Source organism: Faecalibacterium sp. HTF-F, from assembly GCF_023347535.1.
GTDB classification, from domain to species: domain Bacteria; phylum Bacillota; class Clostridia; order Oscillospirales; family Ruminococcaceae; genus Faecalibacterium; species Faecalibacterium wellingii.
Map to the genome: position 1 here is coordinate 340529 of NZ_CP094473.1, position 230686 is coordinate 571214.

Sequence of the window (230686 nt, forward strand, 5' to 3'; positions counted from 1 at the left end):
GCAGCAAGGTTAAGGACTTAAGGTCTGGAGCCGAAGCGAAAGCGAGTTTGAAAAGGGCGTTAAGTTGCATATAATGGGCCCGAAACCGGGTGACCTACCCATGGTCAGGTTGAAGTGGAAGTAAAATTCCATGGAGGACCGAACCGACCTCCGTTGAAAAGGCGGCGGATGAACTGTGGGTAGCGGAGAAATTCCAATCGAACCCGGAGATAGCTGGTTCTCCCCGAAATAGTTTTAGGACTAGCCTCAAGTTAGATACCTGGAGGTAAAGCACTGAATAGCCTAGCGGCCGAGAGGTTAGCGAAGCTTATCAAACTCAGAATGCCAGAGTATTGATGCTTGGGAGTCAGACAGTGTCAGATAAATGTCATTGTCAAAAGGGAAACAGCCCAGATCTACAGCTAAGGTCCCAAAGTCAGGTTAAGTGGAAAACGATGTGAAGATACGCAGACAACCAGGATGTTGGCTCAGAAGCAGCCACTCATTCAAAGAGTGCGTAATAGCTCACTGGTCGAGCGTCTTTGCGCGGAGAATTTAACGGGGCTAAACCTGACACCGAAGCTTAGGCAATACAGCAATGTATTGGGTAGGGGAGCGTTGTATACGCGGTGAAACAGTAGCGTAAGCGGCTGTGGAGTGTATAGAAGTGAGAATGCCGGAATGAGTAGCGCGAATGCAGTGAGAATCTGCATGGCCGAAAGCCTCAGGTTTCTGGAGGAAGGTTCGTCCGCTCCAGGTTAGTCGGGAGCTAAGGTGAGGCCTAACGGCGTAGCCGATGCACAGACGGTAGAGATTCCGTCACCACCAAAAGAGTTAAGCACAGGGACACATATGAAGTCTCGGAGCCGGGTGTTGGTTCCGGTAGCGATCGAGGGAAGTTAGTACCGAAGTCCGGGATGGAAGATGGCGAGAAAAGCTGTGTGTATTTCTGCGGTGCCCGTACCGCAAACCGACACAGGTAGGTAGGAAGAAGATTCTAAGGCCAACGGGAGAAGGGTTGTTAAGGAACTCGGCAAATTGACCCCGTAACTTCGGGAGAAGGGGTGCTGCAGCAATGCAGCCGCAGAGAATCGGCCCAAGCAACTGTTTACCAAAAACACAGGTTTGTGCTAAATCGAAAGATGACGTATACGAGCTGACGCCTGCCCGGTGCTGGAAGGTTAAGAGGAGATGTGCAAGCATTGAATCGAAGCCCCAGTGAACGGCGGCCGTAACTATAACGGTCCTAAGGTAGCGAAATTCCTTGTCAGGTAAGTTCTGACCCGCATGAAAGGCGTAATGATTTGGGCACTGTCTCAACAGCCCGCCCGGCGAAATTGTAGTACCGGTGAAGATGCCGGTTACCCGCGACAAGACGGAAAGACCCCATGGAGCTTTACTGTAGCCTAATATTGGGTTTCGATGTTGCATGCACAGGATAGATGGGACACTGGGAAGCAGGTGCTTTGGCGCTTGTGGAGTGGCCGTTGGGATACCATCCTTGCGATATTGGAATTCTAACCTGCGCCTTTGAATCAAGGCGGGGGACATTGTTAGGTGGGCAGTTTGACTGGGGCGGTCGCCTCCTAAAGAGTAACGGAGGCGTTCAAAGGTTCGCTCAGCTTGAACGGAAATCAAGCAAAAGAGTGCAAACGCAGAAGCGAGCCTAACTGCGAGACTGACGGGTCGAGCAGTAACGAAAGTTGGAGTTAGTGATCCGGTGGTATGTGAGTGGAAATGCCATCGCTCAACGGATAAAAGTTACCCTGGGGATAACAGGCTGATCTCCCCCAAGAGTCCACATCGACGGGGAGGTTTGGCACCTCGATGTCGGCTCATCGCATCCTGGGGCTGTATTCGGTCCCAAGGGTTTGGCTGTTCGCCAATTAAAGCGGTACGCGAGCTGGGTTCAGAACGTCGTGAGACAGTTCGGTCCCTATCTGTCGTGGGCGCAGGATATTTGATGGGAGCTGTTCCTAGTACGAGAGGACCGGAGCGGACGTACCTCTGGCGCACCAGTTGTTCTGCCAAGAGCATAGCTGGGCAACTATGTACGGATCGGATAAACGCTGAAAGCATCTAAGCGTGAAGCCGACCCAAAGATAAGATATCCCATTGTTTCAAACAAGTAAGACCCCTTGAAGACTACAAGGTTGATAGGCACGATGTGTAAGTGGAGCGATCCATTCAGCAAGCGTGTACTAATAGGTCGAGGGCTTGACCACAATTCGCTTGAGACTCTGAGAGTCAACGAAAAAATGCTAGCAGTGATTATTCAGTTTTGAAGGCACGTCCTTCTAAGAAACACTGGACAAAGTACAACATGTATGTTATACTAGGCCAGTCAGATCGGTCGGTGTCAATGACGGTGAGGTTCCACCTGTTCCCATTCCGAACACAGAAGTTAAGCTCACTTGTGCCGAAGATAGTTCGCTGGAAACGGCGCGTGAAAATAGGTAGTCGCCGACTTGAACAGAAAGCTCTGAGATGAAAGTCTTAGGGCTTTTTTGTTTGCGTTTTGGGGCAAAAAATAGTATCATAAAGGCAGAAACTTATACTTTCTACAGATTTTCCTGTTACACTGAATGCACAAGGAAAGGAGAGCCTGTATGGAAAAATTGACGAAAAAAGGGCTGGACGGTACCCAGCTCAAGACCATTGCACTGGTGCTGATGGTACTGGATCACATTCATTATTTCTTCGAGTTCACCGGCTGCATCCCGACGGTGTTCAGTATGCTGGGGCGGCTCAGTGCGCCGCTGTTTCTGTTCTGCACGGTAGAGGGCTTTGCCCATACCCATGACCGCAGGCGGTATTTTATCCGCATCTGGGCTATCGGCGCAGCCATGGCGGCGCTGGAATTTTTTATGATTTACGCCAAGGCCTTCCGGCGCGGGGATGGCTTCTACCCGCAGAATGCTATTTTTCAGGATCTTGTGCTGCTGTGCATCGTCTGGCAGGGCATTGACTGGCTGCGGGAGAAAAAATTCACAAAGGGCATTGGCGCCATTGCCGCCGTTTTGTGCTGGCCGTATGTGGTGGTAGTATTTCTGCTGCTCTTCCCCGGGGTACAGGAGATGCCCATTGCTTCAACGATCGTGGCCTTTGTCATTACAAGCCCGCTGCCCATGTGGACAACCATCACGGACGGCGGCTGGAGCTTTTTGCTGGGCGGTGTGCTGCTGTATGCCCTGCGGGGGCATCGCCGCGTACAGCTGACGGCATGGGCCGTGCTCATTTTCCTATGTGATTTTGTGCCGACCTTTGGGATGCTTTGCAGACAGGCGGATTTTGTGTGGACGCAGATGTTCACCGACTACTACGAGTGGTTCGGCGTAGCGGCGGTGCTGCTGATGCTGCTGTACAATGGGCAGCGTGGCAGCGGACATAAGCGGCTGTTCTACTGGTTCTACCCCGCCCATGTGTACCTGCTGTATGGAGCATCCTGCCTTGTTTATAACGTGTTGAGGTGATCTTGTGGCGAATATTCTGGCCGTGGACGACAATCTGGAGCTCTGCAAGCTGATCCGCACCACTCTGGAGCGGGACGGCCACCGGGTAGAAACGCGGCAGGCGGGCGGAGCGCTGACCGAGGCGCTCTGCCGCTGGGCAGACTGCATTCTGCTGGATGTGATGATGCCCGGGGAGGATGGCTTTGCGGTCTGTCGGCGCATCCGCAGCCTGACCGAAGTGCCCATCCTGTTTCTGAGCGCCCGCACCGATGAGGCCGCTGTGCTGGAGGGGCTGGGTATCGGGGCAGATGACTTTTTGTCCAAGCCCTTCCGGGTGGCTGAGCTGAGGGCGCGGGTGGCGGCACATCTGCGGCGGCAGAGCCGCACCCCGGCACACCGGATGGTGCGCAGCGGCGTGGCCTTTGACCTGACCGCCCGGAGCGCGGCGGTAGAGGGGAAGGCGCTGCCCTTGACCCGCTCGGAGTATGCCATCTGCGAGTATCTGGCGCTGCACGCCGGGCAGACCTTTACCAAGGAACAAATTTACGAAGCAGTTTTTGGCATTGACGGCACTGCGAACGACACCGCCGTGACCCAGCACATCAAGAATATCCGGGCAAAGCTGCGGGCGGCGGGCGTGCCGGAGCCGGAAAAGCTGCTTAATACCGTATGGGGCGTGGGGTACCGATGGAAAAGCGAAGACTGATTTCTCTGCGTAGCGTGCTGCTGCAATATCTGGTGCGCACGGCGCTGGCCTGCCTGCTGGTCGCGGTGGGGTGGCTGCTGGTGCTACTGTTGTGGATCCAGAACAGCGGGCTGTTTCTGCCCGCGAATCAGGCCGCGCAGGCCTGCCAGAAGGCCGCACAGGACGTTTTGCCGGGTATGACTGTCGCCACCTTTGATGAGACCCAGCTGGACTCCTTGTGCCGGTACGCCCTGTTTGCCGCGCCGGACAGCAGCGAGGTGCTGGCCACCAACATGGATGCCGGGCACTTGCAGCGGGCAATGGAGAACCGGCAGGGGAAAACCCACTGGCATTTTGGCTATACACAGTATTATATGACGTCGAAATTGCAGGACGGAACGGTTTGCCTGCTGCAATTTGACTATGCCGTGCCCTACGCCGACCCTGCGCTGCGGGGCGTGCTGCCGGATATGCAGACCGTGCACTGCATTCTGGGCATTCTGCTGTTGGTAGGCGCGGTGGTGTGGAGCACCCGCAGGACCGGGCGCTTCCTGACCCGGGAGACCGAAAAGCTGACCGCCGCCGCGCAGGCGGTGGCGCGGAAGGATCTGGACAGCGCCGTGTTTTCCGGTGCGAAGGTGCGGGAGTATGAGAGCGCTTTGCAGGCATTGCAGACCATGGGCGATGAATTGACCGGCAGCCTGCAGAAGCAGTGGGACATGGAGCAGCGGCAGCGGGAGCAGATCATTCAGCTGTCCCACAAGCTGAAAACGCCGCTGACCATCATCGAGGGCAACGCGGAGCTACTGGCGGAGGATGACCTGACTGAGGAACAGCGGGCGCAGGTGGAAGCGATTCTGCAGGGTGCAGAGCAGACCCGCACCTATCTGGGAAAGATCCGTGCCGAGGTGCAGACCCCTTTGAAGTATCGACAGAGAAAATGAAAACAGCCCGGTGCGAAACCCTTTCGCACCGGGCTGTCTGCTGTGATAAGCGAAAATTACGGCTGCTCAGCCACCATCATCTTGCTGGCCTTGTAGATGTCGCCGCAGCCGAGGGTGATGACCAGATCGCCCTCCCGGGCGTTCTGCTTGACCCAATCAGCGGCCTCCTCCAGACTGTTCACCAGAACAGAGCCGGGGATCTGGGCAGCCAGCTTTGCGCTGGTGATGCTGGGGTCGTTGGGCTCACGGCTGCCCATGATGGGAGTGAGCACCGTGATGTCGGGGATCTTGAGCACATCCACAAAGTCGTTGAACAGCATCTTGGTGCGGCTGTATGTAAACGGCTGGTGGACGGCGATCAGCCGCTTATAGCCCATTTCCTTGGCCGTGGTCAGGGTGGCGCGCAGCTCGGTGGGGTGATGGGCATAATCGTCCACGACCAACGCACCGTTGCATTCGCCGTAGACCTCAAAGCGGCGGCCGGCACCCTTAAAGTTCAGGGCGGCATCGGCGCACTGCTCCACGGTCAGACCGATGAAGCGGCAGACGGCACACATGGCAAGCGCATTGTAAATGTTGTGGTAGCCGGGCACAGCCAGACGGATATGGCCGGTGACCTTGTTCCACTCCTTCAGGTCGAACTCAAAGAAGCCGGGCTTGTATTCGTTCACGTTCAATGCCTGATAATCGCCGTCGTTCTGGATGCCAAAGGTGCGCACGCGGCGGTCCAGCGTGTACATGACATCCATGGTGTTCTTGTCGTCCGCATTGGCAAAGATCATGAACTTGGTCATCAGGGCAAAGCGCTTGAAGGCGAACTTCAGTTCGCCCATGCTGCCGTAGTAATCCAGATGGTCGTTGTCGATGTTCAGCACAACGGACAGATAGGGGGTCAGCTTGAGGAAGGTCTCGGCGAACTCGCAGGACTCGATCACGATGTCGTCGCCCTTGCCGGCCTTGCCGTAGCCGTTGATGAGGGGCAGCTTGCCGCCGATGACAGCGGACGGGTCGCGGCCTGCCAGCTCCAGCGCGGTGGTGATCATGGAAGTGGTCGTGGTCTTGCCGTGGGTGCCGGAGACGCAGATGCTCTGCTTGTACAGGCGGCTCACATAGCCCAGCAGCACGCTGCGCTCGATGGTGGGGATGCCGTAGGAGGCAGCGGCATTCAGCTCCACGTTATCCTTGGAAATAGCGGCGGAATAAACCACCATATCGGTGCCGATGACATTGTCTGCACTGTGGCCCAGACTGACCTTGACGCCCATCTCCCGCTCGTAGCGGATGATGCTGCCATCCAGCACATCGCTGCCGGAGATCTGGTAGCCCTTGGCCGCAAGGATCTGGATCAGCGGATACATGCCGCTGCCGCCGCAGCCAATGAAGTGGATCTTTTTTACATTGTCCAGCAGGTGCTGGTTGTAATCGGTGTACATGAACATAGTAAGGCAACCTCCAAATAAATAACGGCCGCAGAGCAGACCGGCTCGATCCATTCTATTAGGATACATCTTATTATATAATTTTTGACGGACAAAATAAACAGGTAATCCCGAATTTTCGGAAAGAACCATAAATCCTTTTGCGATTTTGTGATATGTGTACAAGAAATGCACAGAGCGGCCCTTCCGGCATAAAAAGAGCATCTGCGCCGGGGCAGATGCTCTTGCCGGATGCTCAGCTGTTTTTCCGCTTCAGGATCTCGTCCAGAATGGCGTCGGCCACATCCGCCTTGCTCATCAGCGGAAGCTCCCGGGCACCGTCCGGGGTGATGAGGGTGACTACATTGGTGTCCACGCCAAAACCGGCACCGGCCACCTTGAGATTATTTGCCACCACCATATCCAGATTCTTTCGGGTGAGCTTTGCAGAGGAGTTTTCCACAAGGTCGCGGGTCTCCATGGAAAAACCACACAGGAACTGGTGGGCCTTCCGGGGGCCGATGGTGCCCAGAATATCCGGCGTGCGTTCCAGAGGAATGGACATGTCGCCGTCTTTTTTCTTGATCTTGTCATTTGCTACGGCAGCGGGGCGGTAGTCGGCTACGGCAGCGGCCATGATGAGAACATCTGTGTCCTCAAAGCGGCTGGTGACGGCCTCGTACATCTGCTGGGCGGTGGTCACGGGCACATCGGTGGTGAAGCGGACCGGCTGCAGAGCGGTCTCGCCGTGGATGAGGGTGACATCCGCGCCGCGCATGGCGGCAGCCCGGGCAAGGGCGTAGCCCATCTTACCGGTGGAGTGATTGGTCAGGTACCGCACCGGGTCCAGCGCTTCCTGCGTGGGGCCGGCGGTGACGGCAATGCGCAGACCGGCAAGGTCTTTGGGGCGGGCGATGGTGTGCAGGATGTATTCAAGCAGCACATCCTCCTTGGGCAGACGTCCGCTGCCCACATCCTTGCAGGCCAGCACGCCGCTCTCGGAGGGGATCACCGTAAAGCCGTACCGCTGCAGCGTGGCAAGGTTATCCTGCGTGATGGGGTTTTCCAGCATGCCGGTGTTCATGGCCGGAGAGACCAGCTTGGGGCACTTTGCCGCCAGCACCACGGTGGTGAGCATGTCGTCGGCGATGCCGTGGGCCATTTTGGCGATGACGTTGGCGGTGGCCGGTGCTACAAGGATCACATCTGCCTTTTTGGCCAGCGAGATGTGGGTGACTTCAAACTTGAAATCGCGGTCAAAGGTATCCACCATGCATTTGTGGCCGGTGAGTGTTTCAAAGGTGAGGGGAGTGATGAACTGGGTGGCGTTCCGGGTCATGATGACCTCCACATCGGCTCCCAGCTTGCGCAGTGCGCTGGCCACATTGGCCATTTTATAGGCGGCAATGCCGCCGCTTACGCCCAGAAGGACGCATTTTCCGTTCAGATCCATTGGTCAAACCTCCTGCAAAAACGTACTGTTTCCACATTTCTTACCCTAGTATAATGCAAAAGTTCCGCCAGCACAACAAAATCTTTGTACGGGCTTGTAACTGGGGGCAAAATGCGGTAAAATACAGCTTGACAAAGAATGGACAGACTGCGGTGAGGGGCAGGCCATCGGGGAGCTTTCTCCGCGAACAGCCCGGGACTCCAGTCCCGCCCTGCTGCCTGCGGCAGCAGGGTCCCACCCCCAGGACGTTCGCCGGAGAAACTCCCCGCCGTCCTGCCGGATACTGCCGCGTTATAAAGGGAAAACAGAATTATGATCTTAGCCATTGATATAGGCAACACCACCGTCGCCCTTGGGGGCATTCGGGACGGACGTGTATGCTTTGTGGCGCGCATGGACACGGTGCGCACCCGCACGGCTGCAGAATATCGTGCCGAAATGGATAAAATTTTTGCGCATCGCCGCCACCCGGAACGGCCCATGCGGTTTGAGGGCGCTGTGCTCACCAGCGTGGTGCCCCAGATCACGGGGGCGCTGGCAGAGTGCGCCCGTCATTACACCGGCAGGAAGCCGGTCATCATATCACCGGAGATCCACACGGGCCTGACCATGGGGGTGGATGAACCCCATGCCGTGGGTAAGGACAGGTTGGTGGATGCGGCCTACGCGGCAGCAAATTTCCCGCTGCCGGTGGTCACGGTGGACCTTGGCACCGCCACGACCTTTAATGTGGTGGATGAAAACCGGGTATTCCGGGGCGGTGTCATCTGCCCGGGGCTTTCCACCGGGCTGCGGGCACTGGGCGACCGCTGTGCCCAGCTGCCGCAGGTGCATCTGGGCTCGCCCAGAAGTGCCATTGGCACCAACACCGAAAAATGCATGCTGTCCGGTTCCGTGATGGGCACCGCTGTGCTCATCGACGGCATGGTGCAGCGCATAGAGGAAGAGCTGGGCTGCCCGGCGACACTGGTGGTAACAGGAGGGCTGGCAAAATATGTGACGCCGCTGTGCCGCCATGCGCTGACCTACGACCCGGAGCTGCTGATGAAGGGTCTGGCCCTTTTGTACCAGCTCAACGCGCCGCAGCCGCCGCGTCACAGTGCGGGCGGCGGCAGGCATTATGCCAAGCAGAACCAGCACGGCCACGCGAAACAGCGCTCCTACAGCAAAAAGCGCACCCGCCGCGAGCCGGAAGCGCTGGCAGGCTGATGCGGGACGATAGGATAGGGAGAAAAAACAGATGAAATTAGGCATTCTTGGCACGGGAAAGATCGTGCGGGAATTTTTGCCCTGGCTGGTGGAGCACACGCCCTTTGCGGTGCAGGCCATCTGCAGCACCGAGCGCAGCGCCGAGCTGGCCCAAAGCCTTTGCGGCCAGTATGGCGTGCCGCAGCACACCACCAACTTTCTGGAGCTGCTGCAGTGGGTGGATGTGGTGTACATCGCAGTGCCGAACCTGCAGCATGTGCGCTACGCCCGCGTGGCGCTGGAGGCAGGCAAACACGTGATTGTGGAAAAACCGCTGGCCCCCTCGGCAGCACAGACCGAAGAGCTGGTGGAGCTGGCGCGGCGCAAAAAGGTGTTTCTGTTCGAGGCTGTGACCACCCAGTATCTTGAAAATTACGCAAAGATCCGGGAGCTGCTGCCCCGCATCGGCACCGTAAAGCTGGTACAGTGCAATTTCAGCCAGTATTCCAGCCGGTACGATGCCTTCTGTGCAGGCGATGTGCAGCCTGCCTTTGACCCGGCCTGTGCCGGCGGTGCTCTGATGGATCTGGGCGTGTACAATGTGAGCTACATCGTGGGCCTGTTCGGCGAGCCGAATCAGGTAAAATATACCGCCAACATGGAGCGCGGCATCGACACCAGCGGCATCCTGACGATGGATTACAGCGGCTTCAAGGCTGTGAGCATCGCCGCCAAGGACTGCGCGGCCCCGGCCCGGTACATCATTCAGGGCACGAAGGGCTATATCCTGCAAAAATCCACCGCCAACTGCTGCGGCGGCGTCACCTTCCACCCCAACGAGGGCAAGGAGGAACACTACAATTTGAACGGCGGCAGGCCCCGGCAGGCGGCAGAGTTTGAAGCTTTTGCCCGTGCGCTGGAAAACGGCGATCAGGAACTGTGCACCCGGATGCAGGATACCACCATCGCGGTCAGCCGTGTGCTGACGGTGGCCCGCCGCAGTGCGGGCATCCGCTTCCCGTGCGACCGCTGACCCTCAAAACAGCCATTTCCATTGGAACACGCCCTGACAAAACGCGCTCCAATCTGTTTGAATATTTACCCAAAACCCGCATAGAGCGGGCAGGTTTGCGCCGTATCCGACGTATCGGGCGGAACGGCAGCAGGAGGAAAACTGAATATGAAAAATACGAAAACTCTTACCCGTGTGGCACTGCTGGTTGCCATTGAGCTGGTCATGAAGATGGTGGGTCTGGGCAGTGTGCCTGTGGGCCCGCTGTACATGAGCTTCCTGACCCTTCCCATCGCGGTGGGCGCCATCACCATGGGCCCGGCGGTGGGCGCGCTGCTGGGCGGCGTGTTCGGCGCAGTGAGCTTCTATGACGCCATCACCGGTGCTTCCGCCATGACCGGCGCACTGTTTCAGGTGAGCCCCGTTAACACCTTTATCCTGTGTGTGGGCATGCGCGTGCTGATGGGCCTGTGCTGCGGCCTGATCTTCAGCGGCCTGAAGCGCTTTGACAAGCCCGGCACCTGGAGCTACATCCTCAGCGCCATGAGCGCACCCTTCCTGAACACGGTGTTCTTTATGGGCTGGATCGTGCTGGCCTTCTATGGCTGCGACTACGTGCAGAACCTGGTGTCCGTCAAGGGCGCTGCGAACCCCTTTATGTTCGTGGTGCTGCTGGTCGGCGTGCAGGGCGTGGCCGAGTTCCTTGTCTCCGGCATTCTGGGCGGCATCGTAGCCCGTGCCGTGGCAAAGTTCGTAAAATAAAAGATGTGCTGAATGTCAGGGCGGCGCATCCGTGTTATGAATAAAATCCAAAGCTCCTCCGGCGGCTGCCGGGGGAGCTTTTTGCTGGGAACGCTCCGCTCGCTCTGCTTCAAAAAGGGGGCTTGACCTTGCGAGAACCGGCACATGTTGTTCACCGCCCAAGCCCCTTCCTGTGAAAATGGGTTTCAGGAAAGTCCGCAGACTTTCCTGAAACCCGAAATTTAGAATCTTTTTTCCGCTGAAGATGCGCAGAGCAGCGCGGAGCGCATTCAAAATCGTCCCTCTCACGTATTTCCATCTTCCTGCATAGGATGGCGCACAGCGGAAAAGGGGAGGGAACGGCATGGAGACAAAGCAGTTTGCGATCGTGGGCACCGATGCCCGGCAGGCGGCGGCAGGCCGGGCACTGGAACGGGCGGGCTGTGCGGTGAGCGGGGCCGAACAGGTGGCGCGGGCAGACTGCATCCTGCTGCCGCTCCCGCTGGACGAGAGCCGCACCCCGCTGGCAGAGCTGCTGCGTGCCGCAAAGCCCGGCGCGGTGGCGCTGGGCGGCAGGCTCTCGGCGCAGGCAAAGACCATCGCGCAGGAAGCGGGCGTGGAGCTGGTGGATTACTACGCGCGGCCGGAGCTGGCCATCTACAATGCCATCCCCACGGCGGAAGGGTGCATCGGCATCCTGCTGCGGGAGAGCACCCGCACCCTGTGGGGCGCAAACATCCTGCTGCTGGGCTTTGGCCCGGTGGGGCAGGCGCTGGGGGCACGGCTGGCAGCGCTGGGAGCAGATGTGACCGTCTGTGCCCGGCGTCCGGAACAGCGGGCTCTGGCCGAGAGCCTTGGCCTGCGCGGCGCGGAGCTGGCCCGGCTGGGCACTCTGGCTCCGGCCTTTGACCGGGTGGTGAACACGATCCCTGCACCGGTGCTGACAGAGCCGGTGCTGACGGCCCTGCGGCCCGGAAGCCTGATCGTGGATCTGGCCTCGAAGCCCGGCGGAACGGACTTTGCGGCAGCGCAGCGGCTGGGCCTCCGTGCCATCCATGCACTGAGCCTGCCGGCGGTCTGCGCACCGGAAACAGCGGGCGAAGCGGTGGCACGCACGGTGCTGGCCATTTTGCGGGAGCGGGAGGAATGCACATGACCACACAGAAAAGGGGAAGCGCCGCATTTGCAGTGTGCGGCAGCTTCTGCACGCTGGAAACGGCATTGGAAGCAGCGCGGATGCTGACGCTGCAGGGCTGGGATCTGCTGCCCATCATGAGTTTTGCGGCCGGGCAGGACACCCGCTTTGGCACCGGAACATTCTGGAAGGAACGGCTGGAGACCCTTACCGGGCACCCGGTGCTGGATACCCTGCAGGCCGTGGAACCGCTGGGCCCCAGACAGATGGCACAGGCGCTGGTCATTGCGCCCTGCACCGGGGCTACGCTGGCAAGGCTGGCAGCGGGCCTTTCCGATACGCCGGTGACGCTGGCGGCAAAGAGCCTGCTGCGAGTGGGGTGCCCGGTGCTGGTGGGCATTTCCACCAACGATGGGCTGGGGGCGTCGGGGGAGAACATCGCCCGGCTTTTCCAGCGCAAGCATTACTATTTTGTGCCCTACGGGCAGGATGACCCTATTGCCAAGCCCAGCAGCCTGAAGGCGGACTTTGCCCGTCTGCCCGCTGCACTGGACGCTGCGCTGGCCGGGCGGCAGCTGCAGCCTGTTCTGCTGCAAAACAACGTCTGAATGGCTTTTCAGCCGGGACAAAATGTGGTATACTGAATTTGATGCTTTGCCGGTGCGGTACGGCCGAGCAGAATAAGCTTCGATGGAGAAAACCAGATGAAAAAACTGACCGCAGCGCTGTGTGCTGTGCTGCTTGTGTTCTGTATGTTCGTGCCGGGGGCTGCGGCGGCTGGCCCTGCCCTTGGTGCCACCCGCGCTTACTGCATCATCGATGCAGACACCGGCCTTGTGCTGGCACAGCAGAATATGAACGAAGAGCTGCACCCGGCGTCCATCACCAAGGTGATGACGCTGGGTCTTGCCTGTGAAAAGGCGCAGGGAAACTGGGAGGATACAAAGCTGACCGTGAGCCACGAGGATGTGTACTCGCTGGCAGGCACCGATTCCAGCCACATCGCCCTGCTTGAGGGCGAAGAAGTCCCCCTGACGGATGCGCTGTATGCCACCCAGATGGCCAGCGCCAACGACGGCGCCAACCTGCTGGCCGAATATTTCGGCGGCGGCACCATCGCGGACGGCGTGGAGAAGATGAACGCAAAGGTGAAGGAACTGGGCCTTGCGCACACCCACTTTTCCAACCCCCACGGCATCAGCGACGAGGACCACTACACCAGCTGCTACGACATGGCGCAGATCCTGCGCTGGGCACTGGAGCAGCCGGGCTTTGAGCAGGTGTTCACCCGCAATGAGATGTACACCATGGACCCCACCAACATCCAACCCGTGACCCGCTACTTTTCCCAGCAGGACAAGCTGCGCATCGGCTCCAGCCGGTACCATATCACGTCGGTCAAGGGCTCCAAGCTCGGCTATACCAACACGGCCCGCTACAGCTACGCCTGTCTGGCGGAGCAAAACGGCGTCCGGCTCATCTGCGTGACCATGCAGAGCGAGCTGAGCACCGATAAATACAACGATGTCCGCACCCTGCTGGACTATGCCTTCAGCACCTTTACCGGCTACACCGACCTGCCCGCCCGGGGCGTGACCGCGCAGCTGCCGGTGATGGGCGGCGGCGGGAGCCTTGGCACCGTGACCGTCTCCGACCCCGGCGTGCGGCTGCTTCTGGCCGACGGCCTGACCGCGGAGGATGTGGACGTGGCGCTGGAGCTGCCGGAGACCTATCTGCTGGGCACCGAGCCGGAGGTGTACGCAGTGTACACCGTCAAGGACGGCACAAAGCAGGAAAAGACCAGCGTCCGGGTGGAAGCCGAAGTGACCGGCCTTGCTCAGCTGCTGGACGGCAGCACCGGCGTAGAGCTGGAAGCGGCAAAAGCGGTAAAGCCCAAAAGCCGGGTGCTGTGGCTGCTGGGCATTTCGCTGGGGTCCACGGCGGCGGCAGCGGCAGTGACCATTGTGGTGGTGCGGCTGCTGGCAAAGCGGAAAAAGCGCCGTGCCGGCCGCCGGTGATCATGCGCAAAAGCCTGCACAGGAGCAGACTTTTCCAGATAAAATGAGAAGCGGCTTTTATGCGGACGAACACCGCGAAAAAGACCGCTTCCAAAATCGCTTTACAAAAAGAGAGGTACAAAATTATGGGCAAGTTTACGTTTACTCAGACCGAGATCCCCGGTGTTGTGGTCATTGAGCCGCAGGTGTTCGGCGACGACCGCGGTTACTTTATGGAGACCTACCAGAAGGATCAGTTTGCCGAAGCCGGCATCGAGAAGGAGTTCGTACAGGACAACCAGAGCCGCTCCACCCGCGGTGTGCTGCGCGGCCTGCACTTCCAGAAGAACCACACGCAGGGCAAGCTGGTGCGCGTGACCAAGGGCGAGGTGTTCGATGTGGCCGTGGACTGCCGCCCCCACAGCGCCACCTTCGGCAAGTGGGTGGGCGTCACCCTGTCCGAGGAGAACAAGAAGATGTTCTATATCCCGGAGGGCTTTGCACACGGTTTTCTGGTGCTGAGCGATGTGGCAGAGTTCTGCTACAAGTGCACCGATGTCTACGACCCCACCAGCGAGGGCGGCATCCCCTACGATGACCCCACCGTGAACGTGCAGTGGCCGGACTGCGGCTGTGAGCACAAGACCAGCGCAAAGGATAAGCTGCACGAGCCCTTTGCTGCACAGAAGTTTGAATATTTTGAAAAGTGGTGATCGCCTGTGGCAAAATTCAAAGCAATGTGGAACGGCTTCTGGTGCTACCGCTATCTGCTGTGGAACCTTGTGAGCCGTGACTTCAAGCTCAAATACCGCCGCAGCGTGCTGGGTGTGGTGTGGAGCGTTCTGAACCCGCTGCTCATGTGCCTTGTGTACTGGGCCGTGTTCAGCAGTCTGATGGACATGCGGGGCAGCGGCATCGACAACTTTGCCGTGTTCCTGATGTGCGGCCAGCTGCTGTTCAACTTCTTCAACGAGGCCACCTCCACCGGCATGAGCAGTGTGCTGGGCGCAGCGCCCCTGCTCAAAAAGGTGTATATCCCCAAGTATATCTTCCCGCTGGAAAAGTGCTGCTTTGCCATGGTGAACTGCGTGTTCAGCTTTGTGGCGCTGCTGCTGGTGATGATCTTCACCGGTGCACCCTTCCACCTGACCCTCATCGAGGCGGTCTACCCGCTGGTGACGCTGTTCTTCTTCAGTCTGGGCGTGGGCCTGCTTCTGGCAGCGGCTACCGTGTTCTTCCGGGATATCATGCACATCTGGAGCGTGTTCATCACCGCATTGCTGTATTTTTCCGCCATCTTCTACGACCCCACCCAGATGACCTTTTCCATCGGCGGGTTCAACATGCAGCAGATCATCAAGCTGAACCCCATGTACTGGTACATCACAGGCTTCCGCCGTACCGTGATGTGGGGCATCCCGCTGGATTTCAACATGTTCGCGGTGTGCGGCTGCTGCGCCGTGCTCTCCATGCTGGTGGGCGTGTGGGTGTTCCGCAAAACGCAGGACCGCTTTGTGCTGCATATTTAAGGAGGAAGAACAATGGAACCGATCATCAAAGTGGACAATGTTTCCATGTGCTTCAACCTCTCCAAGGAAAAGCATGAGAGCCTGAAGGAATACTTCCTTGCCATGGTGCAGGGCCGCCTGCAGTACGATGAATTTTACGCCCTCAAGGACGTGAGTCTGGACATCATGCCCGGCGATTTCTACGGCCTTGTGGGCCTGAACGGCTCGGGCAAGTCCACCCTGCTCAAGACCATTGCGGGCGTGTACAAGCCCAGCAAGGGCAAGGTGACGGTCCGCGGCTCCATCGCCCCGCTCATCGAGCTGGGCGCGGGCTTTGATATGGACCTGACCGCCCGCGAGAACATCTATCTCAACGGCACGGTGCTGGGCTTCTCGCCCAAGTATCTGGACGAAAAATTTGATGAGATCGTGGAGTTCAGCGAGCTGCAGAACTTTCTGGATGTGCCGCTGAAGAACTACTCCTCCGGCATGGTGGCCCGCATCGGCTTTGCCATTGCCACCATCACCAAGCCCGATATCCTCATTGCGGACGAGGTGCTTTCGGTGGGCGATTTCCTGTTCCAGCAGAAGTGCGAAAAGCGGATGCAGGAGCTGATGGCAGGCGGCACCACGGTCATTCTGGTGTCCCACTCCATCGAGCAGATCGAGCGCATGTGCAGCAAGGTGGCATGGCTGAGCCACGGCCACCTGAAAATGAACGGCGATACGGCAACGGTCTGCGCGGCCTACAAGGCAACGCAGCGCGGCGAGGCCTGATATGAATGTACGACTGAAACGTGCCAGAGAACTGGCAGGCTATGCGGTGCAGCTGACGAGGGACGAGGGCCTGCCCACCATGCTCAAACGGGGCGCGGGCTTTGTCAAGCGCCGCTGCTTTGGCAAGCGTGCCCGCTATCTGCCCGCCAAAAAGGTGCTGGAAGCCCAAAAAGCAGAAATGGCCGGCAAAACGGCGGCAGACTGCGGCCTGCCCACCATCAGCATCCTGACCCCACTGTATAATACACCGGAAAAATACCTGCGGGAATTTCTGGATTCCTTTGTGAACCAGACAGCCCCCAACGGTCAGCTCTGCCTTGCGGATGCTTCCGATGCAGAACATGCCGATGTGAAGCGCATCGTAGAGGAATATCAGACAAAATATCAACGTATCGTATACAAAAAGATCGAAAACAAGGGCATTGCGGCAAATACAAATGCTGCGGCAGAGCTTGCCGCAGGGGAATATCTGGCCCTTGCCGACCACGATGACATTCTGGCACCCCATGCCCTGTACACCATGGGCAAAGCCATTCTGCAGCTGCGGCAGCGCGGCGAGCCGGACGGCTTTCTGTACAGCGACGAGGCACTGTTCACCAAGAGCATCCAGCGGCCCATGGTGGCCCACTTCAAGCCGGACTACGCCCCAGACTACCTGCTGTGCTGCAACTACATCTGCCATCTGGCGGTGTTCCGGAAAGCCCTGTGGGACGCCATTGGCGGCGAGCGCCCGGAGTGCGACGGCAGTCAGGACCACGACCTGTTCCTGCGCCTTGCCGAAAAGACCGGCGGCGCAGCCCATGTACCGCAGGTGCTCTACTACTGGCGGGTGCACGCAGGCTCCACTTCCGGCGGCGCGGACGCTAAGCCCTATGTGGCGGCGGCGGCAAAAAAGGCGCTGGCCGACCATCTGGCCCGTACCGGACGCACCGGCACCGTGGAGGATGGCCTGTTCCCCAGCACCTACCGGGTGAAGTGGGACATTGTGGGCGAACCGAAGGTAAGCATCCTCATCCCCAATAAGGACCACACCGAGGATTTGGAAAAGTGCCTGCACAGCATCTGGACCAAAACCAGCTGGGAGAACTTTGAGGTCATCGTCATCGAGAACAACTCCACCGACCCGGCCACCTTTACCTATTATAAGGAAGCCCGGCAGCGCTACGACGGCCTGCAGGTGGTCAACTACCCGCAGAAGGGCTTCAACTTTTCCGGCATCAACAACTTTGGCCGGCAGTACGCCAGCGGGGATTATCTGCTGCTGCTGAACAACGACGTGGAGGTGCGCAATGCCGACTGGCTCACCGAGCTGCTGCGGCAGTGCGCCCACCCCAGCGGCGCGGCCATCTGCGGCGCGGAGCTGCTCTACCCGGACGAGACGTTGCAGCATGCAGGCGTTGTGACCGGCCTTGGCGGCTACGCGGGCCACAGCCACAAATACCGCAAGGCGGGCGGCAGCGGCTACATGTTCCGCGCTGCCACGGTGCAGGACTTTTCCGCCGTCACCGGTGCCTGCCTGCTGGTAAAGACCAGCGTGTGGGACGAAGTGGGCGGTCTGGACGAAGCCTTTGCGGTGGCCTTCAACGATGTGGATTTCTGCCTGCGGGTGCGGGATGCAGGGTACCGCATTGCGTGGACGCCCTACGCCCGGCTGACCCATTACGAGAGCAAGAGCCGCGGCGGCGACGAAAAAGACCCGGTGAAGGCCCGGCGCTTTGCCGCCGAGCAGCAGCGGCTGTATACCGTGCACGGCAAGGCGAACATCCTGCACGACCCCTACTATAACCCCAACCTGACCATGGACCGGGAGGATTTTTCCGAAAGCAATGATCTGCGCGGGCTGAAAGAGGGACGCATCACGGTGCAGTGGAGGGGATGAACCCTCTCAGGCGCTATCGCGCCAGCTCCCCCGAAGGGGGAGCTTTATGCGCTGTGGAGGAAAAGAAAACCTTCTGTTTGCAGGAAAAACTTGCCGATTCGCAGGGAAAAAGCTCCCCCTTCGGGGGAGCTGACATCGCGCAGCGATGGCTGAGAGGGTTATTAGGAGGAGCACCAAATGAACATCAAAGGCCATTTTGAGACCATCACCCGGCACAAGCTGCTGGTGATGAAATACTGTTTTGCCTGCGGACTCTACGAGCAGGGCCTTGCCCATGACCTGAGCAAGTACAGCCCCACCGAGTTCATCCCGGGGTGCATCTACTATCAGGGCGACCACAGCCCCAACGAGGCCGAGCGCGCGGCGCGGGGCTACTCCTCCGCGTGGTTGCACCACAAGGGCCGCAACAAGCACCATCTGGAATACTGGATCGACTACAGCACCCGGAAGGCGGGCCTTGCCGGCATGAAGATGCCCCTGCGCTATGTGTGCGAAATGGTGTGCGACCGCGTGGCCGCCAGCCAGATCTATCTGGGCGACAGGTACACCGATGCTTCCCCGTGGGAATACTACGAGCGCAGCAAGACCCACTACCTGCTCCACCCGGAGACCCGCGCCCTGCTGGAAGAGCTGCTGAAAATGGTGCGCGACCTTGGGCATGACCGCACCTTTGAGCACATGAAATACCTGCTGGGCTGCGAAAAAGATTACTAAAAGGAATGGTTTGTATAAAAACACCGCTGAGGGAGACCCGGCGGTGTTTTTTGTATGCCATGAAAAACACAAAACCACTCCGGTTGACCATCACGCGGGACTGCAAAAATACATGTCATTTTTTGTGTTATCCACGCATTGACAAAAGGGTACGAAGGGGGGTAAACTTAACTCATCCAAGCCGGAGGGGCTCCGCTTGAGTGTGAAAAAACTCTGATATTCAGGAGGAATACAAAATGAAGCTGTTCAAAAAGATCATGGCAGCAGCACTGGCAGCAGTGATGGTGCTGGCAATGCTGACCGCCTGCGGCGGCACCGACCCGGAGGCGCATGTGCTGGAGGTGCTGAACCAGCTCCGTACAGAAACCTACAGCCAGAGTGCACTGACCCGTAGCAGCGAAGCGGATACAAATGCACAGAATGCGGCTGCGGTGCTCAAGAATTACTACGAGGGCAGTGCTACGAAAGATGAGCTGTGGGATAGCACGATGCAGATGCAGCAGACACTGGCAGAAGGCTGTACCTATAAGGGCCAGATGATCTTCCGGGATCCGAACTCGGTCACCAAGGAAAGTTTTGATAACTATAAATCGACGGTTAGCAGGAGCGACAGTCAGTATGTGGGTGCCGCTACGTTCTCGGCGTGTGGCTGGACATATACGATTGTTGTCGTGTACTGAGCAAAAACCAAAGGGAGGTCCCTGTTGCGGGACTTCCCTTTTTGCATGGCCGGAAAACGGAAAATGCCATAAAACCACAAATCCCCCAGCCCGGGCAGCGGCGTGCCGCTCAGGCTGGGGGATGTTTTTGCGCAGGACGCGGGGTTACTGCTCGTTCTCGTAGATCTGGATATAACGGGGTGCGTTCTTATCCTGAATGAACAGCAGCGCGGCGGTCAGGGCCACCGCCAGAGCAGTGAGGACGGCGAGCAGTGCTTTGAGAACCTTCATCGTTTCAAGCCTCCTTGGTAAGTCTGGCGCGGAGCGGGGGACGTTCCGCAGTTTTTGCTTGCCCTTAGTATAGCATAATCCGCATGCAAAGGCAAACACCGGATGCAGGAAGAAAAATACGGTGGTTAGTTGTATATAACCACGAAAAAATGAAAAGAAAGTTCAGGAAATTACATCATTTTTGCGCCATTGTCGTTGACTTCCCACGCCAAAATGATACAATAAGTGTGTTAAGCAGCTGCTGTCCCTGTACCAGTGCGCCTGCATGGGCGTGGGGGCGGCAATTCAAGCAGAATGGGGGATTTGAATTCCATGTTGAACAAGCTGAAACGTGCGGCGCTTGGCGCGCATACGCCGCATGACAAGGCAACTGCTGCAAGCAAACCGATCCCGATGCCTCTGCCCGCGCAGGTACGCATCCTCATGAGCCAGCATATCGGCGCTCCCGCCAAAGCTCTGGTCAAAAAGGGCGACGAGGTATTCGTTGGCACTAAGATCGGCGAGGCTGGCGGCTTCGTCTCTGCAAACATCCACTCCAGCGTTTCCGGCACGGTTGCCGCGGTGGAGCCCTTCCGTCTGTCCAATGGCCGCATGTGCGACTCTGTCGTTATCAAGACCGATGGCAAACAGACCGTGGACCCGGCTGTCAAGGCACCGGAAGTGACCGATAAGGCCAGCTTCCTCAAGGCTGTGCGTGAGTGCGGTCTGGTCGGTCTGGGCGGCGCAGGCTTCCCGACCGACGTAAAACTGCAGCCCAAGCAGCAGGTGGATACCCTGCTGATCAACGCTTCCGAGTGCGAAGTGTGGCTGACCAGTGATACGCAGGAGATGCTGAACTGCAGCGATGATATCATCCGCGGCATCAAGGCCGTGCTGCAGTACACCGGCATCCCGAAGTGCGTCATCGGCATTGAGAACAACAAGCCCGAGTGCATCGACCTGCTGTGCAAAAAGACCAATGGCGACAGCACCATCGAGGTCAAGCCCCTGCCCAGTGTCTACGGCACCGGCGCAGAGCTGATCCTCATTGAAAAGTGTCTGGGCCGCGAAGTGCCCCACGGCGGTCTGCCCGCAGATGCCGGCGCTATCGTCATGAACGTGACCAGCGTCTCCACCCTTGGCAAGTATCTGGCTACCGGTATGCCGGTGGTCGAGCGCACCATCACCGTGGACGGCGACGCCTGCGCAAAGCCCCAGAACATCGTTGTCCCCGTGGGCACTGCCTATCAGGACATCATCGATTTTGCGGGCGTCAAGGGCGAGCTGGGCAAGGTGGTTGCCGGCGGTGCCATGATGGGCCCCGCTGTGGAGAACCTGAGCTACCCCACCACCAAGACCACCTCCGGCCTGATCTTCCTGAGCAAGGCCGCTGCAGAGCCTGCACCGGTAAATCCCTGCATCCGCTGCGGCCGCTGCGTGGAGTACTGCCCCATGGGTCTGGAGCCTGTGGAGGTCAATCAGGCTTACGCTGCACGCGATGTGCAGGAGCTGGGCAAGCTGCATGCAGACTACTGCTTCAACTGCGGCAGCTGCTCGTTCGTCTGCCCGGCAAAGCGCCCTGTTACCCAGATGATGAGTCTGGCAAAGGCGTTCTACCTTGGTGAAATCAAAAAAGGAGGCAATAAGTAATGGATACGAAGCTTATTGTTTCGGCTTCCCCGCATGTGCGCAGCGAAGAGACCACCCAGAGCCTGATGGCCAACGTGATCGTCGCCCTGTGCCCCTGCGTGGTGGCCTCTGCCATCATTTTTGGCGTGCGTGCACTGCTGGTAACAGCCGTGTCCGTGGTGGCCTGCGTGGCCTTTGAGTGGCTGTACTGCAAGCTGCTCAAGAAGCCCAACCCCATCAGCGACCTGTCCGCCGTCGTCACCGGCATCATTCTGGCCATGAACGTGCCCGTGGGCATGCCCATCGGCCAGCTCATCATCGGTGATCTGGTGGCCATCGTCATCGTCAAGCAGCTGTTCGGCGGCATCGGCATGAACTTTGCCAACCCCGCTCTGGTGGGCCGTATCGTGCTGTTCATCAGCTTTGCCGGTTCCATGAACAAGTGGGTGTTCCCGGATGCAGCGGTGGACCAGCTGTCCAGCGCTACCCCGCTGGCTGTGGCCGATAAGTCCAAGCTGAGCCTGCTGGATCTGTTCATGGGCATCCATGGCGGTGTGCTGGGCGAGACCTGCGCACTGGCCATCGTGCTGGGCCTGATCTATCTGGTGGCCACCAAGACCATCAGCATTGCCATCCCGGCTTCTTACGTCGGCAGCATGTTCGTGTTCTACCTCATTGCTACCCACAGTGTGCACGAGGCTCTGGTTGCCGTGCTGAGCGGCGGCCTGCTGTTCGGTGCCGTGTTCATGGCTACCGACTACGTTACCAGCCCCTTCACCCTGAAGGGCAAGCTGGTGTACGGCGTGGCACTGGGCATCGTCACCTTTGCCATCCGTTACTGGGGCAGCTACACCGAGGGCGTGTCCTTCGCACTGCTGTTCATGAACCTGTGGGTCCCCTACATCAACGATCTGACCCGTCAGACCCCGTATGGCTACATCAAGCCTGCAAAGAAAGCAAAGGAGGGTGCTGGCAAATGAGTAAGTCTTCCAACTGGGAGAGCACCATCAAGCCCATTGTTGTGCTGAGCGTTATCTCCCTGATCGCCAGCCTGCTGCTGGCACTGGTGAACGGCATGACCGCCCCGGTCATTGCCGAGAACACCAAGCGCACCACTCTGGCCGCTTATGTCGGCGTGCTGCCTTCCGTTTCGGACGCCAGCGAGCTGGAAGAAGTGACCGATTACACCACCGCCGGCATCACCGGCGTGGTCAAGACTCCGGACGGCAGCACTGCGATCAAGGCCGAGGAAAAGGGCTTTGACGGCGGTATCCTGACCGTTATCATGGGCTTTGATGCCAATGGTGCCGAGACCGGCATCTGGGTGGACGCTTCTACCCAGACCAAGGGCATCGGCTCCAACGTGAGCAGTGACGACTTCCTGGCGCAGTTCGATGGCATGGATGGCACCCAGAACATTGTGATGAATCAGGATTACGATGCCTACAGCGGCGCAACCATTTCGTCCACCGCTCTGTTTGCTGCCATCAATGACTGTGTCAACTGCTACAACGAGCTGGCGTAAAGGAGGTTGGTAAGAAATGGCACAAGAAAATAAGTCCAAGGTAAGCATCCTTACCAACGGCATTATCAAAGAAAACCCCGTTCTGCGTCTGGTTCTGGGTACCTGCTCCATTCTGGCAGTTACCACCGCAGTTTCCAGCGCTCTGGGCATGGGTGCCGCCTTCACCTTCGTGCTGGTGTGCTCCAATATCATGATCTCCCTGCTGCGCAAGGTGATCCCCGGCAAGGTGCATCTGCCCTGCTACATCGTCATTATCGCAAGCTTCGTGACCATCGTTCAGATGTTCATGCAGGCTTACATGGAAAGCCTGTACAACGCTCTGGGCGTGTTCCTGCCCCTGATCGTTGTCAACTGTATCATTCTGGGCCGTGCCGAGATGTTCGCCTGCAAGAACAGCATCGTGGACTCCGCACTGGACGGCGTGGGCATGGGCGTTGGCTACACCCTCACCGCTACCTTGATGGCCTCCATCCGTGAGATCCTGGGCAGCGGCACCTGGCTGGGCTTCCAGGTGATCCCGGAAAGCGTTGCCAAGGTCTCCATCATGACACAGGCTCCCGGTGCATTCTTCTGCTTTGGCCTGTTGATGGCCGGCTGTGTGTGGCTGGAAGGCAAGCTGGACGCCCGCATCGAGCGCAAGAGCTGCTGCGACCTTGATAACCTGAAGAAGGAGGCAGAATAAGATGTTAGTAAAACTCGCTGCGATCTTCTTCAGCATGATCCTGGTCAACAACTACGTGCTGGTGAAGTTCTACGGTATCTGCCCGTTCCTGGGCGTTTCCAAAAAGCTGGATTCTGCGGTTGGTATGTCCGGCGCCGTTATCTTCGTCATGTTCATGGCAACGGCCGTTACCTTCCCCATTCAGATCTTCATTCTGGACCCGGCTGGTCTGAGCTACCTGCAGACCATCGTGTTCATTCTGGTCATTGCTGTTTTGGTGCAGTTCATCGAGATCTTCCTCAAGAAGTACGTGGTTGCACTGTATAACTCTCTGGGCGTTTACCTGCCCCTGATCACCACCAACTGCTGTGTTCTGGCTGTCACCATTCTGGTCGTGGGCGACTACGGCGCAGATGTGGCTGCTATGGGCTTCGGTGTTGCTTACATTGAGGCTCTGGTCTGTGCCATCGGCGCAGGCTGCGGCTTCATGCTGGCCATGGTCATGTTCAGCGGCGTGCGCAAGCGCGTGGAAGCCTGCGATCCCCCGGCACCCTTCAAGGGCCTGCCCATCACTCTGATCGCAGCAGCAATCACCAGCCTGTCCTTCATGGGCTTCGGCGGCATCGTCGAAAACCTGTTCAATGTCACGCTGTAAGGGAGGAACAGGATTATGAATATTGTATCTGCTGTTATCCTGTGTACCATCGTGGGCGCAGTCGGCGCGATCGTTCTGGTCGCAGCGGCCAAGTTCATGGCGGTGGAGGAAGACCCCCGCATTGAAGAAGTTACCAACTGCCTTGCCGGTGCAAACTGCGGCGGCTGCGGCTACGCAGGCTGTGCGGACTACGCAAAGGCTGTGGTCATGGACGGCGTGCCCTGTGACAAGTGCGCACCCGGCGGCCCCAAGGCTGCCGCTGCCATTGCCAAGATCATGGGCGGCACGGCCAGCGCCGTGGAAAAGAAGGCGGTTGTCCAGTGTCAGGGCAATTCCGAGCACTGCAAGCCTGCTTACGATTACAAGGGCATCCAGACCTGCGCAGCCGCTGCTGCGCTGTACGGCGGCCCCAAGACCTGCTCCTTTGCCTGCGTTGGTCTGGGCGACTGCACCAAGGTGTGTAAGTTCGATGCCATCCACATTGTGGACGGCGTGGCCAAGGTGGACAAGGACAAGTGCACCGGCTGCGGTGCCTGCGCAAACATCTGCCCCAAGCAGGTCATTATGATCGACGTGGGCGGCCCGCGCAAGCCGGTGGTCATGTGCTCCAACAAGGACAAGGGTCCTGTGGCCATGAAGGCCTGCACCACCTCCTGCATTGCCTGCGGTATGTGCGAGCGCACCTGTAAGTTTGACGCTATCCACGTGGTGGATGGCGTGGCCCGCATCGACTACGACAAGTGCAAGGGCTGCGGCATGTGTGCCCAGAAGTGCCCCAAGCACATCATCCTCTTCCCGCTGAAGGATGACCCCAATCCCCCGAAGCCGGTGGTGAAGCCCGCCGCTCCCGCTGCTGCCCCTGCAGCAAAGCCGGAAGCCAAGGCTGAGGCAAAGCCCGAGACCAAGGCAGAGTAAACTGTAAAAACCAAAGCCCGCCGTGCAGCGATGCCCGGCGGGCTTTTTGCAGCTTTTTGTAAGAAAATCCGGTTGCAATGAGGCGAAATTGTGGTTAAATAGAAGGAGGATATTTCCGCAAGGAGAGAAACACCATGGAACAACAGTCTGCACGCCTGCGGAATACAGGCTTTCTTACCTTCTTCTTCAGCGGCATCTGCGCCATCAGCGCTGGCGTTGTGGTCAGCCTTTTGCAGGAAGAGCACGGCTTTGCCTACGGCATGACCGGCACCCTGCTCTCGCTCATGAGCATCGGCAACCTGATCGCCGGGTTTCTGGTGGGCGTGCTGCCCAGTGCGCTGGGCATGAAACGCAGCGTGCTGCTGCTGACCATCGGCTACGCGGTGGGCTACAGCCTGATGGGCCTGACGGGTGCCGTGGCGGTGCTGGCGCTGGCGTTTTTTCTGGTGGGCATCGCCAAGGGCAGCGTCATGAACACCTGCACCATTCTGGTCAGCGATAACTCGGCCAACCGTACCCGGGGCATGAACCTGATGCACAGCTGTTACGCCTGCGGTGCACTGCTGTGTCCCTTCCTCATTGCAGCGGCGGCAAGGGTGAGCACCGCACTGGCAGTATTCCTGCTGGCGGTGCTGGGCCTGCTGCTCTGGCTGGTGTATGGATTTACTCCGCTGGGCGGCGGGAGTCAGAAAACAGCCCGGACGAAAGAGGTCATCGACTGGAGCTTTCTGCATGCACCGCGCTTCTGGCTGCTGACCGGCCTTTTGTTCTGCCAGAACGCGGCGGAGCAGAGCGTTACCGGCTGGATGGTGACCTATTTTAAGGGTAGCGGCATCATTGCCGGTTCGCTGGCGGCCTACACCGTCACGGTGATGTGGGGTGCCACATTGGTGGCACGCCTGCTCATTGCGTTCGTGTTCCCGTTCAAGAACCCGCGCAAGGCCATGGTGGGCATGAGCGTGCTGTGCACCTTCTTCTATGTGCTGCTGGTGCGGGCTGACACGCAGGGCATGGCCATTGTGCTGCTGTTTGCATTTGCATTCTCGATGGCAGGTCTGAACCCCACTGCGGTCGCCAGCGCAGGCCGCATGACCAGCGTTACCAGCATGGGCATCATGCTGCCGGCGGCGTCCAGCGGTGCCATCCTCATGCCGTGGATCATCGGCATCGTGGCCGAAAAGACGGGCCTTGCCGCCGGTATGGCATCCAATATCGTGCCCTGTGTGGGGCTGATTATTTTCACCCTGCTGGTGGCTAGATTGCCGGAAGAGTAAAAGTGAGCGAAAGGAGAACAGAAGAATGAAAAACGATACGAGCCAGAGAACAAAGAAAGAAGAAAAAGCAGAGAATAAATTAAAAAATGCTTTATCTGCACCCCAAAAGGCTATAGTGCAGGCGATTGATGTAAATGGCAACGGTGAAATTGACATTGAAGACATTATCGCACTTGGAATGCGGGTTCCGGGGATACGTGTTAATAGAGAGGATTTTTTAAGAAGAGAATTTATGAAAAATCATCCGGAGAATGTTGTTGACAAAATCGTCCAACTGAATCCGGCACAGGCGAAAATCAATCCGAGGGAAGTTGATAAACTGGCAGATGAAGTTATAAAATTTGAGCGCAATTGTGTTTCAGGAATTTCAGCGGCGCTTGGCATGCCAGGCGGTATAGCGATGGTAGGAACAATTCCTGCCGATTTGGCACAGTATTATGGATATCTGCTTCGTGCCACACAGAAACTAATGTATCTTTACGGTTTTCAACAGATAGACACAGGAAATGAAAAGGCAATGATGGATTCCGAAACGATGAATATCCTGATCCTTTGCATGGGTGTTATGTCTGGTGTGCAAGGTGCAAATACTGCATTAAAGACAATGGCAAATGCACTGGGACGTGGAGTGGAGCAGAGATTGTTGCGGTTTTCGTTGACGAAAGGAACAATCTATCCAATTGTAAAATCAGTTTCCAAATGGTTTGGAGTCAAAATGTCGAAGCAAATCTATGCAGGCTTCTTCAGAAAAGCAATTCCTGTAGTGGGCGGTGCACTTGGTGGCGGAATTACATTTTTCACGTTTAAACCATGCTGTGACCGGTTGAAAGATGCGCTGAAAGATACGTATCTTAGTAATCCTCTTTATCATGAAACCGAAGAAGAAAAAGAAATGAACAAAAAAATTGAGGTAGAATATAAAGAAATAAACTAAAAAGCTTAGTTTCCGATCCCTCTTGCTTTTGCGCTGAACTCGCACCCGCAGTAATCCTGCCGGTACAGGCCGTATTCCTCCGAAAGCTGCAGGCTGCGCAGATAGCCGTTGTGCTTTTTGAAGTCTGAGGGCAGATGCTTGACCCCGAATTCTGCCTCCAGCTCCTGTCCGATGGCGTTGATGCGCTTGGCGTCCTTGTGGGGGCTGATGGACAGCGTGGTGGTGAACCAGTCAAAGCCGTTTTCACTGGCGTACTGCGCCGCCCGGCGCATCCGCAGCCGGTAGCAGACCGTGCACCGACTGCCCCGCTCCGGCTCGTTTTCAAGGCCGGTGACGGCGGAGTAGAACTCCTGCGGGTCGTAGTGGTCCTCCACCACGGTCACACCCAGAGGATGGGCTGCCGCCACGAACTTCTTCAGTTCCTCGCCGCGGCGGTGGTATTCTTCCGCAGGCCAGGTGTTGGGGTTATAGTAAAGCACCGTGATTTCAAAATACTGGCACAGTTGTTCCAGCACGGCGCTGGAACAGGGCCCGCAGCAGGCGTGCAGCAGCAGGCGCGGACGGGTGCCGCCCAGCTCCTTGAGCACGGCATCCATCTGCTGTGCAAAATTCAATTGAGTTGCCATTTTTATCATCCTTTGTTATACTGATTGAGAAAATTCCTTAAAAAGCTCGCCCCTTCGGGGGAGCTGGCATTGCACAGCAATGACTGAGAGGGTTTGTTTTCTTATTATAACATATTCCGCTTGAAAATACAGGAGGCCCCATGACACAGGAAAAGATCGCCCGCATCAACGAGCTGGCAAAAAAGAGCAAGACCACCGGCCTGACCGAGGCCGAGAAGGCAGAGCAGCAGGCTCTGCGCCGCGAGTACATCGATGATATGAAGGCCAGCCTGCGCGCACAGCTGGCCAACACCTCCATTCAGGAGCCGGACGGAACCATCCACAAGGTGACCCTCCGTGCCGACCTTGAGAAGCCCCGCAGCTGAACGCACAATTTTACGCGCACTTTTTTGGAGGAAAACGCAGCTCAAAGCTGCGCTTTCCTCTTTTTTTGCGCGGAAAACTGTGCTATACTATACTAGCATTGGTGCGTGCATGATGCGCCGGTGCGCTTTCCCAAGGTGGCGTATCCCGGGCAAGGTGCACGGAAAAGGCTGTCTTTTGAAAAAATGATAAAGAGGTCATTTATTATGCTTACTGCAATTACGGGTATCAACTGGGGCGATGAAGGCAAGGGCCGCATGGTCGACCTCATCAGCCAGGAGTATGACATCGTTGCACGCTATCAGGGCGGCAACAACGCCGGTCACACGGTGAAGAACGAGCGCGGCAAGTTCGTGCTGAACCTGCTGCCCTCCGGCATCCTGCGCCCCAATGTCGTCTGCGTCATGGGCAACGGCATGGTCATCGACCCGCATCATCTGGACGGCGAGATCAACAAGCTGCGGGAGCAGGGCGTTGAGATCAGCCCGGCAAACCTGAAGATCTCCGACCGTGCAACCATCACCATGCCCTACCATGTGGAGCAGGATGGTCTGGAAGAAGCCCGTCTGTCCAAGACCGGCGCACAGTTCGGCTCCACCAAGCGCGGCATCGCCTACGCTTACGGTGATAAGTACATGAAGAAGACCCTGCGCATGGGCGACCTGCTGCATCTGGATGACGCGGTGAAGAAGCGCCTCATCACCATGGTGGACTCCAAGAATCTGGTGATGGAGGGCAGCTACAACGCCGCTCCCATCAACGTGGATGAGATGTGGGCATGGCTCGAAAAGTATGCCGCCATCTTCAAGGACTACATCTGCGATGTGGGCCAGTATCTGGCTGATGCCGACGCCGAGGGCAAGAAGGTGCTGTTTGAGGCACAGCTGGGCGCTCTGCGCGACATCGATTTCGGCATCTACCCCTATACCACCTCTTCCAACGTCATCGGTGCCTACGCTCCCATCGGCGCAGGCATCCCGGGCCACAAGCTGCACAACTCCATCGGCGTCATGAAGGCTTACTCCTCCTGCGTGGGCGACGGCCCCTTCACTGCCGAGCTGGCAATGACCGAAGAGGAAAAGCACGACCTGCGTGAGGCTGGCCACGAGTACGGCGCAGCCACCGGCCGTCCCCGCCGCGTGGGCCCCATCGATCTGGTGGCAAGCCGCTACGGCGTGTTCTGCCAGGGCTGCGATGAAGTTGCTCTGACCCTGCTGGACGTGCTGGACTACATGGAAAAGATCCCCATGGTCACCGCTTATAAGCTGACCGACGGCAGCACCACCACCCGCTTCCCCATGGGTGAAGCTCTGGATACCGCACAGCCCGTGGTGGAGTACCTGCCCGGCTGGCACTGCGATATCACCGCGGCCCGCAAGTGGGAAGACCTGCCCAAGGAAGCACAGGCCTACGTGGAATATCTGGAAAAGGCTGTTGGCTGCAAGATCGCCTATATCTCGGTGGGTGCCGAGCGTGAGGCTTACATCCATCGCGTCTGATGTTCCCGGCAGCCCCGAATGTTGCAGAAAAGGAAGCGTCACAGATGTTTGATATCATTACCGACAGCGCATGCGACCTGACGCCGGATACGGCCCGGCAGCTTGGTGTTGAGGTCGTGCCCTTCTACGTCTCGCTGGACGGCGAGCACTACCGCAAGGAGGGCACCGAGATCGCCGTGCGGGATTTCTACCAGTTCATGGTGGACAACCCCTCGGCCTATCCCAAGACCAGCCTTGCCTCCATCGAGGACTTTGAACAGATCTTCCGTGCCCATGCTGAGGCGGGCCGGGCTGTGCTGTGTCTGGTGTTTACCAGCAAGATGAGCGGCTGCGTGGGCAGCGCCCGCAATGCCCGGGATCTGGTGCTGGAAGATTTCCCCGATGCCCGCATTGAGGTCATTGACAGCGCGGCAGCTACCGTTACCGAGTCCACCATGGTGGAAAACGCCGTGGCCATGCGGGACGCAGGTTGCACGCTGGACGAGACCGTGACATGGCTGGAAGCAGAGAAGGCCACCAACCAGATCTTCTTCACGGTAGGCAATCTGGACTATCTCATCAAGGGCGGCCGCATCGGCAAGGTGACGGGCCGTGCAGCCAACATGCTGGGCATCAAGCCGATGATCCTGTTCAAGGATGGCGAGATCTTCTCCGGCGGCGTGGCCCGCGGACGCCAGAAGAGCTTTGAAAAAGCGCTGGAGCAGCTGATGAACTATCTGGATGCCCACGGCGGCACCCCGGACGACTACCGCATCACAGTGGGCTACGGCTACGATGCCGACGAGGGCAAGCGCCTGTGGATGCAGACGCGCGCGGCTCTGCGTGCAAAGTACCCCGGCGCACAGTGCGAAGTGGGCCTGCTGCAGATCGGCTGCACCATTGCCGTGCACACCGGCCCCTATGCGCTGGGCATGGGCGTGATGCGCCGCTGGAAAAAGCAGGGCTGATACCATTATAAAATAAGAACGGCACCGTATGGCTAAAAAGCTGTACGGTGCCTTACTTTTTTACATAAAACTGCTATCGTAGAATCGGCCCGCGTGTCGGCAGCTTTCTCTTCGGACACGACTCGGGCCATTCCATCGCCCGCCCTATTGCCTTGCGGCAACAGGGTCCCACCCCAGCGGACGGTCCTCAGAGAAACTCCCGACCCACTGACCGTGGCAGATTCTTTTGAATGGGAAAATTATGATTTGCAAACTTTTTATGAACCCTATTGACAAAGTGGGAAAACAGGAGTATATTTTTAGCAGTCGAACAGATAGAGTGCTAAAACAAGCGAAACCAGTTCGGCAGGAGGTGCACGAAACCGTGAAACAACTGAAGAATAGCCGCTGCTTCCCGTTCGGCAGCATCTCTGCGCCGGGATTTTAGCAAACGGCTGTCATGTCCGCTAAAATAAACCTTCCGGTATGAATGGAGGCTTGACTTTATGAATACCAATCAATATACACAGAAAACGCTGGAGGCTCTGCAGGCAGCGCAGCAGCTGGCTGTGGAGTATCAGCATAACCAGCTGGAACCCGAACATCTGCTGCACGCACTGGCTTCGCAGGAGCAGGGCCTGATCCCGCAGCTGCTGCAAAAGATGAATGTGGACCCCGGCAGCTTTTCTGCCGCCGTGGCCGAAAAGCTTTCGGCTCTGCCCCGGGTGTCCGGCTCCGGCCGTGACCCCGACAAGGTCTATATCTCGCAGGCCACCGATAAGGTGCTCAGCGCCGCGGCCCGCGAGGCAAAGGCCATGAAGGATGACTATGTCAGCGTAGAGCATGTGTTTCTGGGCCTGCTGAATGAGCAGGATCAGAACACGGCAGAACTGTTCCGTGCCTTTGGCATCACCAAAGATAAGTTCCTGCAGCAGCTCACAGCAGTGCGCGGCAACCAGCGCGTCACCAATGACAACCCGGAGGATACCTACAACGCCCTGCAGAAATACGGTCAGGATCTGGTAGACCTTGCCCGCAAGCAGAAGCTGGACCCCGTCATTGGCCGCGATCAGGAGATCCGCAACGTGATCCGCATCCTGTCCCGTAAGACCAAGAACAACCCCTGCCTGATCGGTGAGCCCGGCGTTGGCAAGACCGCCATTGCTGAGGGTCTTGCACAGCGTATCGTGCGCGGCGATGTGCCCGAAAACCTGAAAGACCGCATCGTGTTCAGTCTGGACATGGGCGCTCTGGTGGCCGGTGCAAAGTACCGCGGCGAGTTCGAGGAGCGCCTGAAGAGTGTGCTGAACGAGGTGAAGAAGAGCGAGGGCAAGATCATTCTCTTCATCGATGAGCTGCACACCATCGTGGGTGCCGGCAAGACAGACGGCGCCATGGACGCAGGCAATCTGCTCAAGCCCATGCTGGCCCGGGGCGAGCTGCACTGCATCGGTGCTACCACGCTGGACGAGTACCGCCAGTATATCGAGAAAGACCCCGCTCTGGAGCGCCGCTTCCAGCCAGTACAGGTGGATGAGCCCACCGTGGAGGACACTATCTCCATCCTGCGCGGCCTGAAGGAACGCTACGAGGTGTTCCACGGCGTGAAGATCAACGATAGCGCCCTGATCGCCGCTGCCACCCTGTCCGACCGCTATATCACGGATCGTTTCCTGCCGGATAAGGCCATCGACCTTGTGGATGAAGCCTGCGCCATGATCAAGACCGAGATGGACAGCATGCCCAGCGAGATGGATGATCTGGCCCACCGCATCACCCAGCTGCAGATCGAGCAGGTGAGCCTGAAAAAGGAGACCGATGCCCTGAGCCAGAGCCGCCTGAAGGATCTGGAAAAGGAGCTGGCCGAGCTGCAGGATAAGTTCCGCAGCATGAAGGCAAAGTGGGAGAACGAGAAGAACGCCATCGGCAAGGTGCAATCCCTGCGTGAGCAGATCGAGCAGACCAATGCCGACATTGAAAAGGCTCAGCGTGAGTACGACCTGAACAAGGCTGCCGAGCTGAAATATGGCAAGTTGCCTCAGCTGCAGAAACAGCTGGAAGAGGAAGAGAAGATCGCCGCCGCCAAGAAAGAGGACAGCCTGCTGCGTGACCGCGTGACCGACGAGGAAATCGCCCGCATCGTGGCCCGCTGGACCGGCATCCCGGTGGAGAAACTGGTGGAGGGTGAGCGCGAGAAGCTGCTGCATCTGGACGATGTGCTGCACCAGCGGGTCATCGGTCAGGACGAGGCTGTGACCAAGGTGAGCGAGGCCATCCTGCGCAGCCGCGCCGGTATCGCCAACCCCAACCGCCCCATCGGCAGCTTCCTGTTCCTCGGCCCCACCGGCGTGGGCAAGACTGAGCTGGCCAAGGCACTGGCACAGGCACTGTTTGACGACGAGCGCAACATGGTGCGAATCGATATGACCGAGTATATGGAGAAGTTCAGCGTCAGCCGTCTGATCGGCGCGCCTCCGGGATACGTCGGTTACGAAGAGGGCGGCCAGCTGACCGAGGCTGTGCGCCGCAAGCCCTACAGCGTGGTGCTGTTCGATGAGGTGGAAAAAGCCCATCCCGATGTGTTCAACATCCTGCTGCAGGTGCTGGACGATGGCCGCATCACCGACAGTCAGGGCCGCACCGTGGACTTCAAGAACACGGTCATCATCCTCACCTCCAATCTGGGCAGCGACATCATCCTGAACGATCTGGAGCAGCGCCGCGCCAACGGCTCCAACGAGCTGAGCGAGGAAGCAAAGCATCAGATCGACCAGCTGCTGAAGAGCAAGTTCCGTCCCGAATTCCTGAACCGTCTGGACGAGATCGTCTACTACAAGAGCCTGACCAAGGACGAGATGCGCAGGATCGTGGATCTGCAGCTGCAGGATCTGCGCAAGCGCATGGAGGAGGGCAAGCACCTCAAGCTGGAGGTCACCACCGCCGCCAAGGACTTCATCATCGATTCTGCCTACGACAGCGTCTATGGTGCACGTCCCATCAAGCGGTTCATCCAGAGCCGCGTGGAGACCCTGATCGCCAAGGCCATCATTCAGGGCAGCTATACCGAGGGCAACACCCTGACGGTAGACTGCGAGAACGGCGCTTTGACCCTGCGATAACGCGGATTTTACCTGTTTTGTACGGACTTTGCGGCCAGAAAGCTTGCACCACCGTACAGAATATGGTATGATTACAAATAACATTGATGTGCTTTTCATCGCGGAACAGCAACGATGGGGAGCACATTTTTGTATGTGAGAACATTTATCCCAAAACTCTCTCAGGCGCGTTGCGCCAGTGTGCGATATCGCGGGCAGCAGCACCTTCTGCGTGGAAGGGGCAGGCATCGCCGCGCGATGCCTGAGAGGGTTCAAACAAAAACAGAAAGTTGAGTGTGATTTCCCTTTTTATGGACGATGGCAGTATTACGCTTTTGGCGGCGTTGATCATTCTGGTGGCATTTTCCGCCTTTTTCTCCGCCTCTGAGACCGCATTTTCTTCCCTGAACCAGATCCGCCTGAAAAGCCGTGCTGAGGACGGCGATTCGGCAGCAGCCCGTGTGCTGGCTATGTCGGAAAAGTACGACAAGCTGCTCTCCACCATCCTCATCGGCAACAATATCGTCAACATTGCCGCAGCATCCATTGGCACAGTGCTGTTCACCCGCCTGCTGGACCCGGAGCGGGGCGCGACGGTGTCCACCTTCGTGCTGACCATTGTGGTGCTGATCTTTGGCGAGGTGACTCCCAAGAGCCTTGCCAAGGAGATGCCGGAGACGGTTGCTACGGCGGTTTCGCCCTTTTTGAACCTGCTGCTGATCCTGTTCACCCCGCTGACCTGGCTGTTCACCCAGTGGAAGCGCCTGCTGGGGCATTTCATCCACAGCACCGAGGAGGACACCATCACCGAGGGTGAGCTGATGACCATGGTCAGCGAGGCCGAGAACGACGGCGAGCTGACCGACCGGGAAAGCCAGCTCATCCGCAGCGCCATTGAGTTTGACGATGTGGAGGTGGAGGAAATCCTCACGCCCCGCGTGGATGTGATCGCGGTGGAGGACGACCTCTCGCTGGATGATGTGGCCGATACCTTTGCGGAATCGGGATATTCCCGTCTGCCCGTCTACCACGGCACCATTGACAACATCATTGGTGTGGTACATGAAAAGGACTTTTATCTTGGCCGTCTGCGCAAGGATACCACGCTGGAAGACCTTGTGAAGCCCACCCTTTATACCACCGGCTCCACCCAGATCTCCCAGCTGCTGCGCACCCTGCGCGAGCAGCACCACCACATGGCGGTGGTGGTGGACGAGTACGGCGGCACCGAGGGCATCATCACACTGGAAGATATTCTGGAAGAGCTGGTAGGCGAGATCTGGGATGAGCACGACGAAGCGACCGAGGACTTCCGCAGGCAGTCGGACGGCAGCTGGATCGTGCTGGGCAGTGCCGGTGTGGACGACCTGTATGAGAGGCTGGGCCTGCCGGAGGATGAGGATATCGATTCCAATACGGTGAACGGTCTGGTGCAGGAAAAAACCTGCCATTTGCCCAAGGTGGGCGACCGGTTCACGCTGGGCGAGTACGACGGTGTCGTTACCCGCACGGCCAAGCGCCGCGTGACTGAAGTGCGTCTGACCCCGGCGGATAAGCCGGAGGTGAAGAAGGACGAAGAGGACAGGCAGCGCTTCAACCGGATCACGAATAAATAAGAAGCGGCTTCCCATAAGCTGCGTGCAGGGCATTCTGCCCGGCAAGCAGGAACAGCAGCCGAAAGACCGAACGATACAAAAAAGCAAGTGCACACATCTCCATCAAAAACGCTGGTTTTTGAAAAGAGTGCGGCACTTGCTTTTGTTTTTATGTGCTCACAGCCGGAGCGATCTCAGGCGGGTTCTTTTTGAGTGGGCGGTTGCGTGGGCGGGGTGGGCTGGGCAGAGCAGACCACCGGGGCGTCCGGTGCAAACTGCAGATATTCCCGCGGGGCAAAGCCCAGAAGCCCGGCCAGCGGGGCAAAATGCTTTTGTTTCAGGGTATTGTTGAACCGTGTGACCGAATCGTTGTAGATCAGGCTGCTGGTATAGATCATGCGGTTGTAGCAGTTGGCCGCTTCGATGCAGCGCTGGTAGGTCTTGTCTGCCTTGATGGCCGGGCGGCTCTCGGCCACGGCGGTCACATAGCTCATGGCCTGCGCAAGCCGCTGCTCCTGTTCCAGCACCTGTGCCGGTGTGGAAAGCGCATGGATGGAGGGCGGCGGCAGCACCAGCTGGGCCGAAGGGCCATAGCTGCGGAGCAGTTCCAGAAGCGCTTCCAGTGCGCGGAAGCGGGAGGAAAGCTGCAAGCCGATCTGTTCCATGGCAATTTTGATGTTGTCGTCCAGCTGGCGGAGACTGCGATATACTGCGCCGACCCAGACTGCAAGCAGAAGCAGCAATGGGATGAGTACGTATATCATACAGGAGACCTCCCTTCAAAGAAGTAAAATCGGGCGGCAGTACAGTCGTCTGAGCTTACTATAACACAAAATGTGCGGCAGAAGGGTATTTGGCATGAACCGCCCACAAAATGCATTGAATCGACCTTTTACAGGGAAATGCGCAGCACAAACTGATCTTGCTGCCGGGCAAAGCTGTACATGCCGCCGTATTGCTCCACAATGGCGCAGATGCTGCGCACGCCAAGGCCGTGACCGGGCTGGCTGGTGGTGGGAATGCCCTGCGCGTCGAACTGGACCGGGAAAGAGCAGGAGTTTGCGATCTGCACAAACAGCCTGCCATCCTTTTCGTAGGCGGTGGTCTCCACAACAGCGGGCTTTCCGGCCTGCTTCTGGCGCTGCCCGGCGTGCAGGGCGTTTTCCAGCGCGTTGGAAAACAGCACGCACAGATCGCTGTCCGGCAGCGGCAGAATCAGCGGGATGGCTGCATGGACCCGGAAATCGATACCATCGTGCTGTGCGCGGGCAGCAAAGGAGGAGAGGATGAGGTTGGCGGCCTCGTTCTCGCAGTAAACATTCACCTTGCTGGCTTCGATCTCAGCACACACACTGTGGATGTACTCCTGTGCGGCTTCCGTGCGGCCGTTCTCGATGCAGGCAGAAAGATACTGCAGATGATGGCGCAGGTCGTGGCGGTAGGTGCTGGCCTTGCGCTGGCTCTCCCGCATGGCTTCGATCTCACGCACGGCCTGAGTCACCTGCAGGTTCAGGCTGTTCCGGGTCTGTTCCAGCTGGCTGCGCAGCTGCTGCTCCTGTGTGGTGTGCAGCACAAAGCCCAGATAGGCCAGACTGCACACAAAGGGCATGAACTCCACAGCCGCCTGGTTGCCGCTGGAAAGCAGGTCGGTGTAGATGCGGGTAAAGTAGTCAAAGAGATAGCTCAGCAGCGGGATCATGCCGAATTGCAGCTGCAGCAAAAGCGGGGAGCGGGACAGTGCCCGCACCGACGGTGCGATCCAGCGGATCAGCACCAGAAGAATCGGCAGAGTGACGATCAGCTCGGTGGCGTCCTGCAGTACGGTGCCGCCCGCCGGGAACAGCGCAATGACCAGCAGCGCGGCCCAGCGCCGCAGCTGGCAGCACAGATAGGCTGTCAGCACGGATACCAGCGACCATAGCGCACGGCGGGTCATGGCGGCCAGCAGCAGCCACAGCGGCAGATGGGTGATGAGCGGGTAGAGATACCGGGCAAGGCCGGTGCCCCAGCGCAGGCTGACCACACCCTGCAGCGCCAGCATCAGGATGGTGCATCCCACAAGCAGGAGCCTGCGGCGGCGGGTCCATTCGATCTCACAGAAGGCGGCAGACAGCACGATGCCGAAAATGCCCACCGCGGCAAGGTTGCACAGGGAAAGGGCTTCCGTCAGGAGGCTGCTCACAGCATCACCTGCTTTCGGCGGAAGGCGTATTCCAGATACTGCCGGCGGATGTCGGAGGATTTGCCGTGGGGAATGGGGATCTGCACCAGATTGGTCAGGGTGACGGCCCGGCTGGAGATGTTCTGGACATATTCCATGTTGACAAGGAACGAGCGGTGCGGGCGCAGAAAGATCTCATAGGGGGCCAGCTGCCGGGCCAGCTCGTCCATGCTGCCGGTGCTCTCCAGAACGCCGCCGTCTGAAAGGTGGAACAGCAGGGTGCGGCCCAGCACCTCGCAGTACAGCAGCCGATCCAGCTCGATGCGGGAAATGCCGGTCTTGCACCGCAGCACCAGACTGCGCTGGTCGGCCCGGCGGCACTCGGCAATGACCGAGTCGGTCAGTCGGAAAAAGCTTTCCTCCCAGATGGGCTTGAGCTGATAGAAGTAGGCGCCCACCATATAGGATTCCACCGCAAACTCGGTGGAAGAGGTGAGAAAGATGATCTCGACTGCAGTGTCGTACTGGCGGATCTCCTTGGCGACGGTGATGCCGTTTTCAGCCGGCATGATGACATCCAGAAACAGGATATCATACCGCACGCCCTTTTCGATCTCGGCCAGCAGATCCAGCGGACTGCGGAACGCTGTGCACTGGATCTGGATGCAGCGCTGAGTGCGGTATTTTTCCAGCAGGGCAGACAGCTGATCCAGAACAGTCTGGTCGTCGTCGCAGAATGCGATTTGGATCATAGCGGTTTCCACATCCTTTGTTCGTGTTGGCCGGGCACTTACAGCTGGGCTTTGCCCATGCAGTAGGTCTGCAGCACATCGTAGTTGTCGTCCAGCACCACAAGGTCGGCGTCCTTGCCCACCTGAATGGAACCCTTGCGGTCATCCAGATGCAGGCAGCGGGCCGGGTTGATGGTGCAGGCGTTCAGTGCGTAGTTGAAGGGCACCATGGCTTCTTCCACAAGGATGCGCAGGCCCTTGTTGATGTTCAGGGTGGAACCGGCCAGCGTACCGTTGTCCAGATGCGCGCTGCCGTCCGGGTAGATGGTGATATGGTTGCCGCCAAAGATATACTCGCTGCCGATGGGGGTGCCCTTTGCCATCAGTGCGTCCGAGATCATGATGGCGTAGTCCGGGCCCTTGCTCATAAAGTAGTTGTTCAGGGCAGCCGGGGTGGAGTGGCAGCCGTCGCAGATGATCTCACCGTACATGGTGCGGATGCGGTAGGCTGCGCCCACCAGACCGTTTGCACGGTGGGCAAAGGGGGACATGCCGTTGTAGACATGGGTCATGGAGCGGGCACCGTTGGCCCATGCCATCACAGCCTGCTCGTAGGTGGCGGCGCTGTGGCCGATGCTGACCACCACGCCGTGCTCGGTCAGGTAATGGGTCAGGGCAAAGCCTTCGTCGTGCTCAGGTGCAAGGGTCACATAACGGATGTGGCCGCGGGCGGCCTCCTGATAGTGCTTGAACTGCTCCACGCTGGGCTTTGCAATGTACTCCGGCGGCTGTGCGCCCTTGTACTTCATATCGAGGTAGGGGCCCTCAAAGTGGATGCCAAGGATCTCGGCACCCTCATAGCCACCCTCCATTACGTCGGCCACATTGGCCACGGCATTGGTCAGCACCTCCACGCTCTGGGTGACGGTAGTGGCCAGAAAGCTGGTCACGCCCTCGGAAACGATATGCTTGGCCCAGTAGCGCAGGCCCTCCGGCTTTGCGTCGTTGGTGTCGAACTCATAGGCACCATGGCAGTGGATGTCCATAAAGCCGGGAACGATGCGCTTGGAGCCGTAGTCCACATCGGCCTGCTTTTCCCCATAGGGGAAGATGCCGGTGATCCGGCCCTGCTCCAGCTCCAATGCAGCCGGCACAAACTGGTCGGCAAGCCATACCTTCTTGCTCTGGATGATCATACGCTTAACCCTCCGTACTATTCATCATAAAATCTGCATCTGCTGCGCAGCAAAAGCGCAGTCTGTCTACCGAAAATTATAACATTTTCTGGTGAAAATAACCAGTGTTACAGCGGCTTTTCAAAAAAATACAGCAGGACCCCCGGCAGAACGCAATGCTCTGCCGGGGGTCCTGCTGCTTTATGAAAGATCAGTCCTTCTTCTCTGCGGTGCGGGCAAAGAAGTTGGCGAGGATGGCACCGGAAATGTTATGCCACACCGAGAACACAGCGCCGGGGATGGTCGCCAGCGGATACTGTGCAAAGTGGGCAGCGGCCAGAGAGGTGGCAAGGCCCGAGTTCTGCATACCGACCTCGATGGAAATTGCACGGCACTTGGTGGAATCCAGCTTCAGCAGCTTGCCCACGCCAAAGCCGGTGAGGTAGCCCAGCAGGTTGTGCAGGATGACCACAGCAAGGATCAGCAGGCCGCTGGTCATGATCTTGGCGGAGTTTGCGGACACAACGGCGCAGATGATGAGCACGATGGCAGTGGTGGAGACCAGCGGCAGCACGCGGACGGCGTTCTGGGTAAAGGCATGGAAGAAGTGGTTGACCACAAAGCCCAGTGCGATGGGCACCAGCACCACCTTGACGATGGACAGGAACATGTTCATGGGGTTCACATCCACGCGCTGACCGGCATACAGCAGGGTGAGCAGCGGGGTAAGGAACGGAGCCAGCACGGTGGAAACAGCGGTCATGCCAACGGACAGTGCAACGTCACCCTTGGACAGATAGGTCATCACGTTGGAGGAGGTGCCGCCGGGGCAGGTGCCCACGAGGATGACGCCGATGGCCAGCTCGGTGGGCAGATGGAACACCTGGGTCAGCGCCCATGCCAGAAAGGGCATCAGGGTGAACTGTGCAATGCAGCCGATGACGACGTCCTTCGGGCGGCTGAACACCACCTTGAAGTCCTCCGGCTTCAGGGTAAGGCCCATGCCGAACATGACGATGCCCAGCAGGGTGTTGACCCATGCGGTCTTGACCACGCTGAAGGTACCCGGGAAGAACAGGGCCAGCGCCGCCACCACGATGACGATGGCGGCCATGTACTTGCCCACAAAGTCGCTTACTTTTTCCAGTGTTTTCATGATGAACTCTCCTTTTTTCTGAACACTTTATTTTTGCGGATGCAAAGACAATGAAACATCCGGAAAATGGCTTTCCCGCAAATAAAAACGCCTTTGCCCCTTACGGTTCGTAAGAGACAAAGGCGTAAAAATTCCTCTGCGGTACCACTCTTATTGCCGGTGCAAAGCCCGGCCCCTCAGTGCGCATCCAACAATGCGCGGCCCGTGATAACGGGGGCCTGCCGTTCCCGCTTACTGGGGCGCAGATGCTGCCCATTCAGCCGGAAAGCTCGGAGAGGATCTTCCCACGGACGCCCTGCACTGCCTTGCACCATCCGGCAGCTCTCTGCGGCATTCTTTCCGGGTACTCTTTCTCGTCATAGCCGAATATTTCACTGCCCCGCAGTATACTCTTCCGCAAGGGCAAAGTCAAGGGATGGGGCCCGTCGGATTTTTCATCTGGTTTGCATCAGGGATGAAAGCGGTTCAGGCAAGGGCTGCGATCTTATCGTACAGCTTTTTCTGGCTGTCGGTCAGGGTGGGCAGCACGCCGCCGATCATGGCGTCGGCAAACTCCTGCGTATCCACCTCAACGTACTCCATGCCCTTTTCCTGTATTTCGTTGTAATATTTTTCCTCGTTGTCCAGGAACAGCTGATGCTCGGTGGCCTGTGCGGCGGCGGCACCGTCCATCACCACCTGCTGCAGTTCGGCGGGCAGAGCATCGAACTGGGCCTTGCCCATGGCCACATACACCCATGCACGCAGATGCGCGGTGAGGATGAGATACTTCTGCACCTCAAAGAAGCTCTTGGTGTAGATCATGGCCAGCGGGTTCTCCTGTGCCTCAATGGTGCCCTGCTGCAAAGAGGTGAACACCTCGGCCAGAGCCATCGGGGTGGGTTTGGCGCCCAATGCTTCAAAGGCGGACACGGTCATGGCGGCGGCTGGGGTGCGGATGACCAGATTGTTGCAGTCGGCCACGCAGGTAATCTTGCGGTTGGAGGTGATGTAGCGCGGGCCGCGGGTGTAGTAGGCGAGGCACTTCATGCCTGCGGCTTCCATCAGGCCTTCCAGCTCCTGCCCGACTTCGCCGTTGAGCACCTTATCCATGTGCTCATCGCTCTGGATGAGGTACGGCATACCGATCATGCCTAGATCCGGCTCGTAGGTCTGCATGGTCTCGCCGGTAAAGGTGATATCACAGCCGCCCTGCGAGAGGATGGACTGGATGATGTCCACCTCGGGGCCCAGCTGGCCGTTGGGGAAGATCTCGACCTCGATCTGGCCATTCGATTTTTCCTGCACATACTTCTGGAACTCCACAGCACCCAGATGCATGGAGTCGGTCTCGTCCTGCTGATGCGCAATGGTGATCTTGTAGGAGGCATTGCCCGCAGCGGCAGAAGCGGCAGGGGATGCGGTGGAGCTTGCTGCTGTGCTGCTGGAGGAACCGCCGCAGGCGGCCAGACCCATTGCCAGAGCTGAAATACCAGTGATCTGCATGAAGTTGCGACGGCTGATCTTGTGAATACGCATAGTGCTTCTCCTTTTCTGCTTGTCGGATTTTTTGCTTGTAAGCGTTCTTTTTGCTTGCTTCGTTCGGGTTGGTGTTCCGGCTTTGTGTCAGGCCCGGCCCCCACGCCGGGCGGTGATCTTGCTTTGACGGGATGACCGTCTATTTAATGATATATTAGTTCATTTCAATAGATTCGTCAATAGAAAACACATATTCTCTCAAACCGAATATTTTCTGTGAAAATAGAGCATAATGCACAAAAATCGGCCTTTTTTCACGGAGCCGAAGGCTGATTTTCTCGGAAAATACACGGTATTGATTGATATATCGAATGTAATTTCCTGGCGGATGCGAGGGCCTTCTTTTGTTCCAAGACTGCTTAAAAAGCGTGAACTCGCACTTTTTTATTGCGAAGCAAAAAAGACCCGCCAGCGGATACAGCTCCGCTGACGGGTCTTGACCTGTTATGATATATCACTCAAAGAAATCCGGGAACTTTTTCAGCAGTTGCTGGAATCCATCGCGGAAATGCCCCAGATGCTCCTCCATCTCCTGACGGATGTCCACCGTGGGTGGAATGCCAAGCATGAGGTAGTTGTAAAAGCGGCGGTGCTCTTCCACCACACGGTTCTCATCCTGTCGGATGACCGCATTGGTCATGTAGCGCACCCGGTCGTAGTGCGAGGTGACGTTGTGCACAGCCTGCCATGCGCGGTCGTAACCGCCATAGTGGTACAGCAGCTGATGAAAGTCGTTGTCCAGCGAGACGAACTCCTGCCCGGGGGTCTCATAGTTGCCGGTGTTGGCCACTTTGGCCTGCGCCTCGATGCAGGCGGCAAACGGCTTGAGCTGCTGCATGGTCAGACGGCCCGCCAGCTGCTGCATGATGCTGGCTTCCAGCATCAGCCGCATATTGAAGCCCTCGCGCAGGTAGTCCACGCGGATTATGGAAACGCTGCTGCCGCGCTGGGCCTGCACATCCACGAGCCACTCGTTCTTGAGCATCATCACAGCCTCATGCACTGGGGTGCGGCTCATTTCCAACTTTTCGCTCAGTTCTGCCTCGCTCAGGGTCTGGCCCGGCGCGAACTGCAGCGTGATGATGTTCTGCCGCAGCACGCGGTAGGCATATTCGCGGTTGTTCTCGCCCTCCAGCCGCGGGCTGATGAGCAGCGGCAGGCTGCTGTTTTCCTTGGTCGGCATAGGTATCTCTCCGAAAACGGTTTCTCAGTCCAGCAGTTGGTGGACCAGCGGTTCCAGTGCCCGGGCCAGCGCTGCGTGGTTCGCGGCGTCCATGTGGATGGAGTCCTCGTCGCAGGGGCCCGCCACGGCGGCGGCATCAAAGAATGCACAGCCCGCCTGCTCTGCCACACGCTGCATCTCTGCCGCAAGACCTTTGGAGATCTCGATGGCCTCCGGCTGGAAGCTGCCGAAGGGGCTGTGCGCCACATCCGGCCCGATATGGATGGGCGAGACCACCAGCACCTTCGGGGCAGAATAATTGGGCGCATAGGGATAGGTCTGGATCAGGTGCAGCAGCTGGGCCACTCCCTGCCCGATGCTCCAGGCATTGTTCTGGAAGTAGTGCTTCATATCGTTGGTGCCCAGCATCAGGATGACCAGATCCAGCGGGTTGTGGCTGGCAAGGCACACCGGCAGACTGGTGCGGCCATTGCGGCCCAGATCGATGGGGTCTTCAAACACAGTGGTGCGGCCGCCGCAGCCCTCCTCAATGACCCGGTACGCCGGGCCAAGGGCCAGCTGCAGTCGCCCGGTCCAGCGCACGTCATAAGGGTGGCGTCCGCCGTGCAGGGTAAAGCCGAAGGTGTTGCTATCGCCATAGCACAGGATATTTTTCATGTTCACAGTCTTCCTTTCCATTGCTTGCACAGCGTTTTGCGCCTGTTTTGGGGAGACAGGCCGGGCTTGCAGTGTATCCGCTGCTGTGCAGGTGCCGGAAACCGGAAACAACAAAAGAACCGCTTAGAATGATTTTATTATACTCTGCGCCGCCGGGAAACACAACAGTTTTTTCAAAGCTTTTCCCGGCATACAAAATGGACGGCTGCTTTTGTACAGGCAGCCGTCCACAATGAGAGATGCTTCGCGCAGGGCCTCAGCTCCGGTATTCCGCCGGCAGCTGATCCATGGTCTGCCACTTGTCCATGGCCTCTTCCAGCTTCATGCCCTTGGCCACTGCATCGCGGCGGCAGGCATTGACCGCCTGGATCTCCTTCATCTTGGCACCGCTGGGCAGGTCTGCGCCCTCACCGCCGGAGCGGGAGAACACCACGATGGCAGCATCGCCGTACTCGGCAAAGCTGCTCTCGGCGCTGGACAGTGCGCTCCACGGAGCTTCATTGACAGCGTACTGGGTGTTTGCTTCCAGCGTATCCGAGATGGAAGCCGGGGTAACGCGGCTGTAATTCGTCATCATGCTGTCGGACTTGTACAGATCCCACAGCGTCTGGTTGACCTGAATGCCCTGAGCTTCCAGTGCTTCCTTCAGGTTGGGGGCCTTGCTGGTATCCACGGAACCGGAGCCGGTGCCGCCGTACATCAGGTCCACAGAGCCATGGCCGAACAGGCTGACCTTGGCGCTGCCTGCCAGCGGCAGGGCAGCGTTGTCGTTCTTCAGCAGGGCAGCACCCTCGGCCTCAACGGTGGCGCACAGCTCTGCTTCGTAAGCCTCGCGCTCTTCGTCGGAAGTAAAGCCCGCTTTGAAGTATTCGGTATCTTCCGTAGTGTCGCCCTTGATGATCTTATAGGTCGATGCATTCAGAGCAACGTTCAGGGTGGTGGCGTACTGATTTGCGATCATGTTGCCCACGATGGCGGCGATGGTCAAAATTGCCGTCAGTGCAGTGAGTACCGACCACAAACGTACTTTGGGTTTCTTGGTATTCATTGGTTCTCCTCCTTTTCATGTATAACAACCGCCAGACAGCGGAATGTCCTTGTTTATACCCAGTTTGCACTCTTGGACTTGGTCTTTACCAGCTTGTAGCTGGGGTTCGGGGTCGCCACACTGCAGAAGGATGCGGTGTCGATGCAGTCGCCTGCAACCGCCTTCAGCTCCACCTTGCCATGCAGCGGCACGCGGAACCTGAAGATGTGCTCGCCGGTCTGCTCTGCCAGCTTTTTGCCGTCCGCATACAGGGCGACGGAGTTCTGGTTGGAGTAGACCTTGACCTCGATCTCCTTCTCGGTGCGGTCGGTGAACCGCTTGGAGCAGATGTGGACGAAGTTTTCCTCGCTCCACCATGCTTTGTAGAGGTAGAAGCTGTCCTTTTTGGTCTTTCGGTCAAAGGTGACCAGACCCTTGTGGTTCATGCCCGGCTCGCCGCCCTGATCCCGGGCGTCGGCTGCAAAATCGAACATGTTCCAGACATGGGTCGCCCACAGCCACGGGTGGCGGTCAAAGCACTTCAGCATATACTCGTGGTACTTGGCCTGATATTCCTCGGTGTGGTCGCCCCGGCGGGGGTGGGCACTGTGGAGGTTGGGCATGCCCTCGGCACCGTACTCGGAAAAGCCCAGCGGACGGTTGGGGTACACCAGATGGAAAAAGTTCATCCACAGGTCATTCAGGAACAGGCCTGGCACATACCAGCCCAGATACAGGTTCCAGCTCACCAGATCGGTGATGTGCGCCACCGGGTTGAAGGGGCCGCACATGGCGTAGCAGGCCAGCGTGGTCAGGCGGGTGGGGTCCATCTTGTGGCACAGCTCGTTGAGCACCCGATGGTTGTCCAGCATATCGGCCTTATCCTTAGTGGAAATGGTGATCTCGTTGGACACGCCCCAGCAGACGATGGAGGGATGGTTGTAGTTCTGGTGGATGAGCTCCTTCATCTGGCTGATGGTGTTTTCCCGGCCATTGGGCAGATGCTCGGAGATGTAGGGGATCTCTGCCCAGACCACCATGCCGTACTGGTCGCACAGGTCGTAGAAATACTGGTCGTGCTGGTAGTGGGCCAGCCGGACGGTGTTTGCACCCAGCTCCCGGATCAGCGCCATGTCCTCATCGTGCATCTCCCGGGTGATGGCATTGCCCAGACCCTTGCGGTCCTGATGGCGGGACACACCGTGAAGGGGATAGGGCCTGCCGTTGAGGAAGAAGCCCTTCTTTGCATCCACAGAGAAGCTGCGCAGGCCCACCCGGGTGGTCACTTCGTCCACCGGCTGGCCGTCCTGCAGCAGACGAACCACGCAGGTGTACAGGTAGGGGTCTTTGATGCCGCTCCACAGGTGGGGAGCATCCAGATGGAGGGAAGTATTTTCGCCTTCGCCCTTTGCAACGGTGCGGCCCTCGGCGTCCAGCAGCTCCACCGTCACGGTGCCGCTGCCTTCCACCAGCGTCTCTACCTGAATGTCGGCGCTGTTCTCCTGCAGGGCCGGGGTGATCTTCACGCCGGTATCGCCAAAGTGTCCCAGTGCGATGTGGTTCTTGTTCACCACCAGCAGGCTCACATCCCGGTAGATGCCGCCGTAGAAGGTGAAGTCCGCTTTCTGGGGGTAAATGCGGTCGTTGACGCTGTTATCCACCCGCACCGTGAGCTGGTTTTCTGCCTGCAGCAGTTCCGTGACCTCTGCCCGGAAGGTGGAGTAGCCGCCGTCATGGGTGCAGAGCTGCTGACCGTTCAGCAGCACGGCAGCGCTGGCGTTGACGCCCTCAAATTGCAGCCACACCTGCTGCTGTGCCGGGTCGTACACCGGTGCTGCAAAGCGGGTGCAGTAGGTGCAGCAGCCCCGCCAGTAATCGTTGCCGCCGTCCTGACCGTCCCTGGCGTTCCATGTATGGGGCAGCTCTACGGCGGTGGTAACGCCGTTCGGGCCGGTGAACTGCCAGTCCTTCATGAGCTTTGCAATACTACGCATCCGATTCCTCCTGTTTTTGCTGTGGTACAGTGATTTTTTGTTGCTTTCTGTTCTTTGTCATTATTTTATCAGAGTGACCGTGTTTCGCAAGATGCGTGCGAAAATCGGTCGTTTTGCGTGCACATTCGGTTTTGGGATGCCAAATGTGAACTAATATATTTGTAAGTTTTTCACAAGCAGATGTATCCAACAAGCCGCAAAAAGAAAACCGCCGCAGTCCTTCCGTTTCCGGAACTTCTGCGGCGGCTGCCGTTTTCTTAACTTATTTTTGCAGCGGAAAGATGATCTTTTCCGCAAAAAACTCGCCCTGCTCTTCCAGAGTCAAAGTGCCTTTGTACTTCTGCACGATGCGACGGATCACCTTCAGCTCGTACTGTGCAGAGCGGTTTGCCTGCTGTTCCGGCGGGCGCAGCGGGCTGATGATGTTCACCACCACAAAACCCTGCCGCACACAGACCAGCAGATCGATGACCCGGCACTCCGGCCGGGAGGCCTGCACGGCGCTTTCCACGGCATGATCCAGCGCATTGGCAAACAATGCGTACAGATCTCCCGCTTCAAAAAAGCCCAGACAGCTGCCGTTTGCCACAGCATTCAGCTGGATGCCCCGGGACTCGCACAGCAGGCTCTTCTCGGTCAGCACCACATCCAGCACCTCGTTGCCGGTGTTGCGGTTCGCGTCATACAGGCGGGCCGCGCGCTCGGCCTCATCAATGCGCTCCTGTGGTACCGCTTCGGGCGACAGCTTGCGGAGATTGGCAATCTGCACCTTCAGCTCATGGCAGCGCTTGTTGATGATCTGCACGTTCTGCCGGGCCACCTGATATTGCTGACGCTGACGCTCGTACAGCAGGTTCAGTTCATTCATCTCTTTTTCCATGGCAGACTTCTTGAACAGCTCACTCTGGAAATACAGCAGGGTGATAAAATAAAACTGCCCGATCAGAATGGTAACGGTAAGGCTCAGCGGAGTATGTTCGGCGCGGGCATTGTCCAGCACGGCGGCCTGCACCATGAACAGGATGCCAATGAAGAACGCGCTGAACAGCTGCCGGGGCCCGATATGATAATCTCCTTTATAAGGAAGCTGCCGCGCCAGCAGGATGTACACCGCCGCAAAGAATACCGCCCCGGACAGCAGCTGCACCAGAACCGCCCAAGGGGAAGCCATGTTCAGCGGGTGTCCATATCGGATAAACTGCAGCTCCAGAAAGCACCAGCTCTCGTAAGCGCACTGCGCGATGAGCAGGCTCCATACTGCGCAGTACAGGGCACCTTTTTTATTGATATCCGTACACAGATAGATCATCCCGCCCAGCAGCGCAAAAAAGGAAACGTAAAGTACCAGCAGCAGGAGCTGCTGCTGCCACAGTGTTGTGGACTGTGCCAGCGGGTCCAGCAGCTGCGCCAACAAAAGCAGCGGGAGCAGCATCCCGCAGGCACGGGCCCAGAAATGGGGCCGATGCCGCAGAGGCAGGCAAAAGACCAGCGCCGCGCCCCAGCGCAGCAGTGCCCGGAGCAGGCTGTTCAGCAGCGTTGCCGTCACAGCACACCTCCCATGTAGGATGCCACCGCAGTAAGAAAGGCCGTGCGCTGCCGTCGGCTGATCTCCAGCCGGTCGTTTTTCACAAGGGCAAAGTCGTTTTCAATGCCCTTGACGTAGGCCAGATTGACCAGATAACATTGGTTGCAGCGGACAAAATGATACTCGGCAAGCTGCTTTTCGGCACTTTGCAGGCTGGCACGTGCCGCGAACTCGCCTTTGGAGGTGTGGTAGTACAGCATCCGGCTGTGGGTCTCCAGATAATAGATATCCGCGGTATCCAGCAGCTGGATGCCGCCGCCCGCCAGCTGCAGCACCACCTGCCCGCCTCTGCGCCGCTGCACCCGCTGGATGGCTCGGGAAAGCTTGGTGCAGAACTGATAATAGTTCACCGGCTTCAGCACATAATCCAGTGCATCTACCTCGTAGCCCCGGATGGCATACTGTGCCATGTTGGTCACAAAGACCAGCACCACATCCGCATCCACGGCCCGGATGGCTTCGGCGGCTCCAAAGCCGTCCAGCCGTGGCATCTCCACATCCATAAAAATGATGTCGAATCCCGGCGTATAGTGCTCTGCGATCTCAGCACCGTCTGTGATGAGACTGATCTCCACCTGCAGGCCCTGCTCCTGCGCATATTGCCGGACGAACCGGTTCAGGCTTTCCCGTGTTTCTTCCTGATCCTCTACGATCGCAATTTTGAACATCCTGCACCCACCTTCTCTCTGCGTCTGATCGCCGTATCACTCTTTTTATTGAAACATACTTTTCGCCGAAATGCAATGGAAAACCTTGCGGGGAAAACAGATGCAGTTCCCATCCTGTACCATGCACCACAAATAAAAAATCCCCAGACAACCGTCTGAGGACTTTTGCGGCAGTGCATTGTCAAGGGCAGGCAAACCTGAATTTGACACTTTGTATTTATCGAGAATACTCTTGAAACCATTTTGCAAAGCGTGATTTATTGAAAATAATGAATTTATATAGTTCTCCATTTTTCATATTAACTGTTGCAATTGGAAAGACTATCCACTTCCAAGAGATTTCTTTTATTTCCTGCATCGGCAAAACTAAATTTCTGTATTTTTTGTCAACTGTAAGCTTGTTTGTCTTGTAAGTAAGCGACTGACTATCGAGGTACAGACCTCCTCCAAGTATGCCATTGTGACACAAACTGCAAACAAAAGATTTCATAGAAACATCCCTCCATTAAATTCCGATTTGTTGAACTGAGCCGAGTATACCACGCCTTGTTAAGAATATCAAAAGGCAGGATATCGCCTTCATGGTGATACCCTGCCTTTGCTTGTCCCGGTTCTCGTCCTGTACTGTCCACCAAAACAAAAAGACCTGACTCGAATGAGTCTGGCGGCATCTTTCTTGGTAGACATTCCTACGCATTGGGAACCGCGCACTAACAAACACCCCACTGGGGTGTTTGTTGCCCCGCCTGCGGCGTGGCCGTGCTGTTCGAGTCCTGTACCGTCCGGCTCCGACGTGGGTTAGTGGATGACGCAACAAAAAAGCCCCTGACCAAAGTCAGAGGCTCTTGTTTTGGTGGACGGTACAGGACTCGAACCTGTGACCTCCTGCACGTCAAGCAGATGCTCTACCAGCTGAGCTAACCGTCCATAAGTCATATCGACTTGAATAGTTTACCACAGCCTGTGCAAAAAAGCAATACTTTTCTGTGATTTTTTATTTTTCCACCTTCAGCGACCTGCGGATGATATCATACAGCACCGGCTTCATGGCCTCGATGTCATCGGGCTTGCCCTCCAGCACGCTGGAATAGCACACCGACATGCACATGCTGCCCAGTGCCGTGATGCGCTGGTAGATCTCCCGCTCGGTGCGGCCGGCCATTTCCGGGCTGGTCAGCACCACGTTCAGCAGCTTGCGCATCAGCGGCTCGGCTTCGCGGCTGGCCTCGATCTGGTCCAGCCCCGGCCAGATGAAGTTGTGCTCCAGAAACTTGAGCACCAGCGTATCCTTCCGCAGCGCTTCGATGATGTGGTCGATCACCGCCACCATCTTGTCCGGGAAGTTTTCGAGCTCTGTCTGCTTTTCCACCGCTTCGCACGCGTCGCTCAGCAGCTGGTAGCTCACCCGGCCCAGCAGCGCCTGCATCACCGCACCTTTATCCTGAAAATACAGATAAAAGGTGCCCTTGGCCACCTTGGCCCGGCTGGTGATGTCCTCCACGCTGGTTTTTGCGGCACCTCGCTCCAGAAACAGATCATAGGCTGCCTCCAGCAGCGCCCGGCGCTTCTCCTGCTTTTTGCCCTCCACGGTACCCATAGTCCCTGACGATTCCTCTTTTCCTCTTGTTTTCTCTCGCTCGTTCGTGCTGTATCAATATTTTAGCAGTCCCGGAAGGATAGCGCAAGGGCCAGTTCTTATACAATTTCAGGCAGTTGATAAGAAAACTGACCTTTGGTCATTTTTTATTCTTGACACCCGGTCCGACATGATTATAATAGATTTTGCTTAGAAATGACCGAGAGTCATTTTACTAAGATTCTTTAACCAAACCACTTTCTATGGAGGGTTCTCATGAAAAAGATCGCACAGGGCATCGTGCGGTTGCGCAAGCTGATCTTAACAGTAGCATTCCTGCTGTTGATCCCTTCCGCGATCGGCGCGATCGCCACCCGCATCAACTATGACATCCTCACCTACCTGCCGCAGGATCTGGATTCCATGATCGGCGAGGTAGCCCTTGAGGACGATTTCCATCTGGCCTCCACCGGTATGATCACGGTAGAGGGCCTGCCCACAAACGAGCTCATCGCCATGAAGAAGGATATCGAAGCCGTGCCCGGCGTCACCCAGACCTTCTGGCTCAGCGATGTGATCGACCCCAGCATCCCCACCGAGATGCTGCCCGCCGATGTGCAGCAGTTCATGTTCGGCAAGAACGATTCCACCATGCTGATCGTCCGCTTTGACGCTCCCAGCGCCAGCGACGAGACCATGGAAGCCGTCGCTCAGATCGAAAAGCTGCTGCGCAAGGACTGCTTCTTCGGCGGTATGAGCGTCATCCTGCAGGACACCAAGGCACTGGTCAATCAGGAAATGCCCATGTACATCCTGATCGCCGTGGGTGCCAGCCTGCTGGTGCTGTTCCTTTCGCTGGAAAGCACCATCACCCCGCTGCTGTTCATGCTGGGCCTTTTGTTCCCCATTGCGTACAACTTCGGCACCAACATCTTTCTGGGCCAGATTAGCTACATCACCGAAGCGCTGGCCACCGTGCTGCAGCTGGGTGTCACGATGGACTTCTCCATCTTCCTGCTGCACCGCTATCAGGAAGAGAAGGAGCTGCGCTCCTCTAACGAGGAGGCTATGACCAGCGCCATCTGCAAGACCATGACCTCCATCTCTGCTTCCAGCCTGACCACCATTGCAGGCTTCCTTGCACTGTGTGCCATGCGTTTGACGCTGGGCCGCGATATCGGCCTTGTCATGGCAAAGGGCGTTGCCCTCGGCGTCATCTGCACCGTGGTCATCCTGCCCTCCCTGATCCTTACCTTTGATAAATGGGTGGAAAAGTACAAGCACCGCACCGTGATCCCCAAGCTGAAAAAGCTCAGCTACTTTGTTTCCAACCACTCGGTGCCCATCGTGGTCGTCTTTATCCTCCTCCTCATCCCCTTTGCCATCGCGCAGAACAAGACCGAGGTGTACTACACCCTGTTTGACTCCCTGCCGCAGGACCTGACCGGCATCGTGGGCACCAACAAGCTGGGCGAGGACTTCGGCATGACCACCAGCCACTTTATTCTGGTGCATGACGACCTGACCGCCACTGAGGTGAGCGACCTGTGCGATGAACTCAAGGACGTGGACGGCATTACGCAGGTGGTGAGTCTGGATTCCATCACCGGCCCGGGCTTCCAGACCGAGCTGCTGCCCGACAGCATCATGGAGATCCTGCAGTCCGGCGGCTACAAGCTGATTTTGGCCAACAGCTCCTATAAGACCGGCACGGATGCCATCAACAACCAGCTGGACGAGATGATCGGCCTGATCAAGAACGTAGACCCTGAGGGCGTCATCACCGGCGAGGGTGCCATGACGAAAGACCTGATCGAAGTGGCAGATGTGGACTTCAAGAACGTCAACGTCTGGTCCATCATGGCTGTTCTGGTCATCATCGCCGTTTCCTTCAAGAGCATTTCCATCCCGGCGCTGCTGGTGGCCAGCATTGAAGCCGCCATCGCCATCAACATGGGCATCCCGTACTTCACCGGTACGCAGCTGCCCTTCATTGCAAGCATCGTCATCGGCACCATCCAGCTGGGTGCTACCGTGGACTACTCCATCCTGATGACCACCCGTTACCACGAGGAGCGTGCCTTTGGCCGCACCCCGAAGGAAGCCGCCCAGCAGTCGCTGGAGCACTGCAGCCAGTCCATCCTGACCAGCGGCCTGACCTTCTTTGCCGCCACCGTCGGTGTGGCTGCCATCAGTAAGATGGAGCTGCTGAAGAGCATCTGCCTGCTGATCTCCCGCGGCGCACTGATCAGCATGGTGGTCATTCTGGTGGTGCTGCCCGCAGCCCTGATGCTGTGCGACTGGATCATCCGCCACACCACCCTCAAGTGGATGATACCCGAATCCGCCAACGCCAAGAAGTCTGAAAAGGAGTAATTGCGTTATGAAAAAATCGCTTCGTTTCGCCAGTGCGGCGCTGGCTCTGACACTCGCCGCAGGCTGCGCCATGCCTGCATTTGCAGCTGGTAAGAGCAGCTTTTCCAAATCCGAGACTGTCTATGCTGTGATGAACGGCGACGGCTCCATCAAGAGCACCACCGTCAGCGAGCACCTGTACAGCGCCTCCGGCCTGTCCGGCGTCACCGACAAGACCACCCTGACCGACATCCAGAACACCGAGAGCGATGCCGAGTTCACCCAGAACGGCGAAGAGCTGGTCTGGAACACCGAGGACACCGATGTTTACTACAAGGGCAATACCGACAAGGCCCTGCCCATCGATGTGAAGGTGACCTACGCTCTGGACGGGCAGGAGGCTGCACTGGAAGACCTCATCGGCAAGAGCGGCCATCTGACCGTGACCGTTGCCCTGAAGAACAATGAGACCGGCACCGTGAACGTGAACGGCAAGGACCGCACCATCGTCACCCCGCTGATCACCGCTGTGGGCGTCATTCTGGGCGGGGATGCTTCCAACGTGACCGCAGAACACGGCATGGTCGAGAGCGCCGCCAAGAGCAGCGTTGCCGCCTTTGTCACCCTGCCGGGCGTGAAGGATTCCCTGTCCGGCCTGCTGCCCGATGAGGTGGACAGCATCGAAGACTATCTGCAGGACACCGTTACCGTTGAGGCGGATGTCACCGAGCTGACCTGCCCGCAGGTCATGGTGGCCTGTGCCACCAGCACGGCCGCTCTGGGTACGAGCAACGTGTTCGACCTGAGCAGCATCAACGACCTGACCGACGGCATCAACCAGCTGAACGATGCCATGAGCCAGCTCATGGACGGCGCTTCCCAGCTGGTGGACGGCACCTCTCAGCTGGCAAACGGTGTTCTGGCCCTGCTGGACGGTGCCAACACCCTGAACAACGGTGCTGCCGCGCTGGACGACGGCCTTGGCCAGCTGACCAACGGTCTGGACACCCTGAGCGCCAACAATGCAGCACTGAACGCCGGTGCGCAGCAGGTGGCGGACGGTGTGCTGGCTTCTGCCAACAAGACCCTGAAGGAAGGCGGCCTGATCGACGAGGACATGACATGGTCGAACTACGAGGCTGTGATCGACAACATCCTCACCATGAACGATAAGACCCTCGCTGCCGGACGCCGCAAGATCGTGCGCACCGTGTGGGAGCAGGCTCCCAGCTTCAAGGACAGCCAGCTGGATCTGGCTCTGTATCTGTCCGCGACCAAGACGAACCACGATCTGGAAGCAGCCCTCAAGCTGATGCAGAACTACGACCCCTCCATGCTGTGCGGTCTGGTGCAGCTGCTGACCAGCGAGGATGCCAAGAACACCGCCAAGGCTGAGTTGAAGTATCAGGTGGAGAACAGTCAGGATATGGCCGATGTCCGCGCCCTGAAGACCAGCCTTTCTCAGATCCAGTTTTTTGTTTCCAGCGTGAACCAGTACACCGCAGGCGTGCAGACCGCTGCGGACGGTGCCCACTCCGCAAAGGATGGCAGCGCACAGCTGGCTGCAGGCACCAAGACCCTGTATGACGGCGTGAACACCCTGAACACCGGTGCAGGTCAGTTGAATGACGGCGCAGGCCGACTGAACGACGGTCTGAACCAGTTCAACGAGGAAGGCATCTCCAAGCTGACCGGCGCGCTGGATCAGGATCAGCTCCATGGCCTGAAGACCGTGCTGGACGAGATGACCGACCGCCTGAACGACTACACCAGCTTTGCCGGTGCACCGGATGATGCCGAGAGCAGCGTCAAGTTCGTCTATAAGACCGCCGAGACGGCTGCCTCTGTGGACGTTGCTGCAGCCGAGACCGAGACCGTGAAGGAAGGCAACATCTTCACCCGTCTGTGGCAGCGCATCGTGAACCTGTTCAAGTTCTGATAAGCCATTTCCGAGAACTCATGATGAACCTCTTTTCATAGAGAAGCAGAAGCCCCCGGCTGCGAATTGCAGCCGGGGGCTTCTGCTTTGCGACCATTTTATGTCAGCTTCTTCCTTCCACACAGCGGCTCCGGCAGAGAGCCTGCGCAGACAGATGCTGTTTTCCTTTCCGGCCCCTTTCGTGAAAAAGCAGATCAGCCAGGCCCGCGGGCCTGGCTGATCTGCAATATCAAAAAATTTTCCGCTGATATATTCGGGTTGCGGCTCCCTGCAGCTGCCTCGTGCCTTGGACGGCACTCGCATCTTGCAGGCCGCGGCCCCAACAGCTCCTTCCTGTTTCTGCCGCTGGCAGCGGTCGTCGCTGTTGCAGAGCGAATGCGGCGGCCATTTTAAATCGTTTAATTGATCAGATTTACGAACACCGGGCAGAGCACGGCGGTCAGCACACCGGCCACGGCAATGGAAAGGCCGCTCATGGCACCTTCCACCTCGCCCATCTGCAGGGCCTTGCTGGTGCCCACGGCGTGGGCCGCAGTGCCGATGCCCACGCCCTTAGCAATGGGGTCGGTGATATGGAACAGCTTGCACACGGTCTCGGCCAGCAGGGCACCCACGATGCCGGTGACGATCACGATGGCACCGGTCAGTGCCGCAATGCCGCCCAGCTCTGCGGCCACATCCATGCTGATGGCGGTGGTCACGGACTTGGGCAGCAGGGTGGCATACTGCTCACGGGTCAGGTCCAGCGCAAGCGCCAGAGCCAGTGCACTGCCAAGGCTCACCAGCGTGCCCACCGAAATGCCCGCAATGATGGCGGCGGCATTCTCTTTCAGCAGGTCGATCTTCTCATACAGCGGGATGGCCAGCGCCACCGTGGCGGGCAGCAGCAGGTAATTCACCGGTGCTGCGCTGATCTTATAGTCCGCATACGGGATCTTGCACACCGAAAGAAACACGATGACAAAAATGCTGCCCAGCAGCAGCGGGTTGAAGATGGCCTTGCCGGTCAGCTTGTTGATGAGGGCGCCCAGCGCAAAAGCGGCCAGTGTGAGCAGCACGCCCCATGCGGCAGAGCCGGACAGAAAATCATTCAGCAGCTGCGTCATTGTCGGCCTCCTTGTTTTTGCGGCCGCTCAGGGCCTGCGTGGTCTTGCCTGCGCTTACCATCACCAGCACCGTCACCGGGATGATGGCAATAAGGATGGGCAGCAGCATTTCGCCCATTTCTGCCCACAGCTCCATCACACCGGCGGCAGCGGGCACGAACAGCAGCGGGAAGATGCCGGTGAGGTAGGTACCCACCTCTTTTACGTCCTCCAGCTTGATCAGCCGGAAGTTCAAAGCCAGCAGCAAAAGCACCAGTCCGTACACGCTGGCCGGCACCGGCAGGGGCAGCACACAGTGAAGGATCTCACCTAAAAAGCAAAACGCAAGAATGCGTGCAAACTGAAAAATGTATTTCGTAGCAAAACGCTCCTTCCTCGGGTAAAAGTGTAAAAAGTCACATCGAATGTAAAGTATACCGCAGTAGTTCCAAACCATCAACCGTGATTCTGGATAAGAAAAACTGCACATTTTTCCCAGAACTGTGCAAAAAAAGGCGCACCGCAGAAACGGTGCGTCAAAAGACTATTCATTATAGATGAAATGGCACTTTGGATAATTCGAACAGCCCCAAAATGTTTTTCCGGCTCCAGAACCCTGTCTGGCCACCCGAGGAACCAACCGTCCTCCGCATTGCGGACATGTCCATGTTCCATCTGGTTGGATAATGGGGTAGTGTTTTGCGCGAACCTCTTCTATATGTCTTGCTTTCTGTTCATCTGATGCGTCTGTAAACTTAACAAGAAGCGAATAAAGCTCATCAATTTTTTCATTTGACAGGTATCTTCCCATCTGTTGCGCATTTCCTGAAATATCCTGCAAAAGATATTCATAGTAGGTCACATGATGATTCCCGCTCGTCAGTCGGATGTTCTTTAATTCGCAGTTATCTCCGAACACTATATAAGAATAGTATGGAAATGTATCATCCTGAAGCAATTCCATCAGTGCATAAATGTGGATTTCATTTTGCCACAGCGGATTATAAAATTGTTTTTTCGCTGCAATGCCTCCTACACTTTGCAGGCATTGCGTCCAATACTCCTGTTCTTCATCTCCAAAAATCCAGCCACTGTAATTCTTGGACTCAATCACATAAACACCTGATTCATGAAGAAAAATCAAATCAATTTCTGTCGTTCCGCCATTATGCTTTGGAATATAGCAATTGGGCAGAAATGCTTTTCGGCCCTTAATGCGGGCTAAATCACGATATATGATATCTTCTCCAATTTCGCCTTTTTCCTCTGGACTCACGAAACCATTATATATAGACCTCATAGAAAATCAATTCTCAGATCACATAATCGTTCCCGGCCTGATCGGGCAGGGCCAGATCGGCCAGAGTGATATTGCCGAAGTAGTTGGAGATCAGGTCGTTCAGGCCCTTCCACATTTCATAGGTGCGGCAGTTGGCCATGCGGGAGCAGGAGGCCGCACCGGGGGTCAGGCAGGACACCGGGGCCAGACTTCCTTCGGTCAGCATCAGGATCTCACCTACGGTGTACTGGTCCGGGCTGCGGGTCAGGCGGTAGCCGCCGCCCTTGCCGCGCAGGCCCTCCAAAAAGCCGTTCTGCACCAGCACCTTGAGGATGTTTTCCAGATACTTCTCCGAGATCTCCTGACGGGCGGCGACTTCTTTGAGGGGAACATATTTTTCGGACTGATGTTCGGCAAGGTCGATCATCACGCGCAGTGCATAGCGCCCTTTGGTGGACACGATCATAATACGGTACTTCCTTTGTTGGTTATAAATTGAATTTTAACCTATTATACAACAGGGTAAATAATATTTCAATCCCACTTTTTTCAAAAAATCCATTGACAAGCGACCCAAGGGAGACTATAATACCATCAAACCCACAAACAATGTTGGTATAAAGGATTTAGAACCGGGTCATCCGGCAGGGCACATGTGCCCGTAACTGTATCAGGGAGGAAACTACAATGAGCAAGATTTATACTGCCGCAGATCAGCTGATCGGTCATACTCCGCTGCTGGAGCTGACCCACATCGAAAAGGAGCAGCAGCTGCCTGCCCATATCATTGCCAAGCTGGAATACTTCAATCCGGCCGGTTCCGTCAAGGACCGCATCGCCAAAAAGATGATCGATGATGCCGAGGAAAAGGGCCTGCTGAAGGAAGGCTCCGTCATCATCGAGCCCACCTCCGGCAACACCGGCATCGGTCTGGCGGCTGTGGCTGCAGCCAAGGGCTACCGCATCATCATCGTGATGCCCGAGACCATGAGCGTGGAGCGCCGCCAGCTGATGAAGGCCTATGGCGCAGAACTGGTACTCAGCGAAGGCGCAAAGGGTATGAAGGGTGCCATTGCCAAGGCAGACGAGCTGGCAAAGGAGATCCCCGATTCCTTCATCCCCGGCCAGTTCGTGAACCCGGCCAATCCGCAGGCACACATCGAGACCACCGGCCCCGAGATCTGGGAGGATACCGATGGCAGGGTGGACATCTTTGTGGCCGGCGTCGGCACCGGCGGCACCGTCACCGGCGTGGGCCAGTACCTGAAGAGCAAGAACCCGGACGTCAAGGTGGTTGCCGTGGAGCCTGCCTCTTCTCCCGTGCTGAGCAAGGGCGTTGCAGGTGCGCACAAGATCCAGGGCATCGGCGCAGGCTTTGTGCCGGACGTGCTGGACACCAAGGTGTATGACGAGGTCATCGCGGTGGAGAACGATGACGCCTTTGCCACCGGACGTCTGATCGGCCACAAGGAAGGCGTTCTGGTGGGCATTTCCTCCGGTGCTGCCGTATATGCTGCGCTGCAGCTGGCAAAGCGCCCGGAGAATGCCGGTAAGAACATCGTGGTCCTGCTGCCCGATACCGGCGACCGTTATCTTTCCACCCCGCTGTTTGCAGAGTGATGCTCCGGGACCGTCCCGGTCCTGCGTGGATGAGATAAAAGGGACGACTGCAAAACAGTCCCGATAAAAAAGAGATAGGCTTCCCCGGAAGGGGCCGCCTATCTCTTTTTTGTTGTAAGCTGATGTGTGATCTCCTGGCCGCGTTATAAGCCGGAGAACATTATGCCAGCAGCGACATGATGTTTGCGGTGATCAGGCCGCCTGCCGTGCCGATGACGTAACCCATCAGAGCCATCAGAACGCCAACGGGCACCAGAGCGCCGCTGTAGGCACCAGCCAGAATGGGAGCGGATGCGGAACCGCCGATGTTTGCCAGAGATGCCACGCCGCAGGTGAACATATCCAGATGGAAGATCTTTGCCAGCAGCACCAGAATGATGCCGTGGATGGCCAGGATCATAAAGCCTGCCAGGATCCATGCGGGTGCATCGGTCAGCTCCAGGAAGCTTGCGCGGGAGGCAAGCAATGCCACCACGGAGTACAGCAGCAGGTTGGACAGCTCGGTGCTGCCTGCCATGCGGCCCACGGGGGTGACAGCGCCGATCAGGCCGGACAGCGTGATGAGCAGGACGGTCCAGGTGGCCTTGTCCAGGAAGGGCATTGCGCTGTTCAGGGCTGCGCCGATATCCTGACCGAAGGCGGAGATCACCAGAGCCAGACCCAGCAGGAAGATCAGGTTGACAAAGGTAGCCTTGTCCTCGTTGGACTTTGCGTCCTCTTCCAGACGGCGGGACACTTCATCCAGCGTGGTGGTGTCGGCCTTGACCCACTTGTTGAACTTGGGAGCAAGGTTGATGGCCCACAGCAGGAACATGACCCAGATGGAGTAGTCAATGGAGTCCACCACCAGTGCGTAGGCCATGTCAGCTTCGCCGATGTCCAGCGCAGCCTGCACGGCGATCATGTTGCCGGAGCCGCCCATCCAGCTGCCGCACAGAGCGCCCAGTGCCTTCCATGCTTCGGAGCCAAGGGGCCCCTTCATGATGGCGAAGGTGGCAATGAAGGCCACCGAGATGGAGACGGAAGCGGCAAAGAAGCCGCCCAGCATCTTGGGACCCAGCTTGATGATCTTGCGGATGTCGCAGCGCAGCAGCATCAGGAAAATCATTGCATACAGCAGGTTGTTTTTCAGCACGGAGTAGGCAGGCTTGGTGGCCTCCATGTCCCATGCACCCAGCGTGCAGAGAATCATGGTAATGAGGTACAGCAGAACGATAGGTGGTGCATAGTCGAAGAATTTCGACTTCGTGTAGCGTTGCAGCCACACCAGCAGTGCGGCAATGAACACCAGCACGGCGATGTAGGTGAAACCGTTTGTGATCATGAACCCAATCCCCTTTCTTTTTGTGCAATTTTTTGCGGACAATTGTCTTTACAATATCGACAACTTCGTATACAATACTACCATAGATTTCATAATCTGGCAACATTTTTTTATCGAAAGGGGTAGGTTTTTGCATGAAAATTACGGAAGTACGTCTCGGATTGATCTCCGTGCCGCTGCGTGTGCCCTTCAAAACGGCGCTGCGCTCGGTCAGCAGCGTGGAGGATGTTATCGTGGAGATCCACACCGACACCGGCGCGGTGGGTTACGGTGAAGCACCTCCTACCGGCGTGATCACCGGCGACACCACGGGTGCCATCATCGGTGCCATCCGCGACCACATCGCAAAGACCATCATTGGCCGCGATGTGGACGACTTTGAGGACCTGATGATCGCCCTGAATGCCTGCATCCAGAAGAACACCAGTGCCAAGGCCGCTGTGGATATGGCCCTGTGGGACCTGTACGGCCAGCTGTACAAGATTCCCGTGTACAAGCTGATGGGCGGCGCAAAGAAGTCCATCGTCACGGACATCACCATCAGCGTCAACGACCCCGAGGAGATGGTGCGGGACGCGCAGAACGCCATCCAGCGCGGCTACGACTGCCTGAAGGTCAAGGTGGGCAAGGAGCCGGAAAAGGATATCGCCCGCCTGAGCGCCATCCGTGCCGCCGTGCCCAAGGAGACCTGCATCCGCATCGACGCCAATCAGGGCTGGACCCCGAAAGAGGCCGTGCGCATCCTGAACGGGATGCAGGAGCGGGGACTGGACCTCGAATTCGTGGAGCAGCCGGTCAAGGCTCACGATTTTGACGGCCTGAAGTACGTCACCGAGCGCTCCTATGTGCCGGTGCTGGCAGACGAGAGCGTGTTCTCCCCGCAGGACGCACTGACCATTATGCAGATGGGAGCCGCAGACCTTGTGAACATCAAACTGATGAAGTGCGGCGGCCTGTACAACGCCCTCAAGATCGCATCTGCCGCCGAGGTGTACGGTGTGGAGTGCATGATCGGCTGCATGCTGGAAGCCAAGATCAGCGTGAATGCCGCCGTGCATCTGGCCTGCGCAAAGCAGATCATCACCCGCGTGGATCTGGACGGCCCCGTGCTGTGCAGCGAGGACCCCATCCTCGGCGGTGCCGTGTTCAACGAAAAGGAGATCACGGTTTCCAACGAGCCGGGCCTCGGCATCAAGGGCATCGAGCCGGGCAAGATCAAGTATTTGGACTGATATGCCGTAAAAAATACGCCGTGCAGCAATGCACGGCGTATTTTTATATACGGATTTTACTCTTTGTAAGCCAGAATAGCCTTCAGGTACTCCCACACGCGGGCCACCGATGCAATGTCGGCGCGCTCATTGGGGGTGTGGACATGCAGCAGGTTCGGGCCAAAGGAGATGCAGTCCAGCCCGTCGATCTTGCCCGAGAGGATACCGCATTCCAGACCTGCATGAATGGCAACGATCTGGGGCTTTGCACCGTATTGTGCCTCGTACATAGCAACGCAGCGGTCGCGCAGGGCACTTTCGCGGGCGTAGGTCCAAGCGGGATAGTCGCCGTGGAACCGCACGGTGCCGCCCAGCAGCTCGGTCAAGGTCTGCAGCTTGCAGCTCAGCAGCTCCTTCGCCGAGGGCACCGAGCTGCGCAGGGAGAAGCGCAGGATGGCTTCGCTGTCGTCCAGTTCGGCAACGCCGAGGTTCAGCGAGGTCTCCACAAGGCCCGGCACATCCATGCTCATGGCCTGCACGCCCCATGGCATCAGGAGCAGGGCCTTGCGCAGCCGCTGGGCAGAAGCGCCGTCCAGTGCCTGATACTCGCCGCAGCCCTGTTCGGTGAGCTGCAGACAGATCTCCGGGTCGGCCGTGCCGTATTCGGCCTTCATCTGAGCGGCAAACTGGGCAACGGCAGCACGGACGCCCTCCGTGATGCCGGTGGGCAGCACCAGTGTGACACTGCTTTCCTTGGGGATGACGTTCTCCTTTGCACCGCCGGAAAGGGCCAGCACCGTGTAGTCCACGCCGTTTTCGGTCAGCAGGGTCAGCCAGCGGCCCAGCAGGGCGATGGCGTTGGCGCGGCCCTTGTGGATCTCGGTGCCGGAGTGCCCACCCACAAGGCCGGTCACGTCTGCCTTTACGGCAGTGCCGGTCACAGCTGCACGGGTGACGGGCAGATGGCATTCAACGCGGCGTCCGCCTGCACAGCCTGCGGTCAGCACCCCCTCTTCCTCCGAGTCGATGTTGATGAGCAGGCGGCCTTCCAGATCGGAAAGCTCCATGGCAGATGCACCCAGCAGGCCCACCTCCTCGCAGACGGTCAGCACGACCTCCAGCGCAGGGTGGGGGATGTCCTTTGCGTCCAGCACAGCCAGTGCGTAGGCCACGGCAATGCCGTCGTCGCCGCCCAGCGTAGTGCCCTCAGCGCGGACATAATCGCCGTCCACCACCAGCTGGATGGCATCCTTTTCCAGATCCAGCGGGCAGGCGGCGGTCTTGTCGCCCACCATGTCCAGATGACCCTGCAAGATCAGGGCAGGCTCATTCTCATAGCCCGGCGTGGCCGGTGCTTTGATGAGCACATTGCCCATTTCGTCCTGACGGCAGGCAAGGCCGTGCGCCTTTGCAAACTGCACGCAGTAGTCGCTCAGCGCCTTTTCGTGATGAGAGGTGTGCGGGATGCTGCAGATCTCTTCAAAATAATGAAAAACCGATGCCGGTTCCAGTTTGGTTAATACGCCCATAATGACCCACTCCTTATAATATAGTGAAAAAACTTCCTTTTTGTATTCTAGCAGATTCCGGGGCCGGACACAATCACTAAATTCTGAGTCGTAACGTGTGCCCTCAAAACCGGGGATGCTCCTGCGGCTTGCGCGGGGTACTCTTTTTTTGCCGCCTCACTTTACTTTCATAAGAAAATGTGCCATAATGGAGCCAGTATTTTTTGGTTCAAAAACTGCGCCCTGTACCGGGAAAGCAGGGCCGGAATCCAACAAGAAGAGGGGTATCCTTTATGAGCAAGACCATCATTCCTGCAAACTACACGCCTGCGCTGAACCTGTACGACACCCAGCGCGCCATCGGCACGGTCAAGCGCCTGTTTGCCGACACCCTGTGCGCCACGCTGAACCTGTACCGCGTGTCCGCTCCGCTGTTTCTGGAAGCGTCCACCGGCCTGAACGACGACCTGAACGGCGTGGAGCGCAAGGTCACCTTTGATATCAAGGACAGCGGCATTGAGGCACAGGTGGTGCAGTCGCTGGCAAAGTGGAAGCGCAAAGCTCTGAAGGACTACGACTTCCATGTGGGCAAGGGCCTGTACTGCGATATGAACGCCATCCGCCGGGATGAAGAGCTGGACAACCTGCACTCCGTCTATGTGGATCAGTGGGACTGGGAAAAGGCAATCCGTCTGGAAGACCGCAACGAAGCATACCTGAAGAGCGTGGTGCGCTCCATCGTGTCTGCCGTCTGCGCCACCGAAATGAATCTGCACGCCATGTTCCCCCAGCTGCAGGAGCTGCCGCTGCACAGCCCCAACGTCACCTTCATCACCACTCAGGAGCTGGAGGACAAGTATCCCGACCTGACCCCGAAGGAGCGCGAGAACGCCTTTGTGAAGGAGAACGGCACCACCTTCCTGATGAAGATCGGCGCTCCGCTCAAGAGCGGCAAGCCCCATGACGGCCGTGCCCCCGACTACGACGACTGGGATCTGAACGGCGACCTGCTGTTCTGGAACGACCCGCTGCAGTGCAGCTACGAGCTGAGCAGCATGGGCATCCGCGTCAGCCCCGAGAGCATGGACAGGCAGCTGACCATGGCCGGCTGCGATGACCGCCGTGCTCTGCCCTTCCACAAGGCCGTGCTGAACGGTGAGCTGCCCTACTCCATCGGCGGCGGCATCGGCCAGAGCCGTCTGTGCATGCTGCTGCTGGGCAGCGCCCACATCGGCGAGGTGCAGGCCAGCGTCTGGGACGCTGCCACCCGTGAAGCCTGCGCCAAGGCGGGCATTCCGCTGCTGTAAGCGTTCCGTTCACAGGACTGCCTGCTGAAAAACGATCGTATAAGACCCGGGACCTTTCAGGGCCGAAATGGCTCGAAAAGATCCCGGGTCTTTTTGCTTTGTATACGATTTCACTTCCCGGCAGACGCTCAATAGGACGTGAGCCCGAGGCTGACATCCAGAGCCTGATCCACCCGTTTCTGGTCTTCCGGCGTGATCTGCCCGGCCCGCTCCCGCAGGCGGTGCTTATCCAGCGTGCGGATCTGCTCCAGCAGCACCACGCTGTCCTTGGCAAGACCGGTGTCCGCCGCCCGGATGTTGATGTGGGTAGGCAGGCGGGCTTTGTCCAGCCGGGATGTAATGGCCGCTGCAATGACAGTGGGGCTGTGCCGGTTGCCGATCTCGTTCTGCACGATCAGCACCGGCCGTACGCCGCCCTGCTCGGACCCCACCACCGGCGAAAGATCCGCGTAAAAAACTTCTCCTCTGTGTACCTCCATGGAATCTCCCTCCCTGCATTTGGAGGATGCGCCCCGCTATGTGATGCGTCCGGCGCATCGTTCGTCTGCTCTCAGTATGAGCAGGAAGCACGGGGGATATTCCATTGTATGCACAGAAGCGGCTCAGGTTTCCGTTTCCAGTGTACAGAACGCCAGCGCCATGCCGCCTTCGTGGCTCAGGGAGAGCCGGGCGGTCAGGCTGCGGGCCTGCACCCATTCTGCCGTCCTTCCGCTGAAGCGATAGGCCGGTGCGCCGTTTTCCTGCCGGATGGCTTCGATCTCGCAAAGCGAAAAGGGCTCCCGCAGGCCGGTGCCTGCTGCCTTTAAAAAGGCTTCCTTGGCGGCAAAGTTGGCGGCAGCACTGGCCAGCCGGTGGGCTGCGCTGCGCCCGGCGGGGAGGGGAGCGTCCAGCCCGAGAGCGGCACGCTCGGCCTCGCCGTAGACCCGGCGGACAAAGGCCGCAGCATGTGCGCCGGTAAGGCTTTTTTCCAGATGTGCCAGCTCGCACAGGTCGCAGCCGATGCCATACAGCATAAAAAGGCCTCCTTCTGCCGCATTTGCGGCGCTGCAGGCCGTCAGCCTGCAAAATCTGAACCGGAAATTTTATGCAAACTGTGCAAATCCGGTCCGTTTATCTTGAAGTTTCCCCGCAATTCGTGTACAATGAACGTAGTTCTTCCTAAGGGGGTGTATTCCGTGAGTGGCGAGACTGCTATTTTTTCGATCCACGACAAAAAGGACTATGAGATCCATGAGATCGTGCAGCAGGTGTACGATGCTTTAAAGGAAAAAGGCTATAATCCGGTCAATCAGCTGGTGGGCTATATCCTGTCCGAAGACCCCACCTACATCACGACCTACAAGAATGCCCGTGCCCTGATCCGTAAGGTGGATCGGGACGATCTGCTGCAGGCCATGCTGCGCAGCTATCTGAACGTTTGATACCCCTTATCTGCTTCGGCCCCGCTGTCTTTTTAGATGGCGGGGCTTTTTCATAACAGGATGCAGATGCTGTTTACCGTTACAGCCCCTCCGGTGAAGATGGCCAGAGCAAAACGGAGGCCATGCCGATCGTTACGGCCGGAAAGGCAGCGTAAAGATCTGGTTTACCACCACCTCATACTCCCACGATTCCCGGGCCTTGCGCAGCTGCTTTTCCAGCTTTTCAGAATCCTCAAATTTGTGGATCAGGTAGAACCAGTGCCCTTTCATCCGGCTGACGGCGCACCCGGCACTGCCGAACAGCTCGGTGTAGCCGTGGTAAAGGTCATCGAGATAGCCCCGCAGCTCTTCCCGTGCGGCCGGCGCACCGCCGCGCGCCATCCGGAACAGGGCAGGGTCCGCAATGATACCGCGCCCCACCATGATGCCGGACAGCTGCGGATACTGCTCTTCCAGCGTGTGCAGGTCGGCGGCAGTGGTCACGTCGCCGTTGTAGCACACCGGCATCCTGCACCCGGGCAGGGCGGCAGAAAAGGCCGCACGGTCGGCCTGTCCGCGATACTGCTGACGCATCACGCGCGGGTGGATGGTCAGCTCACAGATGGGATACTGGTTATAAATGTCCAGAATGGCGGCAAACTCCTCCGGCTTGTCCACACCCAGCCGGGTCTTGACCGAGATGGGCCCCTCCGCATTGGCGAACACGGCAGCAAGGAAGGCGTCCAGCTTTGCAAGGTCCCGCAGCATCCCGGAACCCTTGCCCTTGGCCGTCACCGTGCCGGCTGGACAGCCGAGGTTCAGATTTACCTCAGTGTAGCCCAGTTTGCGCAGTTCGCCGATCATCCATGCGGCCAGCTCTCCGTCCTTTGCCAGCAGCTGCGGGATCACCGGTGCGCCGGGGTTGGCTGCGGGGGCCAGTTCGGCCATCTTCTTTTTGATGAGTACCCGGTTCTCCGGCGGGGAGAGAAATGGGGCATAGTAGCGGTCGGCGGCACCGGCGGGGCCGAACCATTTCTGGTGCGCCTGCCGCCACACCCGGTCGGTCAGGCCCTCCATAGGGGCAGCGTAGTAGTTCATGAGCAGATCTCCAAAATGTTTGATAGGGCTATTGTAGCATAAATGAAATAGGGCGGCAATGGGGGAGAAGTATCTGCCATGGAAATCAACTTTCCGAATAAAGGCTTCCCCCGGAAGGGACAGATTCTCCCCGCGCCGGGGAGAAATGTCACCGTAGGTGACAAAGAGGGGAGCAGCTGTCACCGCAGGTGACTAATGAGGGCGCAGGACAGCAGCATTTTGCCCTAAATACCCCTCATCCGGCGCTACGCGCCACCTTCCCCCCAAGGGGTGAAGGCTTTCGCTCCGGGTCAAGCTACAAAAATTGATTTCCGTGAGTATCTGCTCCCGGTGCAGAGCCCGCCGCTGCAAAAAAACAGGACCCCGGAACAGCAAGGTACTTTTCATCCCTGCGGTCCCGGGGTCCGTCTTATGAGCTTTTGCAGTGCAGAAGCTCTTTTTTGTTTTACAGCGATCAGCCGCCCAGATAGGCGCTGCGCACGCGCTCGTTGGTCAGCAGTTCGGCACCGGTGCCATCCATGACCACACGGCCCGTCTCAAGGACGTAGGCGCGGTCTGCCACGGAAAGGGCCATCTGCGCGTTCTGCTCCACCAGCAGGATGGTCATGCCTTCCTTGTGCACATTCTGGATGATGTCGAAGATCTCCTGCACCAGCAGCGGCGAAAGGCCCATGGAGGGCTCGTCCAGCATCAGCATGGAGGCGTTGCTCATCAGGGCGCGGCCCATAGCCAGCATCTGCTGTTCGCCGCCGGACATGGTGCCAGCCAGCTGCTTGCGGCGCTCCTTCAGGCGGGGGAACAGCTCAAACACCTTTTCCTTGTTGGGGGCAATGGTGGAGTTGGGCTGGGTGTAGGCACCCATATCCAGATTTTCTTCCACGGTCATGTGCAGGAACACATGGCGGCCTTCCGGCACGTGGGCAAGGCCCGCTTCCACGATCTTGTGGGCGCGCATGCCCTTGATGCTGCTGCCCTTGTACAGGATGTCGCCGGTCTTGGGCTTCAGCAGGCCGGAAATGGTCTTCAGGGTGGTGGACTTGCCGGCACCGTTGGCACCGATCAGGGTGACGATCTCGCCCTGATTCACCTCGAAGGAGATGTCCTTGACGGCGTGGATGTTGCCGTAGTAAACGTTGATGTTATCGACCTTCAGTAACGTATCAGCCATGTGTCAGCCCTCCTTCTTGCCCAGATAGGCCTCAATGACCTGCGGGTTGTTGCGGATCTCATCCGGCGTGCCCTTGGCGATGATGCGGCCGAAGTTCAGCACGGCGATGCCTTCGCAGATGCCCATGACCAGACTCATGTCATGCTCGATCAGCAGCACGGCGATGTTGAACTCGTCGCGGATGCGGCGGATGGTCTCGGTCAGCTCTGCGGTCTCAGAGGGGTTCATACCGGCAGCAGGCTCGTCCAGCAGCAGCAGCTTCGGGCTGGTGGCCAGTGCACGCATGATCTCCAGACGGCGCTGTGCGCCGTAGGGCAGGCTGCCGGCCTGAACATTGGCAAGGTCTGCCATGTGGAAGATATCCAGCAGCTCCAGAGCACGTTCGGTGCACTTCTTCTCTTCCTTCCAGTAGTTGGGCAGGCGGATCAGGGAGGAGGCCAGATTGTACTTCATGGATTCATGCAGGCCCACCTTGATGTTGTCGATGACGCTCAGTTCCTTGAACAGGCGGATGTTCTGGAAGGTGCGGGCCACGCCCATGCGGTTGACCTGATAGGTCTTTTTGCCGGCGGTGGGCATGCCATCGATCAGGATGGAGCCGCGGGTGGGCTGGTAGACGTTGGTCAGCAGGTTGAACACGGTGGTCTTGCCGGCACCGTTGGGGCCGATCAGACCGGTGATCTCGTTGCGGCCGATCATCAGGTTGAAGCCGTCCACGGCGGTCAGACCGCCGAAGTCGATGCCCAGCTCACGCACGTCCAGAATGGGCTTTTTGTCCTTGTCGCGGTCGGTCAGGAAGCCGCCGGAGGGCACACTGTGTAACTTGGTCTGGAACTCACTCATGGTCTGCACCCTCCTTTGCTTTCTTGCGGAACAGCTCGCCGTTCATGATCTTTTCCACGATGCGGCTCATGGAGAAGTCATAGCTGCCGAGCAGTCCGCCCGGGCGGAAGATCATCATCAGGATCAGCACCAGCGAGTAGACCACCATGCGGTAGCTCTCAAAGCTGCGGGTAGCCTCGGGCAGGATGGTCAGCACGGTCGCGGACAGGATGGAGCCCAGCATGGAGCCCATGCCGCCCAGAACCACCATGACCAGAATCTCGATGGACTTCATAAAGCCGAAGGTGGAGGGGTCCAGAACGCCCAGATAGCAGGCGTACAGACCGCCGGCCAGACCGGCGAAGGCAGCCGAGAAGGCAAAGGCCATGACCTTATAATAAGTAGTCTGGATGCCGCAGCTCTCGGCAGCGATCTCGTTGTCGCGGATGGCCAGCACGGCGCGGCCATGACGGCTCTTCATCATGGCGTGGATGGCAAAGCAGGTGATGACCACGCACAGGAACACGTTCCAGTAGTTGGAATATTTGGGAATGTTCTTCAGGCCCTTGGCACCGTAGAACAGCTTGAAGCCCAGCACATCATCGATGTTGTTCAGGGTGATGCGGATGATCTCGCCAAAGCCCAGCGTCAGGATGGCCAGATAGTCACCGGTCAGGCGCAGGGCGGGAATGCCGATCAGCACGCCGAACAGCGCAGCCACGATGCAGGCCAGAACCAGACCCACGACAAAAGCGACGCCGGAGGGCAGATTGCTGTACTTGGTGAACAAAGCGCAGGTGTAGGCACCCACAGCCATGAAACCGGCATGGCCCAGCGGCAGCTGGCCCAGATAACCGGTGGCGATGTTCAGCGAGACAGCCAGAATGATGTTGATGCCCACGGTGAGCAGCACCTTGTTCTGGTAGGTGGACAGCACGTTCTGGGTGAGGAAGGACAGGCCCACGAACAGCAGAGCCACCAGCACGGCGTTCATCAGGTAGCGCACGGGCATTTTGAGCGTTTTGCGTTTGGTATTCATCTTCATGCCCTCCTTACACCTTTTCCTGAACCTTGCGGCCAAGGAAGCCGGTGGGCTTGACCAGCAGCACGATGATCAGGATCGCAAATGTGACGGCATCCTTCCATGCGGAAAGGCCGATGGCGGAAACAAAGCACTCGCACAGGCCGATGGCGATGCCGCCGATCATGGCACCGGGAATGGAGCCGATGCCGCCCAGAACGGCTGCAACGAAGGCCTTCAGGCCCAGCATGGAGCCCATGGTGGGGGTTGCCTGCGGGTAAGAGCAGCAGTACAGCACCGAGCCGATGCCGGCCAGAGCGGAACCCACCGCAAAGGTAAAGGAAATGGTGCTGTTGACATTGATGCCCATCAGGCGGGCAGCGTCCATATCCTCAGAGACGGCGCGCATGGCCTTGCCGAGCTTGGTCTTCTGCACCAGAAAGGTCAGCACCAGCATGGACAGCACCGTGACCAGCAGGGTGATGATGGAGGTGAGGCCCAGCGGCACCGAGCCGATGCGGAAGGTCTGGTTGGTGTAGTAGGCCGGAATGACCTTTGCACCGGAGCCCAGGATCAGCTCGGCGGCGTACTCCAGGAAGAAGGACACGCCGATGGCAGTGATCAGCAGGGAGATACGGGGCGCGCTGCGCAGCGGGGTGTAGGCGATCTTTTCGATCACGACACCCAGCAGCGTGCAGGTGATGATGGTGGCGCACACAGCGGTGACCGGGCCAAGGCCCAGCTGGTTCATCACGAACCAGGACATGTATGCACCAACCATGATGACATCGCCATGGGCAAAGTTCAGCAGCAGGATGATGCCGTACACCATGCTGTAACCCAGTGCGATCAGTGCATAGATGCTGCCAAGGGACAGGCCGTTGATCAGCTGGCTAAAAAACACTGTCATGGACTGATACTTCCTTTCTTTGCGGCGGAGGACCCGCCTTTTGGGATACACTTTTTTACCAAAAAAGCGGAGACAGCCGAGCAAAACCTGTTCCGGCGGTCTCCGCAATGGGTCATTTATTTCTGATTGCTGCCTTCATGCCGCACACCGGTGCGCAGGATCAAAGCAGATCAGAACATTTCCTTCAGAACGGGGGTTGCACCGTCGAAGCACAGGATAGCGGTCTGCTTGACGGGGTTGTGGTGCTCATCAAAGGTGAAGGTGCCGGTGATGCCATCGATGGTGCCGCCTGCGATGGCGTCGATGACGGCCTGCTTGTAGTCGTCATCGCCAGCAGCCAGACCGGCATCCTCAGCAGCCTGAATGCCGTAGACAACGGTCATGGCAGCATCGTAGCCCAGAGGAGCGAAGCCGTTGGGGTACTCCTCGCCGTACTCGGCCTTGTAGGCGTTCTCAAAGTCGGGGTTGGAGCCCTTTGCGTAGTTTGCGCAGAAGTAGGCGTCCTTCAGCTGGTCGGCCGTTGCGTAGCCTTCCAGACCATCCCAGCCGTCGCCGCCCAGGAAGGGAACTGCCAGACCGACGCTCTCAGCCTGAGCCAGGATCTGACCGACTTCCTGATAGTAGTTGGGGCAGAACACCACTTCGGGAGCCTTGCCCAGAATGGTGGTCAGCTGGGTCTTGTAGTCCACATCGCCCTCGGAGTAGGTCTCCTGATCGACGATGGTGCCGCCCAGGCTCTCGAACTCGTTGACGAAGTTCTCTGCCAGACCCTCGTTGTAGTCAGCGCCCTTCTGGAAGATGACAGCTGCCTTGGTGTAGCCCAGCTTCTGGTAAGCGTAGTCAGCCATCTTGATGCCCTGGAACGGGTCGGTGAAGGTTGCGCGGAACACATTCTCGTTCACGGTGTCGGTCTCGGCATCGTAGGTGACAGCCTCGGCGGTAGCGGAAGCGGTGACCATGGGCATGTTGTAGTCTGCGCTCTCGGCAGCAAGTGCCAGAGTCGGGGTGGTGGTAACATCGCCCACCAGTGCGGTGATGCCCTGATCGCACATCTTGGTGAAGCAGGTGACAGCCTGCGTTGCATCGCCCTGCTCATCCATGGTGATGATCTCCAGCTGCTTGCCGTTGATGCCGCCCTTTTCGTTGACCTGCTTCAGGTACAGGGTAGCACCGTTGATGACAGCCAGACCGTAAACGGAAACATCGCCGGTCATGGGGCCCAGAACACCGACCTTGATGGTGTCGCCGGAAGCGGCAGCATCAGCACCGGAAGCAGCAGTGCTGCTGGAAGAACCGCCGCAGGCGGTCAGAACGCCGGCTGCAGCAACAACGCCAGCAGCGGCCAGAAAATTACGACGAGAAATCATCTTTTTCATAGTGAATTTCCTCCTTGGGAACATTCGTGATTCAATTATAAAAACGGAAGCAAGGCCCCTTCCCTCAAAGCGACCTTGCTTCGTTATCAATATTATAGACCCGCCGCCGCAAATGCGCAATTCACAAACCGTCCATACTTTTGGCTTCCATTTGTGGACTTTGTTGACAAAATGGCTAAAACCACACAGATGTTTTTGTGCACTATTTCAAGTTGTTCATTTCATTTGTGTGTCAGGTGAATCAAATTCACAAATTGCAAAAGGGTTACAGGGTCTCCATTTCGGCGTCTGCGGCAAACGCAGCCTCAGCACGCGCCCTAGCAGCTTCGCCCTCTGCTTCCGCTTTGGCCGGAGACTCTGCAAGGACCTTGCGGATGGCGGTAAAGTAGAACACCAGCGACAGACCGGTGCCGATGCACCAGCCCACAGGCCATGCCATCCAGATGCCGGTGGAGCCCAGCGCGGTGCTGCTGAGCACGATGGCAATGCCGACGCGCAGGATCAGATCGGAGAAGGTGGCGATCATAAAGCGCACCATCATGCCACAGCCGCGCAGGATGCCGTCGGTGACCAGCTTGACCGACACCACGAAGTAGAAGGGGGACAGGATGCGCAAAAACAGCATACCGGTGTCGATGGCCGGGCCCTGCGGGTCATTCATGAACAGCAGCAGCAGGAAGCGGCCGAAGAAGAAGTACAGGAGCACGATGGGCACGCAGATGATCCACACCAGATTGCGGCCTGCACCAAAGCCCTCGTGCACACGGTCCATCTTGCCGGCACCCATGTTCTGGGAGGTGTAGTTGGAAATGCCGTTGCCCAGAGTGGTGAAGGAGGTGATGACCATATTGTTCAGCTTGACCGCTGCGGAGTAACCGGCGATGACGCTGGCACCAAAGGTGTTGATGACGCTCTGCAGGATGATGTTGCCCACCGAGACGAAGCTCTGCTGCAGGATGCTGGGGATGGCGACCATGGCTACCTTGCCCAGCATGTTCCATGAGAAGAGCACCACCTTGTGTGTGGACTTGAAGGCACCGATGCGGCGGAACACCACCACCATGGCCAGCACGCAGCTCACGCCCTGGCACAGGAAGGTGGCCCATGCCACACCGGCTACGCCCATCTTGAAACCGGCCACGAACAGGATATCCACGCCGATGTTGGACAGGGACGAGACTGCCAGAAAATAGAAGGGTGTTTTGCTGTCGCCCAGAGCGGAGAAGATGCCGGTGGCGATGTTGTAGAAGAACATGAAGGGCAGGCCCAGCACGTAGATATCCAGATACAGCGAAGAATCTGCAAGGATCTCCTCCGGGGTGTTGATGAGCTCCAGCAGGCCGTGGCAGCCCACCAGACCGATCAGCATCAGCACCGCACACAGCACCGCAGAGCCGATCAGCGAGGTGTAGACCGAGGTCTTCATTTCGTCGTAATCCTTGGCGCCAAAATAGCGGGACACGATAACCGAGCAGCCGATGTTGCAGCCAAAAGCAAATGCAATGAAGATCAGGGTGATCTCATAGCTGTTGCCCACAGCAGCCAATGCGTTTTCGCCGATGAACTTGCCGGCAACAAGGCTGTCGGCAATGTTGTACAGCTGCTGGAAAATGATGCTGCCGAACATGGGCAGGCAGAACTGCCACAAAACCTGTGACGGCTTGCCTACCGTCAGATCCTTATTCATATGTAGATCCTCCTCTATCCTGTAAAAAACATGATCCGAACCAAAACAGAGTATAGAACGACCCTGCCAAAAAGTAAAGAAAAATTTTGGCGTATCTGCCATACGAAATTTACATGGTTAGTACAACGCATCCCTGCTTTGCAAAGGGGCAGACTATTCATACGCTTTTTCTCCCCTGCCCGGTGCCGCGGCCACGTTCTGACGGCCTGCAGACTTCTGTTTTGCGTCCGGTCAAAAGTTTATGCCTGCAAACATGCGCACCGGCTCTTGCACCGGGGCACAAAGCGTGGTAGGATATTCTTGGTTAGTTAGATATAACTATCCAAAAACAGGCAGCCACCCGTCTGCCCGCCCGGGCAGCACCGGGAAGGAAATGATATTCAGGAGGTTTTCGAGATGAACTATCTGGAAATTGAATCTGTTGTAGGCCGCGAGATCCTGGACTCCCGCGGCAACCCCACTGTGGAAGCGGAGATCACGCTGGCCGACGGCACCGTGGCACGCGGCTGTGCACCTTCCGGCGCATCCACCGGTGAGTTCGAGGCGCTGGAGCTGCGGGACGGCGATAAGGGCCGTTATCTGGGCAAGGGCGTGACCAAAGCTGTGGAGAACATCAACACGGTCATTGCGGACGCAGTGGTGGGCATGGATGCTTCCGACATCTACGCCATCGACGCCGCTATGATCCGGGCCGACGGCACCAAGGATAAATCCAATCTGGGCGCAAACGCCATTCTGGCCGTTTCCATTGCAGCCTGCCGCGCCGCAGCCGCTTCGCTGGAAATGCCCCTGTACCGCTTCCTCGGCGGCGTAAACGGCAACCGTCTGCCCGTGCCCATGATGAACATTCTGAACGGCGGCGCACACGCCACCAACACGGTGGATACGCAGGAGTTCATGATCATGCCGGTGGGTGCGCCTTCCTTCAAGGAAGCGCTGCGCTGGTGCGCTGAGGTGTTCCATGCGCTGGCTTCCATCCTGAAAGCCAAGGGTCTGGTTACCTCCGTGGGCGATGAGGGCGGTTTTGCGCCCAACCTGTCCAGCGACGAGGAGACCATTGAGACCATTCTGGCCGCCATCGAAAAGGCCGGTTACGTGCCCGGCAAGGACTTCATGCTGGCAATGGACGCTGCTTCCTCCGAGTGGAAGAGCCCCAAGGGCAAGGGCTTCTACAAGCTGCCCAAGGCAGGCACCGAGTTCACCTCCAGCGAGCTGATCGCACATTGGAAGAGTCTGGTGGAAAAGTACCCCATCATCTCCATCGAGGACGGTCTGGATGAAGAGGACTGGGAGGGCTGGCAGGAGATGACCCGCGAGCTGGGCGGCAAGGTCCAGCTGGTGGGCGACGACCTCTTTGTGACCAACACCGAGCGTCTGGCCAAGGGCATCGGGCTGGGCGCCGGCAATGCCATTTTGATCAAGCTGAACCAGATCGGTTCTGTTTCCGAGACGCTGGAGGCCATCAAGATGGCCCACAAGGCCGGTTATACCGCCATCAGCTCTCACCGTTCCGGCGAGACCGAGGACACCACCATTGCTGATCTGGCCGTTGCCCTGAACACCTGCCAGATCAAGACCGGCGCTCCCAGCCGTACCGAGCGTGTGGCAAAGTACAACCAGCTGCTGCGCATTGAAGAACAGCTGGGCGGCAGCGCGGTCTACCCCGGCATGGCAGCCTTCAACGTGAAGCGCTGAGCGGCCCATCGCGCCAACTGCTCCCATGGCACCTGTACTGCTTTTTCGGTGGTACGGGTGCTTTTTGTTTAAAGGCTGCCAATTTTTTCCTGCAATCTTCTGTGCGGCCCGGACGTATCTCTGGCAGAACGGCCCGGAAGACCGCTCCGAAGGTTTGTCCTTTGCGCGGGCGCTGGTCCGGAATCACACAAAGGAGAAGAACTTCATGTTATCTGCTATTTTACTGCTTTCCAAGCTGCTGGGCGAAGGCAGCCTGCTCAAGCTGCTGCTGTTTCTCTTGAAATTCGCAAAATAACTAGAAAAGTTCACACAAATGGGGTATTATAAGGATGGAAAGCTGTAGAGATTGCAGCGCGAAGGGAGGAAACCTTTATGAAAGTCAAAAAGTCTGTGGTGTTTGCGGCAGCATTGGCCTGCGGCATTCTGCTGGCGGTGCCGCTGGGTGCGGCGGCTGCATCCAACTATCGGATGGCCGAAAACGGCCCGGCAACCCGCGAGGAAAGTGCACGGCTGAACCGTACGTTTCTGTATCTGAACATTGAGTACAATGACCGCGCACCCCACGAGCAGCTGTCGCTGGATACGGCAGGGGACAGCGTGGTGAGCTGGCGCAGTGCAGACCCGTCCATCGTGACCGTAAGCCCGGACGGTGTAGTGACTGCCTGTGCGGAGGGCATCACCAACGTGTATGCCGATACGGCAAGCGGCACGACCCTGAGCTGTGCCGTGACGGTGACGAACAACATTGGCAGGGTGAGCCTGAGCGAGTCGCGCCTGTATCTGGAAGACATGGGCAGCAAGGCGGCTCTTACCGCCAGCGTGGCCGTGGAAAACCCGGCGGCAGTGCCCATCACATGGCGCAGCAGCAACCCGGCGGTGGCATCGGTGGATGTGAACGGTACGGTGACGGCTGTGAGCGAAGGCGAAGCCACCATTACGGCGTCCACCCCGGAAGGCCGGAACGCCACCTGCAAGGTGTACACCGGCGCTGTGGCTGTGCAGAAGCAGCAGAGCGGCGGTGCATTCCGCAATCTTTTTCAGTAAGCAATGAGAAAACGCGGCAGCGCGTTGAAAAACAGAAAAAAGGCCTCTGCGCAGGACGCGCAGGGGCCTTTTCTATGCTTGGGATTGATCCGGGATGCAGGCGCTTTGCCGCTTACTGAGCCTGACTCAGGCAGTCGTCCATAGCGGTAAAGATGGCCTGACTGGTCATAGTGGAACCGGAAACAGCATCCACGCCAGCGGTAGAACCGGTCTTGAGCAATGCAGCTGCCAGAGCTTCGGCAGCGGTGCCGCCCAGTTCGGGAGTCTCGCCGGAAGCGTCGATCTCCACACCGGTCACCCGGCCGCCGGTGACCGTGACCTTGACAGTCACATCACTCAGGCAGCCCTGCGCGCTGGACGTATAGATGCCATCGGTCAGGCTGGCGGCGTTGTCGGCGGCAGGCACGGTGCCGGTGTTCTGGATGTACAGGCTGAGCGCAACTGCCATGATAACGGTAACAACAGCCATGAGGATCACGTTCCGGGTCATTTTGTTTTTCATGAAAGGTGGATGCTCCTTTGATTACTTTGCGGGCTTGAAGCTGTCACGCAGGGTGACGATGCGGTTGTACACGCCCGGGTTCTTGCTGTCCGGGGTAAAGAAGCCGGTGCGCACGAACTGGAACTTATCGCCGGGCTTTGCGTCCTTCAGGCTTTCTTCCAGCTTGCAGCCCTTGCGTGCCACCACGCTTTCCGGGTTCAGGTAGTCCTTGTAGTCGCTGCCCTCGGGGATGGCGTTCATGTTGGCCTCGGTGAACAGCTTGTCGTACAGGCGCACCTCGGCGTCCACAGCATGGGCGGCACTCACCCAGTGGATGGTGCCCTTGACCTTGCGTCCGTCGGCGGGATTGCCGTTGCCGGTCTCAAGGTCGGCGGTGCAGTGGATGGCCGCAATGCTGCCGTCGGCATTCTTCTCCACGCTCTCGCACTTGACGATGTATGCGCCCATCAGACGCACCTCACCGCCCACGGTCAGGCGCTTGAACTTCGGAGGCGGGACCTCGGCAAAGTCCTCGTTCTCGATCCACAGCTCGCGGGTGAAGGCCACCTTGCGGGTGGTGGTGTCGTTGGCCTCGCGGTTGGGGTTGTTGGCCACATCAAAGTACTCGGTCTTGTCCTCCGGGTAGTTGTCCACGATCAGCTTTACGGGGTCCAGCACGGCAATGCGGCGCTGTGCGGTCAGGTCCAGCTCGCTGCGGATGCAGGCTTCCAGCTGGCGCATGTCGATGAGGTTGTCGGACTTGGAGATACCGGCCTCCCGCACGAAGGTGAAGATGGAGGTGGGGGTGTAGCCGCGGCGGCGCAGGCCGCACAGGGTGGGCATACGGGGGTCGTCCCAGCCGTCCACGATGCCCATTTCCACCAGCTCACGCAGGTAGCGCTTGCTCATGACGGTGTTGGTCATGTTCAGGCGTGCAAACTCGCGCTGCTTGGGGAAGGCAGTGCCGAAGATGTTCTCGATGACCCAGTTGTACAGCGGACGGTGGTTCTCGAACTCCAGACTGCACATGCTGTGGGTGATGCCCTCAATGGCGTCCTGAATGGGGTGTGCGAAGTCGTACATCGGGTAGATGCACCACTTACTGCCCTGACGGTGATGCTCGGCGTACTTGATGCGGTAGATGGCCGGGTCGCGCATATTCATGTTGGGGCTGGCCAGATCGATCTTGGCACGCAGGGTCTTTTCGCCCTCCTGGAACTCACCGGCACGCATCCGGCGGAACAGATCCAGATTCTCTTCCGGGGTGCGGTCACGCCACGGAGAAGGACGGCTGGGCTTGCCGGCGTCGGCACCGCGGTACTCGCGCATTTCGTCGCGGGTCAGGTCGTCCACGTAGGCCTTGCCCTCCATGATGAGCTTCTCGGCATACTCGTAGCATTTATCAAAGTAGTCGCTGCCGTAGAAGATGCCGCCGTTGGGGTCGGCACCCAGCCAGTGCAGATCCTCGATGATGCTGTTGACGTACTCCTCACCCTCGCGGGCGGGGTTGGTGTCGTCCAGACGCAGGTTGAACTTGCCGCCGTACTGGTTTGCAATGGACCAGTTGATGTAGATGGCCTTGGCACTGCCGATGTGCAGGTAGCCGTTGGGCTCGGGCGGGAAGCGGGTATGGATCTCGCGGATCTTGCCCTCGGCCAGATCGGCGTCGATGATGTCGGTCAGAAAGTTTTTATCTGCCATATGTTTTCCCCCTGTCAAAGGCACAAAGTGCCTACATATTCCATAATACTATATAATACACTATTCTGCCGATTTCTTCAAGAGAAAGCGATAAAAGGCTTCCCACGGAGAAAGAAATACCTATTTTCCACAACTTTTGCCCTATCCCTTGACACTGGCAGAGAAGGAGAGTATATTTTTGCATGGTGCAAGGCGGATTTTGCCGTGCTTATAATAGGAGGAACCCCATGAACAGTTTAAAAGAAGTGTTCAGCTGGAAAAATATGCTGAAGAATTTAAATTTCTTTTGTGAGCTGAACCTTGGCCTGATCCTGACTGCGGTCGGCATCGTATACTTTAAAAATCCCAACCATTTTGCATTTGGCGGCACCTCGGGCCTGTCCATTCTGCTGGCAGACCTGTTCCCCCGGATCAACGTGGGCGGCTTCATGTGGATCATCAACCTGATCCTGGTGGTGCTGGGCTTCGTTTTTCTGGGCATCAAGACCATGGGCTGGACGATCTACTCTTCCTTTGCGCTGTCCTTTTTCGTGTCGGTGTGCGAGTGGCTCTATCCCGTCAACGTTTCCATGAGCGGTGACGCCATGCTGGATCTGGTGTTCGCAGTGTTCCTGCCGGCGCTTGGTGCAGCCATCGTGTTCGACATTGGCGCATCCACCGGCGGTACGGATATTGTGGCCTTGATCCTGGCAAAATATACCTCTATGGAGATCGGCAAGGCCCTGATGGTCAGCGATATCCTCATCGTGCTGGCGGCGGCATGGCGGTTTGGCATGGGCACCGGCCTGTACTGTATCCTCGGCCTGATCGGCAAGAGCTTTGTGGTGGATGGTGCCATCGAGAACATCCGCCTGCGCAAGGTGTGCACCATCGTGACGGCCAACCCGCAGCCCATTCTGGACTTCATCATCAAGGAAATGAACCGCTCTGCTACCGTGGAAAAGGCCTACGGTGCCTACACCCACCACGAGCTCAGCGTTCTTGTCACGGTGCTGACCCGCCGTCAGGCACTGCAGCTGCGCAACTTCCTGCGCGAGAACGATCCCCATAGCTTTATCACCATCGTCAACTCCAGCGAGATCATCGGCAAGGGCTTCCGCTCCTTTAATTAAGGGAAGGCGCAGGATCTGTCCGTTTTTGCCCCATTGGTGCACAATGCCGTATTGACGAACGGCTAAAAAAACGATATACTATATCCCGGCGGTGCAACAGTGCCGCCGGATGCCGGGGTGTTGCGCAGTTGGTAGCGCGCCTGCTTTGGGAGCAGGAGGCCGCGAGTTCGAGTCTCGCCACTCCGATATGAATAAAACCCACGGTCGGACGTTGCAAAATTCGTCTTTCCGTGGGTTTTTCTTTGCCTCGTCAGATCTGACGAGTTTATTTGATGCAGCTGGAGCAGGGCGTATAGCCTGCTTCCACGGCTTCCTCGTAGCTGGAGAACAGGACCTGATTCTTCTCTGCCGGCAGGTTCGGGCAGCTGGGCAGATGGAACTTTTTGCTGTTCACATTGCCGATATAGCTCTGCTGGGCTGTGCTGGACGCCGCCGGGTCGGTGGGGTTCAGCGCAGAATCTGCTGCAAAGTGCTCGGTGCCCACGGTGTAGTTCTGGCCGTCGGAACCAATGGTGACGGTGCCCTGCAGGTCGGTGCGGTAGACATCCACCCCGGCGTCCCGCAGGATGCTCAGGGTCTCCTCGTGGGGGTGGCCGTACTTGTTGTTCACACCGCAGGAGATGACGCCCATTTCCGGCAGCACCGCATTCAGGAAGAGGTAGCTGGTGGAGGTGCTGGAACCGTGGTGGCCCACCTGCAGAACATCGGCCCTGAGGTTGGCACCGCTGTTCACAAGGTCGGTCTCCGCCGTCTTTTCCATGTCGCCGGTCAGCAGGAAGCTGGTGGAGCCGTAGTCGATGCGCAGCACGAGGGAGGTATCGTTGGTGTCACTGTACTGTGCCACCGGGCCAAGCATGGTCACGGTAGCGCCGCCCAGCGGCCACATGGTGCCCACGGCAGGCACTTCCACCTGCAGGCCCTGCTGCTGGGTGTACTTGACAAAATCCTGAAAGCACTTGGTGGAGGCATCGGTCACCGGGCTGTACACATGGTACGCCGGGAAGTAGGCCAGCGCCGCAGCCAGACCGCCCACATGATCCTCGTGGGCATGGGAGCAGAACACATATTCCAGCTGCTCCACCCCCTGACTCTGCAGGTAGGACACCACCAGACTGCCGTCGTCCACATTGCCGCCATCGTAGAGCATGAACTGTCCGTCACACTCCACCAGCACGCTCAGCGCCTGACCGACATCGATAAAATGCACCTCCAGCGGTGCATCCACCGTGTCCACCGCTGCAGCGGTAGAGGACGGGTTCGGCACCACATCGGCGCTTCCGCCCGGAACGGACGGCAGCCCGCTGCAGCCTGCAAGGCTCAGCACCAGTGCGGCGGCAGCGGCCAGCGCAGCAAGGCGCTGCCACAGGCTTTTTTTATGCGGGGTCACTTTTTCTTCTTTCCAGTTTTCCACGTTGCGTTCTCTTTCTGTTGATCGTTTTTGGGCTTGTGCACGGGTGCCGAATGGGGCGCAAAGCGTGCGCCGGGGCTGGGCGCACGGCCTGCCGGTGCAGCGCCGCGGCTCTGGCCGTGGGCAGGCTTGCCGTTATGGCCCTTCTGGTTCGGGCGTACCGTATAGGTGCCGTCATTGTGGATCGTCACATCGGCGGCTTCGGCCCGGCGGGCAGAGCGCTGCATGGCGCGGCGGCCTGCGGCGGGCACCAGCAGGGGGATCAGGTCCTCCCGGTGGGTCATCTTCAGCGCCTTGACTACCTTCTCGGCGTTGCGCGGCTCGTAGTACTGCAGCAGCGCCCGCTGCAGTGCCTTGCCCTCAGGGGTCTTTTCCACGAACACCGGTTTCAGGGTGTAGGGGTCAAGACCGGTGTAGAACATGCAGGTGCTCACGGTGCCGGGGGTGGGGTAGAAGTCCTGCACCTGCTCCGGGCGCATGTGGTTTTTGTAAAGATATTCCGCCAGATAGACCGCATCCTTGAGGGTGCTGCCCGGGTGGCTGGACATCAGGTAGGGAACAAGATACTGCTTTTTGCCCGCCTTTTTGCTGAGCTCATAGAACTTATCCTTGAACTTGTTGAAGGTCTCGATGGGCGGCTTGCCCATGTAGGCCAGCGTATTGGGCGCACAGTGCTCCGGAGCCACCTTCAGCTGGCCGGACACGTGGTACTCCACCAGCTCCTTGAAGAAGGTGTCGTCCGGGTCGGCCATCAGGTAGTCGAACCGGATGCCGCTGCGGATGAACACCTTTTTTACGCCCGGCAGCTCCCGCACCCGGCGCAGGATCTTCAGGTAGTCGCTGTGGTCCACGATCATGTGGGAACAGGTGGTGGGGGCAAGACAGTGCTTGCCGCCGGTGCACATGCCCCGCAGCATCTGCTCCCGGCAGGAGGGAAAGCGGAAGTTTGCGGTGGGGCCGCCCACATCGTGGATGTAGCCCTTGAAATCCGGCTCGTGGGTCATGCGCTCGGCTTCCGCCACGATGCTGTCCGCGCTGCGGCTGGTGACACGGCGGCCCTGATGCAGCTGGATGGCGCAGAAGTTGCAGCCGCCGAAGCAGCCGCGGTTCTGGATGATGGAGAACTGCACCTCCCGGATGGCGGGCACGCCGCCCATGCTCTCGTAGATGGGGTGATACCGGCGGGTGTAGGGCAGGGCATAGACCTTGTCCAGCTCCCCGCGCACCAGCGGCTTTGCGGGGATGTTCTGCACCAGATACTTCTCGCTCTGCTTCTGCACGATGATCTGGCCGCTGACCACGTCCTGATTGTCCATCTGGATGCGGCAGGCCTTGGCATACGCCGTCTTATCCGACGCCACCTTTTTAAAGCCTGCGCACTCCACGTAGCGTTCGGGCAGATGGTCGAAATCTGTCATGTAACAGGTGCCGTCCACGTCCGTGATGGTCTCCACCGGTTCCCCGGCGGCAAGGCGGCGGGCGATCTCCACGGTCTGGTGCTCGCCCATGCCAAAGCTGATGATGTCCGCGCCGGAGTCCTCGGCGATGCTGGGCAGCACGGTGTCCAGCCAGTAATCGTAGTGGGCAAAGCGGCGCAGGGACGCCTCCAGACCGCCCAGGATCACCGGCAGGTCGGGATAGGCCTGCTTGGCAAGGCGGGTGTACACAGTGGCGCTGCGGTCCGGGCGTGCGCCGCCCTTGCCGCCGGGGGAGTATTCGTCCTCGGCGCGGGGAATCTTTGCCACGGAATAGTGGCTGACCATGCTGTCCACGTTGCCGCCGCCGATGAAAAAGCCATACTTGGGCTTGCCGAACCGCTTGAAGTCCTCGCAGTCGGTGTAGCGGGGCTGGGCCAGCACGCCGATCTTATAGCCCTCGGCTTCCAGCAGACGGCTGATGATGGCGGTGCCAAAGCTGGGGTGGTCCACATAGGCGTCGCCGCCCACCACCACAAAGTCCAGCTGCTCCCACCCGCGGGCCTCCATATCGGCCCGGCTGATGGGAAGAAATTCGGTGTAGATCTTAGGGGAAGAGTTGTCCATAATGCTCCTTTTATTGTTAAACCCTCTCAGGCAACGCCTTGCGGCGTTGCCAGCTCCCCCGATGGGGGAGCTTTTTGCATCTTTTCATCCAGTTTTTCTTTGAAGGCAGACGATATCTTACCCACTCATAAAGCTCGCCCTTCGGGAGAGCTGGCGCGTCAGCGCCTGAGAGGGTCATTCCTCCGGCTGGTTCATCTGCTGTTCGATCCACTGCTGGCGGCTGATGAGCACTGCGCGGGGCTTGGCACCCTCGTAGGGGCCAATGACGCCTTTCTGCTCCATTTCGTCCATGATGCGGGCCGCGCGGGCGTAGCCCAGCTTGCAGCGGCGCTGCAGCAGGCTGGTGGAGGCCTGACCGGCATCGATGACCACCTCCACGGCCTGCTTGAACATGGGGTCGCTGTCCGGCTCTTCGTCCGCATCCGCGCCGCTGCTGCCCTTTTTGCCGTCCTGAATGGCGTGCTTTTCCATGGCTTCGATCATGGCTTCGTCATACTGCACGGTGCCGCTCTGCTTGATGAAGTCCAGCACACGGCTGATTTCCTCATCCCGCACAAAGGTGCCCTGAATACGGGTGGGCTTGGGTGCGCCCACCGGCATGAACAGCATATCGCCCATGCCCAGCAGTTTTTCGGCACCGGAGCCGTCCAGAATGGTGCGGCTGTCCACCTGACTGGACACCGCAAATGCGATGCGGCTGGGGATGTTGGCCTTGATCAGGCCGGTGATGACGTCCACGCTGGGGCGCTGGGTGGCCACGATCAGGTGCATGCCGGCCGCGCGGGCCTTCTGGGCGATGCGGCAGATGGAGTCTTCCACATCCTTGCCCACCACCATCATCAAATCGGCCAGCTCGTCGATGATAATGGCGATGTAAGGCATCTTTTCCAGCTCCGGCCGTTCTGCGGCCAGCTTGTTGAAGGACTTGATGTCGCGCACATTGTTTTCCGCAAACAGGCGGTAGCGGCGCTCCATCTCCTGCACGGCACTGCCCAGCGCACCGGCGGCCTTTTTCGGCTCGGTGACCACCGGCATCAGCAGATGGGGAATGCCGTTGTACTCGGCCAGCTCCACCACCTTGGGGTCGATCAGCAGCAGCTTCACGTCCTCCGGGCTGGAGCGGAACAGCAGGCTCATGATGATGCTGTTCACACACACCGATTTGCCGCTGCCGGTGCTGCCCGCGATCAGCAGATGGGGCATCTTGCACAGGTCTGCCACCTGCGCCACACCGGCAATGTCCTTGCCCAGCGCGATGCCCAACGGTGAGGTCATGCGTAGAAAGCTCTGGCTCTCGAACACGCTGCGGATATACACGGGGGTCTTTTTGTGGTTAGGCACCTCGATGCCGACGGCGGGCTTGCCGGGAATGGGCGCTTCCATGCGCACGTCCGCCACCGCAAGGTTCAGTGCGATATCGTCCGCCAGCGAGGTGATGCGGCTGATCTTGACGCCCGCCATGGGCTGCACCTCGTACCGGGTAACGGAGGGGCCCCGGGAGATGTCCAGAACACGGGTGCGCACGCCAAAGCTTTCCAACGTGTCCACCAGCTTCTGGGCATTGGCTTTCAGCTCTTCCTGCGCACCGGGGTCGGTCTCGTCCTGCGATTTTTCAAACAGCTCGATGGGCGGGTACTGGTACTGATAGGTGTCCACCGGTTCGGTCTCGTCCACAGGGGCCGCTGCCGCGGCCTGCTCGGAGGCGGCGGGCTTTTCCATTGCGGCTGCCACCAGCGTGCTGATGTCCTTTTCCTCCACCGGTTCAGCGGTAATGCTGATCCAGCCGTCCTCATCCGGTGCGCTGCGCATGGCCGCCGCGTTTTCTGCACTGACACGGGCGGGTGCCGTCGGCACAGCGGGCTGGATGGGTGCTGCAGGCATTTCCGGCGTGATGGCCGCTGCCGGAGCTTCCGGCGGGACGGTGGGCATCACCGGCGTATCAAAGCTATCTGCCGCAGGCTGCACCGGCTGTGCGGCCTTTGCAAAGAAGTCGGACGCATCCGTTTCCACCGCATCTGCCACGATGGGCTGCGGGGCAGGTTTGGGGGCCGGGCGCAGCGGGTTCTGCCCAAAGGTGCCGCCCGGGCCCACGATGAGCGGCTCGATGGGCTCGCTGCCGCCCTCCTTTACCTCAGTGTGGTCGGGGCCAAGGTCTACGTCAAAGGAAGCCCGGGGCCGGGATACCCGTACCTGCACCGGCGTGATGGCCGGGGCGGCAGGCTCCGGCTGGGCAAGCGGCTGGCCGGAAGTGTCTGCGGGCGGCTCCGGCTGCGGGGCTGCCTCCGGCTCCTCCGCTTCCATCTCTTCGGTCACCTTGTGGCCCCAATGCCGGATGCCGTTCAGCCAGTCCGGCACACCGATATGGAACGCAGGACCGGCCGGTTCGTCCTCCGGCTCCTCTTCCTCATATTCGTCTTCGGCTTCCTCCTCGTCCTCCTCGGCCTCTGCCGCACGGGCAGCCGCACGTTCCGCACGGCGCTCCGCGCTCTGCCGGGCAAGGGCTGCGCCCTTTGCGTGCACCCCGCCGAATGCGGCACACAGCCACTGCCAGACCTCTGCCGGGGTCAGGTCAAAAATGTACAGACTGACGCAGAGCGCCAGCACCGCCATGATCAGGTTTGCCGCCGGTCTGCCGCAGAGCAGCAGCAGATTGCCGCCCAGCAGTGCGCCCAGCGCGCCGCCGCCCAGCCATGCATTCACGCCGTTGGCATAGCAGGCAGCGGTCATCTGGAACGCAGACATGCCCTGCGGCTGGATGTCCGAAAAAACGATCACGGTCCCGCAGGCAAACACCAGCCCCAAAATCAGCTTGAAGATCGGGGGCAGAAGGTCTTCGCCCCGGGTATACTGCACAGCAAGGCAGCACACGGCTGCGCCCAGCACAAAGCTGCCGCAGCCGAAAAGTCCGAACAGCACATCGTGCAGGGCCTTCCATGCCGAATCTCCCTCCACAAAGGCCAGCACCACCAGCAAAAGGCCTGCGAACAGGGTGCCAAGCCCTGCCGGGAGCCGCTGTTCGGCGCGCTTTTTGCGCGATGATGCACGCCGTGTTGTTGTTTTACGTTTTCTTGTCGCCATTCTTCTCTGTTCCCCACACTTGTAGTAGACACACTATTTGATTTTATTATTGTACCACGCAGGGAAGAAAATGGCAAACCTATTGTTGTACAAATTTCTTCAGTCCGGCAGGCCAGCAGATAGCTTTCTTCGCGAACAGCCCGGGACTCCAGTCCCGCCCTACTGCCTGCGGCAGCAGGGTCCCACCCCCAGGACATTCGCTGGAGAAACTATCTGCCGTCCTGTCTTCTTACTCTTTTTCAATTTCTTTATACAGCCACGCCAGTGCATCCGAAAGCCCGCCCAGCTCGTCAATGAGCTTTTCCTTCACGGCCCGGCGTCCGTCCAGCACGGTGCCCATGTCCATCACCAGCTCGCCGGTGTGGAGCATCAGGTCGGTGTAGCGCTTTTCGGTCATGCCGCTGTGGGCCGCCACAAAGCCGGTGATGCGCTGCTGCATCTGCTCAAAGCTGCGCATGGTCTGCGGCACCCCCAGAATGACGCCGGAATGCCGCACCGGGTGCACGGTCATGGTGGCTGTGGGCACGATGAAGCTGCGCCGGGCGCTGACGGCAAGCGGGATGCCGATGGAGTGCCCGCCGCCCAGCACCAGTGTTGCGCTGGGCTTGGATACGCTGGCGATCAGCTCTGCCAGCGCAAGGCCCGCTTCCACATCCCCGCCCACCGTGTTCAGCAGCACCAGTAGGCCCTCGATGCGGGGGTCCTCCTGCGCGGCCACCAGCTGCGGGATGACATGCTCATACTTCGTGGTCTTCTGGCCCTGCGGCGCTTCCGAATGGCCTTCGATCTGGCCGATGACGGTCAGGCAGTGGATGACATGCCCGCCGCGGGCCAGCGTGACCGTGCCCAGATCCTCGATCTCTTCTTTTTCCAGCCGGCCTGCGTCGGTCTGCTGCGTTTCATCGTTCATATGCTTTCCTCCTGCGTTTTCTGTCAGCATTCCCCGGCCTGTGCCGGGCTATACAGACCCGCCGCAGCAAAAAAACGGTAACATTTCATAAAATTTTTTTGAGAATGATTTGACATTCTCCATCCGTGCTGTATACTTTAAATAATTGACTGTAATATCTGCAAACTGTAATATCTGCAATATGAACCCGTAAACGGATCGGGGTTTCTCTGCGCCGCATCTGTAAAGCAGGCAGCTGCGGCAAGTACTGCGATAGAGCGAAAGGAGAAAGTATTCTATGAACACCCCTGCAAAGGCTTCGCTTCCCGTTATCAAGCGTCTTCCCAAATATTACCGTTATCTGCGCTCTCTGCAGGAAGACGGCATCAACAGCATTTCCTCCCGCGAGCTGGCTGCTCAGATGGGCACCACCGCTTCGCAGGTACGGCAGGACTTCAACTGCATCGGCGATGTGAATGGCCGGCAGGGCATCGGCTACTCGGTGGAAAACCTGCTCTCTATTCTGGAAGGCCTGCTGTTCGGCAACGGCGACCGCCTGCCCACTATCCTGATCGGCTGCGGCCGTCTGGGCAAGGCAGTGAGCCGCTTTATCACCACCGACACCAACGGCTACCGCCTGATCGCCGCCTTTGATGTGGCACAGAGCGAGGTGGGCAAGGAGATCAGCGGCATCCAGATCCGCCATATCGACGAGCTGGAGTCTTTCTGTGCCGAGCATCACCCCAAGGTCGCAGTGCTCTGTGTGCCCCGGGACGGTGCGGAGCAGGTCAGCGGCCGTCTGGTGGATCTGGGCATCGAGGGCTTCTGGAATTTCTCCCACTATGACCTTTCGGTGTCGTACCCCGATGTGGTGGTGGAGAACGTCCATCTAGGCGACAGCCTGATGAGTCTGGGCTACCGCCTGCGCAATCAGGACTGAACGTACCTATTATAAGTAATAAGAGAACCCTCTCAGTCAAAGCCTGAGATGCCGCCGAACCCTCTCAGTCTCGCATACGCTCGACAGCTCCCCCAAAAGGGGAGCTTTATGAGTGGGGACGGGAAAGTTTCTGCTTCTCCGGCGAAGGACAGCCTGCCCGGAAGATGCAGAAAAGCTCCCCCTTCGAGGAAAGACTTCCCCCGCTCCGGGGGAAGATGTCGCGCAGTGACAAAAGGGGGAATCTGGCAAAGCCGTTAGGCTTTGGCTGAGAGGGTTCGTTCTGCAAGGAGAGTTTTTCAAATGGCAAAACTGTATTTTCGTTACGGCGCGATGAACAGCGGCAAGAGCACCGCCCTGATGCAGGTGGCCCACAACTACGAGGAGCAGGGGATGCGGGTGCTGATCCTCAAGCCGCAGGTGGATACCAAGGGTGGCGGTGAGCTGGTCAGCCGTCTGGGTGTCCGCCGCAAGGCCGATCTGCTGATCCCGCCGGAAACAGATGTGTTCGAGGCGGTGCGTCAGGCCAACAGCACCGCTGCCCTTGCCTGCGTGCTGTGCGACGAGAGCCAGTTCTTCACCCCGGAGCAGGCCGAGCAGCTGTTCATGGTCACGGTGGACCTGAACATCCCGGTGATCTGCTACGGCCTGCGGGCAGATTTCTCCCTCAAGGGCTTCCCCGGCTCCACCCGGCTGCTGGAGCTGGCCCACACCATCGAGGAAATGAAAACCATCTGCACCTGCGGCCGCAAGGCCATCTGTAACTGCCGCAAGGTGAACGGCAGATTCGTCTTTGAGGGCGAGCAGGTGGCCATCGATCTGGAAAACGATGTGCAGTACGTGAGCATGTGCCCCCAGTGCTATTTCAAGGCAAAGCGCGCGTTCTACGCCGAAAAAGCTGCTTCGCAGGCTGACTGAAACTTGTATACAAGGTCGCTGTGTCAAACGACACGGCGGCCTTTCTTTTTATCCCCGGCCTACGGGCGCAGTCCACGCAGCAGCGCAAAATATGTCGCTGTCGGTGCTTTTTCACCCCCAAAAAGGGCGAAGAAGCACCGATTTCCGTGTCTGCAGACCGGTGCCGGGGGACCGCCGCAAACAATTGATATATCAGAGTGAACATTTTTTGCACTATTGATATATCAGTTCAAAGGCTCCCATCTGGGCTTTTTAAGCTGTTGTTCGTCCACAATGTATGCAACGATTCTACGTTCTGAAACGGAATGTTTACAAAATTATTGCAAAATTCGACGTTCCTCCTATGATGCATCCCAGTTTTCTATGCAAAATAGCGAAGTATACATGTTGCACAGTTTTTCGAGCCAAGTTTATTCATTTCAGCGAAGGCGTCAATTCTTGCGCGAAAACAAGAGCAATATTTGTACGTTTTTTGTTTAGATATCTGCAATTTGCGTCTTTCTTTTTGGTTGTTGTTTTGTTATCATAATTGTATACAACGGGGTATGTGCAGAACCCCCGTTCGAGATGATGTTTTCTGTATTTAGGAGGAGAACGAAAATGAGCAAGGCAATTTCTCGTCGTGATTTCATGAAGGTCACCGGCGCTGTGGGCGCTGCCGGCCTTCTGGCTGCCTGCGGCGGTAACTCTGCTGCATCCAGCTCTGCTGCTTCCACCGCTCCCGCTGCTTCTGCAGACGAGAGCCTGGCACTGTCTGACGGCCCTGTTTCCATGACCATCAGCTGGTGGGGCGGCGACAGCCGTCACGAGGCTTACCAGAACGCCATCAAGGAGTTCCAGGCTGAGCACACCAACATCACCATCGAGCCCACCTTCGCCGCATGGTCCGGCTGGGAAGAGAAGATGGCAGCTGCCTTCATCGCAGGCAACGCACAGGATGTGTGCCAGGTGAACTGGAACTGGCTGTACAACTACTCTGCTGATGGCAGCAAGTTCGTGGACCTGAACACCGTTTCCAAGTTCCTGGATCTGACCCAGTGGGATGCCGCTGCCATGGACGCCTGCTACGTTGCAAACAGCCAGCAGTGCGTGCCCGTTTCCATGACCGGCCGTATCTTCTTCTGGAACATGACCACCTTCAACAAGGCTGGCATCACCGAAGTTCCCAAGTCTCTGGATGATCTGATGGCTGCCGGCAAGGCATTCAAGGAGAAGCTGGGCGACGATTACTACCCCATGCATCTGGGCGCATACGACCGTATGATCCTGATGGTCTTCTACCTCGAGTCCAAGTACGGCAAGGACTGGGCTGACCCCGTCACCTCTACCCTGAACTACACCGAGGACGAGATCGCTGAGGGCATCGACTTCATCAAGAGCCTGGTGGACGGCCACGTCATGATGAACCTGAAGACCTACTACTCCGCTAACTCCGATACCGCTACCCACCAGTCCAACGAGTGGATCACCGGTAAGATCGCAGGCATCTTCGAGTGGGATTCCGCTGCTTCCAAGTACTCCTCCGCTCTGGATGACGCCAACAAGGACGGCTTCACCGTTGGCGAAGAGATCAAGTTTGGCGACAACAATGGCGGCTTCTCCAAGGTCTCCATGGGTCTGGCTATCACCAAGACCAGCAAGTGCGTTGCTGAGGCTGCTACCCTGATCAACTTCCTGCTGAACGAGGAGAAGGGCGCTTCCATCATGGGTTCCGAGTGCGGCATCCCCGCTTCCAAGGCTGGTCTGGCTGCTGCTCAGGCTGCCGGCGCTGTCAAGGATCTGGTTGCTGAGGCAAATGCCAAGGTCATGGCCTTCACCACCAACAAGCTGGATCCCCTGTTTGAGAACAACGACCTGAAGGCTTCCGGCACCGGCATCTATCAGGAAGTGTTCGATACCGTTGACTACGACGGCGTTGCCGGCGCAGACGTTGTTGACACCCTGCTGGACGGCATGGAGTCTGTTGGCTACATCATCGGCTAAGTTCCATTTTTGAGTGCCGCCGTGTGCGGTCACGCACAGAAAAGGGCACCCTTTGACTGAACCTGAGGGGCACCTGCCGCCCGACCGGCAGATGCCCCTTTTTTGTCAGAGATATGTTACAAATTTTTGACAAAGTTGTATCCGGTCTGTTACCCCTTCGTCCGTCTCATGCTCCGAAATTCCTTAAAAAGGAGGATTTCCCAGATGAAAGAAAGCAATGCTCCCGCCGTCGGGCGCACCCCGTTCCAGAAGTGGCTGGACAAATATCAGGGTCTGTTTTATCTGATCCCCTGGATCATCGGCTTCGTCGTCTTTAAGGCAGTTCCCTTCGGTCAGTCGCTGTACTACAGCTTCACCGATATGAACTTCTTCGAGAGCGGCACCAAGTTCGTTGGTCTGGCCAACTACATCACGGCCTTTACCACCACCAAGATCACCAAGGCGCTGATCATCACCTTCAAGTACGCCTTCATCACCGTGCCGCTGAAGCTGGTCTTTGCGCTGTTCATCGCATACATCCTGAACTTCAAGATCGCATGCGTCAACCTGTTCCGTACTGTGTACTACATCCCCTCCATTCTGGGCGGCTCTGTTGCTATCGCCGTTCTGTGGAAGGCTGTGTTCAGTGTGGACGGCCTGCTCAACACCGTTCTGCGCGCTGTCACCTTTGGTCTGGTGCAGGGCCCCGAGTGGCTGTCTGACCCCAGCTACGCGCTGTGGATCATCTGCTTCTTGCGCATCTGGCAGTTCGGTTCTGCCATGGTGCTGTTCCTGGCTGCTCTGAAGGGCGTGCCTGCCGACCTGTACGAGGCTGCCACCATTGATGGTGCCGGCAAGTGGCGTCAGTTCTTCTCCATCACCGTTCCGATGATCACCCCCATCATCTTCTACAACCTGGTCACTCAGATCTGCCAGGCTTTCCAGGAGTTCAATGGCCCGTACATCATCACCAACGGCGGCCCCCGTGGTTCCACCACGCTGATCTCTCTGCTGGTTTACAACTACGCATTCAAGTCTTATGACATGGGTATGGCATCCGCTCTGGCATGGATCATGTTCATCATCGTCTGCATCCTGACGATCATTGCATTCACCAGCCAGAAGAAGTGGGTCTACTACTCTGACGAAAGGTAAGGTGACCAGTATGGGAATGAAAGCATCGAACAAAATCGCGACCTTCTTCAAGTATTTCGTCCTGATCCTGGTCGGCGTCATCATGATCTATCCTCTGCTGTGGATGATCAGCGCTACCTTTAAGGACAACAGCGAGATCTTTGCAGGCATCAGCCTGTGGATCAAGCACCCCACTCTGGATGGCTACCGCGGCGCTCTGAACAACTTTGGCGGTTCCATCAACATCCTGCAGGCCATGCTGAACACCTACAGCTACGTTATCCCCAAGGTGATCTGCACGGTGGTCTCCGCCTGTGTGGCTGCCTACGGCTTTGGCCGCTTCGATTTCCCCGGTCGTAAGCTGATGTTCAACATCATGCTGGCCACCCTGTTCCTGCCGCAGGTCGTTCTGAACGTGCCGCAGTACCTGCTGTACAACAAGTTCGGCTGGCTGGACAGCCCCTTCTATCTGGCCATCTGGGTGCACTGCGCATTTGCGACCGAGACCTACTTCGTCTACCAGCTGGTGCAGTTCATGCGCAATGTCCCCCGTGATCTGGACGAAGCTGCCGCCATCGACGGCTGCTCCTCCTTCCAGACCCTGTACAAGGTCATCGTGCCCATGCTGGGCCCCGCTCTGGTGTCCTGCGCACTGTTCCAGTTCATGTGGAGCTGCAACGACTTCATGGGCCCGCTGCTTTACGTCAGCACCCCCGGCAAGTATCCCATGTCCCTGTTCGTCAAGCTGTCCATGGACGGTGATACCGGTTTCGCCTGGAACAAGATCCTTGCTCTGTCGCTGATCTCCATCCTGCCGCAGCTGATCGTTTTCTTCTGCGCACAGGACCAGTTCGTTGAAGGTATCTCTGCCGGTGCCGTCAAGGGCTAAGCCCCGCGCACAAGCATAAGATCTCTGATACAAACACCCCCTGTGCCGTTCCCGTAGATGGCACAGGGGGTGTTTTTAATGATGTATCGCCTGCGGCGAATATGATGTGCTGCGCAATGATGTGTTCCCGCAGCGGAATTATCATTTCTTATGTCCTTTGCGGTACTGCAGCGGGCCGGTGCCCATCACCTCGCGGAACACCCGGCGGAAATGGGCGGCGCTGGCAAAGCCGGTCTGCTCCGCCACCGCGCTGATGGAAAGCTCTGTGGTCTCCAGCAGCTTCTGGGCCGCTTCGATGCGGCGGTTGTTGATGTAATCCACGATGGACTGGCCTGTCACCCGCCGGAACAACCGGCTCAGGTAGTAGGGCGAAAGATAAAACTGCGCCGCTACCTCGGTGAGGGAAAACTTCTGCCGGTAGTTGGCCGCAAGGTAGGCACAGATCTGCTCCACCGTCTCGTTGCGGGGGCGTGCCACGGCGCTGCTCTCTGCAATGCACTCCTGCTCCACGTAGTGCAGGATCAGCAGCAGATACAGCGGGCCGGGATAATCCTGTTCGTCCATTGCACTGCTCATCATTTCCAGCAGGGTGCGTATCCGGCTGGTCCACTGCACCGGTGCATACAGCACGGTGCGCCCGCCGGGCGCAAACAGACGCGAAAAGTCACGCCCTGCCGTGGTTTTCAGGTCGTGCAGCATCCCCAGCGGAAAATGGCACCCCACGATCTGGGGCACGGCGCTGCCGGTCTGCAGAAAGCTGCAGCCGCCCGGGCCCAGCAGCACAGCGCTGCCGGGGTTTACCAGTACGCTCTGACCGCCCGATTCCAGCATCACGCTGCCTTCGGACACCAGCAGCAGATAACAGGTGTCCTCGTCGGGCAGCAGCTCGTGGCGGTTCGCATTCAGGCGCAGGGTGGCAGCGGCCACCTTGCCGGTGATCTTTTCACGTTCTGATCTCATAATACACTTCTCATCATCTTCCGAGGGAAAACCCTCTCCGTCATCGCTGCGCGATGCCACCTCTCCCAAAGGGCGAGGTTTTATGCATTTGACCGTTCCGCTCCATAAAAGCTCCCCCCTTTCGGGGGAGCTGGCAAACCCAAAGGGTTTGACTGAGAGGGTTCTTTTTCATCATACCATGCCCAAGGCATTTGGGCAAGACAAAACCATCAGGAGGTTCTCTCATGAATCTGTCGCTTATCCGTTCCATGACGCGCAGCGCTGTTTTCGAGCTGGAAAACGACCTGTGCTACCGTCCGGCCCATCCGTTCATCGTCACCCTGAACGGCAGGACCGTCTACGAAGCCTGCCAGACCAACGTGTTCTCCCTGTTCTCCCTGCTGCCCGGCACGGAATACACGGTGGGCGTGCAGGCTGAGGGCGAGAGCCTGACCTGCACCTTTACCACCGAGGCCGAGACCTTCTTTGTGGATGCATCCCGCTACGGTCTGGTGGCCGACGGCACCACGGACAACACCCTCAAGCTGCAGGCGGCTCTTTCTACCTGCCCCAAGGGCGGCACGGTGTATGTGCCGGCGGGCCGTTACCGCACCTGCAGCCTGTTCATGAAGAGCTGCACCACCCTGTACCTTGAAAAGGGCGCTGTGCTGCTGGGCGACAACGATCGCACCCACTATCCCATCCTGCCCGGTGTGATCCCCAGCGAGAACGAGGTGGACGAATACTACCTGACCGGCTGGGAGGGCAACCCCCTGAGCAGCTTTGCCGGCCTTTTGAACATCACGCAGGTGCATGACGTCGTTGTGACCGGCGAGGGCACGCTGGACTGTGACGCGGAAAACGGCGACTGGTGGGTGACGCCCAAGATCAAGCGCATCGCATGGCGTCCCCGTGCCGTGGCCATGGTGGACAGCGAGAACATCTGCCTGCACGGCATCACGGTGCAGAACAGCTACTCCTGGACCATCCACCCCATCTTCGTCAAGCACCTTGACCTGCTGAACTTCAACATCAACAACCCCTACAACGCCCCCAACACCGACGGCATCGACCCCGAAAGCTGCGAGTACATCCGCATCATCGGCGTGAACATCCATGTGGGTGACGACTGCATCGCCATGAAGGCCAGCAAGGTGTTCCTTGGCATGAAGCTGAAAAAGAGCTGCGAGCACACCGTCATCCGCAACTGCCTGCTGGACAAGGGCCACGGCGGCATCGTCATCGGCAGCGAAATGAGCGGCGGCGTCAAGGATATGGTGGTCACCCAGTGTCTGATGGACCACACCGACCGCGGCCTGCGGGTCAAGACCCGCCGCGGCCGCGGCAACACCGCCGTCATTGACGGGCTGGTGTTCCGCAATGTGGAAATGCGCGGCGTCAAGGCCCCCTTTGTTATCAACATGTTCTATTTCTGCGACCCGGACGGCCACGGCCCCTATGTGCAGTGCCGCGACGCCATGCCCGTGGACGAGTACACCCCCAAGCTGGGCAGCCTGACCATGGAGGACATCGTGGCCACCGACGCCCAGTTCGCCGGCTGCTACTTTGACGGCCTGCCGGAGCAGCCCATTGAGCGCGTTACCATGAAGAATGTCACCATTACCTTTGACCCCAACGCCAAGGAAGGTCAGGCCGCCATGGCAGATAACCGCCCGCTGGTGAAGAAGCTGGCCATCTATGCCGAAAACGTCAGGGAGATCGACCTGCACAACGTCAAGATCGAGGGCTACGAGGGCGAGCGCCTGCATTTTGCCAACGTCGGCCATTTTGAGGAGGACTGAAACCATGACCCATGAAGAGATCCTGTCCATGCTGGGCGACTATGTGGACTATCTGATCGCCAATTCCAGCGCCGAAGCACCCATGTGGAACATCGAAAAGGTGCGCAGCGGCAAGCCCAACAAGTGGAACTACATCGACGGCTGCATGATCACCGCCTGCCTAAGCCTGTACAAGACCACCGGCGACGAGAAGTACCTGCGCTTTTCCAAGAACTTCATCGACTGGTTCGTGCAGGAGGATGGCTCCATCAAGACCTACGACCCCAAGGAGTACAATCTGGACAACGTAAATCAGGGCAAGAACCTGTTCACCCTGTACGATATCTTTGGCGATGAGAAGTACCGCAGGGCCATTGACACCATCCGCAGTCAGCTGGCCACCCAGCCCCGCACCAAAGAGGGCAACTTCTGGCACAAGGACATCTATCCGTGGCAGGTGTGGCTGGACGGCACCTACATGGCCCAGCCCTTCTACATGGAATACGAGACCCGCTTCAACAAGATGCAGGGCTGCATCGACAGCTACAAGCAGTTCATGAACATCAAAAAGCACATGCGGGACGAAAAGACCGGTCTGTACTACCACGGCTACGATGAGAGCCGTCAGATGTACTGGGCCGACCCCGTCACCGGCTGCAGCCCCAACTTCTGGCTGCGCGCCATGGGCTGGTTCATGGTGGCGATGGTAGACGTGCTGGAGCGGATGGACGAGCAGCTGTACAACGAGTACCGCGGCATCATGGCAATGCTCAAGCAGACCATCGAGGATGTGCACAAGTTCCAGGACGATGAAACCGGCATGTTCTGGCAGGTGATGGACCACCCCGGTGTGGAGGGCAACTACCTCGAGACCAGCGGCACCGCCCTGTTCGCTTACGCCGTGCTCAAGGGCGTGCGTCTGGGCTACCTGCCCAAACGCATGGCGGCATGGGCCGAAAAGGCCTTCTACGGTACCTGCGACAAGTACCTCTCCAAGAACCCGGACGGCAGCCTGCAGCTGGACGGCATCTGTCTGGTGGCGGGTCTTGGCGGCAAGGATCACCGCGACGGCTCTCTGGCTTACTATTTCAGCGAGCCGGTGGTCTGCAACGACGCCAAGGGCGTGGGCCCGCTGGTGCTGGCCTACACCGAAATGATCGCCAGAAAGTAAGCACTCGCCCATCCTGCCTGCGGCTTCAAGTTTTCAACAGCAAGGCCCCGCTCCTGTGGAGAACAGGAACGGGGCCTTGTTTGCTGCCGAAAAGTATGTTAAACTGAGAGTGCCGCTTCGGCGGTGTTAAGGTGTTGTCTGCATAAAAGGTGGTCTAGCTCCCTCCGGCAAGCTTCCGAGAGGATGTGAAAGCCTTATTGTTGTTCCTCCCGGACGCAAACGCGAAAGGGGGGATGCCTCATGAAGTTGGAAGACGTTCTTCAGCTGCTCGTCGTCATCGGCGGGACAGTCGGAATTACATTTCAGATCACATGGGCAATCTTCAAGGAGATCCATAACAATAAGAAATGACCGCCCCAGCCTTCCAAACAGTGAACGGTCATTTTCTTATTGACTTACTAGCCAGAGGGAGCTGACCATTGCGGGCAGCACCTTTTCTATTTTCAGTATAGTGATTTTCGGCCCGCCTGTCAAGCGGGCTTTTTGTATCGCAGAGCAAAACAGGTTCAGCTGTTCTTCTCCCGCTCCTCCTGCAATACAGCCGTCACCTTCTGCATGATGTCCACAGCACGGCGCAGCTCGTCGTCGCCCAGCTCCGTGCGCAGGCGGGCATAGCAGCGCTTCATAAAATCGCGTTCTTCGGCCATCAGCTCCACCGCCTTGCTGGACAGCTCCACGTAGGTGCGGCCCGCCTCGCGGTCGGTCTTCCACGCCACAAGGCCCTTGTCCTGCAGTTTTTCCACCGCCTTGGACAGCTCGGTGATCTTCAGCCCCATCACTGCAGCCAGATCTGCCAGATAGATTGTTTGCTCCGGGTGCTGGTCGGCCTCCATCTTGATATAGTACAAAATCAGATAGTCGGCCCGCTGGATGGTATTGAACACCCTGTCTGCATCAAAATTGTGCAGAAAGAACCATTCTTCCGGGTGATGTTTCAGTTCCATATCGTTTCCTCCTTCAGAAGCGGTTTTTTGTCCTCGATCCTGCTTGCAAAAGCAGCATCTTACCGTTCATTGCGGCGGATATATTCGTGGTCGCCGCCAAGGCTCTTGTAGGCCGGACGGATGATCTTGTTGGCACTGAGCAGCTCCTCAATGCGGTGAGCGCTCCAGCCCGTCACACGTGCCACGGCAAACAGCGGGGTGTACAGCTCCATGGGGATGCCCAGCATATCGTAGACAAAGCCGCTGTAGAAGTCCACGTTGGGACTGACGCCCTTGAAGATCCTGCGCTCTTCCGCGATCAGCTGCGGGGCCATCGTTTCGATCTTGTTGTAGAGGGCAAGGTCTTTGTCCCGGCCTTTTTCGTGGGCCAGCTGCTCCACATAGCCCTTGAACACCACCTCGCGGGGATCGCTGAGGGAGTAGACTGCGTGGCCCATGCCGTAGATCAGGCCCTTGCGGTCAAAGGCCTCACCGTGCAGCAGTTTTTTCAGGTAGGCTTCCAGTTCCTCGTCGTCCTCAGTGTCGTGCAGATTTTCGCGGATGTTCTGCATCATCTGCATCACCATCAGGTTGGCGCCGCCGTGGCGCGGGCCCTTGAGGGAGCACAGCGCTGCCGCCATGGCAGAGTAGGTATCGGTGCCGGAGGATGTGACCACACGGGTGGTAAAGGTGGAGTTGTTGCCGCCGCCGTGCTCTGCATGCAGCAGCAGGGCTACATCCAGCACCCGCGCTTCCAGCTCGGTGTACTTCATATCCGGGCGCAGCATCCGCAGGAAGTTCTCTGCGGTGGAAAGGGTCGGGTCCGGACGGTGGATGTACATGCTTCCGTCCTTTTCGTAGTGGTTGTAGGCGTGGTAGCCGTACACGGCCAGCATGGGGAAAATGCCCGTCAGCTGGATGCTCTGGCGCAGTACATTGGAGATATCCAGATCGTTGGCCATGGGGTCATAGGAGGCCAGCGTGAGTACGCTGCGGGCCATGGAGTTCATGATATCATGGCTGGGGGCCTTCATGATGACATCCCGGGTAAAGTTTGTGGGCATGGTGCGGCACTCGCCCAGCACCCGGCAGAACTCCTCCAGCTTTTCCTGCGTGGGCAGTTCACCGAACAGCAGCAGGTAGGCCGCCTCTTCAAAGGCGAAACGGCTGCCGGACGACCCCCGGATCAGGTCCTTGACATCATAGCCGCGGTAAAGCAGCTGGCCGTCCGCCGGCTTTTTTACGCCGTTCACATACTGAAAGGCGCGGATATCGGAAATATTCGTCAGACCCGCCAGCACGCCCTTGCCGTTTTCGTCGCGCAGGCCCGCTTTGACGCCAAATTCCCGGTAGAGATCTTTGGCGATGCGGTCATGCTCGGCACACAGCGGCTGCTGCTGGTCGAAATATCCCATCACGTTCTGCAGATGATCCATAGGTGTGTTGCTCCTTTCCTACTGCCCGAAAAACCGTATTGATTCGGGACGGCATTCACTTACATTCAGAATACTCTTCCAGATTACAAAAAGGATATTTCGGTGTCAAGGTACTGTTTGTAAATAAAAAAAGAACAAAACCGGAAAGCAGAAAAGTTGCCGGATGCGTGTTTGCCCTTTTGAAGAGAGTCAGAACGCAGCGGAGGCCGGTTTAAATCGCTTTCTTTCTCTGTGCGGGATTGCGAAAATCCCACAGGTGCGGTATACTTAAAACCACTTTATTTTAAAAAAGCAGGGAGGTGCGGTGGATGATCGGTGCTCCAAGGCCGCTGCCGCTGGCAAAACCGGCAGCCATTGATACGGCACAGGCCGCACGATATTTTGGTGCCCGCGGTGAGCCGGACGAAAAAACCATGGCGCTGCTGGAAACATGCGCCCTGCCGCTGCTGGCGGCGGCAACGCCCCGGGCGGTCTGGCTGGAAGCGGACACGGCTGCCCTTGCCGAAGCAGGCATCCTGCGGGGCGGGGACGTGATGCGCCATCTGGAAGGATGTCCGCAGGCGGTGCTGCTGGCTGTGACGCTGGGCCCCGGCGTGGATGCACAGATCCGCCGCGCCGGTGTGGGCGATATTGCGGCGGGCGTAGCCTCCGACGCGCTGGGCAGCGCGCTGGCTGAGCAGGCCGCAGACGCGGCAGAAGCGGAGCTGCGCCAGTGGGCCGCAAAAGAGGGAAAGTATCTTACCGGGCGGTTCTCGCCCGGCTACGGTGACTGGGATATCGCGGTGCAGCCGCTGGTGGCAAACGCGCTGGACACGGTGCGCCGTGCAGGCCTGTGCGTCACCGACACCAATCTGATGACCCCGCGCAAGAGCGTGACGGCCATTCTGGGGGTCAGCGGCCACCCGGTAAAGGGAAAACTGGCCGGGTGCGGCCACTGCGTGCTGCGCACCCGTTGCGAATACAGAAAGAGGGGAAAGACCTGTGCAAGCGAGTGAACTTTTCAAACAGAGCAATACCGTCCTGCTGGACGGCGGCATGGGCACCATGCTGCAGGCTTCGGGCCTGAAGCTGGGCGCAAAGCCGGAGGAACTGAACATCACCAACCCGGAGCTGATCGAGAGCATCCATGCAAAATATGCCGCTGCGGGCAGCCGCATTGTCAACGCCAACACCTTTGGCGCATCGGCCCACAAGCTGGCGGGCAGCGCCTACAGTCTGGAAGAGATCATTGCGGCGGGCATCGCCAACTGCAAGCGCGCCTGTGCACCCTACGGTGCCCTGACCGCGCTGGACGTGGGCCCGCTGGGCGAGCTGCTGGAACCCAGCGGAACGCTGGCCTTTGAGGATGCGGTGAGCGAGTATGCCCGCATCGTCCGGGCAGGCGCTGCCGCCGGAGCCGACCTTATTTTCTTCGAGACCTTTACCGACCTTTACGAGCTGAAAGCCGCTCTGCTGGCCGCAAAGGAAAACAGCAGCCTGCCCATTCTGGCCAGCATGAGCTTTGAAGCCGGCGGGCGCACCTTTACGGGCTGCACGGTGGAAAGCTTCGGCGTGACCGCCCGTGGTCTGGGTGCCAACGCGGTGGGTATCAACTGCTCACTGGGTCCCAAGGAAATCTTCCCCATGGCAAAGCGTCTGGCGGAGGCTGTGCCCGGCGATTTTCCGGTGTTCGTCAAGCCCAATGCGGGCCTGCCCCGGGCCGACGGCAGCGGCTACGATATCACCCCGCAGCTCTTCGCCATGGAAATGAAGCCCTACCGGGAGCTGCATCTGTTTGCGGCGGGCGGCTGCTGCGGCACCACGCCGGAGTTCATCAAGCTGCTGAACAGCGTTTTTGCAGGCTGCGTACCCGGCCGTCCGGCCCACAAAATGCCCTCGGTGCTTTGCACGCCGGTGAACTTTGTCAATGTGGACGGCATCACGGTGGTGGGTGAGCGCATCAACCCCACGGGCAAAAAGCGCTTCCAGCAGGCACTGCGGGAAGAGGATATGAACTATGTTCTGGAGCAGGCGGTCAGTCAGGTGGAAGCCGGGGCTCAGGTGCTGGACGTGAACGTGGGCGCACCCGGGGTGGACGAGCCTGCCCTGATGCCCAAGGTGGTCAAGGCCCTGCAGAGCGTCACCAGCCTGCCGCTGCAGCTGGATTCCTCCAATGTGGAGGCGCTGGAAAACGGTCTGCGCGTGTACAACGGCAAGCCCATCGTTAACTCCACCAACGGCGAGCAGGAAAAGCTGGACGCCATTCTGCCCCTGTGCAAAAAGTACGGTGCGGCCATCGTGGGCCTTGCCATCGATGAGCGGGGCATCCTGCCTGCCGCCGAGGACCGTGTGGCCATTGCCCGCCGCATCACGGAGGCAGCTCTTGCCGCCGGCATCCCGCGGGAGGACATCTACATCGACTGCCTGACCCTGACCGCCAGCGCCCAGCAGAAGGACGTTCTGGCCACCGTGCAGGCACTGGAAGCCTGCAAGAAGGAGCTGGGGGTGCGCACCATTCTGGGTGTGTCCAACATCAGCTTCGGCCTGCCCTGCCGCCCCTATCTGAACACCACCTTCCTCACCATGGCCATGTACGCCGGGCTGGACCTTGCCATCATGAACCCCTCCAGCGAGGAGATGATGGCGGCGGTGTATGCTTACAACGTGCTGACCAACCGCGATCCGCAGAGCACCAAGTACATTGAGCGGTATGCTGACCGTGTGCCTGCGTCCGCAGCCATCCGGCAGGCCGCGCAGGCGGTGCCTACGGCTTCGGCATCCGGTGAGAGCGCAGAGCTTACCGGCCCTTATGCGGGCCTGATGAAGGCGGTGGAAAAGGGCCTGAAGGGTGATGCTGCCGCCCAGACCAAGGCACTGCTGGCCGAAAAGCAGCCGCTGGAAGTGGTGGACGAAGCACTGATCCCGGCGCTGGACATCGTGGGCGCAAAGTACGAGAAGGGCACGCTGTTCCTGCCGCAGCTGCTGCAGGCCGCAAGTGCAGCCCAGAGCGCCTTTGAGGAGATCAAGAATGTCATTGCCCAGAAGGGCGAGGGCAGCGCCAGCAAGGGCCGCATCGTGCTGGCCACCGTCAAGGGCGACGTGCACGACATCGGCAAGAACATCGTCAAGGTCATTCTGGAAAACTACGGCTTTGAAGTGATCGACCTGGGCCGTGATGTGCCGGTGGAGACGGTGGTGAACACCGTGCGGGAAAAGAATGTGCACCTGGTGGGCCTTTCTGCCCTGATGACCACCACCCTCAAGAGCATGGAGGAGACCATCGCCGCCCTGCACGAAGCGGGCCTGGACTGCAAGATCATGGTGGGCGGTGCCGTGCTGACCCCGGAATATGCCGAGAAGATCGGCGCGGACTGGTACGCCAAGGACGCCAAACGCAGCGCCGACATCGCCAAGGAATTTTTCGGGGCGCAGTAAGCGCTATGTGGGCAGGCCAGCAGGGAGCTTTCTCCGCGAACAGCCCGGGACTCCAGTCCCGCCCCAACGCTTACGCGCTGGGGCCCCACCCCCAGGACATTCGCGGAGAAACTCCCTGCTGTCCTGTCAGGGAAAACTTCCGGCCCACCGCCCCGGTAAGCTGGGGCCCTTTGAAAACACCTGAAAATCTATTTGCAAATTGTTCAAAAACTCCACAAAGAAATGCCACGATTGTCTGGTAGTATAAGGGTGCAGTCAGGGAGATGCAAAGACACCTCCCAAAAGCCGACAAGGGCTTTCATCTGCGGGGGCCGGTGCTTTGGGCACGACCCAGCAGATCCTTATTAAAATACTGTCCCCCGTCCCATGCCAGGCAATAGCCCGGGCGGCGGACAGACTACCAAATCCCTCCTGATCCACCGCAAAGTTCGGGAGTTCTCATACCGCAGCCAGCACCGCTTTATCCTCCTTTCCACGGTGCTGGCTGCTTTTGTTTTTACCTGAATGCAAGAGAACGATTGGGAATAGCCGCCGCGTGCGCTTTGGCTGTTTTAGCGGAAATTCTATTGTAATTAGTTGAGCCTCGGAAAAATCTGCGGATTTTTCCGAGGCTCTTTTTCACGGATAGGGTCGAAGCGATATACTTCATCTGAATGCAAAAAGCAAAGCGAGAACGAGTGCGAGACGAAATTGGTTTATACAGTTCGTTTTACTTCGCTGCGTTTCGCCCATTTGTTGCTGATCTTATCTGCCAGCAGGGAGCCGCAGGCCCCCACTGCAAGGCCCAGTGCCACGCCGCCCAGAATGTCGGTGGGGAAATGTACATACAGGTACATCCGCGTGAAGCCGATGAACCCGGCCAGCACAAGAGCCGGGACGCCGAGCCTGCGGTTCTGCAGCCAGAGCGCAAAGGCAGCGGCAAAGGCGGAGGATGTGTGTCCGGAAGGGAAGGACCAGCCATGCGGCCGGGCCACCAGCGTGAGCATCTCCGGCCGGAGGTCACAGGGGCGCGGGCGTGCGAACAGCGGCTTTAAGGCGCAGTGGCCCGCCAGCATGTAAAGGCCCAGCGCCAGCGCCATGGCCAGCCCGGCCCGGCGGGTGCGCCGGAACGCCAGCAGCACCGCCGTGAAGGCAATCCAGATCTCGCCGCGGGCACCGGCCTGATCGAAAAACACCGCCAGTGCATCCAGCACCGGACAGCGCAGAGCCTGCAAGGCATCCAGAAGGGTAAATTCAAAGGACATGGATAAAGCCTCCCTGCTTGTTGTTCTTGCCCTTATGGTAACATGGAACCGGGCAGAGAATAAGAACAAGGCTTGTACAAAGAATAAACAAATCTTAAACCGGCAGAAAAGATGTCGGAAACAGCACAAAACTGGAATATAGCGGAACAATACTACAAATTGTAAATAGAAAAGAAGCCCTGCGGTGCTGGACGCGGGGCTTTTTGCATCCTTTACTGCATCTGGTCGAGGGTGGGGTAGCTGTCGATGGCACCGTGCTGCTGCACGCTGATGCCGCAGAACTGGTTGGAAAAGGCAAGGTATTCGCAAAGACGGGCACGGCTCAGTTTTTCCAGCTTGTTCCGCGTTACGCCGTCACGTTCCAGCTGCCACAGAAAGGAGCCGACGAAGCCGTCGCCCGCACCGGTGGTGTCCACAGCCCGGACTTTCCGGCAGGGGGTAAAGCCATGGGCGGTGCGGGTGTAGGCGTGGGCACCGCTGCTGCCGCAGGTGTAGACCACCAGCTGCACATCACCCACGAACAGCTGCGGCAGGGCGGCTTCGATGTCCGCCGTGCCGGTGAGAAATTCCAGCTCTTCATCCGAAATTTTGAGGATGTTGGAAAGCGGCAGGAACTGCAGCACCGTCCCGCGCAGCATGTCGCGGTCCGGCCAGAGGGGAAAGCGCAGGTTCGGGTCAAAGCTGACGATGCTGCCGGCCTCCCGGGCGGCGGAAATGGCCGCAAGGTGGGCGTAGCGCATGGGGCTGTCCACCAGCGAGACACTGCAGAAGTGCAGGGCAAAGGCATCGGCGAACCATGCCGGGTCGATCTGCTCCGGAGAATAGAGCAGATCGGCGGAGGGTTTACGGTAGAAGCTGAAGGTGCGGCTGCCGTCCTCTTCCAGACTGACGAAGGCAAGGGCTGTACTGGCCTTGTCGGTAAAGGCCAGATGGGAGAGGTCGATGCCGCAGTCTGCCAGCTCCCGGGCGATCTTATGGCCGAAGGGGTCATCGCCCAGCTGGCTCAGAAAGGCGCTTTTGCCGCCCAGCCGGGCGAAGGCTGCGCACACATTGGCCGGTGCGCCGCCAGTGCGCGGGCTGAACGAGGGCACCTCGTCAAAAGAGCAGCCTGCTCTGGACGGGATCATATCAATGAGTGCTTCGCCAATGGAAAACAGTGTGCTGCCGGACATAGAGAACCTCCCAAATTAAGATGCTGGTAATAAAAGGCTTCCCCCGGCGTAGGGGATGGCTTTGTGACCGCTCCCAGTGTAAGGGCCAGAGCCCGGGCTGTCAATGCTTTTTTTGCACGGTACAGGGCGTTTTTGTGTTGACTTGCATTTTGGGGTGTGCTAAAATATGCCGGTATGCGTAAAAAATGCCATGAAAGGGAACTTGGATGAACCTGACAAAGCAATTCTTCAAATATGTATCGCAGAACATTTTCGGTCTGCTGGGCACCTCGTGCTACATTCTGGCCGATACCTATTTTATCTCGCAGGCGGCGGGCACCGACGGCGTCACCCTGCTCAACCTCTGCCTGCCCATCTACAACTTCATCTTTGCCATTGGTGCCATGGTCGGGATTGGCGCGGCTACCCGCTACGCCATCCTCAGGGCACAGGGCGATGAACGCTGTCAGCGGTATTTTTCCAACGCCATCTTCTGCGCCTGCGCGCTCAGCGTGCCGTTTTTGCTGGCGGGCATTTTTGCACCGGGCAGCCTGCTGCGGCTGATGGGCGGCGACGCGGAGATCGTGGCGCTGGGCATTCCGTATGCCCGCATTTTCCTTATGTTCACGCCATTTTTCATGTGCAACTACATCGTGTCGGCCTTTGTGCGCAACGACGGCGACCCCTCCCTTGCCATGGTGGCTACCCTGAGCAGCAGCCTGTTCAATGTGGTGTTCGACTACATCTTTATGTTTCCCATGGGTCTGGGGCTGGCCGGTGCGGCGCTGGCCACCGCCGTGTCTCCCATCATCAGCATTTCCATCTGCAGCCGGCACTTCTTTAAAAAGGAGAACGGCGTGGAGTTCGTGCGCCGGATGCCCTCGGTGAAGCTGCTGGGGCAGAGCTGCCAGCTGGGCATTTCCGGCTTTGTGGGCGAGATGAGCTCCGGCGTTACCACCACCGTGTTCAACCTTCTGTTGCTGGGGCTGGCGGGCAATGTGGCCGTGGCGGCCTATGGTGTGGTGGCGAACTTTGCGCTGGTGGCAACGGCCATCTTCAACGGCGTAGCACAGGGTGCACAGCCGCTGGTGAGCGAGTGCTACGGCAAAGGCGACCGGTCCGGGACCAGAAAGCTGCTGCTCCTCGGCAGCGGCACAGCGCTGGTGCTGGCCGCTGTGCTGTACAGCGTGGTCTTTGGTGCCACCGATGCGCTGGTGGGCATATTCAACAGCGAGAACTCCGTCCGGATGGCCCAGTTTGCCCACATGGGGATGCGGCTGTACTTCATCGGCTACTTCTTTGCCGGGTTCAACATCGTGGCGGCGGGCTACCTGAGCGCTACCGACCGCCCGGCAGAGGCGTCCATCACCTCCATCTGCCGCGGCATGGCGGCCATCGTGGTCTGCTCGCTGGTGCTGAGCCGCCTGTTCGGCATGAACGGCGTATGGGCGGCGTTCCCGGTGTCGGAGCTGCTGACGGCCCTGCTGACCCTGTTCCTGCTGCTGCGGCGAACAAAGACAGAATAAGGCACGAATGCCCCACAATGTAAAAATAAGCCAGTATTTTCTTGAAATGGAAATAAAAAACGGGTATAATACACAGAAAGGTGGATGATCGAGGAGCTTAATCATGAAATGAAGGAACTGCTATGAATCCTTATTATACAGCCAATACCATCTTTGTGGTGTTGTCCATGATGATCATGCTGACGGCGGTCAGCTTCAATACAACGCTGGATCAGCAGCGCAAGAATATCACCCGGGTCCTGTTTCTGGTCATCAGCACGGCGGCACTGTGCGAGTGGCTGGGCAATGTGCTGGACGGCGCCCCGGCAGAATCTATCGGGCTGCATAAGCTGGTAAAATATGTCGAGCTGTGCAGTGCGCCGTATCTGGGCCTTTTGTGCGGCAAAAGCCTCAGCAGCCGCGTTTTGTGGGAAAAGAGCATCAGCTGCCTGCTGGCATTCCATGTGATGCTGGAGACCGTGACCCTGTTCACAGGGCAGATCTGGTATGTGGATGCGCAGAACATCTACCACCACGGCCCGCTGTACATTGTGTACATTGCATTCTATTGCTTCAGCGCCGTATATTATCTGGTGCAGGAGCTGCAGACCTTCCGGCGCTACCAGCAGAGCGGCAGCGTTATGGTGCTGCTGGTCACGGTCTTTCTGGCCAACGGCATCGCGGTGACCCTGTACGATAACAATGTTGAGATCATCTGGCTGGTGGTGGCCATCTCGGCCATTATGCTGTACAAATTCTACGGCGACATTTTGCAGCAGGTGGACGGCCTGACCGAGCTGGGCAACCGGTGGAGCTTTGAGGATCACCTCAAGCGGTACCGTGGTACCGGTGTGATCCTGTTTTTTGATGTGGATCACTTCAAGATGATCAACGACACCTTTGGCCACGCGGTCGGCGACAAATGCCTGTGCACGGTGGCGCAGGGCCTGCGCGAGGTGTACGGCGACAGCGGCCGCTGCTTCCGGATGGGCGGCGACGAGTTCTGCGTGGTGCTGCGCCGGGATCTGGACAGGGTGGAACAGCTGAACGCCGAATTTGACGCATGGCACAAGGAACATATCGGGAGCGACCAGCCCGTGATGAGCATTTCCGTCGGGTGGAAAGCCTTTGACACCGGCACGGAAAGCGTGAAAGAAGCCTTCCGCCGCGCCGACGAGGCCATGTATCACGCCAAAAATGCGTGCAAAGAGGCCCACATGAAGGAAACAGATGCAGCTTCTCAGATATAAAGCTCCTGCTCGCGCAGGGATTCTTCCGGGGAAAGCCCGGACTGCGCGGCATGACCGGCCATTGCCCGCCACTGTGCGGGAGATTGGCCGGTTTCTTTTTTGAACACGCGGCACAGGTAGTTGGCCCCGGAAAAGCCGCACAGGCTGGCGACCACGTCCAGCGTGTATTCCCGGTGGAGCAGCAGCCGCTGGGCGGCCTCGATGCGCACGGTGGTCAGATACCGGCCCGGCGGCACCCCGATGGCAGCGGTAAAGGTGCGCACCAGATGGCTCTTGGACACGCCCAGCCGCTCGCTCAGCTCTTCCACGCCGTACAGGCCCGCGTAGTTGGCGCGGATGTCCTCGATGGCGGCCTGTACCAGCGGCGGCAGGGCAGGGGCGGCGCTGTCGGCGTCAGAAAGCTCACACAGCAGCGCGTAGGCCAGCTGGCTGCGCGCCCGGCTGTGGGAGGATTTTTCCTCGGCCAGACGGCCCATCAGCTCGGCGGCAGCAGGGCAGGAGCCGCCCTTGGCAAGGAAGGGCAGTTCCCGCAGCCCGGTGAGAAACTGAGAAGCGGCCTGCCCGGTGAGCTGGACGCAGAGCAGGTGACAGGTGCTTTCCGGCACGAGAGACAGCGGCGCGCGGCTCAGGATCAGGTGCCCGGCGGGCACCGACTGCGGCGGCAGGATCAGCGCGGCCCCCGCCGGCGAGGGCCCGGCCCCGGGGACGGAGGCGGTGCATTTGCCGCTGGACACAAGGCAGACCCACAGCCCTTCGCCCGACAGGGTGAGGGGCGCGGAAAGCTGGAGATCCTGCACCGAAGAGGGCGCGGCGACAACGTTCCAGTCAAACAGCAATATCTGACACCTCTAATCAATAAAATGCTATTTTATATCACAAAATTATCTGCTATTATAGTACCAACGAAACAACACGCCGTCAAGTGCGTGAAATACAAAATATCAAACGGAGGATAACGCTTATGGCTTCCATCAGCTGCCAGCACATCTACAAGATCTACCCGGGCGCAACTGCCCCGTCCGTTACCGACTTCAACCTGGAGATCCAGGATAAGGAGTTCATCATCTTCGTCGGCCCCTCTGGCTGCGGCAAGTCCACCACCCTGCGTATGATCGCCGGTCTGGAGGAGATCTCCAAGGGCGAAATGTACATCGGCGGCCGTCTGATCAACGACGTTCCCCCGAAGGATCGTGATATCGCCATGGTGTTCCAGAGCTACGCTCTGTACCCCCACATGACCGTTTACAAGAACATCGCTTTCGGTCTGGAGCTGCGCAAGACCCCGAAGGACGAGATCGACAAGCGCGTGCACGAGGCTGCCAAGATCCTGGAGATCGAGCACCTGCTGGACCGCAAGCCCAAGGCTCTGTCCGGTGGTCAGCGTCAGCGTGTTGCTCTGGGCCGTGCAATGGTTCGTAACCCGGCAGTCTTCCTGCTGGACGAGCCCCTGTCCAACCTGGATGCCAAGCTGCGTACCTCCATGCGCACCGAGATCATCAAGCTGCACAAGAAGCTGGCTACCACCTTCATCTACGTTACCCACGACCAGACCGAGGCTATGACCATGGGCGACCGTATCGTTGTTATGAAGGACGGCATCATCCAGCAGGTCGATACCCCGCAGAACCTGTACGATATGCCCTGCAACATGTTCGTTGCTGGCTTCATCGGCAGCCCCCAGATGAACTTCCTGGACGGCACCCTGATCAAGAAGGGCGACCTGTACGGTGTTGACCTGGGCGGCGACGTGATCCCCCTGCCCAAGGAGAAGACCGCAGACGGCAAGCTGGATGCTTACGTCGGCAAGAAGATCAAGATGGGCATCCGTCCCGAGGATATCGACGACGAGCCCGAGTTTATGGCAAAGCACGCTGACTGCCAGCTGGATACTCAGGTGGACGTCTCCGAAATGATGGGCGCTGAGATCTACCTGTATCTGGAGTACAAGGGCAACAAGATGACCGCTCGTGTGGCTCCCACCTCCAAGGCTCGCAACGGAGACACCGTCCGCGTTGCATTCGATCCCCACAAGGTCCACCTGTTCGACGTCGAGACCGAGCTGACCATCCTGAACTAAACATTTTAGCGACGATCATTTTTGATCCTCCTATCATAAGAGAAACCGCCGAAGGAAAGAAACCTTCGGCGGTTTTTCGTTTGGGGACCCTCTCAGTCATCGCTGCGCGATGCCAGATTCCCCCTTTTGTCACCTGCGGTGACATCTTCCCCCGGCCGGGGGAAGTCTTTCCTATCAGGGGGGAGCTTAACTCCCTCAGTCAAAACCTGACGGTTTTGCCAGCTCCCTCTGGGAGGGAGCCTTTGGCATGGCGGCAAAGTTTCAGACTGAAGCGCAAAGCTTGCAATCTCGTTAAAAGCTCCCCCTTCGGGGGAGCTGGCGCGTAAGCGCCTGAGAGGGTTCGCCCTACCCGTGAAAATGGGCTCCCGGAACATCTGCCGACGCTCCGGGAGCCCAAACTATAAACTATTTTTTTCATCATTTTGCCTGGGTATCTTCCAGCACCAGCTCGATAAAAGCCTTCATCTGAGGGGTGAGCCATTTGTCCCGGTGGTAGAACAGCTGGCGGTGCATCTCCACGGCACAGTCCGGCACGCTCAGCCGGGCAAGGTGCCCTGCGGCCAGCGCCGGACGCACGATGTACTCCGGCAAAAAGGAAAGCCCCATGCCCTGCTCCACCATCTGGCACAGCAGGGCGGCGCTGCCCAGCTCCAGATACGGGTGCACGGCAAGCCCGCGGGCCGCAAGGCACTGGTCCAGCGCGTCCCGGTAGCTCATGCCCCGCTCGGTGAGCAGAAACTCCTGCTGCGTCAGCTCTTCCAGCGAGACCTCTGCCTGCCCGGCCAGCGGATGGCCGGAGGGCGCGATGAAGCACACCGGTTCCGGCACGTCGGCGGCAAGAACGAGGTTCGGCTGCAAAAGGGGCTGATCCAGCGTGTAGGCCAGATCGACCTGATTGGTGCCCAGCATCTGCAGCATCCCGTCTGCCGTGGTGGTGCACAGCACCAGCTCCACCTGCGGGCACAGGGCATGGTAGCGCTTGAGCAGCCCGGGCAGAAAGGTGGAGCAGACTGAATCCGCCAGCGCGATGCGCAGGCTGCCGCTGATCTGCTTTGCGGGCTGCAGCGCGGCCTGTGCCTGCTGGGCCGTGGCAAGCAGGGTGCGGGCGTAGCCCAGAAAGGTCTGGCCTGCATCGGTGAGCCGCACCGTCTTGCCCACCCGGTCGAACAGCGGGGCCCCCAGCTCGGCCTCCAGCTGGGCGATCTGGGAGGATACCGCAGACTGGGAATAGCCCAGATGCCGGGCCGTGCGGGAAAAGCTGTGCAGTTCTGCAATGTGCAAAAAGGTGTTGATGTTCCGCAGTTCCATAGACAGGCCCCCTCAACGGCGGCAGACGCCGGTCACGGTCAGAAGCTCCCCGTCCACGGTGAAGTGGACTTCCAGCGGGCCGAACTCCATGCCGTACACCCGCTGCGGGTCGTGCTGGTAGGAGGGGCGCGGGTCGTTTGCCAGTACACCGGTCAGGGCGGCGCGGTCGGCCTGCGGCACCTGTTCCAGCAGCTCCGGCGGGAACGCTACCTGCAGATGGTGGGACTGAGTCTGCCCCGTGAAACCCTCGGCGGCGTCCGGGTGGCAGTCGGCATAGGGGATATAAGGCTTGATGTCGTAGATGGGGGTGCCGTCCATCAGGTCGGCCCCGCGTACGATGAGCACCGGGCCCACGTCCGGCCGGTGCTCAATGGCTTCCAGCCGCACGCTGGAAAGGCCCAGCGGGTTAGGCCGGAAGGGCGACCGGGTGGCGAACACGCCCATGCGGGTGTTGCCGCCCAGACGGGGCGGGCGCACGGTGGGAGACCAGCTGTCCCGCACTGCACCGGAAAACTGCCACACCAGCCAGATGTGGCTGAAATCTTCCAGCCCGCGCACCGCGTCGACGCTGCGGTATTCCGGTGTGAACACCACCTCGCCGCGCAGCTCCTCTACAAGGCCGCTCTGGCGTGGGATGCCGAACTTGGTGGGAAAGGCCGTGTGGATATGTGCAATGACCTTCAGGGTCATCTCTTCGGGTGCAGTTGGCATGGCGAACTCCTTTTAATAGATCTTTTTCAGGGGGCATTCCGGCGGGATGCCGTACTGTGCCCGGAATGCGTCCAGTTCCTGAGGCGTGCGAATGAGCTGAACGTCCTCAAAATGGCCATCCGGGGAGATGAAACCGGCCACCTGCTCCCCGGTGCAGATGCTGCACCGCAGTGCGGGCTGCTGGGTGGCGGGGTCGTAAGAATGGGCAGGCTTTTTGCGGGAGAAAAACATGAGAAGCCTCCTTCTTTTATGAAACGTGCCTGAAAGACTGCAGGCGGCTCACAGCCCCCGGCAGAGGCCGACGGCCCGGCCCTCGATGTGCAGTTCTTCCAGCTGCGGGCCGGTGTAGACCATCGGCGGGCAGACGGCAGCGTTGTCGGCAATGAGCATCACGGTGCTCCCCTGACGATGGAAGTGCTTGAGGGTGGCCTCGCTGCCGATGCGCACCGCTGCGATCTGGCCCTGCTCCACCTCCGGCTGGCAGCGGATGCATACGATATCCCCATCGCAGATGGTGGGAGACATGCTGTTGCCGTGGCAGGTCAGGGCAAAGTCGGCGCGCCACGCGGCGGGAACACCGATATAGCGTTCAACGTTCTGTTCTGCGGTGATGGGCGTGCCGCAGGCGATGGAGCCGATCAGCGGGACCCGCACCATGGCAGGCAGCGGCTCAAAACCCGGCGGCGGACAGGGGGCATCCAGCCCCAGCAGGTAGGCGGGAGTGGTCTCCAGCGCGGCAGCAAGCTCCTCGAGCTTGGCCTGCGGCAGGTCGTTGACGCCCTTTTCCAGCTTTGTGATGGAGGATTTGGAACGGTAGCCCATGCGCTGGGCAAGCTCCTCCTGCGAGAGGCCCAGCTCTTTGCGGCGCAGGCGCAGGCGGGTGGATAATTCAGACATGGAAAACCTCTCTTGTAAACGTATGGTTGTTTGTTGAAGTGAAGGTCTGCTGCCCTCAGTATACCAGATAATTGCATTAAAATCAACTTTTTTCGGTGGATTTGGAAAAATGTGTTGACAATAAATCAATACAGGAATATACTACAACCAAAGATTGTTACCCGCCGATGCAAATACAAAAAGGAGAGAGGAACATGGCAAATACAGAGATGATCCGGGAGTACATTCGTGCCAGCGGCTACAAGCTGCAGTATGTGGCACGGGCAATGCAGATCAGCCCCAACGCGCTGGGACAAAAACTGCAGGGCCACACGCAGTTCAAGCTGAACGAAGCGGAACGGCTCAGCGCAGTGTTGGGCCTGAGCATGTACGAGCGGGACCTTTGCTTTTTTGAAGAGCAGAACCGCCGCGAGGCGCTGGCGCGCCGTGCGGATGAAAAAAGGAGGGGAGAGTGTGACAAACGAGCAGAGAAATAAAACGCGGCTGGCGCTGTATCGGTACGGGATGCGGCAGAGGGCGCGCAATCCGGTGGAACACAGCTGGTGCGCCGCGATCGAAGAGAGCCTGACCTATTACCGCCAGCACGACCCGCTGCGCGCCGACCTGTTTGAGCTGCGCTATGTCCAGCACCGCACAGAGGATGATGTCATGGACCGGCTGCACATCGGGCGCACGACCTATAAAAAAGCCCAGCAGGACCTGCTGAGCACCGTAGCGGTGTACGCGGCCGAGCGCGGCGTGTTCTACCGTGAAACAGACAGCTGAAGAATACGAATGCCCCCGGAGCATGCCAGCAGGCAGCATCCGAGGGCATTTTAAGTTGAGATACCGGTTCCATGCGCAGGGCGCACCGCCGGAACGGCTTTTTGCCTTGACGCGCCCTGCTTGCGAAATGGATTTCAGTGCTTTTTGCCGTGGTCCGGGTTTTCGCAGCGGCTGTGACAGGATGCACAGTTGCCGCCGCAGCCTTCGCCCTTCCAGCCGCCCTGCTTGGAGATCCATACAACGGCCAGTGCAAACAGGATGACCAGAACGATCAGCGTGATGATTCCACGAAGTGTCAACATTTTTTCGTACCTCTTTTCCGGAAGGAAAGGTTTCCGAATCCAGTATACACGATTTTGCCCCGAAGGGCAACGGAAAGTAAAAAGAAAAAGTGTGATTTTTTTAAAATTAGGGCTTGCATTTTGGCAAAGGCCGTGCTATAATAATCACGTTCCAGTTCGGAGCGCACGAAACAAAATATGGAGGATTAGCTCAGCTGGTTAGAGCACCTGCATCACACGCAGGGGGTCTGGGGTTCGAGTCCCTAATTCTCCACCAAACGTAGGTCACTGGTATTTGTCCAGTGGCCTTTTCGTTTTATTCACGAATTTAGGCAGCAAAGGAAGTTAAGCGTAAAAAACAGGTGACCGCCAGCCATCTGATTTAACATGTAGGAAATATATAACGCTTCGTTCAACAAGTGTATATAAATGAAGGATAGCGATGCCATATGGACACAGATACCCGAAATCAAATGATCCTTATCAAAGGCAAGGACCAGACAGATTGTGTTGCAAGCTTCCGATTCTGCAATGGAATGTGTGAAGTAATCTATGTTAGCACCCCCAATAAGACCTATCGTTTTCAAGACAGAAATGTCAAGGTGCTTTCACTGCAAAAAACAATTGACCCAGATAGTGTTATTGTAATCGCAAAGGGGAAGAAACTTAATACAGTCCAAGCGATTTTAGATTTTGGAGCGTATTATCGAATTCTTTTTGACGAAAAACTTCCACTGTCTTTTCCAAAAGATGATGTGGAACTTCAGCCAAACTGTTTGGCAGATACCAAAAATAAAGAAGTCTTCCGCTATTTTACAGAAACAGCTGAAGCCGTTAGTTTAGTAACAGAAAACGGACTCAATATTTTACGTTTGCAGTATAGTAAAATTTCCAAGGTCAGTGATGACACTGTGCTAGCGAATTATCTTGACCCACAGAAGAGCCAAACCATGTCGGAGAGTCCCTCAACGATAATTTATCCCTTTGGACTTAATCAAAGCCAAAAAAAGGCAGTAGAGCAGGCTCTCTCGTCCAAAATCAGCATTATTCAAGGCCCTCCCGGAACAGGTAAGACGCAAACGATTCTAAATATTATTGCAAATGTTGTTCGAGACAAGAAAACCGTTGCAGTTGTTTCCAACAACAATTCAGCAACTCATAATATTGCAGAAAAGCTAGAAAAGAAAGGCATTTCGTTCTTAACAGCATTTTTGGGAAGTCTGTCAAACAAACAGAAATTTCTTGCAGATCAGTCAGGTATTTATCCGAATATGGAGGAGTGGGAACTGCCGCCGGACGAACGGCAGCAGTTGGAACAAGAAATTACAGCACTTTCACAAGAATTAAATCTAATGCTCACTGCAAAAAATCGTATTGCGAGAATTGAGCAGGAGCTTTTACAGTTGAATCCGGAAGAGCACTATTTTAAGGAATATTATTCTACCTATCACGAAGAGCCAATAGTCAATTTAGATTGCTTCTCATCTCAAAAAATATTGGAGCTCTGGCTGGAATTTGAACATTTTATAGAGCAGAAAAAGCGGCTGGGTCTTTTACAAAAACTGTCCATTATATTTCGGTTTAATCGTGATGCAATCAAACTATTTGTAAACACACCCGAGTTGGTAATTCCTTATTTGCAGAACCTGTTCTATCTTACCAAAAGACGGGAGTTGGAAAACGAAAGGCAGAAACTTACACTCAAGCTGCGGCAATATGCTTTTGACGAGAAAATGAATGAATTGACGCAAAAATCATTTCAACTATTCAAAGCAGAACTGGCAGCGAAATATGAATGGAAAACTAACCGCAGACGATTTGAAAGCAATGACTTTCGCCGAAATTCAGACGAATTTACGCATGAGTACCCTGTGATTCTCAGCACAACGTATTCGATAAAGGGGACACTAAGTTTAGACTATGTTTACGATTACCTCATCATAGATGAAGCATCCCAAGTCGATTTAACTACGGCTGTTCTGGCATTTTCCTGTGCACGAAACATTGTGATTGTAGGGGACTTGAATCAATTGCCCAATGTCTTGTCTGAGGCAGATATTCAACGAAGTGAAACGATATGGCAGACCTATTCTCTGGCTGAACGCTATCACTTTTCCACACACAGCCTGCTCTCTTCTGCATTGGAGACATGGCCAACTGCCCCGGTCACGCTGCTTCGGGAACATTATCGCTGTCATCCTAAGATCATCAACTTCTGCAACCAGAAATTCTATGCTGGTCAACTGATTATAATGACGGAGGACAATGATGAACCAGATGTGTTGACTATGTATCGAACAGCCGCCGGAAACCACGCACGTGGGCACATCAACCAACGTCAGATTGATGTCATTCAGCAAGAAATTCTCCCGCAACTCCGTCGGCAGAATTATCAAAGCATCGGGATTATCACGCCATATCGAGATCAAGCCGCTGCCATTCGGAAACAACTTGGAGGCTACTATGAAGTAGATACAGTCCATAAATTCCAAGGACGTGAACAGGATGCTATTATTTTGACCTCCGTTGACAATATAATTACGGATTTTGTGGATGACCCACATATGCTAAACGTGGCAGTTTCTCGGGCAATCCACTCGCTTACCGTTGTCACATCACAAGACCCTCGCAATGACCGTACAAACTACGGTGATTTGACACGGTACATCGAATACAACAACTTTGCCGTTATTCAAAGTCAGGTCTACTCCGTGTTTGATTTGTTATATCAAGGATATGCTGAACAGCGCAAAGCATATTTGAGAAAACGCAAACGAATATCTGAGTATGACTCGGAGAACCTTATGTACTCTGTGATTCAAGAGATTTTATCAGATAAATTGTTTTCCTCCATTGGCTGCGCTGTACATGTTTCGCTCGCAACATTAATCAGAGATTACAGCCAGTTGACGAAGGAAGAGACTCGGTATGCCCGGAATTTGTCAACTCATGTTGACTTTCTGATGTTTTATAAAATGGATAAGCTACCTATTTTGGCAATCGAAGTGGATGGAACAAGTTTTCATCGGCCAGGAAGCCAACAATCCATACGGGATGAAAAAAAGAATCGAATCCTCGAAAAATGCGGCATCCCGTTGCTGCGGCTTCGTACAGATGGCAGTAATGAGAAGGAGAAGATTCGTGCTGCTTTAAAAGAATGTGAAACACCAGCGGCAGATCATTGATACCTTTGTCAACTCGGTCTACGTCTTTGATGACCGGGTCGTGCTCAATTTCAACTTCACGGACGATGCCAAAACGGTCACCCGTGAAGAGGTTTTAGGTTCGAGTGCTGTGGACAATTCTCCACCATGTAAAAGCCACTAACAGAAGTTAGTGGCTTTTCTTTTTGTGTTATACGCGGACTTATGTTGGTGTATAGAGAATTAGGGACTCGAACAGCACGGCCGCGCCGCAGGCGGGGCAATCAAAGCCCTAGCAGCAGCAACGACGACCGCAGCCTGCGGCTGAAACAGGGAGGAGTTGTTGGGGCCGCGTTCTGATTTTTCAAAGCCCTGCCAAGGGGCTGAAGAAAAATCAGCAAACGCAACCCGTTGCTTTGATTCGTGCGCGGATTCCAACGGTCAGGAATGTCTACCGGGGATGATGCTCAAAAGTCCAGCTGGTCAGAGAATGGTTTGAAATCTTTAAGCCCTCTTTCAGTCGTTTGTAGCAGATCTGTAACAAAATTCGGAGAGGAACGGCAAAATGGCTCCGTAAACCCGATTTTTGCAGATTTTTGGGTATAAAATTTTATCATCGAATTTTGTGCAGAATGACGGTGGTGCTTTTCATTCGGATTCTGATGCCGTATAATAAAGAAAAGATCATGGATAAAAGGAGAAATCGCTGTGCGCTACACCATCCGGCATTTTGATTTGCCACTGCTTACCTTTGAAGCAAACATGGACAGTGCAGATACGGACCTCCATATTATAAAGGTCTACGAAGAAAACCGTTCCTTTTTACCTTTGAACCTGACTGTATCAGAAGATGGTGTAGAACGCTGGCTGCGGCATCGCACAATTCCGAAGAACCGAGCGTATGTAGATGCTCTGCTCTCTAAGGTGGGGCTTTCTTTGAATCGACCGCTGGGAATTATTGCAGCCAATAAAGGTCTTTCACTCAATGATTGCTTTTGGGTAGATGCAGAGGGTTCCGGTGACACCTTTGAAAAAGTAAATCTTTACGATAACCGATTCAGTCAGGTGCTGGCCGCAATTGCCTTTACAGGATATGGCAGCAGCATACGAACTTCGCTTGCGTCCTGCCCGGAGTTCTCGACTAACGGGATGCTGCCAAAATGCTGGCGCAGACAAAACGGAAAAATCTACCTTTATAAAGGGGGTACGTCAGGGTTCAGCAATCTGGGGTTTGAACCGTACTCGGAACTGTACGCCTATCAAGTTGCGCAGGCAATGGGTGTAAATGCAATTCGCTACACCCTGACAAAAGATCTGAAAAAGACGCTTTGTTCCAAGTGTGAGCTGTTCACCAGCAAAGAGTATTCTTATATTCCCATCGGACAGCTTGTGTCCAAAGGTGGAATAAAAGCAATTTTTGCGTATTATCAGACACTAGGCCAGACCTTTGTGGATGCACTGGAAGATATGCTGGTCTTTGATGCGATCATCTGCAATACAGACCGCCACTATGGAAACTTTGGCGTGTTGGTGGATAATAAGACCAACACGATTGCGGCACCCGCACCGCTGTTTGACCACGGAAACTCGCTGTTCAGTTTGGGCGGAACGGATCTTTGGGACAACCAGAAAGCGTTTGATGAATATGCCCGCACACTGCTTCCGCTTGCATACGATGATTTTTTTGCAGCTGCAAAGAGTGCAATGAAACCTCGTCACCGTGCAATGCTCCATAAGCTGCTGGATTTCCATTTTGACCGCAGAGCGACACGTTATAATCTGCCGCCAAATCGCTTGAAGATGATCGAAAAAGAGGTACAGCGCAGAGCAAGAGTGCTTTTAGGGTAAAAAGTGGGGCGTTGGCATCGGCCACAATGGCTACGCTAACCGGTATAAAATCGAATGCGACGGTTTGACCATTCTGGATTTGAACGCTCCCGGTTACACGATGCTGCATTGGCTGATAATTCTTTTGGAGAACCGCGAATTCGATACTTCTGCCCCGCTGGCCGCAGAAGCCAAAGAATACCTGATGAACACTTTTCACCTCGACTATAAGTCTGCAGATATCATCATTGGCTACAGGGCAGATGACAGCTATTTTTCCTTTGCATCTGATTTTATCAACGGTGCAATCTCTTACCGCCAGTTGTGCAATGCCATGCGCTTGGGCAAACTGGGGCAGCAGTTCGTGCTGAAAAGCAAAGCGGCCTTTGAACAGCTGGAATTTCTCGGCTATGAGACCGCAGACTCTAAAGAATGGTATAAGAAAAAGGCCTTCCGTGACCAGACAGCCCGCCGCCAATATTTTGACGTGGAGCGCAACCGCCGTCAGAGGGGAGACCTTTATATTACCACGATTCTCGACGAGGAGATGAAGCCCAATGATCCACGCTTACGATAAAAGCTATCTTTCTGCTGCACAGAAAAATCTTGCCCGGATGTTGGATTATCTTGTCAACGATCTGCATTATCCGTTGGAGACGGCATGGCAGTGGTTTCTTATCAGTAAGATGGCTTTTCGGTTTGAACAGGGGGATTGTTCTGTGTTGGTGGGCTTGTCCGGTGTAGAACTTGCCCGCGCTGTACTGGAGCAGGCGGGCGAAGTCGTACCTATGCAGAAACCCTCGTATGCCTACGACCGCAGCCCGGAATACTGGACAGGCTGGGCTCTTGCCTATTACCAGTGGCTGACCAGTTTGTGCTTTGCGGAGATTGAACAGGCAGTGTCTATCACGAAAGTGCGGCTGCTGTATACGCCCTACCACGAGATGGATGTACGGCAGTTTGCAGACAAGATGAACGAGTTGTACCGTGTGGCAAAGCCGGAAACAAACCTGAAAGCCATGCGCACATTGGCCGGATTGAGCCAGTCGGAACTAGCAGGACAGGCTGATGTGTCTGTGCGTACCATCCAGCAGTACGAACAGCGACAGAAGGACATCAACAAAGCACAAGCAGAAACGCTGCTTCGCCTTGCGCGTGCGCTGAATTGCGACGTGGAGGATCTGATGGAGAAAGTTCCACCGCTGAATTTTAAATAAGAATGAAGCGATGAGACCTGACACAGATTGTGCAAACAAAAAAAGAAAGCTGCCATCCATGAGAGAAAAATTCTCACAGATCGGCAGCTTTTCTCTTTGAAGTTGTTATGCCTTCGTTGTGGTCAGAACTTCATCATTGACCAGCTGATTGGCCTTATCAAAGGCTTCGATCATCTGGGTCGCTTTCGGATGGAGATGGATCACAAGATATGGTACTACCTGATCTCCAGCGATAAGATATTTCCTCGGAAGCCTTGCCAGCATCCAGACCTTCTTGCCGCCCTGCAAAGAACCGGCAGTTTCGTAAGTAACACCTTCACCCAGCAGGTCATCGGTGAACTGAAATGCTTCTTCGTTCTGCACAATGCGGTAGCGGTCGGATACCACACCCAGAACAACATCATCGGTGCTGCGGACATTTGCGCGATAGCCGGGGATCATAGCACCCGTGCCGGAATAGATATTGCGGCTCTCCACCTGCCAATCCAGACCAGCCAGCTCCAAGGCTTCACGGCTTGCAGGGGCATCCATGATGATACGGCCAAGGCCGTGCCAAGGGGTCTCACGGACAGAGAACATCGTTTCAACATTTGCGGGCATACAGGTTATCGAGAACTTCTTCATCCTCCCAGCTTTCTGCAGTTTTGCCCCAGAGGGTCACATAGAACATCTGCAGCATCCGCTGCTCTACCGGCGGCAGGGCTGCAAAGTCGGTGTTATCCAATTTCGGCAGAAGCCCCAGCAAAAAACGGATCCACCTGCGGGAATCCACGACTGCAAAGCGTGCAAGGGCTTTGGTCATAGGTTCTTCCAAAGGTTCTGCAAAATCGGATGCCGCCCCTGCGCGGACGCACAGTCTGCTGAAGCAGACCTTTTTGCTGTAAATCGCACGCGGGTCAAGATGATAGTATGATGCCACAATAAAAAGAGACTGATGCAGTGCAACAGTCTCTCGATAGCAATGAGGCTTATATAACGGGTGTTTTTTTATAAAAATCCGTAGCAGCGCCTCCCATTCCAAGAGTGGTTTTGATGCCAACTCCGCCATGGGATGCAAAAGAGAGCAACGCATTCCAAAGTTCCAGAAGCGGCGGCGCAAGGCGCGCCTCGATGGTCACATTGCCTTGAAAGGCTGGAATGCGCGTTTCTTTCAGCAGATAACGTGTGGTATGGAGATTATAATCCACAATATGAAGCCCTTGCTGTAAAGCCTGCAGTGCATCAGAATCGATAAGGGCATATTCTGGAAAGGCAGCGTTCCAATGCGCAATCAGACTTTGCAAAAGCAGAGTTTCCTGCGGGAAAATAGCATAGCGGCCGGACTGCTTGAAGGCGCAAGGCGACAGAAAAGCAATTTTGGCACGGGTTTCGCTGCGGGAGCGCCCAGAACGGATCAGCTCTTCAGCGGAGATTGCCGGAAAGGTGCGGACCTCTGAAACCGGGAGTGTCAATTCATGCAGAGGGATTTCCTTTGCAGATTCCAAAACGGGGAAAACTACCTGTCGAGCAGCGTCATTCAGCAGGTTGACCGTCCAGATCAAAGACTGTTTTTCCGGCGAAAAACATAGAAAATGCGCAAGGGGGTGTTCCCCTTGCAGATGCATCTGCTCTCCAAATTCAGAAGAAATCTGTGACATCAGCCAGCCATACAGACGATAGGACCACGACTGGGGAATCCGCACATCATTGGGCGGAGATAAAACCAGTTGAATCTGCTGGATCATAAGATACTCACCCCGCAATATCCATAGGGATAAAGCCGACCACGAAAACGAGCATATTTCATGGTGTGCGGGGAAATGCCATTTTCGGCATCACGCTCATGCTTGTGGTTGCGGAACATTTGCTTCATTTGTTCTGCCGTCCAGCGCAGTCCCTCTTCTTCACCCAGATAGGGGTACGCCAGCGACTTGGCAAAAAAGCCGGAGCCGCCGCCCAGGATCAGGTGTGGCTGCTGCGGCAGGTTGACGGCACCGCTCGGCGGGGTGAAGTGCCTGCTATACGTCTGCTCGTAATAAGTATCAAACTGCTGAATGGCCTCCAGAAGGGACTCTTTGGTAATGCGCCCCTTCAGCACCGACTGATCCAGCGTCAGCTTGAAGCGGACCTTAGTGCCGGACGCGGCGCATTCCCGACACATGGGGATGCCGCGATTACTGCCCTTCGCAAAGGAACCGTTCACAAGTGCATCAAATTTTCCGACAAGGACCATCTGCGCATCCGGGATGGGGGCACTGTCGGAGACCTGAATGCCACGGAAAATGCTGTTGACGGCGTCCGAAGCGATGCTTCCATGCAGATGCAGCTGGTTGACATATTTCTCTTCCGGAAAGGCGGCTCGGCGGTTTTGTTCAAGGCTGTGTCCGGTGCTGCGGTCAGCCAATACCGCACTCAGCAGCCATGCGGTACGCAGCGCACCCTTGATGCTGCTGCCGGGAATGTAGGCATGACCTTGCGCATCACGCTGGAAAGCATGGATCTCTTTCAGCGAGTGCTCCGCATCCAGGGCGTCCCCCACCTCGATCTGATAGCGCGTCAGCGTTTTCAGTTCTGCATCGGAAATGCCGCAGTCTTTGGTCAGAAAGGCCCAGAGATTGGACTGCTCGCTAAGCATAAACTGTCCGTACTTGTCCACCAGATCGTGCTCGACCAGAAAACTGAAAAATTTTTGCTCGTCCAGAAAGGAGACTTTGCCATTGCGGGTGTTGTACATGTACTCTTTTTTGGTATAGCTGCTGCCGTTGCCAACAAACAGAGGTGCCCATACATTCAGAGTAAGGTCAAAGATCTGCAGATGATCCTGCTGAATCATAATGTCACCCCCATAAAGATTGGCTTGGAATAGCGGTATACCGGATGCACATCCGACAAACCAACATCATACAAAGCACCCTGATAACGATTTTGCAGGACAGATCCTGCCGAAAGGGCATACTGCGTTTTTTTCTTCAGTGGAGTTTCCACACGATCGGATGCCATGAAGCCGCTGCGGCGCACCAGCTGGAAGGAGGCACCCTCTAATGCATGATCCAGTTCATCTGTCTGCGGCAGGCTGGTACTCAGCAGCAGATAAGGAGCATGCTCGGAAGAAAGTGCATGATACATCCACTCCGTCTGATCGTCAAAAGGTTCGTTCAGATAAATCTTGTCTACAACATGGAACTTTCCATAACCAGAGCTGACTTTGCCGCCGATGCCGGTAGCGCCCAGCCAATCCAGCAGATACTCCAGATCTTCATCCTGACCATCTTCGGTAAATCCGCAGATGAAATACAGTCCGCAGTCCGGCGCAAAACGGAACAGTCCAACCTGATACGGCATGGTATCCCCCTGCATGGGAACGGCTGCCTTGGTCTGCTCATAGTGGGTGCCAAAACTTTCCGGTTGCTCGTCAGGGGTAAAATGACCTTCATGCAGGCTTCTGGCGTAGCGGTCAAATTCCAACACAGGGATCCAGGCTAGCTTTTTTACCTTTTTACGCAGGGTGGTTTCTACCTCCTCGGTGGATTCTGACGCGGCAATGGGCTTTGGCAGGTAAAACGTTTCGCCATACCAGGGCATTGTATCGCTGAGCAGGAATTTTCCCTGCCGGACCTGCGCACAAAGCTGTTCTAAGGCTTCTTCTCCGTGCTGGACGAGGGTCTCATGGCAGAGGGCAGAAAACAGGGTATCTGCCCGCAGGGTTTCTTCGGAGGTATAAAGCGACAATGCAGAGTCGGCCCCTCCAAAATGAACAGCTGTGTCAAATTGAAGCTTAAACAGAAAATAGTTCATAACTATCCACCTCATCAAAGAGGGATTTCAGGCGGCTGAGATCCGCCTGCGCGCCATAGCCTTCCAGCGCAAAGTTTTTCAGGCTGACACGGCCGCTGCCGCGGGAACCATGGCCGCCCAGATAATCCATCTGCAGCAGCTTCATGCCTTTGGCCAGAAGAGAAAGATCTTCCTCGACCTGTGCCGGGTCGGTCACATCGTAAATGATGCTGACACCGAACTTTGCACCGGCGATCACACGTTCGATCTGGCGGGGATTGGCCACAGAGTTGGCACGGGAAATTGCGTTTTCGGTCTTGACCTCGGTCACACCCACATTGGAAAGCTCTTTTACATTGGACAAAAAGGCATCCGCAAACTGCAGGCGGGAACGGCGCACCGGCTCCGAGGAACCGAACAGACGCAGAATGCGCTCGTCGTCCTTGTCGAAAGCAGGCATGTGTTCGATATCCTGACAGGTGCTGCGGGCCAGCAGGGTGCGCAGTTTGCCTTTCAGACTGCTGCCGGGTACGATGGGATAACCGGTATAGGGGTCACGCACCACCGGGCTGTCCACAGCACCAATGGCAGAAAAGGCAGAGGAACCGCCGATGTGCATACCGGTGCGCACTTCCAGATCGCACCGGATCAGAATTTTTCCATACATATGATTACCCCTCCTTGCCGCTAAAGTAGCAGTGGAAAGCGACCAGCGCTTCCATGTAGTGTGCAAAGCGGATCAGGTCCGCACGGTCATCGGAAATGCCTTTGAGGTATTCCAGCAGGTTTGTCTGCTTTACAAAGGTCTTTACAGTATCATCACGATTGTCACGTCCACACTCGTAAGCCACCCGGACCCGCATCAGGTTGAGCTTGACCACACTTTCGGGTCGCAGTTTCTCCTCGGTGCGGATGTTTTCCTCGTTATAGATATCTGTCACAAGGCTCAGCAGGTTGCGAATCTTGCTAGTGGTCACTTTTTTGGGCTGGCTCATGAGGCTGCGCATAATACGCTCGGCTTCGTCTACATAATCTTCCGGCACCTTTTTCGGCGTGATCTCCGGCGGCAGCTCTTTCTGCTGCCCATAGCTGCTACGGCTGTTATAGCTGCCGGAACTGCTGCGGTTTCCGTTGTAGCTGTTGCTATATCCGCTCCGGTTGTTGTTATAGCCACCGCCGCCATAGCTGCGGCCATTATCATTCAATCCTGCCATCTGTGTCGCCACCCTTTCTGTTCTGATAGACATAAATATAAATTGCGGTGATGAGCTGGTGACGCTGTACGGCATCCAATGCCCAATCCATCATGCTGTGAGAGAATTGCTCGTAAAGTTTATAACCTGGTGCATTCTTTTTGGGGGAAAGCCGCGCCAGCAGGTAAGCGTACCGTGCAAGGTTGATGCGGTCGTTTTCTGCTTCCCGCAGCAGTGCCAGAAGATTGTAGAGCATGGCGTTTCCATGCTCAGCGTTATCCTTGCCGAAGAAGCTTTGCAGGCAGCCGACCTTTTCGGTCAGGACCTTTGTACGGAATACATCCCACGCATAGATATGTCCCTGCTCCGGCTGCACCAGCAGATTGCCCTTTGCATCCCGGACTGCTTTGCGCTCCGGCGTAAACAGTGCCACTGCATTTTTGCCGGGCAGATGCTTGGCCGATTCTTCCAGCGCGGCAGTTTCCTCGGCGGAAAGCCGGATGGGGTAATGGTCATCAAAGATGCCGATGCCTGCGCTGAGGGTCAGTGCTCCGCAGGAAAATGCGGTGAAATTACGCTGGATGCGCTGTGCTGCTTCCAGAACATCGTTCCATGCGCCCACAAGGAATACATCATCGCCGCCGGCATAGACGATGCTTACATGCAAGCCCTCTAGAATGCCGTTGATGTAGCACTTGAAAAACAGCGACATCTGCCGGGAGAACGCCGAGGCGCGGGACAGGGTAACATAGTGCATCCGTTTGACAGGGTCTTTCTCGTTTTCCTGTTCAAAACCGGAGATGAAGGCATGGCCGAGGTTGTCCACATCCATACGGCAGACCGCAATGCGGCGCACGCCCTCGGACTGCCCTGCCAGTTCTTCCATGCTGTTGCTGGCGGCGTAATCGCCCACATACAGGTTGGTGCTGTAAGTAAGGCCGGTGAACGGTGCATTTTTGGTATATACACGCGCGACAGGCTCGCCGGAAGCCAGCCGTTTGCGGGCAGAGAACTGATCCGTCAGGGACAGATATTCGCTGCCGCCGTCCAGTGCAGGCAGCGTACAGTCATCGGCAGCCGAGGGCTGACGGCTTACCACCAGAACGCGCTTGTTCTGGATCTTAATGGAAAGATCTACGAACAGTTTGCACCAAGGGCAGAGATCATCCTTCAGGTTGGCACTGGTGCCGCACACCTTGCATTCCCGGCCATCCGGGTAAGCGGCGGTGCTGTTCAGCAGCCGCAGATCCTCTGCGGTATAGCGGTGGAATTTGTGCTGTTCCAGCAGCCGGTTCACCCGGCGGAACAGCTCTTTGTAGGGGCTTTTTTCAGCCGGGGTATTGGTCAGGTCGTTGCCGGAGCAGGGTGTCCATGCGTTGGCCAGAAACAGCTGGGTGCCGAACTGCTGCTGCAGCCAGCGGTTGAACTGCCGGTTCCACCGGGTCAGGGTATCGGCCACAGCGGCAGTGTTGGGCAGCAGCACATAGCAGTGTCCGCCGCCGCTGTAGATCAGGTTGGCGCGGGACACGCCGCACCCGGCCAGAAGCTCGTCCAGATAGTGCTCCATGAGCAGCTCCAGAAAGAACGACCGGCTGCGCAGGGAGCGCAGGGCGTTTTCGGTATGGACGGTATAAAGAAACTTCTGGATGCGGGAAAAATCAGCGGTATAGAGCAGAAAAGCGTCCTTCTGGCAAAAATCCTTCTCCTGCTCAAAAAGTGCCTTGCGCAGGTCGGTGATGTTGTTTGCCTGCACATATTCGCTGATGCACGCCGCAATGGCTGCGGTGGTCTTGGCGTGGTCAAACAGAGAGACATCCGGGCTTTCGCCGGTAAAGGTGCTGGACGGAAAACAGCTGAACTGCGTTTCCAGCAGACCCAGCAGCGAGTTGATCCACTCCGGCTGCGGCTGCAGATCCGGCAGACACTCGCTCAGCTTGCGCACGGCATCTGCATAAACGGAAGCGGAAAGCGGCTGCTGCGGCCGTGGCAGCTTCAGGCTGCCGTCCTGCGGCTGCGCAGGCATCATCCAACCGGGGTGGGAACCGTTCAGGTGGGTGAACACCGAGTCCAGCGGAAGATCCCGCCGGAAGGAACTGCTTTCGCCTTCGACCTCCCGGCGGTCTGCGGCGGCAGAAAGATCATCTGCCAGATAAACGATATAGGCCGGGGAATCGGCTGGCAGCGCCTTTGCTGCACCGCGCAGCGCGGCGGCGTGGTGGTAGCGCACACAGTCCAGCGCCGGGGCCCAGTCTGCGCCGGACAAAACGCCGTGCAAAAATTGGTAGCCCTGTTCACTGTGGCTGCCGCGCTGCCCACCGGCACGGTACACCGCTTTGCCGGTGTCGTGCAGCAGCCCGCCATAGGTGGACTGCAGGGTGAGAACGTTCAAAATACCATCTCCTTTACGGATTGTGGAAGAATTGCACAATAAACGGAAAGCGTATTTGTTAATTTTGTAAGAGATGCTTGGAATTGGCTTTATTATAACATATTTTGTTGCTATGTAAAAGCCGCGGCAGAGAAAATATCACAGCAGCTGCAATCGTTCCGTTCATAGAGGGACAGCCCACGGAAAACAAGAAGTTAAGGTTTGCAAAAGAAAAACTCCGCATCGTTTGGTGCGGAGTTTTTTGTCCCCTTACGGGGATGGTACTAGGTGGGAAGAAAGCCAAAAGCCCGGTAGCAGGTTTTCGCCCCCTTACGGGGATGGTACGCGTCCAATGCCGATCTACAGCGTGCCGGGCATGTTTTCGCCCCCTTACGGGGATTGCATCCGAATGACAACGCCTAAATATCCAGTTATGGAGCTTTCGCCCCCTTACGGGGATGGTACAGCTGCAGAGATCAACGCTGAGTATCAGGCTTCGTTTTCGCCCCCTTACGGGGATGGTACTAGACTGTTTAATCCTCACTCATTAGTGGTTAAGTTTTCGCCCCCTTACGGGGATGGTACAAAGAGAGGAACTGAGAATGAAATTCGCAACTAGTTTTCGCCCCCTTACGGGGATGGTACTGAAGGTTGCCGCAAGAACCTGGAAAAGGCTCAGTTTTCGCCCCCTTACGGGGATGGTACGCGGTATCCCGTGGACGCAAAAAAGGTACTCGAGTTTTCGCCCCCTTACGGGGATGGTACGTCTATGCGAGAGTTGGTGGCCCGCACTGGTCTGCTTTCGCCCCCTTACGGGGATGGTACCACGCTGTATGAGTTCAGCGAGAAGTGCAAGAAGTTTTCGCCCCCTTACGGGGATGGTACCGCAACACCTTCGCATCCAACATGAAGAATTTCGTTTTCGCCCCCTTACGGGGATGGTACGAAAGGAATCGTTATGTTTAACTTCACTAAGAAGTTTTCGCCCCCTTACGGGGATGGTACAAAAACGGATTCAGATACTACAATGTAGACTGGGTTTTCGCCCCCTTACGGGGATGGTACGCGGGTTAGTCAAGCGGCTAAGACGCTGGGTTTGTTTTCGCCCCCTTACGGGGATGGTACAAGGCAATTAGTAAGACCACACCGAATGCACAAGTTTTCGCCCCCTTACGGGGATGGTACTATTATATGGTGAAGTACTATGACTATGCGGAAGTTTTCGCCCCCTTACGGGGATGGTACTTCTACAGTTTTCATGATGCAATCACGAACGGCGTTTTCGCCCCCTTACGGGGATGGTACTGCATGACGATGCGGACTTCTACCTCAAAGATAGTTTTCGCCCCCTTACGGGGATGGTACTACTTTACTATGGCTAAAACTTTGTATGAGTTCGTTTTCGCCCCCTTACGGGGATGGTACACTAAATATATCACAGAAGATCGTAAAATGGAAGAGCTGAATGCCTGAAAACTATTCACTTTATTGGAATAAAGTGAAACCGCGCGAAAAGGACAACGATAAATCCTGAATCATTATTGTGCCGTGGAGGATAGAAAGAAAACCCTCTTTCAGGGCGAGCCATAGCGGCGGAAGCCTGCAAAGGCGAAGATGCTGCGCTTCAGGGTGCTGCCGTCCGGGTAGGTGGTCTCCTGACTCTTGCGGCGGGAGCAGGCGGCCAGCGTGGGGATGCCCGCGGCTTCCAGACGCTGGACTACCCGGTACACAAAGGTGCACTCGCCCTGACAGAGCACGGCGTCCGGGTCAAGGTGCAGGATGTGGTCGGCGTATACCGTGGCAAGGGAGTCCAGTGCGGCCTCGTCGGCGGCGGGGTCGATGGCGGGAAACGCAAGATCGACCACCGTGCCGTAGCGCTGCGCCGCCGCCTGCTGCTCGGCGCTCCACAGGGCGTAGGGGTGGTTGGAAAAGTTGATGAACATAGCGTGTACCTCCTGGTTCTTTATAAAAGACTCCCGTCCGCACAAAACGGACGGGAGTGCTGGCGCGGGGCTCACCGCTCGTCGATGCGGTGGCCAACGTTGTTGCCGGCCAGAGCGCCGGTAACGCCGCCAACGATGGCGCAGGGGATGGTGCCGGCAATGGCACCGACAGGGCCGCCCACGGCGATGCCGATGGAGGCACCCTTCACGGCGCCTGCGACGGCACCGGCTGCGGCACAGCCCAGAGTAGAGATCAGCTCAAACATGTTTTTCACCTCCTTTCACCTACCAGAAGCCCATGGCAGGGGCGCAGTTAAGGCGTAAAAAAATAAATCTGCATAAATTTTTTAAGCCATTGTAGCAGCGGTCTTTTTATGATATGATGCAGATAATGGATCTTATAAAAAGGAGTGTTGCCCTGTGCTGAAGACTTATATCACCACCGTGCCTTTGCAGGGAAAGCTGGACCCTATGCTGTACCAGCGGGAGCGGGCAGAGGCCCCCACGGCTACCTGTTTTCCCATCGTGCAGGTGATGCGGGATACCCTTGAACCCGGGGACACGGTGCAGCTGCTGGCCATCCGGCAGGAAAATGCCGATACCGCCCGCAATTATCAGCGCCTGCTGGAAGAGCTGGCACAGCTGGGCATTGCGGAACATCAGGTGCGGCAGATCGACCTGCCGGAGGATCAGTGTCCGGAAACACTGATCGGCCTGTGCCGGGATCTGGTGGATGCCCTGCCGCAGGTCACCCGGGTGTATGCCTGCATCACTTACGGATCCAAGAGCATCCCGGTGGTCACGCTGACGGCATTGACCTGCGCTGAAGCTACCCATACGGAGCTGGAAGTAGGCGGTGTGTATTATGGCGAGGTCAAGCGGGAAAACGGGCAGGTGCTCAGCGCGCGGCTTTACGATATGGCGGCACTGTATCAGCTTTCCGGGCTGGTAGGTACCATGCGCGACAGCAGGACCGCCGAACAAGTGTTCCATCAGCTGATCTGGATGAACGAGCACCGGGAGGACTGAGCAGCGATGAATGATGTGAAAACATGGGCGGACATTGATGCTTCGCCGCTGCTGCAGCTGCCGCCGGAACAGCGCAAAAAGCTGCACGATGCCAATGATGAACGGTTCCGCACGTTCTGGGCGGAATGCTTTCTGACCGCACAGACTCCCGGAAGGGGAGAGGATGCATGGAACAGCGTGGATTTCTGCAAGGCGTTTCTGGATGCGTTTGATCTTTGGGAACCGAAACCCGGGCAGACCTTCAGTATGTATCTGCGCACCGCTGTCCGTCATGCACAGGCACACGACCAGCAGCAGGAAGAAATGGCTGTGACGGGGTTCGGACGCGAGACGAACCGAAAAATCAAAAAAGCGCTGGAGTACATGGAAAAGAACGGAATTACAGAGAGTGTGCTCTGCCGTGACCCGGAAAAGGAACAGGTGATCGCCGATATTGTTGGGGTGGGTGTAAAGACCCTGCGGGAAGCACTGCGCAGTAAGCAGTCGGTGCTCAGTCTGGACGACACTGGCGGAGAGGATTCGGCGCTGGGTGACCGGGTGGTTTCCCAAGAAAAAAGCGTGGAAGAAAAGGTGGAGCAGAGCAGTGAAATGCTGGCATGGCTGCACCGCGGCATAGGGCTGATGAACCTGCAGCAGAAGGAAAAATACGGCAAGACAGCTGGCCCGTTGTGGAGCAGCGTGCTGATGGGCTTTCTGCGCAACAATGACGCGCTGCCTCCGGCAGAGGATGCACCCGCGCGGCTGGCAAACTGCGATGATCTGCGTCCGCTGGAACAGGACAACTGCCTGTGGGATATCCTGCTGCTGCACCGGTATGTGGAATTTACCGTTCAGCCGCCCTATGCGCCCGAAGCGCTGGAATGCGCCGCGCTCCACGCCCTGCTGGACCCGGAGCGCAACCCGGCGCAGGATAAGACCGTGGCAGAGTTTCTCGGTGTGAGCCGGGCGGCGGTGTCGCAGCGGCGCAAAACATGGCAGCAAAAACTGGTGCAGATGAAAACGGAACAGGAGGATGGATAAGATGGGACGCGATGTTTTACTTTTATATATGAGCCCGAAAAACCCGAACTACAAGACCCAGACCAACGAGGGCGCGGTGCGGTATCTGATAAAGGAAAAGGAGACCCCGGACTGCATTCTGGCACTGTGCAGCGAGACGGTGCGCAAAAAAGCTGTGGTGGAAATGCCGGACGGCAGCACCTGCACCACGCTGGAATATTTCCGCGATGCGTTGCGCAGGGTGGGCATCCCGGCAGAGCGGCTGGTGGTGATCGAAGTGCCGGACAGCATGGATGACGAGAAAAAGCAGTTTCAGGCCATCTCGCAGCTGCTGGACAAGATCGAAAAAGAGGACACCCTTTCCATCGACCTTTCCGGCGGTATGCGGGACACTGCCATGTTGCTGGTGACCGCTGCCCGCTGTATGCGGGACCTGCGCGGTGTGCAGACCCGCCGGGTGATCTATGCGGAGCTGCGCGGGGAAGAGCCTGTCGCGCACGACCGCACCCAGCTGTATGATCTGTTCGACTTTGTTACCGCCATGGACGAGTTCTTCTCCACCGGCACCGCGCAAAAGCTGAAGAGCTATCTGTGGAGCGAGGGCGAAAAAGACCCGGTGCTGCACACGCTGCTGACCCGCATCAACCAGTTCTCGGATGACCTGGCGCTGTGCCGGGTGCGCAAGCTGAACGACGATTTGAACCAGATCGCTCAGGCGCTGAAAGAACCGCCCAAGAAGAGCCAGAACCTGACCGACCTGTTCTTCCGGCTGCTGAAAGACCGTTTCAACACCGAGTTTGCAGAGCTGCTTTCCTCCGGCGAAAAGGCGCTGCCTGCACTGGTGAGCTGGTGCGCCAAGTACGGGATGTACCAGCAGGCGCTGACCCTGCTGTGCGAGCAGATGCCGGAATATGTCTGCCAGCATCTCTTTGTGCAGCCCACTGAAAGAGGCTGGGACTATCTGGCAGATCAGAAGCAGAACGAGGGCAAGCCGTGGGTGTACCCGCTGTTCCATTTCCATTTTTGCTGGTTGGCATTGTTGCAGAATGGAAAATTGAAAGAAATTTGCACAACCGATTTGCGCCTGATCAAAAGTAAAGATGATGCGGGCGGCAATATGCTGCTTGGCGTAGCAAATGCCGCAGAAATGCACGATTATCTGGATATGGTGCTTGCCTCTGACCAACTGGCCATCGACCCTGCCATCCGCCCGCAGCTGGAGCAGGCTGCCCTGCTCTACCAGCGCGTGGTGAAGTACCGCAACCAGATCAATCACGCCAGCGACAGTGACTTGGGCCTGTTGAGCGATCGCGTTCTGCCGCTGGATACCGAGAGCATTGAAGAGACCCTGCGAAAGATCACCGTCTACCTGCATGAGATCCGCCCCTTGAAGCGGAACATCCCGCAGGGCGTCAAGGCGTTGCCTGTCACAAAGACGATTCCGTCAGGCGCAGCTCCCAACCTGTAAAATAGAATATAGGAAAAAGCAAAGCACCTCCGCTGCTGGCAAACGCCAGTGGCAGAGGTGCTTTTTTGTCCCCTTGGGGGGATAAGTTGCAATGAGCATACGTCAAAATCTGGAACGAGTTTTTCCGCGATGAGTTTCCGTCCCCTTGCGGGGATAAAGTGCAATATAGTGTAAGGTTCATCCACCCACTAATAAAAAGAGGTTTCCGTCCCCTTGCGGGGAGAACCCTCTCAGTCACGGCTTACGCCGTGCCAGATTCCCCCTTTTGTCACCTGCGGTGACATCTTCCCCCCGGCCGGGGGAAGTCGGCCCTCTCAGGGGGAGCTTAATGCCAGGTAACGGCAGCTGTAAAAGCTCTCCCTTCGGGAGAGCTGGCGCGCAGCGCCTGAGAGGGTTTTGCAGGGATAAATTGCAATTTATAACACCTACTATCATAACGGTAAATTATTCACGTTTCCGTCCCCTTACGGAGTATAAATTTACTATACCACACATTGATTCAAAAGAAAAGAACCATACACCGGAGAAGCGCGGATGGAGTAGAAATGATAAGCCATCAGCCGATTCCCTTTGGTGATAAGCGGATGTTCCACTATTTCCGGGAGGAAAGCATCGTGTGCAGTCGATGGCGGGCATGAGTATCTCCGTAGATGCGGAAACCCGGAAGACTGGGAAGAATTATCTGAAACGAAGGATATAGATGATTGAAAATTAAGCTGAACACGATCTTTGAAGCAGAAGTTCAGCGGCGAGAAAAATGCTCTTGACCTCTATATTAAAGGCCAAGAGCTTTTTGCAAAGATGATGCTGTAAAGAAGTAAAACAGTGAAAGCAATAAGAACAGGTGGTCAATTACTTTGCATTTTTTGCATACAGATCTGCGGCGAGAGATAGACGGTCTGGCACAGATCCATACAAAAACAGGCTGTTGGATTCCTGTTCCAACAGCCTGTTTCTGTTGCGTAGCACATTCATATTCCGCACAAGCGGAATCCATCATTTCTCATATCCTAAGGTCGCTGCCATGACGGCCTTGATGGTGTGCATCCGGTTCTCGGCCTCGTCGAACACGATGCTCTGGGGGCCTTCAAACACTTCATCGGTCACTTCCATGGCGTCGCGGCCAAAGCGCTCGCCCATCTCCTTGCCCACGGTGGTCTTGTGGTCGTGGAAGGCGGGCAGGCAGTGCATAAACACGGCGTGGGGGCCTGCAATGTCCATCAGCTGCTGATTGATCTGGTACGCAGACAGGTCGTTGATCCGCTCGGCCCAGACCTCCACCGGCTCGCCCATGGATACCCACACATCGGTGTACAGCACATCGGCACCCTTGGCGGCTTTAGCAGGGTCCTCCTCAAAGGTGAGGGTGGCACCGGTCTGGGCGGCAATGGCCTGACACTGTGCCACAAGGGCCGGGTCCGGCTGGTACTTTTTGGGTGCGCAGGCGGTGAAGTGCAGGCCCATCTTGGCGCAGCCCACCATCAGGCTGTTGCCCATGTTGTAGCGGGCATCGCCAAAGTAAACGAAGTGGATGCCCTTCAGGCGACCAAAATGCTCCCGGATGGTGAGGAAGTCGGCCAGGATCTGGGTGGGATGGAACTCATTGGTCAGGCCGTTCCATACCGGGACCCCCGCGTAGCGGGCCAGATCTTCCACGATCTGCTGGCCGTAGCCCCGGTACTCGATGCCGTCAAACATGCGGCCCAGCACCCGGGCGGTGTCGGCAATGGACTCCTTTTTGCCGATCTGGCTGCCGGAGGGATCAAGGTAGGTCACTTCCATGCCCAGATCGTGTGCGGCTACCTCAAAGCTGCAGCGGGTGCGGGTGGAGGTCTTTTCAAAAATCAGGGCAATGTTTTTGCCCGCAAGCTGGTCATTGTGGCGGATGCCGGCCTTCTTTTTTGCCTTCAGGTCGGCGGCAAGGTCCAGCAGTTCCTCCATCTCGGCAGGGGTGTAGTCCAATAGCTTCAAAAAGCTGCGGTTCTTCAGACTCATTGTATATTTTCCTCTCTATGCAAGTGCTATTGTATATTTATTCGAGCTGTATTTCTATTATAATGATATCCTGTAAAAATTGCAATACCCTGTCGGATATGTTATACTGATCGTGCTGCCCTTCTGGCATCCTGTACGGGTTGCGGCTCCCTGCATCTGCTTCGTGCCTTGGGCGGCACTCGCATCTTGCAGGCCGCGGCCCCAACAGCTCCTCCCTGTTTCCACCGCTGGCGGCGGTCGTCGCCGTTGCACAGCGCAGGTAGCTGCAACCTACCTGTGCAAGTGGCTTGAGAGTCACAGAAAGGGCAAGTAAGCACAAAGAACCCCCGCGGAGCTGCAACTCTGCGGGGGTTCGCTTTTTGTGAGCCGGTGATCTAACCTTACCAACTTTCTATCTTTAATATATGCAATCCGGTGCAAAAGTCAAGATGCTATGAAAAAATTCACACTTTACAGCTCCAGCTCGGCCCGGCGTCCGGTGGGGGTATAGGCAGTCAGCTTCACACCGGCCTTTTTGAACATGAACCGCGCCGCCACGCTGGAATCGCTGTCGTGGTATTTATCGCCGTAGTACACCACCTCGGCAATGCCGGACTGGATGATGGCCTTGGTGCACTCGTTGCAGGGGAACAGGGTCACGTACACCCGCGCTCCCTTCAGGTTGTTGTGGGCGCTGTTGAGGATGGCGTTCAGCTCTGCATGGCAGACATACATATACTTGGTGTCCAGCGGGTCGCCCTCCCGCTCCCACGGCATCTCGTCGTCGCTGCAGCCGATGGGCATACCGTTGTAGCCCAGCGACAGGATCTTGTTTTCCGGGCTGACGATGCACGCGCCCACCTGACTGTTGGGGTCCTTGGAGCGCATGGCCGTGAGCAGCGCAATGCCCATGAAATATTCATCCCAGTTGATGTAATCGGTACGTTTCATCGCGGAAAAACCTCCTGTTCCGGCAGCGGGCCCGCCGCTTGACAAACCCGGTAAAATACACTATACTACGAATAGAAAGAGCGCTGCCCGGCAAAACGGCTCCGCTCCTCATGGATCAGATGACCAAAAGATCAAGTGACCGCGGCTTGGGGAAGCGTTGGCGGTCACTTTTTCTTTTTGTCGTTGTCATGGTGTTTTTCTCTCTGCTCGAGTTTCCATGTGATTTCAAAAGTCACATGTACGATGGTGACGATAAGCGTCAGCAGCATCAGAATCTCGGAGATCGACATCCAACATCCCTCCTTCCGCCGAAAGCATCCGGAGAGATCACTTCAAAAAGCTGCCCTCCTGACACCTGCTTCACTCTGGGGTGAACATGCAGAACCAGTGAGGACACAGAGCCGCCTTGCGTTTTGGGTCAACGCCCTTGCCGCCAAAGCGGCATCTACAGCATACCATAAAATTATACGCTTTGCAACGAAAACACCCCCGGCATCGCACCTGTGTGCGGCACCGGGGGCTTGCTTTTTTTGCGGGGAAAGCTCCCCCAATGTCAACTTGCACAAAACACTGCCCTGAAGTTTGGCAGGCATTTGACCGGCTTTTTTCAAACGATATATTTAAAAATCGTTTTGAGTGTGGTATTATCTTTGTAAAATATGCCACAAAAGCGGAGAGAATGCTCCGTGCGGCGGAAATGAGGGAAAAACCGATATGAAATACGCAAGCAACAACATCCGCAATATCCTGATTGCCGGTCATGCCGGCAGCGGCAAGACCACGCTCACCGAGGCGCTGGTCTATTTTTCGGGCGCTGCCGAGCGTATGGGCCGGGTCGAGGACGGCACCACGATTTCGGACTTTGACCCCGAGGAAGCAAAGCGCAAGGCCAGCCTGTCGGCGTCTGTAGTGCCGGTGGAGTACGAGGGCATCAAGTACAACCTGATCGACGCCCCGGGCCTGTTCGACTTCGAGGCCGGCGAGTATGAGGGCATCCGTGCCGCCGAGAGCGTGCTGGTGGTGGTGTCCGGCCGCAGCGGCGTCACCGTGGGTGCCGAGAAGGCGTTCCAGCTGGCCCGCAAGAATGGCAAGGCTACGATGGTTTTCGTCTCCAAGTGCGATCTGGAAAACGCCAACTACTTCAAGATCCTTGAGGATATGAAGATCAAGTTCGGCTCCACCGTCTGCCCCTGCGTGGTGCCCGCCAAGCTGGACGACGGCACCCCCGTGTACATCAACCTGTTCAGCCAGAAGGCCTTCAAGTACGAGGGCGGCAAGCAGATCCAGGTGGACCTGCCGGACATCGGCCACCGTTTCCAGGGCCTGATCGAGGCCATGAGCGAAGCCATTGCGGAAACGGACGATGAGCTGATGGAAAAGTTCTTCGGCGGCGAGGCCTTTACCACCGAGGAGATCGTGGAAGGCATGCGCAAGGGCGTCAAGGACGGCCTGATCACCCCCGTGTTCTGCGGCAGCGCCGTGAACCAGCAGGCGCTGGATATGCTGCTGTTCAACATGCACAAGCTGCTGCCCAGCCCGGAGCACGAAGCCAGCACGCTGGCCGAGGATGCCGACGGCGAGCCGGTGGAACTGCACTGCACCGTGGACGAGCCCACCGCCGCCTACGTCTTCAAGACCGTGGCCGACCCCTTTGTGGGCAAGCTGAGCTACCTGCGGGTGGTCAGCGGCAAGGTGACCGCCGGTGAACCGCTGACCAATGCCCGCACCGGTGACGTGGAAAAGATCACCAAGCCCCTCACCGTCATCGGCAAGAAGCAGGTGGACTCGGACGGCATCATCGCCGGTGATATCGGCGCAGTGGCAAAGCTGGTGAGCGCCAAGACCGGCGACACCCTGTGCGACGCCGACCGTGTGGTGAAGCTGCCGGCCCCCGTGTTCCCGCAGCCCAGCCTGTTCATGGCCGTCACTGTGGCCAAGAAGGGCGACGAGGGCAAGATCTCCAGCGCACTGGCCCGCCTGATGGAAGAGGACCCCACCCTGAGCTACCAGAACAACGCCGAGACCCATCAGCAGGTCATCGGCGGTCTGGGCGAGCAGCATCTGGACGTGGTGAAGGCCAAGCTGAAGAACAAGTTCGGCGTGGAGATCGGTCTGGAAGCACCCCGCATCGCCTACCGCGAGTCCATCCGCAAGGCCTGCCAGAAGCAGGGCCGCCACAAGAAGCAGACCGGCGGCCACGGCCAGTTCGGTGACGTTATCATCAACTTCGAGCCCTGCGACAGCGAGCAGGTGGTGTTTGAGGAGAAGGTGTTCGGCGGCAGCGTGCCCAAGAACTTCTTCCCCGCCGTGGAAAAGGGCGTGCGCCTTGCCGCCGAAAAGGGTGTGCTGGCAGGCTACCCCGTGGTGGGCCTGAAGGCCACCCTGCTGGACGGCAGCTATCACCCGGTGGACAGCTCTGAAATGGCCTTTATCATGGCCGCAAAGCTGGCCTACAAGGCCGCCATGCCCGAGGCCGGGCCGATCATTCTGGAGCCCATCCACACCCTGAAGGCTCATGTGCCGAACGACAACACCGGCGACATCATGGGCGACGTGACCAAGCGCCGGGGCCGCGTGCTGGGCATGGAGCCGGACGAGGACGGCATGCAGACCATCATTGCGGAAGTGCCGCTGGCAGAGCTGGCCAACTTTACCACCTTTATCCGGCAGACGACCCAGGGCCGCGGCTGGTTCACCACCGAGTTCGCCCGCTACGAGACCCTGCCCGAGATGCTGGTGCCCGCCGTGGTGGAGCAGGCCAGGAAGCTGGGCAATCTGGACGAGGCCGCCGACGACTGAGCCGGTCGGACACTCCCCTCCGGTGAAGCGGAAGCCATTGCCGCGCAGCGGCACATCCTTGCGCAGGCACATCATTTGTTCCGCAGGAACAACCTCATTGCGCAGCACATCATTTTAGACATCACCCCGGCCCCCGTTGACACTTTTCCCTCTGTCAGCGGGGGTTTTTTGTTGCGGAAAAAAGCGAGAAGTTCCTGCAGCCGCTGTCCGCTCTGCCTTTTCCCGCCATTCGCGCATATTTCGCTCCCATTCGCGCAGATTTGATTCCATTTTACTCCCGAGTATGGTACAATAAAAGAAACACTCCCCATTTGCGACCCGCTACAAAGGAGGAAAGCAGCATGAAACGACACAAACTCATCCAGCGCCTAACGGCGGCGCTGGTGGCCGGTGCCATGGCTCTCAGCTTCTGCGCGCCGGCGCTGGCAGAAGCCCCCAGCGCCGCAGCGGACCCCGCCGCGCCCGCGGCCACAGCGTCCACCGCCGAGAACAGCACCGCGGACACCATTGTCTTTGACCAGCTCTATCTTGGCACGCAGGAGGACTGGGCCAAGACCATTGCGGACGGCTCCAGCGGCGATGTCGCCCTGCAGTACACCGCCGCAGACCGCACCCTCACCGTCACCGGCACCTACTTCAGGGCGCTCACCATCTCCGCGCCCGGCGTGAACGTGGTGCTGACCGGCACCACCGGCCCGGCCGTGAAGGGCGACTTGACCATCACGGACAGCGCCAGCGTCGCCGTCACCAGCAGTGCCGCCGGAGCACAGGCTGTCACCGGCAGCACGGACATCACCAGCGACGGCGCTGTGAGCATCACCGGCGCCGACCGTGCCGTGGGCGGCGAAAACCTCACCGTGAATGCGGGCGGCGACGTGACCATCGTCGGCGGCTGTGAAGGCGCGTCCATCTGGCACAGCGCCAGCATCACCACCACCGGCAGCGTGACCCTGACCACCAACAACAGCGGCGGCTGGGCACAGGGCACCGCTGGCACCGGCGTCCTCACCGTGGACGCGGGCGGCGATGTGACCATTACCGGCGGCACGGCCAGCCAGCCCACCATCAACGACGCGACCGTCCGCTGCGGCGGCGAGTTCGAGCTGCGCAACCCTGCAGGCGGTTTGGTGCTGTGTGATAAGACCAGCGACGGCAAGTCCGGCAACCTGCACTACTATAACACCGGTGCCACCGAGCTCGTATTCCGCGCATCTTCCATGGGTGCCACCTGCGATGTGTTCCAGCCGGGCGACAGCACCGTGTTCGGCACGCTTGGCGATCCCAGCTGGATCACAGCAAAACACGAGCAAGACTATCAGCTCACCCTGACCGGCTGCGCGCCGGCAGATTCCGCCCAGGGCCGAACGGTGTTCTATCCGGGCGAAGAAGTGCATCTGGTCTTGAAGCGCCCGACGAACGGCACCACCTTTACGGGCTGGACCGTCACCAAAGAGGACGGCATCGCCGTGCTGTTTGAGCAGGAGGACGACAGCATCCGCTTCACGATGCCCGCCTGCGCTGTGACGGCCGCCGCCAACTGGGAGCAGGCCACAGGCCAGGCTCTGTGGCTCAGCACGGAACAGGATTGGATCATCGTCAGCAAGGCTTCGCTGGAAGCTTACCCCATAAGCGGCATCACCTATGAAGACGGTGCTTTTGTCGTGGACGGCTTCATCGTGGACGACATAAAAGCAGCCAAGACCCTCCGCGTTCTGGGCCTTGCCCCCACCGAAGACGAGCGCCCGGACGTGGTGCTGAAGAACCTGACCGTCGATACGCTCATCGTGGACGGCGTGCGGGACGTGACCCTTGACGCCTGCCGCATCGGGGAGCTGGACGGTTACGACCATTTTGATACTAACTACTCGCTGCAGATCACCAATGCCCGCGACGTGGTGCTGGCAAACACATCCAGCCGTTATTCCGACATCTCCGGTGTGCGGAACGTGACGGCCAAGGCCGACGACACGCTCTGCGACCGGCTCAACATCGACTGCACCGGCGACATTGCACTTTCCACCGCCGCCGACACTCTCGGTGTGGCCTGTTATCTTCGGGCGGGCGGCAGCATCCGGCTCACCGGTGCCCCGTGGAAAACGTTGATGGTGCACAGCGCCCAGAATGCGACCGTGGACGCGAACGCACTGCCCCAGCACGCCTCTTTCACCTGCAGCGGCATCGTGGATGTCAGCCAGCGCGACGGCGGTGCCATCGTGGAACGGGATTCCGGCTCTCCGTGGTACCTTCTGGAATACTACCCGGAGACCGAGCAGCCCTACGTCGTCACCCTGAACGGGGAGACCGGCGAGGTGCGGAGCGATTCTTACCAGCTGAACAACTTGGACGACCTGCGCGCGGTGCAGCACCTGCTCATCACCCCGGCGTCGTTGCTGCCGGATGATGTGGACTCGGACGCAGTCGGGCAGTTCATCACCGACGCCAGCGGCGTGCTGGTCAGCGCAGCCCTCGCGGGGGCCGCCGTGTGGGGCGGCTATGAGGTGACGACCCGCGTCATGCTGAAAAACCTGCTGCCGGAAGGGGCGGCCATCCCCGCCACCCGCGGCGAACTGGCCCAGCTGCTGTGGAACGCCGCAGGCCGCCCGGAAGCCGGTGCCGTCGTGACCGTGTACCCGGACATCACGGACGCCGACCAGCAGGCTGCGGCCCGCTGGTGCACCGAGCAGGGCCTGCTCACCGCCCGCAGCGACGGCACCTTTGCCCCCGACGGCCGGGTGCCCAAGTGGCGGGTCATCGAGGTGTGGAACCACGCCTTTGCAAAATAACGCTCCCTCATCAAAGGCCAGCGCTTCTGCGCTGGCCTTTTTGCTGCACTGCACCGCCCTTCTCTCCCCTTTTTCCTCCCCAGCACCGCCTTTTTTGTTGACAAAGGCCCGGCTTGCTATTATAATAATGTAGTCAAAATGGCATTATTGTGCGGCTTTGCGGCTGTGCAAAACAAATAGACAAGGAGAGATTCTCAAAATGGCACAAGAGATCAAGATGTCCGCCGCCGGTCTGAAGGCAATGCAGGAGGAACTGGAATACCTCAAAACGGTCCGCCGCAAGGAGCTGGCTGAAGAGATCAAGGAAGCACGCAGCCACGGCGACCTGTCCGAGAACAGCGAGTACGACGAGGCCAAGAACACCCAGGGTCTGGTGGAGAACCGCATCACCGAGCTGGAGCAGATGATCAAGAACGCTGTCGTCATTGATGAGAGCGAGCTGAGTGTGGACAGCGTGTCTGTGGGCACCCATGTGGTCATCCGGATGACCGGTGAGGACGAGACCGAAGAATACGATATCGTGGGCCGCACCGAGGCCGACCCCCTGAACGGCAAGATCAGCGACGAGAGCCCCGTGGGCCACGCCCTGCTGAACAAGGCCGTGGGTGCCAAGGCCGAAGTTCTGCTGCCCACCGGCCACACGGTGGAGTACACTGTGCTGCGCATTTCCCACGCAGCAAACTAAGTAGGAGTAATCATGGAAGAGCAAAAGAAGAACCCCGCACAGGGCCTGTCCGAGAGCGAGCAGGTGCAGGTGCGCCGCCAGAAGCTGGCCGACCTGCAGGCCGCAGGCCGCGACCCCTTTACCCTGACCAAGTATCCGCAGGACGCCTACTCTGCCGACCTGAAGGAAGAGTTTGCTGCCCTGCCCAACGAGACCGACAGCGGCAAGACCGTGGCGCTGGCGGGCCGCATGATGTCCAAGCGCGTGATGGGCAAGGCAAGCTTTGCCCACCTGCGGGACGATAAGGGCGACATCCAGCTGTACGTCCGCCGCGATGAGCTGGGCGAGGAGTCCTACGCCGCCTTCAAGAAGCTGGACGTGGGCGACATCATCGGCGTGAAGGGCGAGGTGTTCCGCACCAAGACCGGCGAGCTGAGCGTCCGCGCCACCGAGCTGACCCTGCTGGCCAAGAGCCTGCGCCCCCTGCCCGAGAAGTTCCACGGCCTGACCGACACCGAGATGCGTTACCGTCAGCGCTACGTGGACCTGATCGCCAACCCCGAGGTGAAGGACACCTTCGTGAAGCGCAGCCAGATCCTGAAGGAGATCCGCGCCTATCTGGACGAGAAGGGCTTCCTGGAGGTGGACACCCCCATCCTGACCCCCTTCGAGATCGGCGCCTCCGCACGCCCCTTCTACACCCATCACAACAGCCTGAACATGGACATGGTGCTGCGCATCGAGACCGAGCTGTACCTCAAGCGCCTGATCGTGGGCGGCATGGACCGCGTGTATGAGGTGGGCCGCATCTTCCGCAACGAGGGCATGGACCCCAAGCACAACCCGGAGTTCACCAGCATCGAGCTGTATCAGGCCTTCACCGACTTCCACGGCATGATGGATCTGGTGGAGGAGCTGTACAAGCGCCTTGCCCAGAAGATCTGCGGCAGCATGGTCATCCCCTATCAGGGCAAGCAGATCGACATGGGCCACTGGGAGCGCCTGACCATGGTGGAAGCTGTGAAGAAGTATTCCGGCGTGGACTTCAACGACTGGAAGTCTGACGAGGACGCCATCGCCGCCGCCAAGGAGCACCACGTGGAGCTGCCCGAGGTGCCCACCAAGGGTGCCATTCTGGCCGAGTTCTTCGACGCCTTTGTGGAGGACAAGCTGATCCAGCCCACCTTCATCTACGACTACCCCGTGGAGATCAGCCCGCTGGCAAAGCGCAAGCCGGACGACCCCGCCTTCACCGAGCGCTTTGAGTATTTCATCGACTGCACCGAGTACGGCAACGCCTTCAGCGAACTGAACGACCCCATCGACCAGAAGGGCCGCTTCGAGCGTCAGGTAGCCGAGCGCAAGGCCATCGAGCCCGACTGCAAGGCACAGGTGGACTACGACTACGTGAACGCACTGGAGTACGGCCTGCCCCCCACGGGCGGTCTGGGCTTCGGCGTGGACCGTCTGGTGATGCTGCTCACCGACAGCGCCTCCATCCGCGATGTGCTGCTGTTCCCCACGATGAAGCCGATTGAGCAGTAAAACACAAAATTAAAACGCAGATACGATAAATTTTCAAACGAAATTCGGGCGATATCTGCGGTACTACACCCGGGCTACACCAATTTTGGGACGTTTTCCCGAAAAGGAGCCTTACAAAGCGGTGTGGTGTAAGAATTGAATAGGTGGATTGGTGTAGTAGACAAACTACCCACAATATGATGAAAAGCAGGTACACTGTAGAAATGCGGTGTACCTGCTTTTATTTGCACAAATGCATTGACATTTATCTATGCATTTGCTATACTGCTCACATAGACGAATATCAATGCGAGGTGTTTTCATGAACGCTATAGATGTGGCTTTGATCTGCAAGGCTTTGGGGGATGCGAACCGGCTGGAAATTGTGAAGATGCTGTCGGATGGAGAAAAGTGCGGCTGCAAGCTGTTGGAACGGTTTGAAATTACGCAGCCGACGCTTTCGCACCATATGAAGATTTTGGTGGAATGTGGACTGGTGAACGCCCGCAAGGATGGCAAGTGGCAGCACTACTCCCTGAACTGCGAAACCCTGACCCAGTTCAAAGAATTTATAGAGGGACTGACCTGCTGCGGCTGCGGCTCTAATAGCGAAGGAGGGTGCTGCTCCTGATGGGCAAGTTTATCACCGATCAAATCCTCGGCATGAAGTGGCTGAATACGCTGATTGGAAATCTACTCGGCGCATTGGGATTGGACGCAACAAGCCGAATCGGTGGGAGCATTCAGTTCTTCCTCTATGATGTGATTAAGATCACCGTGCTGCTCTGTGTGCTGATTTATCTGATCTCCTACATTCAGAGTTATTTTCCGCCGGAACGCAGTAAGAAAATTATGGGGCGGTTTCACGGTATCTGGGCAAACTGCATCGCAGCCCTGCTCGGCACGGTAACACCGTTCTGCTCCTGCTCGTCCATTCCACTGTTTATCGGATTTACCAGTGCCGGACTGCCGCTGGGTGTGACCTTCTCGTTCCTGATTTCATCGCCTATGGTGGACTTGGGAAGTCTTGTTCTTCTGATGAGTATTTTCGGGGCAAAGGTTGCGATTCTCTATGTGGTGCTGGGGCTTGTGATTGCTGTGGCTGGCGGTACGCTGATTGAAAAGCTGCACATGGAAAATCAGGTGGAGGAATTTATCCGCAGGGCATCTGCCGTGGACATTGCCTCCCCAACACTGACGCAGAAGGAACGGCTAGTTTATGCCAAGGATCAGGTAGAGGAAACCTTCAAGAAGGTTTTTCCGTACATTCTCATCGGCGTAGGCATCGGGGCTGTCATTCACAACTGGATTCCCGAAAGCTGGGTTGTGGCGGTTCTCGGCAGCCATAACCCCTTCGGCGTAATATTAGCAACCATCATCGGCATTCCCATGTATGCCGATATTTTTGGCACGATTCCCATTGCTGAGGCTTTGCTTGGAAAAGGCGCACAGCTTGGTACGGTGCTTGACTTTATGATGGGTGTTACCACGCTGTCTTTGCCGTCAATGATTATGTTGCGCAAGGCAGTCAAGCCGAAGTTGCTGGGTGTTTTTATCGCCATCTGTGCTGCGGGCATTATCGTTGTAGGCTATTTATTCAACCTGTTTCAGGGCAGTATCTTATAATTTGGAGGGACTATCATGTCAATTTTCGGATTTGGAAAGAAAAAAGAAGATCAAAAGCAGTCTTGCTGCTGCGGAGGCAACTGTACATCGGAAACCATGCAGGCGGCAGAAGCAAAAAAGAAGGAATCCGGCATTAAAATTCTCGGTGGAGGTTGTGCCAAGTGCAACGCACTGGAAGCGGAAACCAAAGAAGCACTGCGGGAACTCGGTATGGATGCTACCATCGACCATGTGCGGGACTTTGAAAAAATCGCCGCCTATGGAGTGATGACAACACCTGCGCTGGTGGTAGATGGTCAGGTGGTGTCCTATGGCAAGGTGCTGAAAAAGGATGAAGTCATTTCTATTTTGAAGAAAGTAAGAGCATGAACGAACATAACACATCTCCCATTGGATTTTTTTCAGAAATATCTGACTGTATCGCAAACAAAACGAAAGGCAGGTTCCCCGCATGACCAAACTAAAAGTTGCATTTATCTGTGTCCATAACTCCTGCCGCAGCCAGATTGCGGAGGCATTGGGCAAAGCGCTGGCGTCCGACGTGTTTGAAAGCTATTCTGCTGGAACGGAAACAAAACCCCGGATCAATCAGGATGCTGTCCGACTGATGAATGAGCTTTATGGCATCGACATGGAGCAGACGCAGTATTCTAAGCTGATTTCTGCGATTCCTGAACCGGATTTTACAATCTCGATGGGATGCAATGTAGGATGCCCTTTTATTGGTAGACCATTTGATGATAACTGGGGATTGGAAGACCCGACTGGAAAAGATGATGCTGCGTTTAAGGATGTGATCATGCAGATCCATCAAAATATCATAGCATTGAAAAATCGCCTTCAAACTATATAAATCTGCTTGTCAGGAGGGCTGGCACCGTCCAGCCCTCTCTCTTTTTGCCAAAAGAATTTTTCGGAACTGAAAATGCAAAAAGCTGAGCACCTATTTTTTCGCAGATGCTCAGCTTTGCTGTACTTTTTTCTCTGGATTTATGATGAGTTTTTCAACTTTTGGGCTGCTTCAGGTGCTCTTTGCTGAAGTTTTCAACGTCTTTCGCCCTCGACATTTTGCAACAGCCCTTGCTCTGCTGAAAAGTTTTTCCGCTGAGGATGCCCAGAGCATCGCGGAGGGCATTTTGAATGCTCCCGTCTCCGGCATTGCCGCGCAGCGGCACATCATTTTGCGCCCGGCACAAACATCATTGCCGCAGGCACATCATTCTGAAACTGCACCCTGCAGTTTCAGCACACCGGCCTGCTCCAGACGCTTGCGCAGCAGTGCACCCACGACGCAACTCACCACGATCTTGGCAAGGTCCAGCGCAATGAAGGGATACACGCACACCGACAGCGCATAGCTCAGCTCACACTGCATCTGGAACACGAACCATGCAGTGCCCAGCACATAGCAGGCGGCATCGCCCAGCACAAGGCCGATGCCGGAGACTACGGGCTGGCCCTTGCTCTTTTCGATGAACAGACCGCCGATGAAGGCCAGCAGCAGATAGCCCACCAGATAGCCGCCGGTGGGGCCTGCCAGCTTGGCAATGCCTGCGCCGTAGCCGGAGAACACCGGCACACCCACCAGACCGATGAGCAGATACACCGCCACGCTCAGGGTGCCGAACTTGGGCCCCAGCAGCCATGCGGTCAGGCAGATGACAAAGTTTGCCAGCGAGATGGGAATGGCCCCGATGGGCACCGTCAGCGGGCCCAGCACGCACATTGCGGCGGCCATCAGTGCAGTGACGGCCATCTGATAGGTGGTCAGCTTTTTGTTTTTCATAGATTGAAATTCCCCTCTGTTAAAAATTTACAAGGCATCTGTGCCCGAGTATAGCGCAGCGGGGGACAGATGGTCAACAATAAAGTTTCGAGGGGGTTTACAATTCGGAACCTGATTGTAATACGGTGGAGAGTGTGCTAAAATAAAAATGCCGCCTGAAACGGCGGCGGAACTGGTGCTGTCCATAAAACGCAGGCGGCGACCCCATACCGGCAGGCTTTGTTTTCACAGAATGCCGGGAGGTCGGCTTTTTCGTAAAAGTACATACTTCCGGACGCTTACGCGGAAGGAGGGATGCCGGATGTCCACAGCAGAGATCTTTACGGTGATCGTAGCGCTGCTGGCGCTGTTGGTCAACGTGGTGTTTGTGACCTTTCAGGTCACATGGACCCTTGCCAAGGATCAGAAGGACAAAAAGAAAAAGTAACCGCCTTGTGCCTACCAAACCCAAGCGGTTACTTTTCTTTTTAGAACTCTAATTGCCGGTAAGGTGGCTGCCGTTTGCGGGCAGCACCTTTTCTATTGATAGTATAGTCTGTTTTATACGGCTTGTCAAGAAAAACAAGGAGGTCCCCTATGGGTGGAGGACACGTATCGCGCCCCGATTTCGGGATGCCGCAGCCCGACCCGGCCTGCCCGCTGACCGAGTTCTATCTGCTTTTGCAGCACGCACTGGATGCGGCGGGCAGCTTTGCCCTGCCGGCGCTGTATGCCCGCGTGCAGGCACCGGCGCGGTGGATCGATCCGGACGAAGCGCGGGAGTATCTGACCCTGTCGCCCACGGAGCGGGAAGGGGATACCCGTCTTCTGGCCCCGGGCAATCTGCAGCTGCTGTACAGCACCCTGCATGTGGCACCGGACGGCGCGCCTGCGGCGCTGCTGCTCACCGGGGAGTGCACCCGCACCACCGTGGCGGTGCAGCTGCTGCCGCCCTTTGTGTGGGAGGACCCGCTGCCGCCTGTGCCGGATGCGCCTGCGGCGCTGGCGCTGCAGCTGACCATGCAGGATGTGGAGCTCATCGATGCCGACTCCGCAGCGCTGGGCCAGAAGCTGGTGCACACGGCACAGCACAAGCGCTGGCTGCATCACCCGAAGGCGGATACCTTTCTGGCCGGGCGGGTGGCCCTGCTGCAAAGGGTCTACCGTCGGTGAGAGAAGGATCTGAATGGCCGCCGCAGCGCGGATAATATTTAATGTAATATTATTTTTAATTCAGCAATAGCAGACGGCCTGCGGGCCGTCTGCTATTGCATTTTCACGGGAGAGGCGGCAAGAGCAAACTGCATTTGCGGACGCTGGCTCCCTATGGAGAGCATCCGCGCCAGCGGGTGAGCTGGCAAAGCGGAGACGATTCTTGACCAAAAGGCCTTTTGCAACCCTTTTGTTTTTTGTGGTTTCATGGTATACTATCGCATACGAATGCGCACAAACGGCCTGTGTGCGCAGTTTTTCATAAAATTTTCCAGCAATGCAATCTTCGGGGGCGTTCAGCCGTGTATAGGGTGAATGTCCCCGTGGAATACGGATTCCACAGCCCTGTACAGGCGTAAAAGGAGAGCTTGAATGATGGGACAGCTGACCAGAAATGAAGTATTCACGCTGGCAGTGCAGAAGTACAGCGATGCTGTCTACCGTGCTGCCATGCACAACAGCCGATGCGCGGCCGATGCCGAGGATGTGGTGCAGGATGTCTACGAAAAACTCCTGCATTACAACGGCACCTTTGAGAGTGAGGAGCACCTCAAAGCATGGCTGCTGCGGGTAGCCATCAACCGCTGCCGGGACCTGACCCGTGCAGCGCACCAGAAGGACACGGAGCTGGACGAGAACCTGCCCGCACCGGATGAGTTTGCGGACGGCAGCGTGCTGGATGCGGTGCGCGCCCTGCCGGAAAACTACCGCAACGCCATCTACCTTCATTATTATGAGGGCTACACGGCGGCGGAGATCGGGCGGATGCTGGGGGCACCGTCCAACACGGTGCTGAGCTGGCTGCGGCGCGCAAGAGCACAGTTACATACGATGCTGAAGGAGGAGATCGAGGATGAGGTGGTATGAGTATAAGATGGAGACGGACGATCTCTGTGCACCGGAGGACCTGAAAGCAAAGCTGCTGGCCATGACCGACCAGCTGACCGAAGAGGAAAAGAACCAGCCCATGATGGAGACCCCGGCACCGGCCCGGCCTGCACCGGTGCAGCGGAAAAAGCCTGTCCGCTTTCCTGTAAAGCGGGTGGGCACACTGGCGGCCTGTCTGGCGGTGTGCGCGGTGGGCTACGGTGCCTTTGCCACCGGCATGATCGGCCTTGGTGCAAAGAGCAGCAGCCCGGCGGCCTATTATTCGGCGGACAGCACTGCGGCCGCGATGGCGGCAGGCGGCGTGGACCGCGCCGCTGTGGACAGCCCCATGGCCGCCGATTACAGCCTGAACAGCCTGTCACTGGAAAGCGGCGCAGACAACGGCACCGCTGTTTATTCGGAGAACGATGCGGCGGCAGCGGCCCACAGCACCGACCACGCAAAGATCATCTACACCGCGAACCTCAGTCTGGAAAGCAAGGACTACGACGCGGCCCGCGCTGCGCTGGATGCGGCGGCTGCCGAAGCAGGCGGCTACATGGAATCCAGCAGCGAATACTCCGGCACCGAGGACAGCCGCAGCGTCAGCCTGACCTTCCGGGTGCCGCAGAAGAACTACGCCAGCTTTCTTGCGGCTGTGGCCGAAGCCGGCAACGTGACCTACAAAAACCAGCAGGCCGACGACGTGACCGCCCAGTACATGGACGTGGAGGCCCGGCTTGAGAACCTCAAGGCCCAGCGCACCCGTCTGCAGCAGCTGCAGCAGCAGGCCGAGACTCTTTCCGACCTGCTGGAGATCGAGTCCAGCCTGACCGAGGTGCAGAGCCAGATCGAGAGCTGGCAGAGCCAGATGGACTGGTACAGCAATCAGGTGGAGCAGTGCACCGTCTGCGTGAGCCTGAGCGAGGTAAAGACCTACTCGCCGCCCAGCGAGAGCTTTGTCTCCCGCATGGCCGACGCATTTGCCAGCGGCTGGCAGAACTTTGCACAGGGCGTGCAGCAGCTGGCCGTCTTCCTTGCAGGCGCATGGCCGGTGGTGGTCATCGCGGCGGCGGTGGCTGGCGGCGTCGCAGTGTGGCGCAAAAAGAGAAAGTGAGCAGGCCCGGAAGGAAACCAGAAAATTTTTTCAGAAAAGGGTTGACATCCATCCCGCTGTGTGGTATTATACTTGAGCAGTCAGCGAGAACCGCTGAGAGCACAAAGTAAATATCGCGGGGTGGAGCAGTCTGGTAGCTCGTCGGGCTCATAACCCGAAGGTCGTTGGTTCAAATCCGGCCCCCGCAACCACCAAGCATCCTGAAGTTTCAGGATGCTTTTTTGTTTTGCTTTTTCGGAAGGGAAACCATGGGCTTTTCCACAGGAGAGGGATAAACGGTGGAAAAACCCGAGGGCAGGACTTCTCTTTACTCGTCATTCTGCTGTACAATATCGCCCGAATTTGGACAGCCTGATGAAACGGGACCGGAAGGCCATTTCCACCTTGACGCCCTGCAAAAAATATGCTATTTTAAAAAAGCACAGAGCCGGTCTGCATTCATGCGGCGGGCCGCTTTGGGCCAGATCAAAAGAAAATCGTACGTGAGCAGCGTCGTTGGATTGTTACCGTTTGGCGGGCTAGACCAACTCTGCACAGCACAAGCCGAAAGCGTGTTTCAGCCTCCGGTGTTATTTGCTGTGTCAGGAGTGGTCTTTTTTTATTGCCTTTTTCGGCCTGAGGAGGAGAGACGATGCAATATACCGTCAAAAAACCGATCAACAACAACATCCTGCGGGTGGTGGACCCCACCGGCTGCGAGCTGATCGTTACCGGGCGCGGGCTGGGCTTTGGCGCAAAGCCGGGGTACAAGCTGGACGCCGGAAAGGTGGAGCGCAGCTACCGCATGACCAGCCCTGCCGTGCAGCAGAAGCTGGTGGAACTGCTGGAACAGATCCCCTATGAGCATCTGCTGCTCACCGATGAGCTGGTGGCAATGATCCGCAGCCGGGTGAACTACCCGCTGAACGAGAGCCTGCTCATCACGCTGGCCGACCACATCAGCTTTGCTATCCAGCGCAGTGAGCAGGGCATCCGCTTCTCTAACCCGCTCATGGCACCGATCCGGGAATTCTATCCGCAGGAGTACCGCCTTGGCATGGACTGTCTGGCCATCATCCGCCAGCGCTGCAAAGCAGACCTCTCGGATGACGAGGGCGGCTTCATCGCCCTGCACATCGTCAATGCGGAGCTGAACACCACCATGAGCGTGGTGAACGACGTCACCCGCTTTGTGGACGGCTGCGTGCAGGTGGTGGAGTGCTTCTACGGCTGCCATTTTGACCGGGACGCGCTGGATTTCAGCCGCTTCACGGTGCATCTGCGCTTTTTTGCGCAGCGGGTGTTTCAGGGCAAACAGGAGAGCGAGAACGATGCCCACGATGAGATGTTCCGGGCGCTGATCGCACGGAACTGCAGCGAACATTATAAATGTGCCTGCTGCCTTGCGGATTACGTGCGCAACACATGGAACAAGGAGCTTTCGGACGAGGAGCTGGTGTTCCTCACCATTCACCTGAAGCGCATCCGGATGGGAAAGTAAGCCGCCCGCCTGCCGCACCGCCGTACCTCTGATTCTCCGCAGGCCGCGCCTGCGTGTGGATATATTTGCTGGATACAAATTTGGAAAAAGGAGAATTGAAGATGAAAGACAAGATCTTTGGCGTGCTGCAGCGTGTCGGACGCAGTTTTATGCTGCCCATTGCACTGCTGCCCGTGGCGGGTCTGCTGCTGGGCATCGGCAGCTCGTTCACCAACGAGACCATGCTGGCGGCCTATGGCCTGAACAGCGTCATCCACCCCGGTACCCTGATCTACACCATTCTGGACGTGATGAGCCAGACCGGCAGCGCTGTGTTCAACAATCTGGCCCTGCTGTTCGCCATGGGCGTGGCCATCGGCATGGCCCGCAAGGAAAAAGAGGTGGCCGCCCTGTCCGGTGCGGTGGCCTATATCATCATGAACACGGCCATTCAGGCCATGATCAACGCTGCAGGCGGCGTGGACGCAATGCCCGCCAACTCCACCACCACCATGCTGGGCATCACCACCCTGCAGATGGGCGTGTTCGGCGGCATCGTGGTCGGTCTGGGCGTGGCAGCCCTGCACAACAAGTTCTATAAGATCGAGCTGCCGCAGGTGCTGGCCTTCTTCGGCGGCACCCGCTTTGTGCCCATCATCAGCTCCATCGTGTATCTGGTGGTCGGCATCGCCATGTTCTACATCTGGCCGGTGGTGCAAAGCGGCATTGCTGCGCTGGGCGCACTGGTGCTGGCTTCCGGCTATGCAGGCACCTTTATCTACGGCCTGCTGGAGCGTGCACTGATCCCCTTCGGCCTGCACCATGTGTTCTATATGCCGTTCTGGCAGACCGCTGTGGGCGGCACCGCCATCATCGACGGCGTCACCGTGACCGGTGCCCAGAACATCTTCTTTGCAGAGCTGGCCTCCAAGTCCACCACGGTGTTCTCGGTCAGCGCTACCCGCTTCATGGCCGGTAAGTTCCCCTTTATGATGTTCGGCCTGCCCGGCGCTGCGCTGGCAATGTACCACTGCGCAAAGCCGGAAAAGAAAAAGGCGGCAGGCGGCCTGCTGCTTTCTGCAGCCCTGACCGCCTTCCTCACCGGCATCACCGAGCCGCTGGAGTTCACCTTTATCTTTGTGGCACTGCCCATGTACGCCGTGCACTGCGTGCTGGCGGGCCTGTCCTTCATGCTCATGCATATCCTGAACGTGGGCGTGGGCATGACCTTCTCCGGCGGTCTGATCGATCTGGTGCTGTTCGGCGCGATGCAGGGCAACGCCAAGACCCACTGGATCTGGGTGGTCGTTGTGGGTGCAGTGTATTTTGTGCTGTACTACCTGATCTTCCGCTTTATGATCTCCAAGTTTGACTACAAGACCCCGGGCCGCGACGATGCGGAGGAGGTCAAGCTGTACACCCGTGCGGACGTGAACGCCCGCAGCGCCGCTTCCGGCAGCAACGCCCCCGCAGGGGATGACCCGGTCAGCGCCCTGATCGTGGAAGGTCTGGGCGGCACCGACAACCTGTCCGACGTGGACTGCTGCGCCACCCGTCTGCGCTGCACCGTCAAGGACGCTGCGCTGGTCCGGCAGGATGTGCTCAAGGCTTCCGGTGCTTCCGGCGTCATCTGCAAGGGCAACGGCGTTCAGGTGGTGTACGGCCCCAAGGTGGCCGTCATCAAGGCGAAGCTGGAAGATTATCTGGAAAATGCGCCCAAGACCCCGGCGGCGCCCGCAGCACCCGCCCCGGCAGCGGCCCCCGCAGCCCCGGCAGCAGCCGCAAAGGATACCGTGCTTGCAGCCTGCCTCACCGGCACCGTCGTCCCGCTGGCTGAGGTGAAGGACGAAGCCTTTGCCAGCGGTGCGCTGGGCGACGGCATTGCCATCGAGCCTGCGGTGGGTGAGCTGGTGGCTCCTGCCGACGGCGAGATCTCTTCCACCTTCGACACCCACCACGCGGTGGGCATGACCACCGTTGACGGCGCGGAGCTGCTGATGCACATTGGCATCGACACCGTCAAGCTGGGCGGAAAGCACTTCACCTACCTCGTCAATGAGGGCGACAAGGTGCGCAAGGGCCAGCCGCTGATCCGCTTTGACATCGAGGCCATCAAGGCCGAGGGCTATCCCGTCACCACGCCGCTGATCGTCTGCAACACCGACGAGTATGCAGCGGTCACCCCCAAAGCCTCCGGTACCGTGAAGCAGGGCGATGCACTGCTGGAACTGAAGGGCTGATGCGTTTCTCCCAAAAGGCAGGGTTATCATAAAGCAAAGGGCCGTCTCCGAATGCGGGGGACGGCCCTTTGTGCTGCCCAAAAGCCGGTTTTTCCGGCCGGTCGGGGCCTTTCTCTCTGCGTTCCGGGTCAAGCTGCAAAAGTCGATTTCTATGGATTTTTGCGCGTTTCTGTTTACGCCAGCGGAAAATGATGGTATGATAAACTGGATGTAAACTGGACACGGGCGGGCAAGCCTGCCGTGCAGCACCCGGAGGGAGAAAACCAATGAAAAAACAGATCAAGTCGCTGCTGTGCGGACTGTGCGCGGCGGCACTGGCACTGGGCTGCGGCGGCTGCGGCGGCAGTGCCGGGCCAGAAGTGCCCGCCAAAGTGACCAATATCATGGTGTGGACCTATTACAATGGCGACCAGCTGGAAAGCTTTACCAGCCTTGTGGACCAGTTCAACGAGACCGTCGGTGCCCAAAAGGGCATCAAGGTGTCCACCGAGAGTCAGGGCAGCGTCAACGATCTGGAAACCAGTGTGATGGACTCTGCCGAGGGCAAGGTGGGCGCTGCCGCCATGCCCAATGTCTTCTCGGCCTACGCCGACACCGCCTATGCGCTGGACCAGATGGGCATGGTGGTGGACCTTGCCCCCTATCTGACCGAGGAGGAAAAGGCTCAGTTCGTGGAGGGCTACCTCTCGGAGGGGGACTTCGGGGAGGACGACAGCATCAAGATCTTCCCGGTGGCAAAATCCACCGAGCTGCTGTTCCTCAATGATACCGACTGGCAGGCCTTTGCCGATGCCGCCGGTGTCCGCTACGAGGACCTTGCCACCATGGAGGGGCTGACGGCCGCCGCAGAAAAATACTACAACTGGACCGATGCCCAGACCGCCGCGCCGGATGACGGCAAGGCACTGTTCGGCCGTGATGCCATGGCAAACTATATGCTGGTGGGCGCACAGCAGCTGGGCGACACCATCTTTGCAGTGAAGGACGGCAGAATGACCGTCAACTTTGAGCGCGATGTGGCCCGCAGGCTGTGGGACAACTACTATGTTCCCTTTGTCAGGGGCTGGTTTGCCGCCACCGGCCGCTTCCGCAGCGATGATATCAAGACCGGCAATGTGCTGGCCTACGTGGGCTCCAGTTCCAGCGCCACCTTCTTCCCCACCAGGGTGACGAACGACGCCAACGAGAGCCATGAGATCAGCCTGAAAACACTGCCCGCCCCGCAGTTTGAAGGCGGCGAGGCGGTCGCGGTGCAGCAGGGTGCCGGTATGGTGGTGACAGCAGCCAAAGAGGAGGAGGTCGAGGCCTCGGTGGAGTTCCTCAAATGGTTCGTTCAGGCGGAGAACAACATCGCCTTCTCGGTGGGCTCGGGCTACCTGCCTGTCACCCGGAAGGCCAGCGATATGCAGGAGATCCTTGCCAGCGGCCTGACTCTGGACGATAACATGCAGCAGACGCTGGCAGTTGCGGTGGATACGGTGAACGGGAATCGTCTGTATACGCCCTACGCCTTTGCAGGCGGCAGCAGCGCCCGCAAGGTGCTGGAATACGGCCTGAGCGACCTTGCCGCAGCGGACCGCGAGACGGTGGTCCAGCGCATTGCCGAGGGCCAGAGTGCCGCCGAGGCAGAGGCCGAGTTTTTGACCGACGAGTATTTTGAGGCATGGTATCAGGACATCTGCGCAAAGCTTGCACAGTACGAGGGCTGAGCTGCACGGGACACACGGAGAAAAAAGAGGTGAGGATGATGCTGCACAGGCGGGCAGCGCAGGGCACACAGACGTCCCGGCGCGGAGAAAAGACACAACCGATCTTCTGCACCATTTTCGGGGCGATGATGCTGGTGCTGGTGGCAGAGGTCCTACTGCTCGTGATCAGCATCTGCGTCACCGATGTGGGCGGCAGGCTGAACCAGAACGCAAAGGACATGCTTGCCATGCAGGTGCGCAACCGCGTCGGTTACGTGCAGGACCTGATGCAGGATGCACAGGACCTGACCGATCTCTCGGACTACATCGACCGGGCCACCCTTGCCATGGTGAACACGGGCCGTCTGGATCTGGATGCCCTGAACACCGACAGTGAACAGAGCAGCGCGCTGCTTGCCGCCATTGCACCGGAACTGGTCAACACCCTGCGCGCACGGTCCGTCACCGGTATTTTTGTGGTGCTGAACACCGAGGACCTGCGCATTCTGGATGTGGGCAGCGGTGTGCCCGGCATCTATCTGCGGGATCTGGACCCGGACGCCCGCCCTTCGGAGGAGAATGCCGATCTGCTGATCGAGCGCGGCAGCGCGGCGGTGGTCAAGGCGCTGGGCATCACCACCGATAAAAGCTGGCAGCCTGTCCTGCGCTACTATGGCCTGAAGGGCCGGGGCTTTTTCAAGGATCCGTTCCTGCGGGCCTATGAGGACAATGCCCGCCTGAGCGAGGAATATTACGGCCGCTGGACCACCAGCGCATACACGATCTCGGACGATGACCGCTCGGCCATTGCCTACTCTCAGCCGCTGATCCTGCCGGACGGCACGGTGTACGGCGTGGTGGGCGTGGAGCTGCTCACCAGCTACCTGCAGGAAAAAATGCCCTATGAAGAGCTGCAGAACGAGAAAAGAGGCGCGTATTTTCTGGTGTCCACCACTGCGGACGAGGACGCCGAGGAATTCGTGGTCAGCAAGTCGGTCACGTCCAGTCAGGACAGCTATGCACTGGAAGAGCCTGAAAGCATGATGCGCTGCGAGAGGCGGGCAGACGGCTGCTGGCTGAACCTGCACAAACGGGATTACTACGCGGTGGCAATGCCCATCTTCCTGTACAGCCGCAACGCGCCCTTCTCCGATGAGCACTGGCTGCTGATCGGCGCGGTGAACAGCCAGACGCTGTTTTCCTTTGCGCAGAATGTCCGGCATGTGCTCACCGCTGTGGTGGTGGGCACGCTGGTGCTGGGCATTCTGAGCAGCCTGCTGATCGCCCACAAGCTGGCCCGCCCGGTGGAGCTGCTGTATTACGAGGTGGTGGACGGGCAGGAGAAAAAGAAGTTCCCGGAGCTGTCCCATACAAAGATCCGGGAGCTGGATCGTCTGGCCGATGCACTGACCAGCCTGAACAGCGAGCTGCTGAACAACTCCACAAAGTTTTTGCGCATCATGGATATGGCCAGTGTGGAGCTGGGCGGCTATGAGCTGCGGTTCGACACCGGCAGCGTGTATGTTACCGATAACTTTTTTTCCCTGCTGGGCGAACCCCTGCCCAAGGACGGTTTCCTGAGCGTGCGCCGCTTTGAGGAAATACTGACCCGGATCCAGCTTTCCCGCCCCTGCACCACCACGGAAAGGGGAGACAAGCTGCTGACCATCCGCAAGGGCGGCCAGACCCGCTACGTTCTGCTGCGCGTCACCAAAGACTGGAACGTGCAGGTGGGTCTGGCCGAGGATGTCACCGCCGCCACGCTGGAGCGCCTGCGCATCGAGCACGAACGCGACTACGATATCCTCACCGGCCTGTACAACCGTCAGGCCTTCCAGCGGGTGTGCGGGGAGCTGTTTGAGGACCCGCAGCAGCTGGGCACCGCAGCCCTGCTGATGATGGATCTGGACAACCTCAAGCACGTCAACGACACCTACGGCCACGACTGGGGCGACCAGTACATCCACCGCACCGGCCTTTGTCTGGCAGAGAACACCCCCGCCGGCACGGTGGTGGCCCGCCTGTCCGGCGATGAGTTCATGCTGCTGTTCTACGGTTATCTTAACCGGGAGCAGATCCGGGAAAAGGTGCGCATCCTGAGCGACGCCATGCAGAAGAGCGTGGCGGTGCTGCCCGGCGGCAGCGAACTGCGCATCAGCATCTCGGGCGGCATGGCATGGTACCCGGAGGACAGCCGGAACATGGAGACCCTGAAAAAATATGCCGACTTTGCGCTGTATCAGGTCAAGCACTCCCACAAGGGCTGCCTGCAGGAGTTCAGCATGGAAAGCTACCGCAGGGAAGCCCAGACCGCACAGCTGCGGCGGGACTTCCAGCAGCTGCTTACCGAGGAACGGGTGTACTATATGTTCCAGCCCATCTTCTCGGCCTACGATGGCCGGGTGATGGCCTACGAAGCCCTGATGCGCTCCGATATGGAGAGACTGCGTTCGCCTGCCACCATCATGAAGCTGGCGCGGGAGCAGGGGGCACTGCAGGAGATCGAACGGCTGACCTTCTTCAAGTCGCTGGAGACCTTTGACCACCTGCGCAGCGAGGGTCTTGTGCGCAGGGACGCGCTGCTGTTCATCAACTCCATTGCAAGCATTGCCCTGCCGCAGGAGGACTGCGAGTATATGGACAGCCGCTGGCATGAGCTGCTCCGCCAGGTGGTGATCGAGATCACCGAGGAAGAGGCGATGGACCGGGAAGCAATGGAGGCAAAGCGCCGTGCGCCGAGCTCTTCCGGCATGTTCGCGCTGGATGATTATGGCAGCGGCTACTCCAACGAGGGCAGCCTGCTGGAGCTTTCGCCCCGGTTCATCAAGGTGGATCTCACCATCATCCGCGGCATCGACACCGACCCCGACAAACAGCAGATCGTGCAGAACATCGTGGCCTATGCCCACCCGCGCAGCATGCAGATCATTGCCGAGGGCGTGGAGACGGCCGAGGAGCTGAAAAAGGTGCTGGAGCTGGGCGTGGACGGCCTGCAGGGCTATTTCCTTGCAAAGCCCGCCAACATCCCGACACGGATCGCGCCCGCTGCCCGGCAGATCATTGAAAACAGCCATAGCTCGGACTGCGGCTGATGTCCGGCCGGCAACTGAAACAGAACAGCACGGGAGGTGCTTTTTATCATGGTACAGGTAGACCTTATCACCGGCTTTCTGGGGGCAGGAAAAACCACCTTTCTGCGCCGGTATGTCCGGTATCTGGTGGAACAGGGCCACAACGTCTGCATTCTGGAAAACGACTTTGGGGCCGTGAATGTGGACGCGATGCTGGTGCAGGACCTTCTGGGCCCCCGCTGCGACCTTGAGACCATCAGCGGCGGGTGCGACTGCGACACCCACCAGCGCCGGATGCGCACCAAGCTCATTGCCATGGCCATGCGCGGGTTCGACCGGGTGGTGGTGGAGCCCAGCGGCATTTTTGATGTGGACGAGTTCTTTGACGTGCTGCGGGACGACCCGCTGGACCGCTGGTATCAGGTGGGCAATGTGATCGCCATTGTGGACGCCATGCTGCCCGAGACCCTGTCCCCGCAGGCAGAGTATCTGCTGGCATCCGAGACCGCCAACGCGGGCCGGGTGCTGCTCAGCCGTACCCGGCAGGCCGGGCAGGCCCAGACGGCCGCCGCTGCGGCCCACCTGACCCGGGCGCTGGAAAGCTGCAAGTGCTCCCGCCGCTTTGCACCGGAGGAGATCCTGACAAAGGACTGGGCGCAGCTCACCGAAGCCGACCTTGCCGCCCTTGCGTCCTGCGGATACCGGCAGGCCAGCTGCGAAAAGCTGCACTTTGACGAGCACGAAGCCTTTTCGTCCCTCTGCTTTCTGGAACAGCACCTGACGCTGCAGCAGCTGCAGGCTGCGGCAGACCGCCTGTTTGCGGACAGGGCCTGCGGCCATGTGCTGCGGGTGAAGGGCTTTGCGCCGGACCCGGGCGGGCAGACCGGCTGGCTGGAACTGAACGCCACCGCCGCCGGAAAAACGCTGGCCCCCATCCCGCAGGGACAGGATGTGCTCATCGTCATTGGCGAAGGGCTGGACAAGGCGGCCATTGAAGCACGGCTCAAGGCCTGAATTTTCAACACAAAAACAACAGAATGGTGAAAAACAGAAGGAGAAAGAGAAGGAGGTCATGAACAAGACCCGGCAGGCTCCCTCGGCACGGCGCATCATCGGCATGGTGGTGGGTGTTATCATCATCGCCTTTGGCCCCTTCATCCAGTTCTTCGATGGACATTTCGCCCAGAAGGCGCTGAAATATAAACAAGAAAAGGAATAACAAAAAAGGCGTGGGCCTCCGAATGGAAGCTCACGCCTTTTACGATTACGATCAGAACTTGAACAGCGGGGTGCCTGCCAGCACATCGCCCTCAGCCAGCATCTTCAGCTCGCCCATGTCATCGCCGTTGGTCACGATGATGGCAGTAGCGGTGGGATGGCCTGCGGCGCGGATGGCGTCCAGATCCACCTTCAGCAGCGGGGTGCCGGCCTTGACCTTATCGCCCACCTTGACCAGTGCCTTGAAGCCCTTGCCCTGCATCTCCACGGTGTCCATGCCAACATGGATCAGGATCTCGATGCCGTCCTCGCTGGTCAGGCCCACGGCGTGCAGGGTGGAAGCCACCTGTTCCACGGTGCCGTCAAACGGAGCATACACGGTCTTGCCGGTGGGCTCGATGCCGCAGCCGGGGCCAAGGATGCCCTGTGCAAAGGTCTCGTCGGGGATGTCGGCCTGTGCCAGCACCTTGCCGCGGATGGGGGTCAAAACGGTCTTGCGCTGACCAAAGAATTTAGCGGTCTCTTCCTGCTCGGCCTTACCGCCGAACAGCTTATCAAAAAATCCCATGGTAAAATACCTTCCTTCCAATCACTTTACAGGAAGCGGCGGCGCAGTGCAGCCGACCGTCTCCAAACCCAATGTGGTATACCCAAAAGATACCATATCGTGAAGAAAATTGCAATCGATATCCTGCATAAAATCGGCAGAAAATCTTCGGCAGGGTCACATCAGGGCAATCAGCTGTTCGATCTCCTCCATGCGGGTGGCCCAGCTGGTGGCAATGCGCATCACGGTGTGGGTGTCGTCGTACTTTTCCCAGAAGCCGAACTTTGCCTTGCCTTCCAGCGCTTCCAGCTGGCTGTTTGCCAGAATGGGGAACACCTGATTGGTGGGCGATTCCATATAAAAGCGGTAGCCCTTGGCAGCAAGGCCTTCCTTCAGACGGTCTGCGGTCTCGATGGCGTTCCGGCTGATGCGGGTGTACAGATCATCGGTGAACAGCACGTCGAACTGCAGGCCCAGCAGACGGCCCTTGGCAAGCAGCGCGCCCTGCTGCTTGACCATGGTCATAAAGTGGGCCGGTGCGCCGTGAGGGAACACCACGGCCTCGCCGCACAGAGCGCCCACCTTGGTGCCGCCGATGTAGAACACATCGGTCAGGCGGGCAATGTCCTGCAGGGTGACGTCGGTGCCCTTTGCCATCAGGCCGTAGCCCAGCCGTGCGCCGTCCATGAACAGCGGCATCTTGTATTCCTGACACACGGCGTGCAGCTCTTCCAGCTCCGCCTTAGTGTACAGGGTGCCGTACTCCGACGGGTGAGAGATATACACCATGCCGGGGAACACCATGTGGTCGTGGTTGGCATCGGCGTAGAAGGTGGCGCACCAGCTGCGCACATCGGCAGCGCTCACCTTGCCCTCGTGGGCCGGCAGCGGGATGACCTTGTGGCTGGTGTACTCGATGGCACCGGCCTCGTGGGCGGTAACATGGCCGGTGGCTGCGGCCAGCACGCCCTGCCAGCGCTGCAGCATGGACGCAATGACGATGGCGTTGGTCTGGGTGCCGCCGGAGATAAAGTACACATCTGCATCCGGGCAGCCGCAGGCAGCGCAGATCTTTGCCTTGGCGCTGGCGCAGTAGGGGTCGGTGCCGTAGCCGGACACCTTTTCAAAATTGGTCTCGGTCAGCTTTTGCAGGATCGCGGGGTGTGCACCCTCGCAGTAGTCGTTCTCAAAATAAAGCATCTGTCATTCTCCTGATCCAGTGAGATAAAGCGCGGATAAGGCTATTCTACTACGGGGAAGAGGGAGTGTCAAACCCCGTCCTCCCTTTATGGCAAAGGATTTTTACTGTATCTTTAGTACAGCTATGGTATAATTCAGGAGAGAAAACATATTGTTTGGGAAGGGGAATGTGCATGAAAAAACAGACGCTTGTGCGGGATGCCGCCGTAATGCTGCTGACTCTGCTCGCTGCCTATGCCATGGTGATGCTTACACAGGCTGTTATGGGCCGCATTGAGGGCGTTGCCATGCTGATCTTTATGCTGGCAGTATTTGTCACATCAATGTATACAGAGGGGTATGTCTGGGGCGTGGCAGCGTCCCTGATCAGCGTGCTGGCGGTGAATTTTGCCTTCCTCTCGCCGTATTTCGCGTTCAACTTTACTCTGTCGGAAAACCTGTTCTCCGGCCTTGTGATGCTTGTGGTGTCCATCATGACCAGCACCCTGACCACCCGCATCAAAAAGCAGGAGCAGCTGCGCATGGAGAGCGAAAAGGAAAAAATGCGCGCGAACCTCTTGCGCGCGGTTTCCCACGATCTGCGCACCCCGCTCACTTCCATTTATGGTGCCTGCTCCACCGTGATCGAAAACTACGATTCGCTGGATAAGGCAAAGACCATCAAGCTGCTGGGCGAGGCCTGCAGCGATGCCCAGTGGCTGACCCGCATGGTGGAGAACCTGCTCTCGGTCACCCGCATCGACAGCGAGAAGGTGACGGTGCAGAAGACCCCCACGGTGCTGGACGAACTGCTGGATGCCGTGCTGGTCAAGTTCCGCAAGCGATACCCGGATATTCAGGTGGAGCTGGAAACGCCGGATGCCTTTATCGTGATCCCCATGGATTCCATGCTCATCCAGCAGGTGCTGATGAATCTGCTGGAAAACGCCGCTCTGCACGCTGAGGGCATGACAAAACTGACCCTGAAGGTGTTCACGGTGGGCAATCGCGCGGTGTTCGAGGTGACGGACAATGGCTGCGGCATCCCCAGAGAACGGCTGAAAACGCTGTTCTCCGGCACCGGCAGCACCGACCCGGATGTGCCGGCAGACAGCCGCAAGCACGGCATGGGCATCGGCTTGTCGGTGTGCGCAGCCATCATCAAGGCCCACGGCGGTGAGATCAAGGCCGAGAGCCGGGTGGGCGAGGGAACCACCATCCGCTTCTGGCTGGAGACCGAAGAAATTGAAATGGAGGATGCAGAAGATGAGCAATAATAAATTCAAAGTCCTCATTGTGGAGGATGAGGCGAATATCTGCAGCTTTATCGAAACGCTGCTGACCACCAATGATTATCAGGCGCTGGTGGCTCACACCTGTACCATGGGCCTGACCCTGTTTGCCTCCCACAACCCGGATCTGGTCATTCTGGATCTGGGCCTGCCGGACCGGGACGGTCTGGAGTTCATCCGCACCGTGCGGCAGAAGTACATGACCCCCATCGTGGTGCTCTCGGCCCGCACCGACGAGATGGATAAGATCGAAGCGCTGGATCTGGGGGCCAATGACTATATCACCAAGCCCTTCAGCACCGGCGAGCTGCTGGCCCGCGTGCGTGCGGCCCTGCGCCTGAACCGTTATGGTGCCCTGCGCGGCGGCAATGCCCCGGCAGGGGAGTTCCGCGCACAGGGAATGCGCATCAATTATGACCGCCGCAAGGTGTTTGTGGACGAGCAGGAGATCAAGCTGACCCAGACCGAGTACAACATCGTGGCGTTCCTCTCCCAGCACGCGGGTCGTGTGATGACCTATGCGGCCATCGTCAAAGCCATCTGGGGCGATACCGACATCGGCAGCACCAAGAAGCTGCAGGTGAATATGGCCAACATCCGCAAAAAGCTGGGCAGCCGCCCGGGCAGCAACGCCTATATCCTCAATGAGCTGGGCGTGGGCTACCGCATGATCGACGAGGACAACGACACCCATAACCGGGAGAATCTGGAATGACACTTGCGCTGCTTCTGTTTGCAGCCACCTATCTGCTGATGCTGCGGCTGCAGCAGTACCGCCCGTGGGTGGCACTGTGCAGTGCGGTGCTCTTTATTGTGCTGGGCGAGGCCGGGGGATACGGCTTTTCGCTCCGTGCGGCACTGCAGGCGGTGGATTACAACGTTCTGCTGATGATGGCGGGCACCATGGGTACGGTGGCGCTGTTCATCGAGAGCAAAATGCCCGCCCGTCTGGCGGAAATGCTCATCGTCCGGGTGCCGGACGTCAAGCGGGCGGTGTGTATGCTGGCGCTGTTCGCCGGCGTCATCAGTGCTTTTGTGGACAATGTGGCTACCGTGCTCATGGTGGCTCCGGTGGGCCTTGCCATTGCCCGCAAGCTGAAGATCTCGCCGGTGCCGGTGATCATTTCCATTGCGGTCTCCTCCAACCTGCAGGGCGCAGCCACGCTGGTGGGCGACACCACCAGCATCCTGCTGGGCAGCTTTGCGGACATGAACTTCTTCGAGTTCTTCTGGATGCAGGGCCGTCCGGGCATTTTCTGGGGTGTAGAGCTGGGCGCACTGGCATCGCTGGCGGTGCTGCTGTGGCTGTTCCGCCGTGAGACCCAGCCGGTCTGTGCAAAGGTGGAAACGGAAGTGGAGGACGACGTGCCCGCCGCCCTGATGCTGCTGACAGTAGGCCTGCTGATCGCGGCATCTTTCCTGCCGGAGCCCGCCGCCGGGCCGCTGCATACGGTGTATGAGCTGCGCAGCGGTCTTATCTGCATGGGCCTGTGCCTGTTTGGCACCGTGCGCGCCTGCCTGCGGGCAAAGTCAGCAAAGCCGCTGGGGCGGGTGCTGGGCGAGCTGGACTGCGATACCCTGCTGCTGTTGTTTGGTCTGTTCGTCGTGATCGCAGGCATTCAGGCGGCGGGCGTCATTGATGCAGCGGCCCGGCTGTTCCACGCCGTGGCGGGAGAAAGCCCCTTCCGACTGTTTACGCTGCTGGTAGTGGTTTCGGTCGTGCTGTCGGCATTCATCGATAACATCCCATACGTAGCCGCCATGCTGCCCGTGGTGCAAAGCATTGCTGCACTGATGAATGATGGCCGGGGGATGGAGCCCTACGTGTTTTACTTCGGTCTGCTCACCGGTGCCACTCTGGGCGGCAACCTGACGCCGATCGGCGCTTCGGCCAATATTGCTGCCATCGGCCTGCTGCGCAAAAACGGTGAAACCGTCACGACCCGGGACTTCCTGCGCATCGGCGTGCCCTTTACGCTGGCTGCAGTGCTGGCAGGCTATGTGTATCTGTGGCTGGTGTGGGGCAGAGTCTGATCTGCTGGCCTCCGGCACGGCTGTCTGCTGAAGAAAAAACAAAGAAACTCCGACCCTCTGCACTGCCGGAAAATCGGCCTGCAGAGGGCTTTTTCGCGAAAGTATGACGTTTTGTAGTGAAGAAAAAGTTTTTTTGAAAAAATGCTTGACATTCTGCGTATATCTGGTATAATAACTATCGTTCCGAGCGGCACAGCTCACGAACACAACAGAATATGCGGATATGGCGGAATTGGCAGACGCGTTAGATTCAGGTTCTAATCGGGGCAACTCGGTGGAGGTTCAAGTCCTCTTATCCGCACCAAACAATGAAAATCCGAACCTTTTCTCGATAGGAGAAGGGTTCGGATTTTTTGTTTTCTTCGGAAAGCAGAACGAGGGTTCTTTTCCAGCCGCTGTGTGTCCAAAACCTTATCAAAAAAGACGTATCACAAAAGTCACAACTGTAAAGGTGCCGTAAGGCAGAAAGGACACGAACATGAAGTACGATGCAAGAGCCTGCCATTTCAACATGGACACCGGCTGCGTGGAGCTGTTGCTCCGGGATGGGAAAATGATCTCCATTGACTGCACCGGGGTCGAGGATGCACTGGATGTGACCATGGCGCAGAGGTCAGAACTGGATTATCTTATCTACAATGACCCGCTTGGCTATGCCGATTTGATTCTGAACGGAGACCCGGAGAAATATTTGAGGAATGTAGCTGAAAGCCATGGATTAGAGGATTGATCGTTTAGAGATCAACTCGATATAAGGAACAAGCCCACAGGTCTGCCGTATTTTATATGCGGTCTATCCTGTGGGCTTGTTTGCTATTATCGACTCATGATTGAATTTGAAATTTCAAGCACGACCGTATCATATTTGTAGGTGGCAACAATCATCGGCAGGCTTTCCAGCCTTCAAAACCTATGCACACGTCTGATTTTCGTACCGTTTGAGCCAGAGAAAAAAGCTGATGTTTAATAAGATGCCCACTGCGGTGGAGGTGGGTGCGGACAGACCAATCATCGTCAGGCTGGCGTTGGGCTGGATACTCATAATATACGCCATGGGGAGACGCACCAGCAGAGTCTGCACCAGCCCCTGTACCATGACCCAGAGCGTTTTGTCGTTGCCATTGAAGTAGCCTACCATGCTGAACAGGATGGCAGTGGCGATGGTCTCGGGCGCAAAGCCCATGAGGTAGGCGTAGCTGTTGGCAATAACAGCGGCATCTGCCGTAAACAGACCGGAGAGAACGTCACCCTTGCACCACACCAGTGCAAATACGGCGCAACCGAACACTAGACCGATGCCAATGCCGGTGAACATGGACTGCTCGGCGCGTTTTTTATTGCCAGCACCCACGTTCTGGGACACAAAGGATGCCATGGACTGCATCAGAGAACTGGGGATCAGCATGGCAAAATTAACGATCTTGCACGCCACACCGTAGCCAGAAGATGCCTCCAGCCCCAACCGGTTGACGAAAGCGCAGAGCGCCAGAAAGGAAAGCTGGGTCAAAAACTCCTGCAAAGCCAGCGGCAGACCGATGCCCAGAAATTTTTTGCACTGGGGGTTCAGCTTGAAATCAGAGCGATGGATTTTGAAGGGCAGCTCCTTCTTCAGCAGCATTGCGATTGCACAGATTACGCTGACGGCTTGTGCTGCTACCGTAGCAATGGCGGCACCGGCAGCATCCAGATGAAAACCAGCCACCAGCACCAGATCGCCAATAACATTCACAATGCACGCCACCAGTACAAAGATCAGCGGAGAGCGGCTGTCGCCCAGACCGCGGAAAAGAGCCGAGAGCATATTATAGGCTACAATAAAGAAGATGCCGCTGCCGCAAATGCGCACATAGCTGGCGGTCAGGTCTAGGGCTTCGGCAGGAGCCTGCATCAGACTGGAAATAAGCCGTGCAAAAAACACCAGCACCACGAACAGTGCAGCTGCCAGAAGGGTGAACACAATAGCTGCCCCGCCAATGACTTGCCCGATGTACTGCGGTCGTTTTTCGCCCAGATAGCGGGCAATGAGCACTGTGACGCCCATGGCAAGCTGGGTGACAACAAAGGTGACGAGATTGAGTACCTGGCTACCAGTAGAAACCGCAGACAAGCCTGAAGTGGAGCCAAAGCGCCCCACTACCAGAAGGTCTACTGCGCCGTAAGCGGCCTGCAGCACCAGCGCACCCAGAATGGGCAGCATGAAAAAAGCGAGCTTTGGCAAAATGCGGCCTTGGGTAAAATCGGTCTTATCGTTTTTCAAGAGAATCTTTCCTTTCGCGCATAATAGCATAGAATTTTTCCAGCGTTTGGATGGTGCACGCTGCATCCTCCTCGGAAATGCTGTCCAAATACGGGAGCAGTTGCGAGAAGTAGTCCGTATTGTACTTCTGGGAAAGCGCTTGCCCGCTCTCGGTGAGAAACAGATAGGTCACGCGGCCATCTTCAGCGGATACCTGTTTTCTCAGATACCCTTTGTGCTCCATCTCTTTTGCGGTACGGGTCACACCGGGGCGGGGCAGGTTCAGTGTATCGCTGAGATCAGAGATCTTCGGCTGGATGCCACGGGTCTGCAATTTCTGAATAACATCCAGACACTGGATATAAGAGGATGTCACACCCTCCGGCAGGGCAGGCAGCATCTCCCGTGCCCGCTTTGCCAGATAGCAGGCATCCAGCAGCTGCTTGATCAGTTCGATGGTCATAATGAAATTCCTCTCCAAACGATTATCAAAGATAATTAACATTGATAATTATACAGAACTGCCCGGGAATGTCAAGTCTTTTTGAAAAATCGGAGATGTCGGCAGCTTTGAGGCAGCTGCTTCCGGCATACCATTCTTGAGAGTGTTTGAGCGAATACAGTCTGAACCATGGATTAGAAGATTAAATACAAAACAAAAACAGGGTGCGTCCCTGAATAGGACGCACCCTGCCAGCGTAATTCACGATTTGATTCGTTGGCAACAACCGTGAATTGCATATCGCAAACAGGTCGTTGAGAATTGCTCTGCTTGTAAAACTTGCGATTAAAGCCACAGATAACAGCGATATGTACAACAGGGCGTTCCCCGTCGGGAACGCTCTGTTTCTCTTTGCTGGTAGTGTGATGAGCTTGTTCCGCCTGCCACGCGGCAAACTCCCTCTGGCCTTCCTCGCTGTTCCAGCAGGCAAGGATGGCCGGGTAGAATGCCCGTGCCAGACGGTCAATGACTTCATCGGGATAGGGGGAAGTGTTTGTGGACTTTTTCTTTTTGTTCAAACGCACGCTCCTTTGATCGTCCCACCGTGGCAAAGTCGGGCGAGAAAATCAAAGTTCCAATTTTTATCAGGCGCAAGGGCGCGGAAGTTTTCCACCCTGCACTTGCGGCTGGTGACTTATTGATGGCTTACAGGTGTCTGCTGTTATGCGGTCTTTTCTTCTTCAAGGGCTTCTGCAAGAGCCTTTTCCAGATAGGTTTCGATTTCAGTCAGGTAGTTAGCAGGTCGCTGCATTGCGAAGCGGAGAACCTTCTGCTTTTCCGGGTCAGTGAAATAGCTGGGATTGTTTTTGAGCGTTTTCTTCCATGAGTTTTTCATCATTTCGGTCGCACGGCTCAAAGATTTGTAAACCTTCATAAACTCGTCCGGTACATGATAGCACCGAAATTCTTCTGTTTGTGGTGTGGGCATGGGAACGGGTTCCGCTTTTTCAGGTTCAAATTCTGCGCTGGCAGATTCCAACACTTCCAATGCCTCTGGATGCAGGATTTGAGCAAGGACATCTGAACGATGCTCGACACTTGCCTGCACAAGCTTGGACATTTCTTCGTTGGTGAACTTCACTTCGCCGGAAAAGACTTTCTGCTTGATGCCGGGAGAGAGATTATCTGCGATGTCGATGCCTTGTGTATAGTGGCTGGCACGAAGAACGGAGGCACGGCTGACACCGTTTTCCTCTGCGATCCGGTCGCAGGTTTTCTTTCCGGAGTGGTGGTTATCACCGTGATCACCACCACTTTTCTTTGCTAAAGTGTACTGATTGCCCCGAAAGATTTTTGCAGCTTTCTTCTCGGCTTCGTACTGCTTCCCCAGCAGGTAACGCTTTTGTTCGGGGGAAAGATTGCGCCGCCCCAGCTGATTCTTGCAGATCCAAGCGAGGGCTTCCTCACGGTTCGCAAAGCGGAGCGGCATGGTAGAAAAGCAGATTTCGGGGTGCTTCTGAAGAATTGCATAACGGTTGTGACCATCAACAAGGGTGTTGTTCCAAACAATCAAAGGAGAGAGCAGCTTGCCCTCTTTCAGGATATTTTCTTCAAGCTGCTTAAATTCATCATCGGTCAGAGGAGGAATCTGGGACTGAAACTCCGGGTCGATTTTCAGATTGATCATACGCACACTCCTTTATCTCTCCTGCTGCGTCTGTTCTTCCTCCCGGAAAAAGGACGCAACATTCTGTTTTACGGTTTTCAGTTTGAGCAGTTCTTCCTTGGCTTCCTTGTACTGCTCGTAGAACTTCGCCTTTTCGGATGCCAGCTGCGCATACTCGGCTTCCAGCTTTTTCGGGCTGGGCAGTTTTGTGATGTTGTTTGCCTTGAAATAGGCTGCTGCCGCCCGGTATGCTGTCAGCTCTGCACGATGCTGTTCCTCAAAGGCTGCGGGTCGCTTGGCAGTATTGAACTGCTGTACGATACCCTTGGTGCTGGTATAGGCTGCGACATGATAGCGCAGCTCTTTGTTGGCCTTCATGCGACCTTCGAGGTCTTTCACCACCGCCAGTGAATCGTGATACTTGGTTTCCAGTTCGGCGATGCGCTGGTTCAAGGCCGCCTCATCGGTCAAGCCCTTTTCTTCTAAGAGGATCAAGGTCTGTGCCATGGCTTTGAGGTTGTGCTTCTTCGCCCAACGCTCGTAGCCGATACCCTTGCCCTGCTTCAACTTCGCCTGAATATCGACCAGTTTCCCAATGCGGTTAGGCTTGGGTTGGACAGCGCGTTTGCGCTCAGCATTTTCTTGTAAGGTGGCAAGCACGAGTTCTTTCTCAAACTTGTCACCGAGATGTTTCGCCCGGATAAACTTGGTTCTGCCAGAAGGCAAGTAGCTGAGCTGCCCACGGCTTTCCTTGACGGTGATGCCGTACTGCTGCATGAGCTTGTCCGAGAAATCTTCAAAGCTCGTTGCATTGTTTAGCACATCCGAAATCTGTTTCCGCAGGGTATCTTTTACGGTTTCAAACTTCTTCTGCTTGGGCGGCTGTCCGGCTGCGGTGAGGGCTGCGTTCTCGCGGTCAAGTTTCATCTGACCGCGCCTACGCGCCCAATACTCGGCTTCGCTCACGCGCTCTTTCGAGCCGTTGATCAGGTCGATCTGGTACAGTCCTGCACCCTCGCACAGCTCCATGACCTCGACACGGAGGTATCGCATGGTCTGGGCTGTGCTGGAATGCTTCATACCCTCGCGCCAGTCACGGGGCTTCTGCATATAAGGCTTGCGTTCCACTTCTCGTGTTCGGATGCTGCCGATCACGATGTGGACATGGATGTTTCCCGAATGGTTGTGTCCATCCGGGTGAGTGCAGACGATGGCAGGATGACCGGGAAAGTTTTCTTCGCAGAATTTCAGGCCAAGGGCCTGTGCCTTTTCCATGGTCAAGCCGTTGTCGGCTGCATCGCGTGGGTCAAAGCTGATGATATACTGGTGGCTTTTGATATCACCATGCTGGGTGTTCTTGCCATACTTGCGGTTTGCCAGCAGACAGGCCGTTGCAAACGAAAAATCGCCGCACTCAAGGGTGTCGAGCAGGTATGAATCCCGCAGCTTCGGCTTGCTCTGTTCATCCAGGAGTTGCTTTCCAGTGAACGCGTCGTGCTGGTAAACGAGGTACGCTTCGATGGCGGTGTAGTCCGAGTTTTTAGAGGCGATATGCTTGAGCGTTGCCATACAGTTCACCCAGAACTTTCTCGGCGTTGAGCCGAAATGCGGTCAGGTCTGCAAGTTCGTCAAGGAGTTTCGCCCGGATCTGCTCGATGTCTGCACCGCCGGAATTGAAGTGCCTTGCAAGCTGATTGAGGTTGCCGCCCACCTTGCTGCACTGGGCAAGCAAGGTGGAAACAGCGGTCAGGGTTTCTTCGCCGCCGCCTGCAACGATGACTGTTTTCTCGATCTTGACGTTGTGGATGGCACGGCGGATAAAAGTGGAGAGGGAGAGATTCAGGAGTTTGCAAGTGAGTTCCAGTGACGCTTTTTCCTCCGCTGTCACACGGAACTTGATGACGCGCGTTTTGTTGTTCGGCGTGTCGTGGCGCTGGGAATTGCTAGGGGTCAGTTGAACATTCGTTTTGGTCATTGTACCTCCTGTCTGTTCGATAACTCCTCGGTGAAGTTATGTAAGCACGACACGCCGTTCCATTTGTGCCGTTAGGCACGAATGATGAGCAGGGTTTGGGGCAGGCACGCCCCAACAAGATCACTTCGGAAATGCAGACGCATTGAAGAAGTGAAGTCCCGATGGAGCACAAGATTTTCAAGAATTAAAAATTTGTGGCCACGGGACGGTTCTTGCCCTCTACCGCTGCGCTCAAAACGCTTCATCAACAAATGTTTCCGAATTGTTAAGGCGCAAAAATAAGTAGAGAGTTCCGCTGCTCGTGTATGTTGATCACCGTTTGCTCCGAACGAAGTTCCTGCCCCTGTTTGTGCAGCGGCGTTGACGGAAAGTCGGTATCACGTCCGGTCGGCTCATGAAATTTTCAAGGTGCAGCTCCCGTAAAAGAAAAATACCGCCCACGCAGCGCAGCGATGATTTTGTCGGGTGAATCGGCGGCAAAATGAATCGGGTGTGTTGCGGGGCGGTAAGTTCTTTCGTGGACTTTTCCTCACGGAAGTGGTGGGTCTCACGGTGATAACCAACCACTTTTGCAGAAGATTTGCAATCAATCTACAAGCTCAGTGGGATTTTTGATAGAGAATATCATGGTTCGTAGGGTACGTCAAGATGATTCCGAAGAAATTGAAGAAATTATTTATGAATGGAGACAATAGTAAGACTTCTATTATGAATATGATACACTTTACATCATGAAAGAATTTAAGCTGCACAAAGATGATTCAAGCGGATGTGCAATATGCACAATAAGTTTTCTATAGCAAAATACAGATGTGGTCATTCGGCTCTTTTACCAGACAACTTTTTTTTGAAAATAAAAAAATTTGTTGACTTGAAATTGCTTGAAATGTTATCTTGTTGGTAACAAAAGCACGGTGAAGTGCTTGCTACCACACGAAAAGGCAAAACAAAAAAGGAGAGTAAAATGATGAAAAAGCGTATTGCGGCGTTGGTCACCGCCGGTGTCCTTGCTTTGTCGATGCTTACCGGCTGCGGAAGCAAACAGGAGAGCTGGAAAGTTACCTGCCCGTGGGCACCGTCTGGTGTAGCGGCGATGGTCAGCCAAAAGGCTGCTGCCAAGTCCCCTGATTATTCTGATAATAAAATCACACTGGTTGCCGAAGCCGTCAAGGGCGATGCTGCTACTGTCAACACTTGGGTGTCCAGTACTAAGGCAAATGATAAGGAACTGGTCTTCGCCGGTGAGGGTCTGTTCGCCATTACCGAGACTCTGGATCCGGCCAAGCTGCAGTTCAGCTACGATGATTTCGAGTTCGTGGAGAACTTGTACTCCTCCGTCTTCGTCCTGTCCGCTGATTCTTCACTGAACCTCAAGAATCTGGACGATCTGGAGGCCTATGTCAAGGCAGGCAACCCCGTATCCGTGGCCGTTAACGGCGCTACCGGCTCCGAGGCTTTCCTGGCAGCGGCTCTGTTCGGCTCTATGGGTGCCGGCGACCAGCTGAAACTGACTCCGTACCAGTCCGCTGCGGAGGCTGCACAGGCTGTAGCTAAGGGTGAAACGAACTTCGCGGTTTCTCACCAGTCTCAGATTCTTGAGACCTACCAGCAGGGCGGCGTTGATGTGGTTTGCGCATTCGATGACAAGGCTATCGAAAACGGCCCCTTCGCAGGCGTTGAGGGCGTTGGCTCCAAGGGCTACCCCTACTTCCGCAACCGCTGCTTCGTGATGGCACGCAAGGGTACCGATGCTGCAAAGGTTGCAGAGCTGAAAGAGCTGTACGATAAGATCCTTGCCGATCAGGAAATGGTCGAGTGGCTGAACGATACCATGCTGCTGGAAGTTGATACGATGAGCGAAGATGACGTCAAAGCTCATATTGAGAACGTCAAGAGCATCGTCGAGCAGTATAAGGACATCGTGGCAGGCTGATAAAAAGCCCTCATAGCGACAAAAAGCTGAAGCAGGGGGAACGGGGACATCCCCTTCTCCCTGCTTTTATGTTTCCAAAAGGAGTTGAAACAAGTGAAAAATCTGATAGAACGTGCCGAAGCAAAACTGGATGAATGGGGCGCAAAGCTCGAACAGAAGAACATCGAGTACCCGGTAGACCTGATTTGCGGCATTCTGTTTCTGGTCATTGGCATCGTGCTGCTGCTCATCATGCCGCAGCAGGTGCAGATCTCGGAAAAAGACGTTGTGAATGGCCGCGCTTTCCCGACGATGCTGATTTGGCTCATGCTGGCCATGAGCGCCCTTCTGGTGGGCCGCGAGGCATACAACATGGTGATGCACCGCCCGACCAAAACTAAAACGCTGAATCTTTTGGTGGAAACAAAAGCACTCGTCATCGTCCTCATTCTGGTGGTCACTTATCTGCTGGCAGAGGTCACGGATCTGTTTGTTGTGGGCGCTGTATTCTGCGCACTGGCATTTCTGGTCTTTTTCCGCTGCAAGAAACCCCTTTACTATGCCATCACAGTTTCAATGGCTGTGTTGATTTGGGTCGTATTCCACTTTGTGCTGAATGTTAGTTTCTGAGGAGGCAGAATATGGGTTTGTTTGACTTTATCGGCCCGGCCTCCGGGCTGCTTTTCACCCTCGAAAATATCATCTGGATAAACCTCGGCGTCTTTATTGGCTGCGTGTTCGCGGCCATCCCGGGATTAAGTGTTATCCTCTGCATCATCCTATTCCTGCCTGTCACTTATACCATGCGTGCGATTCCCGGCATGATGTTCCTGTTGGGCATTTACTGCGCAGGTGGCTATGGTGGCTCGGTATCGGCTATCCTTATCAACACGCCGGGTACGCCCCACGCGGCGGCTACTATGCTGGACGGCTATCCGCTGTCCAAAATGGGCCGCACTAAGGCGGCGTTGAAAATTGCACTTTATGCATCTACCTTTGGCGGTATCTTCTCTGCGTTGGTGCTGCTCTTCCTCGGCCCTCAGGTCGCAAAAATTTCGGCACAGCTCGGCACGGCGGAGTACTTTATGGTCTGCCTGTTCGGCATGACGATTATTGCAGGCGTTTCTGGTAAGAGCCTTGTCAAGGGCATCATCGCCGCCTGCCTTGGTTTGCTTATTTCCTGTGTGGGCGCAGACCCCATGACCAGCTATGACCGCTTTACATTTGGTATTCCCCGTCTGTATCTGGGTCTTGACCTTGCCGTTACCCTCATCGGTTTGTTCGCACTGGTGGAAATCATTGGCAAGGCAGAGCTGAAGCGGAATGAGTTGAACCTTCACGCCGGAAAAATCGGCAATGATGACGGCAAAATCACAAAAGATGAATACAAGCGGATGTTCCGACCAGTGCTGATGGGTTCTATCATCGGTTCCTGTGTTGGTATCGTACCTGGCACGGGTGCGTCGGAGGCCTCGTGGTTCTCCTACAACACTGCGAAGAACCTGTCCAAGCATCCCGAGGAATTCGGCCACGGTTCTGTGGAGGGCGTTGCGGCTGCTGAGTCTGCCAACAATGCCGTCTGTGGCGCGACCCTGATTCCCTTGCTGACGCTGGGCATCCCCGGCGACGGCTGCGTGGCCATCATGTTGTCGGCCCTGATGATAAATGGCCTGAACCCCGGTCTCTCGCTGTTCACCACCGACGGCGCTATCATGTATGCCATCATGCTGGGCCTTATCCTCGTGAACATCTTCATGTTCCTGCAGGGCAAATACCTGACTAGCCTGTTTGCAAAGGTCGTCTCCATCCCTCAGCAGATCTTGACCCCCATCATCGTGATTTTCTGTTTCGCCGGTGCTTACTCGGTGAACAGCAGCTATTTTGATTTGAGCGTTGCGCTGGTGTTCGGCGTGATGGCGTGGTTCATGCGCAAGCTGGAGCTGCCCGCTGTCCCTGTGCTGTTGGGTATGGTGCTGGGCAACATGACGGAAACCAACTTCCGCCGTGCTTTGCTCATCTCGGATGGAAGCCCCAGAATTTTCGTCAGTAGTGTGTACTGCTGGATCTTCATTGCGCTGATCGTGGTGGTCATTCTCGGCATTCTGCGCGGCAAGATGAAGGAAGCAAAGAACACCAAAGCAGAACAGTAAAGGAAGGTAAAACCATGGCATATAATATCATTTTCTATTTCAGTGACCAGCAGCGCTGGGACACCTGCGGCTGCTTCGGCCAGCCACTGAATATCACGCCTAATCTGGACAAGCTGGCGGCAGAGGGTGTGAAGTTTGACAATGCCTTTTCGCCTCAGCCGGTGTGCGGCCCCTGCCGTGCTCTGTTCCAGACCGGCAAATATCCCACCGAGACCGGTTGCTTCCGCAATAATCTGATGCTGCCCTCCAACATCAAGACGCTGGGCGAGTACATGGAAAAGGATGCCGGCTACGAGACGGCCTACATTGGCAAGTGGCATCTGGCTTCGGACGGTGAGCTGGAGAAAAAGCCCACCGTTGACCACACCATCACCGCTGTTCCGCTGGAGCTGCGCGGTGGCTATACCGGTTACTGGCGTGCTGCGGATGTGCTGGAGTTCACCTCCCACGGCTACGATGGCTATGTGTTTGATGAGAACAACAACCGCATCGATTTCAAGGGCTACCGTGCCGACTGCATTAACCAGTTTGCGCTGGACTATCTTGACCAGTATGCCGGCGAAAAGCCCTTCTTCATGACCGTGTCGCAGATCGAGCCGCACCATCAGAACGACCATAATCACTACGAAGGCCCCAACGGTTCCAAGCAGCGATTCGCAGATTTTGTTCTGCCGGAAGATCTGAAGGCTCTGGGTGGAAACGCAGCGGAAGAGTACCCGGATTATCTGGGCCAGTGTGCCAGCCTTGATGAAAACCTTGGTAAGCTGGTGTCAAAGCTGAAAGAAAAAGGCCTGTATGATAATACAGTTATCCTCTATGCTTCCGACCATGGCTCTCACTTCAAGACCCGCAACCGTGATGCGCACCTGAACGGCTATGATGATTACAAGCGCTCCTGCCATGACGGTTGCCTGCATGTGCCGCTGGTCATCTGTGGCGGCCCGTTCAAGGGTGGCAAGGAGATCACCGACCTGGTCAGCACCGAAAGCATTCCCAAAACTCTGCTGGCTCTGGCAGGCGTGGATGTCGGTGATAAGATGATCGGTGAAAATCTGCTTGACGTTGTGGAAAAGAAAAACCATAATAGAGTCAATGAGGTCTATGCACAGATTTCGGAAAGCCGTTGCGGACGCTGCATCCGTACTGCAGATTATATGTATTCTGTCTATGCACCCGGCGTCAACGGCGGCGAGGCTGCGGCATCCGATGTTTATGCAGACGACTTCCTTTACGATATGCAGAAAGACCCGTGGCAGCTGAACAATGTGGTCGCGGATCCTGCATATGCTGCGGTCAAGGCGGAACTTCGTGAACGTCTGCTGAACTGGATTCAGCACGCGGAAGGTAGCCGCCCCACTATCACCGACTGAAAAGGAGCGCTTGCCCATGCTCTCGGCTGTTGAGAAAAAATCCGATCAGGTTTATCGCTGGCTTCTGGCTTATATTGACGAAAACAAATTTTCCGGGAACCAGCGTTTGCCTTCGGAAAATGCGCTCTGCCGGAAGCTGGGTGTCAGCCGAGAAACGATACGAGTGGCCATCGACCAGTTGGTAGCAGAAGGACTCGTGTACAAGCTCAAGGGAAGTGGGACTTATTTCCACCGAGAAAAAGTAATGACGCGGGATTTGAACACAGATGATGCCCTTTATAAAATCGGCCTTGTCCTGCAGGGACAGGATACAAGTGCCAATTCGGGATTAATCGAAGGGGTTCGCAGTGTTCTGACGCAGGAGCAGGTTGACCTCCATGTATTTCTGACCGATAACAAATTCTGCAACGAACGCCGCTGTCTGGAGACTGTGGTACATCAGAATTTTCACGGTTTCATCGTGGATGGTGTCAAATCGAGCATCCTCAGCCCAAATCTTGACTGCTACAAGGAGCTTTACCGACGTAAGATCCCGGTGATATTCTACAACAACTTCTATCGGAACTTGCGCTGCCCCCGCGTAACGATCAATGACATCGAATGTGCCCATCAGCTGATAGGACGCCTGATGGATGCCGGACACAGCCACATTGCAGGCATCTTCGTGTACGACAACTACCAGAGCGTAGAAAAGTTTCAAGGCATGGCGGAAGCGATGCGAAATCGTGGTTTGGAACTGAACGATGATTACATCAAGTGGTGTATTTCGGATGAAGCCCACAACGAAAGCTATGTCCGTTCCATTGAAAGATTTCTGAAGAGCATCCCTAAATGCACCGCTATCGTCTGCTGCAACTACACCATCTATCGGCTGGTCATGAAAACCCTGCAGAAAATGGGGAAGACTGTACCCGAAGATTATTCGCTGGTCTGTTTTGATTATTCCGAAGAAACTTATCGGCAGGAGGATGTTACCTGCTCCGTGGAGCAAGGCTTCGAGATGGGACGTCAGCTTGCGCTGCGGCTTATGGAGATGATTTCCACCGGCGAATGCGATGACCGGAACTACACTTATGTCATGAAGCCCATCCTCTACGATGGCCATTCCATCCGGAAGATCAAAAAGGTAAAATAAAGATTCTCCCGGAGGCAATACTGCTCTCCGGGAGAATCTCTTTATCGGTTTTGTTGTGCCAGAAAATGTGCAGCAGTATGCAGGCGCGGAAGCACATAGGCAAAGAACTGCTTATACGCTGCGCAAAAGCGGTTGCTTCCAGAGGCATCCCAATCTCGCTTGCATCCGCCCCGGCAGAGCAGCTGATAAGCACATGCTGCGCATTCCGCCGGGCGTTTTCGGCCCTGTGCCAGAAATGTCTGGCTTGTGGGAGAATCAAGCGCATCTTCAACGGTACAGTGGCTCAGATTTCCCAGCTTCCACTCATCCAGAACATAAAAGTCACAGGGATAAAGGCTTCCGTCACCTTCTACGGTAAGATAATGTCCACAGGAACCGGAGGAAGCGCAGGAGGTAGGCGGCATTCCCAGCAGGATACGCAGATAGTCCTCAAAATTGCGAACGCTGATATAATTGCCTCGTTGCAGCTGCTGATACCAAGTATCAAAGACGCCGCACAGAAAACGACCATAAAGTTCCGGCGTTAGAGAATATGCCTGCCCTCCAATCGTATCAAGTGGGTCAAGACATGGGATGAATTGCAGATTGTGCTGTCCCAACTCGCAGAGGCTTTTGAAGGCTCGCTGCGGCTTTCTGGTCAGCTGTCCGGTCACAACACAGAGCAGATTCGTTTCGACCCTGTAGGCATCCAGCAGCGCAAGCGCATGAGTTACTTTATCCCATGTGCCCTGCCCAGCTGCGTCCAGCCGATAGAGATCATGGTTCTCCTGTGTGCCGTCCAGAGAGAGGCCTACGAGGAAAGAGTTGGCTTTGAAAAAGGAAGCCCACTCTTCATCCAGACAAATGCCATTGGTTTGGATGCTGTGGAACACAGAGATATTGCGCTGCATGGAACGCTCCGTTTCCAGAAAGAACCGGAAGAAATCCAACCCGGCAAGAGTCGGTTCGCCGCCCTGAAACAGAAAATGGACGCTGCCGCCTTCCTCTGTGGCTGCAAAAGCCTTTTCAACCAGTTCTCCTGCCATTTCATGGGAAAGCAGTCCCATATTTTTGCAGGCTCGGCTGTTGGAAACATCGTCATAAAAGCAGTACCGGCAACGCAGATTGCACAGGCTGGACGCTGGCTTGACGAGAAATGTATTATGTTTCATAGAGATTCCCTCCGTGCTTCGCAGTTCTTAAAACAAGGATACCGGAAAATACGGGCTTTCGCAAGCAGTAATAGTTAAAAGCTGTTTGAAATAGTAAGAAAACGAATATAGTTGTCCGAAAATCAAAAAAAGGAGAAGAAAACTTGTATGGATGAAAATAAAACATACGGTACACGGTCAGCACGGCTTTGGAAGCTGTTTTTGAGTACGCTGTACATTAGCAGCTTTACCTTCGGCGGCGGCTTTGTCATCGTGACCTTTATGAAGAAAAAATTTGTAGATGAGCTACACTGGATCGATGAACAGGAAATGCTGGATATGACAGCGTTGGCGCAGTCCTCTCCGGGCGCAATCGCGGTCAATGCTGCAATTCTGGTAGGTTGGCAGGTAGAAGGCTTGATTGGAATGATCGTGGCAGTGTTGGGCACCATCATCCCACCTATGGTCATTCTTTCAATCATTTCTGTGTTCTACAATGCTTTTGCCACCAATCGCTATATCGCGTTGTTACTCAAGGGAATGCAGGCTGGTGTGGCGGCGGTCATTCTGGATGTTGTATTTGACCTCGGCGGCAAGGTGCTGAAGATCCGCTCATGGGTGTATATTGCCCTGATGGTCGCAGCGTTTGTCGCAAATACGGTGTTTGATGTCAATGTGGTGGTGGTCATCCTTGCCGCTGCAGTATTCGGCGTGGTGCTGGCTCTGGTCCAGTGGAAAAAAGGTGGTGCAAAATGATCTACTTACAGCTTTTTCTCAGCTTTTTGCAGGTGGGTATGTTCAGCGTAGGCGGCGGCTATGCGGCCATGCCGCTGATCCAGAGCCAAGTGGTGGAACAACATGGCTGGCTGACGATGCAGGAGTTTACTGACCTCATCACGATTGCAGAAATGACCCCTGGTCCCATTGCGGTCAACTCGGCAACTTTTGTTGGTTTGCGTATCGCGCAGGTACCCGGAGCCATCATTGCAACACTAGGTTGCATTACACCGGCGCTGTTCTTTGTTTCACTTCTATCCTACATCTATCGTAAATACAAGGATATTTCTCTGCTGCAAAGTGTTCTGGCATGCCTGCGTCCGGTCATTGTAGCGCTTATCTTTGGTGCAGGTCTTTCTATACTGTCTATGGTGGTGTTCGGAGAGAGTGCAAAGGCGCTCGCCAACGTAGACTGGATCGGCATCGGCAGTTTTGCATCGGCATTTTTTGTCCTACGGAAGCTCAAGTGGAATCCCATCCTGACCATGTGCCTGTGCGGCGTGGCCGGGCTTGGACTTCACATTTTGCTCGGAATATAATCTTAAGACAATTTGTCTGTTGGAATCATGAAAATAAATCATTGGGCTTGCAATCAGGGCAAAACTGTGGTATATACATTATACGAAACATTGCTTTGATGAACGTATTACCGTTCAATGATGTATAAATGGGAGGTGCCTGCCATGACCGCCGTGATCTATGCTCGCTATTCATCGGATAACCAGCGCGAAGAATCCATCGAAGGCCAGATTCGTGAATGTACGGCTTATGCTGAAAAGAATGGCATCACAGTGGTCAAGCACTATATCGACCGTGCCATCTCTGCCAAGACGGACAACCGCCCGGAGTTTCAGCAGATGATCAAAGACAGCGACAAAAAGCTGTTTGACATCGTGCTGGTCTGGAAGCTGGACCGTTTTGCCCGGAACCGCTACGACAGTGCCCGGTATAAGACCCAGCTGAAAAAGAATGGTGTCAAGCTTATGTCTGCCACCGAGATCATTTCGGATGGCCCGGGAGGTATCATTCTGGAATCGGTTCTGGAAGGTTATGCCGAGTATTACTCCGCTGATCTGTCCGAAAAGGTCATTCGCGGCATGACGGAAAACGCCCTGAAAGGCAAATTTTCTGGCGGTGCTATCCCTTTCGGCTACACCATCAACGCAGACCGCCGCTTTGAAATCGACCCACTCACAGCTCCCTTTGTAGCTGAAGCTTTCCAGCGGTACAATGACGGACAGACGATGCGGGAGATTCGGGATTGGCTCAATGAAAAGGGCATCAAGAATAAGCGCGGTGGGCCAATGACTTTCAATGTCATCCAGCACATGCTGAGCAACCGCCGATATATCGGCGAGTTGAAGTACCGGGACGTCCTGATTCCCGATGCGATTCCACCTATCGTGTCCGCAGAGCTTTTCAATGATGTACAGGAAAAGATGTTGAAAAACAAGAAAGCCCCTGCCCGTAGAAAGGCAGAGGACGACTATCTGCTCACCACCAAGTTGTTCTGCGGCTACTGTGGGGCGTTGATGTTTGGCGAGAGTGGTACGAGCCGGACGGGTGAAGTCCACCGCTATTATAAATGTGCTACTGCCAAAAAGCACAAGGGCTGCAAGAAAAAGACTGTCCGTAAACAGTGGCTGGAAGATCTTGTGGTCAACCAGACCATGCAGCTTGTGAAAGACGATGCCGCTATGGAGTCCATCATCGCCAAGGTGATGGAACTGCAAAATAAGGAGAATACCAACATTCCTCTCTATGAGAAACAGCTTCGTGATGCGGAATCCGGTATCCAGAATATGCTGAACGCGATACAGGCTGGTATTCTGACCAGCTCCACCAAGGAGCGGCTGGAGCAGCTGGAAGAAACCAAGCGTGAGCTTGAAGCCCGCATTGCGGAAGAGAAGCTGGCAAAGCCCAAGGTCACGGAGGAGTTCATCCGGTTCTGGCTGCTGCGATTCCGTAAGCTGGATATGAGCCTGAAAGACCAGCGGCAGGCGCTGGTGGATACCTTCATCAATGCGATTTATCTGTACGATGATAAGGTTTTGATAACCTTCAACTATAAAGAAGGAACACAGACCGTCACCTTTGGAGAAGCGACAGAAGTTGCATCCGAGGGAAATGGTTCGGATTTGAATTGCTTTACTGCACCAAGAAAAACCAGTACACAATGTGTACTGGTTTTTCTTTTTCGGTGCGGAAGAGGACTTGAACAGCAACGACGACGACCGCAGCCAGCGGCTGAAACAGGGAGGAGTTGTTGGGGCCGCGTTCTGATTTTTCAAAGCCCTGCCAAGGGGCTGCAGAAAAATCAGCAAACGCAACCCGTAAGGCCCTGACCGCCAGATTCCGCCGCGGTTCCCAACCTGTAGGAATGTCTACCGGGAGGCCTGCCGTTCATTCGGGAGAAATGGATGATTTATAAAGAGGCTGTTGCAAAATAGCTCTTTGAAAAATTATGAACAAAACCCGGAACCTTTTCAGAGCCAAAACGGCTCAAAAAGGGTTCCGGGCTTTTATTTTTTGCACTATCTCTTTGTGCAAGCTGCTATCGCATTTTTATTTTGCAACAGCCCCGTTTTTGAAACAAGGGGGGCAACAGCATGAAACAGTGCGTTTCTTTCCAGCGGCTTGATATAATATGTTCCATCCAGTGCCTTACAGAGTTTTACCTGAAACACTTCCTCCCAGATTTTCTGCTCATACAGTTGGGAGGGTTCCGCAAAGGCGGCATGTTTTCCGTCTGCGAATACACCCACGGCATCGCTGTACTGCATCGCGTGGGCAAGGTCGTGCAAAACCATCACGACCGTCCGGCCCTGCTGCGCAAGGCTTTGCAGAAGTTCCATCAGCTGGAACTGTGCTGCACCGGGAACTTCGGGCGCCAGCGCCGCGACCAGAAGGGCAAAAAAGCCCGCGCCGGAGTCCAGAATGATCACGTTCTTATAAAGTTTGCTCATGTTCTGGATGATCTCATCCTCACTCTGGCCCGCCTTCTCGAAAATGTACCCGGTCGGTAAGCCGGAACTGGACGATCTGAGAAGAACCGCGTATGAGGCTGTTGCATGAGATCCTGTGCGACAGCCTTATTTTTATGCACAAATGCACCACAAAATTTAAAAAGTATGGTATACTGGTACAAAACTGGTTCCATAGGGGAGAAAAGAATGCAATATAAGATTCTGGCAAGCGATTATGACAATACACTGGTGCCCTTTGGCGAGAGCAAGCCCCGCCAGAAGGTGGTCAAGGCGGTAAAGAAGCTGCAGGCCGCAGGCGGCAGATTCGTGCTCAGCACCGGCCGTGCCTATCCGTGCGTCAGCCTCAAGGGGCAGCTGGGCGGCATCCGGTTCGACTACGCCATCACCTGCAACGGTGCCTGCGTGGTGGACCGCGAGGGTCGCATCGTGGCAGAGCACCCGCTCACTGCCGAGGAAATGTATGCGTTGGTGGATTTCTGCGAGGATTATAACTATCCGCTGCAGTTCAATTTCAGGGATGCCTGCTACGCCTACTGCGAGTATGAATATCTGCACAGGGGCTACCAGCAGATGAACAGCATCGGGCTGGACTGTGTGGACGGCGAAGATCAGGACCGCCACCTGATCGATATGCCCCACGCGGCCTTTGCGGCAGTGCCGCCGGAGCACGTGGCAGATTTTGCGGCAAAGTACGGCCATCTGGGCCTGCACTGGATGCAGGTGGGCGCGCAGAATGCGGACGGCCTGTGCTACTACGACATCGTGCGCGGTGGAATGGACAAGGGCGTGGGCCTTGCCGACCTGTGTGAAAAAATGGGTCTGACGCTGGCCGATGCCGTAGCGGCAGGGGATTCTGCCAACGATGTGGGCATGCTGAAGGCAGCGGGCCTTGGCTGCTGCATGGCAAACGGCACGCCGGACGCGAAGGCTGCCGCCGACCGCATCATTGGCGACGTGCGGGAGGACGGCATGGCGGCACTGATCGAGGAGCTGTGGTTCGACGGCCCCACAGCGGTGCCGTCCGGCCGCGACCTTGGCTCGCCTTGGGATAAAATTGAAAGTGCAGGCGGACAATGAGCTTTGACCCGGTGTATAACGAGCACAGCCGGGCGCTGATCCTGGGCACATGGCCCAGCCCCAAAAGCCGCGAGATGGCCTTTTACTACGGCCACCCGCAGAACCGCTTCTGGCCCATGCTGGCCGCGCTGACCGGGGAGCAGACGCCCGCGCGGGAGGATATCGAAGCCAAAAAGCAGATCATCCTGCGCCATGGTCTGGCCCTCTGGGACACGCTGGAACGCTGCACCATCACCGGGGCGTCGGACGCTTCCATCCGGGATGCGGTGCCGAATGATATCGCCGCACTGCTGGCAAAGGCACCCATCGAGGCGGTGTTCTGCAACGGTGCGGCGGCTTACCGCATCTATACAAAGTATCTGCAGCCGGTGTCCGGCATCGCGGCCGTCAAGCTGCCCAGCACCAGCCCGGCAAACGCCGCCTGCCGCCCGGAAACGCTGCGCGCGGTCTGGGGCGAAGCGCTGGGCCCGTGGATTTCCAAATGATTGCAAGGTTGTAAATTATCCGTGAAACCCTTGCGTTTTTCGCCGGGTGCGGTATCATGGGTAACATAAGGGGAAGCTTCCCCAAAGAAGGAGAAGGTTCATGAGTAAGATCATCCGCACCCAGAAGCCCAGCGTTCTGCCATTTTATGCAATGGCGCTGGTCTTTTTGGGATTGTGCACGGTACTGCCGGTGTATAAGCTGTGGGCGCTGCTGGCAGCGCTGGGCGGCGCCCTGATCGCCTTTGGCGCGGCGCAGAAGGTCTGCCCGCCCCGGGTGGTGGAGCACGAAGTGCCCTTCCACACCGGCGTGGAGGATGTGGACGCGATGCTGACCGACATCCAGCAGAAACTGGATACCCTGCACACCCTCAACGAGCAGCTGCCGGACCCGCAGCTCTCTGCCGCCATGACCCGCATGGAAAAGGCGGGCCGCTCCATTGTGGAGGCGGTGGAAGCAAACCCGGAAAAGGCAAAGCAGGTGCGCAGGTTCGCAAACTACTACCTGCCGGATGCGGTGAACGTGCTGCAGCAGTATGCAAAGCTGGCAAAGCAGGGCGTGCGCGGCGAGAATGCCGCAGCCATCCGTACCGAGGTGGAGCACAATGCTGCTTCCATTGCCACGGCGTTTGAAAACCAGCTGGATGCCCTGTACGCCGCCGAGAGCATGGACCTTTCTGCAGACATCACGGTGCTGCAGAGCATGCTCAAGGGACAGGGCCTGAGCTGAAGAAAAAGGTAACCGGTATTTGGAAAGGAAGGAATCTCTTATGGCAGACAATACATTCAACTTTGATCTGGATGCACCCGCTGTGCCCACCCTGACGCTGGACCCCGCCCCGGCAGCGGAGGAAAAGGCTGCGCCCGTCCAGCAGGAAGCCCCCGCTCCGGAGGCACAGGTGAACCTGACCCCGGAGGAGCAGGCCATGGTGGACCAGTTCGCCGAGAAGATCGACATTACCAACAGCCAGCAGGTGCTGCAGTACGGCTCTGCCTGCCAGAAAAAGATCGGCGATTTCTCCGAGGCTGCGCTCTCCAAGGTATCCACCAAGGATCTGGGCGAGGTGGGCGACATGATCACCAGCCTGATCGGTGAGCTGAAAAGCTTTGATGCCGGTGAGGAGGAGAAAAAGGGCATTCTGGGCTTCTTCAAGAAGAAGGGCGACCAGCTGGACGCCATGAAGATGAAGTACAACAAGGCCGAGACCAACGTGGAAAAGATCCAGTCCATGCTGGAGGGCCATCAGGTGCAGCTGCTCAAGGACATCGCCATGCTGGATAAGATGTATGAGCTGAACATGGCCTACTTCAAGGAGCTGAGCATGTATATCCTGGCCGGCAAAAAGAAGCTGGCCGATGTGCGGGCAAATGAGCTGCAGCAGGCCATGGACAAGGCCAAGGTTTCCGGCCTGCCGGAGGACGCACAGGCTGCCCGCGATCTGGCCGATCAGTGCGAGCGGTTTGAAAAGAAGCTCTACGATCTGGAGCTCACCCGCAACATCAGCCTGCAGATGGGCCCCCAGATCCGCCTTTTGCAGAACAACAACACCATGATGGCAGAAAAGATCCAGTCCACCATCGTCAACACCATCCCGCTGTGGAAGAACCAGATGGTGCTGGCATTGGGTCTGGCCCACAGCCAGCAGGCCATGCAGGCCGAGCGTGCCGTTACCGATATGACCAACGACCTGCTCAAGAAGAACGCGGAGGCCCTGAAGATGGGTACCATCGAGACCGCCAAGGAGTCCCAGCGCGGTGTGGTGGACATCGAGACCCTGCAGCAGACCAACAAGAGCCTGATCGAGACGCTGGACGAGCTGAACAAGATCCAGAGCGAGGGCCGCGCAAAGCGTGCCGCCGCCGAGCAGGAGCTGAACCGCATCGAGGACGAACTGAAAGCAAAAATGATGGAGATCCGGAGCTGAAATGGCAAACGCAGATTTTTCGCAAAAACAGAACAGCACTCCCGGCGGCTTTGACGCGGGCAGCTACCGCGAAAAGGCCCGGCCGGAAGAAACGGTGCGCCTGACCCCTTTGCAGCAGAAGCTGGCGGGCGCGGAAGCAAAGCTGCCAGCCACCCTTTCCACCCGGGCGGCGGCGCTGGCCCTGAGCGTGGTGGTGATGCTGGCGGCCTTTTTGGGCTTTGGCAGCGCCAAACTGCGCAGCCGGTACAACGAAGCCCGCAAATGGTACACGGTGGGTGTGGCGGCAGACAACGGCTATAACCTCAGCGAGGAGCTGACCACCCGCATGAACACGGCGGCGAACATCATCACCACCGCCGGCAACACGCTGGGGGCCGACAGTGCCGAGGTGCAGGCTGCACAGACCGCGCTGAACGACTTCTCGGCCTGTTTGGAAGCGGTGCAGAACGGCGGCAAAGCGCAGGCGCTCACCTCGCTGCCCTATTATCAGGGCAGCACGATGCATGCACTGTATCAGGCCAACGAGGTGCTGGGTTCGCGGATCGACCAGCTCTATGCAAAGCTGCAGGAGCAGGCTGCAGACCCCATGAAGATGGGCGCAGTGCAGGGGCAGTACGGCCAGTTCAACAGTGCGGCTACCATCATCGGCACCCTGCAGTACAACGATGCCGTTTATGACTACCAGAAAGAGACCGGCGGCTTTCCGGCCAGTGTGCTGGGCAGCATTGCCGGGGTAAAGGAGGTTGAACCCTTCGCATGAAAAATTTTGCAAAGCGCGTGAGCGCTCTGGTGCTGGCCCTTGTGGTGGGCGCAGCGGCTCTGTGCCCGGCAGCATTTGCCGCCGCCAGCCTGCCGGATCTGCCCAGAGATCAGTGTGTGGTGGATGATGCCAACGTTCTGAGCGACAGCACCACCCAGGCCATCATCGACCTGAATGCCCAGCTGGAACAAAGCTGCAGCGGGGCACAGATCGGTGTACTGACTGTAGATTATACGGGCAATTATTCCACTGAGGATTATGCAACACAGGCCTTCAACGCATGGGGCATCGGCGATGCCGCAAACAACAACGGCGTGCTGATTCTGCTGGTGATGGAGTCGCCCATCTACGAGGATGGCGATTACTACGTGACCTATGGCGACGGCTTCCGCAACACCACGCTGGAAAGTCAGGCCAGCGCCCTCGCTCAGACCATGGAAGGTGATTTTGTTAACCGCGATTACAGCGATGCAGTAATCACCTGTGCCAACAATGTGGCCGACACCATTGCAGACATCTACGGCGTCAGCCTTTCGGGCGGCAGCTACAACGATGGCGGCTACGCGGAGCCGGACGACGGCCCCACCACCTTTGAGAATGTCGTTCTGGGCATCGTGATCCTGTTCATGTCCCTGCTGGTAATGCTGATCATTGTGCTGTTCGTGTTCCGGGTGTTTATTGCACCCATCGGCCATGCAGTGGGCTGGAACTGGGGCCCCTTCGCATGGGGCTACATGGCAGGCTCGGCCCGTCGGCGTTATCGTCCCGGCCCTCCTCCTCCTCCGGGCCCCGGCTTCGGCCCCGGATACGGCCCGGGCTATGGCCCCGGCCCCCGCAATGACCGGCCCCGCCCGCCCCGGAACAACAACCGGCGTCCGCCCCGTCCTCCCATGGGCGGCGGCTTTGGCGGCGGGTCCTTCGGTGGCTCCCGCGGAGGCGGCTCCTTTGGAGGCGGCTCGTTTGGCGGCGGCAGCTTCGGCGGCGGCTCCTTCGGTGGAATGGGCGGCGGCTCCAGTCATGGCGGCGGCGGTGGACGCGGACGGTAATGCCGCTGCGCGGCAAAATGCCCTCCGCGCTGCTTTGGGCAGCTTCAGCGGAAGAATTATTTGAGATTTTGGGGTTCTGAAAAGCCCGCGGGCTTTTCAGAACCCCTTTTTCACGGATGGGGTCGGGGCGGCAAGCGGCAGCTGCCGCGCCGGTCTTGATGGAAAACATTGCTGCTCTCTTTTCTGCGGCTTTTATCATGAAGGAAATTCATTTGACAAAACAACTTTGCTAATCTATACTGAAAACCATGCAATTACAGTAAAATGTGTCATATAGAGGGAGAATCACCATGCTGACTCTGGATAAGATCTACCACGCCGCCTTTGTGCTCAAGGACGTTGCCCGCAAGACTGACCTCATTGAGGCATCCAAGCTTTCCAAGGACTGCCATCTGTACCTGAAGACCGAGAACCTGCAGGCCACCGGCAGCTTCAAGGTGCGCGGCGCTTACTATAAGATCAGCCAGCTCTCCGCAGAGGAGAGCGCCAAGGGCGTGATCGCCTGCTCTGCGGGCAACCATGCGCAGGGCGTGGCACTGGCTGCCACCCGCCGCGGCATCAAGAGCATCGTCTGCATGCCGGACGGTGCGCCCATCATGAAGGTGGAGAACACCAAGAATCTGGGTGCAGAAGTGTGTCTGGTGCCCGGCACCTACGACGACGCCCACGACAAGGCCGTGGAGCTGCAGGAAGAGACCGGCATGACCTTTATCCACCCCTATGACGATGAGCAGGTCATCGCGGGGCAGGGGACCATCGGTCTGGAAATTCTGGATCAGCTGCCGGATGTGGATGCGGTCGTTGTGCCGGTGGGCGGCGGCGGCCTGATCTCCGGCGTGGCCTTTGCCATCAAGAGCCTGCGCCCGGAGGTAAAGGTGTACGGCGTGCAGGCCGAGGGTGCCCCCAGCATGTACCGCAGTCTGCATGAGCACAAGTATCAGACCCTGAAAGCAGCCTCCACCTTTGCAGACGGCATTCAGGTCAAGACGCCCGGTGAGCTGACCTACCAGATCTGCGAACAGTATGTGGATGATATCGTCACCGTCACCGAGGATGAGACCGCTGCCGCCATCCTCTCCCTGATGGAGAACCAGAAGCTGGTGGCCGAGGGTGCCGGAGCCGTGCCGGTGGCTGCAGTGCTGTTCCACAAGCTGCCGGTCGAGGGCAAAAAGGTGGCCTGCGTCGTCTCCGGCGGCAACATCGATGTGAACATCCTCAACCGCGTCATCACCCGCGGTCTGGTGATGAGCGGCCGCAAGGCCAACATGACCATCGCACTGGAGGACAAGCCCGGCCAGCTGAAGAAGGTGGCGGAGATCGTTTCCCGCTGCGGCAGCAATGTGGTGTCGGTGCAGCACGATGGTTCTGACCCCAACATGCCCATCTCCAGCTGCTTCCTCAAGCTGACCCTTGAGACCCGTGACGCGGCGCAGATCGAGCAGATCCGTGCAGAACTTGCAAAAGAGGGTTTCCAGCTGGTGAGCGAAAGAGTATAATAAGGAAAAACAGACGATTTAGAATGGCCTCCGCTTCGCTCTGGCCATAAATAGCGGAAAATAATTTTTTATTTTGCGTTTGTCGTGCCCTGCGGGGCACTCCAAACGCATTTTCACCAAAGGGGCCGACACATAAAACACTAGTTTCAATTGCTATTTTGGGGTACGGCTTGTCTCATGAAAAAGTGCTCCGGAAAAGCCCACAGGCTTTTCCGGAGCACAAATATAAAAATCAAATTTCCGCTGAATAGAGCCAAAGCGCACGCGTCGGCCATTTTAAATCGTGATCTTACAACAAAGGAGAACTGCTATGAAAGTCGTTTCTACTTCCAATGCCCCCGCCGCCATCGGCCCCTACAGTCAGGCCATCGATCTGGGCAATATGGTGTTCGTTTCCGGCCAGATCCCGGTAGACCCTGCCACCGGCAAGATGGCCGATACCGTGGAGGAGCAGGCTGCACAGAGTCTGGCAAACCTCAAGGCCATTCTGGCGGAGGCAGGCCTTTCCATGGCAAATGTGGTCAAGACGGTCATCTTCCTTGCCGACATCAACGATTTTGCCGCCGTGAACGCCGTGTATGCCAAGGCATTTGCAGAGCCGTTCCCCGCACGCAGCTGTGTGCAGGTGGCGGCCATCCCCAAGGGCGCAAAGCTGGAGATCGAGTGCATCGCCGTGCGTGAGTAAACGCGCGCAGGCTGTTTCTGAATACCGGACAAAAAGAGCCGCAGGATGCTGCAAAGCAGTGTTCCTGCGGCTCTTTTGCGGAATGAGTGAGGGCGCGGGGGTCACTTCTGCACCCCGGCCTCGCACTGTTCAATAAACTGCTTTGCCACCCGGGGGCTGCGGCCTCCGGCGCGGATGGCAAAGGCCTCGGCCTTTACCAGCAGCTGATCCATGGGCATATCGATGCCGTGCTGCTTTGCCAGCTCTGCCAGAATGGTCTCGAACCGGGCCTTCTCCGGGCGCTGGAAGGTGACGGTCAGGCCGAACCGGGCCGAAAGACTCATCAGCTCCTGCCGGGTGTCGGCTTCGTGGATGTCATCGCCGGTGCGGTCGGTCAGGGTCTCCTTGATCAGGTGGCGGCGGTTGGAGGTGGCATATACCGCAATGTTCTTGGCCCGGCCGCCTACGCTGCCTTCCAGAATGGCCTTCAGGGCGGCAAAGTTGTCGTCATTGGCGGTAAAGCTCAAATCGTCGATGAACAGGATGAACTTGAGCGGGTTCGCCGCCAGCCTGTCCATCAGATCCGGGATCTGGTACAGCTGGTTCTTTTTCACCTCCACCAGCCGCAGGCCGTCGGGCGCAAATTCGTTGGCAATGGCCTTTACCGCGCTGGACTTGCCGGTGCCGGCATCACCGTACAGCAACACATTGTTGGCGGGCATTCCGGCCAGCAGGGCCTTGGTGTTGGCAATGACCTTTTCCCGCTCCTTCTCATAGCCGGGCAGCTCAGAAAGGCGCTGGGGGTCGGGGTACTTCACCGGCACCAGCTGGCCGTTTTCCACCGTGAACACATGGTGCTTGGCAAACATGCCGTAGCCCTTTCTGCCCACCTCGCTCATGCGCTGGGCGTAGGCGGCAGGCAGGTCGAGCTGTGCCGTCTCCCACCGGGGAAGAAAGTCCAGCTCCTGTGCCTGACCGGCAGCAGAACCGGCTGCGGCCAGCAGCTCGTCCAGCGTCAGGCCGCACAGGGCCTGCAAAAAGGCCAGCTCGCTGTCCAGTGCAGTCTGCAGCACCGGGGCAAGGGTGCCCGCTGCAGCCTGCCGCACGCAGACGGTTTCGGCTTCCAACACGGCGGCGCTGAGGTAGCTGCCCCAGTTGGTGGTGTGCTCGAACAGCGCCGCTTCAAATTGTGCCACGGCGTCACACACCGGGCCGCAGCCGGGCGCACCGGCTTCCATGCGGTCGGTCAGATCCGCAAACTTTGCCACCACGGGATCGTCCAGCAGGCTGCGGAAAATAACAAGCCCGTGCAGCCGGGCATTCCATTCTCTCAGTTTCATATTCCTGTCCCTCTGATTTGAGCGTGTGATAAATAAACGCGCAGGCGCGCATATCAGAAGTATACAGCAGCTTCTGCCAAGGCGCAAGAGGTGTTCAAATCCCTTCATGTTTGAGATGCTTCAGGAGACAAATCATCGATTGACAAAAGCCCGATTTATAGTATAATTTACATCAACAAATGCGCAGATGGGAAAAAGTACCACACGATCCCCACTGTTCAGAGAGCTGCCGTCTGGTGCAAGGCAGTCAGCGTTTCGTGCGGAAAATCATCCCGGAGCAGCCTGCCCAACGGGTGCAAAACCCTTGTAAGCAGCGCCGGTTGCAGCCGTTACCGTGCAGGGCTTTGTTGGAAGCCCGTGAGAGGGTGTGCACAGCACGCCAACGAGAGTGGTACCGCAGAGAGCTTGATGTTACAAGGTCTTTGTCTCTTGAAAGAAGCAGGGGACAAGGGCTTTTTCTTTTTCTTTTTCAAAAGCTCTCCCTGAGGGAATGGATAAGAAGTGGAACAGGAATAGGAGCAACACCATGCAGTTGAATGGTTCTCAGATCTTTGTAGAGGTCCTGTGCGAGCAGGGCGTGGACACCCTTTTTGGTTATCCCGGCGGCGCAGTGCTGAACCTTTACGATGAGCTGTACAAGAATTCGGACCGCATCACCCATGTGCTCACCGCCCACGAGCAGGGCGCGGCTCACGCGGCAGATGGCTATGCCCGCGCCACCGGACGCACCGGTGTGGTGCTGGCTACCAGCGGCCCGGGTGCCACCAATCTGGTCACCGGCATTGCCACAGCCTATATGGACTCGGTGCCCATGGTGGCCTTCACCGGCAACGTAGCCACGACGGGCCTTGGCAAGGACGGCTTTCAGGAAGCCTACATTGAGGGCATCACGATGCCCATTACCAAGCACAACTTCACGGTGCGCCGGGTAGAGGAGCTGGCCGATACCATGCGCTCTGCCTTCCGCATTGCACAGAGCGGCCGCAAGGGCCCGGTGCTGGTGGATATCCCCAAGGACGTGACGGCGGCGGTGTGCGAGTTCACCCCCAAAAAGCCGGAGCCCATCCGCACCGTGACCACCTTCAACGCAGAGCGGGTGAAGTGGGCGGCAGACCTGATCAACGCCGCGCAGCGCCCGCTGGTCTACTTTGGCGGCGGCGTGCGCAGCGCAGCTTCCTGCCAGCCCCTGCGCGACCTGCTGAAGAAGGCCGAGATCCCTGCGACCTATACCCTGATGGCCGCAGGCGTCGTGCCCTACGGCGACCCGATGAACATCGGGATGGTGGGCATGCACGGCTGCTACACCTCCAACCGCGCTGTGGCCGACTGCGATGTGCTCATTGCAGTGGGCACCCGCTTCTCGGACCGTGTGGCCCTGAACCCCAAGACCTTTGCAAAGAACGCCACCATCATCCAGATCGACATCGACCCCAGTGAGCTGGGCAAGAATGTGGAGGTCGATCTTTCCATCGTGGGCGATGCGGCCTATGTGCTGAACGCCATGCTGCCCCAGATCAAGGAGAAAAAGCATCCGGAGTGGATGGCCATGATCCACGAGTGGCAGGCACAGGATTACCACCCGGTGTCCGACCCCACCCGCCTGATGCCCCATCAGGTCATCGGAGAGGTGTGCAATCAGTGTGGCCCGGAGGCCGTGTATGTGACCGATGTGGGCCAGCACCAGATGTGGGCAGCGCAGTATCTGCGCCACGCCAAGAGTCGCGGCTTCATCACCAGCGGCGGTCTGGGCACCATGGGCTTTGGCTACGGTGCTGCCATCGGCGCACAGATGGCCCTTGGCCGGGATCAGCGGGTGGTCATGTTCACCGGTGACGGCTCCTTCCACATGAACCTGAACGAGGCCTGCACCGCTGTGAGCTACGAGCTGCCCATCATCACCGTGATCTTCAACAACTCGGTGCTGGGCATGGTGCGCCAGTGGCAGACCACCTTCTACGGCAGGCGCTACAGCCAGACCGACCCCCACCGCAAGACGGATTTCGTCAAGCTGGCAGACGGCTTTGGCCTGAAGGGCTACCGCTGCACCAACCTTCCGGAGTTTCAGGCTGCTTTTGCGGATGCGCTCAAGCAGAAGGGCCCCACATGGATCGAGTGCATCATCGATAAGGACGAAAAGGTGCTGCCCATGATCCCCGGCGGCGGCGACATCAACGACATCATCATGGAATAAGGAGGACACAGCAAAATGGAAACCAACAAACGCAGGGTCATCAGCCTGCTGGTGGACAACCAGAGCGGTGTTCTGGCCCGTGTGTCCAGCCTGTTCTGCCGCCGCGGCTTCAACATTGACAGCCTGACCGTTTCGGCTACCAACGACCCGGCGGTCAGCCGCATCACCGTTACCATCACCAGCGACGAAAAGGCACTCAGCCAGCTGATCCTGCAGACCGAGCGTCTGGAGGTCACTCGGCAGGTGTTCGTGCTGGACGGCGAAAAATCGCTGGAACGGGAGCTGCTGCTGCTGAAGGTGGCGTCCGACGTGCACAACCGCAGCGAGCTGCGGGAGATTGCCAGCATCTACAAGGCAAAGATCATCGATCTTTCGCCGGACAGCATGGTGTTTGAACTGATCGGCAAGCCGGATAAGATCGACGCCTTCCTGAAAATGTTCGCGGATTATAAGATCCTGGAGCAGTGCCGCACCGGCGTCACCGCACTGGAGCGCGGCGGGATGCACCAGCACATGCAGAAGCCGCCGCAGGAGGTGCGCGCAGTGCAGCTGCCTCTGCCGGGGACCCACTGCCCGGAACGGACCTGAGCTTTTCCGCTCTCAAGGAGCGAAAAAATAAAATGTTTAGAATCAGCCACTGAATAAACACAAAACAAAAAAGGAGAACAACTACCATGGCTATCAAGAAATACTACGATTCCGACTGCAACCTCGGCGTGCTGGACGGCAAGACCGTCGCTGTCATCGGCTTCGGCAGCCAGGGCCACGCCCATTCCGAGAACCTGGCCGAGAGCGGCGTGAACGTCGTCGTCGGCCTGCGCAAGGGCTCTGCTCACTGGGAGAAGGCTTCTGAGTTCGCAGCAACTCACGAGAACTTCAAGGTCATGGAAGTGGAAGAAGCTGCCAAGGCCGGCGACGTTGTTATGATGCTGGTGCCCGACGAGCTGTGCGCCGACATCTACAACAAGCAGGTGGCTCCCTACATGACCGAGGGCAAGGCACTGGCCTTTGCACACGGCTTCAACATCCACTTCAAGACCATCGCTGCTCCCAAGAATGTGGACGTTATCATGATCGCTCCCAAGGGCCCCGGCCACATTGTCCGCCGCCTGTACACCGAGGGTGAGGGCTGCCCCTCTCTGATCTGCGTGGAGCAGGACTACACCGGCAAGGCTAAGGATATCGCTCTGGCATACGCTTCCGGCATCGGCGCAGGCCGTGCAGGCATCCTGCAGACCACCTTCAAGGAGGAGACCGAGACCGACCTGTTCGGCGAGCAGGCAGTGCTGTGCGGCGGTGTTTCCGAGCTGATCCACGCCGGTTTCGATACGCTGGTGGAAGCTGGCTACGAGCCCGAGATGGCATACTTTGAGACCTGCCACGAGATGAAGCTGATCGTTGACCTGATCAACGAGGGCGGCTTCTCCAAGATGCGTTACTCCATCTCCAACACCGCTGAGTACGGCGATTACCGCACCGGCAAGCGCCTGATCACCGCCGAGACCCGCAAGGAGATGAAGAAGGTCCTGACCGAGATTCAGGACGGCACCTTCGCTTCCGAGTTCCTGACCGAGATGAGCCCCAACGGCGGCCGCAAGGTGCACTTCCTGGCAAAGCGCCGCATGGAAGCAGAGCTGCCCATCGAGAAGGTCGGCGCAGAGCTGCGCGGCATGATGAGCTGGCTGAAGAAGTAAGAGGAAAACCCTCTCAGGCCGCCTTTCGGCGGCCAGCTCCCCCGAAAGGGGGAGCTTTTGTTGAAAGTGGGAACCTTATACTTATAGATCCTCCGCAAAAACCTCTCCCCTTCGGGAGAGGTGGCACGGCGCAGCCGTGACGGAGAGGGTTTTTGACAGAAAAGAGGATTTGAAATGAGAAGCGACAATGTGACCAAGGGCTCGGAGCGCGCTCCGAACCGAAGCCTGTTCTACGCACTGGGCTATACCAAGGAAGAGCTGGAGCGCCCGCTGATCGGCGTGGTGAGCGCCTACAGCGAGATCGTGCCCGGCCATATGAATCTGGACAAGATCGCCGATGCCGTAAAGGCCGGTGTTGAGATGGCAGGCGGCACCCCTATCCTGATCCCTGCCATCGGCGTGTGCGACGGCATCGCCATGGGCCATGTGGGCATGAAGTACTCGCTGGCTTCCCGCGAGCTGATCTGCGACAGCGTGGAGACCATGCTCATGGCCCACCAGCTGGACGGTCTGGTGCTGGTGCCCAACTGCGATAAGATCGTGCCCGGCATGGTGATGGCAGCGGTGCGCATGGATGTGCCCGCTGTGGTCTGCTCCGGCGGCCCCATGCTGGCCGGTACCTACGGCGGCGAAGAGGTCAGCCTTTCCAAGATGTTCGAGGCTGTGGGTGCCTACAAGGCCGGTATGATCACCGAGGATCAGCTGGAAGACTGCACCTGCAACTGCTGCCCCAGCTGCGGCAGCTGCTCCGGCATGTACACCGCCAACAGCATGAACTGCCTGTGCGAGGCCATCGGCATCGCACTGCCCGGCAACGGCACCATTCCTGCCGTCTACTCCAAGCGTCTGCAGCTGGCAAAGCACGCTGGTATGGCCATTATGGATATGGTCAAGAAGGGCATCACCGCACGCCAGATCATCAACGAGCGCTCCATTCGCAACGCTCTGACCTGTGATATGGCGCTGGGCTGCTCCACCAACACGGTGCTGCACCTGCTGGCCATCGCCTATGAGGCTGGTGTGCCCATCGACCTGAAGCTGTTCAATGAGATCAGCGCCAAGACCCCCAACCTGTGCCATCTGGCACCGGCCGGCCCCACCCACATGCCGGATTTGTACGCCGCAGGTGGCATTCCTGCCGTGCAGGCAGAGCTGGCCAAGAAGGGCCTGCTGGATCTGGATGTGCCTACCGTTACCGGCAAGACGCTGGGCGAGAACATCAAGGGCGCACACATCCTGAACGACAAGGCCATCCGTCCCATTGACAACCCCTATTCCCAGACCGGCGGCCTGCAGATCCTGTGGGGCAACATTGCACCGGACGGCTGTGTGGTCAAGCGCAGCGCCGTGGCCCCCGAGATGCAGCAGCATTCCGGACCGGCCCGCGTGTTCAACAGCGAGGACGAGGCCATTGCCGCCATCTACGCGGGCAAGATCGTCCCGGGCGATGTGGTGGTCATCCGCTACGAAGGCCCCAAGGGCGGCCCCGGCATGCGTGAGATGCTGAACCCCACCTCCGCACTGGCCGGCATGAAGCTGGACAAGACAGTGGCCCTCATCACCGATGGCCGCTTCTCCGGCGCAAGCCGCGGTGCAGCCATTGGCCATGTGAGCCCGGAGGCTGCTTCCGGCGGCCCCATCGGCCTGATCGAGGAGGGCGATACCATCAACATTGATATCCCCAATGCCTCCATCACGCTGGAGGTCAGCGACGAAGTCCTGGCCCAGCGCAAGGCAAAGTATGTTGCACCCGAACCCAATATCAAGACCGGCTGGCTCAGCCGCTATGCACGCATGGTCACCAGTGCAAATCTGGGCGCCGTGCTGAAGTAATTTGATGATCTAAGCAAAAACAGAGGGACGACCCCGCGTCGTCCCTCTGTTTTTTTCCTGCAGGCCCATAGATAAAAAAGAAAGCGACAAAGCAGACAAGCTTTGTCACTTCTCAGGCAAAAATTTATTCTCCGTGGCCGAACAGCACCGCACGGAAGGTTGCAAAGATGATCTTCCAGTCCACCAGGAAGCTGCGCTCCTTGACATACTTCACATCCAGCGCCATCCACTCCTCAAAGCTCAGCTGGTTGCGGTGTGGGGCGATCTGCCAGTAGCAGCTCAGGCCCGGCGTCACGTACAGCCGCTGCCATTCATAAGGGGTGTACTGGGCCACCTCACGGGGCAGAGCCGGGCGCGGGCCCACAATGCTCATATCGCCCTTGAGGATGTTCACCAGCTGAGGCAGCTCGTCGATGCTGGTCTTGCGGATGAAATGGCCCACCCGGGTGATGCGGGGATCGTCCTTCATCTTGAACACAGGGCCGTCCATCTCGTTGTCCTGCAGCAGATCGTTGAGCTTGCTCTCAGCGTTCGGGCACATGGAACGGAACTTGTACAGCCGGAACAGCTTGCCGTTGCGGCCCACCCGCAGCTGGCTGAACACCGGGCTTGCACCCGGGCTGTCGATCCAGACTGCAATGCAGGTAAGGAGCATCAGCGGGGAAAGCGCGATCAGCGCCAGCAGAGAAAAGAAGATATCCTGTGCGCGGCGCACACACCAGTAGGCGCGGTGCTCATGAAGATTCGTCTTACGGTCGACCGTGACCGGCTTGCGGATGCCAAGCTCTGCGCCGGGCTCCTCCATCCGACCGGTCTGCAGCCAGTATTCCGCTTCTGGCGCAGTGGTTACAGTTGTCATATTCAGATTCACTCCCTCTTAGTCCATAACAGAAAATAAAGAGAGCCCCAAACTCTCCCACACAGTTATTGCACCTATTGCACAATAAAACTGCAAACTTCTGTACAATTTTACCATGTGCACAGGCAGATTGCAAGAGAGTTGAACCATTTTTTTGTCTGGTATGTCAGAAAAAGCCAGATCACAGGGGGGAAAAACGATGAACAGACAGACCGGTGTGCCGGAGCCTTACCCGAACAGGCTCTTTGTGTTGTGCATATAGACCGACAGCACAAGCCCCACGCAGATATACAGCATCAGCACCGAGCTGCCGCCCGCAGAATAAAAGGGCAGGGTGACGCCGATGACCGGCAGCACCCGCAGGTTCATGCCCACGTTCACGGCGATCTGAGCCATCAGGGCACCGCCGATGCCGGCGCAGATATAGCTGCCCAGCAGATCCTCGCTGCGGGCACCGGTGGCAAAGGTCTTGATCACCAGCGCCAGCAGGGCACCCAGCACGATGCACAGGCCCACAAAGCCCATGGTGTTGCCTATCCAGCTGAGGATAAAGTCGTTGTGGGCGTTGGGTACGCTGTAGTACCGGCCGCTGAACAGGCCGTTGCCGAAGATGCCGCCGGAGCCGATGGCAATCTCGCCGCGCTGCTGCTGGTAGATGATGTTTTTCCAGATGGTCTCGTTGGGTGCCCAGCCGGTGGTGTTCTCCGGGTCGATGACGGCCAGAATGCGGTACCACTGGTAGCCCTTGCCGATCTTATCACTGAAAAAGGCAAAGGCTGCGGCCACTGCGGCAGCGGCGGCTGCAACGGCTCCGATGATATACTTCCAGCTCAGGCCCGCCGCAAACATCATGCTGCAGCCGATGATGCCGTAGATGATGGCGGTGCCGTCATCGCCCTGAACATGGATGATGGCGATGGGCACCAGCAGGTGCAGCAGCAGCTTTGCCAGCTCCTTGGGCTCGTTGATGCGGCTGCGCACATTGTTCAGGTGCATGGCAAAGGTGAGGATGAAGCTGATCTTTGCCAGTTCGGTGGGCTGGAAGGTGAAGCCGCCCAGCTTGTACCAGGAGTAGTTATCGGTATCACCGGCGTTGAAGCCGATGGTCAGCGGGCCGATGGTCACATTGCGGATGAACAGGGTGGGCAGCACAAGGCCCCATGTCAGGGCCACATGCACCGGCCACACCTTGACGAGGCTGCGGTAGTCGATGCAGGAGAGCAGCAGCGCAAGGATGATGCCCAACACCGCCGCACCGGCCTGCACCAGCGCACGGCGGTAATCGCCGATGCCGATAACGGCACCGGTGAGCTCATCGGTAGCAAAGCCGCTGCCCTGCTTTGCGGCCCAGGAGGCCAGTGCCACCACAGCCATGGTGCTGCTGAAGATGCACAGCAGCAGGTAGAGCTTATCCGTCCGCTTCAGATATTGTCGAATGCTTTCCAAGAAAGCACCACCTTTCGTTTCCAGATGCACACCGGGCCCGGCTGCACGCATAGGCAACACAAACCCAGTTTATCCTTATTATACACAGATGGCACAGCGTTTTCAATCTGCCGTGTGGAACGGCCTTGTAAAATCTGCGCGGATGCTTGACAAAGCGGACGGCAGCATCTACAATGAAGTCACGGCAAACACGGATGAAGTTTTTGCCGCGGGAAGAAGATGGAACGGCCGGTCATCGGCCGGGCAGGCGTCCTGCCTGCCGGAAAAGGGCCCCGTGCTGCATGGGCGCACGGCAGGCCCGGAGGGAATGGGAATGAAACAGAATAGACCCTGCCGCCTTGTGTGTGTGCTGTGTGCGCTGGCTTTTGCACTGACAGCTCTGCCCATGGCGGCTTTTGCACAGCAGCCGGAGGAAACCGCCGCTGTGCAGCAGAGCCTGACGGCTGCGGATGTGCGCGGGATGCAGCAGGCAGATGCTGCAGTCACGGAGCTGACCGACAGCGAGGATTACACCCGGATGAGCGAGGACGAGCGCATCGATGCAGCCCTGCAGCAGCTGGAAGAACTGACCCGGCAGGGCCTTGTGAAGCAGGGCTCTGTGTACACCGATGCCGAAAACGGCATGGTGAGCTTTACCTACAGCTGCGGTGCGCTGGGCGGCATTCTGGTCGCAGACCCGGAGGAGGAGAACGCTGTCGCTCTGCCGCAGCTGGAAAAAGAACAGCTGCAGCAGCTGGCCGAGAACAAGCGAGTGGGCACGGCGGCCATCTATTACGCCTTTGACAACACCATCAACAGCGCCCGCTACCCCTACTATGCCTATATGCAGACCTATTGGGATTCGGTGGGGCTGCAGACCAGACTGGACACTACCGTTACCGTGTCCGACCTGCGCAGGATGGGCGATTACGACCTGTGCATCCTGAGCACCCATGGTGCCTACTATACCTATGAATACGGCTGGCTGTGGAAAAGGACCGCCACCGAGCCGCTGATTCTGCTGAGCGAAAAATCAGAATTCTGGAGCGACCTGCGCTATGGTTTTGACCTGCTGGCCCACCGTGTGGTCAAGGTGAACGGTATGTATGCCGTCAACGGCGATTTCTTCCGCAGTGCATACCGGGGCAATGGCATCGTGCTCAGCGAGACCTGCGAGTTCTATGGCAAGAACGGCCATGTGGATACCGCTATGGCAGACGGCCTGCTGGCAGGCGGTGCCAAAGCCGTGATGGGCTATGTGAACAATGTGTACTCGGTGTATTCCCGCAGCATGCTGTGGGCCACCGTGAACCGGATGATCGAAGGCGAAACGCTGGAGCAGGCCGTGGACTATGCCAAGAGCATCTACGGCACCGATGATATCATCTGGTACAACGAGCAGGGCGGCAGACGGCCCCATGCGGCGGCATCCTATGCGATGCTGAGCGGAAGCCGGAGTGCCGTGCTGCCCAACCCCTACACGGCAGAAGAAGCTGCGGCTGCGGCCTGAGCAGACCCCGCAGCGGTTTCTTGGCATTGCGCTTTTGTGCAAAGTATATTATACTAAGGGATGGCAGAGCTCTGCCGTCCCTTTTGCTTTATAAAATGAGGTAAGCTTCATGTCTGAATATATCACCCACTCCCGTGCCGAGACCGTGGCGCTGGGCGCACGCATGGCCGGCGCTCTGGCACCGGGCTCTCTGGTGGCCTTTACCGGCGGGCTTGGCGCGGGCAAGACCGCTTTCACCGAGGGCCTTGCGCAGGGGCTTGGCTGCACCGACCCGGTGTCCAGCCCTACTTTTGCCATCGTGAACTATTACCGCGGCCCGAGACCGCTGGCACATTTTGACCTGTACCGCATTTCCACCGAGAATGATCTGTGTGCGGCAGGCTTTTACGATTATCTGGATCAGGGGGCCGTTGTGGCGGCAGAGTGGAGCGAGAATTTCGCCGACCTGCTGGCGCTGGAAGACCCCATCCGGGTGGACATCCAGCGCGTGGACGAGAACACCCGCAGGATCACCATTGAGGGGGTAACGCTATGAACATCTTAGCCGTGGATACGGCGGGCAAGACGGCCGGTGTGGCTCTTTTGCAGGACGACCGCCTGCTGTACGAGGTCTATCTGGACGCGGGCATGACCCACAGCGAGACCCTGATGCCCATGATCGACACCTGCCTGAAGATGTGCGGCATGACCTGCGCGGACATCGACCTGTACGGCGTCAACGCCGGCCCTGGCAGCTTTACCGGCCTGCGCATCGGTCTGGCAGCGGTGAAGGGCCTTGCCTTCCCGCGGGAGACGCTGTGCGCACCGGTGTCTACGCTGGAAGCACTGGCCGCAGCACACACCGGCGAGGGCACCGTGCTGTGCGCACTGGATGCCCGCCGCGCACAGGTGTACAGCGCCGCATTCGAGCTTTCCACCCACCGGCGCCTGCTGGAGGACGATGCCCGGGCTGTGGCTGATCTTGCAGAATTTGTAGAAAATTGCAAAAAGCCCCTGTTTTTTGTTGGTGATGGCGCTTCTCTGTGCTATAATAAATACAGCAGTGTGCCGGGCGTGCTGCAAACACCCCCGGCGCTGCGCGGCGGACGGGCTGCAGCGGTAGCCCTTGTGGCAAAGCAGATGGCCGCAGCCGGACAGGCTGTGCTGCCGGAGGCGCTGCTGCCGGATTATCACCGCCTGAGTCAGGCGGAGCGGGAGCGCGCAGAGCGCCTTGCGGCCGAAGCTGCGGCAAAGAAAGAAAAAGCTTGAGTTATAGTTTGCGTTACAAGAGAAAGGACGTTTTTCCATGGCAAGACCCATTGCACTGGCCGCTGACCACGGCGGATTTGAACTGAAGGAAGCTGTCAAGGCACATCTGAAGGAGCTGGGGCTGGAATACATCGATTTTGGCACCCACAGCACCGACAGCGTGGATTACCCCGACATGGCAGTGCCTGCCTGCGACGCCGTGGTGAACGGCCAGTGTGAAAAGGCACTGCTGTTCTGCGGCACCGGCGTGGGCATCAGCATGGCGGCAAACAAGATCAAGGGCATTCGTGCCTGCTGCTGCTCCGACAGCTTCAGCTGCGAGTATACCCGCCGCCACAACGACGCCAACGCCCTGTGCATGGGTGGCCGCGTCGTGGGTGCAGGCTTGGCCTGCCAGCTGGTGGATCTCTTCCTGAACACCGAGTTTGAGGGCGGCCGCCATCAGCGCCGCATCGACAAGCTGACCGCACTGGAGAACCGCTGATTCTCAGGTTTGACGATTGGAATGGCCTCCGTTTTACTCTGGCCATGAATCAAGGAAAAAATTTTTTTGATTTCGCGTTTGTCGCGGCCCCGACGCTTGTCAGGGCAAAGCCCTTCCATCTGCTATCGCAGATCGCTCGCCTGCTTGAAAGACCCACTGGGGCTTTCATTGCTGCGCAACCGCAGGGCCGCTCCAAACGCATTTTCACAAAAGGGGCCGTAATGGGCAGCTGCATAGAAATACTGCAGTGCAGATGCCGTTTTTCGTTACGACCCTTCTGATCATGGCGAAGCGCACGCAGAGCCGTTTCAGAGCGTGATCCCGTACCCGATAGAGTTATCTATTTAAAATAAGGAGCGTGTTTTTATGACCCCGATGATCGTTGAGCATCCGCTGCTGCAGCACAAGCTGAGCATTCTGCGCAACAAGCAGACCGGTACCAAGGAGTTCCGTGACCTCGTTGGCGAGATCGCGACCCTGCTGTGCTACGAAGCGACCCGTGACCTGCCTCTGGAAGAGGTGGAGATCGAGACGCCCATCACCATGGCAAAGACCAAGGTGCTGGCTGGCCGCAAGCTGGCTCTGGTGCCCATCCTGCGCGCAGGCATGGGTATGCTGGACGGTATGCTGACCCTGCTGCCCGCTGCAAAGGTGGGCTTCATCGGCCTGTACCGCAACGAGGAGACCCTGCAGCCCGTGGAGTACTTCTGCAAGCTGCCGCAGGACATTGCAGAGCGTGACGTTCTGGTTCTGGACCCGATGCTGGCCACCGGCGGCAGCGCCATCGATGCCATCACCCAGATCAAGAAGCATGGCGCAAAGCGCATCAAGTTCATCGGCCTGATCGCTGCTCCGGAAGGCATCAAGGCCCTGCACGAGGCACACCCTGATGTGGATATCTACCTCGGCGCAGAGGACGACCACCTGAACGAGAACGGCTACATCGTTCCCGGTCTGGGCGACGCCGGCGACCGTATCTACGGCACCAAGTAAAAAGCGCGTTTTATCGAAAAATGAAAAGATGCAGCTCACACGGGTGGGCTGCATCTTTTTTGTTGTGATAAAGGAAAACCCTCTCAGTCATCGCTGCGCGATGCCAGCTCCCCCGAAGGGGGAGCTTAGCGCTCTTACAGGAAGGCAACAAAAGCTCCCCCCTTCGGGGGAGCTGGCACCGAAGGTGACTGAGAGGGTTCTGCTCAGATCTCGGCCAGAATGGCGTCGCCCATGGCGGTGCAGCCAAGGCAGGTGCAGCCCTCGCTCATGTTGTCGGCGGTGCGCAGGCCCTTGTCCAGCACCTTGTTCACGGCGTTCTCGATGGCGTCGGCTTCCTCGGTCAGGCCGAAGGAGTAGCGCAGCATCATGGCGGCAGACAGGATGCAGGCGGTGGGGTTCACGATGTCTTTGCCCGCAATGTCCGGGGCGGAGCCGTGGATGGGCTCGTACAGGCCGCGGGTGCCGTCGCCCAGAGAAGAGGACGGGATCATGCCGATGGAGCCGGTGATCATGGAAGCCTCGTCCGACAGGATGTCGCCGAACATGTTCTCGGTGACGATGACATCGAACTGGGCAGGGTTCTTGACGATCTGCATGGCGCAGTTGTCCACGAACATCTCGCTGTATTCCACATCCGGGTACTCGGCCTGCAGGCGGTGCATCACACTGCGCCACAGGCGGCTGGTGTCCAGCACGTTGGCCTTGTCCACGCAGCACAGCTTTTTGCGGCGCTTGCGTGCGGTCTCGAAGCCGATGCGGCCGATGCGCTCGATCTCGTGCTCCGAGTAGGGCATGGAGTCGATGGCCTGCTTCTCGCCGCTGGCGAGGGTGTGGGTCTCGTGGTTGCCGAAGTATACGCCGCCGATCAGCTCACGCACGATGATGAAATCGATGCCCTGTGCCACGATCTCGGGCTTCAGGGGGCTGGCAGGAGCCAGCTGGGGCCAGATCTTGGCCGGGCGGTTGTTGGAGTACAGGCCCATGCCTGCACGCAGGCGCAGCAGGCCCTTCTCCGGGCGCTGCTCACCGGGCAGACCCTCCCACTTGGGGCCGCCCACGGCACCCAGCAGGACGCTGTCCGCAGCAAGGCACTTGTCCAGCTCGTGCTGGGGCAGCGGGTCACCGTACTTGTCAATGGCTTCGCCGCCCATGGCAGCGTCGGTGTAGTGGAAGGTGTGGCCGTACTTTTCGGCCACCTTGTCAAGCACGCGGATGGTCTGCTTGACGATCTCCGGGCTGGAGCAGTCGCCCCAGATGACAGCAATGTTTTTTTCCATTGGGAAACTCCTTCTATCGGTTTGAACCCTCTCAGTCAATGCCTGCGGCATTGCCAGCTCCCCCGAAGGGGGAGCTTTTCAGGCGGGTAAGATATTGTTCGTTGCTTATCCTGGAAGAAAATACATTCGGGAAGATGGCAAAAAGCTCGCCCTTTGGGAGAGCTGGCGCGAAGCGCCTGAGAGGGTTACTGCTGCTTTGCCTTGATGGACTTCATCAGTCCACCGGCCGAGATGATCTCCTGAATGAACGGCGGGAAGGGCTCGGCGTGGAACACCTTGCCGTTGGTCTCGTCGGTGATGACGCCGGTGTCAAAGTCCACGCTCACGGTGTCGCCTGCGTTGATGGCGTCCACGGCCTCGGGGCACTCCATGATGGGCAGACCGATGTTGATGCTGTTGCGGTAGAAGATGCGGGCAAAGCTCTTGGCAATGACCACCGAGATACCGGCGGTCTTGATGCACAGCGGTGCGTGCTCACGGGAGGAGCCGCAGCCAAAGTTCCAGCCGCCCACCATGATGTCGCCGTCCTTCACCTTCTTGACGAAGTCCTTGTCGATGTCTTCCATGCAGTGGCTGGCCAGCTCTTTGGCGTCCTGCGTGTTCAGGTGGCGGGCCGGGATGATGACATCGGTATCCACGTTGTCCGGGTATTTGAAAACAGAACCTTTAGCGTTCATTGTTGTGCTCCTTTCCGATCAGACCGTGCGGGGGTCGGTGATGTAGCCGGTCAGTGCGCTGGCGGCGGCAGTGGCGGGAGAAGCAAGGTAGACCTCGCTCTTCACATGGCCCATGCGGCCCACAAAGTTGCGGTTGGTGGTGGAAACGCAGCGCTCGCCCTCGGCCAGAATGCCCATGTAGCCGCCGAGACACGGGCCGCAGGTGGGGGTGGACACGATGCAGCCTGCATCGATGAAGGCGGTGGTCCAGCCGCGCAGGATGCATTCCTTGTAAACGGCCATGGTGGCGGGGATGATGATGCCGCGCACGCCCTTGGCAATGTGCTTGCCCTTGAGCACGTTGTAGGCGGCTTCCATGTCCTCCAGACGGCCGTTGGTGCAGCTGCCGATCACTACCTGATCGATCTTGATGTCCTTGCCTTCGCTGGCAAGGTGGGTGTTCTCGGGCAGGTGGGGGTAGCTGACGGTGGGCTCCAGCTTGTCCAGATCGATCTCGATGGTCTTTTCGTACTCGGCATCGGGATCAGCGGTGTAGAACACCGGCTCACGCTGGCTGCGGCCCTTGAGGTAGCTGCGGGTCACATCGTCCACCGGGAAGATGCCGTTCTTGGCACCGGCCTCGATGGCCATGTTGCAGATGCACAGGCGGTCGTCCATAGTAAGACCGGCAACGCCCGGGCCGGTGAACTCCATGGATTTGTACAGCGCACCGTCCACACCGATCATGCCGATGATGTGCAGGATCAGGTCCTTGCCGGACACCCGGGGGCCGAACTTGCCCTTGAGCACGAACTTGATGGCGGAGGGAACCTTGAACCATGCCATGCCGGTGGCCATACCGGCAGCCATGTCGGTGGAGCCGACGCCGGTGGAGAAGGCGCCCAGTGCACCATAGGTGCAGGTGTGGCTGTCCGCACCGATGACGCAGTCGCCTGCGGTCACGATGCCTTTTTCAGGCAGCAGGGCGTGCTCAATGCCCATCTGGCCCACATCGTAGAAGTTGAGGATGTCGTACTTGTTGGCGAACTCGCGGCACTGCTTGGACTGGGTGGCACTCTTGATGTCCTTGTTGGGCACAAAGTGATCCAGCACGATGGCAATGTGCTGTTTGTCGAACACGGAGTTGAAACCGGCACGCTCGAACTCGTTGATGGCAACGGGGGTGGTGATATCGTTGCCCAGCACGATGTCCAGCTTTGCATTGATGAGCTGGCCTGCCTTGACCTCGGCAAGACCAGCATGTGCGGCAAGAATTTTCTGCGTCAGGGTCATTCCCATGATGGTACTCTCCTTTTATCGAAAAAATGCTTTTATTTATTATTGATCGCGCTCACCAGTGCCTTGATGCCGGCCACGATGATATCGGTGTCGGTGCCGGCACCCCATGTGACGGTGTTATCGCCCCAGACAAGGCCGACGTAGGAGGCAGCGCGGGAGGTGGAGCCTTCGTCCAGACTGTGCTCGGAGTAGGTCTCGAGGTGGAACTCCATGCCGGTGGCACTCTGGATGGCGTTTGCCACGGCGTCTAGACGGCCATTGCCCACCGAGGTGACCACCTTGCGCTGACCATTCAGCTCCAGCGTGACGGTGGCAGTGATGCCGCCCACCTGTGCAAAGTGGGCTTCCAGAACGTTGAGCGGCTTGCAGCGGTTGAGGAAGGCATCCTCGAAGATGTGCAGCACCTCGTTTGCGCTCAGCTCCTTGTGGCTGTGGTCGGAAACGCTCTTGACCTTGTAGCCCAGCGCCTCGCGCATCTTGGGCGGCAGGTTGTAGCCGAAGTTCTGCTCCAGCACAAAGCCGATGCCGCCCTTGCCGCTCTGGCTGTTGATGCGGATGACGTCGGCGTCGTAGGTGCGGCCGATGTCGTGGGGGTCCACCGGGATGTAGGGGCAGGTCCAGCGGTGCTCGCCATGCTCCTTGCGGTAGGCCATGCCCTTTGCAATGGCGTCCTGATGGCTGCCGGAGAAGGCGGCGAACACCAGCTGACCGGCGTAGGGGGTGCGCTCGTAAATGTGCATCCGGGTCACTCGCTCGTAGGTGGCGCAGATGTCCGGCATATCAGAGAAGTCCAGCTTGGGGTCTACGCCGTGGCTGTACATGTTCATGGCCAGCGTCACCGCGTCCACGTTGCCGGTGCGCTCGCCGTTGCCGAACAGGCAGCACTCCACCCGCTGTGCACCCGCCAGCACGGCCAGCTCTGCGCAGGCCACGCCGGTGCCGCGGTCATTGTGGGGGTGGGTGGAGATGATCACGCTGTCGCGGTATTTCAGGTGCTTGTCGCAGTACTCGATCTGGTTTGCGTAGACATGCGGCATGCTCATTTCCACGGTAACGGGCAGGTTGATGATCATGGGGCGGTCCGGGGTGGGCTGCATGATGTCCAACACGGCATTGCACACATCCACGGCGTAGTCCACTTCGGTGCCGGTGAAGCTCTCGGGGCTGTACTCGAACAGGAAGTTGCCCTCGTACTCCTGACTGAGCTGTTTGACCAGCTTTGCGCCGTCGGTGGCGATCTTCTTGATCTCCTCCTTGCTCTTGTGGAACACCTGCTCGCGCTGGGCCACAGAGGTGGAGTTATAGAAGTGGATCACCGCCCGGGGCGCGCCCTTGACGGCCTCAAAGGTCTTGCGGATGATGTGGTCACGGCACTGGGTCAGCACCTGCACGGTGACATCCTCGGGGATCATGTTCTTCTCGATCAGGGTGCGCAGGAACTCGTACTCGGTGTCGCTGGCGGCAGGGAAGCCCACCTCGATCTCCTTGAAGCCGATCTTTACCAGCATCTGGAAGAACTCCAGCTTTTCCTCAAGGCTCATGGGCACGATCAGGGCCTGATTGCCGTCGCGCAGGTCCACACTGCACCATGCGGGGGCCTTTTCAATGTGATCCTTCTTTACCCAGCTGTCATAGCCTGCGGGTACCGGGTAGTAACCCGGAGCGTACTTGGTTGCGTCCATCATAATGTGCGTCCTCCTGATGTTGTGGTGAGACGAACCCTCTCAGTCAGCCCCTGCGGGGCTGCCAGCTCCCCCAAAGGGGGAGCTTTTCGGCTTCTGACGGGCAAGTCGGTCCTTCTTCGAAGAAAGATCTCTTCCCTTTTCTTAAAGCTCCCCCCTCGGGGGAGCTGTCGCCGTCAGGCGACTGAGAGGGTTTACATACGAAAAGGCTCTCGTCTTTCAAGGCGAAAACCTTGAGAGACGAGAGCCTGTAAATTCAAACTACAGGGCACCCGTGGTACCACTCTCCTTGCTGCGCCTTTGGGCACAGCCGCTTTGCACGATCGGCTTTTTGCGGCGAATCGCTGCCCGGGTAACGGTGGGCGTCCGTCAGAGCCTACTTGCATGTTCAGCTCTGCCGCTCAGGGGCCAGTAACCGAAGCCCTCTGCACCCGCCTTGCACCACCCGGCGGCTCTCTGTACGCAGAAGAAATTCGTTTTTTCCCCGTCAACGCATTTGTGCTTTTTTCAAAGTGGACTAAGTTTAGCATGATTCGCGGGCAGTGTCAAGCAGTCTGGCTCATTCTCAAAATGAAACAATTTCACAAAAGAAGGGGCAGAATTTTCCAAAATTGTGCACGGGGCACTAATGTTAACAATTTGCTAAGTTTTTGGAAAGTTCTGCTCGAACCGCTGTTGCGGGCCCGGCGGCTGTGCTATACTACTTGCATCAAGAACCAAAGGAGGAAGCGTCATGAAAGAAGTCAAGCCTTCCAAAAAGCCGCTGGCGATCTATTACGCCATCGTGCTGGCGGTCCTGCTGCTGCTCAACCTTGTGCTGCTGCCGTGGATGAGCGAGCGTCAGGTGGAGGAAGTGGACTACGGTACCTTTATGACCATGACCGAGGAAAAGAACATCGGCCGTGTGGATATCGAATCCAACCAGATCATTTTTACCGATAAAGAGGAAAAGCAGGTCTACAAGACCGGCCTGATGAACGACCCGGAGCTTACCCAGCGCCTGTATGATGCCGGAGCGCAGTTTTCCAGCGAGATCGTGGAGCAGGGGTCGCCGATGCTCAATTTCCTGATCTGGTTCCTGCTGCCCATCCTGCTGTTCAGCTTCATCGGCAACCAGATGAACAAAAAGCTGATGGAAAAGGCCGGCGGCGGCCCGGGGGCTATGATGTTCGGCGGCGTGGGCAAATCCAACGCCAAGGTCTATGTGCAGTCCACCCACGGCATCCGCTTTGCGGATGTTGCCGGTGAGGATGAAGCCAAGGAAAACCTGCAGGAGATCGTGGATTACCTGCACGATCCCGGCAAGTACGAGAGCATTGGTGCATCCATGCCCAAGGGCATCCTGCTGGTGGGCCCTCCGGGCACCGGCAAGACCATGCTGGCCAAGGCCGTGGCAGGCGAATCCAACGTGCCCTTCTTCTCCATTTCCGGCTCGGAGTTCGTGGAGATGTTCGTGGGCATGGGCGCGTCCAAGGTGCGCGACCTGTTCCGGCAGGCAAAGGAAAAGGCCCCCTGCATCGTGTTCATTGATGAGATCGATGCCATCGGCCAGAAGCGCAACAGCGGCAATCTCGGCGGCAACGATGAGCGTGAGCAGACTTTGAATCAGCTGCTCACCGAGATGGACGGCTTTGAGGGCAACACCGGTGTTATCATTCTGGCGGCCACCAACCGCCCGGATTCGCTGGACCCGGCCCTGACCCGTCCCGGACGTTTTGACCGCCGCGTGCCGGTGGAGCTGCCCGACCTCAAGGGCCGCGAAGAGATTTTGAAAGTGCACGCCAAAAAGGTGGCGCTGGCCCCGGGCATCGACTTCAACACCGTGGCCCGCATGGCCTCCGGCGCCTCCGGTGCGGAACTTGCCAACATCGTCAACGAAGCAGCCCTGCGCGCCGTGCGTGCAGGCCGCAAGAGCGTGACGCAGGCCGATCTGGAGGAGAGCATCGAGGTGGTCATTGCAGGCTACCAGAAGAAAAACTCCATCCTGACCGATAAGGAAAAGTGCATCGTGGCCTACCACGAGATCGGCCATGCACTGGTGGCGGCCAAGCAATCCAACTCTGCCCCTGTGCAGAAGATCACCATTATCCCCCGCACTTCCGGCGCACTGGGCTACACCATGCAGGTGGACGAGGGCAACCACTACCTGATGAGCAAGGAAGAGCTGGAAAACAAGATCGCTACCCTTACCGGCGGACGCGCCGCCGAGGAAGTGGTGTTCCGATCCATCACCACCGGTGCCTCCAACGATATCGAGCAGGCCACCAAGCTTGCCCGCGCCATGCTTACCCGCTACGGCATGAGCAAGGATTTTGACATGGTGGCGCTGGAGACCGTGAACAACCAGTATCTGGGCGGCGACACCTCGCTGGCCTGCTCGGCGCAGACCCAGCGCGAGATCGACCAGAAGGTGGTGGAGCTGGTCAAGGCCCAGCACGAAAAGGCCATCCGCATCCTGACCGACAACCGCGCCAAGCTGGACGAGCTGGCACAGTATCTGTACCAGAAGGAGACCATCACCGGCGAGGAGTTCATGGAGATCCTGAACCGGGAACCGGCACAGGCCCAGTGACCCCGGCGGCAGAGCTTCCAAAAAATTTTTTTAGCCCGCTGCAATAATTCCGCCGCCGCATCCGTTTATAAGACAGATGCGGCGGTTTTGTATTACACCGCATGGCAGACCATGGTTTTCCACAAAACAAAAATGTGCGGTGCAAAACCGCCATCAACGGAGGTATTCCAAATGAAACTGAACCATAAATTTGTCCGTACCGTCACCACCACCGCTGCAGTGCTGGGTGCTGCCGCTATGCTGAGCGTGGGCGCATTTGCCGCAGAGGCAGACATCAACGACCCTGTTGCCGCAGGCTATCTGCCCCCGCAGGAGCAGATGGTGCAGGGGGATATCGCCCTGCACAGCGCCGATGTGGCGATCGGCGAAAAGGACCCCACCTACGGCGGCTACGGCGCACCGGAGGGAAACCCCATTCAGGGCAATATCATGCTGATCTCCGGCGATGAGCTGGCCGCCCCGTCCGCAGATGCAGCGGCGAAAAAGAGCGAGGCCCGCTACACCGTCAAGGGCCTGTTCGGCAGAGAAGTGCTGTACACTGCCCGCCAGAAGGACAGTGTGCTGACGCTGGATGTGCCCGCCGGTTCTGCCACCTTCCGCACCACCGTGCAGGACATGCAGACCCTGCTGAACGAGGGTGTGAGCACGCTGGTGGTCCAGACTGAGAAGGGCTCCACCACCCTGAACCTGTCTCTGCTGGTGGAGGGCCAGAAGGGCACCGACCGCGTGGTGCTGCGCCGACTGGGCGAAAACACCTTCCTCACCGTGGGCCTGCGCTGCCGCCGCGATTTGATCGTGGGGCGCTGACCGCTGAGATCAAATGATGAAAGGGCTGCTGCACGCAGGGATGTGCAGCGGCCCTTTTTGCGCTTTTCTGTTAAGTTTTTGAAAATTTGCGCAGATGTCTTTGCAAAGTCTGCCGGGAGATGTTATAGTTAAATTGAAACAGTATGCATTCCCGATAGAAAGGAAAAGACGCCATGGAGCACTTTGTGGAGTTTGAGGACGTTTGCAAATACTACCAGACCGGCAGTGTGAAGATCGCCGCCGCAGACCACCTGAATTTCTATGTGGATAAGGGCGAGTTCTGTATCATCGTGGGGCCCTCCGGCGCAGGCAAGACCACCCTGCTGAACATCCTTGGCGGTATGGACAGCTGCGACGAGGGCAACGTCTGGCTGGACGGCCAGAACGTGAGCCATTTTACCGCCAGAGAGCTGACGACCTACCGCCGGTACGATGTGGGCTTTGTGTTCCAGTTCTACAACCTTGTGCAGAACCTGACCGCACTGGAGAATGTGGAGCTGGCCAGCGAGATCTGCCGCGACCCGCTGGACCCCAAAGAGACTCTGCGCAGCGTGGGTCTGGGAGAGCGGCTGAACAACTTTCCGGCCCAGCTTTCCGGCGGCGAGCAGCAGCGGGTGTCCATTGCCCGCGCACTGGCCAAAAACCCCAAGCTGCTGCTCTGCGACGAGCCCACCGGTGCACTGGACTACAAGACCGGCAAGCAGGTGCTGGCCCTTTTGCAGGATACCTGCCGCCGCACCGGCCGCACGGTGATCGTTATTACCCACAACACCGCCCTGACGGCGATGGCAGACCGCATCATTCAGGTGCGCAGCGGTAAGATCGTCTCCAATCAGGTCAACGAGCACCCTGTGCCGGTGCAGGAGATTGAGTGGTGAGAGCTGTGCTGAAAAGTTATCGTAAAAACATCCTGCGGGAAATGAAGGACAATCTGAGCCGCATGGTCTCGCTGTTCGGCATCGTGGCGCTGGGCGTTATGATGCTGACCGGCCTGATGAGTTTTGCGCCCAGCATGCGCATCGCCGGGCAGAAATACTACGTGCAGCAGAACGTATTCGACCTGCGGGTGCTGTCCACGCTGGGCCTTTCGGAGGAGGACATTGCCGCCATTGCCGCCGTGGACGGCGTGGAGGCTGTGCAGCCGGTGAAATATCAGGACGTGGAGGCCCAGTGGCAGGGCCAGAGCGAGACGGCGGTGGTGCGCCTGCAGCAGCTGCCCGCCGACCCTGGGGCCGACACGGCAGAAAATATGGACCGTCTGGTGCTGCTCTCGGGCCGGATGCCTGAGGCTCCGGACGAGTGCGTGGTGCATGTGATGGGCTACGGCGACCCGGTGGAGCCGGGCACGGTGCTCACCCTGCCGGAGGACACCGAACATGTGAGCCGGAAGCAGTTCACGGTGGTGGGCACCGTGCAGGACCCGCAGCATTTTTCCACGGACAAGGAGAGCAGCACCGCCGGTGACGGCCAGCTGGATGATATCGTATTCCTGCCGGAAGGCAGCCTGACCATGGATTATTATACGGCGTGCTATCTCAAGGTGAAAAATGCCGGTCTGTATGATAATTACTCGGACGAGTATCAGGTGACAGTGGATGACACAGCCGCAAGGGTAAAGGCCATCAGCGGCGCACAGTGCACGGCCCGGCGGGCGGAGCTGATCGAGGACGCCAGTGCAGAGCTGGCCGACGCCCGGGCCGAGTACAACGACAAAAAAGCCGAAGCGGACCGTCAGTTTGCAGAGGCAGAGCAGCAGCTGGCCGATGCACAGGCGCAGCTGGACAGCGCCAAAGCCCAGCTGGACGCGGGCGAAGCGGAGCTTGCCGCCAGCAAAAAGGCCCTGCCGGATACCATGCAGGGCGGTGCGGACGAGCTGGTGAGCGGCGAGCAGCAGCTGCTGGAATTTGAGGATCAGCTGCAGCAGATCGAGATGCTGGTGAACCTGAAAAAGGTGGCCGACCCGCTGCTGGGCTATGCGGAAACGGCTCTGCACAACGCGCAGAAGGCGCTGGACGAGGCCGAGCCCGCCGACGAGGAATACACCGACCTGCGGGACGCCCTGCAGAAGGCGCAGGATGCTTATGACAACATCAGCGGCCAGCTGAACGGCTATCAGGCCCAGCTGGACGCGGGCAAGCGCCAGATGTATGCACAGGGGCTGATCTCTTCGCCCAGCCTTTCCAACGAGCAGCTGGTGACCGAAGCCAAAGCCGCACTGCGCCAGATGAAGGTAAAGCTTCTGCAGGGGCAGCTGCAGCTGACCACCGGCACGGCCACAGCCTACACCCAGTTCGATGCGGCACGCACCCGGCTGGACGAGGGCTGGCAGGAATACAGGGACGGCGTGCAGCAGCTGGCCGATTCCCGCGCGGAGTATGAGAGCCGGAAGGCCGAAGCCGAACAGCAGCTGGCCGACGGCCTTGCCCAGCTGAACGACGCTGAGGAGCAGGTGAGCCAGATCAAGAGCGGCGAGTGGTATGTGCTGGACCGCGGCTCCACCATGAGCTTTGTCACCTTTGAGCAGTATGCCGACCGCATGGATGCCATTGCACGGGTGTTCCCGGTGTTCTTCTTTCTGGTGGCGGCACTGGTGGCCACTACTACCATGACCCGCATGGTGGACGAGAACCGCCTGCAGCTGGGCACCCTGAAAGCGCTGGGCTACTCCAACGCAAAGATCGCAGGCAAGTACCTGTTCTATGCCCTCAGCGCCAGCGTGCTGGGCAGCATCGTGGGCATGATCATCGGCTTTGTGGTGTTCCCGCTCATCATCTGGTACGCCTACCAGATGATCTTCAGCATGTCCACCTTCACGCTGCACTTTTACCCCGGCATGGCGGCAGCCAGCGTGGCCATCAGTGCGGCCGTCATCGGTTTTGCCACATGGAGCGCCTGCCGCGCCAGCCTGAAGGAAAAGACCGCAGCCCTGTTGCTGCCCCGGGCACCTGTGGCGGGCAAGCGTATCTTTTTGGAGTACATCACCCCGCTGTGGCAGCACATGAGCTTCTCCCAAAAGACCACTGCCCGCAACCTGTTCCGCTACAAAAAGCGCTTTTTCATGACCGTGCTGGGCGTGGCGGGCTGCACAGCGCTGCTGCTGATCGGCTTTGGCATTCAGGATTCCATCCTGCCCATCGTGGACAAGCAGTCTGAGCAGCTGACCCACAACGATATGACCATCGTCCTCAGCGACGAAAAGGCGCTGACCATGGAACAGGGCCTTGCCAGCACGCTGGACAGCAGCAGTGCGGTCCGCAGCTGGGGCGCGTTCTACACAAAGTCCACCACCCTTTATAATGAAGAGGGCGGGAGCGCCGACGTCAGCATCGTGGGCGCGGAGGACGATGCCCGGATGACCGAATACTTCACCTTCCGCACCCGGGTGGGCCACGATCCCATACCCTTTGAAGAGGACAGCGTGATCCTGACCGAAAAAACGGCCCTGAATCTGGGGCTGAGCGTGGGTGATACGTTCTACGTGGAGGCTGCAGACGGGAGCCGTGTGCCGCTGACCCTGACCGGCATTGCCGAGAACTACATGTTCACCCGGCTGTATCTGTCCGGTGCACAGCTGGAGAGCCTGCTGGGCGGCACACCGGAGTGGAATACCGTGTACGGCCTGACCGGCTGTGCCACCGAGGCAGAGTACAACGCCCTGCGCACAAAGCTGCTGGGCTGCAACTACGTCAGCAGCGTCAGCTTCACCGAGGACACCACCTCCATGTTCGGCAGCCTGATCGGCAGCCTGAACTACGTGGTGGTGCTGATCATCGTGTGCGCGGCGGCGCTGGCGGCGGTGGTGCTGTACAACCTGATCAGCGTCAACCTTGCCGAGCGCAAAAAGGAGCTTGCCACCATCAAGGTGCTGGGCTTCTATGACAAAGAAGTGTACCGCTACATCTTCCGCGAAATCGAGCTTTTGTCCCTCATCGGCTCCGGTGTGGGCCTGCTGCTGGGCGTGCCGCTGCACCGGTTCATCATCCTGACCGTGGAAATGGATCAGCTGATGTTCATTCGCACCATTGCACCCCGCAGCTACCTACTGGCAGTGGCGCTGACCATGCTGTTCACCGTTGTGGTCTGTTTTGCCATGCGGCGGCATGTGCGCCATATCAGCATGGTGGAAAGCATGAAGGCACCGGAGTAATTGTTCACTCCTGCAGCGCGGCAAAGAACCGGTAAATTCATAAAAGCTTCATATAAAGAACATGTTTTCGCTGAAATTATCTGGTATCCTGATATTACCGGACAGGCAGAGCCGCAACTGCCTGAATGGGTAACATGATTCCTCCTTTACAAACCAAATACCGCAAAAAATACCGCGCCCCGTCTGTTCCGCAGCAGACAGGGCGCGGCGTTTTGTTATGGACGAAAAGCACAGTGCGAGCTGCCGCTCAGACCGTCAGCCCTGCAGCCTCTTCCGCGATTGCATCGGCCTGCATCTGAGTGAGCACCCGGCACTTGACCATCCGCTTGAGCACGGTCTGGGTGCGCTTGAGGGCCAGCTCCGGGCTGCTGGCGTAGAGTGAGGGCGCGTTGGGCAGGCCCGCCAGAAACACGGCTTCGGCATCGGTCAGCTGAGCGGGCTCCTTGCCAAAGTACCCCTCAGCGGCCTGCGTAATGCCGTAGCAGCCGTTTCCAAAATAGATGGTGTTGGCGTACATCTCAAAGATCTGCTGCTTGGAGTAGGCCTTTTCCAGATCGAACGCGGCCAGCATTTCGGCGGCCTTGCGGGCCAGATGCTTGTCCTGCGTGAAAAGCTCGTTCTTGGCAAGCTGCTGGGTCAGGGTGCTGCCGCCCTCGGCCAGAGAGTGGGTGCGCAGATCGGCCAGCAGGGCGCGGGCGATGGCCCCCGGGTCGATGCCCTTGTGGGTCATAAAGTGCTCGTCCTCGGTGCAGATGACCGCATTGATATAGGTCTGCGGCAGCGCATCGTAGGAGGTATAGCTCCCGCGGGCACGGATGGTGTCGTACATGGAAGCCACCGGGTAACTGCTGGCGGCACTGCGGTACAGCTGCCTGCCCTGATAAAAGAACCAGCCGCCTGCCAGCAGTCCGCCGAGCAGCAGAATGCACAGGAAGGTGAGCAGGCTCTGTGTTACAAAACGAAAGAAACGATGAAGCATCGAAAAACTCCTTTGATGATAAAAAAGAACGCTACCATAATAAACGATTTGCCGGGCTTTTGCAAGAATGATTCCAGTATAGCAGCAAATTTTTAAGGTTTTATCAAGGAATGGAAAAAGTTCTCCGAAGAAACAGAAAAAGTATGACTCCTGTTGCAACTGCACAAGGCCCTGCCGCAAATGCGGGCTGCGCATCGTGCAGAAAACTCAATTTGCAAAAAACTGGAATTAACCCATTGACAAACTAGGTAAGAAGGGATATAATGCAGACAACAAATCCACAAGCCTGATGGGAAATTGAAAGACCGGCTTGTAGAGGAGTGGGAAAGAGTTTTACGGGAAAGGAGGGCACGGATATGAAGCTGATTTGGAACGACCTGCTGCATGCAAACTTCCGCTGTGGGCGAATGTGCGGTGACCGGGCAGAACATCTGGCTGTGAACTGTACGATGCCCTCTTGTTGTGCACGAATGTGTGCCCGAATGTGACATGGGACAGTTTTGCAGCTGAATTGTGATTGCCCGGTGCGCTTTTGTATCACGCATCGGGATTTTTTGTATCAGGGAATTATACTAAAAGTACAAATAGAGAGGTAAAATACAATGTCTAACTATAAATTTGAGACCCTGCAGCTTCACGTTGGCCAGGAGCAGGCCGATCCCGCAACCGATTCCCGCGCAGTGCCTATCTACCAGACCACTTCCTATGTGTTCCGCAACAGCCAGCACGCAGCAGACCGCTTTGGTCTGGCAGATGCCGGCAACATCTATGGCCGCCTGACCAACTCCACGCAGGACGTGTTCGAGAAGCGCATCGCTGCTCTGGAGGGCGGCGTGGCTGCTCTGGCAACCGCCTCCGGTGCCGCTGCTATCACCTACACCATCGAGGCACTGGCACAGGCCGGTGACCACATCGTGGCCCAGAAGACCATCTACGGCGGCAGCTACAACCTGCTGGAGCACACCCTGACCCAGTTCGGCGTCACCACCACCTTTGTGAACGCACACGATCTGGCCGAGGTGGAGAACGCCATCCAGCCCAACACCAAGGCAATCTATCTGGAAACTCTGGGCAACCCCAACAGTGATATCCCCGATATCGACGCCATTTCTGCCATCGCGCACAAGCACGGCCTGCCGCTGGTCATCGATAACACCTTCGGCACCCCGTACCTGATCCGTCCCATTGAGCACGGCGCAGATATCGTTGTTCATTCCGCCACCAAGTTCATCGGCGGCCACGGCACCACGCTGGGCGGCATCATCGTGGACAGCGGCAAGTTCGACTGGAAGGCAAGCGGCAAGTTCGGCAACATTGCCGATCCCAACCCCAGCTACCACGGCGTCTCCTTTGCCGATGCAGCAGGCCCCGCAGCCTTTGTCACCTACATCCGTGCGATCCTGCTGCGTGATACCGGTGCCACCATTTCTCCGTTCAACGCCTTCCTGCTGCTGCAGGGCACCGAGACCCTGAGCCTGCGCATCGAGCGCCATGTGGAGAACACCAAGAAGGTGGTCGAGTTTCTGGCAAACCACCCGCAGGTGGAGAAGGTCAACCACCCCTCCCTGCCGGATCACCCGGATCACGCCCTGTACGAGAAGTACTTCCCCAACGGCGGTGCTTCCATCTTTACCTTCAACATCAAGGGCGGCCGCGAGGAAGCATTCAAGTTCATCGATAACCTGAAGATCTTCTCTCTGCTGGCAAACGTTGCGGATGTGAAGAGCCTTGTCATCCACCCCGCTTCCACCACCCACAGCCAGCTGAACGATCAGGAGCTGGCCGAGCAGCAGATCTACCAGAACACCATCCGCCTGTCCATCGGCACCGAGCACATCGATGATATCATTGCCGATCTGGAGGCAGGCTTCGCAGCTGTCCGCGGCGAGTAAATCACTTTCCCCTGAGCGTCTCCGACAGAGTGTGTATGTGCCTTGTCTTTTCTTCTTTTCTCTCCTTGTCTGATGGAACCATTCCCTGTATCCTGGGGTGTATCTGACACCTTAAACAGTTCCTAAACACAGCAAAAGGGCCCCTGCCAACCGGCGGGGGCCCTTTTGCGGTCAGATGTGCTTTTTAACCTTTGACACCGCCCAGCGCCACACCGCGGACGATGAACTTGGAGAGCAGCAGATAGACGATGATCACCGGCAGGATGGCGATGGCCACCATCATGTACACCTTGCCCATATCGAACTTGAGGAAGTCTGCGCTGCGCAGCTGTGCAATGAGGATGGGCAGGGTCTTTTTGTCGGCACTGTCCAGCACCAGAGCGGGAATGAAGTAGTTGTTCCAGCTGGCCACGAAGGAGAAGATGGCCTGCACCGCCAGAGCAGGCTTCATGATGGGCAGCACGATCTTATTAAAGGTATAGAACTCGCCTGCACCGTCGATGCGGGCGGCCTCCACGATCTCCATGGGCAGGGAAGCGTCCAGATACTGCTTCATGAAGAAGAACACCGTGGGCGCTGCGATGCTGGGCAGGATCAGCGGGACAAAGCTGTTTTTCAGGCCCATTTTGGTGATGAGCTGCAAAAAGCCAAGAGCCGACACCTGCGTGGGCATGGTCATGATGAGCAGGATGATGGCAAAGGCGGCTTTTTTGAACCGGAAATTGTAGGCGTAGATGCCGTAAGCCGTCAGGGCCGAGAAATACACGCTGAGGGCTGCCGAGCAGGCAGAGACGATCAGGCTGTTGCGGATGCCGGTGCCCACCGGGATGTTGGCGTCCGCCAGCACGTTCCGGAAGTTGGTGACGAGGGACTTGCCCGGCAGCAGCGAGAAGCCCTTCTGGATCTCAAAATGGGTGCGGGTGGAGTTGATCACCAGCACATAGAAGAAGAACAGACACAGAAAGCTGATGAGCACCAGCACCAGATAGCACCAGGCGCGGCGTGCCGCCAGTGTTGCTTTTTCAGACTGCGTTTTCGGAGTGCGTGCCATATTCACTTGCCCCCTTTAGCTGCTGCCTTCCGGGCAGCTTTCAATTCCCTGCGCTGGGCTTTGGTCAGGCCGTCATCCTCCCGGGTGAGGGAGAAGTAGACCACCACGCACAGCACCGCACAAACGAGGAACAGCACCACCGAGACAGCACCGGCCATGCCGTAGTTCTTGCTGAACAGGTGGTTGTTCAGGTACATGATCATGGTGGTGGAGGTGCGGTCCGGCCCGCCCTTGCCGTTGGTGAGGATCTGCGGCACATCGAACATCTGCAGACCGCCGATCATGGAGGTGATCATCACGTAGACCAGAATGGGCCGGATGAGCGGAATGGTGATCTTCCAGAACATCTGGTTCGGGGTGCAGCCGTCCAGCTCCGCAGCCTCGTACAGGGTGGGGTCCACGCCCATGATGGCTGCCATGAGCATGATGGTGGTGTTGCCGAACCACATGAGAAAATTCATCAGGCCGATGAGCCCACGGTTGCCCCACACGGTGTTCAAAAAGCTGATGGGAGCCTTGATCCAGCCCATGCTCAGCAGCACGGCGTTCACCGGGCCGTTGTCCGAGAACAGCGCAAAGAACAGCATGGCAAAGGCCGACGCCATAATCAGGTTGGGCATGTAGATGACCGTTTTGAAGAAGGTCTGGCCCTTCAGCTTCAGACGCAGGTCGGTGAACCATGCCGCCAGCAGCAGCGAAACGGCGATCTGCGGGATAAAGCCGATGATCCACAGGATCAGCGTGTTGCTGAAATACTTGGGCAGGTCGGTGGCGAACAGGGTAATGTAGTTTTTCAGGCCCACAAAGCTGGGGCCGATGATCTTCAGGCCGCTGCGGTAATATTCAAAAAAGCTGTAGTAGATGGTGGATGCCAGAGGGATCAGCTGGAATACCGCGAAGATGATAAAGAACGGCGCAATGAAGATGTAGCCCCATTTCGCGTAGCTGATCGACCCTTTCTTTTTCTTTTCTCCCATAGGATCGCCTCCTGTTATCTGTAGAAAAGCAAAGAGGGCGGGCGAGATATGCCGCCCGCCCTCTGTATTTACTTTTCCGTGTCAGCGAATTGGGTCATGCCGCGATCATGCGGGCCAGACCACATCGGTCAGCTCGGGGTACTTCTCCTTGATGGCGGTCTCGAAGTTTGCCTTTGCGGTATCCTCGTCCACGTTGCCGGTGAAGTAATCCTTGAACGCATTCTGGAAGCTCTCGTTCAGGCCCTGATCGTAGGGGCCTGCGTTGGACATATCGATCTTGGTTGCAGCCTCTGCAAACAGAGCGATGTGGTTCTGGCCGCCCAGGAAAGCGGAGCTGTAATCGCTGTTTGCGATCTCGTTCATAGCCTTCTCGTTGTTGGTGTAGTCCTGCGTATCCATAGTGATCTGCTTCATGATGGCTTCATCGCAGGTCAGCTTCTGCATAACATCCTTAATGGTCTCGATGTTGTCGCTGCCGGCTGCACCGCAGATCCAGGTGCCGCCCCAGTAGTAGGGCTGAGGGCCTTCGCACACGGCGTAGTCGCCGTAGATACCGTTGCCCACTTCCTCCTTGCCGCCTTCGGCCACAGGGGTCTCCAGCGAGTTGCCCAGCAGGGTGAAGTTGATGCCCCATGTGGAGTAGAAGAAGCCAAACACCTTGCCGGTGGGGCCCTGATCGGCTGCCCACTGGCTGTCCCACAGGCTGGACTTGTTGTTGTAGCCCTTGTCGGTGTATTCCTTGGTCTGCTCCACCCACTTCATGATGTTCTCGTCCACGGTGACGGTGGTGCCGTCCACCCACGGAGCGGCCACATTGTTGGAGAAGGTGCGGTATGCATCGTCAAAGCCGGACAGCATCTTGTAGCCCTTGGCAGAGGCCTGTGCCGCCACATCGTTGAACTTATCCCAGTCGGACAGGTGTGCCTGCACCTCGGTGGGGTCATCGGTGCCCAAAACATCCTTGGCGATGCTGCGGCGGTATGCGAACAGGCCGGGCGTTGCCTGCCATGTGGTGCCGCGCTGGCTGCCGTCCACCGTGACGATGTCCTTGGTATACTGGTACTGACCGGCCAGATCGGAATCGGTCAGGCCGATGTCGGCCTTCACATCCAGAACGTAGTCGGAATCTACATACTTCAGCGCGTAGTCGGCCTCGATCAGGAAAATATCGATCTTGTCATCGCCGGCGGCGCTGTCCTGACTCAGCAGTGCTTCGTCCAGCTTGTTCTGGTAGTTGTTGTTTTCGTTAGCGTTGATGGTCCACTTGACGGTGGTGCCGTCCTTCAGGGTGGTGGTGGACTTGTCCGCTGCGATCTCGGAAACTTCCGGATAGTAGTCGTTGAAGCGGCTCTGGAACTCGTCGTTCCAGCACCAGATGTTCAGCACCTTGCCGGCGGCAGAGGTGCCGGAAGCGGCTGCGCTGGATGCGGGAGCGGAAGAAGCGGTGCTGGTGGAAGCGGAGGAACCGCCGCAGGCAGCCAGAGCTGCACCAATGGTCACTGCGCCGGATGCGAGCAGGAAATTACGACGAGAGATCTTTTTCATAAGGGTAAACCTCCTTCATGGTTTTCCATTATCTGCAAAAAGCTTTCTTCTCAAAAAAAGGCTCCACGAACCAGAACCTTGGGAGACGGATCAGAGGCTGCGGACCGACCCGCCGTCCAGCAGCTTGCCGGAAACGCGGATCTGTTCCGGCAGGGTCACACGGGGGTGCTCGATGAACTCGATGAGCTTGTCGGCGGCGGTGCGGCCCAGCGCAGTGGTGTTCTGCCGGTAGGTCACCAGCTGAGGCTTGACCACCCGGGAAAGGTAGATGCCGTCGTAGCCCATCACTGAGATGTCCTCAGGGATCGAAAGGCCCGCTTCGCTGATGGCGTTGTAGCCGCCCAGCGCGGAGAAATCGTCCGGGAAGATGATGCAGGTGGGCCGCTGCGGCAGTGCCAGCAGGGCCTGAGTCTCGGCGGCACAGCGGTCAGCATCGTGGTAGATGCCCTCCCGCACATATTCCTCCGGAACCTTCAGGCCCAGCTCTTCGCTGGCCTGATAGAAGCCCGCCAGACGGTTCTCGGTGACGGCGGTCTTTTCGCCGTGGATAAAGGCGATGCGGCGGTGGCCGCAGGCCCATGCCTGCCGTACCAGCGCTTTCAGGCCGGAAACATTGTCCGAAAGGATGGCCATGCGGTTGTTGAACACATGGTCGATGGTGACGACAGGCACCTCGCTGTTCACCAGCTCCACCACCTGCGGGTCGTAGAAGTTCACGCAGGCGATCACCACGCCGTCCACATTGCGGTAGCGGCAGTGCTCCAGATAGCTCATGCTCCGGCCGCTGATGTTGTGGTTGATGAAGGTGATGTCGTAGCCGTGCTTTTCCGCTTCCACCTTGAAGCTGTCCAGCACAGCAGAAAAATATTCGTGGGTCAGGCCGCTCTGCCGTTCGTCCACAAACAAAACGCCCAGATTGTAGGTGCGGTTGGTCTTGAGGGAACGGGCGGCGGCGTTGGGCAGGTAGCCCATGCGGTGCGCAGCGGCCCGCACCCGCTCCCGGGTGGCGGCCGAGATGTCCGGCTGGTTGTTCAGCGCCTTGCTGACCGTTGCCACCGATACACCGCATTCCTTGGCCAGATCTTTCAGGGACGGCATCACTTTGCTGCCTCCTTCAGGAAATATTGTGCGGGGATGTTCTCTGTCGATTGCTTAATCGTTTTCGCAATTTCATGATAGCGCATTGTGCATCAAAAATCAAGCGCATGAGAAAAACTTTCATTGTTTTTCATGAAAGTTTGGCGTTCTGTCCGTTTCCGGGGAAGCAAAATTGTGCATTCCGGATGGATTTCGTTACATTTCGATGAAAATTGAAAACATTTTCGCTGCGAGTTTCGCTGCCGATATTATTACTTCTAAATGGGGTCCGGACGGTTTCGTTTCCCGCCGGCACCGGGAAGAACGGCAGCGGAACCGCGCAAAAAATATGAATATACGCGGGTTTGTGAACGCTGTTTCCGGAAATTTTTTTGCGGGACCCCTTGCTTTTTTGCGCGGCTTCGGCTATGCTAAAGGCGAAGAGAATGCTTCTGTCTGATTTCTTAATCGTTTTCGCAAAAACGATGCAGCCGGTTGTCCCGGCCGCTGATAAGGAGGAAGCATTTATGAGATTCGGCCATTTTGATGACGCACGCAGGGAATATGTCATCACCACCCCGCAGACCCCGCTGCCGTGGATCAACTACCTTGGCAGTGAAGACTTTTTCAGTCTGGTCTCCAACACGGCAGGCGGCTACAGCTTTTACCGTGACGCCCGGCTGCGCCGCCTGACCCGCTACCGCTACAACAGCTCTCCGCTGGATATGGACGGCCATCACATCTACATTAAAGATGGCGGCACGGTCTGGAACCCCGGCTGGCAGCCCACCAAGACGCCGCTGGACCGCTACAGCTGCCGCCACGGGTTGGGCTACACCATTCTGGAGGGCGAAAAGGACGGCATCTGCGCCGCGCAGGAGCTGTTCGTGCCCAAGGGCGATGCCTGTGAGCTGGACCGGCTGACCCTGACCAACTGCAGCGATCGTCCCCGGGAGCTGGACGTGTTCAGCTATGTGGAGTTCTGCCTGTGGGACGCTGTAGACGACAGCACCAACTTCCAGCGCAACTTCTCCACCGGCGAGGTGGAGGTGGAACCGTGTGCCATCTACCACAAGACCGAGTACCGGGAGCGCCGCGATCACTACGCGGTGTTCTGGTCCAACACCCCCGTCACCAGCTTTGACACCGCCCGGGATGCTTTTTGCGGTGTGTACGGCGGCCCGGCGGACCCGCAGGCCGTCCGTGCCGGGCACTGCAGCGGCAGCATCGCCCACGGCTGGGCACCGGTGGGTGCGCTGCATATCCATGTCACCCTTGCCCCCGGGGAGGAAAAGAAGATCCTCTTCGGTCTGGGCTACATCGAGAACCCGCAGGAGGAAAAATTCACCGACCCCGGCGTCATCAATAAGACCCGCGCCCACGCCATGATGGCCCGCTACGCCGACGATGCACAGGTGGATGCTGCCCGTGCTGCGCTGGCCGACCACTGGGAGAGCCTGCTGTCCGGCTACCAGCTGCAGTCCGGCGAGGAAAAGCTGGACCGCATGGTGAACCTCTGGCACCAGTATCAGTGCATGGTCACCTTCAACATGAGCCGCTCGGCCAGCTACTACGAGAGCGGCACCGGCCGCGGCATGGGTTTTCGGGACAGCTGTCAGGACCTGCTTGGCTTTGTACACATCGTCCCCGCCCGGGCGCGGGAGCGCATTCTGGACATTGCCGCCACTCAGTTCGAGGACGGCAGCGCCTACCATCAGTATCAGCCCCTGACCAAAAAGGGCAATCGGGATGTGGGCACCGGCTTCAACGACGACCCGCTGTGGCTCATTGCCGCCACCGCCGCCTATCTGCGGGAGACGGGCGACTGGCCCATTCTGGAAGAACAGGTGCCCTTTGAGAACGACGAGCGCAAGGCACAGCCGCTTATGGAGCACCTGCGCCGCAGCTTTCGCTTTACCTGCACCCATCTTGGCCCCCACGGCCTGCCGCTCATTGGCCGTGCGGACTGGAACGACTGCCTGAACCTGAACTGCTTCTCGGAGCACCCGGGCGAGAGCTTCCAGATCACCGGTCCCAGCGAGGGCCCGGTGGCCGAGAGCGTGTTCATTGCAGGCATGTTCGTCAAGTACGGGCGCGAGTATGCAGAGCTGTGCGACCGCCTGCAGCTTGCCGATGAGGCCGCAGCTGCCCGCCGGAGCATCGACGCCGTGGAGCAGGCGGCCCTGACCGCAGGCTGGGACGGCGCATGGTTCCGGCGTGCCTACGATGCTTTTGGCAACCCTGTGGGCAGCAGGGAGTGCACCGAGGGACAGATCTTCATTGAGCCGCAGGGCATGTGCGTCATGGCAGGCATCGGCAGGGAGACCGGGCAGGCCGCGCAGGCGCTCCGGAGCGTGGAGGAGCGACTGGACACCCCATACGGCGTGGTGCTGCACCAGCCCGCCTACACCAGCTACCAGCTGAATCTGGGCGAAATTTCCAGCTATCCGCCGGGATACAAGGAGAACGCAGGCATCTTCTGCCACAACAATCCGTGGATCAGCTGTGCCGAAACCATGCTGGGCCACGGCGACCGGGCCTTTGAGGTGTACCGCAAGACCTGCCCGGCCTACATCGAGGATATTTCCGAGATCCACCGCACCGAACCCTACGTCTACAGCCAGATGGTGGCGGGCAGGGATGCGCCCACCTTCGGCGAGGCAAAAAACAGCTGGCTGACCGGCACGGCTGCATGGACTTTCGTCAATGTGAGCCAGTACATTCTGGGCATCCAGCCCACGCTGGACGGCCTGCGGATAGACCCCTGCATTCCCCACACCCTGACCGGCTACACCGTCACCCGCCGCTACCGGGGCGCAGTGTATCACATTGCAGTGGACAACACCGCCGCCGTGCAGCACGGTGTGCAGAGCATCACGGTGGACGGCAAAGCCCTTGCGGGCAATGTGCTGCCGCTGGCTGCTGCCGGGACCACGGTGCAGGTGCAGGTGACCATGGGTTAAACCGACTTTCTCTGCTTTTTCATAATATTCTCCTCATAGCCAAACCCGCTGCGCAGACCCCTGCACGGCGGGTTTGGCTTATAAAAAAGAGCGCTCTCCAACAGCATAACAATCAAAAATGCGCTCCGCATTCACGATCATTCCCCTCCCTCTTGCAATTTTGGTGCAAAGGGTGTAGAATACAGTCACAATCAAATACAGGGGAGCTCGTGACAGCGGGCTGAGAGGAAGTATCCGAACTTCGACCCTTTTACCTGATGCGGATAATGCCGCCGTAGGAAGTCATCCATATGATTTTTTGCAGGAGGCCCCGCAGAAGGGGGTCTCCTGTTTTTTGTTGTAGCTTATTTTACTGTTCTGAGGAGGATGCCTTGTACCTTTCTGCGGGGGGACTGCCGCAGCGGACTGAGGGGGAGCGCCCTGAGTGCCGTGAATCGTCAGCGATGGGAAGCCGTGTTCCGGCGTGAGAGGAGACCAGAAAGTCTCGACCGCTTGTAGATCTTGCCTGTGCCGTCCGGTACGGGCTGTTTGCGGGGGCGCTGTACGGTTTTGCTGCTCCCGCAGGAGAAAGGAGCCTTGCCTTATGAAAAATCTCTCTGTGAAAAAGCTGGCGCTGGCCGGTATGCTGTGCGCTTTGTGCGTGGTGGGCAGCGTGTTCAGCTTCCCCATGTTTGGCAGCAAATGCGCACCCATCCAGCACATGGTCAACGTGACCTGCGCCGTGCTGCTTGGCCCGTGGTGGGGCGTGGGCGTGGCCTTTGTGGCCTCCCTGCTGCGCAACCTGCTGGGTCTGGGCAGCCTGATGGCCTTCCCCGGCAGCATGTTCGGCGCTCTGCTGTGCGGCCTTGTGTACTGGAAGACCAAAAACATCTTTGCCACTATGGTGGGCGAGGTGTTCGGCACCAGCATTCTGGGCGGTCTGTGCGCTTACCCGGTGGCCATCTTCCTCATGGGCAAGAGCGCCGGTGATATCGCATTCTATGCCTACATCGTGCCCTTCCTCATCTCCACTGCCGTGGGTTCCATCATTGCGGGCGTGCTGGTGTACAGCCTGCAGCGCTCCGGCGCACTGCGCTCCATGCAGAACAGTCTTTCCTGACAGAGGTGCACCCGAATGTTCAAAACAGAATTCGAGAACCTGCGCCGCACCTGCCCGCTCATCCATAACATTACCAACTACGTCACTGTGAACGACTGCGCCAACATGGTGCTGGCCTGCGGTGCTTCGCCCATCATGGCTGACGATGCTGCCGAGGTGGAGGACATCACCACCATCTGCGGCGGACTGAACATCAACATCGGCACCCTGAACAGCCGCACCATCACCAGCATGCTGCTGGCGGGCAAAAAGGCTAATGCGCTGGGCCATCCTGTGGTGCTGGACCCGGTGGGTGCGGGTGCATCCCGCCTGCGCACCGATACGGCCTACCGCCTGCTCCGGGACGTGAAGTTCGCGGTGATCCGCGGCAATGTCTCGGAGATCAAAACGCTGGCCTCCGGCGCGGGCACCACCAAGGGTGTGGATGCCGATGTGGCTGATAAAGTCACTGAGGAAAATCTGGATTCTGCCGTGGCCTTTGCCAAAAAGTTTGCGGCTCAGACCGGTGCCGTCATTGCCATCACCGGTGCCATCGACATCGTGGCCGATACGCAAAAAGCCTATGTCATCCGCAACGGCAATCCCATGATGAGCAGCATCACCGGCACCGGATGCCAGCTCTCAGCGCTCACGGCGGCTTTCGTTACCGCCAACCCCGGCCATCCGCTGGAAGCTGCTGCAGCCGCAGTGTGCGCTATGGGCCTTGCGGGCGAGATCGCCCACAAGCGGCTCACCCCGCAGGACGGCAACGCCACCTACCGCAGCTACATCATCGATGCCATTTACAATATGACCCCGGAACAGCTGGAAGAAGGAGCAAACTATGAAGTGCGATAAGCAGAACATGCTTCTGTATGCCGTCACCGACCGCGCATGGGTGGGAAAACAGTCCCTCTATGAGCAGGTGGAAAGCGCCCTGAAGGGCGGTGTCACCTGTGTGCAGCTGCGTGAAAAAGAGCTGGACGACGAAGCTTTTCTGAAAGAGGCTGTGGAGATCCATGCTCTGTGCCAGCGCTACGGCGTGCCGTTCTTTGTGAACGACAACGTGGACATTGCCATCCGCTGCCACGCCGAGGGCGTGCATGTGGGGCAGGAGGATATGGCTGCAGCGCAGGTGCGCGCCCGTGTGGGCGAGGGAATGATGATCGGCGTTTCCGTCCACAGCGTGGAGGAAGCGCAGGAAGCTGTGAAGCACGGCGCAGACTGCCTTGGTGTGGGTGCGGCCTTTGCCACCCATACCAAGACCGATGTGGACGTTCTGCCCCACGAGACCCTGAAGGCCATCTGTGACGCCGTGGACATCCCGGTGGTGGCCATCGGCGGCATCCACAAAGAGAACATCCTGCAGCTCAAGGGCACCGGCGTGGACGGTGTGGCCCTTGTGAGCGCCATTTTTGCAGCAGACGACATCGAGACCGAGTGCCGGGAGTTGAAGGCGCTTTCCGAGCAGATCATCTGACCGATCCCGCGGCAAACCGGGGGCACCACCTTGGGCCGCGTTATAAAATTCATGGAGAAAACCAACATGAAAAGCGTATTTTGCGCAGGTGCCGGCATCCAGAACGTTCTGCTTTTTCTGAATGACGGCTACTTGCCTGCCACCCTTGCCTGCGGGTCGGGAGTTTCTCCGAGGACCGTCCGCTGGGGTGGGACCCTGCTGCCGCAGGCAGTAGGGCGGGCGACGGAATGACCTGCAACAGCAACGACCGCCGCCAGTGGCGGAAACAGGAAGTTGCTGTTGGGGCAGCGGCCAGCAGGATGCGAGTGCTGCTCAATGCACGAAGCATCCGCTGGGTGCCGCAACCCGTACTCGTGTCCGAGGAGAAAGCTCCCGGCACGCAGGCTAACCCGCATCAATGTATGACCAGCACCCTGCTGTTCAGAGATAAACTGTCATTTGGAGGAACAGAGCGTATGCAGACTTATACCACTCAGATGGATGCTGCCCGCAAGGGCATCATCACGCCGCAGATGGAGATCGTGGCAAAAAAGGAATACCGCACCACCGAGGAGATCCGCCAGTGGGTCGCTGAGGGCAAGGTAGCCATCCCCGCCAACAAGCACCACGAGTGCCTGAACCCCGAGGGCGTCGGCTCCATGCTGCGCACCAAGATCAACGTGAACCTTGGCGTCTCCCGCGACTGTAAGGACTACAACGTGGAAATGCAGAAGGTGATGAGCGCCGTCAACATGGGTGCAGAAGCCATCATGGATCTGTCCAGCCACGGCAACACCCAGCCCTTCCGCCAGAAGCTGACCCACGAGTGCCCGGTGATGATCGGCACCGTGCCGGTGTACGATTCGGTCATCCACTACCAGCGCGATCTGGCAGAGCTGACTGCACAGGACTTCATCGATGTGGTGCGTCTGCACGCAGAGGACGGCGTGGACTTTGTCACCCTGCACTGCGGCATCACCCGCAAGACCATCGAGCAGATCCGCAAGCACAAGCGCAAGATGAACATTGTCAGCCGCGGCGGCTCTCTGGTGTTTGCATGGATGAGCATGACCGGCAACGAGAACCCCTTCTACGAGCACTTTGACGAGATCTGCGAGATCTGCGCCGAGCACGATGTGACCATCTCGCTGGGCGATGCCTGCCGTCCCGGCTGTCTGGCTGACGCCACCGACGTGTGCCAGATCGAGGAGCTGGTGCGTCTGGGCGAGCTGACCAAGCGCGCATGGGCACACAACGTGCAGGTGATGGTGGA

At 57.6% G+C, this 230686-nt stretch carries 202 protein-coding genes, 5 tRNA genes, 2 rRNA genes, 2 pseudogenes, 1 CRISPR repeat array, 1 riboswitch and 3 other annotated features (2 of these 216 cut by a window edge); of the genes and pseudogenes, 124 read left to right on the forward strand and 87 right to left on the reverse strand.

Going from position 1 to position 230686, the window contains the following annotated elements; genetic code table 11:
• The 5 genes from MTP37_RS01635 to MTP37_RS01655 form a co-directional block, all read left to right on the forward strand.
• Positions 1 to 2204, forward strand: a 23S ribosomal RNA gene (locus tag MTP37_RS01635); it begins 631 nt to the left of the window's first position.
• A gap of 127 nt (positions 2205 to 2331) precedes the next feature.
• Positions 2332 to 2448, forward strand: a 5S ribosomal RNA gene (gene rrf, locus MTP37_RS01640).
• A 140-nt stretch (positions 2449 to 2588) separates the two neighbouring features.
• Positions 2589 to 3452, forward strand: a complete 864-nt coding sequence (locus MTP37_RS01645; RefSeq protein WP_249237920.1) for a TraX family protein — start codon at positions 2589 to 2591, stop codon at positions 3450 to 3452.
• Positions 3453 to 3456: 4 nt separating this feature from the next.
• Complete coding sequence (locus tag MTP37_RS01650; protein WP_249237921.1) at positions 3457 to 4137, forward strand: response regulator transcription factor; 681 nt, start codon at positions 3457 to 3459, stop codon at positions 4135 to 4137.
• Positions 4119 to 5060, forward strand: coding sequence for a histidine kinase dimerization/phospho-acceptor domain-containing protein (locus MTP37_RS01655; RefSeq protein ID WP_249237922.1), 942 nt, complete (start codon positions 4119 to 4121; stop codon positions 5058 to 5060). Before MTP37_RS01650 ends, MTP37_RS01655 begins: the two co-directional genes overlap by 19 nt.
• Positions 5061 to 5116: 56 nt before the next feature.
• Here the strand turns inward: MTP37_RS01655 and murC are convergent, their stop codons facing one another.
• Both murC and coaBC read right to left on the reverse strand, forming a co-directional pair.
• The gene (gene murC / locus MTP37_RS01660; RefSeq protein WP_249237923.1) at positions 5117 to 6499 is read right to left on the reverse strand and encodes a UDP-N-acetylmuramate--L-alanine ligase; all 1383 of its coding nucleotides are present in this window, start codon (positions 6497 to 6499) and stop codon (positions 5117 to 5119) included.
• A gap of 235 nt (positions 6500 to 6734) precedes the next feature.
• Positions 6735 to 7931: a bifunctional phosphopantothenoylcysteine decarboxylase/phosphopantothenate--cysteine ligase CoaBC gene (gene coaBC / locus MTP37_RS01665; protein ID WP_249237924.1), complete on the reverse strand. Its 1197-nt coding sequence runs from the start codon at positions 7929 to 7931 to the stop codon at positions 6735 to 6737.
• A 312-nt stretch (positions 7932 to 8243) separates the two neighbouring features.
• Here coaBC and MTP37_RS01670 point away from each other — a divergent pair, with 312 nt between their 5' ends.
• The 12 genes from MTP37_RS01670 (at position 8244) to MTP37_RS01725 (ending at position 19562) form a co-directional block, all read left to right on the forward strand.
• Positions 8244 to 9140 carry a type III pantothenate kinase gene (locus MTP37_RS01670; protein WP_249237925.1) on the forward strand — a complete coding sequence of 299 codons (897 nt, stop codon included), beginning with the start codon at positions 8244 to 8246 and terminating at the stop codon, positions 9138 to 9140.
• Between the two features lie 31 nt (positions 9141 to 9171).
• The gene (locus MTP37_RS01675; RefSeq protein ID WP_249237926.1) at positions 9172 to 10152 is read left to right on the forward strand and encodes a Gfo/Idh/MocA family protein; all 981 of its coding nucleotides are present in this window, start codon (positions 9172 to 9174) and stop codon (positions 10150 to 10152) included.
• A 147-nt stretch (positions 10153 to 10299) separates the two neighbouring features.
• Positions 10300 to 10893 (forward strand): ECF transporter S component, encoded by a 594-nt coding sequence (locus MTP37_RS01680; protein ID WP_005943857.1) that lies wholly within the window; start codon positions 10300 to 10302, stop codon positions 10891 to 10893.
• Between the two features lie 343 nt (positions 10894 to 11236).
• The gene (locus MTP37_RS01685) at positions 11237 to 12028 is read left to right on the forward strand and encodes an NAD(P)-dependent oxidoreductase (RefSeq protein ID WP_249237927.1); all 792 of its coding nucleotides are present in this window, start codon (positions 11237 to 11239) and stop codon (positions 12026 to 12028) included.
• Entirely contained in the window at positions 12025 to 12615 is a 591-nt protein-coding gene (locus MTP37_RS01690) for a dipicolinate synthase subunit B (RefSeq protein WP_249237928.1), read from the forward strand. The genes MTP37_RS01685 and MTP37_RS01690 overlap by 4 nt, the downstream gene beginning before the upstream one ends.
• Before the next feature lie 96 nt (positions 12616 to 12711).
• Entirely contained in the window at positions 12712 to 14025 is a 1314-nt protein-coding gene (locus tag MTP37_RS01695) for a D-alanyl-D-alanine carboxypeptidase family protein (RefSeq protein WP_249237929.1), read from the forward strand.
• 125 nt (positions 14026 to 14150) lie between these two features.
• Entirely contained in the window at positions 14151 to 14717 is a 567-nt protein-coding gene (gene rfbC, locus MTP37_RS01700; protein WP_249237930.1) for a dTDP-4-dehydrorhamnose 3,5-epimerase, read from the forward strand.
• A 6-nt stretch (positions 14718 to 14723) separates the two neighbouring features.
• Complete coding sequence (locus tag MTP37_RS01705; RefSeq protein ID WP_223388262.1) at positions 14724 to 15533, forward strand: ABC transporter permease; 810 nt, start codon at positions 14724 to 14726, stop codon at positions 15531 to 15533.
• Positions 15534 to 15545: 12 nt separating this feature from the next.
• The gene (locus tag MTP37_RS01710; RefSeq protein ID WP_005943870.1) at positions 15546 to 16289 is read left to right on the forward strand and encodes an ABC transporter ATP-binding protein; all 744 of its coding nucleotides are present in this window, start codon (positions 15546 to 15548) and stop codon (positions 16287 to 16289) included.
• Between the two features lies 1 nt (position 16290).
• Positions 16291 to 18168: a glycosyltransferase family 2 protein gene (locus MTP37_RS01715; protein WP_249237931.1), complete on the forward strand. Its 1878-nt coding sequence runs from the start codon at positions 16291 to 16293 to the stop codon at positions 18166 to 18168.
• Between the two features lie 177 nt (positions 18169 to 18345).
• Positions 18346 to 18882 (forward strand): DUF5662 family protein, encoded by a 537-nt coding sequence (locus MTP37_RS01720; protein WP_249235440.1) that lies wholly within the window; start codon positions 18346 to 18348, stop codon positions 18880 to 18882.
• Positions 18883 to 19118: 236 nt separating this feature from the next.
• On the forward strand, positions 19119 to 19562 hold the full coding sequence (locus MTP37_RS01725) for a hypothetical protein (RefSeq protein WP_249237932.1): 444 nt from the start codon (positions 19119 to 19121) through the stop codon (positions 19560 to 19562).
• Between the two features lie 144 nt (positions 19563 to 19706).
• On the opposite strand, the gene MTP37_RS13085 is transcribed toward MTP37_RS01725, so the two are convergent.
• A complete protein-coding gene (locus MTP37_RS13085; protein ID WP_005943878.1) occupies positions 19707 to 19832 on the reverse strand; it encodes a hypothetical protein in 126 nt (41 codons plus the stop codon).
• 312 nt (positions 19833 to 20144) lie between these two features.
• On the opposite strand from MTP37_RS13085, the gene rsxC reads away from it, so the two are divergent.
• From rsxC to MTP37_RS01765, 8 genes are all read left to right on the forward strand, one after another.
• On the forward strand, positions 20145 to 21461 hold the full coding sequence (rsxC, locus tag MTP37_RS01730) for an electron transport complex subunit RsxC (RefSeq protein ID WP_242959231.1): 1317 nt from the start codon (positions 20145 to 20147) through the stop codon (positions 21459 to 21461).
• Positions 21461 to 22420 (forward strand): RnfABCDGE type electron transport complex subunit D, encoded by a 960-nt coding sequence (locus MTP37_RS01735; protein WP_097777391.1) that lies wholly within the window; start codon positions 21461 to 21463, stop codon positions 22418 to 22420. Before rsxC ends, MTP37_RS01735 begins: the two co-directional genes overlap by 1 nt.
• Positions 22417 to 22965: an FMN-binding protein gene (locus MTP37_RS01740; protein WP_249237933.1), complete on the forward strand. Its 549-nt coding sequence runs from the start codon at positions 22417 to 22419 to the stop codon at positions 22963 to 22965. Before MTP37_RS01735 ends, MTP37_RS01740 begins: the two co-directional genes overlap by 4 nt.
• Positions 22966 to 22981: 16 nt before the next feature.
• Positions 22982 to 23647: an electron transport complex subunit RsxE gene (gene rsxE, locus MTP37_RS01745; RefSeq protein WP_005943886.1), complete on the forward strand. Its 666-nt coding sequence runs from the start codon at positions 22982 to 22984 to the stop codon at positions 23645 to 23647.
• A gap of 1 nt (position 23648) precedes the next feature.
• Positions 23649 to 24281: an electron transport complex protein RnfA gene (locus tag MTP37_RS01750; protein WP_005943888.1), complete on the forward strand. Its 633-nt coding sequence runs from the start codon at positions 23649 to 23651 to the stop codon at positions 24279 to 24281.
• A gap of 15 nt (positions 24282 to 24296) precedes the next feature.
• Positions 24297 to 25196, forward strand: coding sequence for an RnfABCDGE type electron transport complex subunit B (locus MTP37_RS01755; RefSeq protein WP_249237934.1), 900 nt, complete (start codon positions 24297 to 24299; stop codon positions 25194 to 25196).
• A 134-nt stretch (positions 25197 to 25330) separates the two neighbouring features.
• On the forward strand, positions 25331 to 26470 hold the full coding sequence (locus MTP37_RS01760; protein ID WP_249237935.1) for an MFS transporter: 1140 nt from the start codon (positions 25331 to 25333) through the stop codon (positions 26468 to 26470).
• 25 nt (positions 26471 to 26495) lie between these two features.
• Positions 26496 to 27404 (forward strand): EcsC family protein, encoded by a 909-nt coding sequence (locus tag MTP37_RS01765; protein WP_249237936.1) that lies wholly within the window; start codon positions 26496 to 26498, stop codon positions 27402 to 27404.
• A gap of 5 nt (positions 27405 to 27409) precedes the next feature.
• On the opposite strand, the gene MTP37_RS01770 is transcribed toward MTP37_RS01765, so the two are convergent.
• Positions 27410 to 28039 carry an epoxyqueuosine reductase QueH gene (locus MTP37_RS01770; RefSeq protein WP_249237937.1) on the reverse strand — a complete coding sequence of 210 codons (630 nt, stop codon included), beginning with the start codon at positions 28037 to 28039 and terminating at the stop codon, positions 27410 to 27412.
• 131 nt (positions 28040 to 28170) lie between these two features.
• Between MTP37_RS01770 and MTP37_RS01775 the strand changes: the two genes are divergently transcribed.
• The 5 genes from MTP37_RS01775 to MTP37_RS01795 all read left to right on the forward strand — a co-directional run bounded on the left by MTP37_RS01775 (position 28171) and on the right by MTP37_RS01795 (position 35532).
• On the forward strand, positions 28171 to 28395 hold the full coding sequence (locus MTP37_RS01775) for a DUF896 domain-containing protein (RefSeq protein WP_154260758.1): 225 nt from the start codon (positions 28171 to 28173) through the stop codon (positions 28393 to 28395).
• 204 nt (positions 28396 to 28599) lie between these two features.
• On the forward strand, positions 28600 to 29892 hold the full coding sequence (locus MTP37_RS01780; protein WP_249237938.1) for an adenylosuccinate synthase: 1293 nt from the start codon (positions 28600 to 28602) through the stop codon (positions 29890 to 29892).
• A gap of 44 nt (positions 29893 to 29936) precedes the next feature.
• A complete protein-coding gene (locus MTP37_RS01785) occupies positions 29937 to 30839 on the forward strand; it encodes a DegV family protein (RefSeq protein WP_249237939.1) in 903 nt (300 codons plus the stop codon).
• Between the two features lie 485 nt (positions 30840 to 31324).
• On the forward strand, positions 31325 to 33937 hold the full coding sequence (gene clpB, locus MTP37_RS01790) for an ATP-dependent chaperone ClpB (protein WP_249237940.1): 2613 nt from the start codon (positions 31325 to 31327) through the stop codon (positions 33935 to 33937).
• Between the two features lie 290 nt (positions 33938 to 34227).
• Positions 34228 to 35532 (forward strand): HlyC/CorC family transporter, encoded by a 1305-nt coding sequence (locus MTP37_RS01795; RefSeq protein ID WP_249237941.1) that lies wholly within the window; start codon positions 34228 to 34230, stop codon positions 35530 to 35532.
• 173 nt (positions 35533 to 35705) lie between these two features.
• Here MTP37_RS01795 and MTP37_RS01800 read toward each other — a convergent pair whose 3' ends face one another.
• The 15 genes from MTP37_RS01800 to MTP37_RS01870 form a co-directional block, all read right to left on the reverse strand.
• Positions 35706 to 36275, reverse strand: coding sequence for a LemA family protein (locus MTP37_RS01800; RefSeq protein WP_249237942.1), 570 nt, complete (start codon positions 36273 to 36275; stop codon positions 35706 to 35708).
• 128 nt (positions 36276 to 36403) lie between these two features.
• Positions 36404 to 37693 (reverse strand): sensor histidine kinase, encoded by a 1290-nt coding sequence (locus tag MTP37_RS01805; protein WP_249237943.1) that lies wholly within the window; start codon positions 37691 to 37693, stop codon positions 36404 to 36406.
• Positions 37690 to 38424 carry a LytR/AlgR family response regulator transcription factor gene (locus MTP37_RS01810; RefSeq protein ID WP_249237944.1) on the reverse strand — a complete coding sequence of 245 codons (735 nt, stop codon included), beginning with the start codon at positions 38422 to 38424 and terminating at the stop codon, positions 37690 to 37692. The genes MTP37_RS01805 and MTP37_RS01810 overlap by 4 nt, the downstream gene beginning before the upstream one ends.
• A gap of 38 nt (positions 38425 to 38462) precedes the next feature.
• Complete coding sequence (gene nagA / locus MTP37_RS01815; protein WP_249237945.1) at positions 38463 to 39599, reverse strand: N-acetylglucosamine-6-phosphate deacetylase; 1137 nt, start codon at positions 39597 to 39599, stop codon at positions 38463 to 38465.
• 190 nt (positions 39600 to 39789) lie between these two features.
• On the reverse strand, positions 39790 to 40734 hold the full coding sequence (locus MTP37_RS01820; RefSeq protein ID WP_249237946.1) for a bile acid:sodium symporter family protein: 945 nt from the start codon (positions 40732 to 40734) through the stop codon (positions 39790 to 39792).
• 109 nt (positions 40735 to 40843) lie between these two features.
• Positions 40844 to 41103: a binding site (T-box leader), on the reverse strand.
• Between the two features lie 96 nt (positions 41104 to 41199).
• Complete coding sequence (locus MTP37_RS01825; protein WP_249237947.1) at positions 41200 to 42252, reverse strand: TRAP transporter substrate-binding protein; 1053 nt, start codon at positions 42250 to 42252, stop codon at positions 41200 to 41202.
• Positions 42253 to 42706: 454 nt separating this feature from the next.
• Positions 42707 to 43435 (reverse strand): GntR family transcriptional regulator, encoded by a 729-nt coding sequence (locus MTP37_RS01830; protein ID WP_249237948.1) that lies wholly within the window; start codon positions 43433 to 43435, stop codon positions 42707 to 42709.
• Positions 43436 to 43459: 24 nt separating this feature from the next.
• Positions 43460 to 44092 (reverse strand): SGNH/GDSL hydrolase family protein, encoded by a 633-nt coding sequence (locus MTP37_RS01835; RefSeq protein WP_249237949.1) that lies wholly within the window; start codon positions 44090 to 44092, stop codon positions 43460 to 43462.
• A 256-nt stretch (positions 44093 to 44348) separates the two neighbouring features.
• Positions 44349 to 45140 (reverse strand): glycoside hydrolase family 3 C-terminal domain-containing protein, encoded by a 792-nt coding sequence (locus MTP37_RS01840; protein WP_249237950.1) that lies wholly within the window; start codon positions 45138 to 45140, stop codon positions 44349 to 44351.
• Between the two features lie 53 nt (positions 45141 to 45193).
• Complete coding sequence (locus tag MTP37_RS01845) at positions 45194 to 47113, reverse strand: glycoside hydrolase family 2 protein (protein ID WP_249237951.1); 1920 nt, start codon at positions 47111 to 47113, stop codon at positions 45194 to 45196.
• Between the two features lie 262 nt (positions 47114 to 47375).
• The gene (locus MTP37_RS01850) at positions 47376 to 48659 is read right to left on the reverse strand and encodes a GHKL domain-containing protein (RefSeq protein WP_249237952.1); all 1284 of its coding nucleotides are present in this window, start codon (positions 48657 to 48659) and stop codon (positions 47376 to 47378) included.
• Positions 48656 to 49366, reverse strand: coding sequence for a LytR/AlgR family response regulator transcription factor (locus MTP37_RS01855; RefSeq protein WP_005942793.1), 711 nt, complete (start codon positions 49364 to 49366; stop codon positions 48656 to 48658). Before MTP37_RS01855 ends, MTP37_RS01850 begins: the two co-directional genes overlap by 4 nt.
• Before the next feature lie 217 nt (positions 49367 to 49583).
• Positions 49584 to 49856 (reverse strand): hypothetical protein, encoded by a 273-nt coding sequence (locus MTP37_RS01860; protein ID WP_015518051.1) that lies wholly within the window; start codon positions 49854 to 49856, stop codon positions 49584 to 49586.
• Between the two features lie 361 nt (positions 49857 to 50217).
• A tRNA-Val gene (locus MTP37_RS01865) sits at positions 50218 to 50293 on the reverse strand.
• A 67-nt stretch (positions 50294 to 50360) separates the two neighbouring features.
• Positions 50361 to 50963, reverse strand: a complete 603-nt coding sequence (locus tag MTP37_RS01870; RefSeq protein ID WP_249237953.1) for a TetR/AcrR family transcriptional regulator — start codon at positions 50961 to 50963, stop codon at positions 50361 to 50363.
• Positions 50964 to 51218: 255 nt separating this feature from the next.
• On the opposite strand from MTP37_RS01870, the gene MTP37_RS01875 reads away from it, so the two are divergent.
• Positions 51219 to 53318 carry an efflux RND transporter permease subunit gene (locus tag MTP37_RS01875; RefSeq protein ID WP_249237954.1) on the forward strand — a complete coding sequence of 700 codons (2100 nt, stop codon included), beginning with the start codon at positions 51219 to 51221 and terminating at the stop codon, positions 53316 to 53318.
• A 7-nt stretch (positions 53319 to 53325) separates the two neighbouring features.
• Positions 53326 to 55236: a hypothetical protein gene (locus tag MTP37_RS01880; protein WP_249237955.1), complete on the forward strand. Its 1911-nt coding sequence runs from the start codon at positions 53326 to 53328 to the stop codon at positions 55234 to 55236.
• A 398-nt stretch (positions 55237 to 55634) separates the two neighbouring features.
• On the opposite strand, the gene MTP37_RS01885 is transcribed toward MTP37_RS01880, so the two are convergent.
• The 4 genes from MTP37_RS01885 to MTP37_RS01900 all read right to left on the reverse strand — a co-directional run bounded on the left by MTP37_RS01885 (position 55635) and on the right by MTP37_RS01900 (position 58066).
• Positions 55635 to 56342: an LrgB family protein gene (locus MTP37_RS01885; RefSeq protein ID WP_249237956.1), complete on the reverse strand. Its 708-nt coding sequence runs from the start codon at positions 56340 to 56342 to the stop codon at positions 55635 to 55637.
• Positions 56323 to 56607 carry a CidA/LrgA family protein gene (locus tag MTP37_RS13185; protein ID WP_249237957.1) on the reverse strand — a complete coding sequence of 95 codons (285 nt, stop codon included), beginning with the start codon at positions 56605 to 56607 and terminating at the stop codon, positions 56323 to 56325. The genes MTP37_RS01885 and MTP37_RS13185 overlap by 20 nt, the downstream gene beginning before the upstream one ends.
• Before the next feature lie 258 nt (positions 56608 to 56865).
• Positions 56866 to 57621 carry a nuclease-related domain-containing protein gene (locus tag MTP37_RS01895; protein WP_249237958.1) on the reverse strand — a complete coding sequence of 252 codons (756 nt, stop codon included), beginning with the start codon at positions 57619 to 57621 and terminating at the stop codon, positions 56866 to 56868.
• Positions 57622 to 57634: 13 nt separating this feature from the next.
• Positions 57635 to 58066, reverse strand: coding sequence for an RrF2 family transcriptional regulator (locus MTP37_RS01900; protein WP_249237959.1), 432 nt, complete (start codon positions 58064 to 58066; stop codon positions 57635 to 57637).
• Between the two features lie 221 nt (positions 58067 to 58287).
• On the opposite strand from MTP37_RS01900, the gene cysK reads away from it, so the two are divergent.
• On the forward strand, positions 58288 to 59220 hold the full coding sequence (gene cysK, locus MTP37_RS01905) for a cysteine synthase A (protein ID WP_249237960.1): 933 nt from the start codon (positions 58288 to 58290) through the stop codon (positions 59218 to 59220).
• Between the two features lie 160 nt (positions 59221 to 59380).
• Here the strand turns inward: cysK and MTP37_RS01910 are convergent, their stop codons facing one another.
• Entirely contained in the window at positions 59381 to 60544 is a 1164-nt protein-coding gene (locus MTP37_RS01910; RefSeq protein WP_249236427.1) for a DUF819 family protein, read from the reverse strand.
• Between the two features lie 134 nt (positions 60545 to 60678).
• Here MTP37_RS01910 and MTP37_RS01915 point away from each other — a divergent pair, with 134 nt between their 5' ends.
• The gene (locus MTP37_RS01915) at positions 60679 to 61776 is read left to right on the forward strand and encodes a dipeptide epimerase (protein ID WP_249237961.1); all 1098 of its coding nucleotides are present in this window, start codon (positions 60679 to 60681) and stop codon (positions 61774 to 61776) included.
• Positions 61777 to 61832: 56 nt separating this feature from the next.
• Here the strand turns inward: MTP37_RS01915 and MTP37_RS01920 are convergent, their stop codons facing one another.
• Entirely contained in the window at positions 61833 to 63284 is a 1452-nt protein-coding gene (locus tag MTP37_RS01920; RefSeq protein WP_249237962.1) for an aminoacyl-histidine dipeptidase, read from the reverse strand.
• Positions 63285 to 63556: 272 nt separating this feature from the next.
• Between MTP37_RS01920 and asnA the strand changes: the two genes are divergently transcribed.
• On the forward strand, positions 63557 to 64570 hold the full coding sequence (gene asnA / locus MTP37_RS01925) for an aspartate--ammonia ligase (protein ID WP_249237963.1): 1014 nt from the start codon (positions 63557 to 63559) through the stop codon (positions 64568 to 64570).
• Between the two features lie 128 nt (positions 64571 to 64698).
• Here asnA and MTP37_RS01930 read toward each other — a convergent pair whose 3' ends face one another.
• Together MTP37_RS01930 and MTP37_RS01935 are read right to left on the reverse strand one after the other, a co-directional pair.
• Complete coding sequence (locus MTP37_RS01930; RefSeq protein ID WP_005942608.1) at positions 64699 to 65049, reverse strand: type II toxin-antitoxin system PemK/MazF family toxin; 351 nt, start codon at positions 65047 to 65049, stop codon at positions 64699 to 64701.
• Between the two features lie 123 nt (positions 65050 to 65172).
• Positions 65173 to 65583 (reverse strand): holo-ACP synthase, encoded by a 411-nt coding sequence (locus MTP37_RS01935; protein WP_249237964.1) that lies wholly within the window; start codon positions 65581 to 65583, stop codon positions 65173 to 65175.
• Between the two features lie 162 nt (positions 65584 to 65745).
• Here MTP37_RS01935 and MTP37_RS01940 point away from each other — a divergent pair, with 162 nt between their 5' ends.
• Positions 65746 to 65991 carry an IreB family regulatory phosphoprotein gene (locus MTP37_RS01940; protein WP_249237965.1) on the forward strand — a complete coding sequence of 82 codons (246 nt, stop codon included), beginning with the start codon at positions 65746 to 65748 and terminating at the stop codon, positions 65989 to 65991.
• A gap of 132 nt (positions 65992 to 66123) precedes the next feature.
• On the opposite strand, the gene MTP37_RS01945 is transcribed toward MTP37_RS01940, so the two are convergent.
• The 7 genes from MTP37_RS01945 to MTP37_RS01975 all read right to left on the reverse strand — a co-directional run bounded on the left by MTP37_RS01945 (position 66124) and on the right by MTP37_RS01975 (position 74052).
• Positions 66124 to 67068, reverse strand: a complete 945-nt coding sequence (locus MTP37_RS01945; RefSeq protein ID WP_249237966.1) for a tRNA dihydrouridine synthase — start codon at positions 67066 to 67068, stop codon at positions 66124 to 66126.
• Positions 67069 to 67522: 454 nt separating this feature from the next.
• Positions 67523 to 68236 (reverse strand): ABC transporter ATP-binding protein, encoded by a 714-nt coding sequence (locus MTP37_RS01950; RefSeq protein WP_249237967.1) that lies wholly within the window; start codon positions 68234 to 68236, stop codon positions 67523 to 67525.
• A gap of 3 nt (positions 68237 to 68239) precedes the next feature.
• Positions 68240 to 69079, reverse strand: a complete 840-nt coding sequence (locus MTP37_RS01955) for an ABC transporter ATP-binding protein (RefSeq protein WP_097777223.1) — start codon at positions 69077 to 69079, stop codon at positions 68240 to 68242.
• Complete coding sequence (locus MTP37_RS01960; protein WP_249237968.1) at positions 69072 to 70097, reverse strand: branched-chain amino acid ABC transporter permease; 1026 nt, start codon at positions 70095 to 70097, stop codon at positions 69072 to 69074. The genes MTP37_RS01955 and MTP37_RS01960 overlap by 8 nt, the downstream gene beginning before the upstream one ends.
• A gap of 13 nt (positions 70098 to 70110) precedes the next feature.
• Positions 70111 to 70989 carry a branched-chain amino acid ABC transporter permease gene (locus MTP37_RS01965; protein WP_249237969.1) on the reverse strand — a complete coding sequence of 293 codons (879 nt, stop codon included), beginning with the start codon at positions 70987 to 70989 and terminating at the stop codon, positions 70111 to 70113.
• Positions 70990 to 71159: 170 nt separating this feature from the next.
• Positions 71160 to 72365 (reverse strand): ABC transporter substrate-binding protein, encoded by a 1206-nt coding sequence (locus MTP37_RS01970; RefSeq protein ID WP_249237970.1) that lies wholly within the window; start codon positions 72363 to 72365, stop codon positions 71160 to 71162.
• Positions 72366 to 72630: 265 nt separating this feature from the next.
• Positions 72631 to 74052 (reverse strand): MATE family efflux transporter, encoded by a 1422-nt coding sequence (locus MTP37_RS01975; RefSeq protein WP_249237971.1) that lies wholly within the window; start codon positions 74050 to 74052, stop codon positions 72631 to 72633.
• A 396-nt stretch (positions 74053 to 74448) separates the two neighbouring features.
• Between MTP37_RS01975 and eno the strand changes: the two genes are divergently transcribed.
• Positions 74449 to 75747: a phosphopyruvate hydratase gene (gene eno / locus MTP37_RS01980; RefSeq protein ID WP_249237972.1), complete on the forward strand. Its 1299-nt coding sequence runs from the start codon at positions 74449 to 74451 to the stop codon at positions 75745 to 75747.
• Between the two features lie 372 nt (positions 75748 to 76119).
• The gene (locus MTP37_RS01985) at positions 76120 to 76791 is read left to right on the forward strand and encodes an Ig-like domain-containing protein (RefSeq protein ID WP_249237973.1); all 672 of its coding nucleotides are present in this window, start codon (positions 76120 to 76122) and stop codon (positions 76789 to 76791) included.
• 112 nt (positions 76792 to 76903) lie between these two features.
• Here the strand turns inward: MTP37_RS01985 and MTP37_RS01990 are convergent, their stop codons facing one another.
• Both MTP37_RS01990 and MTP37_RS01995 read right to left on the reverse strand, forming a co-directional pair.
• The gene (locus tag MTP37_RS01990; protein ID WP_249237974.1) at positions 76904 to 77293 is read right to left on the reverse strand and encodes an FMN-binding protein; all 390 of its coding nucleotides are present in this window, start codon (positions 77291 to 77293) and stop codon (positions 76904 to 76906) included.
• Positions 77294 to 77314: 21 nt separating this feature from the next.
• On the reverse strand, positions 77315 to 78973 hold the full coding sequence (locus MTP37_RS01995; RefSeq protein WP_249237975.1) for a glutamine--tRNA ligase/YqeY domain fusion protein: 1659 nt from the start codon (positions 78971 to 78973) through the stop codon (positions 77315 to 77317).
• A 227-nt stretch (positions 78974 to 79200) separates the two neighbouring features.
• Between MTP37_RS01995 and MTP37_RS02000 the strand changes: the two genes are divergently transcribed.
• Positions 79201 to 80085 carry a YitT family protein gene (locus tag MTP37_RS02000; protein ID WP_249237976.1) on the forward strand — a complete coding sequence of 295 codons (885 nt, stop codon included), beginning with the start codon at positions 79201 to 79203 and terminating at the stop codon, positions 80083 to 80085.
• A 113-nt stretch (positions 80086 to 80198) separates the two neighbouring features.
• Positions 80199 to 80271: transfer RNA gene (locus tag MTP37_RS02005), tRNA-Pro, on the forward strand.
• A gap of 79 nt (positions 80272 to 80350) precedes the next feature.
• On the opposite strand, the gene MTP37_RS02010 is transcribed toward MTP37_RS02005, so the two are convergent.
• The 4 genes from MTP37_RS02010 to MTP37_RS02025 form a co-directional block, all read right to left on the reverse strand.
• Positions 80351 to 81496 carry a ComEC/Rec2 family competence protein gene (locus MTP37_RS02010; RefSeq protein ID WP_249237977.1) on the reverse strand — a complete coding sequence of 382 codons (1146 nt, stop codon included), beginning with the start codon at positions 81494 to 81496 and terminating at the stop codon, positions 80351 to 80353.
• Entirely contained in the window at positions 81469 to 83535 is a 2067-nt protein-coding gene (locus tag MTP37_RS02015) for a YgiQ family radical SAM protein (protein ID WP_249237978.1), read from the reverse strand. The genes MTP37_RS02010 and MTP37_RS02015 overlap by 28 nt, the downstream gene beginning before the upstream one ends.
• A gap of 174 nt (positions 83536 to 83709) precedes the next feature.
• Complete coding sequence (locus tag MTP37_RS02020) at positions 83710 to 86613, reverse strand: DNA translocase FtsK (protein ID WP_249237979.1); 2904 nt, start codon at positions 86611 to 86613, stop codon at positions 83710 to 83712.
• A gap of 229 nt (positions 86614 to 86842) precedes the next feature.
• On the reverse strand, positions 86843 to 87523 hold the full coding sequence (locus MTP37_RS02025; RefSeq protein WP_249237980.1) for a ClpP family protease: 681 nt from the start codon (positions 87521 to 87523) through the stop codon (positions 86843 to 86845).
• A gap of 277 nt (positions 87524 to 87800) precedes the next feature.
• Here MTP37_RS02025 and MTP37_RS02030 point away from each other — a divergent pair, with 277 nt between their 5' ends.
• The 5 genes from MTP37_RS02030 to MTP37_RS02050 all read left to right on the forward strand — a co-directional run bounded on the left by MTP37_RS02030 (position 87801) and on the right by MTP37_RS02050 (position 93342).
• Positions 87801 to 88442 (forward strand): redox-sensing transcriptional repressor Rex, encoded by a 642-nt coding sequence (locus tag MTP37_RS02030; RefSeq protein WP_249237981.1) that lies wholly within the window; start codon positions 87801 to 87803, stop codon positions 88440 to 88442.
• Between the two features lie 300 nt (positions 88443 to 88742).
• On the forward strand, positions 88743 to 89357 hold the full coding sequence (locus tag MTP37_RS02035) for a thymidine kinase (RefSeq protein ID WP_249237982.1): 615 nt from the start codon (positions 88743 to 88745) through the stop codon (positions 89355 to 89357).
• Between the two features lie 600 nt (positions 89358 to 89957).
• Complete coding sequence (locus tag MTP37_RS02040) at positions 89958 to 91340, forward strand: ABC transporter substrate-binding protein (RefSeq protein WP_249237983.1); 1383 nt, start codon at positions 89958 to 89960, stop codon at positions 91338 to 91340.
• A gap of 204 nt (positions 91341 to 91544) precedes the next feature.
• Positions 91545 to 92474, forward strand: a complete 930-nt coding sequence (locus tag MTP37_RS02045) for a carbohydrate ABC transporter permease (RefSeq protein WP_154259430.1) — start codon at positions 91545 to 91547, stop codon at positions 92472 to 92474.
• Positions 92475 to 92490: 16 nt separating this feature from the next.
• Positions 92491 to 93342 (forward strand): carbohydrate ABC transporter permease, encoded by an 852-nt coding sequence (locus MTP37_RS02050; protein WP_431732975.1) that lies wholly within the window; start codon positions 92491 to 92493, stop codon positions 93340 to 93342.
• 141 nt (positions 93343 to 93483) lie between these two features.
• On the opposite strand, the gene MTP37_RS02055 is transcribed toward MTP37_RS02050, so the two are convergent.
• The gene (locus tag MTP37_RS02055; RefSeq protein WP_249237984.1) at positions 93484 to 94302 is read right to left on the reverse strand and encodes a helix-turn-helix domain-containing protein; all 819 of its coding nucleotides are present in this window, start codon (positions 94300 to 94302) and stop codon (positions 93484 to 93486) included.
• Between the two features lie 224 nt (positions 94303 to 94526).
• Here MTP37_RS02055 and MTP37_RS02060 point away from each other — a divergent pair, with 224 nt between their 5' ends.
• Together MTP37_RS02060 and MTP37_RS02065 are read left to right on the forward strand one after the other, a co-directional pair.
• Entirely contained in the window at positions 94527 to 96083 is a 1557-nt protein-coding gene (locus MTP37_RS02060) for a glycoside hydrolase family 28 protein (protein WP_249237985.1), read from the forward strand.
• Between the two features lie 4 nt (positions 96084 to 96087).
• Positions 96088 to 97233 (forward strand): glycoside hydrolase family 88/105 protein, encoded by a 1146-nt coding sequence (locus MTP37_RS02065; RefSeq protein WP_249237986.1) that lies wholly within the window; start codon positions 96088 to 96090, stop codon positions 97231 to 97233.
• Positions 97234 to 97739: 506 nt separating this feature from the next.
• Here MTP37_RS02065 and MTP37_RS02070 read toward each other — a convergent pair.
• Together MTP37_RS02070 and MTP37_RS02075 are read right to left on the reverse strand one after the other, a co-directional pair.
• Positions 97740 to 98177, reverse strand: coding sequence for a MarR family winged helix-turn-helix transcriptional regulator (locus tag MTP37_RS02070; protein WP_249237987.1), 438 nt, complete (start codon positions 98175 to 98177; stop codon positions 97740 to 97742).
• A 59-nt stretch (positions 98178 to 98236) separates the two neighbouring features.
• Positions 98237 to 99592 (reverse strand): citrate/2-methylcitrate synthase, encoded by a 1356-nt coding sequence (locus MTP37_RS02075; RefSeq protein ID WP_249237988.1) that lies wholly within the window; start codon positions 99590 to 99592, stop codon positions 98237 to 98239.
• Positions 99593 to 99900: 308 nt separating this feature from the next.
• Here MTP37_RS02075 and MTP37_RS02080 point away from each other — a divergent pair, with 308 nt between their 5' ends.
• Both MTP37_RS02080 and MTP37_RS02085 read left to right on the forward strand, forming a co-directional pair.
• On the forward strand, positions 99901 to 100587 hold the full coding sequence (locus tag MTP37_RS02080) for a methionine synthase (protein WP_249237989.1): 687 nt from the start codon (positions 99901 to 99903) through the stop codon (positions 100585 to 100587).
• A complete protein-coding gene (locus MTP37_RS02085; protein ID WP_249237990.1) occupies positions 100574 to 103006 on the forward strand; it encodes a homocysteine S-methyltransferase family protein in 2433 nt (810 codons plus the stop codon). Before MTP37_RS02080 ends, MTP37_RS02085 begins: the two co-directional genes overlap by 14 nt.
• Positions 103007 to 103701: 695 nt before the next feature.
• Here the strand turns inward: MTP37_RS02085 and MTP37_RS02090 are convergent.
• Both MTP37_RS02090 and MTP37_RS02095 read right to left on the reverse strand, forming a co-directional pair.
• Complete coding sequence (locus MTP37_RS02090; protein ID WP_249237991.1) at positions 103702 to 104250, reverse strand: phosphatase PAP2 family protein; 549 nt, start codon at positions 104248 to 104250, stop codon at positions 103702 to 103704.
• Between the two features lie 212 nt (positions 104251 to 104462).
• Positions 104463 to 105422 (reverse strand): carbohydrate kinase family protein, encoded by a 960-nt coding sequence (locus MTP37_RS02095; RefSeq protein ID WP_249237992.1) that lies wholly within the window; start codon positions 105420 to 105422, stop codon positions 104463 to 104465.
• Between the two features lie 206 nt (positions 105423 to 105628).
• On the opposite strand from MTP37_RS02095, the gene MTP37_RS02100 reads away from it, so the two are divergent.
• Positions 105629 to 106927: an MATE family efflux transporter gene (locus tag MTP37_RS02100; RefSeq protein WP_249237993.1), complete on the forward strand. Its 1299-nt coding sequence runs from the start codon at positions 105629 to 105631 to the stop codon at positions 106925 to 106927.
• 122 nt (positions 106928 to 107049) lie between these two features.
• Positions 107050 to 108156 carry a GGDEF domain-containing protein gene (locus MTP37_RS02105; protein ID WP_249237994.1) on the forward strand — a complete coding sequence of 369 codons (1107 nt, stop codon included), beginning with the start codon at positions 107050 to 107052 and terminating at the stop codon, positions 108154 to 108156.
• On the opposite strand, the gene MTP37_RS02110 is transcribed toward MTP37_RS02105, so the two are convergent.
• Positions 108147 to 108992 carry a helix-turn-helix domain-containing protein gene (locus MTP37_RS02110; RefSeq protein WP_249237995.1) on the reverse strand — a complete coding sequence of 282 codons (846 nt, stop codon included), beginning with the start codon at positions 108990 to 108992 and terminating at the stop codon, positions 108147 to 108149. The genes MTP37_RS02105 and MTP37_RS02110 overlap by 10 nt on opposite strands.
• Positions 108993 to 109117: 125 nt before the next feature.
• Here MTP37_RS02110 and MTP37_RS02115 point away from each other — a divergent pair, with 125 nt between their 5' ends.
• Positions 109118 to 110233: an ABC transporter ATP-binding protein gene (locus MTP37_RS02115; RefSeq protein WP_249237996.1), complete on the forward strand. Its 1116-nt coding sequence runs from the start codon at positions 109118 to 109120 to the stop codon at positions 110231 to 110233.
• Positions 110234 to 110650: 417 nt separating this feature from the next.
• Here MTP37_RS02115 and MTP37_RS02120 read toward each other — a convergent pair whose 3' ends face one another.
• Genes MTP37_RS02120 through MTP37_RS02135 form a run of 4 tightly spaced genes read right to left on the reverse strand, consistent with a single transcriptional unit; the run spans position 110651 to position 113149 of the window.
• On the reverse strand, positions 110651 to 111541 hold the full coding sequence (locus tag MTP37_RS02120; protein WP_249237997.1) for a LysR family transcriptional regulator: 891 nt from the start codon (positions 111539 to 111541) through the stop codon (positions 110651 to 110653).
• Between the two features lie 12 nt (positions 111542 to 111553).
• Positions 111554 to 112252 carry a tRNA (N6-threonylcarbamoyladenosine(37)-N6)-methyltransferase TrmO gene (gene tsaA / locus MTP37_RS02125; RefSeq protein WP_249237998.1) on the reverse strand — a complete coding sequence of 233 codons (699 nt, stop codon included), beginning with the start codon at positions 112250 to 112252 and terminating at the stop codon, positions 111554 to 111556.
• Positions 112253 to 112264: 12 nt separating this feature from the next.
• Positions 112265 to 112483, reverse strand: coding sequence for an aspartate dehydrogenase (locus MTP37_RS02130; protein WP_249237999.1), 219 nt, complete (start codon positions 112481 to 112483; stop codon positions 112265 to 112267).
• 48 nt (positions 112484 to 112531) lie between these two features.
• Positions 112532 to 113149, reverse strand: coding sequence for a LexA family protein (locus MTP37_RS02135; protein WP_249238000.1), 618 nt, complete (start codon positions 113147 to 113149; stop codon positions 112532 to 112534).
• A gap of 194 nt (positions 113150 to 113343) precedes the next feature.
• Here MTP37_RS02135 and MTP37_RS02140 point away from each other — a divergent pair, with 194 nt between their 5' ends.
• Complete coding sequence (locus MTP37_RS02140) at positions 113344 to 113625, forward strand: helix-turn-helix domain-containing protein (protein ID WP_249238001.1); 282 nt, start codon at positions 113344 to 113346, stop codon at positions 113623 to 113625.
• Entirely contained in the window at positions 113603 to 113914 is a 312-nt protein-coding gene (locus tag MTP37_RS02145) for a hypothetical protein (RefSeq protein ID WP_249238002.1), read from the forward strand. The genes MTP37_RS02140 and MTP37_RS02145 overlap by 23 nt, the downstream gene beginning before the upstream one ends.
• Before the next feature lie 134 nt (positions 113915 to 114048).
• Here the strand turns inward: MTP37_RS02145 and MTP37_RS02150 are convergent, their stop codons facing one another.
• Positions 114049 to 114216: a FeoB-associated Cys-rich membrane protein gene (locus tag MTP37_RS02150; protein ID WP_249238003.1), complete on the reverse strand. Its 168-nt coding sequence runs from the start codon at positions 114214 to 114216 to the stop codon at positions 114049 to 114051.
• A gap of 179 nt (positions 114217 to 114395) precedes the next feature.
• On the opposite strand from MTP37_RS02150, the gene MTP37_RS02155 reads away from it, so the two are divergent.
• The 5 genes from MTP37_RS02155 (at position 114396) to MTP37_RS02175 (ending at position 120382) form a co-directional block, all read left to right on the forward strand.
• Positions 114396 to 114472: transfer RNA gene (locus MTP37_RS02155), tRNA-Val, on the forward strand.
• Positions 114473 to 114644: 172 nt separating this feature from the next.
• Entirely contained in the window at positions 114645 to 117380 is a 2736-nt protein-coding gene (locus tag MTP37_RS02160) for an AAA domain-containing protein (RefSeq protein WP_249238004.1), read from the forward strand.
• A 666-nt stretch (positions 117381 to 118046) separates the two neighbouring features.
• Entirely contained in the window at positions 118047 to 119186 is a 1140-nt protein-coding gene (locus MTP37_RS02165; RefSeq protein ID WP_249238005.1) for an XRE family transcriptional regulator, read from the forward strand.
• A 16-nt stretch (positions 119187 to 119202) separates the two neighbouring features.
• The gene (locus MTP37_RS02170; RefSeq protein ID WP_256469129.1) at positions 119203 to 119742 is read left to right on the forward strand and encodes a DUF3990 domain-containing protein; all 540 of its coding nucleotides are present in this window, start codon (positions 119203 to 119205) and stop codon (positions 119740 to 119742) included.
• A complete protein-coding gene (locus MTP37_RS02175) occupies positions 119723 to 120382 on the forward strand; it encodes a helix-turn-helix domain-containing protein (protein ID WP_249238007.1) in 660 nt (219 codons plus the stop codon). Before MTP37_RS02170 ends, MTP37_RS02175 begins: the two co-directional genes overlap by 20 nt.
• A gap of 201 nt (positions 120383 to 120583) precedes the next feature.
• Here MTP37_RS02175 and MTP37_RS02180 read toward each other — a convergent pair.
• The 10 genes and pseudogenes from MTP37_RS02180 to MTP37_RS02225 all read right to left on the reverse strand — a co-directional run.
• Positions 120584 to 120982 (reverse strand): annotated as a pseudogene (locus MTP37_RS02180) (DUF932 domain-containing protein); the annotation flags it as partial.
• A pseudogene (locus MTP37_RS02185) lies at positions 120978 to 121295 on the reverse strand (NgoFVII family restriction endonuclease); the annotation flags it as partial. The pseudogenes MTP37_RS02180 and MTP37_RS02185, both read right to left, overlap by 5 nt.
• Before the next feature lie 55 nt (positions 121296 to 121350).
• Positions 121351 to 122106: a CRISPR system precrRNA processing endoribonuclease RAMP protein Cas6 gene (cas6, locus tag MTP37_RS02190; protein ID WP_249238009.1), complete on the reverse strand. Its 756-nt coding sequence runs from the start codon at positions 122104 to 122106 to the stop codon at positions 121351 to 121353.
• Complete coding sequence (csm5, locus tag MTP37_RS02195) at positions 122103 to 123194, reverse strand: type III-A CRISPR-associated RAMP protein Csm5 (protein WP_249238010.1); 1092 nt, start codon at positions 123192 to 123194, stop codon at positions 122103 to 122105. Before csm5 ends, cas6 begins: the two co-directional genes overlap by 4 nt.
• Positions 123191 to 124156: a type III-A CRISPR-associated RAMP protein Csm4 gene (gene csm4 / locus MTP37_RS02200; RefSeq protein WP_249238011.1), complete on the reverse strand. Its 966-nt coding sequence runs from the start codon at positions 124154 to 124156 to the stop codon at positions 123191 to 123193. The genes csm5 and csm4 overlap by 4 nt, the downstream gene beginning before the upstream one ends.
• Positions 124137 to 124802: a type III-A CRISPR-associated RAMP protein Csm3 gene (csm3, locus tag MTP37_RS02205; RefSeq protein WP_249238012.1), complete on the reverse strand. Its 666-nt coding sequence runs from the start codon at positions 124800 to 124802 to the stop codon at positions 124137 to 124139. The genes csm4 and csm3 overlap by 20 nt, the downstream gene beginning before the upstream one ends.
• A gap of 4 nt (positions 124803 to 124806) precedes the next feature.
• Positions 124807 to 125349, reverse strand: coding sequence for a type III-A CRISPR-associated protein Csm2 (gene csm2, locus MTP37_RS02210; protein WP_249238013.1), 543 nt, complete (start codon positions 125347 to 125349; stop codon positions 124807 to 124809).
• On the reverse strand, positions 125333 to 127717 hold the full coding sequence (cas10, locus tag MTP37_RS02215; protein ID WP_249238014.1) for a type III-A CRISPR-associated protein Cas10/Csm1: 2385 nt from the start codon (positions 127715 to 127717) through the stop codon (positions 125333 to 125335). The genes csm2 and cas10 overlap by 17 nt, the downstream gene beginning before the upstream one ends.
• Before the next feature lie 237 nt (positions 127718 to 127954).
• Positions 127955 to 129121: direct repeats of the CRISPR family, unit length 27 nt; unit sequence GTTTTCGCCCCCTTACGGGGATGGTAC.
• Between the two features lie 149 nt (positions 129122 to 129270).
• A complete protein-coding gene (locus MTP37_RS02220; protein ID WP_249238015.1) occupies positions 129271 to 129639 on the reverse strand; it encodes a hypothetical protein in 369 nt (122 codons plus the stop codon).
• A gap of 71 nt (positions 129640 to 129710) precedes the next feature.
• On the reverse strand, positions 129711 to 129905 hold the full coding sequence (locus tag MTP37_RS02225) for a hypothetical protein (RefSeq protein WP_249238016.1): 195 nt from the start codon (positions 129903 to 129905) through the stop codon (positions 129711 to 129713).
• 154 nt (positions 129906 to 130059) lie between these two features.
• Here MTP37_RS02225 and MTP37_RS02230 point away from each other — a divergent pair, with 154 nt between their 5' ends.
• The 4 genes from MTP37_RS02230 to MTP37_RS13255 all read left to right on the forward strand — a co-directional run bounded on the left by MTP37_RS02230 (position 130060) and on the right by MTP37_RS13255 (position 133843).
• Positions 130060 to 130668, forward strand: coding sequence for a TM1812 family CRISPR-associated protein (locus tag MTP37_RS02230; protein ID WP_249238017.1), 609 nt, complete (start codon positions 130060 to 130062; stop codon positions 130666 to 130668).
• Positions 130669 to 130674: 6 nt separating this feature from the next.
• Complete coding sequence (locus MTP37_RS02235; protein ID WP_249238018.1) at positions 130675 to 131688, forward strand: sigma-70 family RNA polymerase sigma factor; 1014 nt, start codon at positions 130675 to 130677, stop codon at positions 131686 to 131688.
• A gap of 1 nt (position 131689) precedes the next feature.
• On the forward strand, positions 131690 to 133135 hold the full coding sequence (locus MTP37_RS02240; RefSeq protein ID WP_249238019.1) for a TM1812 family CRISPR-associated protein: 1446 nt from the start codon (positions 131690 to 131692) through the stop codon (positions 133133 to 133135).
• 573 nt (positions 133136 to 133708) lie between these two features.
• A complete protein-coding gene (locus tag MTP37_RS13255; RefSeq protein WP_455550808.1) occupies positions 133709 to 133843 on the forward strand; it encodes a DUF7695 domain-containing protein in 135 nt (44 codons plus the stop codon).
• Between the two features lie 288 nt (positions 133844 to 134131).
• Here the strand turns inward: MTP37_RS13255 and argF are convergent, their stop codons facing one another.
• The 3 genes from argF to MTP37_RS13095 all read right to left on the reverse strand — a co-directional run bounded on the left by argF (position 134132) and on the right by MTP37_RS13095 (position 136350).
• A complete protein-coding gene (gene argF / locus MTP37_RS02245) occupies positions 134132 to 135130 on the reverse strand; it encodes an ornithine carbamoyltransferase (protein WP_249238020.1) in 999 nt (332 codons plus the stop codon).
• Positions 135131 to 135580: 450 nt separating this feature from the next.
• Positions 135581 to 136060: a deoxycytidylate deaminase gene (locus MTP37_RS02250; protein ID WP_249238021.1), complete on the reverse strand. Its 480-nt coding sequence runs from the start codon at positions 136058 to 136060 to the stop codon at positions 135581 to 135583.
• A 164-nt stretch (positions 136061 to 136224) separates the two neighbouring features.
• Entirely contained in the window at positions 136225 to 136350 is a 126-nt protein-coding gene (locus MTP37_RS13095) for a hypothetical protein (RefSeq protein WP_256469117.1), read from the reverse strand.
• Positions 136351 to 136774: 424 nt separating this feature from the next.
• Here MTP37_RS13095 and MTP37_RS02255 point away from each other — a divergent pair, with 424 nt between their 5' ends.
• The 8 genes from MTP37_RS02255 (at position 136775) to MTP37_RS02290 (ending at position 146309) form a co-directional block, all read left to right on the forward strand.
• Entirely contained in the window at positions 136775 to 138859 is a 2085-nt protein-coding gene (locus MTP37_RS02255; RefSeq protein ID WP_249238022.1) for an elongation factor G, read from the forward strand.
• A gap of 341 nt (positions 138860 to 139200) precedes the next feature.
• Positions 139201 to 141642, forward strand: coding sequence for a FapA family protein (locus MTP37_RS02260; protein WP_249238023.1), 2442 nt, complete (start codon positions 139201 to 139203; stop codon positions 141640 to 141642).
• 199 nt (positions 141643 to 141841) lie between these two features.
• A complete protein-coding gene (gene greA / locus MTP37_RS02265) occupies positions 141842 to 142327 on the forward strand; it encodes a transcription elongation factor GreA (RefSeq protein ID WP_249238024.1) in 486 nt (161 codons plus the stop codon).
• A gap of 12 nt (positions 142328 to 142339) precedes the next feature.
• Positions 142340 to 143851 carry a lysine--tRNA ligase gene (lysS, locus tag MTP37_RS02270; protein ID WP_249238025.1) on the forward strand — a complete coding sequence of 504 codons (1512 nt, stop codon included), beginning with the start codon at positions 142340 to 142342 and terminating at the stop codon, positions 143849 to 143851.
• Between the two features lie 301 nt (positions 143852 to 144152).
• Positions 144153 to 144461 (forward strand): ArsR/SmtB family transcription factor, encoded by a 309-nt coding sequence (locus tag MTP37_RS02275; RefSeq protein WP_207676840.1) that lies wholly within the window; start codon positions 144153 to 144155, stop codon positions 144459 to 144461.
• The gene (locus MTP37_RS02280) at positions 144461 to 145456 is read left to right on the forward strand and encodes a permease (RefSeq protein ID WP_249238026.1); all 996 of its coding nucleotides are present in this window, start codon (positions 144461 to 144463) and stop codon (positions 145454 to 145456) included. Before MTP37_RS02275 ends, MTP37_RS02280 begins: the two co-directional genes overlap by 1 nt.
• Positions 145457 to 145471: 15 nt before the next feature.
• A complete protein-coding gene (locus MTP37_RS02285) occupies positions 145472 to 145825 on the forward strand; it encodes a thioredoxin family protein (RefSeq protein WP_249238027.1) in 354 nt (117 codons plus the stop codon).
• Between the two features lie 82 nt (positions 145826 to 145907).
• Positions 145908 to 146309 carry an arsenate reductase/protein-tyrosine-phosphatase family protein gene (locus MTP37_RS02290; protein ID WP_249238028.1) on the forward strand — a complete coding sequence of 134 codons (402 nt, stop codon included), beginning with the start codon at positions 145908 to 145910 and terminating at the stop codon, positions 146307 to 146309.
• 363 nt (positions 146310 to 146672) lie between these two features.
• Here the strand turns inward: MTP37_RS02290 and MTP37_RS02295 are convergent, their stop codons facing one another.
• A complete protein-coding gene (locus MTP37_RS02295; RefSeq protein WP_249238029.1) occupies positions 146673 to 147242 on the reverse strand; it encodes a biotin transporter BioY in 570 nt (189 codons plus the stop codon).
• Between the two features lie 301 nt (positions 147243 to 147543).
• On the opposite strand from MTP37_RS02295, the gene MTP37_RS13100 reads away from it, so the two are divergent.
• From MTP37_RS13100 to MTP37_RS02345, 11 genes are all read left to right on the forward strand, one after another.
• Positions 147544 to 147669 (forward strand): hypothetical protein, encoded by a 126-nt coding sequence (locus tag MTP37_RS13100; protein WP_256469118.1) that lies wholly within the window; start codon positions 147544 to 147546, stop codon positions 147667 to 147669.
• Between the two features lie 149 nt (positions 147670 to 147818).
• Positions 147819 to 148394, forward strand: coding sequence for a hypothetical protein (locus tag MTP37_RS02300; RefSeq protein ID WP_249238030.1), 576 nt, complete (start codon positions 147819 to 147821; stop codon positions 148392 to 148394).
• Between the two features lie 411 nt (positions 148395 to 148805).
• Positions 148806 to 149300: an RNA polymerase sigma factor gene (locus tag MTP37_RS02305; RefSeq protein ID WP_249238031.1), complete on the forward strand. Its 495-nt coding sequence runs from the start codon at positions 148806 to 148808 to the stop codon at positions 149298 to 149300.
• Positions 149287 to 150417 (forward strand): DUF4349 domain-containing protein, encoded by a 1131-nt coding sequence (locus tag MTP37_RS02310; RefSeq protein ID WP_249238032.1) that lies wholly within the window; start codon positions 149287 to 149289, stop codon positions 150415 to 150417. The genes MTP37_RS02305 and MTP37_RS02310 overlap by 14 nt, the downstream gene beginning before the upstream one ends.
• A 114-nt stretch (positions 150418 to 150531) precedes the next feature.
• Positions 150532 to 150608 (forward strand) — tRNA-Met (locus MTP37_RS02315).
• 440 nt (positions 150609 to 151048) lie between these two features.
• Positions 151049 to 151897, forward strand: coding sequence for a PRD domain-containing protein (locus tag MTP37_RS02320; RefSeq protein ID WP_249238033.1), 849 nt, complete (start codon positions 151049 to 151051; stop codon positions 151895 to 151897).
• A gap of 101 nt (positions 151898 to 151998) precedes the next feature.
• On the forward strand, positions 151999 to 154116 hold the full coding sequence (locus MTP37_RS02325) for a PTS transporter subunit IIABC (RefSeq protein ID WP_249238034.1): 2118 nt from the start codon (positions 151999 to 152001) through the stop codon (positions 154114 to 154116).
• Between the two features lie 266 nt (positions 154117 to 154382).
• Positions 154383 to 155825 carry an extracellular solute-binding protein gene (locus MTP37_RS02330; RefSeq protein WP_249238035.1) on the forward strand — a complete coding sequence of 481 codons (1443 nt, stop codon included), beginning with the start codon at positions 154383 to 154385 and terminating at the stop codon, positions 155823 to 155825.
• A gap of 35 nt (positions 155826 to 155860) precedes the next feature.
• A complete protein-coding gene (locus tag MTP37_RS02335) occupies positions 155861 to 158896 on the forward strand; it encodes a bifunctional diguanylate cyclase/phosphodiesterase (RefSeq protein ID WP_249238036.1) in 3036 nt (1011 codons plus the stop codon).
• Positions 158897 to 158944: 48 nt separating this feature from the next.
• A complete protein-coding gene (locus MTP37_RS02340) occupies positions 158945 to 159889 on the forward strand; it encodes a GTP-binding protein (protein ID WP_249238037.1) in 945 nt (314 codons plus the stop codon).
• Between the two features lie 58 nt (positions 159890 to 159947).
• On the forward strand, positions 159948 to 160094 hold the full coding sequence (locus MTP37_RS02345; protein WP_249238038.1) for a hypothetical protein: 147 nt from the start codon (positions 159948 to 159950) through the stop codon (positions 160092 to 160094).
• A 51-nt stretch (positions 160095 to 160145) separates the two neighbouring features.
• Here the strand turns inward: MTP37_RS02345 and MTP37_RS02350 are convergent, their stop codons facing one another.
• The gene (locus MTP37_RS02350; protein ID WP_249238039.1) at positions 160146 to 160661 is read right to left on the reverse strand and encodes a PTS sugar transporter subunit IIA; all 516 of its coding nucleotides are present in this window, start codon (positions 160659 to 160661) and stop codon (positions 160146 to 160148) included.
• Between the two features lie 156 nt (positions 160662 to 160817).
• Positions 160818 to 161840, reverse strand: a complete 1023-nt coding sequence (locus tag MTP37_RS02355; RefSeq protein ID WP_249238040.1) for a threonine aldolase family protein — start codon at positions 161838 to 161840, stop codon at positions 160818 to 160820.
• A 173-nt stretch (positions 161841 to 162013) separates the two neighbouring features.
• Here MTP37_RS02355 and MTP37_RS02360 point away from each other — a divergent pair, with 173 nt between their 5' ends.
• The 5 genes from MTP37_RS02360 to MTP37_RS02380 all read left to right on the forward strand — a co-directional run bounded on the left by MTP37_RS02360 (position 162014) and on the right by MTP37_RS02380 (position 165875).
• Positions 162014 to 163096, forward strand: coding sequence for a sensor histidine kinase (locus MTP37_RS02360; protein WP_249238041.1), 1083 nt, complete (start codon positions 162014 to 162016; stop codon positions 163094 to 163096).
• On the forward strand, positions 163086 to 163826 hold the full coding sequence (locus tag MTP37_RS02365) for a response regulator transcription factor (RefSeq protein ID WP_249238042.1): 741 nt from the start codon (positions 163086 to 163088) through the stop codon (positions 163824 to 163826). Before MTP37_RS02360 ends, MTP37_RS02365 begins: the two co-directional genes overlap by 11 nt.
• A complete protein-coding gene (locus MTP37_RS02370) occupies positions 163823 to 165145 on the forward strand; it encodes an ArsB/NhaD family transporter (RefSeq protein ID WP_249238043.1) in 1323 nt (440 codons plus the stop codon). The genes MTP37_RS02365 and MTP37_RS02370 overlap by 4 nt, the downstream gene beginning before the upstream one ends.
• A gap of 217 nt (positions 165146 to 165362) precedes the next feature.
• A tRNA-Leu gene (locus MTP37_RS02375) sits at positions 165363 to 165449 on the forward strand.
• A gap of 174 nt (positions 165450 to 165623) precedes the next feature.
• A complete protein-coding gene (locus tag MTP37_RS02380; RefSeq protein WP_249238044.1) occupies positions 165624 to 165875 on the forward strand; it encodes a DUF6061 family protein in 252 nt (83 codons plus the stop codon).
• 180 nt (positions 165876 to 166055) lie between these two features.
• Here MTP37_RS02380 and MTP37_RS02385 read toward each other — a convergent pair whose 3' ends face one another.
• The 6 genes from MTP37_RS02385 to MTP37_RS02410 all read right to left on the reverse strand — a co-directional run bounded on the left by MTP37_RS02385 (position 166056) and on the right by MTP37_RS02410 (position 171464).
• Complete coding sequence (locus tag MTP37_RS02385) at positions 166056 to 167402, reverse strand: MATE family efflux transporter (RefSeq protein WP_249238045.1); 1347 nt, start codon at positions 167400 to 167402, stop codon at positions 166056 to 166058.
• Positions 167389 to 167844, reverse strand: coding sequence for a MarR family winged helix-turn-helix transcriptional regulator (locus tag MTP37_RS02390; protein ID WP_249238046.1), 456 nt, complete (start codon positions 167842 to 167844; stop codon positions 167389 to 167391). Before MTP37_RS02390 ends, MTP37_RS02385 begins: the two co-directional genes overlap by 14 nt.
• A gap of 173 nt (positions 167845 to 168017) precedes the next feature.
• On the reverse strand, positions 168018 to 168407 hold the full coding sequence (locus MTP37_RS02395; RefSeq protein ID WP_238057191.1) for a transposase: 390 nt from the start codon (positions 168405 to 168407) through the stop codon (positions 168018 to 168020).
• Positions 168408 to 168544: 137 nt separating this feature from the next.
• Positions 168545 to 169510 (reverse strand): ParB N-terminal domain-containing protein, encoded by a 966-nt coding sequence (locus MTP37_RS02400; RefSeq protein ID WP_249238047.1) that lies wholly within the window; start codon positions 169508 to 169510, stop codon positions 168545 to 168547.
• Between the two features lie 12 nt (positions 169511 to 169522).
• Positions 169523 to 171058 (reverse strand): relaxase/mobilization nuclease domain-containing protein, encoded by a 1536-nt coding sequence (locus MTP37_RS02405; RefSeq protein ID WP_249238048.1) that lies wholly within the window; start codon positions 171056 to 171058, stop codon positions 169523 to 169525.
• Entirely contained in the window at positions 171030 to 171464 is a 435-nt protein-coding gene (locus MTP37_RS02410; protein WP_249238049.1) for a plasmid mobilization protein, read from the reverse strand. The genes MTP37_RS02405 and MTP37_RS02410 overlap by 29 nt, the downstream gene beginning before the upstream one ends.
• Positions 171465 to 172428: 964 nt before the next feature.
• Between MTP37_RS02410 and MTP37_RS02415 the strand changes: the two genes are divergently transcribed.
• The 5 genes from MTP37_RS02415 (at position 172429) to MTP37_RS02435 (ending at position 178031) form a co-directional block, all read left to right on the forward strand.
• Positions 172429 to 173397: a tripartite tricarboxylate transporter substrate-binding protein gene (locus tag MTP37_RS02415; protein ID WP_223382696.1), complete on the forward strand. Its 969-nt coding sequence runs from the start codon at positions 172429 to 172431 to the stop codon at positions 173395 to 173397.
• 93 nt (positions 173398 to 173490) lie between these two features.
• On the forward strand, positions 173491 to 174006 hold the full coding sequence (locus MTP37_RS02420) for a tripartite tricarboxylate transporter TctB family protein (protein ID WP_113991662.1): 516 nt from the start codon (positions 173491 to 173493) through the stop codon (positions 174004 to 174006).
• 11 nt (positions 174007 to 174017) lie between these two features.
• Positions 174018 to 175526 carry a tripartite tricarboxylate transporter permease gene (locus tag MTP37_RS02425; protein WP_249238050.1) on the forward strand — a complete coding sequence of 503 codons (1509 nt, stop codon included), beginning with the start codon at positions 174018 to 174020 and terminating at the stop codon, positions 175524 to 175526.
• A 14-nt stretch (positions 175527 to 175540) separates the two neighbouring features.
• The gene (locus MTP37_RS02430; RefSeq protein WP_117535515.1) at positions 175541 to 176896 is read left to right on the forward strand and encodes a sulfatase-like hydrolase/transferase; all 1356 of its coding nucleotides are present in this window, start codon (positions 175541 to 175543) and stop codon (positions 176894 to 176896) included.
• Positions 176897 to 176912: 16 nt separating this feature from the next.
• Positions 176913 to 178031 carry a GntR family transcriptional regulator gene (locus MTP37_RS02435; RefSeq protein WP_249238051.1) on the forward strand — a complete coding sequence of 373 codons (1119 nt, stop codon included), beginning with the start codon at positions 176913 to 176915 and terminating at the stop codon, positions 178029 to 178031.
• A 41-nt stretch (positions 178032 to 178072) separates the two neighbouring features.
• On the opposite strand, the gene MTP37_RS02440 is transcribed toward MTP37_RS02435, so the two are convergent.
• Entirely contained in the window at positions 178073 to 179182 is a 1110-nt protein-coding gene (locus MTP37_RS02440; RefSeq protein ID WP_249238052.1) for an anaerobic sulfatase maturase, read from the reverse strand.
• 147 nt (positions 179183 to 179329) lie between these two features.
• Here MTP37_RS02440 and MTP37_RS02445 point away from each other — a divergent pair, with 147 nt between their 5' ends.
• From MTP37_RS02445 to MTP37_RS02455, 3 genes are all read left to right on the forward strand, one after another.
• Positions 179330 to 179917, forward strand: coding sequence for a chromate transporter (locus tag MTP37_RS02445; RefSeq protein ID WP_113991665.1), 588 nt, complete (start codon positions 179330 to 179332; stop codon positions 179915 to 179917).
• A complete protein-coding gene (locus tag MTP37_RS02450; protein ID WP_113991666.1) occupies positions 179914 to 180477 on the forward strand; it encodes a chromate transporter in 564 nt (187 codons plus the stop codon). Before MTP37_RS02445 ends, MTP37_RS02450 begins: the two co-directional genes overlap by 4 nt.
• 144 nt (positions 180478 to 180621) lie before the next feature.
• Complete coding sequence (locus MTP37_RS02455) at positions 180622 to 182283, forward strand: recombinase family protein (RefSeq protein ID WP_249238053.1); 1662 nt, start codon at positions 180622 to 180624, stop codon at positions 182281 to 182283.
• 189 nt (positions 182284 to 182472) lie between these two features.
• On the opposite strand, the gene MTP37_RS02460 is transcribed toward MTP37_RS02455, so the two are convergent.
• On the reverse strand, positions 182473 to 182883 hold the full coding sequence (locus tag MTP37_RS02460; RefSeq protein ID WP_249238054.1) for an ATP-binding cassette domain-containing protein: 411 nt from the start codon (positions 182881 to 182883) through the stop codon (positions 182473 to 182475).
• Positions 182884 to 183111: 228 nt separating this feature from the next.
• Here MTP37_RS02460 and MTP37_RS02465 point away from each other — a divergent pair, with 228 nt between their 5' ends.
• The 8 genes from MTP37_RS02465 to MTP37_RS02500 all read left to right on the forward strand — a co-directional run bounded on the left by MTP37_RS02465 (position 183112) and on the right by MTP37_RS02500 (position 190396).
• The gene (locus MTP37_RS02465) at positions 183112 to 184002 is read left to right on the forward strand and encodes an HAD family hydrolase (RefSeq protein WP_249238055.1); all 891 of its coding nucleotides are present in this window, start codon (positions 183112 to 183114) and stop codon (positions 184000 to 184002) included.
• Positions 183999 to 184487, forward strand: a complete 489-nt coding sequence (locus MTP37_RS02470) for a DNA-deoxyinosine glycosylase (protein WP_249238056.1) — start codon at positions 183999 to 184001, stop codon at positions 184485 to 184487. Before MTP37_RS02465 ends, MTP37_RS02470 begins: the two co-directional genes overlap by 4 nt.
• Before the next feature lie 100 nt (positions 184488 to 184587).
• Positions 184588 to 185214, forward strand: a complete 627-nt coding sequence (locus tag MTP37_RS02475) for a 5-bromo-4-chloroindolyl phosphate hydrolysis family protein (protein WP_249238057.1) — start codon at positions 184588 to 184590, stop codon at positions 185212 to 185214.
• A 40-nt stretch (positions 185215 to 185254) separates the two neighbouring features.
• Positions 185255 to 186409 carry a toxic anion resistance protein gene (locus MTP37_RS02480; RefSeq protein WP_249238058.1) on the forward strand — a complete coding sequence of 385 codons (1155 nt, stop codon included), beginning with the start codon at positions 185255 to 185257 and terminating at the stop codon, positions 186407 to 186409.
• 1 nt (position 186410) lies between these two features.
• Positions 186411 to 187169: a LemA gene (locus MTP37_RS02485; protein ID WP_249238059.1), complete on the forward strand. Its 759-nt coding sequence runs from the start codon at positions 186411 to 186413 to the stop codon at positions 187167 to 187169.
• Positions 187166 to 188215 (forward strand): TPM domain-containing protein, encoded by a 1050-nt coding sequence (locus MTP37_RS02490; protein WP_249238060.1) that lies wholly within the window; start codon positions 187166 to 187168, stop codon positions 188213 to 188215. Before MTP37_RS02485 ends, MTP37_RS02490 begins: the two co-directional genes overlap by 4 nt.
• A 290-nt stretch (positions 188216 to 188505) precedes the next feature.
• Positions 188506 to 189711: a threonine ammonia-lyase gene (ilvA, locus tag MTP37_RS02495; protein ID WP_249238061.1), complete on the forward strand. Its 1206-nt coding sequence runs from the start codon at positions 188506 to 188508 to the stop codon at positions 189709 to 189711.
• A 310-nt stretch (positions 189712 to 190021) separates the two neighbouring features.
• On the forward strand, positions 190022 to 190396 hold the full coding sequence (locus MTP37_RS02500; protein WP_097774035.1) for a RidA family protein: 375 nt from the start codon (positions 190022 to 190024) through the stop codon (positions 190394 to 190396).
• 101 nt (positions 190397 to 190497) lie between these two features.
• Here the strand turns inward: MTP37_RS02500 and MTP37_RS02505 are convergent, their stop codons facing one another.
• Complete coding sequence (locus tag MTP37_RS02505; RefSeq protein ID WP_249238062.1) at positions 190498 to 191715, reverse strand: ATP-binding protein; 1218 nt, start codon at positions 191713 to 191715, stop codon at positions 190498 to 190500.
• A 175-nt stretch (positions 191716 to 191890) separates the two neighbouring features.
• Positions 191891 to 192148, forward strand: a binding site (T-box leader).
• A 93-nt stretch (positions 192149 to 192241) separates the two neighbouring features.
• On the opposite strand from MTP37_RS02505, the gene ilvB reads away from it, so the two are divergent.
• The 4 genes from ilvB to ilvD all read left to right on the forward strand — a co-directional run bounded on the left by ilvB (position 192242) and on the right by ilvD (position 197433).
• The gene (gene ilvB, locus MTP37_RS02510; RefSeq protein WP_249238063.1) at positions 192242 to 193906 is read left to right on the forward strand and encodes a biosynthetic-type acetolactate synthase large subunit; all 1665 of its coding nucleotides are present in this window, start codon (positions 192242 to 192244) and stop codon (positions 193904 to 193906) included.
• A 15-nt stretch (positions 193907 to 193921) separates the two neighbouring features.
• Positions 193922 to 194494, forward strand: coding sequence for an acetolactate synthase small subunit (gene ilvN / locus MTP37_RS02515; RefSeq protein ID WP_249238064.1), 573 nt, complete (start codon positions 193922 to 193924; stop codon positions 194492 to 194494).
• A gap of 86 nt (positions 194495 to 194580) precedes the next feature.
• Positions 194581 to 195600 (forward strand): ketol-acid reductoisomerase, encoded by a 1020-nt coding sequence (ilvC, locus tag MTP37_RS02520; protein ID WP_249238065.1) that lies wholly within the window; start codon positions 194581 to 194583, stop codon positions 195598 to 195600.
• Positions 195601 to 195774: 174 nt separating this feature from the next.
• The gene (ilvD, locus tag MTP37_RS02525; protein WP_097774031.1) at positions 195775 to 197433 is read left to right on the forward strand and encodes a dihydroxy-acid dehydratase; all 1659 of its coding nucleotides are present in this window, start codon (positions 195775 to 195777) and stop codon (positions 197431 to 197433) included.
• A gap of 124 nt (positions 197434 to 197557) precedes the next feature.
• Here the strand turns inward: ilvD and MTP37_RS02530 are convergent, their stop codons facing one another.
• Together MTP37_RS02530 and MTP37_RS02535 are read right to left on the reverse strand one after the other, a co-directional pair.
• Complete coding sequence (locus MTP37_RS02530) at positions 197558 to 198238, reverse strand: sugar transferase (protein ID WP_249238692.1); 681 nt, start codon at positions 198236 to 198238, stop codon at positions 197558 to 197560.
• Between the two features lie 282 nt (positions 198239 to 198520).
• Positions 198521 to 199738 (reverse strand): FtsW/RodA/SpoVE family cell cycle protein, encoded by a 1218-nt coding sequence (locus tag MTP37_RS02535; RefSeq protein WP_249238066.1) that lies wholly within the window; start codon positions 199736 to 199738, stop codon positions 198521 to 198523.
• A 313-nt stretch (positions 199739 to 200051) separates the two neighbouring features.
• Between MTP37_RS02535 and MTP37_RS02540 the strand changes: the two genes are divergently transcribed.
• The 5 genes from MTP37_RS02540 to upp all read left to right on the forward strand — a co-directional run bounded on the left by MTP37_RS02540 (position 200052) and on the right by upp (position 203952).
• Positions 200052 to 201227: a hypothetical protein gene (locus tag MTP37_RS02540; RefSeq protein ID WP_249238067.1), complete on the forward strand. Its 1176-nt coding sequence runs from the start codon at positions 200052 to 200054 to the stop codon at positions 201225 to 201227.
• Positions 201228 to 201336: 109 nt separating this feature from the next.
• A complete protein-coding gene (gene tsaE / locus MTP37_RS02545; RefSeq protein ID WP_249238068.1) occupies positions 201337 to 201762 on the forward strand; it encodes a tRNA (adenosine(37)-N6)-threonylcarbamoyltransferase complex ATPase subunit type 1 TsaE in 426 nt (141 codons plus the stop codon).
• On the forward strand, positions 201759 to 202475 hold the full coding sequence (tsaB, locus tag MTP37_RS02550; RefSeq protein ID WP_249238069.1) for a tRNA (adenosine(37)-N6)-threonylcarbamoyltransferase complex dimerization subunit type 1 TsaB: 717 nt from the start codon (positions 201759 to 201761) through the stop codon (positions 202473 to 202475). The genes tsaE and tsaB overlap by 4 nt, the downstream gene beginning before the upstream one ends.
• Before the next feature lie 37 nt (positions 202476 to 202512).
• Positions 202513 to 202959 (forward strand): ribose 5-phosphate isomerase B, encoded by a 447-nt coding sequence (gene rpiB / locus MTP37_RS02555; RefSeq protein ID WP_249238070.1) that lies wholly within the window; start codon positions 202513 to 202515, stop codon positions 202957 to 202959.
• A gap of 366 nt (positions 202960 to 203325) precedes the next feature.
• Positions 203326 to 203952: a uracil phosphoribosyltransferase gene (gene upp / locus MTP37_RS02560; protein WP_249238071.1), complete on the forward strand. Its 627-nt coding sequence runs from the start codon at positions 203326 to 203328 to the stop codon at positions 203950 to 203952.
• A gap of 203 nt (positions 203953 to 204155) precedes the next feature.
• Here upp and leuB read toward each other — a convergent pair whose 3' ends face one another.
• The 4 genes from leuB to MTP37_RS02580 form a co-directional block, all read right to left on the reverse strand.
• Positions 204156 to 205229 carry a 3-isopropylmalate dehydrogenase gene (leuB, locus tag MTP37_RS02565; protein ID WP_249238072.1) on the reverse strand — a complete coding sequence of 358 codons (1074 nt, stop codon included), beginning with the start codon at positions 205227 to 205229 and terminating at the stop codon, positions 204156 to 204158.
• 185 nt (positions 205230 to 205414) lie between these two features.
• Complete coding sequence (leuD, locus tag MTP37_RS02570) at positions 205415 to 205906, reverse strand: 3-isopropylmalate dehydratase small subunit (protein ID WP_005942253.1); 492 nt, start codon at positions 205904 to 205906, stop codon at positions 205415 to 205417.
• 18 nt (positions 205907 to 205924) lie between these two features.
• Positions 205925 to 207184: a 3-isopropylmalate dehydratase large subunit gene (gene leuC / locus MTP37_RS02575; RefSeq protein WP_249238073.1), complete on the reverse strand. Its 1260-nt coding sequence runs from the start codon at positions 207182 to 207184 to the stop codon at positions 205925 to 205927.
• A 32-nt stretch (positions 207185 to 207216) separates the two neighbouring features.
• A complete protein-coding gene (locus MTP37_RS02580; protein ID WP_097774024.1) occupies positions 207217 to 208869 on the reverse strand; it encodes a 2-isopropylmalate synthase in 1653 nt (550 codons plus the stop codon).
• Between the two features lie 230 nt (positions 208870 to 209099).
• Positions 209100 to 209366: a binding site (T-box leader), on the reverse strand.
• Between the two features lie 233 nt (positions 209367 to 209599).
• On the opposite strand from MTP37_RS02580, the gene ftsH reads away from it, so the two are divergent.
• The 4 genes from ftsH (at position 209600) to MTP37_RS02600 (ending at position 216392) form a co-directional block, all read left to right on the forward strand.
• Positions 209600 to 211438, forward strand: a complete 1839-nt coding sequence (gene ftsH / locus MTP37_RS02585) for an ATP-dependent zinc metalloprotease FtsH (RefSeq protein WP_249238074.1) — start codon at positions 209600 to 209602, stop codon at positions 211436 to 211438.
• Positions 211439 to 211609: 171 nt separating this feature from the next.
• Positions 211610 to 212245: a transcriptional regulator, IclR family protein gene (locus tag MTP37_RS02590; RefSeq protein WP_249238075.1), complete on the forward strand. Its 636-nt coding sequence runs from the start codon at positions 211610 to 211612 to the stop codon at positions 212243 to 212245.
• Between the two features lie 173 nt (positions 212246 to 212418).
• A complete protein-coding gene (locus tag MTP37_RS02595; RefSeq protein WP_005942271.1) occupies positions 212419 to 213123 on the forward strand; it encodes an ABC transporter ATP-binding protein in 705 nt (234 codons plus the stop codon).
• On the forward strand, positions 213120 to 216392 hold the full coding sequence (locus tag MTP37_RS02600; RefSeq protein ID WP_249238076.1) for an FtsX-like permease family protein: 3273 nt from the start codon (positions 213120 to 213122) through the stop codon (positions 216390 to 216392). The genes MTP37_RS02595 and MTP37_RS02600 overlap by 4 nt, the downstream gene beginning before the upstream one ends.
• A 247-nt stretch (positions 216393 to 216639) precedes the next feature.
• Here the strand turns inward: MTP37_RS02600 and MTP37_RS02605 are convergent, their stop codons facing one another.
• Complete coding sequence (locus MTP37_RS02605) at positions 216640 to 217371, reverse strand: biosynthetic peptidoglycan transglycosylase (protein ID WP_249238077.1); 732 nt, start codon at positions 217369 to 217371, stop codon at positions 216640 to 216642.
• A 602-nt stretch (positions 217372 to 217973) separates the two neighbouring features.
• Between MTP37_RS02605 and MTP37_RS02610 the strand changes: the two genes are divergently transcribed.
• Positions 217974 to 219263: an O-acetylhomoserine aminocarboxypropyltransferase/cysteine synthase family protein gene (locus tag MTP37_RS02610; protein ID WP_249238078.1), complete on the forward strand. Its 1290-nt coding sequence runs from the start codon at positions 217974 to 217976 to the stop codon at positions 219261 to 219263.
• 184 nt (positions 219264 to 219447) lie between these two features.
• Here MTP37_RS02610 and MTP37_RS02615 read toward each other — a convergent pair whose 3' ends face one another.
• From MTP37_RS02615 to MTP37_RS02630, 4 genes are all read right to left on the reverse strand, one after another.
• Positions 219448 to 220314, reverse strand: a complete 867-nt coding sequence (locus tag MTP37_RS02615) for a carbohydrate ABC transporter permease (protein WP_249238079.1) — start codon at positions 220312 to 220314, stop codon at positions 219448 to 219450.
• A 2-nt stretch (positions 220315 to 220316) separates the two neighbouring features.
• Complete coding sequence (locus MTP37_RS02620) at positions 220317 to 221291, reverse strand: carbohydrate ABC transporter permease (protein ID WP_249238080.1); 975 nt, start codon at positions 221289 to 221291, stop codon at positions 220317 to 220319.
• A gap of 105 nt (positions 221292 to 221396) precedes the next feature.
• Entirely contained in the window at positions 221397 to 222836 is a 1440-nt protein-coding gene (locus MTP37_RS02625) for a twin-arginine translocation signal domain-containing protein (RefSeq protein ID WP_249238081.1), read from the reverse strand.
• Positions 222837 to 222926: 90 nt separating this feature from the next.
• Entirely contained in the window at positions 222927 to 223934 is a 1008-nt protein-coding gene (locus MTP37_RS02630) for a LacI family DNA-binding transcriptional regulator (protein ID WP_249238082.1), read from the reverse strand.
• 205 nt (positions 223935 to 224139) lie between these two features.
• Here MTP37_RS02630 and MTP37_RS02635 point away from each other — a divergent pair, with 205 nt between their 5' ends.
• From MTP37_RS02635 to thiC, 7 genes are all read left to right on the forward strand, one after another.
• Entirely contained in the window at positions 224140 to 224373 is a 234-nt protein-coding gene (locus MTP37_RS02635; RefSeq protein WP_249238083.1) for a hypothetical protein, read from the forward strand.
• Positions 224374 to 224440: 67 nt separating this feature from the next.
• Complete coding sequence (locus MTP37_RS02640) at positions 224441 to 226876, forward strand: GH36-type glycosyl hydrolase domain-containing protein (RefSeq protein ID WP_249238084.1); 2436 nt, start codon at positions 224441 to 224443, stop codon at positions 226874 to 226876.
• 189 nt (positions 226877 to 227065) lie between these two features.
• Positions 227066 to 227174: riboswitch (TPP riboswitch) on the forward strand.
• 285 nt (positions 227175 to 227459) lie between these two features.
• Complete coding sequence (gene thiW, locus MTP37_RS02645; RefSeq protein WP_249238085.1) at positions 227460 to 227975, forward strand: energy coupling factor transporter S component ThiW; 516 nt, start codon at positions 227460 to 227462, stop codon at positions 227973 to 227975.
• A 15-nt stretch (positions 227976 to 227990) separates the two neighbouring features.
• A complete protein-coding gene (gene thiM / locus MTP37_RS02650; protein ID WP_249238086.1) occupies positions 227991 to 228812 on the forward strand; it encodes a hydroxyethylthiazole kinase in 822 nt (273 codons plus the stop codon).
• A complete protein-coding gene (thiE, locus tag MTP37_RS02655; protein ID WP_249238087.1) occupies positions 228799 to 229434 on the forward strand; it encodes a thiamine phosphate synthase in 636 nt (211 codons plus the stop codon). The genes thiM and thiE overlap by 14 nt, the downstream gene beginning before the upstream one ends.
• A gap of 66 nt (positions 229435 to 229500) precedes the next feature.
• Positions 229501 to 229665 carry a hypothetical protein gene (locus MTP37_RS02660; RefSeq protein WP_249238088.1) on the forward strand — a complete coding sequence of 55 codons (165 nt, stop codon included), beginning with the start codon at positions 229501 to 229503 and terminating at the stop codon, positions 229663 to 229665.
• Positions 229666 to 229889: 224 nt separating this feature from the next.
• Positions 229890 to 230686, forward strand: partial view of a phosphomethylpyrimidine synthase ThiC gene (thiC, locus tag MTP37_RS02665; protein ID WP_044953845.1) — the 5' portion only. The gene runs 514 nt beyond the window's last position; 797 of the gene's 1311 nt are visible here — the first part of the coding sequence; its start codon is at positions 229890 to 229892; its stop codon lies beyond the right edge, outside the window.

Coding starts and splice junctions, on each gene's coding strand:
- MTP37_RS01645 (WP_249237920.1), top strand. CDS start 2,589: ATGGAAAAATTGACGAAAAAAGGGCTGGACGGTACCCAGCTCAAGACC.
- MTP37_RS01655 (WP_249237922.1), top strand. CDS start 4,119: ATGGAAAAGCGAAGACTGATTTCTCTGCGTAGCGTGCTGCTGCAATAT.
- murC (WP_249237923.1), bottom strand. CDS start 6,499: ATGTTCATGTACACCGATTACAACCAGCACCTGCTGGACAATGTAAAA.
- coaBC (WP_249237924.1), bottom strand. CDS start 7,931: ATGGATCTGAACGGAAAATGCGTCCTTCTGGGCGTAAGCGGCGGCATT.
- MTP37_RS01670 (WP_249237925.1), top strand. CDS start 8,244: ATGATCTTAGCCATTGATATAGGCAACACCACCGTCGCCCTTGGGGGC.
- MTP37_RS01675 (WP_249237926.1), top strand. CDS start 9,172: ATGAAATTAGGCATTCTTGGCACGGGAAAGATCGTGCGGGAATTTTTG.
- MTP37_RS01680 (WP_005943857.1), top strand. CDS start 10,300: ATGAAAAATACGAAAACTCTTACCCGTGTGGCACTGCTGGTTGCCATT.
- MTP37_RS01685 (WP_249237927.1), top strand. CDS start 11,237: ATGGAGACAAAGCAGTTTGCGATCGTGGGCACCGATGCCCGGCAGGCG.
- MTP37_RS01690 (WP_249237928.1), top strand. CDS start 12,025: ATGACCACACAGAAAAGGGGAAGCGCCGCATTTGCAGTGTGCGGCAGC.
- MTP37_RS01695 (WP_249237929.1), top strand. CDS start 12,712: ATGAAAAAACTGACCGCAGCGCTGTGTGCTGTGCTGCTTGTGTTCTGT.
- rfbC (WP_249237930.1), top strand. CDS start 14,151: ATGGGCAAGTTTACGTTTACTCAGACCGAGATCCCCGGTGTTGTGGTC.
- MTP37_RS01710 (WP_005943870.1), top strand. CDS start 15,546: ATGGAACCGATCATCAAAGTGGACAATGTTTCCATGTGCTTCAACCTC.
- MTP37_RS01715 (WP_249237931.1), top strand. CDS start 16,291: ATGAATGTACGACTGAAACGTGCCAGAGAACTGGCAGGCTATGCGGTG.
- MTP37_RS01720 (WP_249235440.1), top strand. CDS start 18,346: ATGAACATCAAAGGCCATTTTGAGACCATCACCCGGCACAAGCTGCTG.
- MTP37_RS01725 (WP_249237932.1), top strand. CDS start 19,119: ATGAAGCTGTTCAAAAAGATCATGGCAGCAGCACTGGCAGCAGTGATG.
- MTP37_RS13085 (WP_005943878.1), bottom strand. CDS start 19,832: ATGAAGGTTCTCAAAGCACTGCTCGCCGTCCTCACTGCTCTGGCGGTG.
- rsxC (WP_242959231.1), top strand. CDS start 20,145: ATGTTGAACAAGCTGAAACGTGCGGCGCTTGGCGCGCATACGCCGCAT.
- MTP37_RS01735 (WP_097777391.1), top strand. CDS start 21,461: ATGGATACGAAGCTTATTGTTTCGGCTTCCCCGCATGTGCGCAGCGAA.
- MTP37_RS01740 (WP_249237933.1), top strand. CDS start 22,417: ATGAGTAAGTCTTCCAACTGGGAGAGCACCATCAAGCCCATTGTTGTG.
- rsxE (WP_005943886.1), top strand. CDS start 22,982: ATGGCACAAGAAAATAAGTCCAAGGTAAGCATCCTTACCAACGGCATT.
- MTP37_RS01750 (WP_005943888.1), top strand. CDS start 23,649: ATGTTAGTAAAACTCGCTGCGATCTTCTTCAGCATGATCCTGGTCAAC.
- MTP37_RS01755 (WP_249237934.1), top strand. CDS start 24,297: ATGAATATTGTATCTGCTGTTATCCTGTGTACCATCGTGGGCGCAGTC.
- MTP37_RS01760 (WP_249237935.1), top strand. CDS start 25,331: ATGGAACAACAGTCTGCACGCCTGCGGAATACAGGCTTTCTTACCTTC.
- MTP37_RS01765 (WP_249237936.1), top strand. CDS start 26,496: ATGAAAAACGATACGAGCCAGAGAACAAAGAAAGAAGAAAAAGCAGAG.
- MTP37_RS01770 (WP_249237937.1), bottom strand. CDS start 28,039: ATGATAAAAATGGCAACTCAATTGAATTTTGCACAGCAGATGGATGCC.
- MTP37_RS01775 (WP_154260758.1), top strand. CDS start 28,171: ATGACACAGGAAAAGATCGCCCGCATCAACGAGCTGGCAAAAAAGAGC.
- MTP37_RS01780 (WP_249237938.1), top strand. CDS start 28,600: ATGCTTACTGCAATTACGGGTATCAACTGGGGCGATGAAGGCAAGGGC.
- MTP37_RS01785 (WP_249237939.1), top strand. CDS start 29,937: ATGTTTGATATCATTACCGACAGCGCATGCGACCTGACGCCGGATACG.
- clpB (WP_249237940.1), top strand. CDS start 31,325: ATGAATACCAATCAATATACACAGAAAACGCTGGAGGCTCTGCAGGCA.
- MTP37_RS01795 (WP_249237941.1), top strand. CDS start 34,228: ATGGACGATGGCAGTATTACGCTTTTGGCGGCGTTGATCATTCTGGTG.
- MTP37_RS01800 (WP_249237942.1), bottom strand. CDS start 36,275: ATGATATACGTACTCATCCCATTGCTGCTTCTGCTTGCAGTCTGGGTC.
- MTP37_RS01810 (WP_249237944.1), bottom strand. CDS start 38,424: ATGATCCAAATCGCATTCTGCGACGACGACCAGACTGTTCTGGATCAG.
- nagA (WP_249237945.1), bottom strand. CDS start 39,599: ATGATCATCCAGAGCAAGAAGGTATGGCTTGCCGACCAGTTTGTGCCG.
- MTP37_RS01820 (WP_249237946.1), bottom strand. CDS start 40,734: ATGAAAACACTGGAAAAAGTAAGCGACTTTGTGGGCAAGTACATGGCC.
- MTP37_RS01825 (WP_249237947.1), bottom strand. CDS start 42,252: ATGCGTATTCACAAGATCAGCCGTCGCAACTTCATGCAGATCACTGGT.
- MTP37_RS01830 (WP_249237948.1), bottom strand. CDS start 43,435: ATGCCGACCAAGGAAAACAGCAGCCTGCCGCTGCTCATCAGCCCGCGG.
- MTP37_RS01835 (WP_249237949.1), bottom strand. CDS start 44,092: ATGAAAAATATCCTGTGCTATGGCGATAGCAACACCTTCGGCTTTACC.
- MTP37_RS01840 (WP_249237950.1), bottom strand. CDS start 45,140: ATGAATACCAAGAAACCCAAAGTACGTTTGTGGTCGGTACTCACTGCA.
- MTP37_RS01845 (WP_249237951.1), bottom strand. CDS start 47,113: ATGCGTAGTATTGCAAAGCTCATGAAGGACTGGCAGTTCACCGGCCCG.
- MTP37_RS01855 (WP_005942793.1), bottom strand. CDS start 49,366: ATGTTCAAAATTGCGATCGTAGAGGATCAGGAAGAAACACGGGAAAGC.
- MTP37_RS01860 (WP_015518051.1), bottom strand. CDS start 49,856: ATGAAATCTTTTGTTTGCAGTTTGTGTCACAATGGCATACTTGGAGGA.
- MTP37_RS01870 (WP_249237953.1), bottom strand. CDS start 50,963: ATGGGTACCGTGGAGGGCAAAAAGCAGGAGAAGCGCCGGGCGCTGCTG.
- MTP37_RS01875 (WP_249237954.1), top strand. CDS start 51,219: ATGAAAAAGATCGCACAGGGCATCGTGCGGTTGCGCAAGCTGATCTTA.
- MTP37_RS01880 (WP_249237955.1), top strand. CDS start 53,326: ATGAAAAAATCGCTTCGTTTCGCCAGTGCGGCGCTGGCTCTGACACTC.
- MTP37_RS01885 (WP_249237956.1), bottom strand. CDS start 56,342: ATGACGCAGCTGCTGAATGATTTTCTGTCCGGCTCTGCCGCATGGGGC.
- MTP37_RS01895 (WP_249237958.1), bottom strand. CDS start 57,621: ATGAGGTCTATATATAATGGTTTCGTGAGTCCAGAGGAAAAAGGCGAA.
- MTP37_RS01900 (WP_249237959.1), bottom strand. CDS start 58,066: ATGATCGTGTCCACCAAAGGGCGCTATGCACTGCGCGTGATGATCGAC.
- cysK (WP_249237960.1), top strand. CDS start 58,288: ATGAGCAAGATTTATACTGCCGCAGATCAGCTGATCGGTCATACTCCG.
- MTP37_RS01910 (WP_249236427.1), bottom strand. CDS start 60,544: ATGATCACAAACGGTTTCACCTACATCGCCGTGCTGGTGTTCATTGCC.
- MTP37_RS01915 (WP_249237961.1), top strand. CDS start 60,679: ATGAAAATTACGGAAGTACGTCTCGGATTGATCTCCGTGCCGCTGCGT.
- MTP37_RS01920 (WP_249237962.1), bottom strand. CDS start 63,284: ATGGGCGTATTAACCAAACTGGAACCGGCATCGGTTTTTCATTATTTT.
- asnA (WP_249237963.1), top strand. CDS start 63,557: ATGAGCAAGACCATCATTCCTGCAAACTACACGCCTGCGCTGAACCTG.
- MTP37_RS01930 (WP_005942608.1), bottom strand. CDS start 65,049: ATGGAGGTACACAGAGGAGAAGTTTTTTACGCGGATCTTTCGCCGGTG.
- MTP37_RS01935 (WP_249237964.1), bottom strand. CDS start 65,583: ATGCTGTATGGCATCGGCTGCGACCTGTGCGAGCTGGCACATCTGGAA.
- MTP37_RS01945 (WP_249237966.1), bottom strand. CDS start 67,068: ATGAACTACTACGCTGCCCCTATGGAGGGCCTGACCGACCGGGTGTGG.
- MTP37_RS01950 (WP_249237967.1), bottom strand. CDS start 68,236: ATGGCTGATACGTTACTGAAGGTCGATAACATCAACGTTTACTACGGC.
- MTP37_RS01955 (WP_097777223.1), bottom strand. CDS start 69,079: ATGAGTGAGTTCCAGACCAAGTTACACAGTGTGCCCTCCGGCGGCTTC.
- MTP37_RS01960 (WP_249237968.1), bottom strand. CDS start 70,097: ATGAATACCAAACGCAAAACGCTCAAAATGCCCGTGCGCTACCTGATG.
- MTP37_RS01965 (WP_249237969.1), bottom strand. CDS start 70,989: ATGACAGTGTTTTTTAGCCAGCTGATCAACGGCCTGTCCCTTGGCAGC.
- MTP37_RS01970 (WP_249237970.1), bottom strand. CDS start 72,365: ATGAAAAAGATGATTTCTCGTCGTAATTTTCTGGCCGCTGCTGGCGTT.
- MTP37_RS01975 (WP_249237971.1), bottom strand. CDS start 74,052: ATGAATAAGGATCTGACGGTAGGCAAGCCGTCACAGGTTTTGTGGCAG.
- eno (WP_249237972.1), top strand. CDS start 74,449: ATGAACTATCTGGAAATTGAATCTGTTGTAGGCCGCGAGATCCTGGAC.
- MTP37_RS01985 (WP_249237973.1), top strand. CDS start 76,120: ATGAAAGTCAAAAAGTCTGTGGTGTTTGCGGCAGCATTGGCCTGCGGC.
- MTP37_RS01990 (WP_249237974.1), bottom strand. CDS start 77,293: ATGAAAAACAAAATGACCCGGAACGTGATCCTCATGGCTGTTGTTACC.
- MTP37_RS01995 (WP_249237975.1), bottom strand. CDS start 78,973: ATGGCAGATAAAAACTTTCTGACCGACATCATCGACGCCGATCTGGCC.
- MTP37_RS02000 (WP_249237976.1), top strand. CDS start 79,201: ATGAACAGTTTAAAAGAAGTGTTCAGCTGGAAAAATATGCTGAAGAAT.
- MTP37_RS02015 (WP_249237978.1), bottom strand. CDS start 83,535: ATGGACAACTCTTCCCCTAAGATCTACACCGAATTTCTTCCCATCAGC.
- MTP37_RS02020 (WP_249237979.1), bottom strand. CDS start 86,613: ATGGCGACAAGAAAACGTAAAACAACAACACGGCGTGCATCATCGCGC.
- MTP37_RS02025 (WP_249237980.1), bottom strand. CDS start 87,523: ATGAACGATGAAACGCAGCAGACCGACGCAGGCCGGCTGGAAAAAGAA.
- MTP37_RS02030 (WP_249237981.1), top strand. CDS start 87,801: ATGAACACCCCTGCAAAGGCTTCGCTTCCCGTTATCAAGCGTCTTCCC.
- MTP37_RS02035 (WP_249237982.1), top strand. CDS start 88,743: ATGGCAAAACTGTATTTTCGTTACGGCGCGATGAACAGCGGCAAGAGC.
- MTP37_RS02040 (WP_249237983.1), top strand. CDS start 89,958: ATGAGCAAGGCAATTTCTCGTCGTGATTTCATGAAGGTCACCGGCGCT.
- MTP37_RS02045 (WP_154259430.1), top strand. CDS start 91,545: ATGAAAGAAAGCAATGCTCCCGCCGTCGGGCGCACCCCGTTCCAGAAG.
- MTP37_RS02050 (WP_431732975.1), top strand. CDS start 92,491: ATGAAAGCATCGAACAAAATCGCGACCTTCTTCAAGTATTTCGTCCTG.
- MTP37_RS02055 (WP_249237984.1), bottom strand. CDS start 94,302: ATGAGATCAGAACGTGAAAAGATCACCGGCAAGGTGGCCGCTGCCACC.
- MTP37_RS02060 (WP_249237985.1), top strand. CDS start 94,527: ATGAATCTGTCGCTTATCCGTTCCATGACGCGCAGCGCTGTTTTCGAG.
- MTP37_RS02065 (WP_249237986.1), top strand. CDS start 96,088: ATGACCCATGAAGAGATCCTGTCCATGCTGGGCGACTATGTGGACTAT.
- MTP37_RS02070 (WP_249237987.1), bottom strand. CDS start 98,177: ATGGAACTGAAACATCACCCGGAAGAATGGTTCTTTCTGCACAATTTT.
- MTP37_RS02075 (WP_249237988.1), bottom strand. CDS start 99,592: ATGGATCATCTGCAGAACGTGATGGGATATTTCGACCAGCAGCAGCCG.
- MTP37_RS02080 (WP_249237989.1), top strand. CDS start 99,901: ATGATCGGTGCTCCAAGGCCGCTGCCGCTGGCAAAACCGGCAGCCATT.
- MTP37_RS02090 (WP_249237991.1), bottom strand. CDS start 104,250: ATGTCCTTTGAATTTACCCTTCTGGATGCCTTGCAGGCTCTGCGCTGT.
- MTP37_RS02095 (WP_249237992.1), bottom strand. CDS start 105,422: ATGTCCGGCAGCACACTGTTTTCCATTGGCGAAGCACTCATTGATATG.
- MTP37_RS02100 (WP_249237993.1), top strand. CDS start 105,629: ATGAACCTGACAAAGCAATTCTTCAAATATGTATCGCAGAACATTTTC.
- MTP37_RS02105 (WP_249237994.1), top strand. CDS start 107,050: ATGAATCCTTATTATACAGCCAATACCATCTTTGTGGTGTTGTCCATG.
- MTP37_RS02115 (WP_249237996.1), top strand. CDS start 109,118: ATGGCTTCCATCAGCTGCCAGCACATCTACAAGATCTACCCGGGCGCA.
- MTP37_RS02120 (WP_249237997.1), bottom strand. CDS start 111,541: ATGGAACTGCGGAACATCAACACCTTTTTGCACATTGCAGAACTGCAC.
- tsaA (WP_249237998.1), bottom strand. CDS start 112,252: ATGCCAACTGCACCCGAAGAGATGACCCTGAAGGTCATTGCACATATC.
- MTP37_RS02130 (WP_249237999.1), bottom strand. CDS start 112,483: ATGTTTTTCTCCCGCAAAAAGCCTGCCCATTCTTACGACCCCGCCACC.
- MTP37_RS02135 (WP_249238000.1), bottom strand. CDS start 113,149: ATGTCTGAATTATCCACCCGCCTGCGCCTGCGCCGCAAAGAGCTGGGC.
- MTP37_RS02140 (WP_249238001.1), top strand. CDS start 113,344: ATGGCAAATACAGAGATGATCCGGGAGTACATTCGTGCCAGCGGCTAC.
- MTP37_RS02150 (WP_249238003.1), bottom strand. CDS start 114,216: ATGTTGACACTTCGTGGAATCATCACGCTGATCGTTCTGGTCATCCTG.
- MTP37_RS02160 (WP_249238004.1), top strand. CDS start 114,645: ATGGACACAGATACCCGAAATCAAATGATCCTTATCAAAGGCAAGGAC.
- MTP37_RS02175 (WP_249238007.1), top strand. CDS start 119,723: ATGATCCACGCTTACGATAAAAGCTATCTTTCTGCTGCACAGAAAAAT.
- cas6 (WP_249238009.1), bottom strand. CDS start 122,106: ATGATCCAGCAGATTCAACTGGTTTTATCTCCGCCCAATGATGTGCGG.
- csm5 (WP_249238010.1), bottom strand. CDS start 123,194: ATGATTCAGCAGGATCATCTGCAGATCTTTGACCTTACTCTGAATGTA.
- csm4 (WP_249238011.1), bottom strand. CDS start 124,156: ATGAACTATTTTCTGTTTAAGCTTCAATTTGACACAGCTGTTCATTTT.
- csm3 (WP_249238012.1), bottom strand. CDS start 124,802: ATGTATGGAAAAATTCTGATCCGGTGCGATCTGGAAGTGCGCACCGGT.
- csm2 (WP_249238013.1), bottom strand. CDS start 125,349: ATGGCAGGATTGAATGATAATGGCCGCAGCTATGGCGGCGGTGGCTAT.
- MTP37_RS02220 (WP_249238015.1), bottom strand. CDS start 129,639: ATGTTCATCAACTTTTCCAACCACCCCTACGCCCTGTGGAGCGCCGAG.
- MTP37_RS02225 (WP_249238016.1), bottom strand. CDS start 129,905: ATGTTTGAGCTGATCTCTACTCTGGGCTGTGCCGCAGCCGGTGCCGTC.
- MTP37_RS02235 (WP_249238018.1), top strand. CDS start 130,675: ATGAATGATGTGAAAACATGGGCGGACATTGATGCTTCGCCGCTGCTG.
- MTP37_RS02240 (WP_249238019.1), top strand. CDS start 131,690: ATGGGACGCGATGTTTTACTTTTATATATGAGCCCGAAAAACCCGAAC.
- argF (WP_249238020.1), bottom strand. CDS start 135,130: ATGAGTCTGAAGAACCGCAGCTTTTTGAAGCTATTGGACTACACCCCT.
- MTP37_RS02250 (WP_249238021.1), bottom strand. CDS start 136,060: ATGAAACGTACCGATTACATCAACTGGGATGAATATTTCATGGGCATT.
- MTP37_RS13095 (WP_256469117.1), bottom strand. CDS start 136,350: ATGTCGATCTCCGAGATTCTGATGCTGCTGACGCTTATCGTCACCATC.
- MTP37_RS02255 (WP_249238022.1), top strand. CDS start 136,775: ATGAAATACGCAAGCAACAACATCCGCAATATCCTGATTGCCGGTCAT.
- MTP37_RS02260 (WP_249238023.1), top strand. CDS start 139,201: ATGAAACGACACAAACTCATCCAGCGCCTAACGGCGGCGCTGGTGGCC.
- greA (WP_249238024.1), top strand. CDS start 141,842: ATGGCACAAGAGATCAAGATGTCCGCCGCCGGTCTGAAGGCAATGCAG.
- lysS (WP_249238025.1), top strand. CDS start 142,340: ATGGAAGAGCAAAAGAAGAACCCCGCACAGGGCCTGTCCGAGAGCGAG.
- MTP37_RS02275 (WP_207676840.1), top strand. CDS start 144,153: ATGAACGCTATAGATGTGGCTTTGATCTGCAAGGCTTTGGGGGATGCG.
- MTP37_RS02280 (WP_249238026.1), top strand. CDS start 144,461: ATGGGCAAGTTTATCACCGATCAAATCCTCGGCATGAAGTGGCTGAAT.
- MTP37_RS02285 (WP_249238027.1), top strand. CDS start 145,472: ATGTCAATTTTCGGATTTGGAAAGAAAAAAGAAGATCAAAAGCAGTCT.
- MTP37_RS02290 (WP_249238028.1), top strand. CDS start 145,908: ATGACCAAACTAAAAGTTGCATTTATCTGTGTCCATAACTCCTGCCGC.
- MTP37_RS02295 (WP_249238029.1), bottom strand. CDS start 147,242: ATGAAAAACAAAAAGCTGACCACCTATCAGATGGCCGTCACTGCACTG.
- MTP37_RS13100 (WP_256469118.1), top strand. CDS start 147,544: ATGTCCACAGCAGAGATCTTTACGGTGATCGTAGCGCTGCTGGCGCTG.
- MTP37_RS02300 (WP_249238030.1), top strand. CDS start 147,819: ATGGGTGGAGGACACGTATCGCGCCCCGATTTCGGGATGCCGCAGCCC.
- MTP37_RS02305 (WP_249238031.1), top strand. CDS start 148,806: ATGATGGGACAGCTGACCAGAAATGAAGTATTCACGCTGGCAGTGCAG.
- MTP37_RS02310 (WP_249238032.1), top strand. CDS start 149,287: ATGAGGTGGTATGAGTATAAGATGGAGACGGACGATCTCTGTGCACCG.
- MTP37_RS02320 (WP_249238033.1), top strand. CDS start 151,049: ATGCAATATACCGTCAAAAAACCGATCAACAACAACATCCTGCGGGTG.
- MTP37_RS02325 (WP_249238034.1), top strand. CDS start 151,999: ATGAAAGACAAGATCTTTGGCGTGCTGCAGCGTGTCGGACGCAGTTTT.
- MTP37_RS02330 (WP_249238035.1), top strand. CDS start 154,383: ATGAAAAAACAGATCAAGTCGCTGCTGTGCGGACTGTGCGCGGCGGCA.
- MTP37_RS02335 (WP_249238036.1), top strand. CDS start 155,861: ATGATGCTGCACAGGCGGGCAGCGCAGGGCACACAGACGTCCCGGCGC.
- MTP37_RS02340 (WP_249238037.1), top strand. CDS start 158,945: ATGGTACAGGTAGACCTTATCACCGGCTTTCTGGGGGCAGGAAAAACC.
- MTP37_RS02345 (WP_249238038.1), top strand. CDS start 159,948: ATGAACAAGACCCGGCAGGCTCCCTCGGCACGGCGCATCATCGGCATG.
- MTP37_RS02350 (WP_249238039.1), bottom strand. CDS start 160,661: ATGGGATTTTTTGATAAGCTGTTCGGCGGTAAGGCCGAGCAGGAAGAG.
- MTP37_RS02355 (WP_249238040.1), bottom strand. CDS start 161,840: ATGCTTTATTTTGAGAACGACTACTGCGAGGGTGCACACCCCGCGATC.
- MTP37_RS02360 (WP_249238041.1), top strand. CDS start 162,014: ATGAAAAAACAGACGCTTGTGCGGGATGCCGCCGTAATGCTGCTGACT.
- MTP37_RS02365 (WP_249238042.1), top strand. CDS start 163,086: ATGAGCAATAATAAATTCAAAGTCCTCATTGTGGAGGATGAGGCGAAT.
- MTP37_RS02370 (WP_249238043.1), top strand. CDS start 163,823: ATGACACTTGCGCTGCTTCTGTTTGCAGCCACCTATCTGCTGATGCTG.
- MTP37_RS02380 (WP_249238044.1), top strand. CDS start 165,624: ATGAAGTACGATGCAAGAGCCTGCCATTTCAACATGGACACCGGCTGC.
- MTP37_RS02390 (WP_249238046.1), bottom strand. CDS start 167,844: ATGACCATCGAACTGATCAAGCAGCTGCTGGATGCCTGCTATCTGGCA.
- MTP37_RS02400 (WP_249238047.1), bottom strand. CDS start 169,510: ATGATCAATCTGAAAATCGACCCGGAGTTTCAGTCCCAGATTCCTCCT.
- MTP37_RS02405 (WP_249238048.1), bottom strand. CDS start 171,058: ATGGCAACGCTCAAGCATATCGCCTCTAAAAACTCGGACTACACCGCC.
- MTP37_RS02410 (WP_249238049.1), bottom strand. CDS start 171,464: ATGACCAAAACGAATGTTCAACTGACCCCTAGCAATTCCCAGCGCCAC.
- MTP37_RS02415 (WP_223382696.1), top strand. CDS start 172,429: ATGATGAAAAAGCGTATTGCGGCGTTGGTCACCGCCGGTGTCCTTGCT.
- MTP37_RS02425 (WP_249238050.1), top strand. CDS start 174,018: ATGGGTTTGTTTGACTTTATCGGCCCGGCCTCCGGGCTGCTTTTCACC.
- MTP37_RS02430 (WP_117535515.1), top strand. CDS start 175,541: ATGGCATATAATATCATTTTCTATTTCAGTGACCAGCAGCGCTGGGAC.
- MTP37_RS02435 (WP_249238051.1), top strand. CDS start 176,913: ATGCTCTCGGCTGTTGAGAAAAAATCCGATCAGGTTTATCGCTGGCTT.
- MTP37_RS02440 (WP_249238052.1), bottom strand. CDS start 179,182: ATGAAACATAATACATTTCTCGTCAAGCCAGCGTCCAGCCTGTGCAAT.
- MTP37_RS02445 (WP_113991665.1), top strand. CDS start 179,330: ATGGATGAAAATAAAACATACGGTACACGGTCAGCACGGCTTTGGAAG.
- MTP37_RS02450 (WP_113991666.1), top strand. CDS start 179,914: ATGATCTACTTACAGCTTTTTCTCAGCTTTTTGCAGGTGGGTATGTTC.
- MTP37_RS02455 (WP_249238053.1), top strand. CDS start 180,622: ATGACCGCCGTGATCTATGCTCGCTATTCATCGGATAACCAGCGCGAA.
- MTP37_RS02465 (WP_249238055.1), top strand. CDS start 183,112: ATGCAATATAAGATTCTGGCAAGCGATTATGACAATACACTGGTGCCC.
- MTP37_RS02470 (WP_249238056.1), top strand. CDS start 183,999: ATGAGCTTTGACCCGGTGTATAACGAGCACAGCCGGGCGCTGATCCTG.
- MTP37_RS02475 (WP_249238057.1), top strand. CDS start 184,588: ATGAGTAAGATCATCCGCACCCAGAAGCCCAGCGTTCTGCCATTTTAT.
- MTP37_RS02480 (WP_249238058.1), top strand. CDS start 185,255: ATGGCAGACAATACATTCAACTTTGATCTGGATGCACCCGCTGTGCCC.
- MTP37_RS02485 (WP_249238059.1), top strand. CDS start 186,411: ATGGCAAACGCAGATTTTTCGCAAAAACAGAACAGCACTCCCGGCGGC.
- MTP37_RS02490 (WP_249238060.1), top strand. CDS start 187,166: ATGAAAAATTTTGCAAAGCGCGTGAGCGCTCTGGTGCTGGCCCTTGTG.
- ilvA (WP_249238061.1), top strand. CDS start 188,506: ATGCTGACTCTGGATAAGATCTACCACGCCGCCTTTGTGCTCAAGGAC.
- MTP37_RS02500 (WP_097774035.1), top strand. CDS start 190,022: ATGAAAGTCGTTTCTACTTCCAATGCCCCCGCCGCCATCGGCCCCTAC.
- MTP37_RS02505 (WP_249238062.1), bottom strand. CDS start 191,715: ATGAAACTGAGAGAATGGAATGCCCGGCTGCACGGGCTTGTTATTTTC.
- ilvB (WP_249238063.1), top strand. CDS start 192,242: ATGCAGTTGAATGGTTCTCAGATCTTTGTAGAGGTCCTGTGCGAGCAG.
- ilvN (WP_249238064.1), top strand. CDS start 193,922: ATGGAAACCAACAAACGCAGGGTCATCAGCCTGCTGGTGGACAACCAG.
- ilvC (WP_249238065.1), top strand. CDS start 194,581: ATGGCTATCAAGAAATACTACGATTCCGACTGCAACCTCGGCGTGCTG.
- ilvD (WP_097774031.1), top strand. CDS start 195,775: ATGAGAAGCGACAATGTGACCAAGGGCTCGGAGCGCGCTCCGAACCGA.
- MTP37_RS02530 (WP_249238692.1), bottom strand. CDS start 198,238: ATGGAGGAGCCCGGCGCAGAGCTTGGCATCCGCAAGCCGGTCACGGTC.
- MTP37_RS02540 (WP_249238067.1), top strand. CDS start 200,052: ATGAAACAGAATAGACCCTGCCGCCTTGTGTGTGTGCTGTGTGCGCTG.
- tsaE (WP_249238068.1), top strand. CDS start 201,337: ATGTCTGAATATATCACCCACTCCCGTGCCGAGACCGTGGCGCTGGGC.
- tsaB (WP_249238069.1), top strand. CDS start 201,759: ATGAACATCTTAGCCGTGGATACGGCGGGCAAGACGGCCGGTGTGGCT.
- rpiB (WP_249238070.1), top strand. CDS start 202,513: ATGGCAAGACCCATTGCACTGGCCGCTGACCACGGCGGATTTGAACTG.
- upp (WP_249238071.1), top strand. CDS start 203,326: ATGACCCCGATGATCGTTGAGCATCCGCTGCTGCAGCACAAGCTGAGC.
- leuB (WP_249238072.1), bottom strand. CDS start 205,229: ATGGAAAAAAACATTGCTGTCATCTGGGGCGACTGCTCCAGCCCGGAG.
- leuD (WP_005942253.1), bottom strand. CDS start 205,906: ATGAACGCTAAAGGTTCTGTTTTCAAATACCCGGACAACGTGGATACC.
- leuC (WP_249238073.1), bottom strand. CDS start 207,184: ATGGGAATGACCCTGACGCAGAAAATTCTTGCCGCACATGCTGGTCTT.
- MTP37_RS02580 (WP_097774024.1), bottom strand. CDS start 208,869: ATGATGGACGCAACCAAGTACGCTCCGGGTTACTACCCGGTACCCGCA.
- ftsH (WP_249238074.1), top strand. CDS start 209,600: ATGAAAGAAGTCAAGCCTTCCAAAAAGCCGCTGGCGATCTATTACGCC.
- MTP37_RS02590 (WP_249238075.1), top strand. CDS start 211,610: ATGAAACTGAACCATAAATTTGTCCGTACCGTCACCACCACCGCTGCA.
- MTP37_RS02595 (WP_005942271.1), top strand. CDS start 212,419: ATGGAGCACTTTGTGGAGTTTGAGGACGTTTGCAAATACTACCAGACC.
- MTP37_RS02605 (WP_249238077.1), bottom strand. CDS start 217,371: ATGCTTCATCGTTTCTTTCGTTTTGTAACACAGAGCCTGCTCACCTTC.
- MTP37_RS02610 (WP_249238078.1), top strand. CDS start 217,974: ATGTCTAACTATAAATTTGAGACCCTGCAGCTTCACGTTGGCCAGGAG.
- MTP37_RS02615 (WP_249238079.1), bottom strand. CDS start 220,314: ATGGCACGCACTCCGAAAACGCAGTCTGAAAAAGCAACACTGGCGGCA.
- MTP37_RS02620 (WP_249238080.1), bottom strand. CDS start 221,291: ATGGGAGAAAAGAAAAAGAAAGGGTCGATCAGCTACGCGAAATGGGGC.
- MTP37_RS02625 (WP_249238081.1), bottom strand. CDS start 222,836: ATGAAAAAGATCTCTCGTCGTAATTTCCTGCTCGCATCCGGCGCAGTG.
- MTP37_RS02630 (WP_249238082.1), bottom strand. CDS start 223,934: ATGCCGTCCCTGAAAGATCTGGCCAAGGAATGCGGTGTATCGGTGGCA.
- MTP37_RS02635 (WP_249238083.1), top strand. CDS start 224,140: ATGAAAATTGAAAACATTTTCGCTGCGAGTTTCGCTGCCGATATTATT.
- MTP37_RS02640 (WP_249238084.1), top strand. CDS start 224,441: ATGAGATTCGGCCATTTTGATGACGCACGCAGGGAATATGTCATCACC.
- thiW (WP_249238085.1), top strand. CDS start 227,460: ATGAAAAATCTCTCTGTGAAAAAGCTGGCGCTGGCCGGTATGCTGTGC.
- thiM (WP_249238086.1), top strand. CDS start 227,991: ATGTTCAAAACAGAATTCGAGAACCTGCGCCGCACCTGCCCGCTCATC.
- thiE (WP_249238087.1), top strand. CDS start 228,799: ATGAAGTGCGATAAGCAGAACATGCTTCTGTATGCCGTCACCGACCGC.
- MTP37_RS02660 (WP_249238088.1), top strand. CDS start 229,501: ATGAAAAGCGTATTTTGCGCAGGTGCCGGCATCCAGAACGTTCTGCTT.